The 223,551-nt window shown below is 74.9% G+C and carries 213 protein-coding genes, 2 tRNA genes, 1 other RNA gene, 2 pseudogenes and 2 riboswitches (2 of these 220 running past the window's edge); of the genes and pseudogenes, 114 read left to right on the top strand and 104 right to left on the bottom strand.

Annotated elements, in window-relative coordinates; all coding sequences use genetic code 11:
- The 9 genes from HKK73_RS16955 to HKK73_RS16915 form a co-directional block, all read right to left on the bottom strand.
- Positions 1-1,161, bottom strand: the 5' portion of a protein-coding gene (locus HKK73_RS16955) for an AMP-binding protein (protein WP_171468452.1). Its footprint begins 687 nt before the window's first position; the window shows 1,161 of its 1,848 coding nt (coding positions 1-1,161); it begins with the start codon at positions 1,159-1,161; the stop codon falls past the left edge of the window.
- Entirely contained in the window at positions 1,158-2,264 is a 1,107-nt protein-coding gene (locus HKK73_RS16950; protein WP_171468451.1) for a hypothetical protein, read from the bottom strand. Before HKK73_RS16950 ends, HKK73_RS16955 begins: the two co-directional genes overlap by 4 nt.
- Positions 2,222-2,824, bottom strand: coding sequence for an ABC transporter ATP-binding protein (locus HKK73_RS16945; protein ID WP_232322690.1), 603 nt, complete (start codon positions 2,822-2,824; stop codon positions 2,222-2,224). The genes HKK73_RS16950 and HKK73_RS16945 overlap by 43 nt, the downstream gene beginning before the upstream one ends.
- A complete protein-coding gene (locus HKK73_RS16940; RefSeq protein WP_157446584.1) occupies positions 2,821-3,852 on the bottom strand; it encodes a peptidoglycan-binding protein in 1,032 nt (343 codons plus the stop codon). The genes HKK73_RS16945 and HKK73_RS16940 overlap by 4 nt, the downstream gene beginning before the upstream one ends.
- Positions 3,845-4,471, bottom strand: coding sequence for a hypothetical protein (locus tag HKK73_RS16935; protein ID WP_043655937.1), 627 nt, complete (start codon positions 4,469-4,471; stop codon positions 3,845-3,847). Before HKK73_RS16935 ends, HKK73_RS16940 begins: the two co-directional genes overlap by 8 nt.
- A gap of 94 nt (positions 4,472-4,565) precedes the next feature.
- Positions 4,566-4,862: a lactococcin 972 family bacteriocin gene (locus HKK73_RS16930; RefSeq protein WP_085387211.1), complete on the bottom strand. Its 297-nt coding sequence runs from the start codon at positions 4,860-4,862 to the stop codon at positions 4,566-4,568.
- A gap of 173 nt (positions 4,863-5,035) precedes the next feature.
- Complete coding sequence (locus HKK73_RS16925) at positions 5,036-5,926, bottom strand: aminoglycoside phosphotransferase family protein (RefSeq protein WP_171468450.1); 891 nt, start codon at positions 5,924-5,926, stop codon at positions 5,036-5,038.
- A 36-nt stretch (positions 5,927-5,962) separates the two neighbouring features.
- Positions 5,963-6,250, bottom strand: a complete 288-nt coding sequence (locus HKK73_RS16920) for a hypothetical protein (protein WP_009863765.1) — start codon at positions 6,248-6,250, stop codon at positions 5,963-5,965.
- A 3-nt stretch (positions 6,251-6,253) separates the two neighbouring features.
- Positions 6,254-6,886, bottom strand: coding sequence for a bifunctional 2-polyprenyl-6-hydroxyphenol methylase/3-demethylubiquinol 3-O-methyltransferase UbiG (locus HKK73_RS16915; RefSeq protein ID WP_144722112.1), 633 nt, complete (start codon positions 6,884-6,886; stop codon positions 6,254-6,256).
- A 37-nt stretch (positions 6,887-6,923) separates the two neighbouring features.
- On the opposite strand from HKK73_RS16915, the gene HKK73_RS16910 reads away from it, so the two are divergent.
- Together HKK73_RS16910 and HKK73_RS16905 are read left to right on the top strand one after the other, a co-directional pair.
- Positions 6,924-8,447: an FGGY family carbohydrate kinase gene (locus HKK73_RS16910; RefSeq protein WP_171468449.1), complete on the top strand. Its 1,524-nt coding sequence runs from the start codon at positions 6,924-6,926 to the stop codon at positions 8,445-8,447.
- 33 nt (positions 8,448-8,480) lie between these two features.
- Positions 8,481-9,221, top strand: a complete 741-nt coding sequence (locus tag HKK73_RS16905; protein WP_081600313.1) for an MOSC domain-containing protein — start codon at positions 8,481-8,483, stop codon at positions 9,219-9,221.
- 3 nt (positions 9,222-9,224) lie between these two features.
- On the opposite strand, the gene HKK73_RS16900 is transcribed toward HKK73_RS16905, so the two are convergent.
- Entirely contained in the window at positions 9,225-9,782 is a 558-nt protein-coding gene (locus HKK73_RS16900; RefSeq protein ID WP_043659328.1) for a PH domain-containing protein, read from the bottom strand.
- A gap of 22 nt (positions 9,783-9,804) precedes the next feature.
- Positions 9,805-10,452 carry a histidine phosphatase family protein gene (locus tag HKK73_RS16895; protein WP_144722108.1) on the bottom strand — a complete coding sequence of 216 codons (648 nt, stop codon included), beginning with the start codon at positions 10,450-10,452 and terminating at the stop codon, positions 9,805-9,807.
- A 499-nt stretch (positions 10,453-10,951) separates the two neighbouring features.
- Between HKK73_RS16895 and HKK73_RS16890 the strand changes: the two genes are divergently transcribed.
- From HKK73_RS16890 to HKK73_RS16880, 3 genes are all read left to right on the top strand, one after another.
- A complete protein-coding gene (locus HKK73_RS16890; RefSeq protein WP_137280833.1) occupies positions 10,952-11,578 on the top strand; it encodes a DinB family protein in 627 nt (208 codons plus the stop codon).
- A 48-nt stretch (positions 11,579-11,626) separates the two neighbouring features.
- Positions 11,627-12,325 (top strand): DsbA family protein, encoded by a 699-nt coding sequence (locus HKK73_RS16885; protein WP_171468448.1) that lies wholly within the window; start codon positions 11,627-11,629, stop codon positions 12,323-12,325.
- Between the two features lie 160 nt (positions 12,326-12,485).
- Positions 12,486-12,665 carry a hypothetical protein gene (locus tag HKK73_RS16880; protein ID WP_021483013.1) on the top strand — a complete coding sequence of 60 codons (180 nt, stop codon included), beginning with the start codon at positions 12,486-12,488 and terminating at the stop codon, positions 12,663-12,665.
- Positions 12,666-12,743: 78 nt separating this feature from the next.
- Here HKK73_RS16880 and HKK73_RS16875 read toward each other — a convergent pair whose 3' ends face one another.
- Both HKK73_RS16875 and HKK73_RS16870 read right to left on the bottom strand, forming a co-directional pair.
- Positions 12,744-13,754: a DNA-3-methyladenine glycosylase gene (locus tag HKK73_RS16875; protein ID WP_253705686.1), complete on the bottom strand. Its 1,011-nt coding sequence runs from the start codon at positions 13,752-13,754 to the stop codon at positions 12,744-12,746.
- Positions 13,755-13,924: 170 nt separating this feature from the next.
- Positions 13,925-14,512, bottom strand: a complete 588-nt coding sequence (locus HKK73_RS16870) for a ribonuclease H (RefSeq protein ID WP_085387217.1) — start codon at positions 14,510-14,512, stop codon at positions 13,925-13,927.
- 287 nt (positions 14,513-14,799) lie between these two features.
- Between HKK73_RS16870 and HKK73_RS16865 the strand changes: the two genes are divergently transcribed.
- The gene (locus HKK73_RS16865; RefSeq protein ID WP_171468447.1) at positions 14,800-15,546 is read left to right on the top strand and encodes a DedA family protein; all 747 of its coding nucleotides are present in this window, start codon (positions 14,800-14,802) and stop codon (positions 15,544-15,546) included.
- A 155-nt stretch (positions 15,547-15,701) separates the two neighbouring features.
- Here HKK73_RS16865 and HKK73_RS16860 read toward each other — a convergent pair whose 3' ends face one another.
- Positions 15,702-16,082: an FKBP-type peptidyl-prolyl cis-trans isomerase gene (locus HKK73_RS16860; protein WP_043659735.1), complete on the bottom strand. Its 381-nt coding sequence runs from the start codon at positions 16,080-16,082 to the stop codon at positions 15,702-15,704.
- Between the two features lie 168 nt (positions 16,083-16,250).
- Between HKK73_RS16860 and HKK73_RS16855 the strand changes: the two genes are divergently transcribed.
- From HKK73_RS16855 to HKK73_RS19385, 3 genes are all read left to right on the top strand, one after another.
- The gene (locus tag HKK73_RS16855; protein WP_085387219.1) at positions 16,251-17,417 is read left to right on the top strand and encodes a VIT1/CCC1 family protein; all 1,167 of its coding nucleotides are present in this window, start codon (positions 16,251-16,253) and stop codon (positions 17,415-17,417) included.
- A 106-nt stretch (positions 17,418-17,523) separates the two neighbouring features.
- Positions 17,524-18,690, top strand: a complete 1,167-nt coding sequence (locus HKK73_RS16850; RefSeq protein WP_171468446.1) for a hypothetical protein — start codon at positions 17,524-17,526, stop codon at positions 18,688-18,690.
- Positions 18,691-18,777: 87 nt separating this feature from the next.
- A complete protein-coding gene (locus HKK73_RS19385) occupies positions 18,778-20,319 on the top strand; it encodes a hypothetical protein (RefSeq protein ID WP_171468445.1) in 1,542 nt (513 codons plus the stop codon).
- Between the two features lie 64 nt (positions 20,320-20,383).
- Here the strand turns inward: HKK73_RS19385 and HKK73_RS16840 are convergent, their stop codons facing one another.
- Together HKK73_RS16840 and HKK73_RS16835 are read right to left on the bottom strand one after the other, a co-directional pair.
- Positions 20,384-21,766, bottom strand: coding sequence for a GntP family permease (locus HKK73_RS16840; RefSeq protein ID WP_034655363.1), 1,383 nt, complete (start codon positions 21,764-21,766; stop codon positions 20,384-20,386).
- A gap of 97 nt (positions 21,767-21,863) precedes the next feature.
- Entirely contained in the window at positions 21,864-22,439 is a 576-nt protein-coding gene (locus tag HKK73_RS16835) for a gluconokinase (protein WP_081599830.1), read from the bottom strand.
- Between the two features lie 165 nt (positions 22,440-22,604).
- On the opposite strand from HKK73_RS16835, the gene HKK73_RS16830 reads away from it, so the two are divergent.
- Positions 22,605-23,309, top strand: coding sequence for a FadR/GntR family transcriptional regulator (locus HKK73_RS16830; protein WP_034655362.1), 705 nt, complete (start codon positions 22,605-22,607; stop codon positions 23,307-23,309).
- 48 nt (positions 23,310-23,357) lie between these two features.
- Here the strand turns inward: HKK73_RS16830 and HKK73_RS19445 are convergent, their stop codons facing one another.
- The 4 genes from HKK73_RS19445 to HKK73_RS19230 form a co-directional block, all read right to left on the bottom strand.
- The gene (locus HKK73_RS19445; protein ID WP_043652500.1) at positions 23,358-25,529 is read right to left on the bottom strand and encodes an ABC transporter permease; all 2,172 of its coding nucleotides are present in this window, start codon (positions 25,527-25,529) and stop codon (positions 23,358-23,360) included.
- 25 nt (positions 25,530-25,554) lie between these two features.
- Positions 25,555-26,412, bottom strand: coding sequence for a molybdate ABC transporter substrate-binding protein (gene modA / locus HKK73_RS16820; protein WP_043652498.1), 858 nt, complete (start codon positions 26,410-26,412; stop codon positions 25,555-25,557).
- Positions 26,409-26,813: a molybdopterin-binding protein gene (locus HKK73_RS16815; RefSeq protein WP_043652495.1), complete on the bottom strand. Its 405-nt coding sequence runs from the start codon at positions 26,811-26,813 to the stop codon at positions 26,409-26,411. Before HKK73_RS16815 ends, modA begins: the two co-directional genes overlap by 4 nt.
- 511 nt (positions 26,814-27,324) lie before the next feature.
- Positions 27,325-27,630, bottom strand: a complete 306-nt coding sequence (locus HKK73_RS19230) for a DUF6221 family protein (protein WP_043652489.1) — start codon at positions 27,628-27,630, stop codon at positions 27,325-27,327.
- A 313-nt stretch (positions 27,631-27,943) separates the two neighbouring features.
- Here HKK73_RS19230 and HKK73_RS16805 point away from each other — a divergent pair, with 313 nt between their 5' ends.
- The 4 genes from HKK73_RS16805 (at position 27,944) to HKK73_RS16790 (ending at position 30,184) form a co-directional block, all read left to right on the top strand.
- Positions 27,944-28,396, top strand: a complete 453-nt coding sequence (locus tag HKK73_RS16805; RefSeq protein WP_085387227.1) for a hypothetical protein — start codon at positions 27,944-27,946, stop codon at positions 28,394-28,396.
- A gap of 70 nt (positions 28,397-28,466) precedes the next feature.
- Positions 28,467-29,477, top strand: a complete 1,011-nt coding sequence (locus HKK73_RS16800; protein ID WP_253705685.1) for an acyl-CoA desaturase — start codon at positions 28,467-28,469, stop codon at positions 29,475-29,477.
- A 125-nt stretch (positions 29,478-29,602) separates the two neighbouring features.
- Positions 29,603-29,956, top strand: a complete 354-nt coding sequence (locus HKK73_RS16795; RefSeq protein ID WP_171468444.1) for a lipopolysaccharide assembly LapA domain-containing protein — start codon at positions 29,603-29,605, stop codon at positions 29,954-29,956.
- Positions 29,957-29,965: 9 nt separating this feature from the next.
- Complete coding sequence (locus HKK73_RS16790; protein WP_157446586.1) at positions 29,966-30,184, top strand: hypothetical protein; 219 nt, start codon at positions 29,966-29,968, stop codon at positions 30,182-30,184.
- A 246-nt stretch (positions 30,185-30,430) separates the two neighbouring features.
- On the opposite strand, the gene HKK73_RS16785 is transcribed toward HKK73_RS16790, so the two are convergent.
- Positions 30,431-30,763 carry a hypothetical protein gene (locus HKK73_RS16785; protein WP_171468443.1) on the bottom strand — a complete coding sequence of 111 codons (333 nt, stop codon included), beginning with the start codon at positions 30,761-30,763 and terminating at the stop codon, positions 30,431-30,433.
- Positions 30,764-31,108: 345 nt separating this feature from the next.
- Between HKK73_RS16785 and HKK73_RS16780 the strand changes: the two genes are divergently transcribed.
- On the top strand, positions 31,109-31,594 hold the full coding sequence (locus tag HKK73_RS16780; protein WP_253705684.1) for a GNAT family N-acetyltransferase: 486 nt from the start codon (positions 31,109-31,111) through the stop codon (positions 31,592-31,594).
- Positions 31,595-31,607: 13 nt separating this feature from the next.
- Here the strand turns inward: HKK73_RS16780 and HKK73_RS19225 are convergent, their stop codons facing one another.
- The 7 genes and pseudogenes from HKK73_RS19225 to HKK73_RS16750 all read right to left on the bottom strand — a co-directional run bounded on the left by HKK73_RS19225 (position 31,608) and on the right by HKK73_RS16750 (position 40,647).
- The gene (locus HKK73_RS19225) at positions 31,608-31,946 is read right to left on the bottom strand and encodes a DUF899 family protein (RefSeq protein WP_253705683.1); all 339 of its coding nucleotides are present in this window, start codon (positions 31,944-31,946) and stop codon (positions 31,608-31,610) included.
- Positions 31,947-32,019: 73 nt separating this feature from the next.
- A pseudogene (locus HKK73_RS19220) lies at positions 32,020-32,391 on the bottom strand (DUF899 family protein); the annotation flags it as partial.
- 170 nt (positions 32,392-32,561) lie between these two features.
- Positions 32,562-33,137 carry a DoxX family membrane protein gene (locus HKK73_RS16770; RefSeq protein ID WP_216608006.1) on the bottom strand — a complete coding sequence of 192 codons (576 nt, stop codon included), beginning with the start codon at positions 33,135-33,137 and terminating at the stop codon, positions 32,562-32,564.
- 152 nt (positions 33,138-33,289) lie between these two features.
- Positions 33,290-34,048: a respiratory nitrate reductase subunit gamma gene (gene narI / locus HKK73_RS16765; protein WP_216608005.1), complete on the bottom strand. Its 759-nt coding sequence runs from the start codon at positions 34,046-34,048 to the stop codon at positions 33,290-33,292.
- Positions 34,045-34,800, bottom strand: a complete 756-nt coding sequence (gene narJ / locus HKK73_RS16760; RefSeq protein WP_171468441.1) for a nitrate reductase molybdenum cofactor assembly chaperone — start codon at positions 34,798-34,800, stop codon at positions 34,045-34,047. The genes narI and narJ overlap by 4 nt, the downstream gene beginning before the upstream one ends.
- Entirely contained in the window at positions 34,797-36,662 is a 1,866-nt protein-coding gene (gene narH / locus HKK73_RS16755) for a nitrate reductase subunit beta (protein ID WP_249355932.1), read from the bottom strand. Before narH ends, narJ begins: the two co-directional genes overlap by 4 nt.
- Before the next feature lie 55 nt (positions 36,663-36,717).
- Complete coding sequence (locus HKK73_RS16750; RefSeq protein ID WP_253705682.1) at positions 36,718-40,647, bottom strand: nitrate reductase subunit alpha; 3,930 nt, start codon at positions 40,645-40,647, stop codon at positions 36,718-36,720.
- 230 nt (positions 40,648-40,877) lie between these two features.
- Between HKK73_RS16750 and HKK73_RS16745 the strand changes: the two genes are divergently transcribed.
- Positions 40,878-41,387 (top strand): molybdenum cofactor biosynthesis protein B, encoded by a 510-nt coding sequence (locus HKK73_RS16745; protein ID WP_144679803.1) that lies wholly within the window; start codon positions 40,878-40,880, stop codon positions 41,385-41,387.
- Positions 41,388-41,492: 105 nt separating this feature from the next.
- Here the strand turns inward: HKK73_RS16745 and HKK73_RS16740 are convergent, their stop codons facing one another.
- Genes HKK73_RS16740 through moaC form a run of 4 tightly spaced genes read right to left on the bottom strand, consistent with a single transcriptional unit; the run spans position 41,493 to position 43,221 of the window.
- Positions 41,493-41,729, bottom strand: a complete 237-nt coding sequence (locus HKK73_RS16740; protein WP_114553347.1) for a MoaD/ThiS family protein — start codon at positions 41,727-41,729, stop codon at positions 41,493-41,495.
- Positions 41,730-41,732: 3 nt separating this feature from the next.
- Complete coding sequence (locus HKK73_RS16735; protein ID WP_061267805.1) at positions 41,733-42,026, bottom strand: DUF6457 domain-containing protein; 294 nt, start codon at positions 42,024-42,026, stop codon at positions 41,733-41,735.
- A complete protein-coding gene (locus HKK73_RS16730) occupies positions 42,023-42,754 on the bottom strand; it encodes a molybdenum cofactor guanylyltransferase (protein WP_249355930.1) in 732 nt (243 codons plus the stop codon). The genes HKK73_RS16735 and HKK73_RS16730 overlap by 4 nt, the downstream gene beginning before the upstream one ends.
- Positions 42,751-43,221, bottom strand: a complete 471-nt coding sequence (gene moaC, locus HKK73_RS16725; protein WP_074803389.1) for a cyclic pyranopterin monophosphate synthase MoaC — start codon at positions 43,219-43,221, stop codon at positions 42,751-42,753. Before moaC ends, HKK73_RS16730 begins: the two co-directional genes overlap by 4 nt.
- Positions 43,222-43,318: 97 nt before the next feature.
- On the opposite strand from moaC, the gene HKK73_RS16720 reads away from it, so the two are divergent.
- Positions 43,319-43,990 carry an AIM24 family protein gene (locus HKK73_RS16720; RefSeq protein WP_061267804.1) on the top strand — a complete coding sequence of 224 codons (672 nt, stop codon included), beginning with the start codon at positions 43,319-43,321 and terminating at the stop codon, positions 43,988-43,990.
- An 18-nt stretch (positions 43,991-44,008) separates the two neighbouring features.
- Here HKK73_RS16720 and glp read toward each other — a convergent pair whose 3' ends face one another.
- Positions 44,009-45,337: a gephyrin-like molybdotransferase Glp gene (gene glp, locus HKK73_RS16715; protein WP_171468440.1), complete on the bottom strand. Its 1,329-nt coding sequence runs from the start codon at positions 45,335-45,337 to the stop codon at positions 44,009-44,011.
- Between the two features lie 105 nt (positions 45,338-45,442).
- Here glp and HKK73_RS16710 point away from each other — a divergent pair, with 105 nt between their 5' ends.
- The 3 genes from HKK73_RS16710 to HKK73_RS16700 all read left to right on the top strand — a co-directional run bounded on the left by HKK73_RS16710 (position 45,443) and on the right by HKK73_RS16700 (position 48,161).
- Complete coding sequence (locus HKK73_RS16710; protein ID WP_034653310.1) at positions 45,443-46,192, top strand: PAS and ANTAR domain-containing protein; 750 nt, start codon at positions 45,443-45,445, stop codon at positions 46,190-46,192.
- Positions 46,193-46,243: 51 nt separating this feature from the next.
- Entirely contained in the window at positions 46,244-47,104 is an 861-nt protein-coding gene (locus HKK73_RS16705) for an SDR family oxidoreductase (protein WP_034653313.1), read from the top strand.
- 265 nt (positions 47,105-47,369) lie between these two features.
- A complete protein-coding gene (locus HKK73_RS16700) occupies positions 47,370-48,161 on the top strand; it encodes a GAF and ANTAR domain-containing protein (RefSeq protein WP_253705681.1) in 792 nt (263 codons plus the stop codon).
- Between the two features lie 9 nt (positions 48,162-48,170).
- On the opposite strand, the gene HKK73_RS16695 is transcribed toward HKK73_RS16700, so the two are convergent.
- Positions 48,171-48,902: a PAS and ANTAR domain-containing protein gene (locus tag HKK73_RS16695; protein WP_137280819.1), complete on the bottom strand. Its 732-nt coding sequence runs from the start codon at positions 48,900-48,902 to the stop codon at positions 48,171-48,173.
- A gap of 93 nt (positions 48,903-48,995) precedes the next feature.
- On the opposite strand from HKK73_RS16695, the gene HKK73_RS16690 reads away from it, so the two are divergent.
- The gene (locus HKK73_RS16690) at positions 48,996-49,481 is read left to right on the top strand and encodes a DUF6328 family protein (RefSeq protein WP_021483376.1); all 486 of its coding nucleotides are present in this window, start codon (positions 48,996-48,998) and stop codon (positions 49,479-49,481) included.
- 691 nt (positions 49,482-50,172) lie between these two features.
- Here the strand turns inward: HKK73_RS16690 and HKK73_RS16685 are convergent.
- Positions 50,173-51,420, bottom strand: coding sequence for a nitrate/nitrite transporter (locus tag HKK73_RS16685; RefSeq protein ID WP_171468439.1), 1,248 nt, complete (start codon positions 51,418-51,420; stop codon positions 50,173-50,175).
- Positions 51,421-51,538: 118 nt separating this feature from the next.
- On the opposite strand from HKK73_RS16685, the gene HKK73_RS16680 reads away from it, so the two are divergent.
- From HKK73_RS16680 to HKK73_RS16665, 4 genes are read left to right on the top strand one after another with little or no spacing between them, the layout of a single operon-like run.
- Positions 51,539-52,243, top strand: a complete 705-nt coding sequence (locus tag HKK73_RS16680; protein ID WP_171468438.1) for a DUF1361 domain-containing protein — start codon at positions 51,539-51,541, stop codon at positions 52,241-52,243.
- A 52-nt stretch (positions 52,244-52,295) separates the two neighbouring features.
- Positions 52,296-52,994, top strand: coding sequence for a hypothetical protein (locus tag HKK73_RS16675; RefSeq protein WP_171468437.1), 699 nt, complete (start codon positions 52,296-52,298; stop codon positions 52,992-52,994).
- A complete protein-coding gene (locus tag HKK73_RS16670) occupies positions 52,991-53,650 on the top strand; it encodes a hypothetical protein (protein ID WP_114554217.1) in 660 nt (219 codons plus the stop codon). The genes HKK73_RS16675 and HKK73_RS16670 overlap by 4 nt, the downstream gene beginning before the upstream one ends.
- A complete protein-coding gene (locus HKK73_RS16665) occupies positions 53,647-54,204 on the top strand; it encodes a hypothetical protein (protein WP_171468436.1) in 558 nt (185 codons plus the stop codon). Before HKK73_RS16670 ends, HKK73_RS16665 begins: the two co-directional genes overlap by 4 nt.
- A gap of 23 nt (positions 54,205-54,227) precedes the next feature.
- Here HKK73_RS16665 and HKK73_RS16660 read toward each other — a convergent pair whose 3' ends face one another.
- The 4 genes from HKK73_RS16660 to HKK73_RS16645 form a co-directional block, all read right to left on the bottom strand.
- A complete protein-coding gene (locus HKK73_RS16660; protein ID WP_171468435.1) occupies positions 54,228-55,640 on the bottom strand; it encodes a hypothetical protein in 1,413 nt (470 codons plus the stop codon).
- A 57-nt stretch (positions 55,641-55,697) separates the two neighbouring features.
- A complete protein-coding gene (locus HKK73_RS16655; RefSeq protein ID WP_009861813.1) occupies positions 55,698-55,973 on the bottom strand; it encodes a DUF4235 domain-containing protein in 276 nt (91 codons plus the stop codon).
- Positions 55,974-56,079: 106 nt separating this feature from the next.
- Positions 56,080-58,617: an ABC transporter permease gene (locus HKK73_RS16650; RefSeq protein ID WP_371810562.1), complete on the bottom strand. Its 2,538-nt coding sequence runs from the start codon at positions 58,615-58,617 to the stop codon at positions 56,080-56,082.
- A complete protein-coding gene (locus HKK73_RS16645; RefSeq protein ID WP_253705971.1) occupies positions 58,614-59,384 on the bottom strand; it encodes an ABC transporter ATP-binding protein in 771 nt (256 codons plus the stop codon). Before HKK73_RS16645 ends, HKK73_RS16650 begins: the two co-directional genes overlap by 4 nt.
- 318 nt (positions 59,385-59,702) lie before the next feature.
- Positions 59,703-59,807, top strand: a riboswitch (TPP riboswitch).
- 82 nt (positions 59,808-59,889) lie between these two features.
- Here HKK73_RS16645 and HKK73_RS16640 point away from each other — a divergent pair.
- The 4 genes from HKK73_RS16640 (at position 59,890) to HKK73_RS16625 (ending at position 64,270) form a co-directional block, all read left to right on the top strand.
- Complete coding sequence (locus tag HKK73_RS16640) at positions 59,890-60,981, top strand: thiamine ABC transporter substrate binding subunit (RefSeq protein WP_171468433.1); 1,092 nt, start codon at positions 59,890-59,892, stop codon at positions 60,979-60,981.
- 88 nt (positions 60,982-61,069) lie between these two features.
- Positions 61,070-62,785, top strand: a complete 1,716-nt coding sequence (locus HKK73_RS16635; RefSeq protein ID WP_253705680.1) for an iron ABC transporter permease — start codon at positions 61,070-61,072, stop codon at positions 62,783-62,785.
- Positions 62,785-63,885 carry an ABC transporter ATP-binding protein gene (locus HKK73_RS16630; RefSeq protein WP_171468431.1) on the top strand — a complete coding sequence of 367 codons (1,101 nt, stop codon included), beginning with the start codon at positions 62,785-62,787 and terminating at the stop codon, positions 63,883-63,885. Before HKK73_RS16635 ends, HKK73_RS16630 begins: the two co-directional genes overlap by 1 nt.
- A gap of 64 nt (positions 63,886-63,949) precedes the next feature.
- Positions 63,950-64,270, top strand: coding sequence for a DUF4235 domain-containing protein (locus HKK73_RS16625; protein ID WP_061267789.1), 321 nt, complete (start codon positions 63,950-63,952; stop codon positions 64,268-64,270).
- A 3-nt stretch (positions 64,271-64,273) separates the two neighbouring features.
- Here the strand turns inward: HKK73_RS16625 and HKK73_RS16620 are convergent, their stop codons facing one another.
- Positions 64,274-64,906 (bottom strand): response regulator transcription factor, encoded by a 633-nt coding sequence (locus HKK73_RS16620; protein WP_216608108.1) that lies wholly within the window; start codon positions 64,904-64,906, stop codon positions 64,274-64,276.
- Between the two features lie 89 nt (positions 64,907-64,995).
- Positions 64,996-66,261 (bottom strand): sensor histidine kinase, encoded by a 1,266-nt coding sequence (locus tag HKK73_RS16615; RefSeq protein ID WP_171468430.1) that lies wholly within the window; start codon positions 66,259-66,261, stop codon positions 64,996-64,998.
- Positions 66,262-66,486: 225 nt separating this feature from the next.
- On the opposite strand from HKK73_RS16615, the gene HKK73_RS16610 reads away from it, so the two are divergent.
- Together HKK73_RS16610 and HKK73_RS16605 are read left to right on the top strand one after the other, a co-directional pair.
- Entirely contained in the window at positions 66,487-66,903 is a 417-nt protein-coding gene (locus tag HKK73_RS16610; protein WP_114553538.1) for a DUF6069 family protein, read from the top strand.
- 183 nt (positions 66,904-67,086) lie between these two features.
- Positions 67,087-67,707, top strand: coding sequence for a dihydrofolate reductase family protein (locus tag HKK73_RS16605; RefSeq protein WP_114553537.1), 621 nt, complete (start codon positions 67,087-67,089; stop codon positions 67,705-67,707).
- Here HKK73_RS16605 and HKK73_RS16600 read toward each other — a convergent pair.
- From HKK73_RS16600 to pgi, 7 genes are all read right to left on the bottom strand, one after another.
- A complete protein-coding gene (locus HKK73_RS16600; protein WP_171468429.1) occupies positions 67,665-69,275 on the bottom strand; it encodes a fused response regulator/phosphatase in 1,611 nt (536 codons plus the stop codon). The two genes, HKK73_RS16605 and HKK73_RS16600, sit on opposite strands and share 43 nt — an antisense overlap.
- Positions 69,272-71,008 carry an ATP-binding protein gene (locus tag HKK73_RS16595; RefSeq protein ID WP_043653465.1) on the bottom strand — a complete coding sequence of 579 codons (1,737 nt, stop codon included), beginning with the start codon at positions 71,006-71,008 and terminating at the stop codon, positions 69,272-69,274. The genes HKK73_RS16600 and HKK73_RS16595 overlap by 4 nt, the downstream gene beginning before the upstream one ends.
- Positions 71,005-72,045, bottom strand: coding sequence for an ATP-binding SpoIIE family protein phosphatase (locus HKK73_RS16590; protein ID WP_051027905.1), 1,041 nt, complete (start codon positions 72,043-72,045; stop codon positions 71,005-71,007). The genes HKK73_RS16595 and HKK73_RS16590 overlap by 4 nt, the downstream gene beginning before the upstream one ends.
- Positions 72,042-72,464 (bottom strand): anti-sigma regulatory factor, encoded by a 423-nt coding sequence (locus HKK73_RS16585; protein WP_034651654.1) that lies wholly within the window; start codon positions 72,462-72,464, stop codon positions 72,042-72,044. The genes HKK73_RS16590 and HKK73_RS16585 overlap by 4 nt, the downstream gene beginning before the upstream one ends.
- Positions 72,461-72,865 carry an STAS domain-containing protein gene (locus HKK73_RS16580; protein ID WP_021483159.1) on the bottom strand — a complete coding sequence of 135 codons (405 nt, stop codon included), beginning with the start codon at positions 72,863-72,865 and terminating at the stop codon, positions 72,461-72,463. Before HKK73_RS16580 ends, HKK73_RS16585 begins: the two co-directional genes overlap by 4 nt.
- The gene (locus HKK73_RS16575; protein WP_043653447.1) at positions 72,862-73,701 is read right to left on the bottom strand and encodes an STAS domain-containing protein; all 840 of its coding nucleotides are present in this window, start codon (positions 73,699-73,701) and stop codon (positions 72,862-72,864) included. Before HKK73_RS16575 ends, HKK73_RS16580 begins: the two co-directional genes overlap by 4 nt.
- A gap of 270 nt (positions 73,702-73,971) precedes the next feature.
- Positions 73,972-75,699: a glucose-6-phosphate isomerase gene (gene pgi / locus HKK73_RS16570; RefSeq protein WP_171468428.1), complete on the bottom strand. Its 1,728-nt coding sequence runs from the start codon at positions 75,697-75,699 to the stop codon at positions 73,972-73,974.
- A gap of 210 nt (positions 75,700-75,909) precedes the next feature.
- On the opposite strand from pgi, the gene HKK73_RS16565 reads away from it, so the two are divergent.
- Positions 75,910-76,488, top strand: coding sequence for a dienelactone hydrolase family protein (locus HKK73_RS16565; protein WP_021483513.1), 579 nt, complete (start codon positions 75,910-75,912; stop codon positions 76,486-76,488).
- 27 nt (positions 76,489-76,515) lie between these two features.
- Here the strand turns inward: HKK73_RS16565 and HKK73_RS16560 are convergent, their stop codons facing one another.
- From HKK73_RS16560 to HKK73_RS16550, 3 genes are all read right to left on the bottom strand, one after another.
- Complete coding sequence (locus HKK73_RS16560; RefSeq protein WP_171468427.1) at positions 76,516-77,679, bottom strand: GNAT family N-acetyltransferase; 1,164 nt, start codon at positions 77,677-77,679, stop codon at positions 76,516-76,518.
- On the bottom strand, positions 77,676-78,860 hold the full coding sequence (locus HKK73_RS16555) for a GNAT family N-acetyltransferase (RefSeq protein WP_171468426.1): 1,185 nt from the start codon (positions 78,858-78,860) through the stop codon (positions 77,676-77,678). The genes HKK73_RS16560 and HKK73_RS16555 overlap by 4 nt, the downstream gene beginning before the upstream one ends.
- A 126-nt stretch (positions 78,861-78,986) precedes the next feature.
- A complete protein-coding gene (locus HKK73_RS16550) occupies positions 78,987-79,253 on the bottom strand; it encodes a GlsB/YeaQ/YmgE family stress response membrane protein (protein ID WP_009865881.1) in 267 nt (88 codons plus the stop codon).
- 172 nt (positions 79,254-79,425) lie between these two features.
- On the opposite strand from HKK73_RS16550, the gene HKK73_RS16545 reads away from it, so the two are divergent.
- Entirely contained in the window at positions 79,426-79,803 is a 378-nt protein-coding gene (locus HKK73_RS16545) for an RNA-binding S4 domain-containing protein (protein ID WP_074804223.1), read from the top strand.
- 130 nt (positions 79,804-79,933) lie between these two features.
- On the opposite strand, the gene HKK73_RS16540 is transcribed toward HKK73_RS16545, so the two are convergent.
- The 3 genes from HKK73_RS16540 to HKK73_RS16530 form a co-directional block, all read right to left on the bottom strand.
- The gene (locus HKK73_RS16540; protein ID WP_171468425.1) at positions 79,934-80,671 is read right to left on the bottom strand and encodes a lytic polysaccharide monooxygenase; all 738 of its coding nucleotides are present in this window, start codon (positions 80,669-80,671) and stop codon (positions 79,934-79,936) included.
- Between the two features lie 241 nt (positions 80,672-80,912).
- On the bottom strand, positions 80,913-81,662 hold the full coding sequence (locus tag HKK73_RS16535; protein WP_171468424.1) for a lytic polysaccharide monooxygenase: 750 nt from the start codon (positions 81,660-81,662) through the stop codon (positions 80,913-80,915).
- A gap of 378 nt (positions 81,663-82,040) precedes the next feature.
- Positions 82,041-82,622, bottom strand: coding sequence for a 1-acyl-sn-glycerol-3-phosphate acyltransferase (locus tag HKK73_RS16530; RefSeq protein ID WP_081895778.1), 582 nt, complete (start codon positions 82,620-82,622; stop codon positions 82,041-82,043).
- Positions 82,623-82,764: 142 nt separating this feature from the next.
- Between HKK73_RS16530 and HKK73_RS16525 the strand changes: the two genes are divergently transcribed.
- Genes HKK73_RS16525 through HKK73_RS16515 form a run of 3 tightly spaced genes read left to right on the top strand, consistent with a single transcriptional unit; the run spans position 82,765 to position 86,353 of the window.
- The gene (locus tag HKK73_RS16525) at positions 82,765-83,979 is read left to right on the top strand and encodes an ROK family transcriptional regulator (protein WP_137280803.1); all 1,215 of its coding nucleotides are present in this window, start codon (positions 82,765-82,767) and stop codon (positions 83,977-83,979) included.
- Positions 83,976-84,914, top strand: a complete 939-nt coding sequence (locus tag HKK73_RS16520; protein WP_253705679.1) for a ChbG/HpnK family deacetylase — start codon at positions 83,976-83,978, stop codon at positions 84,912-84,914. The genes HKK73_RS16525 and HKK73_RS16520 overlap by 4 nt, the downstream gene beginning before the upstream one ends.
- Complete coding sequence (locus tag HKK73_RS16515) at positions 84,911-86,353, top strand: MFS transporter (RefSeq protein WP_171468423.1); 1,443 nt, start codon at positions 84,911-84,913, stop codon at positions 86,351-86,353. Before HKK73_RS16520 ends, HKK73_RS16515 begins: the two co-directional genes overlap by 4 nt.
- 220 nt (positions 86,354-86,573) lie before the next feature.
- Here the strand turns inward: HKK73_RS16515 and HKK73_RS16510 are convergent, their stop codons facing one another.
- The gene (locus HKK73_RS16510) at positions 86,574-87,113 is read right to left on the bottom strand and encodes a MarR family winged helix-turn-helix transcriptional regulator (protein WP_081895781.1); all 540 of its coding nucleotides are present in this window, start codon (positions 87,111-87,113) and stop codon (positions 86,574-86,576) included.
- Positions 87,114-87,203: 90 nt separating this feature from the next.
- Between HKK73_RS16510 and HKK73_RS16505 the strand changes: the two genes are divergently transcribed.
- The gene (locus tag HKK73_RS16505) at positions 87,204-88,151 is read left to right on the top strand and encodes an LLM class flavin-dependent oxidoreductase (RefSeq protein WP_171468422.1); all 948 of its coding nucleotides are present in this window, start codon (positions 87,204-87,206) and stop codon (positions 88,149-88,151) included.
- Positions 88,148-90,487: an LLM class flavin-dependent oxidoreductase gene (locus tag HKK73_RS16500; RefSeq protein WP_171468421.1), complete on the top strand. Its 2,340-nt coding sequence runs from the start codon at positions 88,148-88,150 to the stop codon at positions 90,485-90,487. Before HKK73_RS16505 ends, HKK73_RS16500 begins: the two co-directional genes overlap by 4 nt.
- Before the next feature lie 106 nt (positions 90,488-90,593).
- Here HKK73_RS16500 and HKK73_RS16495 read toward each other — a convergent pair whose 3' ends face one another.
- Positions 90,594-91,799: a benzoate/H(+) symporter BenE family transporter gene (locus HKK73_RS16495; protein WP_137280800.1), complete on the bottom strand. Its 1,206-nt coding sequence runs from the start codon at positions 91,797-91,799 to the stop codon at positions 90,594-90,596.
- 83 nt (positions 91,800-91,882) lie between these two features.
- Here HKK73_RS16495 and HKK73_RS16490 point away from each other — a divergent pair, with 83 nt between their 5' ends.
- On the top strand, positions 91,883-92,581 hold the full coding sequence (locus tag HKK73_RS16490) for a helix-turn-helix domain-containing protein (RefSeq protein ID WP_253705678.1): 699 nt from the start codon (positions 91,883-91,885) through the stop codon (positions 92,579-92,581).
- Here HKK73_RS16490 and HKK73_RS16485 read toward each other — a convergent pair.
- From HKK73_RS16485 to HKK73_RS16475, 3 genes are all read right to left on the bottom strand, one after another.
- Positions 92,541-93,824 (bottom strand): PrsW family intramembrane metalloprotease, encoded by a 1,284-nt coding sequence (locus tag HKK73_RS16485; protein WP_228485085.1) that lies wholly within the window; start codon positions 93,822-93,824, stop codon positions 92,541-92,543. The genes HKK73_RS16490 and HKK73_RS16485 overlap by 41 nt on opposite strands.
- Before the next feature lie 105 nt (positions 93,825-93,929).
- A complete protein-coding gene (locus tag HKK73_RS16480; RefSeq protein ID WP_034652356.1) occupies positions 93,930-94,349 on the bottom strand; it encodes a hypothetical protein in 420 nt (139 codons plus the stop codon).
- Between the two features lie 697 nt (positions 94,350-95,046).
- Positions 95,047-96,048: a LacI family DNA-binding transcriptional regulator gene (locus tag HKK73_RS16475; RefSeq protein ID WP_144679847.1), complete on the bottom strand. Its 1,002-nt coding sequence runs from the start codon at positions 96,046-96,048 to the stop codon at positions 95,047-95,049.
- 191 nt (positions 96,049-96,239) lie between these two features.
- Between HKK73_RS16475 and HKK73_RS16470 the strand changes: the two genes are divergently transcribed.
- From HKK73_RS16470 to aspA, 6 genes are all read left to right on the top strand, one after another.
- The gene (locus tag HKK73_RS16470; RefSeq protein ID WP_043660009.1) at positions 96,240-97,529 is read left to right on the top strand and encodes an ABC transporter substrate-binding protein; all 1,290 of its coding nucleotides are present in this window, start codon (positions 96,240-96,242) and stop codon (positions 97,527-97,529) included.
- Positions 97,530-97,537: 8 nt separating this feature from the next.
- Positions 97,538-98,566 (top strand): carbohydrate ABC transporter permease, encoded by a 1,029-nt coding sequence (locus HKK73_RS16465; RefSeq protein ID WP_108050371.1) that lies wholly within the window; start codon positions 97,538-97,540, stop codon positions 98,564-98,566.
- The gene (locus HKK73_RS16460) at positions 98,566-99,459 is read left to right on the top strand and encodes a carbohydrate ABC transporter permease (protein ID WP_043657187.1); all 894 of its coding nucleotides are present in this window, start codon (positions 98,566-98,568) and stop codon (positions 99,457-99,459) included. The genes HKK73_RS16465 and HKK73_RS16460 overlap by 1 nt, the downstream gene beginning before the upstream one ends.
- Positions 99,460-99,628: 169 nt before the next feature.
- Positions 99,629-102,079, top strand: coding sequence for a glycoside hydrolase family 3 N-terminal domain-containing protein (locus HKK73_RS16455; RefSeq protein ID WP_171468807.1), 2,451 nt, complete (start codon positions 99,629-99,631; stop codon positions 102,077-102,079).
- Positions 102,076-103,656, top strand: a complete 1,581-nt coding sequence (locus HKK73_RS16450) for a glycoside hydrolase family 43 protein (protein WP_171468420.1) — start codon at positions 102,076-102,078, stop codon at positions 103,654-103,656. Before HKK73_RS16455 ends, HKK73_RS16450 begins: the two co-directional genes overlap by 4 nt.
- A 48-nt stretch (positions 103,657-103,704) precedes the next feature.
- Positions 103,705-105,234: an aspartate ammonia-lyase gene (gene aspA, locus HKK73_RS16445; RefSeq protein ID WP_171468419.1), complete on the top strand. Its 1,530-nt coding sequence runs from the start codon at positions 103,705-103,707 to the stop codon at positions 105,232-105,234.
- 80 nt (positions 105,235-105,314) lie between these two features.
- Here the strand turns inward: aspA and HKK73_RS16440 are convergent, their stop codons facing one another.
- The gene (locus HKK73_RS16440) at positions 105,315-106,172 is read right to left on the bottom strand and encodes an META domain-containing protein (RefSeq protein WP_171468418.1); all 858 of its coding nucleotides are present in this window, start codon (positions 106,170-106,172) and stop codon (positions 105,315-105,317) included.
- A 64-nt stretch (positions 106,173-106,236) separates the two neighbouring features.
- The gene (locus tag HKK73_RS16435; protein ID WP_253705967.1) at positions 106,237-107,415 is read right to left on the bottom strand and encodes an APC family permease; all 1,179 of its coding nucleotides are present in this window, start codon (positions 107,413-107,415) and stop codon (positions 106,237-106,239) included.
- A 271-nt stretch (positions 107,416-107,686) separates the two neighbouring features.
- Between HKK73_RS16435 and HKK73_RS16430 the strand changes: the two genes are divergently transcribed.
- From HKK73_RS16430 to HKK73_RS16390, 9 genes are all read left to right on the top strand, one after another.
- On the top strand, positions 107,687-109,777 hold the full coding sequence (locus HKK73_RS16430; protein ID WP_171468416.1) for a hypothetical protein: 2,091 nt from the start codon (positions 107,687-107,689) through the stop codon (positions 109,775-109,777).
- 98 nt (positions 109,778-109,875) lie between these two features.
- Positions 109,876-110,130, top strand: coding sequence for a hypothetical protein (locus tag HKK73_RS16425; protein WP_043657787.1), 255 nt, complete (start codon positions 109,876-109,878; stop codon positions 110,128-110,130).
- Positions 110,131-110,217: 87 nt separating this feature from the next.
- Entirely contained in the window at positions 110,218-111,171 is a 954-nt protein-coding gene (locus HKK73_RS19380; protein ID WP_144722041.1) for a cold-shock protein, read from the top strand.
- Positions 111,172-111,324: 153 nt separating this feature from the next.
- Positions 111,325-112,719: an alanine--tRNA ligase-related protein gene (locus HKK73_RS16415; RefSeq protein ID WP_171468415.1), complete on the top strand. Its 1,395-nt coding sequence runs from the start codon at positions 111,325-111,327 to the stop codon at positions 112,717-112,719.
- 157 nt (positions 112,720-112,876) lie between these two features.
- Complete coding sequence (dnaK, locus tag HKK73_RS16410) at positions 112,877-114,760, top strand: molecular chaperone DnaK (RefSeq protein WP_021479837.1); 1,884 nt, start codon at positions 112,877-112,879, stop codon at positions 114,758-114,760.
- Positions 114,757-115,419: a nucleotide exchange factor GrpE gene (gene grpE / locus HKK73_RS16405; protein WP_051028412.1), complete on the top strand. Its 663-nt coding sequence runs from the start codon at positions 114,757-114,759 to the stop codon at positions 115,417-115,419. Before dnaK ends, grpE begins: the two co-directional genes overlap by 4 nt.
- A gap of 153 nt (positions 115,420-115,572) precedes the next feature.
- On the top strand, positions 115,573-116,562 hold the full coding sequence (locus HKK73_RS16400) for a DnaJ C-terminal domain-containing protein (protein WP_171468414.1): 990 nt from the start codon (positions 115,573-115,575) through the stop codon (positions 116,560-116,562).
- A 37-nt stretch (positions 116,563-116,599) separates the two neighbouring features.
- A complete protein-coding gene (locus tag HKK73_RS16395; RefSeq protein ID WP_083384591.1) occupies positions 116,600-117,109 on the top strand; it encodes a heat shock protein transcriptional repressor HspR in 510 nt (169 codons plus the stop codon).
- 158 nt (positions 117,110-117,267) lie between these two features.
- On the top strand, positions 117,268-117,576 hold the full coding sequence (locus HKK73_RS16390; RefSeq protein WP_021482763.1) for a DUF1540 domain-containing protein: 309 nt from the start codon (positions 117,268-117,270) through the stop codon (positions 117,574-117,576).
- Positions 117,577-117,683: 107 nt separating this feature from the next.
- Here the strand turns inward: HKK73_RS16390 and HKK73_RS16385 are convergent, their stop codons facing one another.
- Entirely contained in the window at positions 117,684-118,451 is a 768-nt protein-coding gene (locus HKK73_RS16385; protein WP_043657794.1) for a hypothetical protein, read from the bottom strand.
- A gap of 223 nt (positions 118,452-118,674) precedes the next feature.
- Between HKK73_RS16385 and HKK73_RS16380 the strand changes: the two genes are divergently transcribed.
- Positions 118,675-124,884: a sigma-70 family RNA polymerase sigma factor gene (locus HKK73_RS16380; RefSeq protein ID WP_171468413.1), complete on the top strand. Its 6,210-nt coding sequence runs from the start codon at positions 118,675-118,677 to the stop codon at positions 124,882-124,884.
- Between the two features lie 31 nt (positions 124,885-124,915).
- Here the strand turns inward: HKK73_RS16380 and HKK73_RS16375 are convergent, their stop codons facing one another.
- The 3 genes from HKK73_RS16375 to upp all read right to left on the bottom strand — a co-directional run bounded on the left by HKK73_RS16375 (position 124,916) and on the right by upp (position 127,410).
- Positions 124,916-125,638, bottom strand: a complete 723-nt coding sequence (locus tag HKK73_RS16375; RefSeq protein WP_034651883.1) for an NAD(P)-binding oxidoreductase — start codon at positions 125,636-125,638, stop codon at positions 124,916-124,918.
- A gap of 139 nt (positions 125,639-125,777) precedes the next feature.
- Positions 125,778-126,461, bottom strand: a complete 684-nt coding sequence (locus tag HKK73_RS16370) for a winged helix-turn-helix domain-containing protein (RefSeq protein WP_171468412.1) — start codon at positions 126,459-126,461, stop codon at positions 125,778-125,780.
- A gap of 313 nt (positions 126,462-126,774) precedes the next feature.
- Complete coding sequence (gene upp, locus HKK73_RS16365; protein WP_171468411.1) at positions 126,775-127,410, bottom strand: uracil phosphoribosyltransferase; 636 nt, start codon at positions 127,408-127,410, stop codon at positions 126,775-126,777.
- 325 nt (positions 127,411-127,735) lie between these two features.
- Here upp and HKK73_RS16360 point away from each other — a divergent pair, with 325 nt between their 5' ends.
- On the top strand, positions 127,736-128,167 hold the full coding sequence (locus HKK73_RS16360; RefSeq protein WP_171468806.1) for a nucleoside deaminase: 432 nt from the start codon (positions 127,736-127,738) through the stop codon (positions 128,165-128,167).
- A gap of 144 nt (positions 128,168-128,311) precedes the next feature.
- Here the strand turns inward: HKK73_RS16360 and HKK73_RS16355 are convergent, their stop codons facing one another.
- From HKK73_RS16355 to HKK73_RS16340, 4 genes are all read right to left on the bottom strand, one after another.
- Positions 128,312-129,115, bottom strand: a complete 804-nt coding sequence (locus HKK73_RS16355) for an NAD-dependent protein deacetylase (protein ID WP_253705963.1) — start codon at positions 129,113-129,115, stop codon at positions 128,312-128,314.
- Between the two features lie 566 nt (positions 129,116-129,681).
- A complete protein-coding gene (locus HKK73_RS16350; RefSeq protein WP_171468410.1) occupies positions 129,682-131,817 on the bottom strand; it encodes a carbohydrate-binding domain-containing protein in 2,136 nt (711 codons plus the stop codon).
- Positions 131,817-132,713, bottom strand: coding sequence for a polyphosphate polymerase domain-containing protein (locus tag HKK73_RS16345; RefSeq protein WP_171468409.1), 897 nt, complete (start codon positions 132,711-132,713; stop codon positions 131,817-131,819). The genes HKK73_RS16350 and HKK73_RS16345 overlap by 1 nt, the downstream gene beginning before the upstream one ends.
- The gene (locus tag HKK73_RS16340) at positions 132,710-133,393 is read right to left on the bottom strand and encodes a DUF4956 domain-containing protein (RefSeq protein ID WP_253705677.1); all 684 of its coding nucleotides are present in this window, start codon (positions 133,391-133,393) and stop codon (positions 132,710-132,712) included. Before HKK73_RS16340 ends, HKK73_RS16345 begins: the two co-directional genes overlap by 4 nt.
- A gap of 223 nt (positions 133,394-133,616) precedes the next feature.
- Between HKK73_RS16340 and HKK73_RS16335 the strand changes: the two genes are divergently transcribed.
- The 7 genes from HKK73_RS16335 to HKK73_RS16305 all read left to right on the top strand — a co-directional run bounded on the left by HKK73_RS16335 (position 133,617) and on the right by HKK73_RS16305 (position 141,771).
- Positions 133,617-134,456 (top strand): siderophore-interacting protein, encoded by an 840-nt coding sequence (locus HKK73_RS16335; RefSeq protein ID WP_171468407.1) that lies wholly within the window; start codon positions 133,617-133,619, stop codon positions 134,454-134,456.
- Positions 134,457-134,464: 8 nt separating this feature from the next.
- On the top strand, positions 134,465-135,487 hold the full coding sequence (locus HKK73_RS16330) for an iron-siderophore ABC transporter substrate-binding protein (RefSeq protein ID WP_171468406.1): 1,023 nt from the start codon (positions 134,465-134,467) through the stop codon (positions 135,485-135,487).
- A gap of 202 nt (positions 135,488-135,689) precedes the next feature.
- Positions 135,690-135,779 (top strand) — tRNA-Ser (locus HKK73_RS16325).
- 981 nt (positions 135,780-136,760) lie between these two features.
- Complete coding sequence (locus tag HKK73_RS16320) at positions 136,761-138,206, top strand: tetratricopeptide repeat protein (protein WP_171468405.1); 1,446 nt, start codon at positions 136,761-136,763, stop codon at positions 138,204-138,206.
- A 24-nt stretch (positions 138,207-138,230) separates the two neighbouring features.
- The gene (locus HKK73_RS16315; RefSeq protein ID WP_171468404.1) at positions 138,231-139,016 is read left to right on the top strand and encodes a nucleotidyltransferase domain-containing protein; all 786 of its coding nucleotides are present in this window, start codon (positions 138,231-138,233) and stop codon (positions 139,014-139,016) included.
- Positions 139,013-139,663 carry a metallophosphoesterase gene (locus tag HKK73_RS19440; RefSeq protein WP_171468403.1) on the top strand — a complete coding sequence of 217 codons (651 nt, stop codon included), beginning with the start codon at positions 139,013-139,015 and terminating at the stop codon, positions 139,661-139,663. The genes HKK73_RS16315 and HKK73_RS19440 overlap by 4 nt, the downstream gene beginning before the upstream one ends.
- A 1,442-nt stretch (positions 139,664-141,105) precedes the next feature.
- Positions 141,106-141,771: a Type 1 glutamine amidotransferase-like domain-containing protein gene (locus tag HKK73_RS16305; RefSeq protein WP_171468402.1), complete on the top strand. Its 666-nt coding sequence runs from the start codon at positions 141,106-141,108 to the stop codon at positions 141,769-141,771.
- 80 nt (positions 141,772-141,851) lie between these two features.
- Here HKK73_RS16305 and HKK73_RS16300 read toward each other — a convergent pair whose 3' ends face one another.
- Together HKK73_RS16300 and HKK73_RS16295 are read right to left on the bottom strand one after the other, a co-directional pair.
- Positions 141,852-143,522 (bottom strand): DHA2 family efflux MFS transporter permease subunit, encoded by a 1,671-nt coding sequence (locus HKK73_RS16300; RefSeq protein ID WP_171468401.1) that lies wholly within the window; start codon positions 143,520-143,522, stop codon positions 141,852-141,854.
- 82 nt (positions 143,523-143,604) lie between these two features.
- Positions 143,605-144,195, bottom strand: coding sequence for a TetR/AcrR family transcriptional regulator (locus HKK73_RS16295; protein ID WP_171468400.1), 591 nt, complete (start codon positions 144,193-144,195; stop codon positions 143,605-143,607).
- Between the two features lie 21 nt (positions 144,196-144,216).
- Here HKK73_RS16295 and HKK73_RS16290 point away from each other — a divergent pair, with 21 nt between their 5' ends.
- Positions 144,217-145,680, top strand: a complete 1,464-nt coding sequence (locus HKK73_RS16290) for a YbfB/YjiJ family MFS transporter (RefSeq protein ID WP_171468399.1) — start codon at positions 144,217-144,219, stop codon at positions 145,678-145,680.
- Here the strand turns inward: HKK73_RS16290 and HKK73_RS16285 are convergent.
- The gene (locus HKK73_RS16285; RefSeq protein WP_171468398.1) at positions 145,575-147,068 is read right to left on the bottom strand and encodes a DNA polymerase IV; all 1,494 of its coding nucleotides are present in this window, start codon (positions 147,066-147,068) and stop codon (positions 145,575-145,577) included. The genes HKK73_RS16290 and HKK73_RS16285 overlap by 106 nt on opposite strands.
- Positions 147,069-147,284: 216 nt before the next feature.
- Between HKK73_RS16285 and HKK73_RS16280 the strand changes: the two genes are divergently transcribed.
- Positions 147,285-148,952 carry a glycosyl hydrolase family 18 protein gene (locus HKK73_RS16280; RefSeq protein ID WP_171468397.1) on the top strand — a complete coding sequence of 556 codons (1,668 nt, stop codon included), beginning with the start codon at positions 147,285-147,287 and terminating at the stop codon, positions 148,950-148,952.
- Positions 148,953-149,094: 142 nt separating this feature from the next.
- Here the strand turns inward: HKK73_RS16280 and HKK73_RS16275 are convergent, their stop codons facing one another.
- From HKK73_RS16275 to HKK73_RS16265, 3 genes are read right to left on the bottom strand one after another with little or no spacing between them, the layout of a single operon-like run.
- A complete protein-coding gene (locus HKK73_RS16275; protein ID WP_085387274.1) occupies positions 149,095-149,790 on the bottom strand; it encodes a phosphatase PAP2 family protein in 696 nt (231 codons plus the stop codon).
- On the bottom strand, positions 149,790-150,488 hold the full coding sequence (locus HKK73_RS16270) for a phosphatase PAP2 family protein (RefSeq protein ID WP_216608004.1): 699 nt from the start codon (positions 150,486-150,488) through the stop codon (positions 149,790-149,792). Before HKK73_RS16270 ends, HKK73_RS16275 begins: the two co-directional genes overlap by 1 nt.
- A gap of 55 nt (positions 150,489-150,543) precedes the next feature.
- A complete protein-coding gene (locus HKK73_RS16265; RefSeq protein ID WP_034654103.1) occupies positions 150,544-150,939 on the bottom strand; it encodes a RidA family protein in 396 nt (131 codons plus the stop codon).
- Between the two features lie 161 nt (positions 150,940-151,100).
- Between HKK73_RS16265 and HKK73_RS16260 the strand changes: the two genes are divergently transcribed.
- Positions 151,101-151,598 (top strand): NUDIX domain-containing protein, encoded by a 498-nt coding sequence (locus tag HKK73_RS16260; RefSeq protein ID WP_171468396.1) that lies wholly within the window; start codon positions 151,101-151,103, stop codon positions 151,596-151,598.
- A 44-nt stretch (positions 151,599-151,642) separates the two neighbouring features.
- Here the strand turns inward: HKK73_RS16260 and HKK73_RS19325 are convergent, their stop codons facing one another.
- From HKK73_RS19325 to HKK73_RS16240, 5 genes are all read right to left on the bottom strand, one after another.
- Entirely contained in the window at positions 151,643-151,771 is a 129-nt protein-coding gene (locus HKK73_RS19325) for a hypothetical protein (protein WP_255179672.1), read from the bottom strand.
- Positions 151,772-151,964: 193 nt separating this feature from the next.
- Positions 151,965-153,197, bottom strand: coding sequence for an acetyl-CoA C-acyltransferase (locus HKK73_RS16255; protein ID WP_171468395.1), 1,233 nt, complete (start codon positions 153,195-153,197; stop codon positions 151,965-151,967).
- Positions 153,198-153,314: 117 nt separating this feature from the next.
- The gene (locus HKK73_RS16250; protein ID WP_171468394.1) at positions 153,315-154,556 is read right to left on the bottom strand and encodes an acyl-CoA dehydrogenase family protein; all 1,242 of its coding nucleotides are present in this window, start codon (positions 154,554-154,556) and stop codon (positions 153,315-153,317) included.
- A gap of 166 nt (positions 154,557-154,722) precedes the next feature.
- Entirely contained in the window at positions 154,723-155,433 is a 711-nt protein-coding gene (gene pnuC / locus HKK73_RS16245; RefSeq protein ID WP_051027656.1) for a nicotinamide riboside transporter PnuC, read from the bottom strand.
- Between the two features lie 149 nt (positions 155,434-155,582).
- Positions 155,583-155,708: riboswitch (FMN riboswitch) on the bottom strand.
- Between the two features lie 182 nt (positions 155,709-155,890).
- Positions 155,891-156,649, bottom strand: a complete 759-nt coding sequence (locus HKK73_RS16240; RefSeq protein ID WP_043652253.1) for a TetR/AcrR family transcriptional regulator — start codon at positions 156,647-156,649, stop codon at positions 155,891-155,893.
- A gap of 83 nt (positions 156,650-156,732) precedes the next feature.
- Here HKK73_RS16240 and HKK73_RS16235 point away from each other — a divergent pair, with 83 nt between their 5' ends.
- Positions 156,733-157,194: an MOSC domain-containing protein gene (locus HKK73_RS16235; protein ID WP_171468393.1), complete on the top strand. Its 462-nt coding sequence runs from the start codon at positions 156,733-156,735 to the stop codon at positions 157,192-157,194.
- A gap of 168 nt (positions 157,195-157,362) precedes the next feature.
- On the opposite strand, the gene HKK73_RS16230 is transcribed toward HKK73_RS16235, so the two are convergent.
- The 3 genes from HKK73_RS16230 to HKK73_RS16220 form a co-directional block, all read right to left on the bottom strand.
- Positions 157,363-157,623, bottom strand: a complete 261-nt coding sequence (locus HKK73_RS16230; RefSeq protein ID WP_043652259.1) for a hypothetical protein — start codon at positions 157,621-157,623, stop codon at positions 157,363-157,365.
- Between the two features lie 237 nt (positions 157,624-157,860).
- On the bottom strand, positions 157,861-158,148 hold the full coding sequence (locus HKK73_RS16225; RefSeq protein WP_137280772.1) for a hypothetical protein: 288 nt from the start codon (positions 158,146-158,148) through the stop codon (positions 157,861-157,863).
- A complete protein-coding gene (locus HKK73_RS16220; RefSeq protein WP_171468392.1) occupies positions 158,145-158,780 on the bottom strand; it encodes a TetR/AcrR family transcriptional regulator in 636 nt (211 codons plus the stop codon). Before HKK73_RS16220 ends, HKK73_RS16225 begins: the two co-directional genes overlap by 4 nt.
- 154 nt (positions 158,781-158,934) lie before the next feature.
- Here HKK73_RS16220 and HKK73_RS16215 point away from each other — a divergent pair, with 154 nt between their 5' ends.
- Positions 158,935-160,770, top strand: coding sequence for an ABC transporter ATP-binding protein (locus HKK73_RS16215; RefSeq protein WP_171468391.1), 1,836 nt, complete (start codon positions 158,935-158,937; stop codon positions 160,768-160,770).
- Between the two features lie 103 nt (positions 160,771-160,873).
- On the top strand, positions 160,874-161,473 hold the full coding sequence (locus tag HKK73_RS16210) for a dihydrofolate reductase family protein (RefSeq protein ID WP_085387282.1): 600 nt from the start codon (positions 160,874-160,876) through the stop codon (positions 161,471-161,473).
- A 36-nt stretch (positions 161,474-161,509) separates the two neighbouring features.
- Here HKK73_RS16210 and HKK73_RS16205 read toward each other — a convergent pair whose 3' ends face one another.
- Positions 161,510-161,710, bottom strand: a complete 201-nt coding sequence (locus tag HKK73_RS16205; protein ID WP_021482786.1) for a DUF2510 domain-containing protein — start codon at positions 161,708-161,710, stop codon at positions 161,510-161,512.
- Between the two features lie 136 nt (positions 161,711-161,846).
- Between HKK73_RS16205 and HKK73_RS16200 the strand changes: the two genes are divergently transcribed.
- Positions 161,847-162,140, top strand: coding sequence for a hypothetical protein (locus tag HKK73_RS16200; RefSeq protein ID WP_157446597.1), 294 nt, complete (start codon positions 161,847-161,849; stop codon positions 162,138-162,140).
- A gap of 30 nt (positions 162,141-162,170) precedes the next feature.
- Here the strand turns inward: HKK73_RS16200 and HKK73_RS16195 are convergent, their stop codons facing one another.
- Entirely contained in the window at positions 162,171-163,064 is an 894-nt protein-coding gene (locus HKK73_RS16195; RefSeq protein WP_137280768.1) for an LLM class flavin-dependent oxidoreductase, read from the bottom strand.
- Between the two features lie 10 nt (positions 163,065-163,074).
- Positions 163,075-163,521: a hypothetical protein gene (locus tag HKK73_RS16190; protein WP_171468390.1), complete on the bottom strand. Its 447-nt coding sequence runs from the start codon at positions 163,519-163,521 to the stop codon at positions 163,075-163,077.
- Between the two features lie 49 nt (positions 163,522-163,570).
- On the opposite strand from HKK73_RS16190, the gene HKK73_RS16185 reads away from it, so the two are divergent.
- The 3 genes from HKK73_RS16185 (at position 163,571) to HKK73_RS16175 (ending at position 166,384) form a co-directional block, all read left to right on the top strand.
- On the top strand, positions 163,571-163,870 hold the full coding sequence (locus tag HKK73_RS16185; RefSeq protein WP_137280767.1) for a Dabb family protein: 300 nt from the start codon (positions 163,571-163,573) through the stop codon (positions 163,868-163,870).
- Between the two features lie 156 nt (positions 163,871-164,026).
- Complete coding sequence (locus HKK73_RS16180) at positions 164,027-164,950, top strand: LLM class F420-dependent oxidoreductase (protein ID WP_031315298.1); 924 nt, start codon at positions 164,027-164,029, stop codon at positions 164,948-164,950.
- 99 nt (positions 164,951-165,049) lie between these two features.
- Positions 165,050-166,384 carry a uracil-xanthine permease family protein gene (locus HKK73_RS16175; RefSeq protein ID WP_043652277.1) on the top strand — a complete coding sequence of 445 codons (1,335 nt, stop codon included), beginning with the start codon at positions 165,050-165,052 and terminating at the stop codon, positions 166,382-166,384.
- Between the two features lie 78 nt (positions 166,385-166,462).
- On the opposite strand, the gene HKK73_RS16170 is transcribed toward HKK73_RS16175, so the two are convergent.
- Genes HKK73_RS16170 through HKK73_RS16160 form a run of 3 tightly spaced genes read right to left on the bottom strand, consistent with a single transcriptional unit; the run spans position 166,463 to position 168,094 of the window.
- Complete coding sequence (locus HKK73_RS16170) at positions 166,463-167,071, bottom strand: N-acetyltransferase (protein WP_085387287.1); 609 nt, start codon at positions 167,069-167,071, stop codon at positions 166,463-166,465.
- A gap of 50 nt (positions 167,072-167,121) precedes the next feature.
- Positions 167,122-167,772: a LytR C-terminal domain-containing protein gene (locus HKK73_RS16165; protein ID WP_043652283.1), complete on the bottom strand. Its 651-nt coding sequence runs from the start codon at positions 167,770-167,772 to the stop codon at positions 167,122-167,124.
- Between the two features lie 25 nt (positions 167,773-167,797).
- The gene (locus HKK73_RS16160) at positions 167,798-168,094 is read right to left on the bottom strand and encodes a type II toxin-antitoxin system VapB family antitoxin (RefSeq protein ID WP_021480409.1); all 297 of its coding nucleotides are present in this window, start codon (positions 168,092-168,094) and stop codon (positions 167,798-167,800) included.
- Positions 168,095-168,323: 229 nt separating this feature from the next.
- On the opposite strand from HKK73_RS16160, the gene HKK73_RS16155 reads away from it, so the two are divergent.
- The 8 genes from HKK73_RS16155 to HKK73_RS16120 all read left to right on the top strand — a co-directional run bounded on the left by HKK73_RS16155 (position 168,324) and on the right by HKK73_RS16120 (position 176,867).
- Positions 168,324-168,461: a hypothetical protein gene (locus HKK73_RS16155; protein ID WP_163188684.1), complete on the top strand. Its 138-nt coding sequence runs from the start codon at positions 168,324-168,326 to the stop codon at positions 168,459-168,461.
- Positions 168,458-168,547, top strand: coding sequence for a potassium-transporting ATPase subunit F (locus HKK73_RS16150; protein ID WP_021480408.1), 90 nt, complete (start codon positions 168,458-168,460; stop codon positions 168,545-168,547). The genes HKK73_RS16155 and HKK73_RS16150 overlap by 4 nt, the downstream gene beginning before the upstream one ends.
- Entirely contained in the window at positions 168,547-170,220 is a 1,674-nt protein-coding gene (kdpA, locus tag HKK73_RS16145; RefSeq protein ID WP_171468389.1) for a potassium-transporting ATPase subunit KdpA, read from the top strand. The genes HKK73_RS16150 and kdpA overlap by 1 nt, the downstream gene beginning before the upstream one ends.
- Before the next feature lie 3 nt (positions 170,221-170,223).
- On the top strand, positions 170,224-172,377 hold the full coding sequence (gene kdpB / locus HKK73_RS16140; protein WP_171468388.1) for a potassium-transporting ATPase subunit KdpB: 2,154 nt from the start codon (positions 170,224-170,226) through the stop codon (positions 172,375-172,377).
- Positions 172,378-172,403: 26 nt separating this feature from the next.
- Positions 172,404-173,018 (top strand): potassium-transporting ATPase subunit KdpC, encoded by a 615-nt coding sequence (gene kdpC, locus HKK73_RS16135; RefSeq protein WP_086149782.1) that lies wholly within the window; start codon positions 172,404-172,406, stop codon positions 173,016-173,018.
- A 2-nt stretch (positions 173,019-173,020) separates the two neighbouring features.
- Positions 173,021-175,534, top strand: coding sequence for an ATP-binding protein (locus HKK73_RS16130; RefSeq protein ID WP_171468387.1), 2,514 nt, complete (start codon positions 173,021-173,023; stop codon positions 175,532-175,534).
- Complete coding sequence (locus tag HKK73_RS16125) at positions 175,531-176,241, top strand: response regulator (protein ID WP_021483553.1); 711 nt, start codon at positions 175,531-175,533, stop codon at positions 176,239-176,241. Before HKK73_RS16130 ends, HKK73_RS16125 begins: the two co-directional genes overlap by 4 nt.
- Before the next feature lie 131 nt (positions 176,242-176,372).
- Positions 176,373-176,867 carry a hypothetical protein gene (locus HKK73_RS16120; RefSeq protein ID WP_114552754.1) on the top strand — a complete coding sequence of 165 codons (495 nt, stop codon included), beginning with the start codon at positions 176,373-176,375 and terminating at the stop codon, positions 176,865-176,867.
- Between the two features lie 28 nt (positions 176,868-176,895).
- Here the strand turns inward: HKK73_RS16120 and HKK73_RS16115 are convergent, their stop codons facing one another.
- The 5 genes from HKK73_RS16115 to HKK73_RS16095 all read right to left on the bottom strand — a co-directional run bounded on the left by HKK73_RS16115 (position 176,896) and on the right by HKK73_RS16095 (position 181,459).
- Entirely contained in the window at positions 176,896-177,723 is an 828-nt protein-coding gene (locus HKK73_RS16115) for a hypothetical protein (RefSeq protein WP_061268970.1), read from the bottom strand.
- 64 nt (positions 177,724-177,787) lie between these two features.
- Positions 177,788-179,452, bottom strand: a complete 1,665-nt coding sequence (locus HKK73_RS16110) for an ABC transporter permease (RefSeq protein ID WP_212715483.1) — start codon at positions 179,450-179,452, stop codon at positions 177,788-177,790.
- On the bottom strand, positions 179,449-180,384 hold the full coding sequence (locus tag HKK73_RS16105; protein WP_085387293.1) for an ABC transporter ATP-binding protein: 936 nt from the start codon (positions 180,382-180,384) through the stop codon (positions 179,449-179,451). Before HKK73_RS16105 ends, HKK73_RS16110 begins: the two co-directional genes overlap by 4 nt.
- Positions 180,381-181,082 (bottom strand): TetR/AcrR family transcriptional regulator, encoded by a 702-nt coding sequence (locus HKK73_RS16100; protein ID WP_171468386.1) that lies wholly within the window; start codon positions 181,080-181,082, stop codon positions 180,381-180,383. Before HKK73_RS16100 ends, HKK73_RS16105 begins: the two co-directional genes overlap by 4 nt.
- A 291-nt stretch (positions 181,083-181,373) precedes the next feature.
- Positions 181,374-181,459 (bottom strand) — tRNA-Ser (locus HKK73_RS16095).
- Positions 181,460-181,625: 166 nt separating this feature from the next.
- Between HKK73_RS16095 and ffs the strand changes: the two genes are divergently transcribed.
- The 7 genes from ffs to HKK73_RS16060 all read left to right on the top strand — a co-directional run bounded on the left by ffs (position 181,626) and on the right by HKK73_RS16060 (position 189,663).
- Positions 181,626-181,722: signal recognition particle sRNA small type (ffs, locus tag HKK73_RS16090), an RNA gene on the top strand.
- A 473-nt stretch (positions 181,723-182,195) separates the two neighbouring features.
- Positions 182,196-183,098: a MetQ/NlpA family ABC transporter substrate-binding protein gene (locus tag HKK73_RS16085; RefSeq protein WP_144721973.1), complete on the top strand. Its 903-nt coding sequence runs from the start codon at positions 182,196-182,198 to the stop codon at positions 183,096-183,098.
- A gap of 169 nt (positions 183,099-183,267) precedes the next feature.
- Positions 183,268-184,476 (top strand): methionine ABC transporter ATP-binding protein, encoded by a 1,209-nt coding sequence (locus HKK73_RS16080; RefSeq protein WP_170982127.1) that lies wholly within the window; start codon positions 183,268-183,270, stop codon positions 184,474-184,476.
- Positions 184,476-185,138, top strand: a complete 663-nt coding sequence (locus HKK73_RS16075; RefSeq protein WP_021483094.1) for a methionine ABC transporter permease — start codon at positions 184,476-184,478, stop codon at positions 185,136-185,138. Before HKK73_RS16080 ends, HKK73_RS16075 begins: the two co-directional genes overlap by 1 nt.
- Positions 185,139-185,216: 78 nt before the next feature.
- Complete coding sequence (locus tag HKK73_RS16070; RefSeq protein ID WP_137280751.1) at positions 185,217-188,357, top strand: DNA polymerase III subunit gamma and tau; 3,141 nt, start codon at positions 185,217-185,219, stop codon at positions 188,355-188,357.
- A 121-nt stretch (positions 188,358-188,478) separates the two neighbouring features.
- On the top strand, positions 188,479-189,078 hold the full coding sequence (recR, locus tag HKK73_RS16065; protein ID WP_021483478.1) for a recombination mediator RecR: 600 nt from the start codon (positions 188,479-188,481) through the stop codon (positions 189,076-189,078).
- A gap of 15 nt (positions 189,079-189,093) precedes the next feature.
- Positions 189,094-189,663, top strand: a complete 570-nt coding sequence (locus HKK73_RS16060) for a DUF5063 domain-containing protein (protein WP_085388646.1) — start codon at positions 189,094-189,096, stop codon at positions 189,661-189,663.
- A gap of 33 nt (positions 189,664-189,696) precedes the next feature.
- On the opposite strand, the gene HKK73_RS16055 is transcribed toward HKK73_RS16060, so the two are convergent.
- Together HKK73_RS16055 and HKK73_RS16050 are read right to left on the bottom strand one after the other, a co-directional pair.
- Complete coding sequence (locus HKK73_RS16055) at positions 189,697-190,251, bottom strand: SRPBCC family protein (RefSeq protein WP_085387295.1); 555 nt, start codon at positions 190,249-190,251, stop codon at positions 189,697-189,699.
- Positions 190,248-190,613, bottom strand: a complete 366-nt coding sequence (locus HKK73_RS16050; RefSeq protein WP_043659923.1) for a helix-turn-helix transcriptional regulator — start codon at positions 190,611-190,613, stop codon at positions 190,248-190,250. Before HKK73_RS16050 ends, HKK73_RS16055 begins: the two co-directional genes overlap by 4 nt.
- Positions 190,614-190,727: 114 nt before the next feature.
- Here HKK73_RS16050 and HKK73_RS16045 point away from each other — a divergent pair, with 114 nt between their 5' ends.
- From HKK73_RS16045 to HKK73_RS16010, 8 genes are all read left to right on the top strand, one after another.
- On the top strand, positions 190,728-191,543 hold the full coding sequence (locus HKK73_RS16045) for a TSUP family transporter (protein WP_171468384.1): 816 nt from the start codon (positions 190,728-190,730) through the stop codon (positions 191,541-191,543).
- A gap of 94 nt (positions 191,544-191,637) precedes the next feature.
- The gene (locus HKK73_RS16040) at positions 191,638-192,171 is read left to right on the top strand and encodes a histidine kinase (RefSeq protein WP_144721965.1); all 534 of its coding nucleotides are present in this window, start codon (positions 191,638-191,640) and stop codon (positions 192,169-192,171) included.
- A gap of 73 nt (positions 192,172-192,244) precedes the next feature.
- On the top strand, positions 192,245-193,087 hold the full coding sequence (locus tag HKK73_RS16035; protein WP_086149772.1) for a DUF4097 family beta strand repeat-containing protein: 843 nt from the start codon (positions 192,245-192,247) through the stop codon (positions 193,085-193,087).
- Between the two features lie 32 nt (positions 193,088-193,119).
- Positions 193,120-193,956 (top strand): ABC transporter ATP-binding protein, encoded by an 837-nt coding sequence (locus tag HKK73_RS16030; RefSeq protein ID WP_171468383.1) that lies wholly within the window; start codon positions 193,120-193,122, stop codon positions 193,954-193,956.
- A complete protein-coding gene (locus HKK73_RS16025; protein ID WP_171468382.1) occupies positions 193,953-194,717 on the top strand; it encodes an ABC transporter permease in 765 nt (254 codons plus the stop codon). Before HKK73_RS16030 ends, HKK73_RS16025 begins: the two co-directional genes overlap by 4 nt.
- 168 nt (positions 194,718-194,885) lie before the next feature.
- The gene (locus HKK73_RS16020) at positions 194,886-195,680 is read left to right on the top strand and encodes a formate/nitrite transporter family protein (RefSeq protein WP_171468381.1); all 795 of its coding nucleotides are present in this window, start codon (positions 194,886-194,888) and stop codon (positions 195,678-195,680) included.
- A gap of 138 nt (positions 195,681-195,818) precedes the next feature.
- Positions 195,819-197,156 carry an aspartate kinase gene (locus HKK73_RS16015; protein ID WP_043654409.1) on the top strand — a complete coding sequence of 446 codons (1,338 nt, stop codon included), beginning with the start codon at positions 195,819-195,821 and terminating at the stop codon, positions 197,154-197,156.
- Positions 197,157-197,179: 23 nt separating this feature from the next.
- A complete protein-coding gene (locus HKK73_RS16010) occupies positions 197,180-198,298 on the top strand; it encodes an aspartate-semialdehyde dehydrogenase (protein ID WP_171468380.1) in 1,119 nt (372 codons plus the stop codon).
- A 99-nt stretch (positions 198,299-198,397) separates the two neighbouring features.
- Here the strand turns inward: HKK73_RS16010 and HKK73_RS16005 are convergent, their stop codons facing one another.
- Complete coding sequence (locus HKK73_RS16005) at positions 198,398-198,805, bottom strand: VOC family protein (RefSeq protein WP_144721957.1); 408 nt, start codon at positions 198,803-198,805, stop codon at positions 198,398-198,400.
- A gap of 125 nt (positions 198,806-198,930) precedes the next feature.
- Complete coding sequence (locus HKK73_RS16000) at positions 198,931-199,623, bottom strand: hypothetical protein (protein ID WP_171468379.1); 693 nt, start codon at positions 199,621-199,623, stop codon at positions 198,931-198,933.
- Between the two features lie 191 nt (positions 199,624-199,814).
- Between HKK73_RS16000 and HKK73_RS15995 the strand changes: the two genes are divergently transcribed.
- The 6 genes from HKK73_RS15995 to HKK73_RS15970 all read left to right on the top strand — a co-directional run bounded on the left by HKK73_RS15995 (position 199,815) and on the right by HKK73_RS15970 (position 204,840).
- A complete protein-coding gene (locus HKK73_RS15995) occupies positions 199,815-200,234 on the top strand; it encodes a GntR family transcriptional regulator (protein ID WP_031316974.1) in 420 nt (139 codons plus the stop codon).
- A 5-nt stretch (positions 200,235-200,239) separates the two neighbouring features.
- Complete coding sequence (locus tag HKK73_RS15990) at positions 200,240-201,223, top strand: ATP-binding cassette domain-containing protein (RefSeq protein WP_171468378.1); 984 nt, start codon at positions 200,240-200,242, stop codon at positions 201,221-201,223.
- Positions 201,220-202,011, top strand: coding sequence for a hypothetical protein (locus HKK73_RS15985; RefSeq protein ID WP_085387304.1), 792 nt, complete (start codon positions 201,220-201,222; stop codon positions 202,009-202,011). The genes HKK73_RS15990 and HKK73_RS15985 overlap by 4 nt, the downstream gene beginning before the upstream one ends.
- 88 nt (positions 202,012-202,099) lie before the next feature.
- Complete coding sequence (locus HKK73_RS15980) at positions 202,100-203,182, top strand: ABC transporter ATP-binding protein (RefSeq protein WP_085388647.1); 1,083 nt, start codon at positions 202,100-202,102, stop codon at positions 203,180-203,182.
- Positions 203,179-203,988, top strand: coding sequence for an ABC transporter permease (locus HKK73_RS15975; RefSeq protein WP_043654394.1), 810 nt, complete (start codon positions 203,179-203,181; stop codon positions 203,986-203,988). Before HKK73_RS15980 ends, HKK73_RS15975 begins: the two co-directional genes overlap by 4 nt.
- Before the next feature lie 117 nt (positions 203,989-204,105).
- The gene (locus HKK73_RS15970) at positions 204,106-204,840 is read left to right on the top strand and encodes a glutamine amidotransferase (RefSeq protein WP_114552945.1); all 735 of its coding nucleotides are present in this window, start codon (positions 204,106-204,108) and stop codon (positions 204,838-204,840) included.
- An 88-nt stretch (positions 204,841-204,928) separates the two neighbouring features.
- On the opposite strand, the gene HKK73_RS15965 is transcribed toward HKK73_RS15970, so the two are convergent.
- The gene (locus tag HKK73_RS15965) at positions 204,929-205,858 is read right to left on the bottom strand and encodes a sulfite exporter TauE/SafE family protein (protein WP_043654400.1); all 930 of its coding nucleotides are present in this window, start codon (positions 205,856-205,858) and stop codon (positions 204,929-204,931) included.
- Between the two features lie 120 nt (positions 205,859-205,978).
- Positions 205,979-206,437 (bottom strand): Rrf2 family transcriptional regulator, encoded by a 459-nt coding sequence (locus HKK73_RS15960; RefSeq protein ID WP_034652034.1) that lies wholly within the window; start codon positions 206,435-206,437, stop codon positions 205,979-205,981.
- Positions 206,438-206,516: 79 nt separating this feature from the next.
- Here HKK73_RS15960 and HKK73_RS15955 point away from each other — a divergent pair, with 79 nt between their 5' ends.
- Together HKK73_RS15955 and HKK73_RS15950 are read left to right on the top strand one after the other, a co-directional pair.
- Positions 206,517-207,341, top strand: a complete 825-nt coding sequence (locus tag HKK73_RS15955) for an alpha/beta fold hydrolase (RefSeq protein WP_171468377.1) — start codon at positions 206,517-206,519, stop codon at positions 207,339-207,341.
- Entirely contained in the window at positions 207,341-208,906 is a 1,566-nt protein-coding gene (locus HKK73_RS15950) for a PP2C family protein-serine/threonine phosphatase (RefSeq protein ID WP_171468376.1), read from the top strand. The genes HKK73_RS15955 and HKK73_RS15950 overlap by 1 nt, the downstream gene beginning before the upstream one ends.
- Here HKK73_RS15950 and HKK73_RS15945 read toward each other — a convergent pair.
- Positions 208,880-209,377: an NUDIX domain-containing protein gene (locus tag HKK73_RS15945; protein WP_076404510.1), complete on the bottom strand. Its 498-nt coding sequence runs from the start codon at positions 209,375-209,377 to the stop codon at positions 208,880-208,882. The genes HKK73_RS15950 and HKK73_RS15945 overlap by 27 nt on opposite strands.
- Before the next feature lie 385 nt (positions 209,378-209,762).
- Here HKK73_RS15945 and HKK73_RS15940 point away from each other — a divergent pair, with 385 nt between their 5' ends.
- The 5 genes from HKK73_RS15940 (at position 209,763) to HKK73_RS15920 (ending at position 215,329) form a co-directional block, all read left to right on the top strand.
- On the top strand, positions 209,763-210,845 hold the full coding sequence (locus HKK73_RS15940; RefSeq protein WP_034652063.1) for a 3-deoxy-7-phosphoheptulonate synthase: 1,083 nt from the start codon (positions 209,763-209,765) through the stop codon (positions 210,843-210,845).
- Between the two features lie 163 nt (positions 210,846-211,008).
- Positions 211,009-211,581 (top strand): ECF RNA polymerase sigma factor SigK, encoded by a 573-nt coding sequence (sigK, locus tag HKK73_RS15935; RefSeq protein ID WP_085951324.1) that lies wholly within the window; start codon positions 211,009-211,011, stop codon positions 211,579-211,581.
- Positions 211,574-212,335 (top strand): anti-sigma factor domain-containing protein, encoded by a 762-nt coding sequence (locus tag HKK73_RS15930; protein WP_171468375.1) that lies wholly within the window; start codon positions 211,574-211,576, stop codon positions 212,333-212,335. The genes sigK and HKK73_RS15930 overlap by 8 nt, the downstream gene beginning before the upstream one ends.
- A 134-nt stretch (positions 212,336-212,469) precedes the next feature.
- On the top strand, positions 212,470-213,171 hold the full coding sequence (locus tag HKK73_RS15925; RefSeq protein WP_043654406.1) for a fasciclin domain-containing protein: 702 nt from the start codon (positions 212,470-212,472) through the stop codon (positions 213,169-213,171).
- 157 nt (positions 213,172-213,328) lie between these two features.
- Positions 213,329-215,329 carry a cytochrome c biogenesis protein DipZ gene (locus HKK73_RS15920; RefSeq protein ID WP_171468374.1) on the top strand — a complete coding sequence of 667 codons (2,001 nt, stop codon included), beginning with the start codon at positions 213,329-213,331 and terminating at the stop codon, positions 215,327-215,329.
- Between the two features lie 4 nt (positions 215,330-215,333).
- Here the strand turns inward: HKK73_RS15920 and HKK73_RS15915 are convergent, their stop codons facing one another.
- A complete protein-coding gene (locus HKK73_RS15915) occupies positions 215,334-216,824 on the bottom strand; it encodes a DUF4232 domain-containing protein (protein ID WP_171468373.1) in 1,491 nt (496 codons plus the stop codon).
- A gap of 214 nt (positions 216,825-217,038) precedes the next feature.
- Here HKK73_RS15915 and HKK73_RS15910 point away from each other — a divergent pair, with 214 nt between their 5' ends.
- Positions 217,039-217,779, top strand: a complete 741-nt coding sequence (locus HKK73_RS15910) for a DUF2625 family protein (protein WP_081600369.1) — start codon at positions 217,039-217,041, stop codon at positions 217,777-217,779.
- A gap of 19 nt (positions 217,780-217,798) precedes the next feature.
- Here HKK73_RS15910 and sigJ read toward each other — a convergent pair whose 3' ends face one another.
- Complete coding sequence (sigJ, locus tag HKK73_RS15905; RefSeq protein ID WP_171468372.1) at positions 217,799-218,734, bottom strand: RNA polymerase sigma factor SigJ; 936 nt, start codon at positions 218,732-218,734, stop codon at positions 217,799-217,801.
- Positions 218,731-219,501 (bottom strand): SDR family oxidoreductase, encoded by a 771-nt coding sequence (locus HKK73_RS15900; RefSeq protein WP_171468371.1) that lies wholly within the window; start codon positions 219,499-219,501, stop codon positions 218,731-218,733. Before HKK73_RS15900 ends, sigJ begins: the two co-directional genes overlap by 4 nt.
- A 92-nt stretch (positions 219,502-219,593) precedes the next feature.
- On the opposite strand from HKK73_RS15900, the gene HKK73_RS15895 reads away from it, so the two are divergent.
- The 4 genes and pseudogenes from HKK73_RS15895 to HKK73_RS15880 all read left to right on the top strand — a co-directional run.
- Entirely contained in the window at positions 219,594-220,322 is a 729-nt protein-coding gene (locus HKK73_RS15895) for a GntR family transcriptional regulator (RefSeq protein WP_171468370.1), read from the top strand.
- A gap of 29 nt (positions 220,323-220,351) precedes the next feature.
- Positions 220,352-221,866: pseudogene (locus HKK73_RS15890) on the top strand (MmgE/PrpD family protein); the annotation flags it as partial.
- Between the two features lie 98 nt (positions 221,867-221,964).
- Complete coding sequence (gene prpB / locus HKK73_RS15885; RefSeq protein WP_024841711.1) at positions 221,965-222,882, top strand: methylisocitrate lyase; 918 nt, start codon at positions 221,965-221,967, stop codon at positions 222,880-222,882.
- A 79-nt stretch (positions 222,883-222,961) separates the two neighbouring features.
- Positions 222,962-223,551, top strand: the 5' portion of a protein-coding gene (locus HKK73_RS15880; protein WP_171468368.1) for a bifunctional 2-methylcitrate synthase/citrate synthase. The gene runs 544 nt beyond the window's last position; 590 of the gene's 1,134 nt are visible here — the first part of the coding sequence; the start codon lies at positions 222,962-222,964; its stop codon lies off the right edge, out of view.

The following is a 223,551-nucleotide window of genomic DNA, read 5'->3' as shown; positions in this document are numbered from 1 at the left end:
CGACGTCTCGGTCATGCCGTAGCCCTCGATGAGCAGGCCGCCCGTCGCGTCCTCCCAGCGCTGCGCCGTCTCCGCGGTGATGGGCATCGCGCCGGCGAAGGCCAGGCGGATCGAGGTGAGGTCGGAGCCCGCGCCCGGGGCGTCGGCCGCGGCGGTGACGATGCGGTCGAACATGGGCGCGACGCCGGGCAGGAACGTCGCGGGCCGCCGCGCCTGGGCGGCGACGAACGCCTGCGGGTCGAACTTGGGGAACGCGACGAGGGTCGCGCCGACGCGCGCGGGCAGGGTAAGGCAGAACGTCAGGCCGAACGCGTGGAAGAACGGCAGCACGCCGTAGACCGTCTCGGCACCCTCCTCGAACGAGGCCCACGCCTGGCCCTGGACGACGTTGGCGACGAGGTTGCGGTGCGTGAGGACCGCGCCCTTCGGGGTGCCGGTCGTGCCGCCGGTGTACTGCAGCAGGGCGACGTCGTCGGCGGCGGGGTGGGGCAGCGCCGGGGGGAGGGCCCGCGCCCGCCGGACGAGGTCGTGCCAGTCGGGCACGCCGGCGGGGAGCGGCGTGCGCAGCGCGTCGCGCTGCGCCCGGGCCCGGGCGACGGGCAGACGCAGGGCGAGGCGGCTGCCGCGCGGCAGGTCGCGCGCGATGTCGAGCCCGACGACGCGGCGCAGCCCGGGCACGTGGGTGCGGGCCTCGAGCACGGCCGGGACCGTCTTGGTCCACACGACCGCGACGCTCGCGCCGGAGTCGGCGAGCTGGTGGGCGAGCTCGTCGGCCGTGTACGTCGGGTTGTGCTCGACCACGACGGCGCCCAGCCGCTCGACCGCGTAGAACGCGACGACGTGCGACGTCGCGTTGGGCAGCACGAGCGCGACGCGGTCGCCGTGCCGGACGCCGAGGTCGTGCAGGGCGCTCGCGGCGCGCTCCACCTGCGCGACGAGCTGCGCGTACGTGGTGGTCGCGCCGAAGAAGTCGACCGCGACGCGGTCCGGCCAGCGCTCGGCCGCGCGGTAGAGGGCGGCCGTGACCGGCTCGTCGGGGACCTCGACGTCCGTCGGGACGCCGGGTGCGTAACGGTCGGTCCACGGCCTCGTCGCCAGAGTGTTCACTACGCCACCGTAACCTACGGTTGCGTAGGTTGTGTGCGGCAGCGGTGTTGTCATCGGTCCTTCGCGTAGGCGAACAGGTCTTTCTCGTGCGTCGTCGCCAGGGCGACGGCGACGCCTGTCGCGCTACCTGCCAGCACGGACAGGACCACGCGCGCACCGAGGACCGTGCCGACCAGCAGGTCACCGTCCCGGCCGAACCACGTGAGCGAGAACGCCGTCCCGACCGCTACCGCCGGAGCGGCCCACAGAGCCGACTCCAGCAGCACGATCGTCCACAGGTCACGTCGTCGCATCCCGTCGTGAAGGGCCGTGGCGAGCTCCACTCGGCGAGCGCGCACGGCGACGAAGGCGACGACGACGGCGACCAGCCCGACGAGGAGCCCGCCGAACCGGGTGGCGCGCTCGTGGAACAGCCCAAAGCCGTCGAGCCCCGAACCCAGCGTGGAGTTGAGCTGCTGCACCTGGGGGACGTCGTCGACGCCACCACCCGGCCGGAGCACGGTGAAGAGCAGCGGGTTCAGGTCCGTGGTCATCGGCCACGCCTCGACCCAGCACTCGTCGAACGGTGCGCGGTACCCGGTGACGCTCACCGCCAGATAGCCGTACCCGTCCCGCCGGCCGTCGCGGGGGTAGGTGTAGGTGCCCGCGAGGCGAGACGACCCGGTCGTCGCGGAGAGCCGGTCGCCGAGCCCGAGGCCGAGCGTCGCGGCGGCGTCGTCGGTCAGGATCAGACCCGGCCCCCCGTCGGTCGTGGCACCGACGACGGCAGGGAACCCCGGGCTCGCGTCCGCGGCAGGCATGGGGGCGCCGGTAAGGGCGACGGCGGCGACGGACTCGTCCGGTCGGACGGTGAGCGCACCCGCCGTGTGCACTCCGGGCAGATCGCGCAACGACTCGCACCGCGCGGCGTCGACCCGGCCCGGTGCCGAGATCGTGAGAATCGACGCACCAGCGGCGCGGAACTCCGTGGCCTGCCTCTCGGCCGCGGCCACGGTCGAGATCTCAGCTCCCAGCGTGGTGAGGACCAGGACCATCAGCACCAGTGCCAGCGTGCCGCAGCGTGCCGTACCTGTGGAAGCGTTGCGCCACGCCTCGCGGAGGACCGAGCGCAGTCTCATGCGGCGGCGTGCAGCGTCAGGTCGACGTGATTCGAGCACGCGTCACGGGTCGCGGCGTCGTGCGTCGCGACGACGATGATCGTCCCGGGTGAGCGCAGCGCATCGAGCGACTCGTTGACGGTGCGGGCGGTCGGCAGGTCGAGCTGGGCGGTCGGCTCGTCCACGAGGAGGAGTCCTGGTTCCGATGCGATCGCTCGCGCCAGCATCAGGCGCTGCGCCTCCCCACCCGAGAGGCGTCGGAACTGCTGCTGCGCGACACCACCGAGCCCGAACCTGCCGAGGAGGTCAGCGGCTCGCCGATCCGCCTCCCGGGGGTGCAGCCCCCGCACGAGCAGCGGGAGCGCGACGTGGTCGTGTGCTGAGCGCCGCGGCGTCCCGTGCGGGTTCTGGAACACCCACCCGGTGCGCCCGACGCCCTCTCGCGCGACAACGCCCTCGCTGGGCGCCTCCCACCCGGCGAGCAGGCCGAGGAGGGTGCTCTTGCCCGACCCCGACGGGCCGGTCAGCGCGTAGGCGTGTCCCGGCCGCAGGTCGAGGTCGAGCCCGCGGAATAGCCACGGTCGCCCGGGGAAGCGGTGCCCGAGGCCGGAGACGGTCACGCGCACGGGGTGTCCTGTCGGGGCGACGTCTCGACGACGGTCGGCGGGATGCCGTCGAACAGCACGAACGTCTGGCCGAGCTCGGATCCCACGACCCGCACCGCGTGCGGGACGGCGCCTGTGGTCACGCAGCTGGTCCCGTCCGGTGCGGTGATCACCGCTGACGGTGGGACGACCGACACGTCCACCGGTTCTGACAACCGCAGTTGGCCGACCGGGGCCTCGTCGCCCGTACCTCCTTGCTGGAGCGAGGGCGCAGCGTCGAGCCGTGCGAGCAGCGATGGGTCGGTGACGGGGGCCTGCGGCTCGACCGCGACGTCGATCCCGTCCACGCGGAGCGTGCGCGCGCCGGCGACGAGGTCGGACGGCGCACCGTCGCGCAGCGTGACTTCGGCCAGCGTGCCGGGCGTGACGGCGAGCTCTGCTCCGGCTTCGAGTCGGCTCCCTATCGTGGCCGAGCACTCCGAGAGGGTGACCGACGGTCCGGGGATCCACAGGATGCGGGATCGCGGGACGGAGGTGAGTGCCGAGGGGGCACCGAGGTCGTCGAGGAGCGTGTTGACCGCCCGGAGCGTCTTCCTGCCGAGCGTCCCGGTGATCTCCACGGGGTGCCCCAGGCGCGTCAGCTCCTCCTGCAGCGCCCGCACGTCGTTGCCCTCGGCGCCGACCGGAAGGTCCCGCCAGAGGGGGAGCGTCGTCGCGAGCGCGACGATCGGCGCGTCGTCGAGCCAGAGCGGCGCGGTCCCGGACTCGATGGCCGAGCCGGGACGGCAGTCGAAGCGTGTGACGAGACCGCTACCGGGCGATACCAGCCCTGAATCCTCGCCGCGGGCGACGGCGAGCCGCACGGAGCGGACGTCGTCGAACGTGGCTGCCTGGACGGTGAAGGTGGTGAGGGGAGCGGGCGGTCGCAGGGCCGAAGGGACGGCCGGGGAGGCCCACGCGGCACCGAGGGCGATCCCGACGGCGACGAGAGTCAGCCCCCCGAGCACCCACAGTCCGGCCTTCGCAGGGCTGCGCTCAGCCACCGGCCAGGCCCAGGGGGTCGTCCGAGCACGTCATCAGGGCGTCCCGGAGCTCGGTCGTGAGAGCAGCGAGGTCGGAGAAGCGGCCCTCCGTGTCCGTGACATAGTCGTCTGCGGAGTAGGCGGCAGGGACGACCCCCTTGCCGACGAGGCACTCCGCCATGATGGTCGGGACGTCGAGGTTGGCCGGGTTCGACGCCATGATGTCGTGCAGCGCCCCGACCGTGTCTGCCCCCGACTCGCGCTCGCACACCTTCACCACCTCGTAGGGATCGCCTCCGTCCGGCAGGTGTGAGGCCTCATACGAGCCGTCGGGCTCGAAGCCCGAGAACGTCACGCCCTCGCCGTCGAGGCACGTACGGAACTTCTCCTCCATCTCGGCGTACTCGGCGTCGGTGATCTCCTCGTCGGCGATCGCCTGGCGGGCGAACTCGGACTCAGCGTCGGCGTAGAACGCGGCGAACTCGGCGGCGTAGGGCCCGTCGAACAGGGGAACCTCCGCCCCCGCACCCTCGGCCGCGCTCGACCCCGCGGACTGCGAGGTGCCGCACGCGACGAGGAGGGGCGAGAACGCGGCGAGTGCTGCCGCGGCGAAGAGCCGCGGCGCCTTGCATCGAGACATGATTCTCCGGTGGCTGGGCGTTCGTCGGGATCGAGCGGACCCGCGCTCCGCCGGTCGTCGCGTCAGCGTGACGACCGGCAGCGCGCGAGCTGTTCTACTTGACGTCGTAGTACGCCTTGTTCCCGAACAAGCGGACCGCGTCCCACTGTCTCGCCCACAGTCCCGCGGCAACCCAGCCGCTGCTCCGGAGGCCGTTGTCCCCGTACGTCGAGGCCTTGTGGACCCTGGAGCCGTGGTGGTAGAGCGACCAGACGTCCTTGGCGTCGGCGCCGTGGTCCCACGTGCCGCCCACGGACGGGTAGCTGATCGCCGCGCTGGCAGGGCCAGCGGCTCCGAGCGCGACACCAGCGACGAGCGTGGCGGTGATGACCGCCGTCATGATCTTTCGCACGAGATTCCCCCTTGAAGCGATAACCGTCCGAGGAAGTATCGTGCGGATGGCAGGAGTGGTGAGATATGTCCGTTATATGGACGAGCCGAGGTGGTCACCACGGGAGGTCGCCATCTTGCCGAGCGTGCGGCGCGGCTCGCTCCGACCGAAGCCCTGTCACCTCCGGTGACGCGTCAGCCCGCCAGGACGCGGTCGAGCGCCGCGCGCCCCACGGGACCCCAGTGGGCCTTGCCGCCGGGCAGCCCACGGTCGCCGTTCTGCCCCATGAGCAGGAGGAAGAGGGCCTTCAGCGCGGCCAGACCGCGGGCACGCCGGACCGCCGCGTCGTCGGCCGGCGCGTAGGCGTCGAAGAACCGCGCCGCGGTGCCAGCGGGCAGCAGCACCCAGGCGGCGGCGAGGTCCCAGGCCGGGTCGCCCGCGAACAGGTCGCCGAAGTCGACGACGCCCGCGAGCGTCCCGTCCGCGACGACGACGTTTGCGGGGTGAAGGTCCCCGTGCACCCACACGGGCGGACCCTCCCACGCGGGGGCAGCGACGGCGTCGGCCCAGACGGACCGGACGGCGGCGGAGTCCGCGGGGGAGACGGCGCGCAGGAAGCCCTCGAAGCCGTCCGTGACGTCGCGGGGGTGAGCGCCCCGGTCCGTGGACGACGGCGCGTCGGCGGGTGCTGCGACGTGCAGCGCCCGGAGGAAGCCCGCCAGCGCGTCGGCGGCGTGCTCGCCCCGGGTGATCGTCCCGTGGTCCAGCGGCTCGCCGGGGACCCAGGTCATGACCGTCCAGTGCCGCGGGAGACGCGCCGACGGCTCGCCGTGCCGCACCGGCGTCGGCACGGGGAGCGGCAGGCGCGGCGCGAGCACGGGCAGCCACCGCCGTTCCTTGCGCTGGAGCTCCGGCGTCGGGTCCATGCGCTGCACCCGCACGGCCAGGTCGTCGCCGAGCCGCCACATCTGGTTCCCCCAGCCGCCCGCGACCTCGCGGAGCGACAGCCCGGCGAGGTCGCGGTGCTGCTCCGCGAGGGCCTCGCGGACGAGGTCGGCGGTGATCGCGGTCTCGGGGGCGCTCATGCGCGCCCACGGTACCGACGCGCCGTCGGCCGCTGCTCAGGCGGGGTGCCAGCGCGCTCCCCAGCGGCGGGTCAGGCGTCCGCCCGACGTCGCCGCGTGGGCCCGCACGCCCGCCTCCACGGCGTCCGCGACGCCGTGCGCGGACGCGTCCGTGTCGGCGAGGAAGCGCACGGTGACGCGCGCCTCGCCGCGGACGACGCCGACGTCGTACGCCTCGACGGTCGTGAGGGCGCGCGCCGCGGCGGCGGCCGCGGGCAGCACGGCCTCGGGGTCGGCGCCCGGGTGCAGGAGTCCGACGGCGAGGGTCACGCGGTAGGACGGCACGGCTCAGGCCACGCCCGGCCGGGGCGCCGCGTCGCTGAGCACGGCGACGAGGAAGTCGGCGTCCGGGGTCCAGGGGCGCAGGTCCCACGTGGCGAGCGCGAGGTCGAGGTGCAGGCCGGCCTCCGTGGCGTCGGCGAGGAACTGCTCGGGCGGGTACCCGCGACCGGTGCCGAAGCCCACGACGGCGCGACCGCCGGGCGCGAGGTGGGCGCGGAAGCGGCGCAGCACCGCCACCTCGGTGCCCGGCGCGAGGAACGTCACGACGTTGCCCGCGCACACGATCAGGTCGAACGGCTCGGTGACGCCCTCTGCGGGCAGGTCGAGCTCCGCGAGGTCGCCCACGCGCCAGTCGGGGCCTGGGTGGTCGGTGCGCGCGGCGTCGATCAGGACGGGGTCCACGTCGACGCCCACGACGGCGTGCCCGCGCGCGAACAGCTCGGCGCCCACGCGCCCCGGCCCGCAGCCCGCGTCGAGGACCCGGGAGCCGCGCGGCAGCATGGCGTCGACCAGGCGGGCCTCGCCCGCGAGGTCGGCGCCCCGGGCGGCCATGGCCCGGAAGCGTTCGACGTACCAGGTGGAGTGCGAGGGGTCGGCGGCGGTCTTCTGCTCCCAGCGCGAGGGACGGGTGGCGCTCATGCCGCCGACGCTACCCGGGCGTGGGAGAGTCGGTCTCGTGACCTTGGTCCCCACCACCCTCGGCACCACCCTCGGCATCGACCTCGGGACGAGCGGGCTCAAGCTCGTCCTCCTCGGCCGGGACGGGTCGGTCGTCGCGGAGGCCGAGGCGGCGTACGACGTCGGGCACCCGCGCCCCGGCCGCTCCGAGTCGGCCCCGGCGACCTGGACGACGGCGCTCGGCGTCGCCCTCGACGACCTCGCCGCCCGCGCGGCCGGGCTCGGCGAGGTCGCGGTGCGCGCGGTCGGCGTCGCGGGCCAGATGCACGCCGCGGTGCTCGTGGACGCGGCGGGGGACGCCGTCGTGCCGGCCGTCCTGTGGACGGACGCGCGCGCTGCCGACCGGCTCGACCGCTGGCGCGCGCTGCCCGACGCCGTGCGAGCCCCGCTCGCCAACCCCCTCGTGCCCGGGATGACCGGGCCCGTGCTCGACTGGTTCGCCGCGCACGACCCCGCGACGCTCGACCGCGCGGCGCACGTGCTGCTGCCCAAGGACGTCGTTCGCGCGTGGCTCGTCGACGACCCCGTCCTCCCCGTCGCCACGACCGACCGGTCCGACGCCGCGGGCACGCTCCTGTGGGACGTGCCCCGCGACGCCTGGGCGGCCGACGTCGTCGCGCACCTCGACCTGCCGGCCCGGCTCCTGCCGGGCGTGGCGCCGTCGGACGCCGTGGCCGGGACGACCGCCCGGCTCGCGCGGTGGTTCCCGGCGAGCGGGAGCGCGGTGCCCGTCGTGGTGGGCGGCGGGGACACCCCGGCCGCGCGGCTCGCCGTCGGGGCGCCCGGGCTGCACGTCAACCTCGGCACGGGGGCGCAGGTCATGGCCGCGCTCGACCGGCCCGAGCCCGTGCTCGACCCCCTCGTGCACACCTTCGCGGACACCGGCGCCGGCCCCGCCGCGCGGTGGTACCGCCTCGCGGCGGTGCAGAACGCGGGTCTCGCGCTCGGCTGGGCGCTGCGGGTCCTCGGGCTGGGGTGGTCCGACGGCCTCGCGCTCGCGCGGACCGTGCCCGACGGCGCGGGCGGCGTGACGTTCCTGCCGTTCCTCACCGGGGAGCGCGGCGGGGTCGCCGGTCCCGGCGCACGCGGGGCGTGGACCGGGCTGCGCGAGGACACGGGGCGGCCCGAGCTCGTGCGCGCCGCCGTCGAGGGCATGGTGTTCGCGGTCGCGGCGGCGGTCGACCTGCTCGACCCGGCGCCCGCGGCCTCGGCCGTGGCGCCCGTCGCGGGACCGCCCGTGAGCCGTCCGGAGGGCGAGCCGGGTGCGGTGGTCGTGACGGGCGGCGGGTCGCGCGACCCGCTCGTGCGCCGGCTCCTCGCCGACGCGCTCGGCCGGCCCGTCCACCGCGTCGGGCTCCGCAGCGCGACCGCGGTCGGCGCGGCGCTGCTCGCCGCGCGCGGCACGGGCGACCCGGTCGAGCCGGTCGTCGCCACGGACGAGCCGGAGCTCCCGGGCCCGGGCCGGGCGGACGTCGTCGGGCACCTCGCGCGCTGGCGGGAGGCCGCCGCGGCCCTCGCGTGACGCACCCGGGGCCGACCCTGCGAGAATCGAGGGATGTCCACCGCAGCCGCCGTGACCACCGGGACCGCACCCGTCACGGACCTCGCCTCCAGCGCCCCCACGGGCGAGATCCTCGCGGTGTGCCGCGTGCACGCCCTCCTGCCGGACGCGGGGCCCGTCGGCGTCACGGCGATCGACAAGCGTCCCGTCACGGGACCGGTGAAGGTGCGCCGGCTCGGGCTCTACGCGGACCTGCAGGCCGACCGCGCGAACCACGGCGGCGAGGAGCAGGCGGTGTACGCGTACGGGCAGGACGACGCGGACTGGTGGGCCGGCGAGCTCGGTCGCGACGTCCCGCCGGGCCTGTTCGGCGAGAACCTGCGCGTGGAGGGCATCCCGGTCACGGAGGCCGTCGTCGGCGAGCGGTGGGCCGTGGGCACCGCGCTCCTCGAGGTCACCCAGCCGCGCACGCCCTGCTCGACGTTCGCGCGCCGCCTCGGCGAGGACCGGTGGGTCAAGCGCTTCACGGTCGCGAACCGCACCGGCGCGTACCTGCGCGTCGTGCAGCACGGCGAGCTGCGCGCGGGCGACGCGGTGACGGTCTGCTACCGGCCCGAGCACGGGGTGACGCTCGCCGACTGGTTCGGCGCCTGGAACGGTCGCGGCGCGGACCCCGAGCGCGCGGCCGGGCTCGCGCGCCGCCTCCTCGCCGCCCACCTCGAGGGCGACGTCACGCTCACGGACGAGCTGCGCGCCCGCGCCGAGATCGCGGCCGGACGCCGGATCGAGGACTGAGCGTCAGCGCTCCGCGCGGGGGATGCGCGGGCCGCGACGGCCGCGGGGCGGCTCGTTCGGCGGCCACTCGCCGTCGTCGGAGCCGTCGTCGGCGGTGAAGAGCAGGTCGTGCAGGCGCACCTGGACGTTCTCGACGTCCGGCACGTCGTGGAGGTTCAGCCCGGGCTTGTCGGTCGCGTCCGAGATGACGAGGGTGCCGCAGCCGAAGATCCGGTCGATCGGGCCCTTCTCGTAGTTGACGTCGTTGATCCGGTAGAGCGGGATGTCGCGGCCGGTGCGCGTGATGATCCCCGAGCGCATGGCGATGCGCTTGTTCGTCACCGTGTACTCCGTGGTGCGCCAGCGCAGCCACGGCACGAACACCCAGACCACCGCCGCGACCAGCGCGAGACCCGCCACGACCCACCGGACGACGTCGTTCGGCACGAGCAGGACCGTGACCACGACGGCGGCGACCAGCACGAGCAGCAGCACGAACGGCCAGAACAGCGCCTTGGCGTGCTCCTTGAGCTCCATGACGACGTGCTCGCCCTCGGTGAGGTGCTTCTCGCTCAGTCCCATGGGCAGCATCGTGCCACCCGCACTACCCCTGCGCGGCCAGGTTCCAGCCCTCGACCGTGCGCAGCCCGTGCCCGTAGCCAAGGAGGCAGATCGCCGCGGTGCCGAGCTCGAACCGCGCGCCCAGGGCCGGGTCGAGCCCGAGCCAAACCGTCGCGAGGACGCGGAGCAGGTGGCCGTGCGCGAACAGCACCACGTCGTCGCCGTCCTGGAGCGTCGGCTCGACGCGCCCGAGCACCCGGGCGGCCCGCGCCGCCACCTGGTCGAGCTCCTCGCCGTGGTGCCCGTCCGGCGCCGCGAGGACGTTCACGCCGTCGCGGAAGAGCAGCCACTCGCGCCCGAGCTGCTCGCCGACCGCGACCGAGGTGCGCCCCTCGACGGGCCCGTAGTCCCACTCGGCGAGGTCGTCGTCGGTCGTGGCGGCGGGGAAGCCCGCGAGGTCGGCGGTCCGGCGCGCCCGCTCCCGGGGGCTCGTGAGCACGACGGCGGGGCGCCGCCCACGGCGGTCGGCCCACCCCTGGAGCCACACGCCGGCCGCGACGGCCTGCTGCTCGCCGGCGACGGTGAGCGGGACGTCCGAGCGGCCCGTGTGGCGCCCGCTCGCGCTCCACTCCGTCTCGCCGTGGCGGACGAGGACGAGCTGCGGGTCGGGGGAGGGGGCGGTCGGGGTCACGGGGCGGCCTTCCTGCGCGGGGTTCCTCAGCAGGATCACCCCGGCGCGCGGACGGCGCGCGGCGACGGCCCTGCCGGGTGGTGCCGGGACCTCGGTCGACGGGCGCGGCCGGGGTCAGCCGGGGATGCCGTCGAGGCCGTTGACGGCGAGGAAGACGACGAGAGCGCCGAGCAGGACGACGGCGAACCCGGTCGCGACGAGCAGGACGGTACGGGGGCGGACGCGCACGAGGACTCCGGGCCTGGGGGACGGGCGGGCCTCCCCATTCTCGCGCAGCGCCGCGGCGGTGCGGTCCGTGGGTGCTGCGTGCCGGGGTGCGCCGGGGTGCGGCCGGCCGGGGTGGGCCAGGGTGCGGCCGTCGGGGTGCGGCCCGCGTTGACACGCCCCGCGAGGCCAGGCAGGGTGGCCGGACGCGTGGTCGGAAAGACCGCGCGGACGAGGACGTCGGCGACCGCGCCGCGGCGGGACGCCGACGTGCCGGTCCGGGGGAGGAACCGCGATGGTGCACGAGACGGCGGACGGGCAGACCGCGTACGGCAGCCCGGAGTTCGACTGGTCCATCCTCACGGTGCCGACGGCGCTCGCCGTCGTGCGGGGGCAGCTCGGCTTCTCGTGGCTTGAGCTGAGCGACCGGCTCGCGACGCTGACGCAGGCGGAGCTCGAGTGGGAGCCCGGTCCGGACGCGCTGCGGGTCGTGCGGCGGGGGTCGGAGCGCACGCCGCGCACGCTCGGCGCGGGCGAGTGGGTGATGGAGTGGCCGGAGGGCCCGGACTCGCCGCAGCCGCGCACGGTGGCGTGGCTCGTCGCGCACCTCACCGAGGCGTTCTTCGAGCGCTGGGAGTGGACGTTCGGGCCGCACGAGCGGCGCCGGGACGCGGTGACCTTCTCGGGGGAGGTCGGGCCCGCCGTCGACGGGCTGCGGCACGAGGTCGACCGGTGGCGCGCGGGCGTCGACGGCCTGCCCGACGACGGGGCGTTCACCGTCGGGCTCAGCCAGGCGACGGAGATCGACGCGCAGGCACCGTTCGCCCACCTCGTCGCGCACATGAACCGCGAGCTCGTGCACCACGGTGCCGAGATCATGGTGCTCCAGGACCTGTACCGCGCGGCGCACGGCACCGACTGACCGCCCGGGGCGGGAATCGCGCGGCCGCCCAGATGGTTGAAGCGTCACATGACCACGAACAGCCCGGCGCCGACGGACGCCGCCGCCCCTACGGTGAAGATCGACATCTGGTCCGACGTCGCGTGCCCCTGGTGCTACGTCGGCAAGCGACGCCTCGAGACGGCGCTCGGCCGCCTCGCGGAGTCCGGTGACGGGCCGCAGGTCGACATCGAGTACCACTCGTTCGAGCTCGCGCCCGACACGCCCGTCGACTTCGACGGCACCGAGGTGGACTTCCTCGCCGGGCACAAGGGCATGCCGCGCGCCCAGGTCGAGCAGATGCTCGGGCAGATGACGCAGCTCGCCGCGGCCGAGGGGCTGCGCTACGACTTCGACGCGCTCCAGCACACCAAGACGCTCACGGCCCACGAGCTGCTGCACCACGCGAAGGCGCACGGCAAGCAGGTCGAGATGAAGGAGCGGCTGCTCAAGGCGTACTTCGAGGAGGGTCGTCACGTCGGCCGGGTCGAGGAGCTCGCGGACCTCGCGGCGGAGGTCGGGCTCGACCGCGCCGAGGTCGTCGCGGCGCTCGAGGACGGGCGCTGGGCCGACGACGTGCAGGCCGACATCCACCAGGCGCGCGCCTACGGGATCAACGGCGTGCCGTTCTTCGTGGTCGACGGGCGGTACGGCGTCTCGGGTGCGCAGGACCCGGCGGTGTTCGTCCAGGTGCTGCAGCAGGCGGTCGCGGAGCGTGACGCGGCCTGAGCCGCGGCGTCCCGACGACATCGGGGTGCGGCGTGAAGCGACGCATCTCACACCCGGTGCGGTGGAACTGCGACTCGGTATCACCCAGACTGGACGCAGCCCGCACCGACGCCGGCCCACACGTGCACCGGCGCCCGTGAATCCCACGAGGAGGCCTCAGATGACGGACACGACCACGAACCTCTACCACTCGATCGCGAACCCGCGCCGCACGACGCTCATGACCGTGAGCGCCGCGGACGCCGCCGCCCCGCACCGTGAGCCCGCGCCGGGCCTCACGCTCGTGGGCGCCGACGACGCCGCGGTGTGCGTCGACGGGTCGTGCGCGCTCCCCGAGTAACCGAGAGTGCCTGAGAGAGCCGCCGGAACGCCTCGTTCCGGCGGCTCTTTCCTGCACCTGGCGAGGGGCGGGGGCCGGTCAGTTGCGGCGGTGGTCCTGGATCGACAGGCGCGGGCCGCGCCGCGGGGCCTGCGCCCGGCCGGAGACCTCGAGGAGCCGCACCACGCGGTAGCGGTGCGGCGCGTACGGCGCGAGCAGCTCGAGCATGCGCTCGTCGTCGACGCGCTCGCCCACGAGCGCCCACCCGACCGCCTTGGCCAGGTGGTAGTCGCCCACGGACACGGCGTCCGGGTCGCCCAGCGCCCGCTGCGCGACCTCGGCCGCCGTCCACACGCCCACGCCGGGCACGGCCTGCAGCCGCGCCTGCGCGGCCGGCGCGCCCTGGACGTCGCGCAGGCGGTCGCACTCCTCGAGGCGCCGGGCGACGCGCGCCGCCGCGACGACCGTCCGCGCGCGGCCAGGGTCGACGTTCGCGCGGTGCCAGTCCCACGTGGGGACGCGCGCCCAGGTGGCCGCGTCGGGCACGACGAGCATCCCGGCGTCGCCCGCGGGCCCCGGGGCGCGCTCGCCGTGCCGACGCAGGAGCCAGCTCCACGAGCGCCACGCCGCGACGGACTGCACGCGCTGCTCGAGGATCGCCGGCACGAGCGCCTCCAGCACGCGCCCCGTGCGCGGGATCCGCAGGCCGGGGCTGCGGCGGTGGGCGTCGCGCAGCACCGCGGGCGGGGCGAAGCCCGTGTCGTCGTCGTCCTCGCCGAGCAGGCGGGGCAGGTCGTCGAGCACCTCCGCGGCGCCCGGCCCCCACGCGTGCCCGACGACGTCGCACGGCCCGGTCTGCACCAGCCGGTAGGCGGCGGGCCCGCTCTCCGCGCGGGTCGTGCGCCACACGTCGCCGGACGGCGTACGGCGGAACGTCGGGTCATACGGACCGCGCGCGAGCCGGTCGAGCGTGAGGTGCAGGTCGAGCGGCCGCCCCGACCGGAAGCGACGCGCGAGCGGCGCGCCGGGCTGCGCCGTCGGCCCGGGCTGCGCGAGGTCGCCGACCGTGCGCTCGGCGGGCGCGCGGCCCGTGCTCGGCAGGACGGTCACCCGTCCATGGTCGCACCCGCCGCCGACGCCCCGACCCCGCCGCCCGACCCCGCCGCCCTCACCGCTCCTCACCGCCCGGCCGTCGAGCACGACGTTGCTGGCGGTATCGGCCCGTTCGCGACAGCAGGGTCGTGCTCGACCCGGAGCAGGGTCGTGCTCGGCGGGAGGGGTCAGTCGAAGAGGGTGTCCATGTCCCACGCCGGCTCGGGCGCGGCCTGCCGGGCCGCGGGTGCACCCCGGTCGGCGGCGGCCGGTGCGGGCACGCGGCCCGGCGACCGGGTCGGGTCGCCGAGCTCGGGCACGAGCGTGCCGTCGAGGTCCCCGCGGCCCGCGGCCCAGTCCTGGGCGGCGAGGCCCGCGAGCTGGTCCGCGCGCTCGTTGAACGGGTCGCCCACGTGGCCGCGCACCCAGCGGAACCGGACGGGCCCCGCGCGCTCGGCGATGACCCGGTCGATCGCCTGGACGAGCTCGAGGTTCTTCACGGGCTGGCCGCCCGCCGTCCGCCACCCCTTGCGCTTCCAGGCGACCACCCACTCGGACGCGCACTTGATCGCGTACTGCGAGTCGGACTCGATGAGCAGCGGCTCTGCGCCCGGGTGGGCGCGCACCGCCTGGAGCAGCGCGGTGAGCTCGGCGACCTGGTTGGTCCCGCTCACGGCGCCGCCGGAGTCGAACGTGCCGTCGTGGTTGATCCACGCCCACCCGATGGCTCCGCCCGGGTTGCTCAGGCACGAGCCGTCGGTGCTGACAGTGATCACAGCGCTCCTCGATCACGGACGATCCCGCCCGCCGGCTGCGGCGCGGGGAGGCGAATGCGTCGGCGCCATTGTCCCCCGCCCGGGAGGGTCGTGGTGCACGTGTCCGACGACGCCCCTCCGGGAGGCGCGCGGCCCACCCCCCCCCGCGGGCCGTTCCGGGGCGTCCCGGGACGACGTACGGGAACCCCGGCGGTCCCGGTCCTTCGTCGTCGCTCGGGGTCGCCTCAGGGGAGAACCGGGGGGATACCCCATGGTGCGGCGGGGCGGCGCCGTCGAGGCTGGGACGCATGGTCGCGTGGGTCGTGGAGCTGTGGGGACAGGTCGAGTCGTGGCTGCTCGCGCTCGTGGACTCGGCGTGGGCGCTCCCCGTGCTCTTCGCGACGACCGCCGGCGACGGGTTCTTCCCGCCGATCCCGGGCGAGACGGTGATCGTCATGCTCGCCGTCGCGGCCCAGTCGGGCGGCGGGGTCGCGTGGGGGATCGTGCTCGCGGTCGCCGCGCTCGGCGCCTGGTGCGGCGACCAGCTCGCCTACGCCCTGGGGCGCGCGCTCGGCACCCGTGCCCTGCCCGCCCTGCGGGGCGCGCGCGGGCGGCGCGCGGTCGAGTGGGCCACGCGGTCCCTCGACCGGCGTGGCGCGTCCGTCGTGCTCGGGGCGCGGTTCGTCCCCGTCGGGCGCACGGCCGTCAACGTGACCGCCGGCGCGGTCGGGTTCTCGCGGCGGCGGTTCATGGCGCTCTCCGCCGTCGCCTCTGCGACGTGGGCGACGTACTCCGTGGTCATCGGGACGCTCGCCGCCGCGTGGGTCGGCGACAGCCCGCTGCTCGCCGTCGTGGTGGGCGTCGTCGGGGGCATCCTGCTGGGCGTCCTCGTCGACACCGTCGTCCGGCTCCGCGCGGCGCGGCGCGAGCGGGCCCTCGCCCCGGTGACCGGACCGGTCCCGATCCCGGCAGCCGTCGCGGCGCTCGCGGTGCCGGGCGGCGCGCCCGAGGAGACGGACCCTGCCCTCGTCCCGTGCCCCGGCGCCGGGAGCTAGGGCCCGCCAGACCCGCCCCGGGACGGCCGACCCGCCCCGCCCCGCCCTGTGACGGTCGACCCGTCCCGTGACGCCCGAGACGCCCCGGACGGGCCGGGACGCACGAGGGCCCCGGCCGACGGCCGGGGCCCCCCGCTCGCTCTTGGACGCGTCGGTCAGGACACGCCGAGCAGGTCGATGACGAAGATCAGCGTCTTGCCGGACAGGCGGTGCCCGCCGCCCGCCGGGCCGTACGCGAGCTCCGGCGGCACGACGAGCTTGCGGCGCCCGCCGACCTTCATGCCCGGGATGCCCTGCTGCCAGCCCGCGATGAGGCTGCGCAGCGGGAAGTTGATCGACTCGCCGCGGTTCCACGACGCGTCGAACTCCTCGCCCGTCTCGTACTCGACGCCGAGGTAGTGCACGTTCACGGTCGCGCCGGGCGTGGCCTCGGGGCCGTCGCCCACGGTGATGTCCTCGACGACGAGCTCGGTGGGCGCGGGACCCTCCGGGGCGTCGACCTCGGGACGGGACAGTCCGTTCTCTCCAGTGGTCATGCTCCGATCCAACCACGGCGGCGGGCGCCCGGTCCGGCGTGCGGAGCCGGACGGCGCTCCGGCGCGGGGTCGAGGTTGGGGTCGTCCGCAACCCCGGTCGGGGGCGCCCCGCACGTCCCGTTCGGCGACGCGCAACACCGCGAGCCCGAAAATCGCCATCATGGAGGCATGCCCACCACACCTGAGCCGCCCTCCGGCGTGCCCGCCGACCCCGCGCGCCCGGGCGCACCCGAGGTGCCGCCGACGGCGGTGCCGCCGACCGCCGTCGGGCACCGGCCCTCCCCGCAGGAGGTGCGGCGGTGGCGCCGCTTCCTGGCCGACGAGCGCGCCGAGGCCGCGGTGTACCGGGACCTCGCGAGCCGCCGGACGGGCGAGGAGCGGGACATCCTGCTGGCGCTCGCGGAGGCGGAGCGCCGTCACGAGCAGCACTGGCTCGACCTGCTCGGCGAGGACACGGGACGGCCGCTGCGCGGCGACTGGCGCACCCGCACGCTCGGGTGGCTCGCGCGGCGCTTCGGCGGCGTGTTCGTGCTCGCGCTCGCCCAGCGGGCCGAGGCGCGCTCGACGTACGCGACCGACGCCGACGCGACGCCCCGGATGGCCGCCGACGAGCGGATCCACGAGGAGGTCGTGCGCGGCCTCGCGACGCGCGGGCGCAACCGCATGTCCGGGACGTTCCGCGCGGCGGTGTTCGGCGCGAACGACGGCCTCGTGTCGAACCTCGCGCTGATCCTCGGCATCGGCGCCTCGGGTGCGTCGAACAGCACGGTGCTGCTCTCGGGCCTCGCGGGCCTGCTCGCGGGGGCCCTCTCGATGGGCGCGGGGGAGTACGTGTCCGTGCGCTCGCAGCGCGAGCTCCTCGACGCGTCGACGCCGAGCCCGCAGGCGTCGGCGGCGCTGCCCGACCTCGACGTGGACGCGAACGAGCTCGCGCTCGTCTACCGGGCGCGCGGCATGGCGCCCGCCGAGGCCGAGGAGCACGCGGCCGACGTCCTCGCGACGTACACGCAGCAGACCGTGATCGCGCCGCCGCCCGGCATCGACGAGCACGAGACGCACGGGACCGCGATGGGGGCGGCGGTCTCGTCGTTCCTCTTCTTCGCGTCGGGTGCGCTCATCCCGGTCGTGCCGTACCTCCTCGGGATGACGGGCTTCCTCGCGGTCGGGGTCGCGGCGCTCCTCGTCGGGATCGCGCTGCTCGCGACGGGCGCGACCGTGGGCCTCCTCTCGGGGACGTCCCCGCTCACGCGGGCCCTGCGCCAGATCGCCATCGGGTTCGGCGCGGCCGCGGCCACGTACGCGCTCGGCCTGGTGTTCGGGGCAACCGTCGGGTGAAATCCGACGCGTCGAGTGGTGAGCGTCACACACCCGTGCCTACCGTGACCTCGGACGGGCTCCACGGCCCGCCCCTTCGCTGCACCGACGACCCACGGGGCACACGATGGACGCGACTCACGACGCGCAGGGCAGGCGCGCACCGGCCGCCCGTCGCTGGCTCGTGCGCGCGCTCGTCGCCGGAGGCGGTCTCGGTGCCGGTCTCGCGTTCGCCGTCGCGACCGCGGGTGGCGCGTCCGCCGCGGACGACCCGCTCGGGCTCGGCAAGGCCCTCTCGCCCGTGACGTCGACGGTGCAGACCGTCGTCGACCCCGTCGTCCAGGACGTGGTGAAGCCCGTCGTGCGCGACGTCGTCGCCCCCGTGGTCCAGCCCGTCGCCCCGGTCGTGGAGCAGGTCGTCGCCCCCGTCGCCCCGGTGGTCGAGGAGGTCGCGCGGCCCGTCGCTCCCGTGGTCGAGCAGGTGGTCGAGCCCGTCGCCCCCGTGGTCGAGCAGGTCGTGGAGCCGGTGGCGCCCGTCGTGCAGCCGGTGACCGACGCCGTCGCGCCCGTGACGACGCCGGTGCTCGACGCCGTCGTGCCGGCCGCGACGCCCGTCGTCGAGGCGGTCGCCCCCGTGGTGAACCCCGTGCTCGAGACGGTCTCGCCCGCGCTCGACCCGGTGACCCCGGTCCTGGAGGCGCTGACGCCGGTCCTCGACGTCCTGGCCCCCGTGACCGACCCGGTGCTCGGCCCGATCACGAGCCCGCTCGCTCCGCTGGACCCGCTGACGCCGCTGCTCCCCGGGACCCCTGGCACGGGCACCCCCGGCGCGGACGACCCGCCGGTCGGCGTCCCGTCGACGCCGGGCACGGTCGACCCGGGCGGCGCCGTGGCCGCGCCGTCGGTGACCGCCGTCCCCTCGCTCCCGCCCGCCGCACCGGCGGCCGCCGAGCCCAGCGCCACCACGACGGGCCGCGACGGCCCCGAGGATGTCGCCGCGAGGGACGCGCGCGCCCGGACGGCGGCGGTCGACGTCGCACCGAACGGCGCGCCGCCGGGCGCGGCGCTGCCCTCCGACGGGCCGGCCGGCCCCGGGGGCGTCCCCTCCGACGGCGGCCCCGGCACCACTCCCTCGCCCTCCGGCAGCGCGCAGCGCGCCGGGGCGGGCGGCGAGCTCGCGGCGGTCGGCAGCGGTGCCGACGCTCCCGCGCTCTCCTCCTGGACCGCCGTCGTGGACGACGCGCGGTCGATGCACCCCTCGACCTTCTTCGAGGTCCCCGTCTCTCCTGCCTGACGTGGCTCGCGTCGCGCCCCGAGCGCGGCAGACGCGACCCGGCGCCGTCGTGCGCCAGCCACTTCTGAGCAGGAAAGAGAAACGACCATGCACACCTTCGTCCGGCGCGCGCTGCGCACAGCGCTCGTCACAGGCGGCCTCGTGGTCGTCGGGGCCGGAGCGGCCCACGCAGCCGAGGGCGACCTCCTCGGCGATCTCGGACTGGACGTGTCGGTCGAGGCTCCGCTGAGCCAGGTGACCGAGGTCCTGCCCGACGTCGCGGTCGACGTGCCCGTGCACGTCCCCGTGACCGTGTCCGACGTCGCGGTGGGCGCCCTGGGCGACGCCGCCGTCACGTCCGCGCCGGAGCCCGCTCCGGCTCCCGCGCCCGCGCCCACGAGGGAGCCCGCCCCGGCGGCTCCCGCGGACGTGGACGTGGACGTACCCGTGACGATCCCGGTGGACGTGTCGGGTGTCGCTGCCGGTGTCCTCGGTGACGCCGCGGTGACCCAGGCACCGGCCGAGCCGGCGCCCGCGCCGGAGCCTGCTCCTGCCACGGGGGCGGACCCGGCGGACGTCGACCTCGACGTGCCGGTGACGGTTCCGGTGAACGTGTCGGGGGTCGCTGCCGGTGTCCTGGGGGACGCCACGGTGGCCCCGGCTCCGGCGGCGCAGCCGTCGGCTCCGGCGACCGGTGGTGGGGCCGAGGGCTCCACCGGCGAGGAGGCGGCCGGGGTGGACGTCGACGTGCCGGTGACCGTCCCGGTGGACGTGTCGGGTGTCGCCGTCGGTGTGGGCGGTGACGCCACGGTCGGCGGCGGGACGGCCGGCGAGGGTTCGGGCGACGGGACCGGCTCGACCGGCACCGACGGCTCGGGCCTGCTCGACGGCGTCCTCGGCAAGGACGGCCTCGTCGACGACCTGCTGGGCGACGGGCTCCTCGGGGGCGGTCTGCTCGGTGAGGGCGACGGCCTGCTGGACGGCGTGCTCGGCGAGGACGGTCTCGTGGACGACCTGCTCGGCGGCTCGTCGGGCGACGGTCTGCTCGACGGCGTGCTGGGCGAGGACGGGCTGCTGGGCGACGGCGGCGTGCTGGACGGCGTGCTCGGTGAGGACGGCGTCCTCGGGGCGCTGCCCGGCCTGGACGTCGACCTGCCGGTGACCGTGCCCGTGACGGTCTGCGGCGTGGGTGTGGGCCTCCTGGGCGACGCCTCGGCGGGGTGCCCGACGGCCGCCGTCGTGCCGACGGACCCGACGGACCCGACCGACCCCACGGACCCGACCGACCCGACGGACCCCACGGACCCGACCGACCCGACGGACCCCACCGACCCCACCGACCCCACGGGCCCGACCGGTCCGGCGGACCCGGGGACGACCGGCGGTTCGGTGACCCGGGTGCTCAACCCGGTGAGCACGGGGACGGGCACCTCGGCCGGTGCCGCGACCGGTGCGGTGACCGCCGCGTCCGGTGCCGTCACGGCGTCGGGCCCGACCGCCCTCGCCACGACGGGCGCGGGCGGTGACCTGGGTCTGCTCGTCATGGCCGGGCTGCTGACGCTGCTCGGTCTGTCGCTCCAGCGCTTCCGCCGGAAGTCCTGGGTCGCGGACCCGGACGCCTACACCCCGGTCTTCACCGACCGGAGCTGACGTCCAGAGACGCCAGGACCGCCCGGGCAGCTGCCCGGGCGGTCCTGGCCGCGCTCGTCGCGCGCTACGCGACGGCGAAGACGAGGGCCGCGATGGCGAAGCCCATGACGCCGATGGCCGTCTCCATCACCGTCCACGTGCGGAGGGTCGTCTTGACGTCCATGTCGAAGAACCGGCCCACGAGCCAGAACCCGGAGTCGTTCACATGACTGAGCACCACCGAGCCCGCTGCGACGGCCACGACGACCGCGGCGAGCTCGATCGCGTTGAACCCGCCGGCCTCCACCGCCGGGGCGATGAGCCCTGCCGCGGTGGTCAGCGCGACGGTCGCGGAACCCTGCGCCACGCGGAGGATCGCCGCGATGAGGAACCCGGCCACGATGACGGGCAGGCCGAGGTCGCCGAGCACGTCGGCGAGCGCGTCGCCGATCCCGGTCGCACGCAGGACGCCACCGAACATGCCGCCCGCGCCGGTGATGAGGATGACCGAGCACACCGGGCCGAGCGCCGAGTCGAGGGTCTTCTCCAGCGCCGTCCCGGAGACGCCGCGGCGGCGGCCCAGGACCCAGGCGGCGACGAGCACGGTGATGAGCAGCGCGACGGGCGTCGCGCCGATGGCGCGCAGCGTCTGCACGGCGGGGTTGTCCCCGTCGACGGCTCCGGCCGCGCGCAGCGCGTCGAGGCCCGTGTTGGCGAAGATGAGCACGAGCGGGAGCAGGAGGATCGCGACGACGGTGCCGAACTTCGGCGGGTTCTCGAGCTGGTCCTCGTCGGCCTCGCCGAGGATCGCGGGGATGGGTAGCTCGATGCGGCGTCCGGCGAAGCGGCCGAACAGGTAGCTCGTGACGTACCACGTCGGGATGGCGACGACGAGGCCGAGCAGGATGACGATGCCGATGTTCGCGCCGAGGAACTCTGTCGCGGCGACGGGGCCGGGGTGCGGCGGCACGTAGATGTGCATGACGGAGAACGCACCCGCGACGGGCAGGCCGTAGAGGAGGAGCGAGCCGCCCAGCCGACGCCCGACGGAGAAGACGATCGGCAGCATGACGACGAGACCGGCGTCGAAGAAGATGGGGAAGCCGAAGATGAGGGAGGCGAGACCGAGCGCGAACGGCGCCCGCTTCTCCCCGAACTTCTCGATGAGGAAGTCGGCCATGACCTTGGCGCCGCCGCTCGTCTCGACGAGCCTGCCGAGCATGGCGCCGAGCCCGACGAGGAGCGCGACGGTCGCGAGCGTCGAGCCGAACCCGGCGGTGAGCACCTCGACGATCGACCCCGTCGGGATGCCGGCGACCACCGCGGTGAGCAGGCTGACGAGGATGAGCGCCACGAAGGCGTGCAGCTTGAGCTTGATGATGAGGAACAGCAGGATCGCGATCGCGCCGGCGGCGATGGCGAGCAGCGGTCCGGCGGTCAGGGTCTGGGTCCAGTCCTCGGGGGGCATGGTGTCTCCGTCGACGGTCGGGTCGGGTGCGTGGTGCGTGGTGCAGGGGTGAGGGTCAGGGAGGGCGGCGCGGCTCAGCGCTCGCCCGAGGCGTCGCTCAGCGCGTGCCCGAGGCGTCGCTCAGGCGGGTCCGGGCGAGGATCTCCTCCACGACCTGCTCGGGCGTGGCGGAGACGTCGAGCGTGAAGCCGGGCTCGTCGTCGGCCAGGGGCTCGAGCGTGGCGAGCTGCGACGGCAGGAGCGACGTGGGCATGAAGTGCCCGCTGCGGTGCTGCATGCGCTCGGCGAGGAGCTCGGGGGTGCCGTCGAGGTGGACGAAGCACACCTCGCCGCGGGCCGTGCGCAGCAGGTCGCGGTAGGTGCGCTTGAGCGCGGAGCACGTGACGACGCCGGACCGGCCGGCCTCCGCCTCGCTGCTCAGCCAGTCGCGGATCGCCTCGAGCCAGGGCCACCGGTCGTCGTCGGTGAGCGGCGTCCCGGCGCTCATCTTGTCGATGTTGGCCTGCGGGTGGAAGCGGTCGGCCTCCGCGTACTCGGTGCCGAGGCGCTGCGCGAGCAGCGTCGCGACGGTGGTCTTGCCCGAGCCGGCCACGCCCATCACGACGAGGTGCTGGGGCAGGGGGTGGTTCCCGGCGTCGTCGGGCCGGTCGGTGGAGCTGACGTCCGTGTCCATGTGTCGACTTCCGTGTCGGGTGGGGGCGTCCGGTCGGGGCGGTGCCTGGGGCCCGGCCGTCCCGGTGGCGACCGTCGTGGTCGTCCTCGGCCTCCACTGTGGGGCATTGGTAGCACCTTTGGCAAGTGATTGATAGCACCATTGGCCGCCACTAGGCTGCGAGACATGGCGACGACGGTCCTGCACACCACCGTGCTCGACACTCTCGGACGTCGCATCACCAGCGGCGACGTCCCCGCGGGCACGCCGCTGACCCTGGAGTCGATCGGCTCCGAGTTCGGGGTGTCGCGCACCGTCGCGCGCGAGGTCATGCGGCTCCTCGAAGGGCTCGGGCTCGTGCGGTCGAGGCGCCGCGTCGGGATCGTCGTGCTCGGCATCGAGGACTGGAACGTGCTCGACCCGCGCGTCATCCGCTGGCGTCTCGAGGGCCCCGGCCGTGACCCGCAGCTCCGCACGCTCACCGAGCTGCGGCACGCCGTCGAGCCGCTGGCCGCCGCCGGGGCCGCGCTCCACGCCACGCCCGCCGAGCGCGCCGAGCTCGTCGCCGCGGCCGGTCGCATGCGCCTGCTCGGGGAGGCGGGCGACCTCGAGGAGTTCCTCGCCCTCGACGTCCGGTTCCACGAGATCCTGCTCCGCGCGAGCGGCAACGAGATGTTCGGCGCGCTCGCGGGGGTCGTCGCGGCCGTCCTCAGCGGCCGGACGCACCTGGGCCTCATGCCCGCCTCGCCCGTCCCCGAGGCCCTCGACCAGCACGAGGCGGTCGCGCGCGCGGTCGCGGACGGCGACCCGGAGGCCGCCGAGGCCGCGATGGCCGCGATCGTCGGCGAGGTCCGCACCGCGCTCGACGGGGTCCCGCCCGCCCCCGCCTGAGCGGCACGCTCCGGCCCCGCCTGAGCGGCGCGTCCCGGTCCCGCGGGCTCAGCGCGGGTGCACGCGGACCTCGGCCGCCTTGACGACGAACCAGACGCGCTCGCCCGGCACCAGGCCGAGCTCGGCGACCGCGCGCGGCGTGAGGTCCGCGGCCAGGCGCGGCGCGTCCTGCCCGACGGCGGTCGTCGCCCCCGCGGTCGGGTCGCCCGGGCCGTCGTCCACCGCGCGTCCCCACACGCGCAGGAGCGGCCCGTGCGGCTCGACGCTCGTCACGACGACCCGGTACGCGTTGCGCGGGCTGCCCTCGGGCGTCGTGCGGTGCACGGCGACCGCGCGCGGCTCGAACACCGCCACGGCGCCGTCCCCGACCGCGAGCGGCTCGTCCGCCGTCCCGTGCACGCGGACCTCCGCGCCGTCGACGGCGACGGTCACCTCGCGCGCGAGGCTCTCCGCGTCCGGGGCGACGTCCGTCGCGGCCCCCACCGGGCCTGCCGTCCCACCCGCCGGCTCGGCCGCCGCCCGCTCGCGCACCGTCCGTACCGGCTCCGGGACGGCGACGTGCGCGACGCTCCCCGCGAGCAGGTTGACGCCCGCGAGACGGGCGGCGAACCGGGACCGCGGTCGCGTGAGCACCGCGTCCACCGGCCCGTCCTCGACGACGCGGCCGCCCTCCAGCACGACGACGCGGTCCGCGAGGAGCAGCACGTCGAGCAGGTCGTGCGTCACGAGCAGGGTCGTGCGCGGGTGCTCGCGCTGCGCGTGGTGCAGCACGGTCCGGACGTGCTGCGCGACGCCGACGTCGAGCGACGCGAGCGGCTCGTCGAGCAGGAGCACGCGCGGGTCGGTCACGAGCGCCCGGGCGATCGCGACGCGCTGCGCCTGCCCGCCCGAGAGGTCGGTCGAGCGGCGCCGCGCGAGGTCCGCCGCGCCGACGCGGGCGAGCGCGTCCCGGGCCTCCTCGCGGGCACGAGCGCGGGGCACGCCCCGGGACCGGAGGCCGAACGCGACGTCGTCCTCGACCGACAGGTGCTCGAACAGCAGCGGGCGCTGGCTCAGCCACGCGAGGTGGCGACGGCGCGGCGGGAGGCGCGAGACGTCGTCGTGCCCGACGGCGACGCGCGCACCCGGGGCCTCGCCGGGCGTGAGCAGGCCCGCGACGACCTGCACGAGCGTGGACTTGCCCGCGCCGTTCTCGCCGAGCACCGCCACGACCTCGCCCGGCGCGACGGTGAGCTCCACGTTGAGCCCGCGCTCCGGCACGACGGCGCGCACGGTCAGCGCGGCCGGGGGCGTCGGGGCCGCAGGCCCGGCGGGTGCCGGGGCCCGGTCGGCCGGCGGGTCGGCCTGCGGGCCAGGGGAGACGACAGCGCGGGGGCGGGGGCCGCCGTCGGGCAGGGAGCCCCGGACGCCTCGCCGCGGGCGCGGGGCCCCGAGCGCGCGCGGCCCGTGGACGACCGCGGTGATGAGGACCGCGACCACGACGAGCACGAACGACAGCGCGACCGCGCTGTCCGGGTCCGCGCTGCGCTGGAGGTAGATCTCGAGCGGCAGGGTCTGCGTGACGCCCTGGAGCGCGCCCGCGAACGTCAGGGTCGCCCCGAACTCGCCGAGGGCGCGCGCGAACGCGAGCACGGCGCCGGACAGCAGGCCCGGCAGCACGCGGGGGAGCGTGACGCGGCGCAGGACGGTCGTCGGCCGGGCGCCGAGCGTCGCGGCGACGTCCTCCAGGCGGGTGTCCTGGGTGCGCAGGGCACCCTCCAGGCTGAGCACGAGGAACGGCAGCGCGACGAACGTCTGCGCCAGCACGACGGCCGTCGTCGTGAACGCGACCTCGATCCCCAGCACCTCGAGGTGCCGGCCGATCAGGCCCCGGCGCCCGAACGTGTGCAGCAGGGCGATGCCGCCGACGACGGGCGGCAGCACGAGCGGCAGGAGCACGAGGGCGCGCGCGACGCGCTGCCCGGGGAACGTGGTGCGCGCGAGGACGAGCGCCATGGGCGTGCCGAGCACCACGCAGCACGCCGTCGCGGCGAGCGCGGTGCGCAGCGACAGGCCGAGCGCGTCGAGAGCCGCCGGCGAGGTCACGAGCGCCCAGAAGCCACCGGCCCCGTCCGGACCCGGCGCGAGCTCCACGCGCCCGACCATCGCCACCACGGGCACGACGACGAACAGCGCGCCGAGCAGCGCGGGGACGAGGAGCCAGCGGGGCAGGCCGCGCATCAGGACCCGTCGGGCGACGCGGGCGTCACGGCACGGAGGCGTCCGGCGCGCCGAACCCCGCGGCGGCGAGCGCGGCCTGCCCGGCGTCGCCGGTCACGAGGTCCACCCACGCCTGCGCGAGCGCGACCTGCTCCGGGCCGGCGTCCTCGGCCGCCGCGACGAGCGCGATCGGGTAGACGTTGAGCGCGGCCTCGGTCTCGGGCGCGTCCACGACCTCGACGTCGTCGCCCGCGAGCGTCGCGTCGGTGACGTAGACGAGCCCCGCGTCGGCCTCGCCCGCCGTCACCTTGCCGAGCACGTCGGTGACGCTGGCCTCCTCGCTCACGCGGTGGAGGGTCACGCCCGCGGCCTCGGCGACGGTGTCGGTCGCGCTGCCGCACGGCACCTGCGGCGCGCACACGACGACCTTGACGTCGTCCCGCGCGAGGTCGGCGAACGTCTCGACGCCCGCGGGGTTGCCGGGCGGCGTGACGATCGTCAGCGTGTTCGTCGCGAACGCGACAGGGTCGGCGGCGTCGCCCGCGTCCACGACGCGCGCCATGGAGCGCTCGTCCGCGGACGCGAAGACGTCGGCCGGCGCGCCGGCGAGGATCTGGTCGCCCAGGTCGGACGACCCGGCGAACGACAGCGCGACGGTCACGCCGTCGTGCTCGTCCTCGAAGTCCGCCGCGAGGTCGGTGAACACGTCGCGCAGCGACGCTGCGGCGAGCACGGTGAGGGTGCGGTCCTCGGTCGTCGTGCGTGCGGGGTCGGGGGTAGCGCCGTCGTCGGTCCCCGCGCCCGTGGCGCACGCGGCGAGGCCGGCGACCAGGGCCGCCGCCCCGAGCGCCGCGAGAGGGCCCCGGGCGGGGCGGCGGGTCGTCGTGCGGGCGGCCGCGCTCACGCGGCTCCTCCGGGGGTCTCGACGATGACGGTCGTCGCCTTGACCACCGCGACGGCGAGGCTGCCGGGCTCGAGCTGCAGCTCGCGCACGGCCTCCGTGCTCATGAGGGACACGACGCGCTGTCCGCCGCAGAGCATCTCGACCTGGGACATGACGGTGTCGCTCACGACCTCCGTCACGATCCCCACGAACCGGTTGCGCGCCGAGCGGGCGACGCCCGACGGGTCCGGCGTCGGGTGCGACTGCGCGACGGCGAAGCGCGCGAGCTCCGCGCCGTCGACCACCTTGCGCCCGGCGTCGTCGGCGCTCGCGGCGAGGTCCCCGGCGTCGACCCAGCGGCGGACGGTGTCGTCGCTGACCCCGAGCAGGCTCGCGGCCTCGCGGATCCGAAAGTGCGGCATGAGTACAACCGTAGACCCGCATCTGCGGACTGTCACCGGCGGGGATGCTCTGTGCTTCGCTTCCCGGCTTGGGGAAGTGCAGTCGTCCCGCTTCCCCGTGGACGCCCCTGGCGTGAGGCTAGGCGACGTGCAGCTGGCACTCGGGGCACACGAGCACGGCCGAGGCAGCTTCGTCGCGAGTGATCGAGCAATGATGCGGGCACAGGATGCTGACTCGGTGCGGGACGCGGGAGCCGGGGATCGAGCCCCAGGCGATGATGTGCAGGACGCGGGCACGGGCTTGGGCGCCGCAGCCCGGACAGTCCACGGCGACCCACTTCTCGATGACGGACATGGCAGCTCGCGCTCTCGGCGTAGTCTCCGCGACACTGGCGGTTGCGGTACGCCGTCGTCGCCCGGGAGGTCCGCCGGCAGCGGGCTGCTTCACGACCGGCATTCCCCGCGACACGTGGACGCGTCTCTCACGATGCGCCCTCCGTGGCCCGCTCGCCACACCTGGTGAGGCGAGTCATCAGGTGCGCCAGGTGGGGTCGAAGTCCGGGTGCTCGGCGTAGGGCGTGGCGAGTGCTCGCAGGATGCGGTCACCGACGAAGGCGATGCCGCTCTGGGCGCGCTCGTCGGTGTCGCGCTCCAGGTCGGCGGTCATGTCGTACCCCGTGGCCTCGTAGGCGAGGGTGATGATGCGTCGTTTCATCGCGCACTCCGTCAGGATGCGTGAGCATGACCACGGCGCTGGAGGTCCTGGCCCGTCCTCGAGGGTCGCGCACGCTGCTTCGTCCTCGTCGATCCGAGCGAGGAGGAACTCCGTCAAGGCCATCTGCTCATCCTCCCACCGACGGCTGGACAGTCTCTCGTGGACACAGCGAGCAACCCGTCCAGGTGTAGTGTCGAAGTGTGGTTGATCGCCGGATCGGCCCACGCGACGCCGATCGAGAAGGCTCTCGGACGCCGGGCGAGATGGATGCCCCGGACGAGGACACCTCGGGCGCGCGGTGGGACGACGACGGGGGTTATGAACCCGACCTGGAGGACGCACCGATCTCCTTGAGTGGGGCGCCTGACGCCTCACCGACTGCCGCGACGGCAGCGGATGCGAGCCGGCCCGCCGGTTCCGAGCATCGGACGTCACCATGAGCACCACCACCCCTACTGCCACGTCCTTCGGCCGGGTGCAGGACACCGCACTGCAGCTGCGGGGCGTTCTGGACACAGCGCTGCCGCGCGAGCTCGGCACCGACGCGGAGCCTCCCCTCTACACGGTGACCGCCGTGTTCTCCCGCCGCGTGTCGGGCCCGGAGCAAGCGTTGCTCGAGCTGCCCGCCGTCACGACGTTGCTCGCCGATCACGGCTATGCGGGGGTCAGGCTGCGGGTGGAGGACCGGCGCCTGCTCATCGAGAACACGAACCTCGCCATGCTCTCCGGCGGGCTCGCCCACGAGATCGCGACGGTGATCCGGGACACCCAGGAGGCGATCGCGACGGAACGGACCAGGCGGGCGGACGAGCTCGAGGCCTGGCGCGCGGCCGAGGCCGTGCGTGCCGCGAGCGTGAAGGCCGAGGCCGACCGTGTCCGCTTCGAGTGAGACACCGCAGCCCCTGGCGTTGGCGGGCCGCGGGCTGCCTGCGGCGCGGGCGACGGCTCGGGACTACTCGGTGCTGGCGAAGATCGTGCGCGAGTCGGGGCTGCTGCGTCGGCGGTACGGCTACTACTGGACCCGGCTCGTCCTGACGGTCGCCGCGTTCGGTGCCGTCTGGGCCGGGATCGTCCTCGTGGGTGACTCCTGGTGGCAGCTCCTGCTGGCCGTGGTGCTCGCACTCGTTCTCGCCCAGCTCGCGTTCCTGGGCCACGACAGCTCCCACCGGCAGGTGTTCCGGTCGCGGGCCTGGAACGACTGGACCGCTCGCATCCTCGCGAACGCGCTCGTCGGGCTCAGCCACGCCTGGTGGACGATGAAGCACGACGCCCACCACGCAGCCCCGAACCAGGAGGGCCACGACCCTGACATCTCACCGGGCGTGATCGCGTTCACGCCCGCCGTCATCGCGAGCCGTCACGGCTGGCGAGGGTGGCTGGCACGTCGGCAGGGCTGGTACTTCTTCCCCCTGCTCGCCCTGGAGGGCCTCAACCTGCACGTCGCGAGCGTGCGCCGGGTGCTCGGCCGTCGGCCCGTGCCGCACCGTGGCGTGGAGGTCCCGGTCCTGCTCCTACGGCTCGCGCTCTACCTGGTGGTGCTCGGCTTCCTGCTTCCCCCGACCCTCGCGGCGGCGTTCCTCGCCGTGCAGCTCGCGGTCTTCGGCATCCTGCTCGGCGGCGCGTTCGCACCGAACCACAAGGGCATGCCGATCGTCCCGGCGACTGCGGACGTCGACTTCCTGCGCCGCCAGGTCCTCATGTCCCGCAACATCCGCGGCGGCCCGGTCGTCGACTTCTTCATGGGCGGCCTCAACCGCCAGGTGGAGCACCACCTGTTCCCGAGCATGCCGCGCCCGAACCTCAAGCGTGTCCAGCCCCTCGTGCGCGAGTACTGCTCCCAGCTCGGCGTGACCTACACCGAGGTCGGGTTCTTCACCTCCTACCGGATCGTCGTCCAGTACCTCAACGACGTCCCCGGACGCGCCCGCGATCCGTTCTCCTGCCCCCTGGCCGCCAGCCTCGGCCGCTAGGGACACCGGGCCGCGCGTACAGCCGCTCCCAGGTTCGTTCCCAGGTTGAGGGCGTAGGGTCGGGCTATCCGCGGCGAACGTGCCCCATATGAGGTGCGCGGGCCCGGAACCGCAAGGAGGCCACCATGGCCACCACCCCGCTCAGCTCCGCGACGAACGGACAGCCCACCGCCGCCGTGTCAGGCAGCCATCCCGACTCACGCGTGTCCCGCACGTCGGGCAACCCGACAAGAACTCCCCGAACCCGCACCGGAGCCACCTGGGTCGGCCTGTGCGTCGCCGCCCTCGTCCTGGTCGCACTCATCGTGTTCATGCTCCAGAACACCCAGCTCGTGATCGTCTCCTTCCTCGGCTGGCAAGGTTCCGTCCCGCTCGCCCTGGCCCTGCTCATCGCAGGCATCGGCGTCGGGATCGTCGCCCTCGTCGTCGGTACCCTGCGCATCCACCAGCTCCGCCGACGCCTCGCACGCCAGGTCTAGCACCGCGGCGTGCCGATGACCGACGACCGAGAGACCTCGATCCACCGACCCGTCGACCTCGTGGGCGAGATCGACGCCTCCCAGCGCGAGATGGAAGACGTCATCTCGGTCGTCGACCAGGGGGCGCCCGTCGAGCTCGTCCTCTACGTCGCCGCACGCGCGCGCCTCGACACGGCCGTCGCCGCATGGAACCAGCGTGTGGGAGCCACCCAGCCACCATCTCGGTGACCGCGAGCCTGACGCACCGCCTGGTGCTCGAGCTCCAGGTGGAGCACGTCGGTCGCGAAGGCGACAACCGGGGGAGCGCGCCCGACCGTCGGTCCTCGCAGCGCTGGGCGGTGCAGCGTGGGTGAGACCGCCGTCGTTCCTCGCGGTATCGAGCAGCGGGTCGTCGGGCGAAGGGCGATCACGGGACGTGCCGTCGTCAGGACTCACGGCTGGGCGACGCTGGTCGGGCGTGGCATGGTCGATCGGCTACGCGGAGGGTCGCGTGGTGCTCCACACGAAGAGGTCCGACGCTCCTGCGAGCTCGAGCACGTCTCGGGCGTAGTCGCTGCAGCCCAGGATGATCGGCCGCAGAGGGGCGCTGGCGGCGAGCAGGAGGAGGCTGACACCGGCGGAGTCCAGGAACGTGACGCGCGAGGCATCGATGTGCAGCGCCCTATGGGCCGGGCTCGGGCGAGGTTGCGCGGACTCGACGACGGCGTAGTCGATCTCGCCCCACAGCTCCCACGAGTCGGGGCTGGATCGCAGGCCTCCGTGCAACGGGACGGGGGGATAGGTGGCCGGGTCGCTCTCGTGAGCCATGCGGGTGCCTTTTCCGTTGAGGCCGGCCGACGCGGGAACACTGTCGGCTTCCAACCTCTCACACTCGCCGCTTCGGCGGTGGTCGGTCACCAGGTCCAGCAGCCGTCGTCAGTGCGCGCCTCGGTTGCCCGATCGTGTTCCGACTCGAGGCACGGTGGCGGTGCGGGTACGCCCGACCCCATCGACGACGGCGAGCCTTCGAACGCCCGCGCCGCCGCCTCTCCCGCTCCGACGCCGCCCACGGCGCCCCGACCCGGACGCGCAGAACGGGTTCGTGGTGGCTGGCGAGCCGTCTGCGATCAGGGGCCGCGTCGTCTCCTGCGCCGGGTGTGGCACGCTCGGCGCGTGAGCGAGACGACCACCCGGGACGACGTCCGCGTCGTCGTGGAGGACCCGACGACCCCCGACGTGCTGGCGCTGCTGCAGGAGCACCTGGACGACATGCACGCGACGTCGCCGCCCGAGAGCGTGCACGCGCTCGACGTCGAGCGCCTGCGCGCGCCGGACATCACGTTCGTCACCGCGCGGTCCGCGGACGGCGGGCTCCTCGGGTGCGGCGCCCTCAAGCAGCACGACGCGACGCTGGGCGAGCTCAAGTCCATGCGCACGACGGCGGCCGCACGGGGCCGGGGCGTCGCCGCCACGGTCCTCGCGCACCTGCTCGACGTCGCGCGCGACCGTGGCCTGGACCGCGTGAGCCTGGAGACGGGAACCGAGGACTACTTCGCGGCGGCGCGGCGGCTCTACGCGCGCCACGGGTTCGTGCCGTGCGCGCCGTTCGCCGACTACACCGACGACTCCCACAGCGTGTACCTGACGCTCGCCCTCTGAGGCGCCCCGCGCGTCAGTGGTGGTGCTCGTGCCGACCGAGGGCTTCGACCGGGGTCGCACCGGGACGGGTCCACTGCGGGGCGGGACGCGTGGTCGGGCTCCAGCCGGCGACGCCGTCCGCATCCGTGCGCCAGAACCAGCCGGCATCGTTCCCCTCGGGCCAGCCTTCGGGGGTCTCCTCCCACGCCTCGCGACGACCGTAGGGCGTCCGGTCGAGCAGGGCGAACGCCGGGTTGGTCGGCTCGGTCCCGCGGCCCGTCGAGCGGTACGTGAGGAACACCCGGTCGCCGTCGCGCAGGAAGACGCTGAGGTACCCCATCTCGCCGCCGACCGGCTCGTCCAGCCCGCGCACCGAGTACCAGGGCTGGGGTGTAGCCCATGAACTCCACGAACGGTTCCACCTCGTCCCACGGGCCCACGGTGAGGATCGCGAACGATACGCCGCGCGCGTTGAGGTAGACCGCGTCCCGCAGGTGCCAGGCGGTCCAGGTGCAGCCCTCGCACTGGCCCTGGTGCGGGACGCCGTCGTGCCACATGTGCTGGTAGACCACGAGCTCGTCGCGGCCCTCGAAGAGGTCGACGAACGGGATCGGTCCGTCCGGGCCGACGACCGCGACGGTGCCGTCCATCTCCACCATCGGCAGCCGACGGCGGGCGGCAGCGAGGGCGTCGCCCTCGCGGGTGTGCGCCTTCTCCCGGACCAGGAGCTCGTCCCGCGCGACCTGCCAGGTGGCCAGGTCGACGACGGGCGGGCGCCCGGGAAGCGCGGTCGTCGGGGTGCTGTGCGTGGCGGTCATGGCCGTCCTCCGTCGGGTGGGGGCGTCGTGCGACACCCGCGTCGAGAGGGAGGACCGGTGGAGCGGCCGGGACTCATCGCTCGTCGCCCGCGGGCGACGAGGACCCCGTGACCGGAGCGGTCACGGGTCCTCGGGGGTCGGGTCAGGGAAGGCGTGGGAGCGCCGAGGGGTCATGCGTCGAGCTTCAGGCGCGCCCCGAGCGCGACGGCGGCGACGACGGCCGCGCCGGCCACGAGGACGAGGTCCTTGAGCACGTACTGGCCCATGAGGGTCATGCCGTGGCCGAACAGCTCGCCCGCGAACAGCACGATCGGCGAGAGGATCCCGGCCATCGCGACGGCGAGCGCGAGCAGCCCCGCGCGGAGCAGCCGGCCGGTGAGGAGCGTCAGGCCGATGAACGTCTCCAGGACCGCGGTGAGCACCACGGCCGTGGTCCCGCCCACGAGGCCGAGCGTGAGCGTCGCGACGGTCCGGGCGGCGATCGTCTCCGCCGGGCTCGCGCCGGGGAAGAACTTGAGGACGCCGAAGCCGAGGAACACGAGGCCGAGGGCGACGCGCAGGGCGGGCACGGACCAGCGGGTGAGGACGCGCGCGGTCGCGGCGACGGCGGCGTCCGCCCGGTCCGCGAGGCGTGCGGGCACGAGGGCGGCGCGACGGCGGCGGGCGGGCGTGGCGTGTGCCGCCGACGGCGCGGACGGGCGGGTGGCGCGGGGACGACCGGCGGTCGTCGGGGCGGTGGTGGACATGCGGGAACCTCTTCCGGAGACGGTCGCGGTCGGGGTGACCGCCCCGGGAAGGAGGGCGTCGCGGGGCGTCCTGTGGACGACGTCGGGCCGAATTCACCCGCCGGCGGGCGTCGACCCGGGCCACCCGGACCGGCCGGACCAGGCCTTCGGGGTCAGCGCGAGCGCGGGCGCTCCGAGGGGTCCCAGCCCGGCCGCGGGGCGCGCGCGGCGACGGACGCGTCGCGCGAGCGGTACACGACGTACGGGCGGAACAGGTACGGCACCGGGGCGGAGAACGCGTGCACGAGCCGCGTGAACGGCCACAGGATGAACAGCAGGTTCGCCGCGACGACGTGGAGCTGGAACGCCGCGGGCACGCCCGCCATGAGCTCCGGCTGCGGCTGGAGGTACCAGAGCGAGCGGAACCACGGCGAGATCGTCTGGCGGTAGTCGTACCCGAGGCCGTCGGCGAGGAGCTGCGTCTGCACCGTGGCCCACGACCCCAGCAGGATCGACGCCGCGAGGAACACGTACATCGTCTTGTCCATGCGCGTCGTCGCGCGGAAGACGGGCCCGGACGTGCGGCGGCGATAGATGAGGATGAGCAGGCCCGCGACGAGCACGACGGCCGCGACCGACCCCATGTACGTCGCGACGAAGTGGTACGCGACCTCCTGGATCCCCACCGCCTCCGTCCACGACTCCGGGATCACGAGCCCCATCAGGTGCCCGAGGATCACGAACAGCAGGCCGAAGTGGAAGAGCGGCGAGCCCAGCCGCAGCAGCCGCTTCTCGTAGAGCTCGCTCGACCGCGTCGTCCAGCCGAACTTGTCGTACCGGTACCGCCAGATCGAGCCCACGACGAACACCGCGAACGTCACGTACGGGAACACGACCCACAGCAGGACCTCTCCGGTGCTCACCCCGTTCATCGCACCGCACCTCCCGTCCGGTCCGGCGCGCCCGTGCCGTACGGCTCGAGCGCGAAGGGCTCCATGCCCACGAGCTCGGCGGGCGGCCCCGCCGTCACGAGCTCGACGTACCGCTGCTGCGTGCGCTCGTCGAGCGGCGGCAGCGTGAGGCACACGGCCTCGACGAGCCCTGTCCACGGGCTGCGCGCGCTCTCGAGCGCCGTGCGCAGCACCTCGATGCCGTCGCGGTGGGACGCGAGCAGACCGGCCGCGATCGTCGCGTCGGCGCCCGTGGTCCGGGCCGAGAACTCGAGCACCGTCGGGAGGTAGTCGGGGAGCTCGGAGCCCGTGACCTCCCACCCGGCCGCGCGGTACGCCTCGACGAACGCGACGAGCGCCGTCCCGCGCCGGCGCGTGTCGCCCGCCGCGTAGTACGACAGGTACATCGAGCACTTCCGCTTGAGGTCGAACGTCGCGACGTACCGCGCCTGGAGCTCGCGCAGGCCCGGCGCGCCCGGCGCCGTGAGCACGTCGCAGAAAGCCTCCAGGCGCTCGCGGACGGGGGCGGGCAGGCCCGGGGCGGACGCGCGGACGGCGTCGACCGCGGCGAGCACGTCCTCGTCCGGGTAGGCCAGCAGCAGCGACGCGGCCATGTGGGCGGTGCGGCGCTGGGCGGCCGTCGTCGCGACCGGTGCCAGGTGGTCGGGCTGCGGCCCCCGGGGCCGTGCCCCGGGCCGCAGCGCCGGGGTCGGGAGCAGGGAGCGCGCCCTCATCGGGTGCCCCCGTCGGGCTCGACGCCGGGACCGCTCGCGGGCGCGGGGCCGCCCGCGGGACCGGCCGTGGGACCACCCGCCGGTCCACCGGGCGGTGGGGGGCCGGGGATCGTGTCGTGCCGCGCGTCCTGGCGCCCGCCCGGCAGCGAGCCCGGGCCGCCCGGCGTGACACCGCCGGGTGCACCCGACACGTCGCCCGGCTCGGGCCCCTCGCCCGGCGGGAAGAGGCCGGGCGGTCGCCCGTTCCCGTCCCAGTTGAGGAGGTTGACGCGGCCGGGGGTCGACGGCCCGTAGGGCGAGTCCGCCGTCTGCCGCGCCTGGAGCACGTGGAAGTTCTCGACCGCGACCGGCACCGGGCTGCCCGACGTCTCGCCGAACGGGCCGCCGCCCGTGAGGCCCATGCCGCCCATCCCGGGGCCGCCGTCGTAGTCGAGGGAGCACGACAGCTCGTCGAGCTCGCGCGCGATCTCGGTGTGCGCGGTCGGGATGACGTACCGGTCCTCGTACTTCGCGACGGCGAGCAGGCGGTACATCTCCTCGACCTGGGCACCGGTCATGCCGACCGCGGCCGCGGTCCGCTCGTCGGCCTCGCGGCCGAGGTTGATGTCGCGCATGTACGACCGCATGGCGGCCAGACGGCGCAGCACCCGTTCGACCGGGGCGGTGTCGCCCGCGGTGAACAGCCCCGCGAGGTACTCGAGCGGGATGCGCATCTTCGAGATCGCGGCGAACAGCGTGCGCCCGTCCTCGCCGTCGTTCCCGGAGGCGGCGACGACGTCGACGACGGGGGACAGCGGCGGGATGTACCAGACCATCGGCAGCGTGCGGTACTCGGGGTGCAGGGGCAGCGCGACCTCGTAGCGCGAGATCAGGTCCCAGATCGGCGAGCGCTGGGCGGCCGTGATCCAGTCGTCGGGGATGCCCTCGGCACGCGCGGCGGCCACGACCTCCGGGTCGTTCGGGTCGAGGAAGACGGCGCGCTGCGAGGCGAGGAGCTCGTGCTCGTCCTCGACGCTCGCGGCCTCGGTGACCTTGTCGGCGTCGTAGAGGACGAGGCCGAGGTAGCGCAGGCGCCCGACGCACGTCTCCGAGCACACGGTCGGCAGGCCGACCTCGATGCGCGGGTAGCAGAGCGTGCACTTCTCGGCCTTGCCGGTCTTGTGGTTGAAGTAGACCTTCTTGTACGGGCACCCGGTGACGCACATGCGCCAGCCCCGGCACTGGTCCTGGTCGACCAGCACGATGCCGTCCTCGGCCCGCTTGTACATGGCGCCCGACGGGCACGACGCGACGCACGCCGGGTTGAGGCAGTGCTCGCAGATGCGGGGCAGGTAGAACATGAACGTCTTGTCCAGCTCCGTGGCCACGTGCTCCGACATGTGCTGGAGCACGGGGTCGTCCTGCATCGTCGCGGTCGAGCCGCCGAGGTCGTCGTCCCAGTTCGCGGACCACGAGATGTTGATGTCACCGCCCGTGAGCAGCGACTTCGGCCGGGCGACGGGCGTGTGCTGCCCCTGCGGCGACGAGAGCAGCATGTCGTACTCGTAGGTCCACGGCTCGTAGTAGTCGTGGATCGAGGGGAGCTTCGGGTTGGAGAAGATCGTCGCGAGCTTCTTCAGGCGGCCCCCGGCGCGGAGCTTGAGCCGGCCCTTCTTCGTCCGCACCCAGCCGCCCTGCCAGCGCTCCTGGTCCTGGTAGGTGCGCGGGTACCCGAGCCCGGGACGCGTCTCGACGTTGTTGAACCACACGTACTCCACGCCGGTGCGGTTCGTCCACGCCTGCTTGCACGTCACCGAGCACGTGTGGCACCCGATGCACTTGTCGAGGTTCATGACCATCGACATCTGCGCCATCACCCGCACGACGTCACCCCCTCCCGGCCGGCCGGCCCGAGGCCGCCTGTTGCGTCCGTCCGCGTCACGAGTACCGCACCTCCTGGCTCCGGCGCCGGACGACCGTCATCTCGTCGCGCTGGTTCCCCGTGGGCCCGAGGTAGTTGAACGCGTACGAGAGCTGGGCGTACCCGCCCGCGAGGTGCGTCGGCTTGAGCAGGATGCGCGTGAGCGAGTTGTGGATGCCGCCGCGCAGGCCCGACGTCTCGGCGAGCGGGACGTCGATCGTGCGGTCGGTCGCGTGGAACATGTAGACCGTGCCCTCGGGCATCCGGTGGCTGACGATCGCGCGCGCCACCACGACGCCGTTGCGGTTGTACGCCTCGATCCACTCGTTGTCCGCGACGCCGATCTTGGCCGCGTCGGCCGGGCTCATCCAGATGCCGGGGCCGCCGCGCGACAGCGACAACATGAAGAGGTTGTCCTGGTACTCCGAGTGGATCGCCCACTTGTTGTGCGGGGTCAGGTACCGCACCGCGACCTCCGCGTGCCCGGCGGACCCTGGGTAGCCCGACGGCGAGGTGTCGCCCACGACGGGCGAGTCGCCGAACAGCCGGTGCATGTCGAGCGGCGGCCGGAAGACCGGCAGGTGCTCGCCCAGCTCGATCATCCAGTCGTGGTCGAGGTAGAAGTGCTGCCGACCCGTGAGGGTGTGCCACGGCTTGAGCCGCTCGACGTTGACGACGAACGCCGAGTACCGGCGCCCGCCGTGCTCCGAGCCCGACCACTCGGGCGAGGTGATGACCGGCGTCGGGCGGGACTGGACGTCCGGGAACGTCACGCGCTTGCCCTGCTCGCCCCGGGCGAGGTCCGCCAGGGGCGTTCCCGTGCGGCGCTCGACGTGCTCGAAGCCCTGCACGGCGAGGCGACCGTTCGTCGTGCCCGAGAGGGCGAGGATCATCTCGCACGCGTGCGTGTCGCGGTCGAGGCGCGGACGTCCGGCGGCGGGGCCGTCGGGCACGAGGCCGTTGCGCCGGCCGAGGTCCGCGACCTCCGGCCCGGGCGAGAACTGCACGCCCTTGGTCGCCATGCCCGCCTTCTCGGTGAGGGGGCCGAGCGCGGCCATGCGCGCGGCGAACGCCGGGTAGTCGCGCTCGACGACCACGAGCTTCGGCATCGTCACGCCCGGCACGAGCTCGCGCTCGGTCACGGGCTGCCCCGAGTCGGTGAGCGCGCCGTGCGGGACGGCCATCTCGTCCGGGGTGTCGTGCGCGAGCGGGGCGGCGACGAGGTCCTCCCGCACCCCGAGGTGCGTCACCGCGAGCTCGGAGACCTTCGCCGCGACGGTGTGGAAGATGTCGAAGTCCGTGCGCGTCTGCCACGGCGGGTCGATCGCCGGGTTGAACGAGTGCACGAACGGGTGCATGTCCGTCGAGGACAGGTCGTGCTTCTCGTACCAGGTCGCGGCGGGGAGCACGACGTCCGAGAACAGCGTCGTCGACGTCATCCGGAAGTCGAGCGTGACGAGCAGGTCGAGCTTGCCCCGCGGCGCCTCCTCGCGCCACGTCATCGACCGCGGGCGCCGCTCGGGACCGGACTCCGCGGCGTTGACCGCGGCGTCCGTCCCCAGGAGGTGCTGGAGGAAGTACTCGTTGCCCTTGCCCGACGACCCGAGGATGTTCGCGCGCCACACCGTGACGACGCGCGGGAAGTTCGCCGGGTCGTCGGGGTCCTCGCACGCGAACCGGAGGGTCCCGGCCTTGAGCTCGTCGACGACGTGCTGCGCCGGCTCCTTGCCCGCCGCGCGGGCCTCGTCCACCAGGTCGAGCGGGTTGCGGTCGAACGTCGGGTAGCTCGGCATCCAGCCGCGCTGCGCGGACTCGACCAGCGTGTCCGCCGTCGTGCGCCCGGAGAACTGGCCCCGGGCGAGCGGCGACGCGAGCGCGTCCGCGGGCAGGCCGTCGTAGCGCCACTGGTCGGTCGCGAGGTACCAGAACGCGGTGCCGATCATCTGGCGCGGGGGGCGCGACCAGTCGAGGCCGCCCGCGTACTGTGCCCACCCCGTGACGGGACGGCACTTCTCCTGCCCCACGTAGTGCGCCCACCCGCCGCCGTTCACGCCCTGGCAGCCCGTGAGGGTGGTCAGCGCGAGCATCGCGCGGTAGATCGTGTCCGAGTGGAACCAGTGGTTCGTGCCCGCGCCCATGATGATCATCGAGCGCCCGCCCGAGTCGAGCGCGTTCTGCGCGAACTCGCGCCCGATGCGTGCGGCTGCCGCGGCCGGGACGCCCGTGAACCGCTCCTGCCACGCCGGGGTCGCGGGCGTCGCGTCGTCGTCGTAGCCCGCGGGCCACTCGCCCGGCAGGCCGAGCTCCGGCCGGTTCACGCCGTACTGCGCGAGCAGCAGGTCGAGCACCGTCGTGACGAGCCGCCCGCCGACGCGACGCGCCGGCACGCCACGCACGACGACGCCCGCACCGCCCAGGTGCGCGCCCGCGTCGTCGCCCGGGGCCGGGTCGAGGTCGAACCGCGGCAGCCCGACGGCGACCGTCTCGTACGAGTGGTCGGCCGAGGGAGAGCCCGGGTCCGCCGGGGTAGAGCCCTGGTCGGCCGGGGTAGAGCCCTGGTCGGGCGACAGCGGGCGCTCGGGGACGGTGTCGCGGCTGGGAGGCGTCTGGGGGGAGCCCCAGAAGACGCCGTGCGGGTCGGCGACCGAGAGCAGCGGGTCGATGTCGCCGAGGTCGAGGTTCCACCGCCCGGCGTCGGCCTCGCCGTAGCGGTGGCCGAGGCTCCCGTGCGGGACGCGCGGGGTGCCGTCCGCGTCGAGCACGACGGTCTTGAAGCGCGCGTTCGCCGAGCCGGCGCCGTCGTCGCCGGGGCGCCCGACGCCGTCGGGCAGGTCCGCCGCGGTGAGGAACTTCCCGGGCACGTACGTCGTGCCCGAGCCGTCGTCGTGCTCCTCGAGCACGACGAGGTGGGGGAGGTCCGTGAAGCGGGCCGCGTACTCCGCGAACTGCGGGGTGCGGCGCTGCGCGTAGTGCTCCGTGAGGATCACGTGGCCCATGGCCTGGGCGAGCGCGCCGTCCGTGCCCGGGTGCGGGGCGAGCCACTCGTCGGCGAACTTCGTGTTGTCCGCGTAGTCGGGCGACACAACGATCACCTTCTGGCCGCGGTAGCGCGCCTCGGTCATGAAGTGGGCGTCGGGCGTGCGGGTCACGGGGACGTTCGAGCCCCACATGATGCAGTACGTCGAGTTCCACCAGTCCGCGGACTCCGGGACGTCGGTCTGGTCGCCGAAGACCTGCGGGGACGCGACGGGCAGGTCGGCGTACCAGTCGTAGAACGACAGCATGGTGCCGCCGAGCATCTGGACGAACCGCGCGCCCACCCCGTGGGAGACCATCGACATGGCGGGGATCGGGGAGAACCCCGCGATGCGGTCGGGCCCGTACGCCGCGATCGTGTGCACGTGCGCCGCGGCGACGATCTCCGCCGCCTCGTCCCACGTGGCGCGCACGAGGCCACCCTTGCCGCGCGCTGCCTTGTAGGCGCGGGCGGTGGTGGGGTCCGTCGTGACCTTGCGCCACGCGAGCACCGGGTCGCCCGTGGCGGCGCGGGCCGCGCGGTAGGCGTCGAGCAGCGCGCCGCGCACGTAGGGGTAGCGCACGCGCGTGGGGGAGTAGGTGTACCAGGAGAACGCGGCGCCGCGGGGGCAGCCGCGCGGCTCGTACTCGGGCGAGTCCGGCCCCACGGAGGGGTAGTCGGTCTGCTGGGTCTCCCACGTGATGATGCCGTCCTTGACGTACACCTTCCACGAGCACGACCCGGTGCAGTTCACGCCGTGGGTCGAGCGCACGACCTTGTCGTGGGACCAGCGGTCGCGGTAGAACACGTCGCCCTGGCGGCCGCCCGTGAGGAACACCTGCCGCAGGTCCTCGGACACCGTCCCGCGTTTGAGGTGCTTGCCGAGCCGCAGCAGCGCGTCCTCGACCGGGCCCTCCGACGTCGTCGTCATGCGGCGCTCCCGCCCCCCGGGGCGGCGGGGACCACCGGGCACCACCAGGGGCGGCGCGCCGGCGGCGACGACGGCACGGACAGGTACGACATACGAGCCTCCTGGGCGAGCAGGTGCGGCGGTCGGTCCACAGCCACTATGCCCAGGTCGCCCGGATCGCGCGCGGTGAGCGCGCGCCGTGGTCCCGTCCCCGCCGGGCCGGGCCGGGCCGGGCTCGCTACCGTGGCGCCATGACCGCACCCACCGGACGGCCCGCGGACGCGACCGTCGCCGTCGTCACCGTGTCCGACCGCTGCTCGCGCGGCGAGGCGGAGGACCGCTCGGGACCTCTCCTCGCGGGGCTGCTCGCGGCGTCGGGCTGGGCGGTCGTCACCGACCTCGTGCCCGACGGCGTCGCCCCCGTCCGCGACGCGGTCGCCCGGGCGGTGGCCGGGGGAGCGCGCGTCGTGCTCACGACCGGGGGGACGGGCGTCGGGCCGCGTGACCTCACGCCCGAGGGCACCCGCGAGGTGCTGGCGCAGGAGGTCCCGGGCATCGCGGAGGAGCTGCGCCGCCGGGGCGCGGAGCACGTCCCCGCGGCGGTGCTGTCGCGCGGCGTCGCGGGGGTCGCGCCCGGCCCGCACGGGCGCGCGCTCGTGGTCAACCTCCCTGGCTCCACCGGCGGGGTGCGCGACGGCTGGGCCGTCCTGGAGCCGCTCCTGCCGCACGTCCTCGCGCAGCTCGACGGCGGCGACCACTGACGACCGGGCCGTCGGGGCGCGCCGACCAGGCGGTCGCGGCGGGTCCCGGGACGGTGACGAGCCAGGACCGCCTGCTCGGCACGGGGCGGGGTCAGCCGGGCGGGGTCAGCCGCCGGCGAACGGGGGGAGGACGTCCACCGTCTCGTCCGCGGCGACCGGGGTGTCGTCGCTCGCCGCGCGGACGCCTCCCACGAGGAGCGAGCAGCGCGGGAGCACGTCGGCGAGCGCCGCGTGCCGGGCGACGACGGCGGCGTGCAGCTCGCCGACCGTCGTCGCGTCGACGGTCTCGGTCTCGGTGCCGGCGGCGTCGCGCGCGCCGGCGAAGTAGCGGACGGTCGCCATCTCTCAGTCCTGCGCCCCGGCCGGGGCCGCCGTGCCGGGCAGCTCGGGCTCGGGCGTCCACGCGAGCGCGAGCTCGGTCGCCCGGTCGAGCACGTCCTGCACGCTGCGGCCCGACCCGTCGTGCACGGCGAGCCCGGCGACGTAGCCCGCGACGAACGTCGTGAGAGGCGCGGCGGGGCGCTCGATGCCGTGCGCGGCGTCGCGCGCGAGGTCGAGGACCGCGCCGATGTCGACGACCTCCGGGTCGAGGTCGAGGTCCTGCGCGAGCGCGTCGACCCAGCGTTCGAGGTTCGTCATCGTGGCCTCCTGCCGTCGTCGGGGGTGCCGGCGGGCGGGGCGCCGGGCACCGCGGGCGCGCCTGCGGCCAGGCGGCGCTCCTGCTCGCGGGCATCCTCCCACGTGTCCACGTCGGCGGTGGCGCCCGTGTCGTCGGGGACGCCGATCGCGGGGAGACCGGCGAGGAGCCGCCGCACGGACGCGCCCTGCACGGTCGGCAGCGCGTCGAGCGCGGCGTCGAGCGCCGCGCGCTCGTACAGCCCGACGAGCCACTGCGCGCGTCCGTCGCGCACCGCGTGGACGGCGACTTCGCCGCTCCGGCGGCGGGCGGCGGCGAGCAGCGCGGGTACCGCCTCGGCGGCGCGGGGGACGTCGCACGCGAGCACGAGCACCCAGGGCGCGCGGCCGTCGTCGGGCAGGGCGGCGAGCCCGGCCGCGATCCCGGCGACGGGCCCTCCGAACGGCGGGTCCTCGCGCGTGCGGACGTAGCGCCCCGGGGCGGCGAGCTCGTCCGGCCCGACGACGACCGTCCGCGCCGCCCCCACGGTCGCCGCGAGCGCGTGCTCCAGCAGGGGCCGACCCCCGACGACGAGGCCGGGCTTGGGCGTCCCGAGCCGCTCCGCGCGCCCTCCGGCCAGCACGACGGCGTCGAACGCGAGGGACGGTTCGGCACTCCGTGCGGCGATCGGCAGCTCGAGGTGCCGACCCGGCCCGTCGGGTGCCGACCCGTCGTCGGGGCGGGCGGTCACGGCTCGCGGTGCCAGTCGCCGGACTTGCCCCCGGTCTTCGCGACCAGCCGCACGTCCGTGAGCTCGACGGACTTGTCGAGGCCCTTGACCATGTCGACGACCGCGAGGCCCGCGACCGCGACGGCGGTGAGCGCCTCCATCTCGACGCCCGTGCGGTCCGCCGTCCGGACGGTGGCGGTGACGTCGACGCCGTGGTCGCCCACGACGAGGTCGACGACCGCCCCGTGGACGCCGATGACGTGCGCGAGCGGCAGGAGCTCGGCCGTCCGCTTGGCGCCCGCGATCCCGGCGATGCGCGCGACGGCGAGCACGTCGCCCTTGGGGACGGTCCCGTCGCGCAGCGCGGCGACGATCTCCGGGGAGCACCGCACGGTCCCGGTCGCCGTCGCGGAGCGGACGGTGGGCTGCTTGGCGGTGACGTCGACCATGCGCGCGTGCCCGCGCTCGTCGAGGTGCGTGAAGCTCATGCCGCCACTCTCGCACGCGGCGCAGCGCGTGGTGCCGCACGCGCGGACGGTCGGGGGATCGGGTGCGCTCGCGGCCCGCAGCCGCGAGGATCGGCCCATGCGCAGCTCACTCCTCGACCACGCCGAGCGCTCCGTCGAGCCCGGCAGCTTCCAGCTCCAGAACGACCGCATGCTCAAGGTGGACCTCCGCGGCACGGGTGGGTTCTTCTTCGCGAAGCAGGGCTCGATGGTCGCCTACCAGGGCGACGTCGACTTCGCGTACGAGGGCAGCGGCGGTCTCGGCAAGATGTTCAAGAAGGCGTTCACGGGCGAGGGCATGTCGCTCATGAAGGTCTCGGGCAGCGGCGACGTCTTCCTCGCGCAGGACGCGGACCAGGTCTTCGTGCTCCACCTGGAGGACGAGGGCGTGACGGTCAACGGCGCGAACGTGCTCGCGTTCGAGAGCTCGCTCGCGTGGGACATCAACCGGGTCGAGGGCGCGTCGATGCTCAGCGGCGGCCTGTTCAACACGACGTTCACGGGGACCGGGTCGCTGGCCGTCACGGCGTTCGGCACGCCCGTCGTGCTCGACGTCGACGTCCCCACCTTCGTCGACATGCAGGCCGCGGTGCTGTGGTCGACGTCGCTGCAGTCCTCGATCCGCAAGACGGCGAAGCTCGGTGCCGCGATCGGGCGCGGGTCCGGCGAGGCGTACCAGCTCGCGCTCTCGGGGCGGGGGATCGTCGTCGTGCAGGCGTCGGAGGGGCACCCGCCGCCCGCGGCGAAGTGATCGAGGCCGGCCCCCGGTTCAGAGCAGCAGCACCTGCACGGGGTCGCCCGGCGCCACGGCCGTGACGTCGGCCCCGACGACGGCGAGCGCGTCGGCGTGCGCGAGCGCGCTCAGGCGGTGCGAGCCGGAGCCGCGCGCCGTCGCGTCCTCCTCGGGGCGACGGCCCGCGGGGACGACGTGCGCGCCGTCGGGCTCGGTGTGGCGCACGAGGACGAGCTGCTCGCGCCCGGCCGGCGAGGACCACCCCGCGGCGGCGACGCGCCGGACGAGCGCGCGACCCGGGCCGGGCACGCCGCGCAGCCGGTCGACGACGGGCCGCACGAACAGCTCGAACGAGACGTACGCGCTCACCGGGTTCCCCGGGAGCGCGAGCCACGGCACTCCCCGCCAGCGCGCGAGGCCCTGCGGGCGGCCGGGCTGCATGCCGACCGCGACGAGCCGGGCGTCGGTGACCGCGTCCTGCCACGGCGTGCCCGCGCGGGTCGCGGGGTCGAGCACCTCGCGCACGACGTCGAACGCGCCCGCGCTCACCCCGCCGGTGCTGACGAGCAGGTCGGGCGGGGCGCCGTCGAACGCGTCGAGCAGCCCGTCCAGCGTCGCGACGAGCGCCGCCGCGGAGTCGCCCACGGCCCCGCGCCGGACCACGCGCGCGCCCGCGGCCCGCGCCGACGCGGCGAGCAGGACCGAGTTGGAGTCCGGGATCCGCCCCGGCCCCGGCGTGGTGCCGGGGGCCACGAGCTCGCTGCCCGTGGAGAGCACCGCCACGCGCGGCGCGCGGTGCACGCGCACGGTCGCGTGCCCGGCGGACGCCGCGACCGAGACGTGCCGCGCCGTGAGCACGGCGCCTGCCGCGACGACGACGTCCCCCCGGCGCACGTCCTCCCCGCGGGTCCGCACGTGGGTGCGCGAGGCGTCGTGGACCGCGACCGTCGTCGGCCCGCTCCCGGCCGCGCCCGGCGTGAAGCGACCGGTCGACGTGCGCTCGACGGGCACGACGGCGTCCGCCCCGGGCGGCACGGGCGCGCCCGTCATGATCCGGACCGCCTCGCCCGGCCCCAGACCGCCGTCGAGCCCGGGCGGGCCCGCGTCCCCGGCCGCGACGTCGCCCACGACGCGCAGCACCACGGGCGCCGACGGCGTCGCCCCCGCCACGTCCTGCGCGCGCACCGCGTACCCGTCCATCGCGGACGCGTCGAACGCGGGGGCGTCCAGCGCGGACACGACGTCGGCGGCCAGGACGGCCCCCACGGCGTCCTCCAGCGGGGTGTCCGCGGGCGCCGTCGGGCGGACGAGCGCGAGCGCGTCCGCGGTGTGCTGGACGATCGTCCGACTCGGCTCGCGCGTCATGCCCGCACCGTAGCCGAGCCCGGGTGCCGACCTCGGGAGGGTGGGCTACGTTGGGCACCGGAGTCATGAAGCGGCCCGAAGCCCCCCGAACCTTGGGAGGACGACATGGCCTCGATCCCCGTGACCACCCTCAGCCCCGACCAGACGGCGCCCGTGCGCCCCGCAGCGCTCGCGGAGGTGCTTGCCGTGGGCACGCACCTCCTCGTGGGGCAGTACCGCGTCGAGCTCGGCACCGGGACGTGGTGGTGGTCGGACGAGGTGTACACCATGCACGGCTGGGCGCCGGGGGACGTCCAGCCCAGCCTCGACGCGCTGCGCTCGCGCAAGCACCCGGACGACCGCGCCCGCGTGGTGCGCGCCGCCACGGAGGCGATCCGTTCCGGTCGCCCGTTCTCGTGCGCCCACCGGATCGTCGACGGGCACGGCAAGGCCCGGTCCGTCGTCGTGACGGGACAGGGCCGACGGGACGCGCGCGGTCGCGTCGTCGAGATCGCGGGGTACGTCGTCGACGTCACCCCGACACACAAGGAGGCGCTGGAGCGCGAGTCGCAGCGCGCCGTCACGCGCGCGTTCGTCGCGCAGGCCGCCGTCGAGCAGGTCAAGGGCGTGCTCATGGCCGTGCACGGCGTCGACGACGTCGCGGCGGGCCAGCTCCTCGCGGAGGCGGCCGGCGAGGCCGGCGTCCCCGTCCAGGAGACCGCCTCGCAGGTCATGCGCGCGCTGAGCAAGGCCGGCGGGGTCGGCCCGACGGCCGAGGCCACGGTCGCGGGCGCGTTCGCCGCCGTCCGTCCGGTCGCGCGGCCCCGCGCCCACGAGGCGCAGCTCGCGCGCCGTCGGGAGCCGGCCCGCTCCTGAGCCGGACGGCCCCGCGCACGACGAGAACCCCACACGAGAAGGAGGAACGACATGACCGACGAGACCACCTTCCCGGCCCAGCAGCAGGAACCCCCGGGCCTCACCGGACGCATGGAACCGGTGCCCGACCACGGCGAGCAGTCCTATCGCGGCACCGGGCGGCTCGAGGGCCGTCGGGCGCTGATCACGGGCGGTGACTCGGGCATCGGTCGCGCCGTCGCCATCGCGTTCGCGCGCGAGGGCGCCGACGTCGCCATCGGCTACCTGCCCCAGGAGCAGGAGGACGCCGAGGAGACGGCGCGCTGGGTCCGCGAGGCGGGCCGCACGTGCGCCCTCCTGCCCGGCGACGTCACCGACGAGGCGACGGCGCGGGCCCTGCCCGGACGCGCCGCGGCCGAGCTCGGCGGGCTCGACGTGCTCGTCAACAACGCCGGCTTCCAGATGGCGCGGCGCGAGTCGATCGAGGACGTCACGACCGACGAGATCGACCGGGTGCTCAAGACGAACCTCTACGCGCTGCTGTGGATCACGCAGTCGGCGCTCGAGCACCTGGGCGAGGGCGCGGCGATCGTCAACAACTCGTCGATCCAGGCGTTCCAGCCGTCGACGTCCCTGCTCGACTACGCGTCGACGAAGGCGGCGATCAACAACCTCACGGTGAACCTCGCGGCCGAGCTCGGCCCGCGCGGCATCCGCGTGAACGCCGTCGCGCCGGGACCGATCTGGACGCCGCTCCAGCCGGCCACCCAGCCCGAGGAGAAGATCGAGCAGTTCGGGAAGGACACCCCGCTGGGGCGCGCGGGCCAGCCCGCGGAGGTCGCCCCGGCGTTCGTCTTCCTCGCCTCCCCGACGGACGCGAGCTACGTGTCCGGCACCGTCCTCGGTGTCACGGGAGGCAAGCCCGTGTTCTGACGGGCCCCTCCTCGCCGGGGGAGCCGCGGACCGTGAGACCGCGGCTCGCCCGGGAGGGTCGGAGGGTGGGCGTCCGCGTCCGCCCGGGGGCGGGACCGCCGCGAGAGCGACGGCGCCCGTGAGAGGGTCACAGCCGCCACGCCTTGTGCGGGCGAGACGGCCGCCGCCCCCGCCCCGCCCCGGTGACGCCCGGGCGGGGCCTCCGACACCGTGCGTGCTCCGGCCCGCCGCGACGTAGGCTTGCGGCGGAGACAAGGAGAGCACCATGAGCACCGATCGCGGAACGAGCGGCGAGCCGACCCCGGGAGGGTCCGGAGCACCGCTGACCGAGGTCCCCGTCGTCGACCTGATGGCGGAGGAGGCGACGGTGGCAGGCCTCGTGGCGGACGCCGCCCGCGCGCTCGCCGACGAGCCCAACCTCCAGCAGACCCTCGACCGGGTCGTCGAGCTCGCGGTGGCGATGGTCGACGGCTGCGACGAGGCCGGCATCTCGCTCGTGACCCGCCGCCGCATCGAGAGCGCGGCCGTGTCGGACCCGGTCGTGGCGCGCGGGGACGCGCTCCAGTACGAGCTCGACGAGGGCCCGTGCCTCGACGCCATCCGCGAGCACGCGCTCGTGGAGTCCGGGGACGTCGCTGCGGACCCGCGCTGGCCGCGGTGGGCGCCGCGCGCGGCGGGCGAGCTCGGCGTCGGCTCCATGCTGTGCGTCCAGCTCTACACGTCCGAGAACGCGCACGGTGCGCTCAACATGTACTCCGGCTCGCGCGACGCGTTCGGCCCGGACTCCCACCACCTCGCCTCGACGTTCGCGGCCGTCGCCGCCGCGGCCATCTCGGCCGCGCGGACCGAGGAGCAGCTGCAGTCCGCCGTGCAGACCCGCACGCTCATCGGGCAGGCGCAGGGCATCATCATGGAGCGGTACTCCCTGACGCCCGGCCGCGCGTTCGCCGTGATGAGCCGCGTGTCCCAGGACGCGAACATCAAGCTCGTCGACGTCGCCCGCGAGATCGTCGAGACCCGCCGCATCCCCGGCGTCGGCGCGCCCGCGGGGGACTGAGCCCGGCGCTCAGCCGCCGGTGGCCGGCTCGTCGGCGCACGGCGCCTCGAGCAGCGCGTCGACCCGGCGTCGGACCGACTCGTCGAGCAGCGGCCCGGCCGGCTCGGCGCCGCCGACCACGCCCTCCACGAGGCGACGGGCGAGCTCGCGGACGGGGACGTTCACGTCGTTCGAGCGTCGGCGCAGCACCTCGAACGCGTCGTCGGGTCCCGTGCGCAGCGCCGCCATGAGCACGCCCTTCGCCTGCTCGATCACCGAGCGCGACGCGTCCGCGGCCCGGATCGACGCGGTCGCCTCGCGCCGCGCGGCCTCGGCGTGCGCCGTCGTCAGGTCGACGAAGTAGCCCACCACGTGCGCCCAGGGCAGCTCCGCGCCCGGGTTCTTCCCCTGCGCCGCGACGGCGAGCGTGCGAGTAGCGCCCGTCGCGTCCACGATGCGGTGCATGGACCCGAACGGCTCCCCGGTCCGCGCGGCCTGCGCGAGCTCGCTCGCGACGCGCTCGCGGTCCTCGGGGTGCTTGTGCGACAGGACGAGGGCGGTCGTCGGCACGACCTCGCCCGGCGCGAAACCGTGCATCTCGTACACCTCGTCGGACCACCACCACGTGTCGGTGGCGATGTCCACGCGGAAGCGGCCGACCGGCTGGGGGTCACCCGGGCCGAGGGCGGCGAGGAGGTCGGCGAGAGCGGGCGGGACGACGTCGTCGGGCTCGGTGGCGTGGGCGGGCAGGGCAGCGTCCATCGATGGGGGTCCCCGGAGATCGAGCAGGACGGAGCCGATTCCTGACCCCAGCAGACTGAAGATTATCCCAGCGTCGGCGCGAGGGAGGAAACCGTGACCACCCAGGTCAGCGACGGGCGGGACGAGTCGGCCGAGGAACGGTCCGACCGGAACTGGGCAGAGCTGCTCCAGGAGCTGCGCGTCATGCAGATGGGCGTGCAGATCCTCACGGGGTTCCTCCTCACGCTGCCGTTCCAGCAGCGCTTCGGGGACCTCGACACCTTCCAGACCGACGTCTACCTCGCGCTCGTCGCGCTGGCCGTGCTGTCGACCGGCCTGTTCGTGACGCCCGTGAGCCTGCACCGCACGCTCTTCCGCCGGCACCGCAAGACGACGCTCGTGACCCTGAGCGACCGGATCGCACGGTTCGGCGTGCTCGTCCTCGCGTTCGTCGTCACGGGGACCGTGCTGCTCGTGGTCGACGTCGTCGTGAACCGCACCGCGGCCCTGTGGTCGAGCGGCTGCGCGCTCGTGCTGCTCGTCGGCCTCTGGTTCGTCCTCCCGCGTCTCGTCGCCCGCGGCACCGCGGCGTCGGACTGACCTCGCGATCGAACCGCAGTCGCGCGAGGTAGAGAGGTAGAGCCCTGGTTCGCCGAAGTAGAGCCGTGGTCGCGCGAGGTAGAGCCGTGGTCGCGCGAGGTAGAGCCGAGGTCACGCGAGGTAGAGCCGTTGCTCGCCGAGGTAGAGCTGTGGTCACGCGAAGTAGAGCCGTGGTCAATGGCGAAGACCGTGGTGGAACCAGGCACCACCCTCCCCGGCCGCCCCGCGCCGGCCCGGAGGGTCGAGCGACACCCCCTGTCCACCACAGCCCGCGGCCTCCGGCGAGCAGGTGATTGTGGCCCGTCAGCCGACCAGGACGAGCCCAGATCACCTGCTCGCCACCGAGTTCCGGCGCGACCGCGGTGACCCGGTGGGCTGTGCGGTGCGAGCGCACCTGACGCCGCGGGCAGTCGCTCGGGCTGGGGAGACCCAGAGGTGAGACGACGCCGGGCGGGGTGGGTGGTGGTGCCGCGTCGTGGCGGGCCTGGCGGGAGCCGTGAGGAACGAGCGGCGGATGGTAGACGCGGCACCACCACCCACCCCGCCCACCCAGGGCGACCACGCGCCGTCGGGCATGACCATGGCTCTACCTCGCGCGACCGCGGCTCTACCTCGCATGACCATGGCTCTACCTCGCGTGACCGCGGCTCTACCTCGCGAGCGCGGGGCTCCCCCCGGGCGGGTCAGCGGGTCAGGACGTCGAAGCGGCGGCGCGGGCCTGGACACCGCGGCGGACGGGGCCGAGGGTGAACAGCAGGGTCAGCAGGGCGGTCAGGGCGAGCAGCCCGAAGCCCAGGCCGTAGGTGCCCTCGAGCTGGTAGACGGCGCCCATGAGCAGCGGCGGGATGAACCCGCCGAGGCCGCCCGCCGCGCCGACGAGGCCCGTGACCGCCCCGACCTTCTCGACCGGCGCGACCTTCGAGACGAGGGCGAACGTCGCGCCCGACGACGCGCCGAGCGCGGCGGCGAGGCCGAGGAACGCGATCGTCCCGACCGGCACGAGCGACGGCTGGAACGCGACCACCGCAGCGAGCGCCGTGACGACGGCGAAGCACGCGACGGACACGGGCACGCCGCCGAACCGGTCGGACAGCGCGCCGCCGACGGGCCGCATGACGACGGCGAGCACGACGAACCCGGCGGTGCGGGCCGCGGCGTCGGACGCGGTCAGGCCGTAGGCGTTGACGAGGAACGTCGGCAGGTAGACGGAGAACGCGACGAACCCGCCGAACCCGACGGCGTACAGCCAGGAGAGCTGCAGGGTGGCGGGGAGGCGGAACGTCGCCCAGGTGCGGGACCAGAACCCGCCCGCGGGGGCGGTCGCCCGGCCGGGCGGGACGCGCAGCAGCAGCCACGACACGACGGCGAACACCGCGAGGACGGCGGCGACGAGGAGGAAGGGGGCGGCGTCGCCCCAGGCGTCGCGGATGCGGACGGTGGTGAACGCGGAGATCGCGGTGCCGCCCATCCCCATGCCGAAGATCCCGACGGCGGTGCCGCGCCGCGCGGGCGGGTACCAGGCGTTGACGAACGGCACGCCGACGGCGAACGCGGTGCCGCCGAGACCGAGGAAGAACCCCCCGACGATGAGCCAGACGAAGCTGTCCGCGACGAGCCCGACGAACAGCACGGGGAGGATCGTCAGCGCGCTGACCAGCGGGAACATGATGCGCGCGCCGTACCGGTCGGTGAGCGCGCCCACCGGGATGCGGCCGAGCGACCCGACGACGACCGGGACCGCGACGAGGACCGACACTTGCACGTCCGTGAGGTCGTACTGCTGCCCGTACGCCGCGCCGAGCGGGCTGATGAGCGCCCAGGCCCAGAAGTTCACCGCGAAGCCGATGGTCGCGAGGACGAGCATGAGCGTCGGGGAGGTGGACGGGGACGTCGTCGTCGCGGCGGGGCCGGCGGCCCTGCCCGCGTCCTGCTGCGCCATGGCGACTCCTGGGGGGAGGTGCCCGTCGTCGGGCACGGGGGAGGTCGTTGCGTCGAGCACCTCCACGCTAACGACGCTCCCCGCGCCGCGCGCGGGGAACCCCCCGTACCGTGGGGGCGTGCTCGACTGGCTCTTCGGGGGCGTGGCCCTGCTCAACGTGTACGCGCTCGCCCTCGTGGTGCTGCGCGCGCCGCTGTACCGCACGCGCGTGTACCGGCCCATGCTCCTCAACATCGGGCTCTCGATCGCGCCCGTCATCGTGCTGGGGATCGTGGTCGTCGTCGACGCGGTGCTCATCGCGGGCGGTGCCCCGTCGTGGGCGGTCGTGACGTGCGCCGTCGTCGGGTTCGGCGTCTGGCTGCTGCTCCTGCCGAACGCGGGCTACCTCGTCACGGAGCTGAACTACAGCCACCGCCAGGAGGGCGAGGAGGTCCCGCTCTGGTACGACATCGTGGCCGTGCTGACGCTCGCCCTGTCCGGGGTGATGAACACGCTCGTCAACGTGTTCCTCGCGCAGGCGCTGCTCGCGATCGTGCTCTACCCGGACGACGACGCCCCGTTCCGCCGTCCCGTGTCGTGGGTCGTGGTGCTCGTCGTGCTGGCGCTCGTCTCCGTCGGGATCTACCTCGGCCGGTACGTGCGGTTCAACAGCTGGGACCTCGCCCACCCGGTCCAGTTCGTGCGCAAGCTCGTGCGCCACTTCCGGGCGCGCGGCGCCGTGCTGGACGCGCTGCTCTTCGTGCTCCTGCACACGCTGTTCTTCGCGGTCATGTACGCGATCGTCATGGGGCCGGTCACGACGCTCCTCGTGCGCGGGGCGTGACGGCCCGTGAGGTTCCGGCGACGGCCCGTGACGGCCCCGTAGGATGCGCGCCGTGACGTCGACCGCGCCGAAGGCCGCCCGGGGCGTGCCGCTGCTCCGCGCCGTCGTGGGCACGTGGCCGCGCCGCGTGGCGCTCGCCGTCGTCCTGGGGGCCGTCGTCGGCACGACGGCGGCCGGCGGCCTCGCCCGCCACGACGCCGCCGACGCGGGGCCGGCCCGGGTCGCCGCGGGGGAGCCGGTCGCCACCGGGCCCTTCGACCTCACCCTGCGCTCGTGGTCCGTGACGGACACCGTCCAGGTCTCCGCGCTGGAGGACTCCGGGGCGGACGCGTGGCTCGTCGTGGTGGTGGGCGCGCTCGACACGGACCGCGAGTCGCGGCGGCTCGACCGCACCGCGGTGACGCTCCCCGACGAGCTGCCCGGTGGCCTGGCGCTCGCGGGCGACGCGGAGCCCGACCGTCCGGACCCGACGCTGCTCGTGCGTGACGCGTCCGCGTACCCCGTGCTGTCGCCGGGCCTCGCCGACGACGTCGCGCTCCTGTGGCCCGTGTCGGTGCCGGGGGAGGGCGGCGCGGTGAGCACGCCCGACGCGCCGCTGACCGTGACCGTCCCGACGTTCCGGTACCGCGACATGACGGTCGGCGGCGGCCGGCGGTGGGCCGAGACGGGCGCGGTCACGCTCGTGGACGTCCCGGCCGGGGCCGTCCCGCCCGAGATCGTGGACCCGCCCGAGACGGAGGACGGCTGGTGACCGAGGAAGCGACCGCCGTGGCGCCGGACGGGCCCGAGGCGCCGGACGGGCCGGGCGCATCGGACGGGCGCCCGCGGCGGACCGGCCGGGCCGTGACCGTCGTGCTGCTCGTCCTCGCCGTGGGGGCGGGGGCCGCGGTGTCGCGCGTCGACACGTGGTGGCCCACGCTCACGCCGACGACGTCGCGGGGCGCCGTGGGCGAGGTCGTGACCGCCGGCCCGGTGCGCGTGCGGGTCGACGACGTCCGCACCGGTACGACGCTCGACGACGGGTCCGGCCCGCTGACGACCGACGGCGTCTGGGTCGTCGTGGACCTCGCGGTGTCCGGGACGACGGGCGAGGCGAGCATCGACGTGGTCGAGCTGCGCGACGCCGTCGGGCGGGACCACGAGGCGTCGCACCGTGTGAGCAACCAGGTGCTGAGCACGTTCGCCGACCCGGACGTCCCCGAGGCGGGGACCGTCGCCGTCGAGCTGCCCGCGCGGGCGCTGGAGGGCGACCTCGTGCTGCGCGTGCTCACGGAGCACCAGGACGCGGACCTCGACCGTCCCCAGGCGATCGCCGAGGTCGACCTCGGCCGCGTCGCGCCGCCCGCCGCGGGGGACTCCGTGGAGACGGTGCGGCCTGCCCTCGTTCCGGGCGGGTGGGACGCGTGAGCGCCGGCTGGTGGCGGACCAACCGCTGGTGGCTGCCGGTGCTCGTCGTGGCGCTCGGAGCCCTGGGCTGGCTGACCTGGCGGTCGGACGAGGTGCAGGCCTGGTGGTCGGGCGAGCCGCGCGTCGCGCACACCGCGGACGCCGAGGGGTGGGCGCAGGTCGGGGACGTGCGGGCCCGGCTCGCGGGTCTCGAGGCGGTCGACGGGCTCGACGACGGGTACGGCGGCCGGATCGAGGCGCCCGACGGCTACACGCTCTGGGCGGCCGACGTGTCGCTCCGCTCCGACGCGCCGGCCGCCCCCGAGGGCGCGGAGGAGACCTTCTCGTCGTGCGAGGTGCTGCTCCGGGACACGGCCGGCCGGGAGTTCGCGGCGGGCGCGTCGGCGCTCGCGGGCATGCCGTACCCCGAGGCGCCGGGCTGCACGGGTGCCGTCTCCAGCCGCAGCACGCAGTACTTCCTCACCCCTGACGACGCCGAGCCGGCCGAGGTGCGTCTCGTCGAGCCGAGCCTCCTGCCGGCGTACTGGTCCCTTCCCGTCGCTGACGTCGGCTGACCGCTGCCCGGCGGGGTGCCGCGTCAGCGGGCCGAGGCCGCGCCGACAGCGGTCGGCGCGCTCTCCGCCCCGGTGTCGACCACAGGGCCCGGCTCGGCCCGCCGCGCCGCGCGCCGCGTGCGCAGCGCGGACGGCAGGCCCAGGCTCGCGAGCAGCGCGTCGGCCGCGGCGGCGAGCAGGACGGTCGTGAGCACCTGCACGACGACGGTCCCGACCGTCTCCAGCGGGCCGACGAGCGCGCGCCACGCGACGATCCCCGGCTGGCCGACGACCGCCTGCGCGGCGGTGAGCACGACCTGCTCGGCGAGCGTGAGGAGCGCGAACGCGACGCAGAAGAGCAGCACCGCACCCCAGCGGCTGCGCCACAGCATCCCGAGGGCGCCGACGAGGCCGCCGAACCGCCGGCCCGGGTCGAGCATGAGCGCCCACGCCCGCTGGGCGCCGCTCTCGCCGAGCGTCCGGTTGAACCGGTCGACGGCGCGGGCCGTGCGGCCGGTCGCGCCGCCGTCGCCCGGCACCGCGTGCGCGGGGTCGACGACGTCGATCGCCTCCACGCCGTACACGATCGTCCCGAGCGTGAGCCACGCGAGCGGCACCACGAGCCCGGTGACGACGCCCGCGACGAGGAGGGACGTCGTCGGGCCCACGGCGTCGACGAGCGGCTTGAGCGCGTCCACGCGCGCGACCACGCCGTCCCACCAGGTCGTCACCTCGACGACGACGACGCGCGTCGACCACCACTCGCGCACGCGCCCGACGAGGGCCGTGACGGTGAACGCGCCGACGACGATCCAGACGACCTCGCAGTAGCCCGCGGCGATGCGCACCGCGGCGGAGCGGGCGCTGTGCCGGGCGTCGCCGTCGCGCGCGGGGACGCCGCGGTCGAGGCGCCGCGCGAGCCGTTCCAGCAGGGTGCGGGCGAGCAGCGCGCCCGCGACGACGAGCACGACGGTGAGCCCGAAGCCCTCGGGGACCGGGCTGGCGGTCTCGATCCCCGCGCCCGCGGCGAACGCGTGGTCGAGCGCGGCGGAGTCGATGTACGCCTGCCAGTCGGACGACAGCCCGCCGTAGAACTCGTAGATGACGAGGTAGGGCACGAGGACCGAGGCGATCGAGCCGAGCAGCGCCCGGACCTCGAGCCGGTCGCGCTCGGTGCGCGGCTCCCGGCGCAGGACGTGCAGCATGACGACGATCCCGACGACCGTCGCGAGCGGCGAGAAGCACAGCACGAGCAGGCCGAGCACCCCGGACGACGGCGCGACGGCGAGCGCGGCCCGCAGCGCGAGCTCGTGCAGCACCTGCGCGAGGACGGCGACCGCGACGAGCGCGGGCCAGTGCCGGGCCAGGAGCCGGCCGGCGTCGGCGAGGACGCGCAGGCCGGCGCGCAGGATCGAGTCCTGAGGGGGCGTCGTCGGGCTCGCCGGCGGGGCGGTCACGCGCGCCAGGCTACCCGGCGGCCCGTCCTCCCTCGCGCGGACGGTGCGGGCCGGACGTCAGGCGCGCGACGCGAGGCGGGCGACGACGCGCTTCGCCTCCTTGCCCGCGAAGCGGCGGGCGAGGACGCCGACGCCGGCGGCGACGGCGGCGAAGGTCACGGCCTGGACGACGCCGACCTCCTCGTCGTCGAGGTCCTTCGGGGCGTCGTGCCCGGTGACCTTGGCCCAGACGAACGTGACGAGCTTCTGGGCGGCCCAGCCCGCGGCGAAGGTCAGGGCGACGGTCCCGACCTTGAGGGCCAGGGTCTGCTCGTTCTCGTTCGTGTCGGCCACGAGGGGTTCCTCCGTCGGTCGGGGCGCCGGGCGGCGCCGGGCGTGCTCGCACGACCACCGTAGTGCGAAGTCGCCGCCCACGCGTCGCCCGGCGCGCGCACCCGGCTCAGTCGTGGCTCACCGCGTCCAGGACGGGCAGGCGCGCGGCGCGCACCGCGGGCCACACCGCGGCGACGACGCCCACGACGCCGGCGAGCACGAGCATGGCGCCGAGCTGGGCCCACGGCACGGCGAGGGTCGTGAAGCCCTGGTCCGCGAGCACCGACGGGAGCGCGGCGGCGAGGCCGGTCCCCACGGCGAGCCCGACGGCCGTGCCGAACACCGCGACGAGCACGGACTCGATGACGATCGTCGTCGCGAGCTGGGCCCGCCCGAGCCCGACGGCCCGCAGCAGCCCGATCTCGCGCGTCCGCTCCGCGACGGACAGCGCGAGCGTGTTGACGATGCCTAGCACGGCGACGAGGACGGAGAGCCCCAGCAGGGCGTAGACGATCGCGAGGACCGACTCGACCTGGCCGGCGACGTCCGCGGCGAACTCGTCGGCGTCGAGCACGGACGCCACGACGTACTGCGCGACGGCGTCGGTCACCCCGGCGCGGACGGCCGCGAGGTCCGCGCCGGGCTCGGCGTCGAGGAACAGCATCTCCGTCGTCGTCGCGCCGACCGCGGCCGCCACGTCGGACGGCAGGAGCAGGTCGACGGAGAACGCGTGCGAGTCGACCACCGCGCCGATGCGCACCTCCCGGGCCGGGAGGTCGGGCCGTGCCGGGTCGGCGAGCGTCAGGACGTCGCCCAGGGCCCAGCCGTGCTCGTCGAGCGCGTCCGCCATGACGGCGGCCTCGCCCCGTGCGTACGCGGCGAGGTCGCCCTCGGTCGCGGTCGTGCGCACGGAGCGGCCGAAGCCCTCGGCGGGGAACCCGACGACCAGCTGGGGCTCGCCGTCGACGACGACCTGCCCGTACGTCGTGACGTCGACCGCAGCGACGCCGGGCACGGCGGGGACGTCGCCCGCGACCCCGTCGGGCAGGTACGGCATCGCCGAGCGGACGACGAGGTCGGCCGCGGTCTCCTGGTCGACGATGTCCTGCACGGAGACGCGGGTGGACAGCGCGAGGACGGACGTCGTCGAGACGAGCGCCATCCCGACGACGAGCGCGCCCGCGGTGGCCGCGGTCCGCCGCGGCTGGCGCGTGACGTTGCCGCGCGCGAGGCCGCCGAGCGGGCGGACCAGCGCGACGAACGGCGCGGCGAGGACGGTCAGCACCGGGCCGACCGCGAGCGGCGCGAGGAGGAGCACCCCCGCGACGACGCCGGCCGCGCCGAGACCGAGGAGGGGCGCGCCCCCGCTGCCGACCACGGCCGCCGCGACGACGAGCCCCACGCCCGCGAGCAGCGCGAGGGTCCCGGCGACGGCGCGCGCCCGCCCGGTCCCGGTGGGCCGGACGACGTCCGCGCGCATCGCCTCCACCGGGCGCACGAGCGCGGCGTGCCGCGCGGGCAGGGCGGCGGCGAGCACCGACACGACGACTCCGACCACGAGCGGGACGGCGACCCCCGTGGTCGTGACGGGCAGCGAGCCGGACAGCTCCATGCCGACCGCGCCCAGGCCGGTCCGGGCGAGCTCCGCGAGGCCGAACCCGGCCCCGACGCCGAGCAGTGCGCCCACGGCGCCGACGACCGCCGCCTGCCCGACCACGGAGCCGAACACCTGCCCCGGCGACGCGCCCACCGCGCGCAGGAGCGCGAGCTCGCGCGTGCGGCGTCGGACGTGCATCGAGAACGTGGTGGTGATGATGAACGTGCCGACGAACAGCGCGAGCGCGGCGAACACCAGCAGGAACGTCGACACGAACCCGAGCTGGTCGGCGATCGCGTCGCTCGTCTCGTCCCGCAGCTCGGCGCCCGTCAGCGCCTCGGCGCCCGCGGGGAGCGCGGTCGCGACGGCGTCGCGCAGCGCCTCGGGGGAGACGCCGTCGGCCGCGTAGAGCGCGACCGACGGGACGAGGCCGTCGGGCGCGTACGTCGCGGCGGCGGTCCCGGCGTCGAGCAGGACGATCGTCGCGCCCGCCATCGGCGCGGACAGCGAGACCTCGCCGACCACGCGCACGGGCCGCACGGCGTCGCCCAGCACGACGTCGGTCGTGTCGCCCACCGCGAGGCCCGACGACGCGAGCGTCGCCGACTCGAGCGCGACCTCGCCGCCGTCGCGGGGTGCGCGGCCGTCGACCACCTGCGGGCCGGGGTCGCGGGGGTCGTAGGCGACGCCGATGCTCGGCGCCTGGCTGCCGAGGACCGCGGTCCCGTCCGCGCCCACGAGCACCGCGGGACCGCTCACCTCCGGGAGCGCGAGCGCGACGTCGTCGCGCGCGCCGAGGTCGCGCGCCAGGTCCGCCGGGACGAGGCTGCGCGCACCGCCGACCTGGGCCGACGTCGACATCAGCGCGTCCCCGGCCGACGACGCGCCGCGGACGTACGCGTCCGCCTGGACCGACGAGGCGACGATGCCGTCGAACGTGGTCGCGAGCATCGCGCGCAGCGCGAACGTGCCGGTCACGAACGCGACGCCGATCGTCACGGCGAGGACCGAGAGGACGAGCTGCGCGCCGTGCGCGCGCACGCCGCGCAGCGCGATCCGGCCCATCATCGGGCGGCCGCCGTCGTCGCTGCCGGGGTGGCGTGCGCCGGGGGCGGCCCGGCGGGCGTGAGGGAGCCCAGCGTGTCGAGGACCGCCTGCGGCGTGGGGTCGTGGAGCTCGGTCACGAGGCGGCCGTCCGCGAGGAAGAGCACCCGGTGGGCGTACGACGCGGCGGTCGGGTCGTGCGTGACCATCGCGACGGACTGGCCGAGGTCGTCCACGGACGCGCGCAGGAAGCCCAGGACCTCCGCGGCGGCGCGCGAGTCGAGGTTCCCCGTTGGCTCGTCCGCGAGCACGATCGCGGGTCGCGACACCAGCGCCCGCGCGCACGCGACGCGCTGCTGCTGCCCGCCCGACAGCTCGGCGGGCCGGTGCCCCAGCCGGGGGCGCAGGCCCACGGCGTCGACCACGCGGTCGAACCACTCCCGGTCGACGGGCCGCCGGGCGATCGCGAGCGGCAGCACGATGTTCTCCTCCGCCGTGAGCGTCGGCACGAGGTTGAACGACTGGAAGACGAACCCCAGGCGCGTGCGCCGCAGGCGCGTCAGGCGCCGCTCGCTCATCGCGGAGACCGTCTCGCCGTCGACCACGACCGTGCCCGACGTCGGCGCGTCCAGACCCGCGAGGCAGTGCAGGAGCGTGGACTTCCCGGACCCGGACGGGCCCATGATCGCCGTCAGCCGACCCTTCTCGACGTCCACGTCCACGCCGTCGAGCGCACGCACCGCGGCCTCGCCGCGCCCGTACGTCTTCACCAGCCCGCGCGCGGTCGCGATCGCGGGTCGCGCAGCGCCCTGAGCGCCCTCGGCGCCCTCGGCGGGCGGGCCCTCGCGCGGGGTGCTCCGCTGTGCCGCACCTGTCGTCGTCACGTCCTCGTCCGTCCTCTCGTCGTGCCGCTGCGCGGGAGCGTCGTGGCTCGCCGGGCGGCGTCGTCCTGTGGTGGCCGCCGGGGCTCCCGGCGGCCGTACCGACCCTCCCGCGGCGCGCCTGCCCGCGGCATCGGGGGCGGGCCCCGAACCGTCCCTGGTCCGCGGGCGCCGGCGCTCAGGGTTCTCTCAGGGGACTCTCCGGGCGAGGGGCCGGTGTAGGCTCGCGGTGAACGACAGGGGAGCTCCTGGAGGAGCTGAGAGTGCGGACCACCGCAGACCCTCGAACCTGATCCGGTTAGCACCGGTGGAGGAAGTCGGGAATCTCGATCACCTGCTCGCGCGGTCCGTCGCGCCCACCCGGCGCGTGGCTCGTCGGGCCGGTGGACCCCTCCTGAACGTCCAGGGAGGACACATGCAGCACACGACCACCCTCGCCCGCCGCGGCCGGGCCCTCGCGACCGGCGTGGGCGCGACGCTCGCGCTCCTCGCCCTTGCGGCCTGCTCGGGTGGTGACGGCGCCGGGGGCGACGACGCGTCGTCGGGCAGCGGGGGCACGGTCACCCTGGTGACCCACGACTCCTTCGCGGTGAGCGACGACGTGCTCGCCGCGTTCGAGGAGGAGAGCGGGCTCACCGTCGAGCAGGTCGCGCCCGGCGACGGCGGCGCGCTGGTCAACCAGCTGATCCTCACGAAGGACTCGCCGCTCGGCGACGTCGTGTTCGGGATCGACAACACCTTCGCGTCGCGCGCGATCGACGAGGGCGTCCTCGAGCCGTACACGCCCGCGGACGTCTCGGAGTCCGCCGCGTCGTACGCGGTCGGCGACCGCGGTGAGCTCACCGCCGTCGACCTCGGGGACGTGTGCGTCAACGTGGACCACGCGTGGTTCGCGGACGCGGGGATCCCCGAGCCCGTGACGCTCGAGGACCTGGCGAAGCCGGAGTACCGGGACCTCCTCGTCGTGACCAACCCCGCGACGTCGTCGCCGGGCCTCGCGTTCCTCCTCGCGACCGTCGGGGCGTTCGGTGAGGACGGCTGGGAGGACTACTGGGCGGACCTGCGCGCCAACGGCGTGAAGGTCGTCGACGGCTGGTCCGACGCGTACTACGTCGACTTCTCCGGCTCGGAGGGCGCGGGGCCGCGCCCGCTCGTGCTGTCGTACTCGACGTCGCCCGCGTTCACGCTCACCGAGGACGGCTCCGCGTCGACCACGGGCGCGCTGCTCGACACGTGCTTCCGCCAGGTCGAGTACGCGGGCGTGCTCGCGAACGCGAAGAACCCCGAGGGCGCGCAGCAGCTCCTCGACTTCCTCGTGAGCGAGACGTTCCAGGCCGACGTCGCCGACCAGATGTACATGTACCCCGCCGACGACTCCGTCACGCTGCCCGACGGCTGGGCCGAGTTCGCGCCGCTCGCCGACGAGCCCTTCGAGGTCGCGCCCGCCGACGTCTCGGCGCACCGCGACGAGTGGATCAAGGCATGGACGGCGACGGTCGTCGACTGACCCCCGGTCCCCGAGCGACCACGGCTCTCCCTCGCGGGGTAGAGCCGTGGTCGCGCGGGGTAGAGCCGTGGTTGCGCGGGGGAGAGCCGTGGTGAGGGGTCGGGAGGTCCGGCGGGGCGGCGTCGGGCGCGGGGTGCTGTGGGGTCTGGCGGCGGCGGTGCCGCTCGCGTTCCTCGGGGTGTTCTTCGCGTGGCCGGTCGTCACGCTCGTGGCGCGCGGGTTCGTCGGGGACGACGGCGGCCTCGACCTCTCGGGGTTCGCGGAGGTCTTCTCGGAGCCCCGCACGTGGCGGATCGTCGGCCTCACGCTCTGGCAGGCCGTGCTCGGCACGGCGCTGTCGCTGCTGCTCGGCGTGCCCGGCGCGTACGTGCTGTACCGGTGCCGGTTCCCCGGGCGCCGGGTCGTGCGCGCGCTCGTCACGGTGCCGTTCGTGCTCCCGACCGTCGTCGTCGGCGTCGCGTTCCGGTCGTTGCTCGTGCAGGGCGGCCCGCTCGGGTTCCTGCGGCTCGACGAGACGTTCGCCGCGATCGTCGTCGCGCTCGTGTTCTTCAACTACTCCGTCGTGGTGCGCACGGTCGGCGGCCTCTGGGAGCACCTCGACCCGCGCGCCGAGCAGGCGGCGCGCGCCCTCGGCGCGACGCCGTGGCGCGCGTTCCGCACCGTGACGCTCCCGGCGCTCACGCCCGCGATCGCGAGCGCCGCGTCGATCGTCTTCCTCTTCTGCGCGACGGCGTTCGGCGTCGTGCTCGTGCTCGGCGGCATCCGCTACGGGACGATCGAGACGGAGATCTGGATCCAGACCACGCAGTTCCTCGACCTGCGCACCGCCGCGGTGCTGTCGGTCGTGCAGCTCGTGGTCGTCGCGGCGGCGCTCACGGTCGCGAACCGCACGCGGGCCCGGCGCGAGCGCGCCCTCAACCTGTCGTCGTCGGCGTCGTCCGCCCACCCGCTGCGCCTGTGGCGCGACGGGCGCCCGACGGGCGACCTCGCGCCCGCGGCGCTCACCGCGGCCGTGGTGGTCGTGCTCGTCGGGCTGCCGCTCGGCACGCTCGTCGTGCGCTCGTTCCGCGTCCCGGGCGGCGGCTGGGGCCTCGACAACTACGCGAACCTCGGCACCACGGGCGGGCGCAACGCGCTGTCCGTCACCGTGTGGGAGGCGGCGGGCAACTCGCTGCGCACCGCCGCGCTCGCGACCGTGCTCGCCGTCGTGATCGGGGGTCTCGTGGCGCTCGTCGTGTCCCGGCGCCCGCGCTCGCGCGGCGGGCGGCGCGCGATCTCGGTGCTCGACTCGGTGTTCATGCTCCCGCTCGGGGTCTCCGCGGTGACGGTCGGCTTCGGCTTCCTGATCACGCTCGACCGGCAGCTCGGCCTCGACGTCGACCTGCGCACGTCGGGCCTCCTCGTGCCGATCGCGCAGGCGGTCGTCGCGACCCCGCTCGTCGTGCGCACGGTCCTGCCGACGCTGCGCGCCATCGACCCGCGCCTGCGCGAGGCCGCCGCGACCCTCGGCGCCGCGCCCGGGCGCGTGTTCCGCACGGTCGACGGCCCGATCGCCGCGCGCTCGCTCGGCCTCGCCGTCGGGTTCGCGTTCGCCGTCTCGCTCGGGGAGTTCGGCGCGACGTCGTTCCTCGCCCGCCCGGACAGCGCGACCCTGCCGGTCGTGATCTTCCGGCTCATCGGGCGCCCGGGCGCCGAGAACTACGGCATGGCGCTCGCGGCGAGCGTCGTGCTCGCGCTGCTCACCGCGACCGTGATGCTGCTCGCCGAGCGGTTGCGCGGCGACCGACCCGGAGGAGAGTTCTGATGGTGCAGACCGACCCCGCCCCCGCGCGCGCGGGGGCGCCGGAGCCGTCGCGCCCGGGCCCCGGCACCGGGGACGCCGCCGGGCTCGCGGTGCGCGACGTCGTCGTGCGGTACGGCGGGCGCGGCGCCGGGGGAGCGCGCACGGACCCCGGCACGACGGCGGTCGCGGGCGTCACGCTCGACGTCGCGCCCGGCGAGGTGCTCGCCCTGCTCGGGCCGAGCGGCTGCGGCAAGTCGAGCCTGCTGCGCGCCGTCGCGGGGCTCGAGCCGGTCGCCGCGGGATCCGTGGCGTGGGACGGCCGCGACCTCACGGGCGTCCCCGTGCACCGCCGCGGGTTCGGGCTCATGTTCCAGGAGGGCCAGCTCTTCCCGCACCGTGACGTCGCGGGCAACGTCGCCTACGGGATCGCGGGGCTGCCGCGCGCCGAGCGCGACGCGCGCGTGGCCGAGCTGCTCGACGTCGTCGGGCTCGCCGGGTACGAGCGGCGCGCGGTCGCGACGCTCAGCGGGGGCGAGCGCCAGCGCGTCGCGCTCGCCCGGTCGCTCGCGCCGCACCCCCGCCTGCTCCTGCTCGACGAGCCCCTCTCCGCGCTCGACCGGGGGCTGCGCGAGCGCCTCGCGCTCGACCTGCGCGAGGCCCTGCGCGCCACCGGCACGACGGCCGTCTTCGTCACCCACGACCACGACGAGGCGTTCACCGTCGCCGACCGCGTCGCCGTCATGGACGCGGGCCGGCTCCTCCAGGTCGCGCCGCCCGAGGACCTCTGGCGCGCGCCCGGGTCGCGCCGCGTCGCGGAGTTCCTCGGCTACCAGGCGTTCGTGCCGCAGGGGCCCGGCAACCTGCTCGCGGTCGGTCCGCGCGGCCTGCGGCTCGCGGGCGAGGGCGTGCCGGCGTCGGACGACGCGTGGGGCGCGACCGTCGTCGGGAGCGTGTTCCGCCGCGGCGCGGTCGAGGTGACCGTCGACGTCGACCTGCCCGGGCGCTCCGGCGGTGCGCCCGCGCGGCTCGTGGCGCTCGCGGGTGCCCCGGCGGTCGTCGAGCCGGGCGACCGGGTGCGGGTCGTCGTCGACCCGGCCGGGTGCGCCGTCGTGCCGGCCTGACGTCCCGGGGTCGCCCCGGGCCGTGCGACGAGCGAGAGCGCCGCAGCCGACCTAGCGTCGGGGGATGGACGACGTGACGACCGGTGACCACCCCCCGGAGAAGAACGGCAGCAAGTCCGCGAAGATCCTGTACCGCCCCGTCGGCATCGTCAGCTCCGTCGTGGGCGGGCTCGTCGCCGGGCAGGTGTTCAAGCAGATCTACAAGCGGGTCTCGCCCGGCCACCGCAAGGACGCCCCGACACCCCTGCAGTCGGAGTACCCGCTCAAGGAGATCGTGCTCGCGGCACTCCTGCAGGGTGCGGTCTACGCGGTGGTGAAGGCGCTCATCGACCGCGGCGGGGCACGCGCGTTCGAGCGCTGGACGGGGGAGTGGCCCGGCGACTGACGGTCAGTCGAGGCCCGCGGCGTGGACGAGCAGCGCGACCTGCGTGCGGTTCTCCAGCCCGAGCTTGAGCAGCACGCTCGACACGTGGGCCTTGACCGTCGGGACGCTGAGGAACAGGCGCGCGGCGATGTCCGCGTTCGTCGCGCCGCGGCCGAGCTCGACCGCGACGTCGCGCTCGCGCCCGGTGAGCGCGTCGAGCGCGGCCCGGGCCCGCTCGCGCTGGCCGCCCGCGTCGGCGATCGACGTCATGAGACGCCGCGTGATCTCCGGTGACAGCACGGGCTCGCCCGTCGCGGCCGCGCGCACGGCGGCGACGATCCGCTCCGGCGGCATGTCCTTGAGCAGGTAGCCGGACGCGCCGGCGTGCAGGGCGCCGACGACCTCCTCGTCCGTGTCGAACGTCGTGAGCACGACGACGGCCGGCGCGTCCGGTCGCGCCCGCACGCGCCGCGTGGCCTCGATCCCGTCGACGCGCGGCATGCGCAGGTCCATGAGCACGACGTCGGTCGGGTGGGCGTCGAGCACGGCCGTCACCTCCACGCCGTCGGCGGCCTCGCCGACGACCTCGATGCCGTGCGCGCCGTCGAGCATGAGGCGCAGCCCGGCGCGGACCAGCGCGTCGTCGTCGACGATCACCAGGCGGGTGCGCGCGGTGCCCGGGGCGACCGCTCCGGCGTCGTGGTGGTCGCTCCCGCGCGGGGCGTCCCCGCGCCCACCCTGCTCCGTCACGCGTCCCACGGTAGCCGGACGTCGAGGACGAACCCTGCGTCCCGCGCCCCGGCGTCGAGGGTCCCGCCGAGCAGGTCGACGCGCTCCCGGAGCCCGACCAGCCCGGTGCCGGTGCCGCCGCCCCCGCGGTCACCGACGCCGCCTCCCGGGCCGATACCGCCGGCACCGCCCGCGCCGACGGGGACGCGGCGCGGGCCGCCGTCGGACACCGTGACCCGGACCTCGCCCGCCCGGGCGACGACCCGGAGCGTCACCGGGCCGCCCGAGGCGTGCCGCCGGGCGTTCGTCAGCCCCTCCTGCGCGACGCGGAAGGCCGCGACCGCGACCGTCGGCGGGACGTCGGCGGACCCCGTCCGCTCGTAGGTCACGTCGCCGCCCGCGTCGCGCGCCTCCACGACGAGCCGCTCGACGTCGTCGAGCGTCGGCTGCGGCGACAGCGCGTCGGCCCCGCCGAGCCCGGGCTCGGCGCGCAGCACCCGCACGACGTCGCGCAGGTCGTCGAGCGCCGAGCTCACCCCGGCGCGCACCAGGCCCGCGGCGCGGGCGAGCCGCTCCGGGTCGGCGTCCGGCCGGTACTCGAGCGCGCCCGCCGTGGCGGCGAGGAGCGAGAGCCGGTGCGCGAGGGTGTCGTGCATCTCGCGCGCGATCCGGGTGCGCTCCGCGACGCGCGCCTCGGCCACACGGCGCTCCTGCTCGCGCTCGGCGCGCCGCGCGCGGTCCCGCAGCGACCACAGCAGCTGGTCGCGCGCCCGCGCGTACTGGCCCCAGCCGAGCAGGGCGGCGTGCACGGCGAGGTCGCACAGGAGCCACCAGCCGAGCGGCAGCGCCTGCGGCCGCCACAGCGCCTGCACGGCGTGACCCACGAACCCGGCGACCGCGACCGGGAGCGCGGTGCGCAGCGGGTACCAGCGCGCGACCTGCAGGGTCGCGACGGTCGAGGCCGGGGTCGCGGCGCCCGAGTACGCCGCGAGCGAGGCGAGGACCAGCGCGCCGACCACCGGGGCGTCGCGCGGGGTCCGCGACCACAGCAGGGGCAGCGCCGCGAGGGCGAGGACCGCGACGGCGACGTCGAGCCACGGGGCTGCGCCGGCGTCGTCCTGCGCGACGACCCCGGCGGTCGCGAGCGCCGTGAGCACCGCGACGGCGAGCCAGGCCAGCGCGACCACCCACCCGGGGACGAGCGGGCGCGTGCCGTCGCGGCGCGCGGCGGCCGTCGCGAGGACGGGGCGTCCGGCGAGGGGAGGGCAGCCGGTGGTGGTCATGCTCCGGACGCTAGGCGGCCCGCGGGCGGCGGACCACCGACCAAGGTCGGGGGTCGCCGTCCGGCAGGAGGGTCGGGAGCCGACGCCGGTCGGTCCGGCCGCCGCCCTCCGACCCGTGCGGGACGGCGCCTCCGGCCGCGAGCGTGGAGGTGTCGGCACCCGCCGGCCGCGGCCCAGGCCGCGCGAGAGCCGCGGCACCGCGCCGCGCGACGAAGGAGGAACATCATGTCCACGACGCGGAGCACCTCGGACGGCACCTCGGACGCCACGCCGGACGGCGCCCCGCACGTACCGCGCTGGCTCGTCCCGCCCGCCGCGGCGGTGCTCGCCGCCCTGGTCCTGCTGGCCGGGACGGCGCTCGGGGTCGACCCCGTGGTGCGCACCTCGAGCGGGACGCAGACGGTCGGCGTCGTGGCGGCGGTCGTCGTGACGCTCGTCGTCGGGTACGTCGGGTGGGGCCTGCGCGCGCTGCTCGGCCGCCTGCGCTCGGGCGGCCGCCGGGCCTGGCTCGTGACGTGCGGCGTCGTGCTGCTCGTCTCCCTGCTCGGCCCGCTCGGGGCGGTGACGCCCGGCGCGGTGGCCCTGCTCGTCGTCGAGCACCTGACGGTGGGCGCGACCCTGACCCTGGCCCTCCGCCGCTGAACTCCACCCCCCACCCCCCCACACCCACCCCCGCCGAACACGGGTCGGCGACCGTTATCCGGCGGATCTGGTCGCTGACCCCGTGTTCGACGGGGGATTGGGGGTGTGTTCGGCCGGGGACGATGAGATTCCGCTGCGGCTACGGTCTGTTTCTCGTCGATCCTCCCGACCGGAAGGCCCACCATGACCGCGACGCTCGTGTCCACCCTGTTCCTCTCGCTCGACGGCGTCGCCGAGATCGATCCGGCGTGGCACTTCCCCTACTTCGACGACCACATGGCCGCGGCGGTGGACGAGGACTACCGGGACGTCGACGCGCTCCTCCTCGGGCGCGTCACGTACGACAGCTTCGCCGGCGCGTGGCCCGAGCGGGAGACCGCCGGGGGCGAGGACGCGGAGTTCGCCGCGCGGCTCGGGAACCTGCGGAAGATCGTGGCGACGCGCGGCGACCAGGACCTCGGCTGGCGGCACGTCGAGCGGGTCGACGGCGACCTCGTCGACGCGGTCCGCGCGCTCAAGGAGGAGCCGGGCCTCGGCAAGGTGCTCGTCGCCGGGTCGATCTCGGTGGTGCGCCAGCTCCTCGCCGCGGGGCTGCTCGACGAGCTGCGCCTGCTCGTCCACCCCGTCGCGGCCCGCACCGGCGAGCGGCTGTTCGACGAGGGGGGGCCCTTCTACCCGCTGACGCTCCTGCGCTCGGAGACGTTCCCGACGGGCGTCGTGCGGCTCGTCTACGCCCCGGGTGAGGTCCCCGGGGACGTCGGCTACGACGACGTCAAGGACAAGGTGCCGTCCGGAGACGCCTGACGCGCGACGGCGACCACCGCGACGTCGTCCTCGCGGCCCGGGTCGTCGAACGCCGCGACGACGCGCTCGCACAGGACGGTCGGGCTCGCGCCGGCGTGCTGCGCCGCGACCCGGGCCAGCCGGTCCAGCGCGTCCACGAGCGACGCCCCGCGGCGCTCGACGAGACCGTCGGTCACGAGCACGAGGAGGTCGCCGGGGGCGAGCACGTCGTGGTGGGCGGGGCGGGCCTGCGGGCTCGGCACGCCGAGCAGGCGCGAGCCCGCCTTGGCCCGGTCGACCGTGCCGTCGGTGCGCACGAAGAACGCGGGCAGGTGGCCGGCGTCCGTGAGCTCGAGGGCGCCCGTGCGGGGGTCGAGCACGCACACGCACACGGTCGCGAACTCGGGGTGGTCCTCGCGCAGCGCCGCGTTGAGCAGGTCCAGCGCCGACGCGGCGTCGTGCCCCTCGCGCAGGTAGGCGCGCAGCGTGACCCGCACCTCCGCCATCACGGTCGCCGCGCGCAGGGAGTGGCCCTGGACGTCGCCGATGACGACGGCCACGCGCCCGTCCGGGAGGTCGAACGCGTCGTAGAAGTCGCCGCCGACGTCGAGCCGCGCGTCCGACGCCTCGTAGCGCGCGACGACCTCGACGCCGCCGCTCACCCGCAGCCCGGACGGCAGGAGCGCGCGCTGGAGCGCGAGGGCGATCCGGTGCTCCTCCGTGAACGTGCGCAGGTTCGACAGGGCGACCGTCGCGGCCTCCGTGAAGCGCGCGGCGGCCTCCTGCTCCTCCTCGGACAGCGGCTCGTCGCCGACCTCGATGCCCAGGCCGCCGACGAGCGCCCCCGAGGCGTCCTCGAGCCAGAGCGTGAACCACGCCGACGGTCCGATCCTCGCCTCACGGAAGAGCGGCTGCCACGGTGCGGGCACCTCGTCGGGGCCGAACACGGCCGTCGACGCGCCGGAGGGCGGGAGGACCGCCGTCGGGCCGCGACCGCGCACGAGCGCGGCACCCTCTGCGACGCAGACCGAGCGCAGCACGACCCCGGCGTCCGCGACGACCATCGAGATCACGGCGCGACCGAGGACGGCGCACGCGCCCCGGGCGGCGTGGTCGGCGACGGCCTCGGGAGAGCGCGCCTCGTGCAGGGGGACGAGCGCGTCGGTGAGCGCCTCCAGGCGGCGGGCGGTGCGCCCGGCGCCGCGCTGCGCGTCGACGCGCCGGCACAGCGCGCTGATCGTCGCGAGGAACTCGTCCCGGTCGAGCGGTTCGGGCAGGTAGGCGTCCGCGCCGCCCTCCAGCCCGGCCGTCCGCGCGGCGGCGTCGACGTCGGTCGCGGAGACGTGCAGCACGGGGAGGTGCGCGGTCGCGGGGTCGCTCTTGAGGATCCGGCACACCTCGCGGCCCGAGAGATCCGGCAGGTTCACGTCGAGCACGACGGCGTCGACCGGGGTCGTGGCGTGCGCGAGCGCGTCACGGCCGGTCCCGGCCTCGACGACGCCGAACCCGGCCCGCCGCAGCCAGCTCGCCATGACGTACCGGTGCGCGGGCGTGTCGTCGACGACGAGCACGGTGCGGTCGGCGTTCATCGGCTCCGCACCTCGCGCCCGAGGGCCGCCACCAGGCGGTCGCGGTCGATCTCGGACTTGGCGAGGAACGGCACGTCGCCGATGCCGGGCGGCGGTGGCGCGCTCGACATGAGCACGGCGGCCGTGGCCGGGTGGACGTCGCGGATCCGCGACCGCAGCGCGAGGCCGTCCGTGCCGGGCAGGCACACGTCGAGGAGCGCGACGTCGGCCGGGCCGTCGTGCAGGAGGGCGAGCGCGTGCGTGGCGTCGTGCGCGACGCTGACGCGCGCCGCGGCGTCGCGGAGCATCGAGGCGACGACCGACGCGTAGGCCCGGTCGTCGTCGACGACGAGCACGTGCCCGAGCGGGGTGTCGCGGCCGGGGGCCTCCTCGGGCTCCGGGCGCGCGGCGGGGGCGTCCTCGGGCACCGCGGAGAGGGACGGGAGGCGCAGCGTGAACACGCTCCCGGCGCCCGGGCGCGACGTCGCGACGAGCGTGCCGCCCAGCGCCTCGGAGGTGCGGCGGGCGTACGGCAGGCCGAGGCCCGTGCCGCGGACGGTCGGCTGGAGGCGGTTGGGCACCTGGACGAACTCCTCGAACACGGCCTCGAGCTGGTCGGCCGGGATCCCGAGACCCGTGTCGCGCACGTCGAACCGCACGACGTCGCCGTCGGCCGCCGCCCGCAGCACGACCTCGCCCTCGTCCGTGAACTTCACCGCGTTCGTCAGCAGGTTGCGCAGCACGCGGGACAGCAGCCGGCGGTCGGTGACGAGCGTGAGGCCCGGCTCGGCCGCGACCCGCAGGGAGACGCCGGACCGCACGAGCGGCAGGGTCGTGCCGCGCAGCTCGTCGAGCAGCGCCCCGAGGTCGACGGGCGTGGGCTCGACGTCGTCGTGGCCCGCCTCGGCGCGCGCGAGGTCGAGCAGCTCGTCGACGAGCGTGAGCAGCGTCGTCGCGCTCTCGCGCAGGAACCCGACCTGCTGCGTCTGGTCGGCGTCGAGGTGGGAGTCCGACAGGAGCGAGGTGAGGCCGATGATCGAGTTCACGGGCGAGCGCAGCTCGTGGCTGACGTTCCGCAGGAAGCGGGTCTTCGCCTCGTTCGCGGCGGCGAGCTCGCGGCCGCGCTCGTCGAGCTCGGCGTACAGCGCGACGACGCCGGTGTTGGTCTCCTCGAGCTCAGCCGAGAGCTGGTCGTACATCGCGAGGACGCCGCGGTTCGTCTCCTCCAGCTCCTCGTTGAAGCGCCGGAGCTCGTCCTGCTGGCGCGTCAGCTCGTCGAGCGTCCGCACGAGCTCGGCGTTCTGCACGCGCACCTCGTCGCTCGCGTCGGCGACGTGCGCGGCTGCGGTGGAGCGGCGCACGCCCGCGAGCGTCGCCTCGTCCGTGCGCGCGGTCGCCGGCAGGGCCTTGGTGAGCAGCACGCGCGTACCGGTCGGGTCGACCTGCAGGCCGGGGACGAGCCGCCGGGCGGCGGGGACGCCGCCGTCGCTCGAGTCGCCCTCGACGAGGAACGGCGTCCCCGCCACGATCTCGGCGCGCAGCGTGGCCTGCGGCAGCCCGGGCAGGACGCCCACGACGACGTCGGCCGTGCCGGAACCGACCGCGGACCGCCCGATCTCGGACAGCGCCGTCGCGACGCGCACCTGGTCCTGCGTGTCGAGGCCGAGCAGGCGGCAGATCTCCCGCCCCGCCCGGCGCAGCGCGAGCACGTCGGAGTCCGAGCGCAGCTGGGTGATGAGGAGGGTGGTGCTCACGCGGCCTCCCGGGGGATCGGCAGCACCGCCACGCACGAGTCGTCGCGGCGCACGGCGTGGTCACGGAGCAGGACGCCCGCGACGACGAGGGGGGAGCGGACGGCGAGGCCCGGATAGTCGGCGAGCGACCACCGGGCCGTCAGCCCGTCGCTGTGCAGCACGACGACGTCGCCCGGCTCGACGGGGTACGTCGTCTCGCGCAGCGGCCGGCCGCGCGTCCCGGCGATGCCGGGGTGGCTCACGAGCCCGCGCGAGCGCGCCCCGTGGACGGTCCCGGCGATGTTGCCGAGGCCTGCGTGCCGCAGCACGCCGCCCGACGCCTGGACCACCGAGACGGCTGCGCCGCGCGTGCCGCCGAGGGCGCCGTGCACACGCTCCAGGAGCGCGACCGCGCTCCCGGGCGGCGCGTCGAGGAAGGCCCGCACGGCAGCGCCGGAGGCCACCGCGGCGAGCGGGCCGTGGCCGAGCCCGTCGGCGACGAGGAGGCTGGGCGCGCCGTCGTCGTGGCGCACCGCGAGGGCGTCGCCGCACACGTCCTGCCCGGTCATGGGGCGGGTCACGCCCGTGGGCGCCGCGAGGTCGGCGGTCGCGCCGTGCGCGACGAACGTCGCCGCGATGACCGTCCCCTGGCCGGGCGACGTCCACGCGTCCCACGCCGACGCGAGGCGGGGGAGGGTGCCGAGGCCGATGCCGAGCGTGCCGCGGCTCGAGACGCCGTCGCGCATCGCCGCGGTGATGTCCCGCATACCGGGCCCGGCGTCGACGGCGAGCACGTCGAGCGCGGCCTCGGCGCCGGTGCGCCGGACGCGGACGAGCACCGAGCCACCCCCGGCGTGGCGGCACTGGTTGGTCGCGAGCTCGGAGACGACGAGGCCGACCTCCGCCGCGCGCTCGTCGTCGAGCCCGAGGTTCCGCGCGGCGGTGCTCGCGCCGCGCCGCACGCTGCCGACCGCGGACGGGTGGTCCACGGTGTACCAGGTCCCGTCCTCGACGAGCGTGCGGCGGTCGTCCGGGCGGTCCGGCTCCGCCGAGGTCATCGGGACCAGGTCGCGATCTCGACGCGCGTGCCCACGCCAGGCGCGGTGTCGATCGCGAAGTGCTGGACGAGGCGTCGTGACCCCGAGAGCCCGAGCCCGAGCCCGCCGCCGCTGGTCCAGCCGTCGGTGAGCGCGAGGTCGAGGTCGGGGATGCCCGGCCCCTCGTCCGAGAAGACGGCGCGGACGCCCGTCCGCGCCCCCTCCGTGACGAGCTGCACCTCGGCCTCGCCACCGCCCCCGTACACGAGGGTGTTGCGCGCGAGCTCGCTCGCCGCCGTCACGAGCTTCGTCTGGTCGACGAGCGAGAGGCGTGCCTGCTGCGCGAGCGACCGCACGAGCTGGCGCACCTTGACGACGTCGGAGTCCGTGCGGACCGGCACGCGCTCCGCGGTCGTCGGCGGCGGGGTGGTCGTGCTCACCTCTCCTCGCGCTCGGCGGCGGCGAGGAGCACGTCCTCGGCGGACCGCTCCTCGGGGGCGAGGAGCGCGAGGCCGCGCTCGACGTCCAGCGCGGTGCGGACGTCGCCGAGCGACAGGCCGAGCTCGACCATGGTGATGGCGACGGCCGGGCGCATGCCCACGACCACCGTCGTCGCGTCGAGCACGTGCGAGATCCCGGCGACCGACGCGAGCATGCGGCCGATGAACGAGTCGACGATCTCCAGCCCGGAGATGTCGATGATCACGCCGCGCGCACCGGTGTCGGTGATCCGCTGGGCGAGGTCCTCCTGGAGCTGCAGCGCCGTGTCGTCCTGGAGGTCGATCTGGATCGAGACGAGGAGCGTCGAGCCGATCTTGAGGATGGGGACGCCGTCGGTCATGCGGGGAGCCCGGCCTGCCGGGTGTCGCGGCTCGCGCGCAGCGCGTCGACGAGGGCGTCGGCGAGGGTCGCGCGCGTGCGGATGTCGCCGAACTCGATGCCGAGCGCGACGATCGTCTGCGCGATCTGCGGGCGGATGCCGCTGATCGTGCACTCGGCCCCCATGAGGCGCGCCGCGACGACCGTCTTGAGCAGGTGCTGCGCGACCTGGGTGTCCACCGCGGGCACGCCCGTGATGTCGATGATCGCGTGCTCGCTGCCCGTGTCGACGAGCGTGTTGAGCAGCTTCTCCATGACGACCTGGGTGCGCGCGGAGTCGAGCGTCCCCACGAGCGGCACCGCGACGATGCCCTCCCAGAGCTTGACCACGGGCGTGGAGAGCTCGAGCAGCTGCTCGGCCTGCTCGGCGATGATCGCCTCGCGCGCGGCAGCGAACGTCTCGAACGTGAAGAGCCCGAGCTGGTCGACGAGGCGCAGCAGCGGGGTGACGTCCGTGTCGGCACCGGTCGCGGAGTCGAGCCGGTACAGGCCCTCCTTGAGAGCGAAGACGCCGATCGCGGTCTCGCGCGGCGTGAAGCCGAGGCGGGCGCGTGCGGACGACACGTCCGCGAGGATGCCGCGGAGCTGGTCGAACGCCGGCTCGGCGAGCGAGACGCCGCCGGCGCGCAGGCCCTCGAGGAGCGCGTCGAGGATCTCGCCCTGCTCGCGCTCGAGCTCGCCCCGCGAGGTGCGGCCGTGGAGCTCGTTCGCTGCAGCCTCCAGCCACGCGCTGCGCACGGCGTCCGCGTGCTCGATCAGGGTCCGAGCAAGAGTCTCGGGGGTGGCGGCGTCGGCCATCGGGGTTCCTTCCACGGTGAGAGCGACGCCGAACGGGCTCGCGGCGGTCGCGCGCCCGCCAGTGTACGCAGGGCGCGGGCGCTCGCAGCGCGGCTGTGGGCGGGCGGTCGCGCGCACGGCGCCGCGACCTCGTGACTCGTCCTCGCCGTGAGGCGGACGACACACCACGGGACGCGGTCCGTGGGGGTGCTCGGCCCGCGTCCGTGCGCACGACCGGCCCCCTGCGAGCCGCCCGAGCACGGTCGTCCCCGTGCCCGGGCGGGGCGCGGGCTAGTTGCGCAGGTCGAGGTAGCGGTCGATGAGGCCCGCGGTGCTCGGGTCCTGCGCCGCGAGGGCGTCCTCGTCGCCCGCGACGGCCGGCGCGATCTCGAGCGCGAGCTTCTTGCCGAGCTCGACGCCCCACTGGTCGAAGCTGTCGATGCCCCACACGACGCCCTGCACGAACGTGATGTGCTCGTAGAGCGCGATGAGCTGGCCCAGCACCGACGGCGTCAGCGCGGGGGCGAGGATCGACGTCGTCGGGCGGTTGCCCGGGAAGGTGCGGGCGCTCACGAGGTGCTCCGCGGTGCCCTCGGCGCGGACCTCGTCCGCCGTCTTGCCGAACGCGAGCGCCTTGGTCTGGGCGAAGAAGTTCGCGAGGAACAGGCCGTGCACGTCCGCGCCGGGCTGGACCGCGCCGCCGTCGCCCACCGCGTCGACGAGGGGGTGGGCGGGGTTCGCGACCGCGATGAAGTCGGCCGGGATGAGGCGGGTGCCCTGGTGGATGAGCTGGTAGAACGCGTGCTGGCCGTTCGTGCCCGGCTCGCCCCAGAAGATCTCGCCGGTCTCCGTCGTCACGGGGGAGCCGTCCCAGCGCACGCGCTTGCCGTTGGACTCCATGGTGAGCTGCTGGAGGTAGGCCGGGAAGCGGTGCAGGTACTGCGCGTACGGGAGGACGGCGTGCGTGTGCGCGTCGAGGAAGTTCACGTACCAGACGTTGAGCAGCCCCATGAGGACCGGGACGTTGCGCTCGAACGGCGTGCGGCGCACGTGCTCGTCGATCGCGTGGAAGCCCGCGAGCAGCTCGGCGAACCGGTCCGGGCCGATCGCGATCGCGAGCGACGTGCCGATCGCGGAGTCGACGGAGTAGCGCCCGCCGACCCAGTCCCAGAACCCGAACGCGTTCGCCGGGTCGATCCCGAACGCCGCGACCTTGTCGAGCGCCGTCGAGACGGCGACGAAGTGCTGCGCGACGGCGGCCTGCCGGGACTCGTCCGTGTCCTCGATCGCGCCGACCGCCGCGAGCTCCGTCCACAGCCAGTCGCGCGCGAGGCGCGCGTTGGTCAGGGTCTCGAGCGTGCCGAACGTCTTCGACGCGACGATGAACAGCGTGGTGCGCGGGTCGAGGCCCGCCGTCTTCTCCGCGACGTCCGTCGGGTCGATGTTCGAGACGAACCGGACCTCGATGTCCTGGTGCTTGTACGGCAGCAGCGCCTCGTAGGCCATGACCGGCCCGAGGTCGGAGCCGCCGATGCCGATGTTCACGACCGTGCGCACGCGCTCGCCGGTGACGCCCGTCCACTCGCCCGAGCGGACCTTGTCCGCGAACGCGTAGACCTTCGCGAGCTCGGCGTGCACGTCCGCGTCGACGTCCTGCCCGTCGACGACGAGGTGCTCGTCGTCGCCCAGCGGGGTCGGCCGGCGCAGGGCGGTGTGCAGGACGGCACGGTCCTCCGTGACGTTGATGTGCTCGCCCGTGAACATCGCCTCGAGGCGGTCGTCGAGGTGGACCTCCTCGGCGAGGCGCACGAGCAGCTCGAGCGTCTCGTCGGTGACGAGGTTCTTCGACAGGTCGACCGTGAGGTCGGCCGCCTGGTGCGTGAGGCGGCGCGCGCGGTCCGGGTCGGCCGCGAACCAGGTGCGCAGGTCCGGCTCCACGGTGTCGCGGTGCACGGTCAGCGCGGTCCAGGACGGCGTGGAGGTGGGGTCGATCGGGGGCGGCACGGGCTGCGAGGTCATGACCACCAAACTACTGACCGACGTCGGCCCTCGCCCACCCCGACCGTCCCGCGGTCCATGGTCCGGCGGCCTGACGAACGGCCGTCGCAGGTCCCTGGACCCCGGGCGCGCGGGGGCGGGCCGCGCGACGATGGGGGTCGTGCGCCGTCGGGCGCGCACCGGGCGGCGACGCCGTCGCACGGCCCACGAGCGACGATCGGAGGAGGGACCATGGCGGAGGTCGTGCTGTTCCACCACGTGCAGGGACTGACGGAGGGCGTGCGGACGCTCGCGGAGACGCTGCGCGGCGCGGGGAACGTCGTGCACACGCCGGACCTCTTCGAGGGGCGCACGTTCGCGACCCTCGACGAGGGCATGGCCCACGTGCAGGAGCTCGGCTTCGGAACCGTGCTGGAGCGCGCCCGGGGGGCCGTGGACGGCTACGACCTCGGTGTCGTGTACGCGGGGGTCTCCCTCGGCGTCCTCCCGGCCCAGATGCTCGCCCAGACGCAGCCGGGCGCCAAGGGCGCGGTGCTGCTCGAGGCGTGCGTGCCCGTCTCCGAGTTCGGCGACGCCTGGCCCGACGCCGTGCCCGTCCAGGTGCACGGCATGGACGCGGACCCGTCGTTCGCGGGCGAGGGCGACCTCGACGCCGCGCGCGAGCTCGTGGAGTCCACGCCCGACGCCGAACTGTTCGTCTACCCCGGCGACCGCCACCTCTTCACGGACCCGAGCCTGCCGTCGTACGAGCCGGAGGCCGCCGCGCTCGTCACCGAGCGGGTGATCCGCTTCCTCGACGGCATCCGCTGAGCGGTCCGGCCGCGACGGCCCCCGGGGTCAGGGCGCGCTGCCGGGCTCCGGTGCGTCGAGCACGAGCTGCCACTCCGCCTCGACGCCCGTGGGCGCGAAGCCCAGCGCGACGTTGATCGCAAGCATGTGCCGGTTCTCCTCGGCGTTCCACGTGTGCACGCGGCGCGACGACGGCCGGGCGCGCGCCAGCTCGTCGAGCACGGCGACCTTGACGAGCAGGCCCAGGCTGCGCCCGCGGTGCTCGCGCAGCACGAGCGTGTCCTCCTGGAACACGACCTCGGGCCGGTCGCGGGGGTACGCGACCATGGAGAACGCGGCGAGCGTGCCCGTCGCCGTGTCCTCCGCCGCGGCGACGACGTAGCCGCGGCCCCGGTCGTGGATCTCCCGGGAGAAGGCCCGGACGCGCTCCGCGTCCCACGGGTCCTCCGCGAGGTCGAGGCCCCCGCTCGGGGCGTCGGTGCTCATGCGCGTCTCGAGCACCGCGAGCTGCGCGAGCCACTCCTCGGGGACGTCGTCCGTCCACACGTGCACGCGGTACCCGGCCGCCCGCGCCGTCGCCGCGTCTCGCAGCGGGTCGAGCACGGCGGGCGGCACCGGGAGGTCGAGCACGGAGTGCCGCATCACCTGCTCGAGCGTGAAGCCGCGGTGCAGCGCGAAGGTCGTCGCGTCGTCGTGCGCCGGGACGCGCCCGCTGCCCGTGGGCGCCTCGATCGCACCCGGGCCGGGCGGCGGCTCCGGCGCGAACGACGAGTCGGACTGGACCACGCGTCGCCCCTCGGCCCGCACGACGTCGAGCGCCGCCTCCCACAGCGCCGTGCCGACGCCGCGGCGCCGGTGCGCCGGGTCCACGCCGACGTAGACGAGCGCCGTGTGCGTGTTGCCCTGCTGCGGGAGCGCCACCATCGACCGGCCGACGACGTCCTCGGGCCGGGGCGTCGTGCCGTGCGGGGCGTCGTCGAGCACCGCGACCCACCGCAGCACGCGGCGGTAGCCGGCGCTGGCGACGGTGGACGCGACCGTCGCGGCGTCGAGGGCGAGATCGGTGTGGCCGTGGATCGCGCGGTCGATCGCGTCGCCCACCCGGACCGTGCCGTGGACGGCCCACGCGTCGGGCGCGTCGAGGCGCCCGGGGACGGGCTCGATGCGCACGCGCCCGTCGCGGGTCGTGGGGGTGGTCGGTCCTGCGCTCACTCGGCGCCCCCCGGCGTCGTCCGGCGCTGCCACGCGGCCCACACGCCCGCGGGGCGGAAGCCGAGGGCGACGTTGATCGCGAGCATGTGGTCGTTCTCCTGCGCGTTCCACGTGTGGACGCGTCGGGCGCCCGGGCGCTGTGCCGCGAGCGCGTCGAGGTTGGCGACCTTGACGAGCATCCCGAGGCGGCGCCCGCGGTGCTCGCGCAGCACGAGCGTGTCCTCCTGGATCGCGAAGTCCTCGCGGCCGCGCGGGTGGACGAGCACGGTGAACGCCGCGAGCGTGCCCGACGGCACGTGCTCGGCGGCGCACACGAGGAACGCGTCGTCGTTTTCCGCCTGCTGCTGCACCCACGTCCGCACGCGCCGCGCGTCCCACGGGTCCTCGCCGTAGTCGACGCCGCCCGTGGGCGCGTCTGTGCTCATGCGCGTGAAGAGGACCGCCACCTGGTCGGCCCAGGCCTCCGGGACCTCGTCGGTCCAGGTGTGCAGGCGGTAGTCGCTGCCCGCCGCGGCCCGGGCGTCCTCGCGGTGCGCGTCGAGGACCGCGGGCACGACCGGGAGGTCGAGCACCGAGTGCCGCTCGACCTGCTCGAGCACGTACCCGTGCGCGCGCAGGAAGCGCGGTCCGGGCGCGTCCGCGGGGACCCGGCCCGCGCCCGTCGTGGCTTCGAGCGCGCCGGGCCCGGGCGGCGGCTCCTCGCCGTGGTTCGTGTCCGAGAAGAGCACGGTGCGCCCCGCGTCGAGGTTCAGCCGCTCGCCGAGCGCGAGCAGCGCGCCCCCGATGCCGCGGCCCCGCTCGGCGGGACGCACGACGGCGTAGGACTCGCCCAGGTGCTCGTTGCTCGTGACCGGGCGGGTCACGAAGAGGTGCGCGACGACGTCCGCCACCGCGGGCGGGACGCCCTGCTCGTGCCACGCGGACGCCGCGGCGGAGCGCACGACGACGAACCGGCGCTTCGTGGAGTACTCCTGGTGGGCCATGCCCGTGAAGATCTCGCGGGGCGGCAGCGCGAGGTCGTCGTAGCCGTGCACCTCGAGCTCGTGCTCGCGTCCGACGTCCGCGACGGCGAGGTAGGCCCACGCCTCGGGCGCGTCGAGCGACGCGGGGTGCGGGGCCTCGACGAGCGTGTACCCGCGCGGGAGGGAGACGTCCGGGACGGGAGGGGCGACGGCGCTCATGGGTCCAGCGTGTCCGGCGCACGGGCGGCGCGTCCACGGCAATACGCCCGGGACGCACGGACGGCCCGGTCCCCCTGAGGGGACCGGGCCGTCCGGGGAAGCGGGCCGCCGGTGCGGCCGACGCCGTCAGGCGCGCTTGCGGTTGGTGAACCAGGACCAGATGAACACCACGATGATGGAGCCGATGAGCGCGAAGCCCCACGTGCCGAGGTCGAAGAACTCCTCGTTGACGTCGGTGCCGAACACTGCCGAGGCGATGAAGCCGCCGAGCAGGGCGCCCACGATGCCCAGCAGGAGGGTGACGATCCAGCCGCCCTTCTGCTTGCCCGGCACGATCGCGCGGGCGATGGCACCCATGATGAGGCCGATGAGGATCCAGCCGATGATGCCCATGTCACGTCTCCGTTTCCGGTAGGGACAGATCCGGCCAAAAGGACTCTTGCCCCGAATGACCTGGCACCACCGTGGCACGGGTGCCCGGATCTCGCACGCCGACGACGGTCTTCCGGGGCGGGGCGACCTCGCCGGCACCGGGCTCCGCGCGGTCTCGTAGGCTCGGAGCGTGGTGACGACCGAGGCGACGAGCGCGCGCGTCGACAGCTGGCTGTGGGCCGTCCGCGTGTTCAAGAGCCGCTCGCAGGCGACGGCCGCCGTGAAGGCGGGGCACGTGCGCGTCAACGGCGAGCGCGCGAAGCCCGCGACGAGCGTGAAGGTGAAGGACCGCGTCGTCGTGCGGGGCGGTCCGGTCGAGCGGATCCTCGTCGTCGAGAAGGTGCTCGTGAAGCGGGTGTCCGCGACCCTCGCCGCGCAGGCCGTCGACGACCAGAGTCCGCCCCCGCCGCCGCGCGAGCTCACCGTGCGCGTCGCGGTCCGCGACCGCGGTGCCGGGCGCCCCACGAAGCGCGAGCGCCGCGACCTCGACCGGCTGCGGGGCCGGGGCTGACCTCGGGCTGCCGCCGACCGGGGAGACCGCGCCCCGTGCGCCCGACGCGCAGGACGGCCGACGGTCGCGTGCGAGCACGCGTCCGCCGGCCGTCGGCAGTGCTGTCGGGATCGCTCCCGGGATCAGCGGGTCAGCAGGCTCCGAGGTCCTTCCAGACGCCCCACTGGCCGCTCTGCGACGGGTTCTCGCCCGTCGTCCACCACTTGGCCTGGTAGTTGCGGCCGGAGAAGGAGACGTTCGCCCCGCCGACGTAGGCGGCGCTCGCCGACCAGGCCGGAGCCGTGCACGTGCCGGGGTTGCCCGGGTTCCCGGGGTTGCCGGGGTTCCCGGGGTTGCCCGGGTCGGTCCCGCCGCTGCCGATCTTCAGGTCGACGCAGTTGTAGAACGCGTTGACCGTGTTCGACACGTTCCAGCGCGCGAGGATCGTGTGGTTGCCCTCGGGCAGGCCCGTCAGGGTGTGGGAGATGTTGCTGGGCGGCTGCGCGCCGTTCTGGTTGAACGTCTTGAACAGCACGCCGTCGACGAAGTACTCCCACGTGCTCGTGTTGTGCGCCGCGGTGAGCTTCCACTGGAACGTGACCGACGTGCCGGTCTGCGTGCGCGGCCAGGGCTTGCTCGAGTCGTCGAGGATGCTGAAGCCGCTGCCGCCCGAACACTGCATCGAGCCCTTGGGCGCCTCGACGGACTGGGGCTCGTACTTGATCGAGCCGCAGTCGAAGGACGTCGTGCCCTTCGCGCAGTGGTCCTGCCGGCTCGGCGGCGACGTGATCCAGCCGTGGGCGCTCGCGCTCGGCGCGACGGCCACGGGCGCGATGATCGCGACCGTGCCGACGACGGCTGCCAGGAGTACCGCTCTCAGTCTTCGCATGAGATGTCTCGCTCTCCATCCGGTGGTGCATGGGTCCTGCGGCGCGCTTCCTCGCGGGCCGCTTCTCGGATCGGGCACCTCGACGCTACGAAACGCGCGGAGAGCCGGACAATTGGGCAAAGCCCGTACGTGCTTCCGCGTACGCGCGCCGGGCGCGCCCTCGTCGCCGGGTCGGCGACGCACGACGGCGGGTGGTCTCGCCCGTCGGACGAGACCACCCGCCGTCGCGGGGTTCAGCAGGTCAGCAGGCGCCGATCAGCTTCCACGGACCCCATGCCTCGGAGCCCGGGACGTTGTTCTGCGTCCACCACTTCGCCTCGTACACGTTGCCCGCGTAGGAGACCTTCGCGCCGCCCGTGTAGGTCGACGTCGCGGCCCACGCCGGGTCCGCGCAGGTGCCCGGCGTGCCGCCGCCGGGGGTGCCGCCGCCCGGGGTGCCCGGATCGGGCGTGCCCCCGCCGGGGTTGGTGCCGTCGGCCGTGACGGTCAGGTCCACGCAGTTGTAGAACGCGTTGACCGTGTTCGACACGTTCCAGCGCGCGAGGATCGTGTGGTTGCCGAGCGGCAGGCCGTTGAGGGTGTGCGAGATGTTCTTGGGGGGCTGGACGCCGCCGCCGTCGAACGTCGCGAAGAGCTGGCCGTCGACGAAGTACTCCCACACGCTCGTGGCGTGGTTCGCCGTGAGGTTCCACTGGAACGTCACGTCGCGGCCCGTGGTCGTGCGGGGCCAGGGCTTGCTCGCGTCGTCGAGGATCGCGTAGCCGCTGCCGCCGGAGCACTTCATCGAGCCCTTGGGGGCCTCGACGGACTGCGGCTCGTACTTGATGGAACCGCAGTCGAAGGACGTGGTGCCCTTCGCGCAGTTGTCCTGCCGGCTGGGGGGAGAGGTGATCCAGCCGTGCGCCGAGGCGCTGGGGGCGATCGCGATCGGGGCGATGATCGCGGTCGCGCCCACGACGGCGGCGAGGAGCGCCGCGCGGAGTCGCTTCATCGGGGGACTCGCTTCCTAGGTCGGGGAGGGCCGACGTCGTGCGGAGCCCGCACCGTCGACCGTGACGAGGGGGACCGTAAGCAGGTGGAGGACGAGGCTCCAACGCCTACGCAGGGCCGCTCCGGAGTACGGGATGTCCCGTACGCGACGTCCTGCGGAGGGCGTCTTCGTGCGGCTGGACCGGGGTCCGCGACCCCCTCGCGACGTGCCTCGGGCATCCGTCCGGCGGGTGAAAAGTGTGGGGACTACGTAGGGCGCCGGGACGCCGGACGAGACGGCGGCCCGAGCTGGACGAGCGTCCGAGAACGAGGGCGTCGGACGACCCACGGACCCGGGCGTGGGGGCGCGCGCGAGAGCGCGTGCCGGGGTCGCGGCCCGTCAGGCGGGCGCGTCCTCCTCGCGCAGCCGCGGCTCGGTGCGCAGCGCGGGCCGGAGGCCGGACTTGTCGGCGTAGAACGCACGCACGACGTCCATGTCGGCGCGGACGTCACCGGTGAGGTCGATCGACGGGCCGAGGCCCGTCGTCATCGTGGTGCGGTCCACGTAGCCGAGCGTGACCGGCAGGTGCGCCTCGCGCGCGATCCGGTAGAACCCCGACTTCCAGTACGACCCGGCGCCGCGCGTGCCCTCGGGCGTGACGACGAGCGAGAAGACCTCGCCCGCCTGGAGGCGGCCGACGACGTCCGCCACGACCCGGCTCGGGTCGCGCCGGTCGACGGGGATGCCGCCCAGCGCGCGCATGACCGGGCCCGCGGGACCGGCGAACAGCGTGTGCTTGCCCAGCCAGCGCACGTGGATGCCGGTGCTCCACGCGATCGCGAGCATGAGCACGAAGTCCCAGTTCGACGTGTGCGGGGCGCCGACGAGGAGCGTGGGCCGGCTCGTGTCGTACGGCTGCGAGCGCAGCCGCCACCGGCTGGTCGCCCAGAAGGCGCGGGCGAGGGCTCGGCGGATCACCACGTCACGGTACAGGGTGGGAGCGAGGGGCCGCCGTCGACAACCACAGGCAGCGCGGTTAGTCTCCGGCGGGTAGGGAACTTCCCGCCCTACCTGCTCGGCCCGGACATGTCTGCTCGACCACCCACTGCTCGACGGAGACCAGATGGACACCACTCCCGCCGGAACCCCCGCCCTCCTGCGCACCCTCAACGCGCGCGCCGTGCTCGACGTCCTCGGTACCGGCGCGCAGGTCGCCCGACCCGACGTCGTCGCGGCGACCGGCCTGTCGAAGACGACCGTCGCGCAGACCCTGCGCGCGCTCGAGGCGACGGGCGTCGTCACGGAGGCAGGGCTCGACCGGGACCGTCGCGGCCCGGCCGCGACGCTGTACCGGGTCGACCCGGACTACGCGTTCGGGCTGGGGATCGACGTCGCGCGCGACCGCGTGCGGGTCGCGCTCGTCGACGTCACGGGAGCGATCCGTGCCCGCGCCGAGCGGCGCGACGTCAGGCCGACCCCGACGGCGCGCGCCCGCGCCGCCGCCGAGCTGGCCCGCGCGTGCGTGACCGACGTCGAGGCCCGGCTGCCCGAGGGCGCGAGCGTCGAGGTGACGCGCGCCGTCGCGGCGGTGCCGTCGATCGTCAGCCCGGACCACGCGACGATCCGCCGGGTGCCGGGCTTCGAGAAGGGCGGCACGGACCTCCACGACGCGCTCGTCGACGCGCTCGGCTGCCCGGTGACGCTCGAGAACGACCTCAACCTCGCGGCGCTCGCGGAGCAGCGCGACGGCGTCGCGGCGGGGGTCCGGACCTTCGTCGTGCTGGGGCTCGGCGACGGCTTCGGGGCCGGACTCGTCCTCGACGGTCGCCTCCACCGTGGTGCGGCGGGCGGTGCGGGCGAGGTGTCCTTCCTCCCGCACCCGGGGCGGTCGCTCGGCTCGGAGACGCTCGGGGCGTCGTCGATCGCGGCCATCGCGAAGGAGAACGGCCTCCCGGACGACATCGCCGTCAAGGACCTCGTGGACCGCGCCGAGCACGGTGACGGCGCGTCGTGCGACGTGCTCGACGAGGTCGCGGAGCGCATCGGCGTCGTCGCGGCGGCGGTCGCGCTCGTCGTCGAGCCGGAGCTCTTCGTGCTCACCAACCACGCCGCACGCCCGCCGATCGCCGAGCGCGTGCAGCGGTTCCTCGGCGAGAAGCTGGCCGTGCTGCCCGTGCGGGTCGTCCCGTCCGAGCTCACGAGCGACGCCGTCGTCGTGGGTGCGGCCCGGTCCGCGAGCGACGCGCTGCGCGACGAGGTGTTCCGCGCCGCCGCGGCCCACTCCGCGCCGGTCGAGGGCGAGGTCGCCGGCGACGAGCGCGCGGAGGCCGCGTCGTGACCGACCCGGGCGGCCCGCCGTCGGACCTGGTGTCCCGGCTGGGCCTCGCGGACGACGCGCGCGCCGTGATCCTCAACGCCGACGACTACGGCATGTGCCGGGCCGCGAACCGCGCGATCTCGGAGCTGCTCCTCGCGGGGCACCTCGACTCCGCGACCGTCATGGTGCCGTGCGGCTGGGCGCCGGACGCGCTCGCGTTCGCCGCGGCCCACCCCGTCGACGTCGGCGTCCACCTCGTGCTCACGAGCGAGTGGACGCGCTACCGGTGGCGGCCTCTCACGGGGACGGGGACGTCGCTCGTCGACGCCGCGGGGTACTTCCCGCGCGACGTCCGCGCCGTCGAGCAGAAAGCACGTGCCGAGGACGTCGCGGCCGAGCTCGCGGCGCAGCTCGACGCCGCGCTCGCCGCCGGGGTCGACGTCTCGCACCTGGACAACCACATGGGCTCGGTCTACGGGCTCGAGACGGGACGCTCGTTCCTGCCGCAGTTGTTCGAGCTCGCGGCCCGGCACGGGCTGCCGTTCCGCCTGCCGCGCACGACCGACGGGATGCTCCTGCCGCCCGGCGACTTCCAGCCGCTCCTCGACGAGGCGACCGCGGCGGCCGACGCGCTCGGCGTCGTGCTCGTCGACCGCCTGTGGACGCACCCGTTCGAGCTCGCGGGCGAGGGCACGGACGACGCAGAGGCCTACGAGGACGTCCGCGACGGCTTCCTCGACCTGCTGCGCCGCGTGCCGGCCGGCGTCACCGAGATCTACCTGCACCCCATGCTCGACGACGACGAGCTCGGCGACGTCGCCGACTACTCCGCGCCGAAGCGCGGGTTCGAGCACCGCCTCCTCGCCGACCCGGCCGTCGCGGCCGTGGTCGCCGAGGAGGGCCTCGTCCGCGTCGGCTGGCGCGACCTGCGCGCGGTCCAGCGGGGCGAGCGATGAGCGCGCCGTCCGGGACGCCATCGGGCACGGTGCCGAGCGGAGGGCTGCTGGCCCGCGTGCGGGACCGCCGCCTGGTGGGCGCGGCCACGCGCGCGCAGACCGTCGCCTACGGCGCGTCCGCGTTCCCCGCGAACCTGCTGCTCCAGACGTTCTCCGCGTTCGTCGTCTACTTCTACGTCGACCACCTCGGCGTGCCCGCCGGCTGGGTCGCGGGCGCGATGGTCGCGCACGGCGTCCTCAACGCGGTGCTCAACCCGCTCGTCGGCGCGGCCTCCGACCGGCGGCGCACCCGCTGGGGCCGTCGCGTGCCGTGGATCGGGCTCGGCGTCGTGCCGCTCGTCGTCGCGTTCGCGCTCGTGTGGACGCCGCCCGCGCTGAGCCCCACCGGGCTCGTCGTGTGGTTCCTCGTCGTCGTCGCCGTGTACGACGTCGCGTACGTCGTCGTCGTGCTCAACGTCTCCGCGCTGTTCCCCGAGATCTTCCGCACGACGGCGGAGCGCGCCCGCGGGAACGCGCCGCGCCAGATCTTCGGCCTCGTCGGCATGATCCTCGGCACCGCCGGCGCCCCGCTGCTGTACGGGACGCTCGGGTGGACGTGGATGGCGCTGCTCCTCGCCGTCGTGAGCCTCGGGTTCTTCGCGTGGTCCCTCGTCGGCATGGTCGAGCGCCCCGTCGACGTCGCGGCGGTGCGCGAGCGCGAGGCCGCCGTCGGGCTCGGCGCCCAGCTGCGCTACACGTTCGCGAACCGGGCGTTCGTCACCTACGTGCTCGGGTCGCTGCTGCTGCAGAGCACCACCGCGATCGTGCTCGCCGCCGTGCCGTTCTACGTGCGCTACGTGCTCGGCGGGGCGGAGGCCGACGCGACGTTCCTCCTCGCGCCGATCTTCGTCGCCGCCATCCCGGCGATCGTCGGGTGGTCGTGGGTCGTGCGCCGCATCGGCCCGCGCTCCACGATGCTGTGGGTCGTCGCCGTGTACGGGCTCGCGACGTGCCTCTACCTCGTGCCGACCACCGTGCTCGGCGCCGCGCTCGCGGGCCTCGCCGTCGGCGTCGGCGTGGCCGGCCTCATGCAGGTGCTCGAGGTCGCGCTCGCGCAGGTCATCGACGACGACGAGCGCCGCACCGGCCTGCGCCGCGAGGGCATGTACTTCGGGGCGAACGGGTTCGTCGTGCGCGGGTCCGTGATCGTGCAGGCCGTCCTGGTCGCGGCCGTGCTCTCCGCGAGCGGGTACGTCGAGGGCACGGGCGACGTCGTGCAGTCGGACGGCGTCGCGACGGGCGTGCGCCTCCTGCTCGGCGGCGTCCCCGTCCTCATCGCCGCCCTGGCCTTCGTGTGCTTCTGGCTCTACCCGCTGCGCGGTCGGGACCCCGAGGGCACCGACGCCGCCCTCGCCGACGCCGACGCGTCACCGACCGCCGCGGACCCCCTCCCGCGGTAGCCCCCCGCCCCGCGAGGTAGAGCCGGAGTCGCGCGAGGTAGAGCCCCGGTCGCGCGAGGTAGAGCCGTGGTCGCGCGCGAGGCGCACCACGGCTCTACCTCGGCTGACCCTGGCTCTACCTCGGCTGACCCTGGCTCTACCTCGGCTGACCCTGGCTCTACCTCGGCTGACCCTGGCTCTACCTCGGCCGACCCTGGCTCTACCTCGGCGGACCCTGCCTCTACCTGGGCGGGGTGGTGGTGCCGCGGAGGGTGTGCTCGGCGACGGCGCACGGGTCGGTGCTGGCGTCGATGTCCCGGAGGTCGCACGCGACGCGGCGCATGAGGGTGCGGAAGGTGCCGCGCTCGTCGGGCGAGAGCATGTCGAGGAGCTCCTCCTCGGCGTCGTGCACGGCGGCGGCCCACCCGGCGAGACGACGGCGGCCCTCGGGCGTCGCGACGACGCGGCGCGCGCGCCGGTCGGCCGGGTTCTGCTGTCGCTCGACGAGGCCGGACGCGACGAGGTCGTCGACGAGGTACGTCATGACGGTGCGGTCGATGCCGTGGTGCTCGGCGAGCGCGAGCTGCGTGGGGTGGTCGCCCTGCGCGACGGTCACGAGGACCTGGTAGCCGCGCGTGCCGTGCGGGACGTCGTCGAGCGCCTGCTCGACGGTCGCGCGGTAGGCGCGCAGCAGGACGCCGAGGTGCCAGCCGAGGTCCTCGAGGCGGCCGGGGAGCTCGGCCGGGCCGGTGGGTGCGGCGGTCGTCGCGCTCGTGCTCATCCGCTCAGGGTACCGCGGGAATGCGGTTGCACCACCTATCTGTTCTCGATATGTTCTGCTCAACAACGTATCTTGAGATCGCGAGGAGCCATGCCCGACTACGGCCACGACCTGCGCTTCGGGTCCTTCGTCACGCCCACCGCCGCGGCGCCCCAGCAGGCGGTCGCGCTCGCGCAGCTGTCCGAGGAGGTCGGCCTGGACCTCGTGACCTTCCAGGACCACCCGTACCAGGCGGCGTTCCTCGACACCTGGACCCTGCTGTCGTGGGTCGCGGCGCGCACCGAGCGCATCCGCCTCGCGGGCAACGTGCTCAACCTGCCGCTGCGCCCGCCGGCCGTGCTGGCGCGCGCCGTCGCGAGCCTCGACCGGCTCTCGGGCGGGCGCGTCGAGCTCGGCCTCGGCGCGGGCGGGTTCTGGGACCCGATCGTCGCGATGGGCGGCGAGCGCCTCACGCCGGGGCAGTCCGTCGACGCGCTCTCCGAGGGCATCGACGTCATCCGCGGGCTGTGGGACACGACGACGCGCGAGCGCCTGGAGGTGGGCGGCACGTACCACCACGTCGACGGCGCCAAGCGGGGCCCCGCCCCCGCGCACGACGTCGAGATCTGGGTCGGGGCGCTCAAGCCCCGCATGCTGCGCCTCGTCGGCGCGCAGGCCGACGGCTGGCTCCCGTCGCTCGCGTACCTGCAGAGCTTCGAGGCGCTCGCGCAGGGCAACGCGACGATCGACGCCGCCGCCCAGGAGGCGGGCCGCGACCCGAGTGCGGTGCGCCGTCTGCTCAACGTCGGCGGCCGGTTCACCGCCGACGGCGGTGCCGGGTTCCTCCAGGGGTCGCCCCGGCAGTGGGCCGAGCAGGTCGCCGAGGTGACGCTCGAGCACGGCGTGTCCACGTGGATCGTCGGCGGCGACGACCCGACGACGCTCGCCGTCGTGGGCCAGGAGGTCGCGCCCGCCGCGCGCGAGCTCGTCGCGGCGGCGCGCGGCACGGCCGACGGCCCGGCACCGGTCGCACCGACCGACGGCGGGGCCCGCGCATGACCGACTACGGCCACCCGCTCCGGTTCGGCACGTTCGTCACGCCGTCGGCGCAGGACCCGGAGGCGACGGTCGGGCTCGCGCGCGTCGCGGAGGACGCCGGCTACGACCTCGTGACGTTCCAGGACCACCCGTACCAGCCGCGCTTCCTCGACACGTGGACGCTGCTGTCGTACGTCGCGTCCGCGACGGAGCGCATCCACGTCGCGCCCGACGTCGTCAACGTCCCGATGCGCCCGCCCGCCGTCCTGGCGCGCGCGGCGGCGAGCCTCGACCTGCTCTCCGACGGGCGCGTCGAGCTCGCCCTCGGGGCGGGGGCCTTCTGGGACGCGATGGAGGCGATGGGCACGCGTCGGCTCACGCCGGGGGAGTCCGTCGACGCGCTCGCCGAGGCGATCGAGGTGATCCGTGCGATCTGGGGCGAGGACGGCGACGGCGAGCTGTTCGTCCCCGGCCGGCACCACCGGCTCGACGGCGCGACGCCCGGCCCGGGCACCACACGCCGCATCCCGCTGTGGCTGGGCGCGCTCGGCCCCCGGATGCTGCGTCTCGTGGGGGAGAAGGCCGACGGCTGGCTCCCGTCGCTGGGCCGCGTGGGCCTCGACGGGCTGCGCGCGGGCAACGCGCGCATCGACGAGGCGGCGGCCGCCGTCGGGCGCGACCCGCGCGAGGTGACGCGGCTGCTCAACGTGTCGGGCACGTTCGAGTCGGACCCGGGAGCGTCCGGCCTCGGGGGCGCCCCCGACCTCTCCGGGCCGCCCGAGGCCTGGGTCGAGCGGCTCCTGCCGCTCGTCCTCGACGAGGGCGTCTCCACGCTGGTCCTCGCGACCGACGACGAGCGCACCACCCGCCGGTTCGCGGACGATGTCGCGCCCGCGCTGCGCGACGCCGTCGACGCCGCGCGCGCGGAGCGGGGTACCGACACGTCGCGCGTCGTGCCGCTCGCCGTGCGGTCCGCGCGTCGCGACGGCATCGCCTACGACGACGTCCCCGCCTCGCTCGCGGAGCGCGCCGTCGAGCCGGGCGACGCCGCGTACGCGGGCGTGCGCTCGAACTACCTGCGCGGCGGCTCGCCGGGCCTCGTGCTGCGCCCGCGCGACACCGCGGAGGTCGTCGAGGCGCTCGCCTTCGCGCGCGCCCAGCCGGTGACGCGCCGGGTGCCGCTGTCCGTCCGCTCTGGCGGGCACGGGATCAGCGGGCGCTCGACGAACGACGGCGGCATCGTCCTCGACCTCGCCGCGCTCGACCAGGTGGAGGTGCTCGACGACGCCGCGCGCCTCGTGCGCGTCGGCCCCGGCGCGCGGTGGGGCGGCGTCGCGGCGGCGCTCGCGCCGCGCGGCTGGGCGATCACGTCGGGCGACTCCGGCGGCGTCGGGGTGGGCGGTCTCGCGACCGCGGGCGGCATCGGCTTCCTCGGCCGGGCGCACGGCCTGACGATCGACCACGTGCGCGCGGTCGAGGTCGTCCTCGCGGACGGCTCGGTCGTGCGCGCGAGCGACGACGAGAACACCGACCTGTTCTGGGCCGTGCGCGGCGCCGGGGCGCAGGTCGGGATCGTCACGTCGTTCGAGCTCGTCGCGGACGAAGTGTCCGCGGTGGGGTTCGCGCAGATGGTGCACGACGCGTCGGACCTCGCCGGGTTCCTCGAGCGCTGGGGCGCCACGGTGGAGGCCTCGCCGCGGGACACGACGAGCTTCCTCATCGTGGGGCGGCCGCGACCCGGGCAGCCCCTCGTCGCGCAGTCCATGACGATGGTCGACTCCGACGACCCGGACACCGTCCTCGCGCGGCTCCAGCCGTTCGCGGCGATCTCCCCGCTGCTCGCCCGGGCGACGGCGCAGATCGTGCCGTACGACGCCGTCGTCTCGGCGCCCCCGCCCGGCCCGCACGGGGGGCAGGGCGAGCCCGTGTCGCGGTCCGGGCTGCTGGAGCACCTCACGCCGGAGGCGTCGGCGCGTCTCGCGGGCCTCGTCGCGAGCGGGGACACGTACTTCTTCCAGATCCGCTCGACGGGCGGTGCGGCGTCGGACGTCCCCGCCGACGCGACCGCGTACGCGCACCGGTCCGCGAACTTCTCGGTCGTCGCGATGGGGGCGAGCCGGTCCCGTCTCGACGCGCGGTGGGACGCGCTCGCCGACGTGTTCGACGGGATGTACCTCAGCTTCGACACCGACCTGCGCACCGAGCGCGTGACGGACGCCTTCCCGCCCGCGACCCTGGAGCGGCTGCGCGAGGTCAAGCGCCGCGTGGACCCGACGAACGTCTTCCGCGACAACCTGCCCGTCCTCGGGCCGCACCCGACGGACGAGCCCGAGCCCGCCGTCGTCCCGCCGAGGTAGAGCCCCGGTCCGCCGGGGTAGAGCCCCGGTCCGCCGAGGTAGAGCTCCGGTCCGCCGAGGTAGAGGCGTGGTCACGACCACGCCTCTACCTCGCGCTACCAGGGCTCTACCTCGCGCTACCGGGGCTCTGCCCCGGGGTGGGTGCCCGACGGCGCAGCGTGAGGACCGCGTGGACGGCGAGGCCCGCGAGCACGGCCCAGAACGCGGCGCCGATGCCCGCGACGACCGTCCCGCTCGCGGCGACGAGGAACGTCACGACGGCTGCCTCGCGGCCCCGCGGCTCGGCGACCGCCCCCGCGACGGCGGCCCCGAGCGTCCCGACGAGCGCGAGCCCGGCGGCCGCCTCGACGAGCCCGGCCGGCGCGGCCGCGACCAGCGCGGCGAGGCCGGCCGAGCCGACGGCGAGCACCAGGTAGGCCCAGCCCGCGGTGTGGGCGGCGACCCAGCGCCGTCGGGGGTCGGGGTGCGCCTCGGGGCCCGCGGCGAGCGCGGCGGAGATCGCCGCGAGGTTGATCGCGTGCCCGCCGGCGGTGGCGCCCGCGAGCGTCGCGAGGCCGGTGACGGTCATGGTCTCGCGCCACGGTACGCGGTAGCCGAACGAGGCCATGACCGCGACGCCGGGGACGTTCTGCGACGCCATCGTCACCACGTAGAGCGGCACGGCGAGCCCGACGACCGCCTGCCACGACAGCGTCGGGACGGTGAGGTCGAGGCGGGGGACGGCGTCGGCCCAGGCGAGGGTGCCGCTCCCCACGGCCTCGTACCCGACGATCGCGAGCGTGACCGCGAGCGCCGCCGGCGCGGCCCAGCGCGGCGCGAGCCGCAGCAGCACGAGCCACGTGAGCACGACGGGCGCCACGAGCAGCGGCGTCGTGACGAACGCCCGGACGGGCGCGAGGCACAGCGTGAGCAGCACGCCCGCGAGCATCGCCTGGGCGATCGGGGTGGGGATCGCGGCGACGAGGTCGCCGAGGCGCGGCCAGAGCGCGGTGAGCAGCACGAGCCCGCCGACGACGCAGAACGCGCCGACCGCGGCGGGCCAGCCCCCCGCGACCGCGCCCGTGCTGACGAGCAGCGCGGCCCCGGGCGTGGACCAGGCGAGCGTGAGCGGGGTGCGGTGGCGCGTCGTCAGCCAGAGGATGCCGACGGCCTGCGTCACGCACAGGGCGAGGAGCCCGGACGCGGCCTGATCGGGCGTCGCGCCGACGGCGCGCAGGCCGGCGAGCACGACGGCGAACGAGCTCGTGAAGCCGACGAGGGCCGTGACGAGCCCGGCGAGGACGGGGCGCAGGCGCTCCGGGTCGGGTTCCATGCTGCTCCAGCGGACGTGCCGAGCCGTTCTGTTTGCGGAACGCTACCAGAGTGGCCTGAGTCACGGCCGGTAGGCTGCCGCGCGTGAGCGACGGGGGAGCGCAGGCGGGCACGGGAGCGGGCGCAGGAGCGAGCGCGGGGGCGAGCGCAGGGTCGGGCGACGACCCGGGCGGTGGTGCTCCTGCGTCGTCGGGCCGCCGCGGGGACGAGACGCTCGCCGCCGTCGCCGCCCAGATCCGGGCGCTGCGGGCCGAGCGGGGGCTGTCGCTGTCGGCGCTCGCGGCGGCGGCGGGCGTCGGGAAGGGCTCGCTCTCCGAGATCGAGCACGGCGCGCGCAACCCCACGCTCGCGACGCTCTACGCGCTCGCCGGGGCGCTCGGCGTCCCGCTCGCGACGCTCCTCGCCGAGCGGCCGGGGTCGGAGGTGTCGTCGGAGGGCGTCCGGGCCCGCCTCCTCGACGCCCACCACCTGCCCGACGGCACCGCCGTCGAGGTCTACCACCTGCACCTCGAGCCCTCCGCGGACCGCACGTCGCCGCCGCACGGGCCGGGCGTCGTCGAGCACCTGCTCGTGACGTCCGGTCGTGTGCGCGCGGGGCGTCGTGGCGCGGAGGCCGTGGTGACCGTGGGCGACGAGCTGCGCTGGGTGTCGGACGCCGAGCACTCCTACCGGGCGCTCGACGGGGCACCCGTCGACGCGGTGCTCGTCATCCGCACGCCCCCGCGACGCGGCGAGCGGCCCGCTACCGCAGGCCCGGTCCCGGCGCCCACGCGCCGGACGTGAACCCCGACGGCGCACCCGGCGACCACGGGGCCGGCGGCGGCTGCGGGGCCCGGACGAGGAACGCCTGGCGCGCCGTGAGCATGAGCTGCAGCAGCGCGCGCCGCTGCCCCTCGACGCGCCACGCCTCGACGGCGCCGCGCTCGACCCGGTCGTGGAGCAGCGCGAGCTCCGTCGCCGCCTGCTGGTAGTCGCGCATCGCGTGCGCGGCCCCCGCGCCACCGGTGCGGCGCGCCCAGTCGCGCGCCTGGCGGCGCGCGGCGAGCGTCGACAGCATCGCGAGGTCGGCGGGCGTGACGAGGCCCGTCGGGACGTACGGCACGAGCTGGCGCTGGATCGTCGCGACCGTGCGGCGTCGGTCCCGGACGAGCAGGACGACCAGCGTGACCAGCACCCCGAGCCCGGCGAGGTACGCGACCCCGAGCGCGAGCGGGCCGAAGCCGGTCGAGGCGTTCCACAGCATGTGCAGGGCGATGGCCGCGGCGAGACCGCCGAGCGGCGCGAGCACGCGGCGCGGCCCGGGCGGGCTCGTGGCCGCGCTCGCGACGCCGAGGCCCGTGAGCGCCGTGCACAGCGGGTGCAGCAGGGGGGTGACGATCGCGCGCAGCACGAACGTCGGGCCGAGCGTGCCGTCCTGCGCGGCCATGATGAAGTACGTGACGTTCTCGACCGCCGCGAAGCCGAGCGCGACCATCGCGGCGTAGATCACGCCGTCGGTCCAGCCGTCTATCTCGTGGCGCCGGAACCAGAGCATCCCGAACAGCACCGCGCCCTTGAGGATCTCCTCCACGAACGGCGCCCCGAACGACGCGACGACGTACCAGCCGACCTCCTCGCCGAACAGGGGCGCGGTGAGCAGCTCCAGGCCGAGCGTGTTGAGGATCCCCGCGACGAGCGTCGCGATCCCCGCGCCCCACAGGAACGCGACGACGAGCGCGCTCGGCGGCTCGGGCTCGAGGCGGTCGAGCGCGAGCACGACCGGCACCCAGATGCCCAGCGGCACGAGCGCGAGCAGCAGCCCGACCGTGAACGTGCCCACCCCGGACAGCGCCGCGAGCACGAGGCCCACGAGCAGGCACAGGCTCGCGACGGCGATCGTCACGATGACGCCGACGCGCGCGCGGCCCGGCGGCCGGCCCTCGAGCACGGCACGCGGGTCGAGCGGGACGGCGGCACCCGCCGGGCCCAGCGGGTGCGGTGGCTGCTGGGGCGGGGGGACGGCCGGGCCGTGCGGCGGGAAGGTCACGGGCGGTAAGGCTACGCACCCGGTGGGCGACGCGGGAAGGCGTCCGCCCGGCGCGCCGCGCGGGGGCCGGGGGAGGTCGCGCCGCGCGGCGGCCGGGGGGTGGGGCTACGCCGCGACGTCGTACCCGGAGCGCAGGCCGCCCCGGCGGCGGACGGTCGCGTCGTCGGGCACGATCTCGTCCGGCGGGACGACGGCGCCGGCCTCCACGAGCACCCGGCGCCCGACGCGCGCGCCGCTGCCCACCCGGGCACGGTCGCCGACGCGCGCCTCGGGGGCGATGCGGACGTTGTCGCCGACGCGGACGTCACGGCCGAGGACGACGTCCCGGTCGATCCAGGTGCCGTCGCCGAGCCGGCAGCCGTGGCCCACCACGGCGCCCTTCTCGACGTAGGTGCCCCACCCGACGGGCACGGACTCGGGGACGCGGGCGTGGGGCGACACGAAGCCGCCGCCGGTGTGACGGTCGTAGTGCATGATCTCGCCGAAGTCGTTCTCGACCTGGACGCGGCGTGCGAGGCGGGCCACCTGACCTCCTCAAGGTCTGTCGACAGTGGTACTGGTGACATAACGGCGCCGAGGCCCCCAGGATTCCAACACCGCCACCCCACCGGGGTAGAGCCGTGACCCGCGAGGTCGACCCGTGGTCCCGCGGGGTAGAGCCGTGGTCCCGCGGGGTAGAGCCGTGGTCCCGCGAGGTAGAGCCGTGGTCCCGCGAGGTAGAGCCGTGGTCGCCGGGCCGACGGCGGGGGTCGCCCCGCCTTTCGTGTTCTCGCAGGCGAGAACCGCGCGGGCGACCTCCCGCGGCGGCGCCACGGTCGCCGGGCGCGGACCGACCGCCGTCGTGCCGAGCAGGTGGATCGGGCGCGTCCTGGCCGACGGACGAGCCGGAACCGCCTGCTCGCTCTGCCGGGATGGCCTGGTCGGCCCGCCCCCGGTCCCGACGGGCGACCTGGCCGCCCCGGGTGCCCGGCCGACGTCGGGCACGGTCAGCCTGGACGCTGCGGCGAGCCCGCGGCGCCGGGCGTGACCTCGGCTCTACGCCGAGGCACCGCGGCTCTACCTCGGCCGACCAGGGCTCTACCCCGTGGGACCACGGATCTACCTCGGCGGGACCTCGGCTCTACCTCGGCCGACCAGGGCTCTACCTCGCGCGACCTCGGCTCTACCTCGCGGGGCCACGGCTCTGGCCCGCGACGGCGGCGTCGTCCTGCGGGCCGATGGGTCAGACGGCGCGGGTGGTGCCGCGGACGACGAGGGTCGTGGGGAGGCGGACGTGGGGGTCGCGCGTCCGGCCCTCGACGAGGTCGACGATGAGGCGCAGGGCCTCGGTGCCCATGCGGTGGATGGGCTGGTCGACGGTCGTCAGGGGCGGGGTGGTGAGCGCGGACTCGGGCACGTTGTCGAAGCCGATGACGGAGACGTCGTCGGGCACGCGCAGGCCGAGCTCGGCGGCGACCTCCATGGTGCGGATCGCGGAGAGGTCGTTGGCGGCGAAGATCGCGGTGGGTCGCTCGGGGAGCGAGAGCAGCTCGTGCGCGGGGGAGTCCGCGAGGTCGGGGCGGTAGCCGCCGACGCGCACGAGGTCGGGGTCGAAGGCGATGCCCGCGTCGGCGAGCGCCTCGCGGTACCCCTGCTCGCGCAGGCGCGCGGACTCGAGGTCGGGGCGGCCGGCGAGGAAGCCGATGCGGCGGTGGCCGAGGTCGAGGAGGTGCTGCGTCGCGGTGCGGCCGCCGGCGAGGTTGTCGGAGTCGACGGTCGGGGGGTCGGACGGGCCGCGGTGCGGGTCGACGGCGACGACGGGGATCGAGCTGCCGCGCGCGACGACGGTGGGCGTGACGAGGATGGCGCCGTCGATGAGGGTGCCGCCGAGGCGGGACAGGGAGCGCTGCTCCCAGCCGACGCGGTCGTCGCGGCGCAGGCCCCCGGAGTAGGCGAGGAGCTCGTACCCGGTCCCGTCGACGGCCTCGGAGATGCCCTTGAGCAGCTCGGTCGAGAACGGCTCGAACTCGGCGACGAGGATCCCGATGACGTTGGTCTTGCTGCTCCGCAGGCTCCTCGCGACGATCGACGACTCGTACCCGAGGTCGTCGATGACCTGCTGGACGTGGCGGGAGGTCTCGGGCGCGACGCCGTAGCGACCGTTGATCACCTTGGAGACGGTCGCGACGGAGACGCCGGCGGTGCGCGCGACGTCGCCGATCGTGACTCTTCCCGTGGAGCGCATGGGGATGACAGTAGCCGCTGGCGAGGTCGTCCGGAGGCCCGCGCCACGTCGTGTGTAAAACGTTATCGATATCGATTGACACGACCCGGCCGCGCCTGCCAGAGTCGCTACCGGCGGCCCCACAGCGGTGGCGGCCCGGCGCGCTCGAGGCAGCGTGCGCCCCGGTGCGACTCGACGAAGAGGACGGAACGATGAAGTCTCGGAAGCTCCTGACGGCGACCGCCGTCGCCCTGGCGGGCACGCTCGTGCTCACGGCCTGCGGAGGCGGAGGCGACTCCGGCTCGGACGACGGCTCGGTCTCGATGACCTTCTGGCACAACTCCACGACCGGTGAGGGCAAGGCCTACTGGGAGGAGACGGTCGCGGCGTTCGAGGAGGCGAACCCCGGCGTCACGATCGAGATCCAGGCCATCCAGAACGAGGACATGGACGGCAAGCTCCAGACGGCCCTCAACTCGGGCGACGCGCCCGATATCTTCATGGCGCGCGGCGGCGGCAAGCTGGCCGACGTCGTGGAGGCGGGCCAGGCGATGGACCTCACCGACGCGATCGACGACACCACGCGCGAGGCCGTGGGCGACGCGGCGCTCAGCGCCTTCACGGTCGACGGCAAGGTCTACGGGATGCCGGTCTCGATCCTCCCGGGCGGCGTCTACTACAGCGAGGACCTGTTCGAGCAGGCCGGCGTGACGGCGAACCCGACGACGATCAGCGAGCTCGAGGGCGTCGTCGACCAGCTCAAGACCGCGGGCGTCGCGCCGATCGCGCTCGGCGCGAAGGACGCGTGGCCGGCCGCGCACTGGTACTACTTCTTCGCCCTGCGCGAGTGCTCGCAGGACACCATCAACACGGCGGCGAGCGAGCGCAGCTTCGACGACCCGTGCTGGCTCAAGGCCGGCGAGGACCTCCAGGCGTTCGCCGAGACGGAGCCCTTCAACCAGGGCTACCTCACGACCTCCGCGCAGCAGGGCGCGGGCTCGTCCGCGGGCCTCATCGCCAACCACCAGGCCGCGATGGAGCTCATGGGCGCGTGGAACCCCGGCGTCATCGCGTCGCTCACGCCGGACGAGAAGCCGCTCGCGGACCTGCAGTGGTTCCCGTTCCCGGCCGTCGAGGGCGGCGACGGCGAGCCCGGCGCCATGATGGGCGGCGTCGACGGGTTCTCCTGCTCGGCCCAGGCCCCCGCCGAGTGCGCGGAGTTCCTCAACTTCATCATGTCGAAGGAGTCGCAGGAGGCGTACGCCACCGCGTTCCACACCCTGCCCGCGAGCAAGGAGGCGCAGGGCGTCGTGACGGAGCCCGCGCTCGTCTCGATCCTCGAGGCCTACAACGAGGCGCCGTACGTCACCGTCTGGCTGGACACGCTGTTCGGGCAGAACGTCGGCAACGCGCTCAACACCTCCGTGGTCAACCTGCTCGCCGGCAAGGGCACGCCGCAGGACATCGTCGACACGACGAACGCCGCAGCGGCCAAGGAGTAACCGGAGCCATGACCGTGTCCCAGGGCGAGACCTCGCCGAGCACGACGACGCCCGAGGACCGGGCCGGGGGCGGCGCCGGCGCCGTGGCGGGGCCACCCCCGGCCGCCGCGGCGCGGGCCCGCCGCCCGCGCCGCGGCCGCTGGGGCCAGCGAGCCGAGATCGCGGTGCTCGCCGGGCCGGCGCTCGTCGTCTTCCTCACGTTCGTCATCGTGCCCGTGCTGATGGCGGCGTACTACGGCTTCTTCAAGTGGAAGGGCTTCGGCCCGCCGACGGACTTCGTGGGGTTCGAGAACTACCTCACGATCTTCCGGGACCCCGAGTTCCTCGCGGCGCTGCGGCACAACGGGTTCATCGTGCTCATGTCGCTCGTGCTCCAGGGCCCGGTCGCGGTGGTCGTCGCGCTCATGCTCAACCGGCGCATGCGCGGCCGCTCGGTGGTCCGCGTGCTGGTGTTCGTGCCGTACGTGGTGTCCGAGGTGATCGTCGGCACGGGGTTCAGCCTCATGCTCTCGACGACCGGCGCCGTGAACGACCTGCTGGAGAAGATCGGCCTCGGGTTCCTCTCGGTCGACTGGCTCGCCGACCCGGACGTCGCGATCTGGACCCTGCTGCTCATCATCACGTGGAAGTACATCGGCTTCGCCGTGATCCTCTTCCTCGCGGGCCTCCAGGGCATCCCCGACGAGCTGGGCGAGGCCGCCGCGATCGACGGCGCGTCCTACTGGAAGGCGCAGCGTTACGTCACGCTCCCGCTGCTGGGCCCGACGGTTCGCATCTGGGCGTTCCTGTCGATCATCGGCTCGCTCCAGCTGTTCGACCTCGTCTACATCATCTGGGGCCAGTACGTGGCCTCGACGGCGGGCACGTCGACCATGGCGACCTACATGGTCGCGAACGGCCGCAACGCGGGGAACTACGGGTACGGCAGCGCGGTCGCGGTCGTGCTGTTCCTCATCTCCCTCGCGGTGGCGCTCGTGTACCAGCGGTACGTCCTGCGCCGTGACACCGAGGGCGCGATCACGGAAGGGAAGAAGTGATGGCCACCGTCACCGCCGTACCCGCGCCCGAGCGTCCCGCCGGCGTCAAGACCCCGAAGGAGCCCCGCGGCTCCGGCATCGGCCGGGGCGGCCCGCTGACCTACGTGGTCGCGTGGCTGCTCGTGGGCGTGTGCCTCGCGCCGATCGCGTACATCGTCGTCGGCGGGTTCCGCACCAACGCGCAGATCACGGCCGACCCGTCGGGCCTGCCCGACCCGTGGCAGGTCGTCAACTACGTCGAGGTCCTGTCGAGCTCGCTGTTCTGGCAGCAGCTCGGGAACTCGCTCGTCGCGGCGCTCCTCACGACGCTCGGCGTCGTGGTGCTCGGCCTCATGGCGAGCTACGTCATCGCCCGCTACTCGTTCGTGGGGCGCGGGGCGCTCTACGCGCTGTTCGCGGCGGGCCTGATGTTCCCCATGACGGTCGCGATCACGCCGCTGTACATCATGATCCGCTCGCTCGGGCTGATGAACTCCGTGGGCGGCCTCGTGCTCCCGCAGATCGCGTTCGCCCTCCCGACGACCGTCATCATCCTCGTGCCGTTCCTGCGCGCCATCCCGCGCGAGATCGAGGAGGCCGCGTCGATCGACGGCGCGAGCCGCCTCGGCTTCTTCTTCCGGATGGTCGTGCCGCTGTCCCTGCCGGGCGTCATCACCGTGGGGATCCTCGCGTTCGTCGCGAGCTGGAACAGCTACATGCTCCCGCTCTTCATCCTCAACGACGAGACGTCGTACACGCTCCCGCTGGGCGTGCAGGCGTTCGCGTCGCAGTACTCCGTGGACACCGCCCGCGTGCTCGCCTTCACCTCCCTGTCGATGATCCCCGCGCTCGTCTTCTTCTCGCTGTTCGAGCGGCGCATCGTCGGGGGCCTCACCGGCGCCGTGAAGGGCTGACCACGCCCGTCCGCACCCCGCCCCGTCCCGCGCCGCGCGCGGGACGGGGCCACCACCGAAGGAGAACGGTCCCGTGACCGACGTCGTCCCTGCCGTCCCGACGGCACCCCTCGGCAGCCCGACCCCGGGCGCCGACCCCGCGCCGACCCCGCGCCCCGCACCCCCGCAGATGCCCACGGTCTCCGAGCGCGTGCGCACGCTTCACGCGCGCATGACCCTCGACGAGAAGCTCGCGCAGCTCGTCGGCTACTGGCTCGACCAGAACGGCACCGTCGCCCCGATGCAGTCGGAGATGACGGCCGGCCAGGCCGACGGCGGCCGGCTCGCGGAGATCACGCAGCACGGGATCGGGCACTACACGCGCGTGTACGGCACGCGCCCCGTCGACCCGACGGAGCGGGCGGCGTGGCTCTGGGCGGAGCAGCGGCGGCTGCGGACCGGGACGCGGCTGGGGATCCCGGCGATCGTGCACGAGGAGTGCCTCACGGGTCTCGCCGCGTGGCAGGCCGCGACGTACCCGACGCCGCTCGCGTGGGGCGCGTCGTTCGACCCGGACCTCGTCGAGGAGATGGCGCGCGAGGTGGGGGAGTCGATGCGCACGCTCGGCGTCCACCAGGGCCTCGCGCCCGTGCTCGACGTCGTGCGCGACCCCCGCTGGGGCCGCGTCGACGAGTGCGTCGGCGAGGACCCGTACCTCGTGGGCACGGTCGGCACGGCGTACGTGCGCGGCCTCCAGGACGCGGGCGTGCACGCGACGCTCAAGCACTTCGTCGGGTACTCGGGCTCCCGCGCGGGGCGCAACCACGCGCCCGTGAGCGCGGGGCCGCGCGAGCTCGCCGACGTCTACCTCCCGCCGTTCGAGATGGCGGTGCGCGACGGCGGCGCCCGGTCCGTCATGGCGTCGTACGTCGACGTCGACGGCGTGCCGCTGCACGCGAGCACCGAGCACCTCACCGAGGTGCTGCGCGAGCGGTGGGGGTTCGACGGCGTCGTCGTCGCCGACTACTTCGGCGTCGCGTTCCTCGAGGTGATGCACCGCGTCGCGGCCGACCGGGGGGAGGCGGCGGCGCAGGCGCTCCGGGCGGGCCTGGACGTCGAGCTGCCGACGGGCGACGCGTACCTCGCGCCGCTCGCCGAGCGCGTGCGGTCGGGGGCGCTCGACGAGGCGTGGGTCGACCGCGCCGTGCTGCGCCTGCTCACCCAGAAGGAGGAGCTCGGCCTGCTCGACCCCGGCGCCTACGCCGACGAGCCGCCGACCGCCGTCGACCTCGACACCCCGCGCCAGCGCGCGACCGCGCGCCGCCTCGCGCAGGAGTCGCTCGTGCTGCTCGCGAACGACGGCGTCCTCCCGCTCGTGCGGCCTGGGGCCGACGGCGCGACGACCGCCCCGCGGCGCGTCGCCGTCGTCGGGCCGGACGCCGACTCGGCCGAGGCGCTCATGGGCTGCTACTCGTTCGTCAACCACGTGCTCGCGCACCACCCGGGCACCCCGGCGGGCATCGAGCTGCCGACGGTGCTCGAGTCGCTGCGCGACGCGCTCGCCGGGGCGGGCACCGACGTCACGTACGTGCGCGGGTGCGCGGTCGAGGGCGACGACGTCACGGAGATCCCGGCCGCGGTCGACGCGGCGCGGGACGCGGACGTCGCGGTCGTCGTCGTCGGCGACGAGGCCGGGCTGTTCGGGCGCGGCACCGTCGGCGAGGGCAACGACGTCGAGTCGCTCGAGCTGCCGGGCGTGCAGCGACGGCTCGTCGAGGAGGTCGTCGCGACGGGCACGCCGGTCGTGCTCGTCCTGCTCACCGGCCGCCCCTACGCGATCGGCTGGGCCCTCGACGCGGGGTCGTCGCGCGGCGGCGTCCCGGCCGCCGTCGTGCAGGGCTTCTTCCCCGGCGAGGAGGGCGGGCGCGCCGTCGCGGACGTGCTCGTCGGCGCGGTGAACCCGTCGGGCCGCCTCCCCGTGTCGCTGCCCCGCGCGGGCGGCGCGCAGCCCTACTCCTACCTCCACCCGGTGCTCGGCGGACCGTCCGACGTCACGTCCACCGACCCGACGCCGGTGCGGCCGTTCGGCTTCGGGCTGTCGTACACGCAGTTCGCGTACGCGGACCTCGAGGTCGACGCGGCCGTGGCGGCGGGCGGGACGTTCCGCGCCGCGGTCACCGTGACCAACACCGGCGCGGTGGCGGGGGCGGACGTCGTGCAGCTGTACGCGCGCGACGTCGTGGGCTCCGTGCCGCGGCCCGTCGCGCAGCTCCTCGGGTACGCGCGCGTCGACCTCGCTCCGGGTGAGTCGCGCCGCGTGACGTTCCGCGTCCCGACGACGCGCCTCGCGTTCTCCGACCGCCGCCTCGTGCGCGTGGTCGAGCCGGGCGACGTCGAGGTGTGGGTCGGCGCGCACGCGGCGGCCGTCGACTCCGCCCCCGGAGCGGGCGACCTCGGGTCGACGACCGGCGGCGCGATCGTCAACGAGTCCGCGCCGGCCGCCCGGCACGTGGTGCCGGGCGCGGCGACCGCGCGCGCGACGATCGCCGTCACGGGCCCCCTGCACGAGGTCACGGCCGCGGACGAGCGGCTCGTCGCCGTCGAGGTGTCCGCGCGCGTCGAGGCGGGGGAGCGCGCATGACGCGCGTCCCGAACCCGGTGCTGCCCGGGTGCCACCCCGACCCGTCGGTGTGCCGCGTCGGCGACGACTTCTACCTCGTCACCTCGACGTTCGAGTACCTGCCCGGCATGCCGGTGCTGCGCAGCCGCGACCTCGCGACGTGGGAGCACGTGGGGGACGTCGTCGACCGGTCGGGACAGCTCGACTACGACGGCATCCGGTCGTCGGGCGGCCTGTTCGCCCCGACGCTGCGCCACCACGACGGCACGTTCTGGCTCGTGTGCACGCTCGTGGACCCGGACGACGACTCGCGCGGCGGCAACTTCGTCATGACGGCGACCGACCCGGCCGGGCCGTGGTCCGACCCGGTGTGGCTGCGCGACGAGGACGGCGAGCGGGTCGCGGGGATCGACCCCTCGATCTTCTTCGACGACGACGGCCGCGTCTGGCTGCACGGCACGCGCCTCGCGCCCGAGCCGGAGTGGTTCCACCAGACCGAGGTGTGGGTGCGCGAGCTCGATCCCGCGACGTGCACGCTCGTGGGCCCCGAGCACGTCGTGTGGACGGGGGCCGTGCGCGGTGCCGTGTGGGCCGAGGGCCCGCACCTGTACAAGGTCGACGGCACGTACTACCTGCTCGCGGCCGAGGGCGGGACGGACTTCCACCACGCGGTGTCCGTGGCGCGCGCGTCGTCGGTCACGGGGCCGTACGAGGGCAACAAGGCCAACCCCGTGCTCACGCACCGGCACCTCGGGCGCGGGGTGGACGTCGTCGGCGTGGGCCACGCCGACCTCGTGGAGGCGCCCGACGGCTCGTGGTGGGCCGTGCTGCTCGCGATGCGCGTCTACGGCGGCTACCACTACCCGCTCGGCCGCGAGACGTTCCTCGTCCCCGTCGTGTGGGAGGACGGCTGGCCCGTCCTCGCACCCGGCGAGGGCCGCGTGCCCGACGCCGTCGAGGTCCCGTTCGCGAGCCCGGCGCCCCGGACGGCGGTCCAGGGCGGGGCGAGCGGCGTCGTCCGCCCGGACGACCCGCGCTGGACGGCGGTGCGCGCCCTGCCGCGCGACGTCGCGACCCCGGCGGGCGAGGGCTGGGACCTTCCCGTGCGCCCGACGACGCTCGCCGAGCCGGGCGCGCCCGCCTTCCTCGGCGTGCGCCAGCAGCACCGCGACGTCGACGTGACGGTCACCGTGCAGGTCCCGGCCGCGGCGGGGGAGCGCGCGGGCGTCGTCGTGCGGCAGTCCGAGGACGACCACGTGCGGCTCCTCGTCGACGGCGGCCCGGGCGACGAGCGGCGCGTCGTCGCGGTGCACCGGCGCGGCGGCACGGACGCGGTGGTCGGGGAGACGACGGTGACCGCCGCCCCCGGGGAGCCGGTCGTCGTCGGGCTGCGCGTGCGCGGGCAGGACTACGGGCTCGTCGCCGGGCCCGCGGACGGGCCGGTCGTGGACGTCGCGACGGTCGACGGGCGCACGCTCGACAGCGCCGCCGCGGGCGGGTTCCTCGGGCTCTGGCTCGGCGTGCACGCGACGAGCGAGGGCCGCCCGAGCACGTCCGTCGTGCGCGTCGAGCGGTTCGTGTACGAGCCGGTGGCCTGACGCGTCGCCCGGGCGTGCGGGAGCGTGCGGCCGGGCTACGGTCGGGGCATGTCGAGCGAACGGACACGCACCGAGGTGGACCTGCTGGGACCGAAGGAGGTCCCGGCGGACGCCTACTACGGCGTCCACACGGTCCGCGCCATGGAGAACTTCCGCATCTCGGGGACGACGGTGAGCGACGTCCCCGAGATGGTGCGCGGCATGGTGATGGTCAAGAAGGCGTCGGCGCTCGCGAACCGTGAGCTGCGCACGATCCAGCGCGACGTCGCCGACGCGATCGTCGCCGCGTGCGACGCGATCCTGCGCGACGGGCGGTGCCTCGACCAGTTCCCCGTCGACGTGTTCCAGGGCGGCGCCGGGACGAGCGTCAACATGAACACCAACGAGGTCGTCGCCAACCTCGCGCTCGAGCTCGCCGGGTTCGAGAAGGGCCGCTACGACGTCATCAACCCGAACGACCACGTCAACCGCTCGCAGTCCACGAACGACGCCTACCCCACGGGGTTCCGCCTCGCGGTCCACGAGCTCGTCGCGCGGCTCCAGGACGAGGTGCGGCGGCTCGAGCGCGCGTTCGACGAGAAGGCGTCCGAGTTCGCCGACGTCCTGAAGATGGGGCGCACCCAGCTCCAGGACGCGGTCCCCATGAGCCTCGGCCAGGAGTTCGCCGGGTTCGCCGTCAACGTCGGCGAGGAGATCCGCCGGCTCGAGGTCGCGGGCGAGCTGCTGCTCGAGGTCAACCTCGGCGCGACCGCGATCGGCACCGGGCTCAACACCCCGCCCGGCTACCCGAAGGTCGCGACGCGCCGCCTCGCCGAGGTGAGCGGCCTGCACACCGTCCCGGCCGAGAACCTCGTCGAGGCGACCTACGACAACGGCGCCTACCTCGCCGTCCACTCCGCGCTCAAGCGGCTCGCGGCCAAGCTGTCGAAGATCTGCAACGACCTGCGGCTGCTGTCGTCGGGGCCGCGCGCGGGCCTCGGCGAGATCAACCTGCCCGAGCTCCAGGCCGGGTCGTCGATCATGCCCGCCAAGGTGAACCCCGTCATCCCCGAGGTCGTCAACCAGGTCTGCTTCAAGGTCATGGGCAACGACGTGACGATCACGCACGCCGCCGAGGCCGGGCAGCTCCAGCTCAACGTCATGGAGCCCGGGCTCGCGCAGTCGATGTTCGAGTCGCTGCACCTGCTGACCAACGCGTGCGTCGCGCTGCGCACCAAGTGCGTCACGGGCATCACGGCGAACGTCGAGGTCTGCCGCCGCCACGTGCTCGACTCGATCGGCATCGTCACGTACCTCAACGAGATCATCGGCCACCGCAACGGCGACCTCGTGGGCGCGGAGGCCGCCCGGACCGGGGCCTCCGTGCGCGACGTCGTGGTCGCGCGCGGCCTGCTCACGGCCGACGAGGTCGACGCCGTGCTCACGACCGAGAACTTCCTGCGCCCTCGTTACACCGGCCGCTACTACGAGCCCGACGAGCGCGGCCTGCCGCCCACGGGCGAGGAGGGCGAGTCGTCACGCGTCGTCGAGTCCGACGACGCCACGGGCGCGCCCCCGGAGCCCGAGCCCGAGTCCTGAGGCCGAGGGCGACCTGCCCGCCGTCGGGTCGGCCCGAGGGCCGATCCCGCCGCTCGGGTCGATCGCGCGGCGGAGCGGCGTCATCCCCGGACGAGGCGAGCGATCTCCGTGCCGTCCGGGCCGACGAGCACCAGCCGACCGCCGTCCAGGCCGGCACGGGCTGCCGAGGCGACGTAGCCGGGGACGCTCTCTCCCTCGCACCACATCAGGGTCTGGAGGCCCGTGGTCGCGAGCAGCCGACCGCCGTCGTCCAGAGCCCACGCACCCCCGCCGCCGTTGCACCCGTCGGAGCCGGACCATGTCCCGTCCTCGCGGAAGACGACGTGCGGGTCGGTGGAGGAGCGCGCGGCCGGCTCCCACCGCCCGACGACGTCCCGCACCTCCGCGGGCGCGAGGCCGCCCGGCAGCGGCGCGGGCGGGTCGAATGCCGCCCGCACGTCGTCGGTCACCTCGGGGGCCCGCGCGAAGTGCTCCGCGGCGTCGGGGATCGGGGCCGGGGCGCCGTCCACCTGCAGCCCGGCGACGACGTCGCCGTCCGCGTCGAGCAGGCGCCAGCCCTCGCCGTCGGGCTCGTAGGCGACCACCGTGCGCAGCCACGGGACCTCGGGGATCCCCGCCGCGCCGCACGCCGCCGCGGTGGCGTACGGGTCGGAGGCGACGAAGGTCCGGCCTGCCGCCTCCCAGCCGCCCTCGACGTACGCGCCGCAGTCGCCCCACAGCATGTACTGCCCGGCGTCGAGCCGCAGCCACGTGTCGGGGCCCTCGCCGTCGGCCCCCGAGACCCGCCACATCCCGACCAGCCCGACGGGGTCCGACCCGGACGCGCCCGGCGCCCCGGGGGTCGCGCCGTCGGGGGCGCCGCAGCCCGCGGCGAGACCGACCGCCAGGAGGGCGGCGATCGTCGCCGCGGACGCACGCACGGTCCGGTGTCCGCTCATACCTCGCTCGTGTCCCGGGGCCGGCGGGTCTTGCAGCCGTGCGCCGGGCGGAGCGGGACGGCGGCTACGACCGGACGCGCACGGCCCGGAGCGCGACGCCGACCGCGAGCACGACGACCCCCGCGACCACGCTCGGGACGGGCAGCGTGACGACCAGCGCGACGCACCCGAGCGCGCCGAGCACCGGGAGGACGCGCGGGTAGAGGCGGTGCGGCGCGGTCTGGCGCAGCGCCGAGAGGTTCGCGACGAGGTAGTAGACGAGCACCCCGAACGACGAGAAGCCGATCGCGCCGCGCAGGTCCGTCGTGAGCACGAGCAGCACGACCGCCGCCCCGACCGCGAGCTCTGCGCGGTGCGGCACCCGGTGCACGGGGTGCACCGCGGCGAACCAGCCCGGCAGGTCGCCGGTGCGGGCCATCGCGAGCCCCGTGCGGCTCACCCCGGCCAGGAGGGCGAGGAGCGCGCCGGCGCTCGCGGCGACCGCGCCGACGCTCACGACCGGTGCCGCCCACGCCCACGACCCGGCCGCGACGGCGTCGGCGAGCGGCGCGGCGGACGCGGCGAGCCGCGCGGGCCCGAGCACGGCGAGGAGCGTGACCGCCACGACGGCGTAGAGCACGACGACCGTCCCGAGCGACACGAGGACCGCGCGCGGGATGGTGCGGCGCGGGTCGCGTACCTCCTCGCCGAGCGTCGCGACGCGCGCGTACCCGGCGAACGCGAAGAACAGCAGCCCTGCGGCCTGGAGGACGCCGTACCAGCCGCCGTGCGCGCCGTCGGCGTCGAGGGCGACGGACCATCGCGGCGTCGTCCCCGCGAGGCTCGCGACGACCGCCGTCGCGATCGCGAGCAGCGCGACCGCGACGATCCCGCGCGCGAGGCGGGCCGTGCGCGTCACGCCGCGGTAGCCGACCGCGGTGAGCACGACGACCGCCGCGGCGGCGACGGGACGCTCCCACCCGGGCGGTGCGGCGTACGCGGCGAGGACGAGCGCCATGGCGGCGCAGCTCGCCGTCTTCCCGACGACGAAGCCCCACCCCGCGACGTAGCCCCACCAGGGGCCGAGGTGCTCGCGCCCGTACACGTACGTGCCGCCGGACGTCGGGTGCTGCGCGGCGAGCTGGGCCGACGACGTCGCGTTCGCGTACGCCACGACGGCGGCCAGCGCGAGGCCGACGAGCAGGCCCGTGCCCGCCGCGGCCGCCGCCGGGGCGAACGCCGAGAACACGCCCGCGCCGACCATGGACGCGAGCCCGACGACGACGGCGTCCGTCGTGCCGAGGCGGCGGACGAGCGACGGCTGGCCGGGTGCGGTGGTCACCCGCACAGCGTGCCAGGACCAGGTGTCCACGAGGTGTCCGACGGCGGCCCCGGCGCCCGCCCCGGGGCGTGGTCCGGAGCGTCACCGGGAGCCGGTACAGTTCCCGCCGGTGTCCCGTTCCGGTCGTCGTCGACCGGTCCCGACGAGCGGGGGGCGACGGGCTGTGCGCTTCGGCGAGGACGGCGGTGCAGGGGTGGTCTCAGGAGGGTCCGGCGACGGGCGGCGCGCGGGGCGGACGGCGTCGCGCGCGGTGCTCGTGGGGGTGCTCGCGGGCGCGGTCGTGGTGGGGGCGCCGGGGGTCGCGAGCGCGGACCCGGATGACGGGCTGTCGGAGACGTCGCACGTCCGCTACGAGGTGGACGGCACCGGCCCGGTCCGGGTCCGGGTGACGACGACGCTGCGCAACGAGCAGCCCGACAGCGGCCAGTACTTCTACTACTGGGACGCCTACGGCATCCCCGTGCCGGCGGGCGCGACGGACGTCACCGCGACGAGCGGCGGCGCCACCCTACCCGTCACGCTGGAGCCGACGGAGGACCCGGCCACGAGCGCCGCGCGGGTCTCGTTCTCGCCCCTCAACTACGGGCGCGAGCGGACCGTGGAGTGGGCCTACACGATCCCGGGCGAGCCGATCCGCTCGGAGGGGTACACGCGCGTCGGGCCGGGGTACGCGACGTTCGCCGTCAACGCGGCCGGCGACCCGGGGCAGGTGACCGTCGAGATCGTCACCCCGACGTCGATGGACTTCGACAGCACGTGGGACGGGTTCACCCCGGTCCTCGAGGGCACGACCCGGACGCACCGCGCGACGGAGAGCACCGACGACCTCGGCACGTGGTCGTTCGTCTCGCTCCGGGACCCGGCGCAGGTCGACACGACGACGGTCGACGCGGCGGGGACGGAGCTCGTGCTCGAGAGCTTCCCGGGCGACGCCGAGTGGAGCGCCTTCGTCGCGGAGCAGGTCGCCGCCGGGCTGCCCACGCTCGAGCGCGTCGTCGGGATGCCGTGGCCGGGGAACCTCGAGCGCATCCGCGAGGACGTGTCGCCCGAGGTGCTGGGGTACGCGTGGTTCGACCGCGGCTCCGGCGAGATCGTCATCCCCGAGGACCTCGACGCCGGGCTGCTCTTCCACGAGCTCTCGCACGCGTGGCTCGCCGGGGACCGGTTCGCGGACCGGTGGGTGTCCGAGGGCCTGGCCGAGGTCGTGGGGGAGCGCGTCGCGGCGCAGACGGGCGGCCCGACCGAGACGTTCCCGGCCCCCGCGCGCGACGCGGCCGAGGCGCTCCCGCTCGTCGCCTGGGCGGACGTCGACGTGCAGGACGGCGCCGACGCCACCGAGGAGTACGCGTACGCCGCCGCGTGGACGGCCGTCTCCGCGCTCGTGGGCGGGCTCGACGACGAGACGCTCGGGACGCTCGTCGCCGCCGCGTACGCGGGGGAGAGCGCCTACGACGCCCCCGGCGAGCCGGGCCGTCCGGGCCTGACCGACGGGCGGCGCTTCCTCGACCTCGTCGAGGTGCGCGGCGAGGTCGCCGACGCCCAGGCGGCCTACCGCACGTGGGTCGCCGACGCCGACGAGACCGCCCTGCTCGACGCGCGGGGCCCGGCCAGGGAGGCCTACGTCGCCCTCGACGCGGCCGACGGCGCGTGGCTGCCGCCCGCGGGGCTGCGCACCGCGATGACGGACTGGGCGTTCGCGGACGCCGACGCGGCCCGGGAGGCGATCGGGCCCGACGCCGCCGCGGCCGCCGGCCAGGTCCAGCAGGCCGCCGACGACGCGGGCCTGCCCGACCCGGCCGCCGTGCGCACGCAGTACGAGAGCGCCCGCACCGCCGAGGAGTACGCCGCGCTCGCGACCGTGCTGCCGCGCACGGTCGAGGTCGTCGGGACGGTCGGCGACGCCGTCGCCGCGAGCACCGGCGGCGGGCCGTTCGCCGACCTCGGCCGCCTCCTGCTGGACGTCGACGGCTCGACCGCCGACGCGCGCGCCGCGCTCGACGCCGGGCGCCTCGACGAGGCCGCCGCCGCGGCCGACGACGCGTCGTCGCGCGCCGCCGTCGCGCCGTGGGTCGGGATCGGCGCGGTGCTGCTCGTCGTGGCGGCGCTCGCCGGTGCGGTCGTGCTCGTGGTGCGCCGCCGTCGTGCGGCGGCCTCCGCCGCACCTGCCGCCGCCGCGCCCGTCGCGCCGGACGCGGACCCGGCGGTCGAGCGGGACTCGGCGGTCGACGAGACGGACGACCCCGCGGACGAGGGGAAGCCCGCCGTCCCCGCCGCGGCGCCGTAGCCCGCGGCCCGGGTGGTGAGCCCGGCGGGGCGACGTACGGTCGAGGGAGTGCGCCCGGTCGACCAGGCGGCCGGGCCGGAGACCAGGAGGGCCCGCTCATGACCGCGTCGCAGCCGCAGGACCGCCGGGGCACCGGCGACGAGCAGGACTGGCGGGACGAGCAGGAACCGGCCCGCGGCGAGCCGGACATCGGCACCGCGGGCGCGTTCCCCGCGCTCGCCAACGACTCGCTGCCGAAGGACCCCGAGGTCCCCACCGACGTCGACCCGGGCGACGAGCGGAGCTGGAGCGGCGACGACGTCGACGACCCGGGCGCGGAGCCGGGCGCCGGCGCGTCGGGCACCGGCCGCTGAGGCCGGCCGAGCGGTCCCGCGGCGCCGGGGCGCGGCGGCGTCGGGGACACTAGGAGCAGCACTGTCTGTCGATGCAAGGAGTCCTAGGTGCCCCAGGGAACAGTCCGATGGTTCGACGCCGACCGAGGGTTCGGCTTCATCGACCTCGGGAACGAGGCCGAGGACCTGTTCGTGCACGCGTCCGAGATCGTCGGTGACGACGGCCCGAAGCAGCTCCGCGAGGGGCAGGTCGTCGAGTTCGAGATGGGCACCGGCGACCGCGGCCCGCAGGCGCGACGCGTCCGCGTGACGGGCGACCGCGCTGCCGACGCGCCCCTGGGCGTGCTCGGCACCGTCGTCTGGTACGAGCCGGCCAAGGGCTACGGCTTCGTCACGCCCGACGGGCGCAGCGACGAGATCTTCCTGCACAGCTCGGCCATCGTCGGGGGCGGCGTCGTCACGGAGGGGCAGCGCGTGGCGTTCCTCGTCGTCGAGGGCGAGAAGGGCCCGCAGGCGGACCACCTGCTGCCGCTCGGCGCGCAGGCCGCGCAGCCCGCGGCGGACGGCGCCGACGGCACCGTGTCCTGGTACGACGACGTCAAGGGCTTCGGCTTCGTCGCTCCCGACGGCGGCGGCGACGACGTGTTCGTGCACGTCAGCGCCCTGGGCCGCGGGCTCACCGAGCTCGCCGAGGGTGCGCGCGTGACCTACGACGTCGTCGAGGGCGACAAGGGGCCGAACGCCCGGAACGTGCAGCTCGTGGGCGGCTCCGGGCGCCCGGGTCCGGACCGCGGCCGACCGGGCGCCGACCGTGGCCGCCCGGGCTCGGACCGGAGTCGTCCGGCGTCCGGCGGGCGCGTGCGCGGCGGCGAGGGCACGGTCGCGCGGTACGACGCCGACCGCGGCTTCGGCTTCATCACGCCCGACGCCGGCGGCGAGGACCTGTTCGTGCACGTGTCCGTCGTGCGCGGCGGGGAGGAGCTCGAGGAGGGCGACCGGGTCCGGTTCAAGATCCGGCAGAGCGACCGCGGGCCGCAGGCCGACGGCGTCGAGCTCATCTGAGCGAGGGGCGGCGCGGCTCCCGTCGCCCCGCCCCGCCCCGCACCTGCCCCGCACCCGCCCCGCCGCGTCCCAGCGCGGCGGGGCGCGGTCGTCCTCGCCCGGCGCCGCGGGATTGCCCTGGAAGTCGGTGGTGCCGGTCCCTAGGGTCGACGGATGGACGCCCAGGAGATCCGCTCGGCCTACCTCGACTTCTTCGCCGCCCGGGGGCACGCCGTGATCGAGCGAGCGCCCCTCGTCCTGCGCGAGGACCCGACGACCCTGTTCACGGGCGCGGGCATGCAGCCGCTGATGCCCTACCTGCTGGGCGTGCGCCCGCACGCCGCCGGGCGGCTCCTCGTCGACTCGCAGCCGTGCCTGCGGTCGCAGGACATCGACGAGGTCGGCGACCGACGGCACACCACCTTCTTCGAGATGCTGGGCAACTGGAGCCTGGGGTCGGCCGACGTCGAGCGGCAGGTCCGGTGGTTCGTCGACTTCCTCGCGCTCGTCGGCGTCGACCTCGCGCGCCTCTACGTCACGTGCTTCCGCGGCTCGGCGGAGCACGGGATCCCCCGGGACGACGCGGCGGTCCAGACCTGGGTCACGGTGTTCGCCGAGCACGGCATCGAGGCGTCGGTCGTGGACGTGGGGTCGCGTGCGGACGGGGACCGCGACGGCATGCGCGGCGGCCGGGTCTTCCTCTACGACGCCGAGGAGAACTGGTGGAGCCGGGGAGGCGGCCTGGAGGGCACGCCCGTGGGCGACCCCTGCGGGCCGGACTCGGAGGTCTTCTACGACCTCGGACCGGAGCTCCACGACCCGTCGACCGGGGAACCCCACCCGGCGAGCGAGGGAGGACGGTTCGTCGAGATCGGCAACCAGGTGTTCATGCGCTACCGCCGCACGAGCGAGGGCTTCGTCCTCCTCGACGAGCCGAGCATCGACTTCGGGGGCGGGCTGGAGCGCATCGCCGCCGCCGCGACGGCGACCCCCGACGTGTTCGACGTGAGCCTGCTGCGCCCCCTGGTCGACCGTCTCGAGGACCTGAGCGGTCGCACCTACGAGGACGACCCGCGCCCGTTCCGTGTGATCGCGGACCACGTGCGCGCCGCGACGTTCCTCGCCGCCGACGGCGTGCGGCCGAGCAACAAGGCGCACGGGTACGTGCTGCGGCGGCTCGTGCGCCGGGCCGTGGTGCACGCGCTCCGGCTCGGGCTGGAGGACCGGTTCGTCGACGACCTCGTCGCCGTCGTGGCCGAGTCGTACCGCGACGCCTACCCGAACCTGGTCGAGCGGCGCGAGGAGCTGAGCGGCGTGCTGCGGGACGAGGAGTCGCGCTTCCGACGCACGGTGCACCGGGGGCTCCGAGAGCTCGACAGGCTCCGGGGCACGACCGTCACGGGCGACCACCTCTTCGTGCTCGCCGACACCTGGGGCTTCCCCGTCGAGCTGGCGGTCGACGAGGTCCGCCGCCGCGACATGCCTCTCGCCGCGGACTGGCAGGAGGGCTACGCGGAGCAGCGTGCACGCCAGCAGGCGCGGTCCCGGGCGGCCGCGAGCGGGGAATAGTGCGGGTCGCGTGAAGGTTGAGCCTGATGGACTCAAGTTGAGCCGGGTGAGGTTGCGCGAGCACCGACCACGGATCTACCTTGAGTGAAGCAGACTCAACCCGGTGTGCCGAGGCGCAGCAGCGCCGTCGGGCACCCAGAACGACGGAGGCACACACATGGCACGAGCAGTCGGGATCGACCTCGGCACCACCAACTCGGTGGTCGCCGTCCTCGAGGGCGGAGAGCCCACGGTCATCGCGAACGCCGAGGGGTCGCGCACGACGCCGTCGGTGGTCGCCTTCTCCAAGACCGGCGAGGTCCTCGTCGGCGAGGTCGCCAAGCGCCAGGCGGTCACGAACGTCGACCGCACCATCAGCTCGGTGAAGCGCCACATGGGCACCGACTGGTCGGTGGAGATCGACGACAAGAAGTACACCGCGCAGGAGATCTCCGCGCGCATCCTGGGCAAGCTCAAGCGAGACGCCGAGGAGTACCTGGGCGAGCCCGTCACGGACGCGGTCGTCACCGTCCCGGCGTACTTCAACGACGCCGAGCGCCAGGCGACCAAGGACGCCGGGCAGATCGCGGGCCTCAACGTGACCCGCATCGTCAACGAGCCCACCGCGGCCGCGCTCGCCTACGGCCTGGAGAAGGGCAAGGAGGACGAGCTCATCCTCGTCTTCGACCTGGGCGGCGGCACGTTCGACGTCTCGCTCCTCGAGGTCGGCAAGGACGAGGACGACTTCTCCACGATCCAGGTCCGCGCGACCTCGGGCGACAACCGCCTCGGTGGCGACGACTGGGACAACCGCATCGTCGAGCACCTCATCAAGCAGGTGAAGAACAGCTCGGGCGTCGACCTGTCGAAGGACAAGATCGCGCTCCAGCGTCTGCGCGAGGCCGCCGAGCAGGCGAAGAAGGAGCTCTCGTCCGCGACGAGCACCACCATCTCGATGCAGTACCTCTCGATGAGCGAGAACGGCCCCATCCACCTGGACGAGAAGCTCACGCGCGCCCAGTTCCAGCAGATGACGCAGGACCTCCTCGACCGGACCAAGGCCCCGTTCCACAAGGTCATCTCCGACGCGGGCGTCTCCGTCTCCGACATCGACCACGTCGTGCTCGTGGGTGGCTCCACCCGCATGCCGGCCGTGACCGACGTCGTCAAGGAGCTCACGGGCGGCAAGGAGCCGAACAAGGGCGTCAACCCGGACGAGGTCGTCGCCGTCGGCGCGGCCCTGCAGGCCGGCGTCATCTCCGGTGACCGCAAGGACGTCCTGCTCATCGACGTGACCCCGCTGTCCCTCGGCATCGAGACCAAGGGCGGCGTGATGACCAAGCTCATCGAGCGCAACACGGCCATCCCGACCAAGCGCAGCGAGATCTTCTCGACGGCCGAGGACAACCAGCCGTCGGTGCTCATCCAGGTGTTCCAGGGCGAGCGCGAGTTCGCGCGCGACAACAAGCCGCTCGGCACGTTCGAGCTGACCGGCATCGCGCCGGCCCCGCGCGGCGTGCCGCAGATCGAGGTCACCTTCGACATCGACGCGAACGGCATCGTCCACGTCGGCGCGAAGGACCGCGGCACCGGCAAGGAGCAGAAGATGACCATCACGGGCGGCTCGGCGCTGCCCAAGGAGGACATCGACCGCATGGTCAAGGAGGCCGAGGAGCACGCGGCCGAGGACAAGAAGCGTCGCGAGGACGCGGAGACCCGCAACCAGGCCGAGGCGTTCGTCTACTCGACCGAGAAGCTCGTCTCCGAGAACAAGGAGAAGCTCCCCGCCGACGTCGTCACCGAGGTCGAGGCCGACATCGCGTCGGTCAAGTCCGCGCTCGAGGGCGAGGACGCCGACGCCGTGAAGACCGCGCACGAGAAGCTCGTCGCGTCCTCGCAGAAGATCGGCCAGGCGCTCTACGCCTCGGCCGAGCAGGAGCAGGCCGCCGGCAACCCCGGCGCCGCGCAGGACGACGCCACCGCCGCGGCGGGCGCGACGTCCGCCCCGGACGAGGACGTCGTCGACGCCGAGATCGTGGACGAGGAGGACGAGCGCAAGTGACGGCCGACGGACCGACCGACCCGCAGGGCCCCGAGGAGCAGGCCGGGCGCGAGCCCGGCCAGGGCTCCGACGACAAGCCCTTCCAGTTCACGGACAAGCGTAAGGTCGACCCGGAGAGCGGTCGGCCCCGCCCCGAGGGCGAGGCCGGCGGCTCCGCGGGCGACGACGCGGAGACGGACCCGCTCGCGGGCCTCGACTTCGAGCCGTCCGACGAGGCCGGGGTCGACGCCGCGGTCCTCGCGGCGAAGGCCGAGGCCGCGGAGCACCTCGACGCGCTCCAGCGCGAGCGGGCCAGCTTCACGAACTACCGCAACCGGTCGCTGCGCGACCAGGAGGCCGCGCGCACGAAGGGGATCGAGGACGTGCTCACCGCGCTCCTGCCGGTCCTCGACGACATCGACCGCGCGCGGCAGCACGGCGAGCTGACGGGGCCGTTCGCGGCCATCGCCGACAAGCTCGACGCGTCGCTCGAGAAGTTCGGGATCGAGCGCTACGGCGCGGTCGGGGACGAGTTCGACCCCACCGTCCACGAGGCGCTCATGCACCAGCCCGACCCCGAGGCCACCGCCACCACGGTGAACCTCGTCATCGAGCCGGGCTACCGGATCGGGGAGCGGGTCGTGCGCGCCGCGCGCGTCTCGGTCGTCGGCCCGCAGTAGCCACCCCTTCCTCGTGCCCGACGGCGCGGGCGCACCTCCCGCGCGGAGGTGCGCTCCGCCGTCGGGCACGCGAGGATCACCAGCAGCAGACCCACCGGCAGCAGCCACGGAACGAAGGACCAGGACCACGACCACCGACAGGAGGGAGGCGCCGTGACCGGACAGGACTGGATGGAGAAGGACTTCTACGCCGCGCTCGGCGTCCCCAAGGACGCCGACGACGCCGCGATCAAGAAGGCCTACCGCAAGCTCGCCCGCAAGTACCACCCCGACCAGAACCAGGGTGACGCGAGCGCCGAGGCCAAGTTCAAGGAGATCGGCGAGGCGTACGCCGTGCTGTCGGACCCCAAGGAGCGCGAGCAGTACGACGCGATCCGGGCGATGGCGGGCGGGGGCGCGCGCTTCTCCGCAGGCCCCGGCGGTGCCGGGGGAGCGGGCTTCGAGGACGTCTTCGGCGGCATGTTCGGCGGCGGGGGGCCGGGCGGCACCCGGGTCCGCTACTCGACCGGCGGCCAGGGTGCGGGCGGGTTCGAGGACATCCTCGGCTCGATGTTCGGCGGCGGCGCGGGCCAGCAGTTCGGCGGCCCCCGGCCCCGCGCGGGCGCCGACCTCGCGGCCGCCACGACGCTGCCGTTCCGGCAGGCGGTCGAGGGGTCGACCGTGACGTTCACCGTCGACGGCCGCACGGTCACGACGCGCATCCCGCCGGGCGTCCGCGACGGCCAGAAGATCCGGCTGCGCGGCAAGGGCCGCCCCGGCACGGCGGGCGGGCCCGACGGCGACCTCGTCGTCACCGTGCACGTCACCCCGCACCCGGTGTTCTCGCTCGACGGCGACAACCTGCGGATCACGGTCCCGGTGACGTTCCCCGAGGCCGCGCTCGGCGCCACCATCGCCGTCCCGACGCTCGACGGCTCGACCGTCAAGGTCAAGGTGCCGGCCGGCACGCCCTCCGGGCGCACGCTGCGCGTCCGCGGCCGCGGCGTGAAGACCGCCAAGTCGACCGGCGACCTGCTCGTCACGGTCCAGGTCGCCGTGCCGCAGAAGCTCTCGAAGGCCGGGCGCGAGGCCGTCGAGACGTTCGCCGCCGAGACCGCCGGCCAGGACGTGCGCGCCGACCTGGTCCGCCAGGCCGCGGAGTGACCGGCGCCCGGAGCGCCGGCTCGGGAAGGAGGCCCGGATGACCGCGTACCGCACGGACGACGCCCGGACGGGTCCGGACGTGACGCCCGACGTCGACCAGGACGCCCCCGTCCTCGTCATCTCGCAGGCCGCCGCGCTCGCGGGCATGCACCCGCAGACGCTGCGCCAGTACGACCGCCTCGGCCTCGTGGTGCCGCGCCGCACCGCGGGCCGGGGGCGGCGGTACTCGCTGCGCGACGTCGCGAAGCTGCTCGAGGTGCAGCGCCTCAGCCACGACGAGGGCATCAACCTCGCGGGCATCCAGCGGATCCTCGCCCTCGAGTCCCAGGTCGAGCGGCTCGAGCGGCGCATCGAGGCGCTCTCGGCGCGCGTCGAGCCGGGCGGCCGCGTGTTCGCCGCCGCGGCGAGCGGCGACGTCGTCGTCGTGCCGCGCGGGCGCAGCGTGCGGCGCGGGGTCGAGGAGGCCCTGCGCGAGACGCTCGTCGAGCACGGCGAGGCGCGCGCGCTCGTCATCTGGCGGCCCCGGGCCGACGGCACCGACAACTGACCTGCGACGAGGCATTTCCGCAAGAATGCCGTGCGCTAATTGCGGCGCATTCCTGCATTTCTTAGCAAGGCCTTCCTTGCTATACACCGAGGAATTCCGGGAATACCGTGGAACGCGGAGACCGACCCACGGCGGGTCCTCGGAGACAGGAGATCGCGATGAGCAGCCTCACGGAGATGCCCCAGGTCGTCGAGTGTTCCATCGACGGCTGCGGCTACAACCACGACCACGGGTGCCACGCGGGCGCCGTGACGATCGCCGGTCACACGGGCGACGCCGAGTGCGCCACGTTCATCCCGCTGGGCACGAAGGGCGGGCTGGAGAAGGTGCTCGCGCACGTCGGGGCCTGCCAGCGCACGGAGTGCGTCCACAACGCCTCGCTCGAGTGCTCCGCGCCGTCGATCCGCGTCGGGGCGGGCGCGTCCGGCGAGGACCGCGCCGACTGCCTCACCTTCACGCCGCGCTGACGCGCGGTCGCAGCCTTGCTCGCGGGCGGTCGGTCACCCGCCGGCCGCAGACGCCCCCGGACGCCCCGGACCACGTGCTCGCCCGCGTGGGACGGGGCGTCGTCGTGTCAGCGCTGGAGCGTGTCGAGGAGCTGGACGGCCGCGGTGTGGGTGCGGGGGAGGGGTTCGAGCCAGACGCGCGGTGGTCGGCGCAGGATCGCCGTCACGCCCAGCGCGAGACCGGTGCGCTCGATGTTGTGGCGGAGCACGGTGCGCACCATCGCGTCGTCCGCGTCCCGCTCGCCGAGCACGACGAAGAGCCCGTTGCCGATCGAGGCCATGGGGTGGCCCTCGCCGAAGGTGTGGGTGAGCGCGCGGCCCATCGCCGCCGAGCGCGCGAACCGCTGCCATCCCGTCAGGTCGTCGAGCGCGACGTCGACGACGAGCAGCCCGTGGGTCTGGGTCGCGTCCAGGCCCGCGCGCTCGGCCGCGCCGTACGTCTCGCGGAGCCGGTGCACCAGGTACTGCGTCGTCGCGAGGCCGGACTCCGGGTCCAGGACCTCGGGTGTCACGGGGCTGGCCTCGTACCCCTCGGACCAGCCGACCGCCACGCCGCGGACCAGGTCGACGACCGGCTCGCGGTCGTGCGCGCGGTACAGGCAGACGACGTCGTCGATGGCCTCGCCGATCCCGACCCCGGCCTCCGCGCGGACGCGGCCGAGCCGCTCGGCGGCGGGCGTCGTGTCCCGCTCCTCGCACAACGCCTCGACGAGCGCGTCGACGGCAGGGTGGTACCAGTCGCCCGGCCGTAGCCAGACGCTGTCGGCGCTCGCGCGCCGCCACCGCTCGCGCACGGCGTCGGTCGCGGGCACGGCGTACCCCGGGAGGTGGTCCATGTAGATGAGACGTCCGGGCGAGCCGTCCATGACGCGGGAACGGCGAGAAGTTTCCAGGACCTCACGTCCCGGGTGAAAGGGGACGAATGCCAGAAAGCGCCGTGGTTCCTGTTGCGGTGGCGGGAACGCTCTGCCCGTGAGATGGACGGGCGTCTACTATGGCCACCGTAGCCTCGGTTCGGGGCGGTCTCCGGGGCGGGTGACGATGACGCAGGCACAACGGGTGGACAGCGAGGCGTTCAGCGACGCCGAGCTCATCACCGCCGTACGTGCAGGGGACACGGGCGCCTACGGGGTGCTCTACGAGCGGCACGCCGGCGCCGCCCGCACGGTCGCGCGCCAGTACGTCCGCTCGAGCGCCGACGCCGACGACGTCGTGTCCGACGCGTTCGCCCGCACGCTCTCCGTGCTGCAGAACGGCGGCGGTCCGGACGTCACGTTCCGCGCCTACCTCTTCACGGTCGTGCGCCGTCTGTCGTACGACCTCGTCAGCGGGGCCCGGCGCACGCAGCCGACCGACGACGAGCGCACGTTCGAGTCCGCGTTCGGCCCGATGGCCTCGACGGAGGACCCCACCCTCGAGGGCTTCGAGCGCTCGACGGTCACGCGCGCCTACCAGGACCTGCCGGAGCGGTGGCGTGCCGTGCTCTGGTACACCGAGGTCGAGAACCTGTCCCCGGCCGAGATCGCCCCGCTGCTGGGCCTCACCGCGAACGGCGTCTCCGCGCTCGCGTACCGCGCCCGCGAGGGGCTGCGCCAGGCGTACCTCCAGCAGCACCTCACCTCCGTGCCCGCCGAGGAGTGCCGCACGGTCAACGCGCTCCTCGGGTCGTACGTGCGCGGCGGGCTCGCCAAGCGCGAGACGGCGCGCGTCGAGTCGCACCTCGAGGGCTGCGACGACTGCCGCGGGCTCGTGCTCGAGCTGGGCGACGTCTCCCACGGCATGCGCGCCGTCATCGCCCCGCTCGTGCTCGGCGTGGGCGCGCTCGGTCTCGTCGGGACGGCGCTGCCCACCACGGGTGGCGCGGCGGTCGCCGGCGGGCTCGCGGCCGCGCTCCAGGGCGCGTCCGGCAGCGGGACGGCGAGCGGCTCGGGCGCCGGTGGGTCGGGCGGCGCTGGCGGGTCGAGCGCCGGCGGGACGAGCGCCGGAGGATCGGGCGCCGGTGGGTCCGGCGCGGCGGGCGGTTCGGGTGCTGCCGGCGGGTCCGGCGCGGCGGGCGGGTCCGGTGCGGCGACCGGTGCCGGGGCCGGTGCGGGCGTCGGCGGTGGCGCCGGCGCGGGCGCCGCCGGGACCGGGGTGATCGGCGGGGCCGGTGCGGCGGCGGGAGCCGTCGGTGCCGCGGGCAGCGTCGCCGGGGGAGCGGCCGGTGCGGGCGCGGGTGCGGGGGTCGCCGCAGTGGGTGGAGCAGCGGCCGTCGGCGGTGCGGCAGCGGGCGGCGGTGCCCTGGCCGCGGCCGGGGCCGGAGGCCTGCTCGCGCTGGTCGCGTCCGCGCCGATCGCCGCGGCGGCGGTCACCGTGGGCGTGCTCGCGGTCGCCGGGCTGGGCGTCGCGGGCGCGCTCGGGGCCTTCACTCCCGAGCCCACGCCGTCACCGACCTCGCAGTCGTCCCCGGCGCCGTCCGGCTCGTCCCCCTCTCCGTCTCCGTCGCCCTCGCCGAGCTCGGGCACGACCGCCCCGACGCCCGACCCCACGACGGACCCGACGTCCCCCACCAACATCCCGCCGGCGCCGACGGACTCCGCCACCCCCGACGCGACGACGGCTCCACCTGCGGATGGGGGCGCGCCCGGCGGGACGACCCCGGTCGGCTCGACGCCCACCGACCCGGCTCCCGGCGGCTCGACCCCCGTCGACCCGGGGACCGGCGAGCCGACGCCCGTCGACCCGCCGCCCGAGCCGGCTCCGGCCGCGCTCGACGTTGCGCTCGGGACCGGCATCGAGATGGAGGCGCGCAAGCCCGCCGACGTGCGCCTGACGGTGTCGAACTCGGGCGGGAGGGCGGCGCAGGACGTCACGGTCGAGGTCGACCTGCCGGCCGGCGTCGAGGCCGTCACGTCGTCGGTCGTCGCGCGCGGCGCGTCGGTCGCCCCCGCGCTGCGCACGGCTGCGCTCCCGTGCGGGCCTGCCGCCGCGGGCGGGACGCTCGCGTGCGCGGTGGGCGTGCTCGCGCCCGGCGAGGCGCGTGACCTCGTCGTCACGGTCACGGCCCGGGGCGGCGGCGTCTACGAGTTCCCGGCGCGCGTGAAGGCGGAGGGCCTGCGCACGGTGGAGCGCAACCTCACGCCGCCGCCCCTGAAGTACGTCGGCGCGGAGGTCCGGCTCGACGACGAGCGCGTGACGCTCGCGGCGAACCCCGGGTCCGCGACGCTCACGCTCACGGCCGCCAACACCGGCGACCGTGATGCCCAGGGCGTCCGCTTCACCGTGCCCGAGCTGCCGAAGGGGCTGTCCCTCCGACCTGTCGACGACGGCTGGACCTGCACCACCCCCGCGCGGGGCGCCGCGCTCGAGTGCGCGAGCGACACCGTGCTGCCCGCGCCGGCCCGGGGTGCGTCCGCGGGACGGTCGGTCGAGCTGGCGGTCGAGCTGCGCGCGAACGGTGCGTTCGTGCCCGAAATCCAGCAGCGCGACGACGGCGCGCTCCGCGTGCTCCCCGCCGACGTCCCCGTCGAGGTGCGGGCCGGAGCCGACGACCAGGCGGTCACGGCGAGCCGCACCCTGAGCGCGGCGGTGCCGCTCGCGTGGCTCGGGGCCGACGGCGTCCAGGTCCGCGCGGAGAACGCGGACGGCACGGTGCGGTACACCGCCGACGTCGCGAACCGGACGGGCGCGCCCGTCACGGTCGGCCTCGCCGCGCCCGACACGCCCGCGTGGCACGCGGCCGACCTCCCCGCGCGCACGAGCGTCGGTGAGAACGCCTCGCTGGTCGTCGACGTCAACGCGCCCGCGGTGCCCGCGAGCATGCTCGTGCTCTCGCAGGAGCGGCTGCTCGTCGGGCCGGGCGGCGAGGCGGTCGTCTCGCGGCCGCCGAGCGACGTCGCGCTCGCGCTCGACGGCCAGACGATCGCGCCGGTCGTCCCGGAGGCGGCGGTCGCGCAGTGCGACTTCGCCCCTGCGACGGACACGTCGTCCGCCGCCGCGACGCTGACCTTCGACAACTCGGCCTCGACCCTCCCGGTCGAGTTCTCGGTCGACGGGCAACGCCCCGCGCAGACGGTCCCGGCGCGGGCCCGAGCCGAGGTCGAGCTTCCCCCGGCGGGAGCCGCGCCTGCGACGTACGCGGTGCGGGCCGACGGCGTCCCGCTCGGCTCCCGCACGGTCAGCGCGGTCGACTGCTTTGCGTGGGACGTCGAGGGCTCGGCGACGACGCGCTGGTCGCCGGAGACCGGGTCGTTCGTCGTCGAGGGCACGTTCCGCAACGACCACGCGGTGGCGGCGCTGAGCGTGGCCCTGTCCGCGGGGCGGCACGGCGCCGCGGAGGCCGTGGAGGTCGTGCCGGGCGGTGAGGCGTCGTTCGCCGTGGACACGGGTTCGCGGGACGTCGCGGCGGGGTCCGCGACGTTCCGGGTGGCGCGCGTCGATGCACCTGGTGCGGAGCCGCACCAGGTGCGGGCGTCGTTCGACGCGGCGCGGCACGCGCCGTCGGCGTTGCGGCAGCCCACGGTGGGCGCGTGCGTGTTCGACCCGGCGACGGACACGTCGTCCGCGCCGGTGACGCTGCACCTGGACAACGCGGCGTCGACGGTGCCGGTGACGTTCTCGGTCGCCGGCCGTGACGACCTGACCGCGACGCTCGCGGGTGGCGAGACGCGTGACGTGGTCGTGCCCGGTGGTGTCGGTGCGCAGGGCGCGACGTTCGCGGTCGTCGCGGACGGGGAGACCGTTGCGCGGCACGTGGTCGACGGCGTCGACTGCTTCGCGTGGGACGTCGAGGGTTCGGCGACGACGCGCTGGTCGCCGGAGACCGGTTCGTTCGTCGTCGAGGGCACGTTCCGCAACGACCACGCGGTGGCGGCGCTGAGCGTCTCGATGTCCGCGGGTCGGCACGGCGCCGCGGAGGCCGTGGAGGTCGCGCCGGGCGCGGAGGCGTCGTTCGCCGTCGACACGGGTTCGCGGGACGTTCCGGCGGGGTCCGCGACGTTCCGGGTGGCGCGCGTCGGTGCGCCCGGTGCGGAGCCGCACCAGGTGCGGGCGTCGTTCGACGCGGCGCGGCACGCGCCGTCGGCGTCGCGGCAGCCCACGGTGGGCGCGTGCGTGTTCGACCCGGCGACGGACACGTCGTCCGCGCCGGTGACGCTGCACCTGGACAACGCGGCGTCGACGGTGCCGGTGACGTTCTCGGTCGTCGGCCGGGACGACCTGACGGCGACGCTCGAGGGTGGCGAGACGCGTGACGTCGTCGTGCCCGGTGGTGTCGGTGCGCAGGGCGCGACGTTCGCGGTCGTCGCGGGCGGGGAGACCGTCGCGCGCCACGTGGTCGACGGCGTCGACTGCTTCGAGTGGCGCGTCGAGGGCTCGGCGACGGCGGAGTGGGCGCCCACCGAGGGCGGCGGCTCCGTGGTGGTGAGCGGGACCTTCCGCAACGACCACGCGGCGGCGACGCTGCGCGTGGCCCTGGACGGCGGAGAGTTCGGCACGACGCGCGCGGTCGACGTCGCACCCGGCGCGGAGGCCGTGCTGACCCTCGACACCGGCTCCCGGCAGGTCGCCGCGGGCGAGGTCGCGTTCCGCGTCTCCCGGCTCGACGGCTCGGGCCGGTCGCACGTCGTGACCGCCGCGTACGACGCCGTACGGCACGCGCCCGCGGTGGACGCGCCGACCGTCGGGGCGTGCGTGCTCGACCCGGCGACCGAGCGGTCGTCCGCCCCGGTCGCGCTGCGCTACGACAACACGCGCTCGACCGTCCCCGTGGTGTTCGCCGTCGCCGGTCGCGACGACCTGACGCGCACGGTCGACGGCGGCCGGGACGCCGTCGTCGACGTGCCCGGCGGTGTCGGGGAGGCGTCGCTGACCCTCGACGTGCTCGCCGACGGCGCGGCCCTCGCGAGCCACGAGGTCCCGGGCGTCGACTGCTTCGACTGGTCCGTCGCGGACGGCTCCGCAGCGGCGACCGCCACGTGGGTCGTGCCGAAGGGCGCGGGCGCCGGCTCGACCGTCGTGCGCGGGACGTTCCACAACCCGTACCGGGCGACGACGCTGCGGGTCTCGATGACGACGCCGTACGGCGTCGCCGCGCCCGTGGAGGTCGCTCCGGGCGCGACCGCGACGCTCGCCGTCGACACCCGCCTGCGCGACGTCCCGGCGGGGACGGCCACGTTCGCGGTCGAGCGGGCTCACGCCCTCGGCCTGGCGGGGAGCACGGTGACCGCGTCGTACGCCGCGACGACCTACGCGCCGTCGTGGGCGCGCACGGCGACGGTCGAGGCGCGCTGGCAGGACGGCTCGATCCGGCTCGTCGGCACCCTGACGAACGACACGGCGGAGACGCTCGACGCCCGGATGCTCGGCGGCGCGGCCGGTGACTCCGCCCCGGTGAGCGGCATCAAGCCGGGAGAGACGGCGACCTTCACGATCGACACGGGGAAGCTCGACGTCAAGGCGGGGAAGGTGACCTTCCGCCAGTACCGCTGGGTGCTCGGGAAGGGCTTCCAGGACTCCGCCCTCGCGGCGACCTACCGCGGCGCGGCGTACGTGCCCGACTGGGCGGCGACCCTCACGGCGACGGCGCAGTGCGCGCCCGGCGGGGGCGGGGTGGTGCTCACGACCGGTCTGCGGAACGACGCCGACGAGCCGACCCGCGTCGTCGTCCGCACCCCGTTCGGCACGCGCGACCTCGGCGAGGTCGCACCGGGTGCGAGCGCGAGCGTCGACCTGCCCGCGGGCGCCCTCGCGGTGCGGTCCGGTGCGGTCACGTTCGAGCTCTCGCGCACGGTCCTCGGCACCCCGTTCGCGGAGACGGTGACGGCCCGGTTCGACGCGCTCGACTGCGCGGTCGTGGCGCCCGGCGGGAGCCTCGTCCTCGGTGACCCGTACTACGACGCGAAGCGTGGTGACTCGTTCCGCACGGTGTCCGTGCTCCTCGACAACGCGGGCTCCAACGTCCCGCTGACGTTCCGGGTCACCGGGCAGGCGAAGGGTCAGTGGGACCTCGCGGCCGGCGAGCGCCGCACGGTGGCGCTGGGCGAGGCCTCCGGGTCCGGGGCGAAGTACGTCCTGCACGCGGGATCGTGGTCCGAGCAGCTCGTGGTCGACCCCTTCAGCGCGGCGCCCGCGTGCTACGCCGCGTGGGAGGTCGACGAGTGGTACGGCTTCGGCGACAAGGTGTCCTACGGCGGCTGGAACTACACGGCGCGGATCGCGAACGTCCTCATCCGGCCCGACCGTGACTCGCTCGGGCTGATCTGGCAGCGCGAGGCCCGCTGCGACGGCTGACGCGCCCGACGCCCGTCGCCGGGCCGGTCGGTCACGGCAGGACGTCGGCCAGCGCGTCCTCGACAGGGCGGTCGCCACCCACGAGGTCGAGCACGAGACCGGCCGAGCGGGGCTCGTGGAGCACCGCCGCGAGCACGAGCGCGACGTCGTCGCGCGTCACGTCGGACCGCTCGCCCACGGCGGCGCCGGGCTTGCGTCGCTTGCCGCGCGGCTTGTCGCCGTCGCCCACGGGGGCGAGGGCCACGAGCCCGACGCCCGGGTCGTCGGTGAGACGGCCGGGCCGGACGATCGTCCACTGCAGGTCCGTGCGGGCGCGCAGGTCGTCCTCCGCGGCGGCCTTCGCGCGCAGGTAGGCCCAGAACACGTCGTCGACGCCGTCGGGGCGCTCGTCGGCGCGGGCCGCCTCGACGCCCCGCGACGAGACGAGGACGTAGCGCCCCACCCCGGCGCGCTCGGCGGCGTCGGCGAGAAGGGCCGCGCCCGCGCGGTCGACCGCGTCCTTGCGCGGCGCCCCGCTGCCGGGTCCGGCGCCCGCGGCGAACACGACGGCGTCCGCGCCCTCGAGCTCGAAGGACACCGCGACGGCGTCGTCCTTCTCGAGGTCGACGAGCGCGACGTGCGCGCCGAGCTCCGTGAGATCCGTGATCTGCGCGGCGGACCGCACGAAGGCGACGACGTCGTCCCCGCGCTCCACCAGCGTCCGGGCCAGGCGACGGCCCACCTGGCCGTGACCTCCCGCGATGACTGTGCGCATGGGCCGAACGTATCGCCGCACGCGCGTCCGCGCCCGGCGAGCGGGCGGCGTGCGAGGGTCGTCACAGGAGGGGGTTGCGCTGCCGGGCGCGTGGTCCCCCACGTACCCCCACGTCGACCGCGGCCCGGCAGCGCGGTCCTCAGGCGGCGTCCCCCGAGCCGCCGAGGACGACAGGGGTCTGCGGGTCGAACCGGTAGCCGAGCCCGCGGACCGTGGTGATGACGTGCTCCAGCCCGAGCTTCTCGCGCAGGCGTCGCACGTGGACGTCGATGGTGCGGCTGCCGCTCGCGACCTCGTGGTCGGCCCACACGGTCTCCAGCAGCTCGGCGCGCGTCACGACCCGGTGCGCCGTGCGCGCGAGGTACGACAGCAGCTCGAGCTCGCGGAAGGTCAGGCGCGCGGAGCGGCCCTCCACGGTGACCGTGCGCCCCGCGGGGTCGATGACGACGCGCGGCACGGGCGAGAGGGTCGCGAGCCGCTCGCGGAACGCGGCGATGTCCTGGACGGGCGACGTCGTCGCGGTCGTGGGTTCGGCGAGGGCGAGCGCCGTGTACGTCTCGGCGCTCGGCAGCCAGTCGCGTGCGAGCTCGCCCAGCGCCTCGGCGAGCTCGACGAGCTGCGCCTGCGGCTGCTCGCCCGGCGCGGCGTCGACGCCGACGTAGAGCACGAAGCCGGGGTTGCGCCGCGGGGCGACGGGCTCGGGCGCCGCCGCGCGGGGTGCGGGGGCGGGCCGCGGGGCGGTGGGGCGCGGCGTCGTCGCCCGGGCGGCGGGGACGCGGGCCGACGGCGTGCGGCGTGCGGTGCGGGTAGCGGTGAGCGTCATGGGTGGCTCCGGGTGCGTCGGGCCGACGGCGACGCCGGGAGTCCGGCGGGTCGGCAGGGGTCGAGGGCTGAACCGAGGTGCGGGAGAGGGTTCAGGCCTGACAACAGACGCACACGACCGCGCCCAGCACGCCGGACGGCGCGCTGACGGGACGGGTCGAGGTGCTCACGGGAGCGAGCATGGCAGCGGAGCGCACGGCACGCCAAGAGGAGCCGTGGAAGTTCTCAGCATGCGGACCGCGGCGATCTCGCGTTCCGGGCGTGCGGAGCGGGCGGCCGGGGTGTCCCGGCGGGTGTTCGTGCAGGTGGGAGCGTCAGACGACGCCGTACAGGCGGTCGCCCGCGTCGCCCAGCCCGGGCACGATGTACGCCTTCTCGTCGAGGCGCTCGTCGACCGCGGCGACCACGAGCTGGACGTCGACGCGCTCGCCGACCGCGTTCTCGAGCACCTGGATGCCCTCCGGGGCGGCGAGCAGGCACACGGCCGTGACGTCGCGCGCCCCGCGCGCGAAGACGTAGTCGATCGCCGCGACGAGCGTGCCGCCCGTCGCGAGCATCGGGTCCAGCAGGAACACGTGCCGGCCCGTGAGGTCGTCGGGGAGGCGGTTCGCGTACGTGACCGCCTCGAGCGTCTCCTCGTCGCGCTGCATCCCGAGGAACCCGACCTCCGCCGTGGGCAGGAGGCGCGTCATGCCCTCGAGCATGCCGAGGCCCGCGCGCAGGATCGGCACGACGAGGGGGCGCGGCTCCGCGAGCCGGACGCCGACCGTCCTGGTCACGGGCGTCTCGATCTCGTGCGGCTCGACGCGCACGTCCCGCGTCGCCTCGTAGGCGAGGAGCGTGACCAGCTCGTCGACGAGGAGCCGGAACGTCGAGGACGTCGTCTCCTTGTTCCGCAGGACGGTCAGCTTGTGGGCCACGAGCGGGTGGTCGGCGACGTGCAGGCGCATGGTGACAACGGTATCGGACCGCGGGCCGTCCGCCGTACCGGCCGGTAACCGATCTGCGCACGGGGTGGGCGCCCGGTCGCTAGCCTGGTGCGGCCCGCTCCTACCGACCGGAGGTCCCGTGCCCGACGACGCCGCCCACCCCGGCGAGCCGGCCCACCCGGGCGGCCCCGCCCGCTCGGGCGACCCCGCGCACCGAGGCGACCTCGCGCACCCGGAGGAGGGGACGGCGTCGGGCACCGTGCCGCGCGGGCTCGCGATCCCCGCGACGGAGGGCGCGTTCCCGCCCGCCACGGTCGCGGGGCGCCGCCGGACGTGGGACGCCCTCATGAGCCTCGCGCTGCACGAGGCGACCCACGCGCTCGCGAGCGCCGACGTGCCCGTGGGGGCGGTCGTCGTCGGGCCCGACGGGCGGCTGCTCGGCGTGGGGCGCAACCGGCGCGAGGAGACGGGCGACCCGACCGCGCACGCCGAGGTGCTCGCGCTGCGCCAGGCCGCCGCGACGTGGGGGGAGTGGCGCCTCGAGGGCTGCACGCTCGTCGTCACGCTCGAGCCGTGCGTCATGTGCGCGGGCGCGCTCGTGCTGGCGCGCGTCGAGCGGCTCGTGCTCGGGGCGTGGGACCCGAAGGCCGGCGCGACCGGCTCGGTGTGGGACCTCGTGCGCGACCAGCGCGCGAACCACGCCGTCGAGGTCGTCGGCGGCGTGCGCGAGGACGAGTGCGCACGGCTGCTCCGCGACTTCTTCGGCGCGCAGCGCTGAGCGCACCCCCTGTCGTCGCGGTCGCGGAGGGGAGGAAGGACGGCGCCGGGTCTACCATCCGGGGCCTCGTCCCTCGGCGCCTCCCGCCAGGCCCGCCACGACCCGGCGCCGTCCTTCCTCCCCACCGCTCGTGGGTCGGTCGCCTCAGCGCGCGAGCGCCTCGGCGAGGGCGGTGAGGGTCTCCGTGGTGCCGGCCTCGATCTTGAGCGTCGCGAGCGGGTCGCCGCGCGTCCATCCGCGGTTGACGATGACGACCGGCTTGCGGTCCTTGGCCGCGTGCCGCACGAACCGCAGCCCGCTCAGCACCGTGAGCGACGACCCGGCGACGAGGAGCGCGTCGCCCTCGTCGACCATCGCGAACGCACGGTCGACCCGCTCGCGCGGCACGTTCTCCCCGAAGTACACGATCTCCGGCTTGAGGACCCCGCCGCAGAACTCGCACGGCGCGGGCCGGAAGTGCGACGTCTGCTCGATCACGGCGTCCGCGTCCGGCGCGATCTCCACGTCGCCCACGTCGCCGATGCTCTCCAGGAACCCCGGGTTGAGCGCGGTCAGGCGCTCGGCCAGGTGCTCGCGCGAGATGACGCGCCCGCACTGCAGGCAGATCACCCGGTCATAGCGGCCGTGCAGGTCGATGACGTTGCGGCTGCCCGCGTCCTCGTGCAGCAGGTCCACGTTCTGCGTGATGAGCCCGACGAGCACGCCCGCGTCCTCCAGCCGCGCCAGCGCCCGGTGGCCCGCGTTCGGGTGCGTGCGGTGCACGTGCTGCCACCCGACGTGGTTGCGCGCCCAGTAGTGGCGGCGGAACGCCTCGTCCTGCACGAACTGCTGGTACGTCATCGGGTTGCGCGGCGGCGAGTCCGGGCCGCGGTAGTCCGGGATCCCCGAGTCCGTCGACACGCCCGCGCCCGTGAGCGCCGTGACCCGCAGCCCCCGCAGCAGCTCCACCGCGTCCTCGACCGTCCCCGTCCGCGGCGCCGGCTCCGCGCCCGCCGGCGGCTGGCTCGGCCGCCACGCGAGCCGCGACGACAGGGTCGGGACGGCGGACGGCAGGTCGGCGGCCGACGTCGCCACGTGCGCGGGGGAGGCGGTCGTCGGTTCGGTCGGGTCGGTCGGGGACGGTGCGGTCGGGTCGGTGGGCACGTCTCCCACGGTACGACGAGAGCGAGGGCAGAACCCCGGCCCGCCGAGGTAGCCCTGGTCACCCCGAGGGAGACGCGAGGTCCCACGACGTAGAGCCGTGGTCGGGCGAGGTAGAAGCGTGGCCCACGCGAGGTAGAGCCATGGTTGGGCGAGGTAGAGGCGTGGTCCACGCGAGGTAGAGCCATGGTTGGGCGAGGTAGAGCCCAGGTCACGCGACGTAGAGCCGCGGTTCACGCGAAGGAGAGCCGCGGTCGGGTCGGTAGAGCTGTGACCACGCCTCTACCTCGCGTGACCGGGGCTCTACTTCGCGGGACCGGGGCTCTACCTCGGTGGAACGCGCGGGCCGTGATTCCGGGCGGGGGGACGCGCGGTCAGGACTCGGTGATCGTGCCGGAAGGCGTGCTGCCCTCCGTCGTCGCGCCGTCCTCCGTCGTCGCGCCGTCCTCCGTCGTCGCGCCGTCCTCCGTCGCGCCGTCCCCTGCCGTGCCGGGCCGACGCGCGGCGCCGCCCGGGCCTGCGGTGCCCGACCACTCGCCCGCGACGGCGGTCACCGAGCCGGACGGGGCGGTCACCGTGTAGGTCTCGCCGGTCGTCACGTCGGGGGAGGAGACGACGACGTTCGCCGTCTCCTTGGTGACGGTGAGCTCGGCGACGACGGTGCCGTCGGCCGCCGTGACGGTGACGGTGTCGCCGGCGCTCGCGGAGATGTCGGCGGCGAGCCAGCCCTGCTCGGAGTCGGTGGCCGGGACGACGACCATCCCCGCGCTGCCCGCCGCGACGAGCGAGCCGCCGGAGACGGTGAACGTGCCGTTCACGTCGAGCGCGCCGTTGCCGTCGTTCGTCGGGCCCTGGACGACCGTCTCGCCGCCCGTGACCGTGAGCGACCCGTTCGAGTCGATCCCGTCGCCGCCGGCGTCGATCGTGAGCGTGCCGCCGGAGATCGTCAGCGACGAGCCGTCGTCGGCGTCCATGCCGCCGCCCGCCATGCCGCCCGCCCCGCCGCCGGGGCCGCCCTGCGGCAGGTCGGCGCCGTCGGGGGGCTCGGCGCCGTCGGGCAGGTCGCCGCCCTGCGGGGGCTCGGGCATCTCGCCGTCGGCCGGCATCTCCGGCGGGGTGCCGCCCGTCGTCCCGCCCGTCGTCCCGCCCGGTGCACCGTCCGGCGGCTCCGGCATCGTGCCGTCGGACGAGCCGGACGCCGCCGAGCCGCCTGGTGCCGTGTCGCCCGCCGCCGAGCCGCCCGCCGCCGCGTCGCCCTCGCCGGTGCCCGTCGTCGACCCGACCGTCGCGTTGAGACCGTCGTCGCTCGCCGTCACGTCGACGTCACCGCCGGAGATCGTGAGGGTCGCGCCCTCGATGCCCTCGACGGACGTCGTGACGGTGAGGTCGCCACCGGAGACGGTGACGTCGCCGTCGGCGTGCACGCCGTCGTCGCCGGACGACAGCTCGACGGTCCCGCCCGAGACGGACACGGCGCCGTCCGAGTGCAGCGCGTCGTCGGCGGCGTCGACGGTGACCGTCGCGTCGTCGCCGACCACGACGCCCACGTCGCCCTTGAGGCCCTTCGCGGAGGCGTCCTCGCTCACGTCGGAGCCCGCGCCGCCGGCCGCGGTGACGGTCAGCGTGCCGCCGGAGACGACGACGTCCGTCACCGCCTGCACGCCGTCGTCGCCCGACGTGACGGTGACGTCCCCGCCGCGCACGTCGACGAACCCCAGGGTCTTGTCGCCGTCCTCGGTCGACTTCAGCCCGTCCTGCGCGGCGGTGACGTCGAGCGTCCCGCCCGTGACGACGAGGTAGTCCTTGCCGCGCAGGCCGTCGTCACCCGCGTCGACGGTGAGGTCGCCGCCCGCCACGACGAGGCCGTCCTTCGAGACGATGCCGTCGTTCGCGTGCGACGTCACGGTGAGCGCGCCGTCGCCGCCGATCACGAGGTCGGCCGTCGAGAACAGCGCGCCGTCGGGCTCGCCGTCGGCGTCCAGCTCGGAGGGCTCCTCGGCGTCGGTGAGGCTGTTCGTCGAACCGTCGGCGAGGACCACCGCGACCTTCTCCGCGTCCTGCACGTTCACGGCGGCGTTGGTCGGGGAGGTGATGTCGGCGTCGTCGAGCACGAGCTGGACGAGCCCGTCCTCGGCGGTGTCGACGACGACGTGGCCCTCCAGCGTGCCGCTCAGCACGTACGTGCCGGGGGCGGTCACGGTGACGGTCGCGCCGTCGACGGTCACGCCGTCGCCGTCCACGGTGGCGGTGCCGCCGTCGAGCGCGACAGTCGTCGCCGACGCCTCGTCGACCGCGAGGTCGGCGTCGTCCACCGTCACCTCGGTGTTGTCGGCGCGCGCCTCGTCCGGGGTGAGGCCGGCGACGGCGTCGGACGCGGTGGTCGAGGTTGTGGTGCTCGCGCTCGCGGACGTGTCGTCCGTGGCGGCGTCGCTGCCCAGGACCGAGCAGCCGGCGAGGACGGCGGCCGCCGCGGCCGCGGTGAGGTACGTGAGGGGTCGTCGGATGCGCATCACAGGCTCCTGTCGTCGTGCCCGGGGGTGCGGGCGGGTTGTCGGGCGAGGTGGTGGGCGGGAGTCCGGTCGGACGTCGTGCCGCCTGGGGAGGGGGTGAGGTGGCGGCGGATCACGCGCCGCCAGGGGCCGTCGGGCAGGTCGGGGCGCAGCAGCGCCAGCCCGGTGCCGTACTTCGAGATCCGCTCGGGGCGGTGGCCGTGCCGCCACAGCAGCCGGTCGAGGTCCGACGGCGTCGAGCCGCCCTTCGTCTCGACGACCGCTAGGTGGCTGACGGGCCAGGAGAGGGGCCGGGCGCCGTCGGGCCCGTCGAGCTCCCACGTGAGCCCGGTGTCCACGGTGGCGCGCGCGGCGCCGTCGGGCCGGGGGAGCAGGAGCGTCGTGCGGCGGTACCGCGACACGAGGCCGGGTGCCAGCGCGTGCTCCGGCACGCCGTCGATGCCCTCGGCGGCGAGCGTCCGGTGGACGAACTCCTGCCCGCCGTCGAGCGCCGTCGGGCAGTCGTGGGCGACGCGCTGCTTGAGCGTCGTGCCGCGCGCGGCACGCGTCTTGACCTCGAGGAAGCTCGTGCCGGAGTCGAGGTACGTGCGGGTGCGGACCTTGAACCGCCGACGGCGGCGCGTCGCCGTGAGGCGGAACGACGCGAGGTCGGGCGTGTCGAAGTACACCGACTCGTAGGCCGCGCTGCGTGCGCCGTCGATCTCCAGGACGCGCGCGGCGGTCGTGCGGGCGAGGGCGTCGAGCACGGCGACCGCGTCGTCCACGGGCAGGACGTACTTCCGGTCGACCCGGGTCAGCAGCGCGGCGGTCCCGACGAGCTCGTCGAGGTCCACCCCGGCGAGCGGCTGCAGGGCGGCGCGCACGCGGTCGTCGGCCGGGAGGGTCTGCGGGCTCATGCGCGCACCCCCGTCCGGGCGGGGAGACCGTCCGGGGCCGTGGCGGCCACGCGGAGCGGCGCGGCGTCGGCCGCGAGCGGGGGGACGTCGTCGGGCAGGACGGCGGGACGGGCCGGGCGCGCGCTTCGGCGCGGCGTCCGTGGGGCGGTCCAGCGGACGTCGACCCAGGTCGTGTCGTTGACGAGGTCGAGGCGCTGCACGCTCACCCCGCGGACCTCGGCGCCGAGCAGCTCCTCCAGGTAGCGCGTGAGCTCGGCCGGGTCGGCGAGGGCGCGGTCGACGACGACGGTCTGGCTCTGCGCGCGGCGCAGGACGCGCGGGTGGTCGACGACGGCCATCACCCCGACGACGAGCGCCATGCCGGCGAGGGACATCCAGCCGGTGGTCGCGCCGAGGCCGCCGAGGAGGCCCAGCGCGAGGGCCGCGAAGTAGTAGGCGACCTCGGTCTGCGAGAGCTCGGTCGAGCGGAGGCGGATGATCGACAGGACGCCGAAGAGCCCGAGCCCCAGACCGGCGCCGACGCTGCTCGTCGCGAGCGTCGCCGCGACCGCGAGCACCCCCACGTTGACGCCGAGGTACGCGACGACGAGGTCACGGCGGCGGTGCCGGGGGAAGTAGAGGCCGAACGCGAGGACGGTGACCGCGACGAGGTCGACGAGGTACAGGACGGGCTGGGACACGAGGCCTCCGGGTGCCGGGGCGCTGGGCGCCGTGGTCGAGGACGTCCTCATTCCGCCGGTCGAGCCTGTGCGGTCGCTGTGGAGGGCACAGGGTGCGTGTATGAGTTCCCTCGGGCCCCACGACCGCGCGACTCGCGCTGCTCCGCAGGGCGGTGACCGGCGTCACGACCTCGCGCCCAGGCGGTGATGTTAGCCTCACCTAAGTCACCGACGAGAGGTTGTCATGTCGACCACCACCGCGCCCGCCCCGCGGCGCGCCCGCCCCCAGACGGTCCTCGAGGTCCTCGAGGCCGCGTGGCTCTCCCCGCACCTCGTGCGCGTCGTCGCCGGGGGCGACGGGTTCGCCGCGTTCACGACGAACGAGCACACCGACAAGTACGTCAAGATCTACTTCGCCAAGCCCGAGCTCGGCCTCGAGCCGCCCTACGACGTCGCGGCGCTGCGCGACACGCTCGCGCCCGAGGACGTGCCCGTCACCCGCACGTACACCGTGCGCTGGGTCGACGAGGCGGCGCAGCGGCTCGCGATCGACTTCGTCGTGCACGGCGACGAGGGCCTCGCCGGGCCGTGGGCCGCGCGCGCGAAGCCCGGCGACCGCCTCGTCCTCTCCGGCCCCGGCGGCGGGTACCTGCCCGACCCGGCGGCCGACTGGCACCTGCTCGCCGGCGACGACTCCGCGCTCCCCGCGATCGCCGCCGCGCTCGAGGCCATGCCGCGCGACGCCGTCGGGCACGCCGTGCTCGAGGTCGGGACCGAGGCGGACCGCCTGCCGCTCGAGGCGCCCGACGGCGTCCAGGTCACCTGGGTGCTGCGCGGCGACGCGCCCGCCGGGACGACGACGCTCCTGCCCGACGCCGTCGCCGACCTCCCGTGGCGCGAGGGCCGCGTCCACGTCTTCGCGCACGGCGAGCGCGGGGCCATGAAGGCCCTGCGCCGCGTCTTCACGGAGCGCGGCGTGCCGCGCGCCGACCTGTCGCTCTCCGGCTACTGGGCCTACGGCCGCGCGGAAGACCGCTTCCAGGCGGAGAAGCGCGAGCCCGTCGGCCAGATCTTCGAGGACTGAGGAGTCCCATGCACCGCACCAGCACCACCCGTCCCCGCCGTGCGCTCGCGGCCGTGTCCGCGCTCGCCGTCCTCGCGCTCGCCGCGTGCTCGCCCGGCGACGGCTCCGGCGACCCCACGCCGTCCGGCAGCGCGACCGCCGACGGCGCCGCGGACACCTTCCCGGTGACCATCCCCACGGCGTTCGGCGACGTCGAGATCCCCGAGGAGCCGGAGCGCGTCGTCGCGCTCGGGTGGGGCGACGCCGAGACCGCCCTCGCGCTCGGCGTCCAGCCCGTCGGCGCGAGCGACTGGCTCGCGTTCGGCGGCGACGGCGTCGGCCCGTGGCTCGCCGACGCGTACGACGAGTCGCCCGAGATCATCGGCACCCTCGAGCCGTCGTACGAGCAGATCGCCGTGCTCGACCCCGACGTCATCCTCGACGTGAAGTCGTCCGGCGACCCCGAGCGGTACCAGCGGCTCTCCGAGATCGCCCCGACCGTCGCCATCCCCGAGGGCGGCGAGGCCTACCTCACGCCCATGGAGGACCAGGTCGGCATGATCGCCGCCGCCCTCGGGCGCAGCGAGGCCGGCGACGAGCTGCTCGCCGAGGTCGACGACGCGTTCGTCGCCGCGCGCGAGGACCACCCCGAGTTCGCGGGCAAGACCGCCGTCATCGGGTCCTACTGGGCCGAGGGCTTCGGCGCCTACGTCTCGACCTCCAGCCGCGGCGAGTTCATGCAGGGCCTCGGGTTCGACACCAAGCCCGAGATCGACGAGGCCGCCGGCGAGGAGTTCTCCGCCACCCTCGGCACCGAGAACGTCGACCTGCTCGACGCCGACCTCACCGTCATCCAGCCCATCGGCTTCAACGCCGCCGACGTCGAGGCGCTCCCGATCTTCCAGACCGTGCCGTCCGTCGCCGACGGCCGCTACGTCGTGTTCGACGACAAGGACCTCTCCAACGCCTTCTCGCTCGGCACGCCCACGGCCGTGATCTACGCGATCGACAACGTCACCCCGCTGTTCGCCGAGGCGCTCGCCGGGAAGTGACGCCCGTGCCTTTTGGCGGGGTTCGTGACGCCCGCGCGGTCCGGCGGCGGGTGATGCCCGACGGCGTGGGGCGGGCCGGGTGGTCCGGCTCCGCGCGGGCGTCGAGCGGGGCGTGAGTGACCCGGTGCAGGAGCGGCTGACCGGCCGATTCGGTGTCCGGGGGTGTGACCAGGTATCCTTCCTGGGCCGGGTATCCCGGCGAGGTAGCGTGTCCGAGCGGCCTAAGGAGCACGCCTCGAAAGCGTGTGTGGGTGAAAGTCCACCGTGGGTTCAAATCCCACCGCTACCGCCACCCGAAGGGCCCCACCCGCGAGACTCCGCGGCTGTGGGGTCCTTCGTCGTACCCGGCCCTCTGTCTTCACTCCCTGATGCCCCTGCTGTCACGCATGTTGTCGGCGCGACTCGACTCGGAGGAGACCGTGTCGGGCGTCCTCGCCCTGTTGAGTGGACTCGACGTTGAGTGGACTCGACCTCTAAGGCATCGAACCGGGCAGGCCAGACGGCACACTGTCGCCGGGAACGACCTCGAAGCCAGGCGCATCGCGCGAGATCTCATCTGCGGTGGAGTAATCACAGCGGAGCCGGTCGCCGGGGTCTGGCTTCGCTTGTCGGCGAACGGTATCGGGTGCCGCCAGAATTCGGCGCTGGATTACTCGGAGCTGCCCCAGGGCCGTAACTCTTCGAGCCAGGCAGCGAGGGCCAGGGTGTCAGCAGCGTAGACGGTCTCTCACTCGACAGGTGCCAAGCGTCCGAGTCGGGCTTGGCGCCTGCGCCAGCGATCGAGCCGCCCTGACGGGCAACAGCGACCACGTCACGACGGGACTCGGCAGATAGGGCTTGGCACGGTGACACCCTTGGAAGCGAGGACCAAGTCCTTACACATCAGGAGTCAACCGACCCTTGGGGGCAGTCCCAAATCCCTATCTGGAACAGCAAATACCCGATCGACAGGTTAAGCGCAGGAATCACTCGCTCCCGCTTAAGGCTGACGCTCTCAAGGCACACGCGCTCATAGCAGTATAGATAAAAAAGCCATCGGCTGCGGCACGCGACTTCGCGTCGGACAACCCAGTCTCCACGCGTCGCTTGCCTCCAAGCAACTGGCTATAGGAATAGCTCAAACGTCGCGAGAAGAGCTCGTCGAAGCCATCCGGGGCAGACCTACTGACCCGACTCGCGGACCTTCGAGAGCGCCGCGGCTTCACCCGCAGTCGCCAGGGATATATCAGCGTGTCGGGCCGGGCTTGGATGTGCCGTGGGGTATCTTCAGACCGTGAATCCCAAGACGATACTGCAAGTGTTCATCGCTTCACCTGGTGATGTTGCCGAGGAGCGCACTGCCGCGAGGCACTGCGTTGAGCAAATCAACAGTGAACTGGCGGCTCATGGGGGCCCTCAATTCGCGCTGGTCGGATGGGACATTGTTCGAGGAACTGCGCAACGTCCTCAGGAGGCAATCAACGAACTAGTCGATGGATCCGATTACCTAATTTGTCTATTCAAGGAATCATGGGGAAGTAATCCCGGCGGGCCGGTAGGCTTTACATCAGGCACAGAAGAGGAACTTTTCACGGCACTATTGGGCTTGGGTAGAGAGTCCCACCCGATGCGAGATATCTGGCTCGCGTTCATCGAAACAGCCACTCCAAGTTCTGAAGTGAAAGAGCTGAAGCAGCAGGTTCGAGACCAAAAAGCCCTGCTCTACGAGACTATCGAAAACAACAACGACTTCCGCAGCAAACTAGCGGATCGGCTCAGGGGATGGGCAGTACAAACTAAGAAAGAGCCTCGGAGCATACAACTTGTGCCGCGCTCTAACCGCGACATCTTAGGCGCAGACAGGTTCCGGCGCCGTGGCGAGAAACTCATCGACCTCGGTTCCACCGAGCTTGGGCACGAGGCGTTCCGTCAGGCGATCGCGATTGGAGGGCCACCGGAGAAGATTGCCTACGGGCGTGTGCTTGCCCGGCAAGGGCGAATCCACGACGCGCGCGCGCTGGCTAAAGAAGCAATCTCAGATCTGACTTCGAGTGGCGCAGATTTGAATACACCATCGGTAGCTGAAGCGCTTGCGTTTGAGGCATACCTCCTCCACCGAGAGAAAAACTATTTCGAAGGCAAGCTCCGTCGGGAGCAAGCATTAGGACTGCTACAACGAAACGACGACTATACGCGCCGCGTCCGATGCAGGATTTTGGATGACCTGGGACTATCCCACCAGAAGCTGGGGGAGTTCGCAGAGGCGGCTCAGCGCTTTGAGGAGGCGCTGACAATCCGGGCCGGTGCGGGGGACCAGCCTGGCGTTGCTCAATCCCATGTAAACTTGGCCAGGAATGCGATAGCCCTGGGGCAAATAGAAGACGCAGAAAGCCACGCGCGGAAGGCACTAGCAGGCATCGGACCACTTCCTCCTAGTTCGCTTCACGCTAACGTCTATCTTCTACACGCGCAGCTCCTGATTCGTCAGGGCCGGCCTAGCGACGCGATTGAGTGGGCCAAGCGCTCTGCAGTTTTGAATGGACAACTTGGAAACGAGTACGGATCCGCAATGGCCGAGAATGTTCTTTCACAAGCACTTCGCCGAGTTGGAGAACTAGAAGAGTCTAGAATGCACGCGAGGAGGAGTGTTGAAATCAATGCTGAGATGGGAGTCGCGGATCCCCCGGAGGTCCTCTCGGCTCTCGTAGTGCAATCTGGGCAACATGTGTCGGATGTATAGGCACTTCTGGAGTTAGGGCCGTTCATGATGAAATCTCAAATAGAGCAGAAACTCGAAGGCCTCGGCGTGCCGCGTGAGTTAACTGCGCAAGCCATATCACTTCTCCCCGAGAGCGTGGACGCGCTCCTGCTGTACGGAAGCCGCGCGCGTGGTGACGAAGTTGGTGATTCTGATCTCGACCTTCTCGCACTTGTGAAGGAGCCTCGGATCACCCTGCACGAAGGTAGCGTAGCGCTGAGCTTCTATACTGAAGCCCAACTGATGACGGGTATCTCTTCACTCTTTGGGGCACATCTTGCACGTGACGCTCAACTCCTCTGGGATCCCAGTGGCAGGCTTGCCGCATGTCTTGATGGCATGGGCCGCGTTGACACCGATCGAGTGGTGAGACGCGCTCGGCACTTTGCCCAGGTGCTGGGTGCGCAAGAGCGAGATCTTCCGAAGTACCTTCCCGGGCTTCTCCGCGAGGCAAAGTACTTGCTCCGAAGTTGCCTTTACGCGGAGGCGATCGCGGCCGATAGAGCTTGCTTCTCGGTACGCGAGATCGCCTCTCGGTATAACGATCCGCGATTAGCAGGGTTGCTTGCCTCGCGTCCGGCCGGATTTGATGCACGCTCGGACCTTGAGGAATGTTGCGCTCGGCTTGAGCGCATCATAGGTCCGCTTCCCAATAATCGTCACGGGTCGCTGGAGGCCCTTATCGTGAATGAGTGGGGAGAGGACGATGAACTTGTGTCCATGGCGCTGCTTGCTCTGGGAGGATCTAACGTGGATGCTGACTACACAGAGGTCGATAAGGTCCTTCTATGAGTGACAAGTACGCGTTTATCGGAGATGTTCACGGGAACCTGCAGGCAGTTGAGTCCTTAGTTGCATGGCTTGCAGAGTTTGACCTAGCGTCGACCGTGCTTTTGGGCGATTATTTGAACAAGGGGCCGAATGGTGCGGGCGTCATCGACTATCTAATCCAGAATGAGAGCGAGGCGGGGCTTGTCCCATTGATTGGGAATCACGAATCAATCTTTCTTGACTGCATGGCGTCCGGAGACATTCGACCTCTGTTGCGCATGTCGGGCGCGCCGACGGTGAGGTCGTACGTTGGCAAGGCGGTGGGACCCGATGTGTATGCCGAACTGAGGACTGCAGTACCACAAGCGCACATTCGATTTCTTTCGCGACTCTCGACGGAGTTCTCAACCGGCACTGTGCGAGCTGCTCACGTTTCTGCTACGCGCGACTCGCGTTATCAGATTTCGGGCCATGTTTCTGTGGGTTTGATACCTCGAATTGGTGATCGAGCGGCGCATATTGACACAGGATGTGGTGCGGCTGATGGTCGCCTGACCGCTTTCTTGTGGCCGTCTCGTCGGTATCTCCAGGTGGATCATGTCGGCGTGAGGTTGGATCCGGCAGAAGCAGTTCCCCGGGGTGGGTCAGCCGAAGTCGCTGGATCGTGAAGCTCCTCCCAACAGTTTAGAGGCGCGGGCAGGCGGAGCACAGTCGGTCGGCCGGAGGTGGCCTCCGCCCGCAAGGTTGCTCCGCGGATCCCGCTCGTCCGTCCGTAGCCTGGCGCGGCGAGGGCGGTTTCGAAGATCATTCTTAGCCGTTCCCTCAGTACAATCGTAGGTGGACTCCCAGCGGCAACCCGGCTTGAGGTGCAGGTGAGTTTGCTTGTCTGTCTAGGCACGGGAATTCCCACCTCGGCGTCGCCCCTTGGGCCTGTGCTGGAGTCGGTACTTCAGGCGGCTCTCGTTGGAGGTCACACAGTTTGCTCCGTCCGCGCGCTGGAAGGGCAGTGCCAGGGCGAACGAACCGTCGACCACGCGGGTGTGACGTTTGGAATTGCGTGCACCCTCTCACCGAGACCACCGGCATGCGACCTCGCGCCTGCGCTCTCGATCCAGCCTGGACCCGCCTTGGGGGCGCCTATGGCGTCGCCACTCGGCGGCCTGTCGCCACCCTGTTTCGCACCTCCTCCGACCCAATGCTCGCCGCCGCCGGTCCGACGCCTCGGGACTTCATTGTCGGGCGTCCTAAGGAGAGTTGCCGTCACTCGACCGCGAACCTCGGGTTAGTTGCCGGGCGTTCATAGCCCCACAGCCGCTTTGATCTGAGACTCTAAGATGCCAGCCCAAGTTGTGACGGAGACGATCGGGGCGAGGGTGTGATTTATCATTCGTCCGACTGCTATCACCCAAGGGCGCGCCAAACGGAGTTATCGACCCCTCGTGCGGACTGGCCAAGAGGGCGACCTCGCCAGGACGCGCGGCGGCTCGGCGGCTCGTCACCCCACTGTCGTCGGCGGTGTCGCTACTGCCCGGCGCTCCGTCGTTGCCTGCAGCTCGGCGGCGACGTGCCGGGCTCCGGCCGACATCGTTCCGTATCAGGCGACTTTTCCCAACGCGCAGCCCACGCCGCCACACATCCGCATGGCGTAGTAGGTCGCCACGACTGCCGCCACCACCGCGACCAGGCCAACCGTTATCCGCCGCGGGATGCCATCGGCAGGTCCGCGCTTGCTCCCACATCAGGACGGTGGTGCTAGGGGTGAGAGCCGCTAACTGAAAGGCCGTCGTCCCCGGCGGGAGAGGGACGAGCACAGCGGACACCAGGAACGGCGGACCCATCGGCGGAGGTGCCCACAGTCGGGACTTCCAGGTCCACGCGTGTATCCGGGCCAGTCGGGGTGTTGGTCTGATTTCGGTCGCACGGCACTCTCCTCGTCGGCTGTCCGACCGTCGGCCGCCGCCGGTGACCGCGCTGTAGCGAGCGACGAGGGCCTACCGTGCCGGTCGGCAGCCGGTCGCCGTACGACTCTCGGGCCGTGCGGCGGTGCAGCGATGAGTTCCCCTCCGCGCCGCGGTCTGCGGTGCAGACCGTCGGAGCAAAGGAGGACGCGATGAAGCTGTTGCTCACGTCGGGGGGAGTCACGAACCCGACCATCGAGGGGGCGCTCGTCGGGCTGCTGGGTCGGCCGATCGGTGAGTGCTCGGCGCTGTGCATCCCGACGGCGTTGTACGGCCACCCGTGGGTGGGGCCGGGGAAGAACGCCCGGGACTTCATCACGGGGGAGTCGGACCACATGGCGGGGCTGGGGTGGGGGTCGGTCGGCGTGCTGGAGCTGACGGCGCTGCCGAGCATCCCCGCGGACCGCTGGGTGCCGCTCGTCCGGGAGACGGACGTGCTGCTGGCCGTGGGCGGTGACGCGGGGTACCTGGCCTACTGGATGCGGCGGTCGGGGTTCGCGGACCTCGTGCCGTCGCTCACCGAGACGGTCTACGTCGGGATGAGCGGCGGCAGCATGGCGCTGACGCCGCGCATCGGCGAGGAGTTCGTGGGGTGGGAGCCGCCCGACGGCGAGGACGCGACGCCGCTGGGGCTCGTCGACTTCTCGATGTTCCCCCACCTGGGCCACCCGGACCTGCCCGACAACACGGAGGCCGCGGCGCGGCGGTGGGCCGCCGCACTGGGCGGGCCGGCGTACGCGGTCGACGACGAGACCGCCTTCGTGGTCGACGGCGCGGTCGAGGTCGTGTCCGAGGGCGTCTGGCACCGCCTGGCGTGACCCCGCGTCGGCTCGACCCGGCCCCGGGCTCGGCGCGACCCCGCGCCGCTCGACCCTCGCTCCGGCGTCGGGCCCGACCCTCACCCCGACCGGCGTGACGCCCGCACGACGGCCGTCGCGGACGCGAGGCCGAGCACCAGGAACGCTCCGGCGACGAGCAGTGACCCGCGCGTCGCGTCGGCGAACCCGGACGCGAGCGCGTCGACGACCTCGGGTTCCTGCGGCCCGAGCTCGCCGTGCGTGCCCTCCGCGCGCAGCTTCGCGATGACGTCGCCGGCGGAGCCGCTCGTCGCGTCGGCGAGGCGCGTGACCTCGGCGTCGGGCAGGCCCTCGCCGTCGAGGGCCGCGGGCACGGCACTCGCGAGCAGGACGGCGAGCGCGGTCCCGACGAGCGCGGTCCCGAGCGCGGAGCCGACCTGCCGCGCCGTCGACTGCGTGGCGGAGCCCTGGCCGGACTCCTCGGCGGGGACCTGCACGAGGGTCGTGCTGGTGAGCTGTGCGGAGGCGAGGCCGAGCCCGACGCCGTAGACCACGAGCAGAGCCGCGAGCAGCCACGGGGAGACGGTCGCGGTGACCGTGAGCGCGACGGCGGCGACCCCGACGATCTCGAGCGCGAGGCCGATGACCACGACGAGCGGGGCGCCGACGGCGGCGGCGAGGTGACGCGCCGACGCGCCGGAGAGGAACGCGCCGAGCGCCATCGCCGCGAGCACGAGCCCGGCGCCCATGGTGGACAGCGCGAGCACGTTCACGAGGAAGAGCGGCAGGACGAAGATGATGCCGAACTCACCGACGGCAACGGTGGTCGCGGTCACGTTGCCCCACCGGAACGTCGGGATGCGGAAGAGCGTGAGGTCGAGCAGCGCGGACCGCCGCACCCGCGCGCGATGCCGTTCCCACACGACGAAGAGCGCGAGCAGGAGCAGCCCGGCCGCGAGGAAGACGGGGGTCGGCGAGACGGGCGCGGACGCCGGCCAGGTCGCCCCGAGCAGCTCGACGTCGCCCTTCGGGCTCCACCAGCCGAACGTCTGGCCCTCGATGAGCCCGAACACGAGCGCGCCGAAGCCGAGCGCGGACAGCAGGAGCCCGACGAGGTCGAGCCCGGGGGCGAACGCGTGCGCGCGGGTCTCGGGCACCCAGAGGTAGGCGCCGACCACGACGAGCGCGCCGACGGGGACGTTGACGAGGAAGATCCACGGCCACGTGAACGACGTCGTGATCCACCCGCCCGCGAGCGGGCCGACCGCGGCGGCGCCCGAGATGACGGCGCCCCACACCCCGAACGCCGCGGCCCGGTCCTTGCCGCGGAACGTCGCGTTCACGGTCGACAGCGTCGAGGGCAGGATCGCGGCCGCGCCGAGGCCCTGGGCGAGCCGCCCGACGATGAGCGAGCCGCCGTCGTCGGCCGCGGCGGCGAGCAGCGACCCGGCGAGGAAGACGACGACGCCCACCACGAGGAGCCGTCGTCGCCCGAGCCGGTCCCCGAGACGGCCCGACGAGAGCAGCAGCGCGGCCAGCACGACGGCGTACGAGGCGCTGATCCACTGCGCCTCGCTCAGCCCGAGGTTCAGGTCGGCGACGATGTCCGGGACGGCGACGGCGACGATCGTCCCGTCGATGACGACCATCGACAGCGCGACCGCCAGGACGACGAGCGCGCGCCACCGGTTGGCGTGGGCACGCGGGTCGACGGCGGGTTCGTCGTCCTCGGGCGGCTCGGTCTGCGGCGCGTTCCCCTGCACGGACTCCACGGGGCCTCCCTCGTGTCGTGACGCGGCCCTGCGTCCAGGATCGCCGCGCACGCGGGGGAGCGCATCAGCAGCGCCGGGCAGGTCAGGCGCGGTGGCGCGCGACCGCGCCGGCTGCGAGGTCGCGCCACGGGAGGGGCGTCGGGCCGTCGTCGCCCGCGACGGCGCGGCGCGTGCGGGAGGCGAGCGCGGCGTCGTAGAGCGCGAGGAGCTCGGCCGCGAGGGCGTCGGGTTCCGCGGCGCCGGCCGCGGCGGCGAGGTCGCGCAGCCGGTCGACGAGCAGCCGGGTGTCGGCGGCGAGCCACCGGTACGCGGGGTGCTCGGGATCGGTGACCTCGACCGCGGCGGCGAGGAACGCGCAGCCGCGGGTGCTCGTCGCGGTCGGGAAGCCGTCGAGCGCGTCGAAGACGGCGAGCGCCCGCGCGTCCGCGTCGTCCCCGCAGCGGTCCAGCTCTGCGTCCCACGCGGCACGCCAGCGCTCGTGCCGCCGCTCCAGGTAGGCCGCGACGAGGTGGTCCTTGCCCGGGAAGTGCGCGTACAGGGTCGCGGGGGAGACCTCGGCGCGGCGGAGCACGGCGTCGACGCCGGTCGCCGCGATCCCGTGCTCGACGAACAGCGCCTCCGCGGCGTCGAGCAGGCGGTCGCGGGCCGGTCGGCGTGCGTCGGTCCGGGGCATGGGGCTAGCGTAACGATCACTATGCTGAAACGATCGTTACACCCCGCCGGGCCCGCCCCGGGCCGTCTGGTCGCCGCGGGCACCGGCCTCGTCGCGGTGACGTACGGCGTCGTCCGCTACGGGTACGGCCTCCAGCTCCCGACCCTCACGAGCGAGCTCGGCCTCTCGTCCGCCGCCGCGGGCGCGATCGCCGCCGGCAGCTTCGCCGCCTACTGCGCCGCCGCGCTCGGGGCGCAGCGCGCGATGGCCCGACGCTCCCCGCGCGCGGTCGTCTGGGCCGCAGCGGCACTCGCCGCGGCCGGGGCGGTCCTGGTCGGGCTGTCGTGGTCGTCCGCGAGCCTCGCGGCGGGCGTCCTCGTCGCGGGCAGCGCCGCCGGTGCGGCGTCGCCCGCGCTCGTCGCCGCGGTCGGCGCGACGGTCGACGGCCGCCGGGCCGGGCGCATGCAGGCCGTCGTGAACTCCGGGACGGGCGTCGGCGTGGCGCTCGTGGGGGCGGCGACGCTCGTCGCGCCGGACGTCTGGCGGCCCGTGTGGTTCGCCGCCGCGGTCGGGGCGGTGGTCACGGCGGCGGTCGTCGACCGGAGCGCGCGCTGGCCCGCGGCCCCCGAGGCGCCGCCCGCGTCCCGCGGCGTGGGCCAGCGGTCGCTCGGACGCGCCGGGGTCGCGGCCACGGTGGCCGGGATCGGCAGCGCCGCGGTCTGGACGTTCGGGCGCGACCTCGTCACCGTGACCGGTGGCCTCCCCGGCCGCACGACGGCGGCCCTCTGGTGCCTCCTCGGCGTGGCGGCGGTCCTCGGTGCCCTCAGCGGCGACGCCGTCCGCGTGCTCGGCCTGCGCGGCGCCTGGGTCGTGACGGCCGTCGCGACGGCCGCCGGCACCGGCGCGCTGGCGCTCGCCCCGGGCAGCGTGCCCGTCGTGGCGGTGGCGGGCGCTCTCTTCGGCGGCGCCTACACCGCCCTCAGCGGCGTGCTCATCGCGTGGGGCACCGTGCTGCGCCCGCACGCCGCCGGACGCGCGACCGCCGCGCTCTTCGTCGCGCTCACGGCCGGGCAGGCGGTCGGCGCGCTCGCGACGGGCGGGCTGAGCGACGTCGTCGGGCCGCAGGCCGCGTTCTGGGTGGGCGCGGCGCTCCTCCTCGTCGCGGCCGGGGTCGTCCCGCGCGTGCCCGACGGCGCGGGGCCCGGTCGGGAGCGCGCCGACCGCCCGTCGTCGGGCAGGGCCGGGACGGAGGGGACGAGCGCGGACAGGGCGAGCACGGACGGGACGAACAGAGGCGCGACGAGCGCGGGCGAGACGAGCGCGGGCGAGACGAGCGCGGGCGAGACGAGCGCGGACGGGACGAGCACGGACGACACACGCGCGGGCGCGGCGGCTCGCGGCTACACGTCGTCGTCGGCGGGCGAGGCGCGCACGGGCTCACCGTCGGGGCCGAGCGGCTCGACGAGCGCGAGCGCCTCCGCCTCCGGGTCGACCCAGCGCTGGTAGCCCGGGCCGGTCCGCGCCGTCTCGAAGCGGACGGCGACGCGGCCGTCGTCGCCGACGCGCACGACCCACCCGCGCCCGTCAGCCGGGGTGGCGACGTCGAGGCCGGGGGCGAGGAGGGCGGCCGTCGCCCGGACGGGTCCTGTCGCGGCGGCGCCGGGCGCCTCGGCACCCGCCGACTCTGCACCCACCGACTCTGCACCGACCGCCTCGGTGCCGACCGCCTCATCGGCCGCCGCCTCAGCGCCCACCACCTCCGCGGCGATCGCGACAGAGGGGTCCTCCGGCGCGTCCGCGCCGAGCGGCAGCATGAGCTGCGCGTGCTCGGACAGCGCGTGGAACGCGACCCCGAGCAGGCGGACCGGCTCGGCGACGTCCGCGAGGCGGAGCGCGCGGTGGGCCGCGTCGCGGAGGGCGCCCTCGTCGGTCGTCGGGCGGGACAGCGTGACCGAGCGGGTGAGGGTCGTGAACGACGCGAGGCGCACCTTGACCACGACGGTGCGTGCCGCGACGGCGTGCCGCTCGAGGCGGGCCAGCGCGGCGTCGACCACCGGGTCGAGCGCCGCGGCGATCGCGGTCCGGCCGTGGAGGTCGGTGTCGAACGTGTGCTCCGCGCCCGCGGACTTGCGCTCCCGCACCGTGGAGACCGGGCGGTCGTCCCAGCCGCGCGCGATCCGGTAGAGGTTGGTGCCGCCCGCCTCGCCCGCGACGAGGAGCAGCGTGTCGAGCGGCTGGCGACGCAGGTCGGCGACGGTGCGCACCCCGAGCTCGTCGAGCCGCGCGGCCGACACCGGGCCGACGCCCCACAGCGCCCGCACGGGCAGGTCGAGCAGGAACGGGTCCTCGTCGTCGGCCCCCACGACCCGGACGCCGCCCGGCTTCGCGGCCTCCGAGGCGAGCTTCGCGACGAGCTTGGACCGCCCGAGCCCGAGCGAGACGGGCAGGCCGCTCAGCGCGCGCGCCCGCTCGCGGATGCCGGTGGCGAGCGCCTCGAGGTCGGTCTCCGGCCCGACGGCCGCGGCGAGGTCGGCGAACGCCTCGTCAATGCTCACGGGCTCGACGAGGTCCGTCACCTCGCGCAGCGCCGCCATGATCCGTGCCGAGTAGGCCGAGTACGCGGCGAACCGCGGCACGACGACGACCGTCGACGGCGGGCACAGTCGCCGCGCCTGCTCCATCGGCATCGCCGAGCGGGCGCCGTACTGCCGGGCCTCGTACGACGCCGTCGCGACCACGCTGCGCGGCCCCACGCCGCCGACGAGCACCGGGCGCCCGCGCAGGGACGGCCGCTGGTGCTGCTCGACGGCGGCGAAGAACGCGTCGGCGTCGAGGTGCGCGATCGTCGGGCGGGCGCGCAGCACGGGCGCGTGCGGCGCGCGGTCGAAGCTCACCGCCCTACTCTGCGCCCTGCCACCGACAGCGGTAACAGTTTCGTTCGGACCCTGGCGTTACGGGGAGGCGCACGGGTATCTTGCAGGAGACCGAACAAATCCCGGGATCCCCAGCCCGGGCCGAAGAGCAACGAGGCCTTCATGACCGATCGATCGACACCCAGCGCGGCTGCCCCCGGCCGCTCGTTCGCCAGGACCTCGCCACGACGCTCGCGCGTGGTCACGGCCTCCGCCGTCGTCGGGGCGCTCGCCCTCACGGCCGCCACCTTCGCGTCGCCCGCCGCGGCGGCGCCCCAGCCCACGGCCAAGCCGGCGGCCTCCGTCGCCGGGCCATCGGACATCAACGGGTTCCGCAGCGTCGGCTACGTCATGGCCGACTCGCGCGTCACCCGCGACTTCCATGTGGCCGACCTCGTGCGCACTGGAGCGATCGAGGACCTCACCCACATCAACTACGCGTTCGGCAACGTCACGACCGACCTGGTGTGCGACATCGCCGACGTCCCCGGCGAGGGCGACCCCCTCAACGACTTCGTCGCGGAGGTGCCCGCTGCGGACTCCGTCGACGGCAAGGCCGACAAGCCGGGCCAGAAGCTCGCCGGCAACTTCAACCAGCTCAAGAAGCTCAAGGCCGTCAGCCCGGAGACGAAGATCCTCGTCTCCCTCGGCGGCTGGACCTGGTCGGACAACTTCTCCGAGGCGGCGTCCACGGCCGAGGGTCGTACGCGGCTCGTCGACTCGTGCCTCGACCTCTACATCGACGGCAACCTGCCGGTCGTCGACGGCAAGGGCGGCCCCGGCGTCGCGGCCGGCATCTTCGACGGCATCGACATCGACTGGGAGTGGCCGGTCACCGGCGGCGAGACGGCGAACGTCCGCCCGGAGGACAAGGAGAACTTCCTGCTCCTCATGGAGGAGTTCCGCGCCGAACTCGACGCGCGCGGCGCGACGACCGGCCAGGACTACCTGCTGACGGCGTTCGCGCCCGCGGGCGGCTGGAACGCCGGCCAGGGCGGCTGGCTCGACCCGCGCCTGTTCGCGGTCGTGGACTTCCTCAACGTCCAGGGCTACGACTTCCACGGCGGCTGGGTCCCGAACAAGACGGGCCACCAGGGCAACCTGCACCCCGACGGCGCGGAGAACTGGGGCCTCGGCCTCGACGGCGCGCTCGGCATGTACGTGAACGCGGGCGCGGACCCGTCGCAGATCAACGCGGGCCTCGCGGCCTACGGCCACGGCTGGTACGGCGTCAAGGAGGGCACGAAGGGCTGGCAGCCCGCCGCCGGGTACGTCGGCACGAAGACGTACGCCGAGCTGCGCTCGTTCGGCGGGAAGAAGTTCTTCGACCCGAAGATCGGCGCGAGCTGGCTGTACAACGGCGACCAGTGGTGGAGCTACGACGACCCGGCGTCCGTGACGGCGAAGGCCGAGTTCGTCGCGACGCAGGGTTACGGCGGAGCGATGTGGTGGGACCTCTCCGGCGACTACCGCAACGAGCTCGGCGACGCCCTCGGCTCGACGCTGCGCGCTGCGACCCCGGGTCCCGGCGTGGCCGAGGAGTGCGCGGTGCCCTGGTACGGCACGGGCGTCTACACCGGTGGTGAGGTCGTCTCGCACGAGGGCGCGGAGTACAAGGCCCAGTGGTGGACCCGCAACCAGGAGCCGGGCGCGAGCAACGCCTGGAAGAAGATCGGCCCCTGCGGCACCGCGCCCGAGGTCGAGGCGGCGGTCTGCGCCCCGGCCTGGTCGCGCGAGGCCGTCTACACCGGCGGTCAGACCGTGTCCCGTGCCGGCGTGAACTACACGGCCCAGTGGTGGACGAAGGGCGAGCTCCCCGGTTCCGTGACGTGGGGCTCGTGGGACCCGGTGGGTCTGTGCGCCTGATCTGACGGCTGGTCCGGGTGCCGCGCGCGCCCGGACCGCCCCCGCACGACGACGGCGGGCCCGGTCTTCGGACCGGGCCCGCCGTCGTCGTGGTCGGGGAGCGTTTCGTGGATCCGGCGCCGGGAGCGCTACCCCCAGGGTCTCAGCGCTTCGAGCGCAGGTCCCGGCGCAGGTAGTGCCACGCGAGGACGCAGCACACGATGCCGTTGAGGAGTCCCACGACGACGTCCGCGGGTCCGTGGGCGCCGCGGTAGAGCCGCGAGAGGCCGACGCCGAGAGGCACGAGGCAGCACAGCACCGTCACGACGACGCGCAGGACCGGGTTCGTGATGCGCTGCGCGAGCAGGGCGAGCGTCAAATAGAACGCCGCCGATGCGCCCGTGTGCCCGGAGGGGAAGCTGGACGTCGGGGGCGCCTCGTCGAGCCGCGAGACGTCGGGCCGCTCGCGCCCCACGACGATCGACGACGTGAGGAAGATCAGCGCCTGCAGCGCGACGGCGAGCGCGGGCACGAGGGCGAACCACCACTGCCGGGTGCGCCACCACACGAGCGCGACGGTGAGCAGCGTGCCGCCGATGATGAACTCGGTCGTGCCGATGAGGGAGAGCACGTCGGTGACGGTGTCCCAGAACGGCGTGCGCCGTTGCTCGAACCACCGGTTGACCGCGACCTCGCCCGGCAGGTCGCCGAGCGGCCCGGTGACGAGGAAGCCCGTCGCGACGATGACCACCCACAGCACCGCTCCCGGGAGGAACGCCCGGAGGCCGACGTCGCGCAGCACCTCCTTCGCCGTGGGGCGGGTCGTGTCCAGCTCGTAGCGGTGCACGAAGGGTTGCATCAGACCTCGTTCCTGGGAGTGTCACCGGAGGGACGGCCGGACCGCGCGGCGGCCCACCCGTGATAGGCGACGGCGGACGCCCCTGCGACGGCGCCGCCGAGGAGGATCCCGCCGACGACGTCGGAAGGGTAGTGCGCACCGAGCAGCACGCGGTCGGCCGCGGTGACGAGGGCGAGCGCCGTCGCACCGCCGACCACCGCGACGCGGCCTCGCCGCCCGAGCAGCGGCCAGACGAGCACGCTGAGCGTCACCCCGACGGCCGCCGCGTTCATCGCGTGCCCGGAGGGGAAGCTCGCGCCCGGCACGGTCGACACGGCGTCCTCGAGGACGGGCCGTGCGCGGCCGACGACCTCCTTCGCGCCGAGGCCGAGAGCCCACGCGCCCCAGATCGTCCCGGCCCCCCAGGCCGCGCGCGACCCGAGCCCGTGGCGTCGCCACGCCCAGACGCACACGCCCATCGCGGCAAGGTTCATCCACCGCGCGGCGAGCGCCTCCTGCCCCACGAGGAGCGCGCGCTCGAGCGCGGGGCGCTCGCCGGCGAACCGGGTCGCCGCGGCGACGGCGGCGCGGTCCGCGTCGACGACGACCCCCGACTCCGTGCGCACGAGCCACGCGAGCGCGAGCACGGGGAGGGAGGCCGCGACCCCGTACGCCGCGGCCCGCCAGAGGGTGCGGTACGGGGTCCGGTGGGCTGGCACCCCCGGACAGTAGCGGCACCCCCGCGTCGTCGCGCGCGGGAGCCGGTGCCTCGCGTCAGGCGGGGAGCGCCGCGACCGCCTCGATCTCGACGAGCGCGCCCGGCCGCGCGATCCCGACCCGCAGGACGGTCACGGCGGCGGGGTGCGGGCCCCAGACCTCGCCGACGGCGGCGAAGCCCTCCATGAGGTCGGCCTCGGGGTCGAGGTAGACGGCGAGCCGCGCGACGTCCTCTGGCCCGGCGCCTGCCTCGGCCAGCACGGCGAGGACGTTGCGCAGCGCCTGCGCCGTCTGGGCCGCGATGCCGCCCTCGACGATCGCGCCCGCGGCGTCCGTGCCGTTCTGCCCGCCGACGTAGAGCGTGCGGCTCGTCTCGACGATGGTGCCCTGCGAGAACGCGGGGTTGCGGTGCAGCCCGGGCGGGTTGAGGTGCGTGACGCTCTGCGTGGCCATGGTCGTCCCCTTCTGCGGTCCCGGTCCTGGTGCTGCGGACGCTACTCCGTGCCGCCGACAGACCCCCGACAGGCCCCCGGACACGACCCCGAGACGCCCTCGGCGGGTGGTCCGCGCGGCCCCGACGGGCCGGTCCGGCGTCGGCTGTGTAGGAAGGAGGGGTGAAGCAGTCAGCAGGGCTCGTGCTCTACCGGTTCCGTGCCGACGTCGTCGAGGTGCTGCTCGGGCACATGGGGGGCCCGCTGTGGGCGCGCAAGGACGCGGGCGGGTGGACGATCCCCAAGGGCGAGGTGGAGCCGGGGGAGGACGAGCACGCGGCGGCGCTGCGCGAGTTCGCCGAGGAGCTCGGCGTCCCGGCTCCCGCCGGCGCGGCGCCGGACCTCGACCTCGGCACGGTGCGCCAGCGCGCGGGCAAGCTCGTCGCGGCGTGGGCGCGGGAGGCGGACCTCGACGTCACGACGATCGCGAGCAACACGTTCGCGCTGGAGTGGCCGCCGCGCTCGGGGCGCATGCAGGAGTTCCCGGAGCTCGACCGGGCCGGCTGGTTCGCGCTCGCGCGCGCCCGCGGGCTCGTCGTCGCGGGCCAGGTCCCGCTGCTCGACCGGCTGGAGGAGCTGCTCGCGCGCGAGCCCGCGGAGAGCAGAACGACCGCGGGATGACGAGAGCCCGGGACCGCGGTCCCGGGCTCGTCGAGCGGGAGGCGTCAGCCGAGCAGGTAGGGCGCCGCGGCGAAGCCTGCGGCGAGCCCGACGAGCGCGACGGCGACGGCGGACAGGTGCGAGCGGCGCGCACGGCTCGCGGTACGGCGGGCTGCGTCGGTCACGGTGGTCATGACGGTCCTCTCGTGGGGGGCGGTTCCAGGGAGAGGGACCACGTCAGACGCGATCCATGACGCGAAACCCGGCGGTCGTGGCGCGATCTGCGTCACACCGCGGCGGCCGAAACGCGCCAACCCTGGTGCAGCATCGTGCACCAGGGTTGGTCGGCTCGCGCGGCGGAGCCCCGACGGGGGCCCGCCCGGAGGGTCAGACGCGCAGGACGAGCGCGTCCCCCTGACCGCCGCCGCCGCACAGCGCCGCCGCGCCGACGCCGCCCCCGCGGCGACGGAGCGCGAGCGCGAGGTGCAGCGCGAGCCGAGCGCCCGACGCGCCGACCGGGTGGCCGAGCGCGATGGCGCCGCCGTCGGCGTTGACGACGTCCGCGTCGATGCCGAGGTCCGCGACCGACTGCAGCGCGACGGCGGCGAACGCCTCGTTGATCTCCACGAGGTCGAGGTCCGCCGCGGCGATCCCCTCGCGCTTCACGGCGGCCTCGATGGCCCGCGCCGGCTGGGAGTGCAGCGAGTTGTCGGGTCCCGCGACCTGCCCCGCCGCACCGATCTCGGCGAGCCACGGCAGGCCGTTGCGCTTCGCGAAGGCGCGGCTCGCGACGACGACCGCCGCCGCGCCGTCGGACAGGGGCGAGCTCGACCCGGCGGTGATGGTCCCGTCCCGCACGAAGGCCGGGCGCAGGCGCTCCAGGGCCTCGAGCGTCGTGTCGGCGCGCACGCCCTCGTCGTGCTCGACGACGACCGGCTCGCCCCGCCGCTGCGGCACCTCGACGGGGGCGATCTCCTCGGCGAGCCGCCCGGCGTCGCGCGCCGCGGCGGCCCGCTGGTGCGAGCGCAGCGCGAACGCGTCCTGCTCCGGGCGGCCGATGCCGCGCGTCGCGCAGCCGCGGTCGGTGAGCTCGCCCATGACCTCGCCGCTGAACGGGTCGTTGAGGCCGTCGTGCGTGAGCGAGTCGGCCATCGTCACGTCTCCGAACGCGAACCCGGAGCGCGACCCGACGACGAGGTGCGGCGCGTTCGTCATGGACTCCTGGCCGCCCGCGACGACGACGCTCGCCTCGCCCGTGCGGACCAGCCGGGCCGCGTCGATGATCGCGGTGAGGCCCGAGAGGCACAGCTTGTTGATCGTCACGGTGGGCACGTCCCAGCCGAGGCCCGCGAGGATCGCGGCCTGGCGCGCGGGGCCCTGCTTGGCGCCCGCCTGCACGACCTGCCCGACGATCACCGTGTCGACCTGCTCCGGCGCGACGCCCGCGGCCGCGAGCGCGCCGCGGATCGCGTGCGCGCCGAGCTCGGCCGCCGAGAGCGAGGCGAGCGCGCCGCGGAAGCGCGCGAACGGGGTGCGCGCGCCGTGCAGGAGGACCGGGGTGACCTCGTCCTCGGGGGTGACGGCGGCGGCGTCGGGCAGGGGGCTGGCGTCGGTGCTCATGGGACTCCGATCCGGGAGAGCGAGGAGACGGGGCGAACAGGAAGGAGCCCCGGCGCCGCGAGGAGGGGCGAGCGGCGCCGGGGAGCGGGGGGGGGAGGGCATGCGCCCTCGGGACCGTCAGACGAACGCGGAGACGCCCGTGATGTCGCGCCCGACGATGAGCGCCTGGACCGACTCGGTGCCCTCGTACGTGTGCAGGGCCTCGATGTCGGCGAAGTGCCGCGCGACGCGGTTCTGGAGCAGGATCCCGTTGCCGCCGAGCAGGTCGCGCGCGCTCGCCGCGACCTCGCGCGCCCCGCGGGTGCACGTGTACTTCGCGAGCGACGCCTGCGGGCCGGTGAGCGTCCCCGCCTCGTCGAGCCGCGTCATCTGCGCGACGAGGAGCTGGAGCTGCGTGATCGTCGAGAGCATCCGCGTGAGGCGCTCCTGCACCATCTGGTTCGCGGCGAGCGGGCGCCCGAACTGGACGCGCTGCTTCGCGTACGCGACCGCGGCCTCGTAGCACGCGACCGCGTGCCCGACGGCGGCCCACGCCACCCCGAGGCGCGTCGCGAAGAGCACGCGCGACGTGTCCTTGAACGACCGCGCGCCGGGCAGGGCGTTCTCGGCGGGGACGAACACGTCGTCGAGCACGACGTGCGCCTGCCAGATCGCGCGGAGCGACACCTTGCCGGTGATGGTCGTGCCCGTGTAGCCCGGGTTGTCCTGCGGCACGACGAACCCGTGGACCTGGCCATCGCCGTCGTCGCCGACGAGGCGCGCCCACACGACCGTGATGTGGCCCGACGACCCGTTGCCGATCCACTTCTTCTCGCCGTTCAGCACGTAGCCCTCGACGCCGTCGCGCGTCTCCTTGCGCGCCGTCGTCTCGAGCGAGACGGAGTCCGAGCCGTGGGTGGGCTCGGTGAGCGCGAACGCACCGAGGATCTCCCCGCGCGCCATGGGCTCGGCGTACTTCGCCCGCTGCTCGTCGGAGCCGAGCATCTGGATGCTGCGCAGCGCGAGACCGCCCTGGACGCCGCAGATCGTCGCGACGGAGCCGTCGCCGCGCGACATCTCCATGGCGGCGAGGCCGGCGGCGAGCTGGCTCACGTGCGGACGACCGTCGACGTCGACGCCGTCACGCAGCAGGTCGAGCTCGCCCATGCGCTTGACGAGGTCGAACGGGACCTCGGCGCGCTCCCAGTAGTCGTCGATGACGGGCAGCACCTCGTCCTGGACGAACTGCCGGACGCGCTGCAGGTGGGCGCGGTCCTCCTCGGTCGCGTCGGCGAACGCGCCGGCGTAGTCGAGGTCGAGCGGGGTCGCGAGGTCGTAGGTGGGCTCGGTGACGCCGGGCATGATCGGGGTGGTGGGCATCGGTGCTCCCCTGGGAGGGCGGCTGCGGTCGGTCGACCGTCCTCGACGCGGTTGCCCGGGGTGCGGGCCCGGCGTCGGCGGCGGTCCCTCCCATAGTGCAGCGATACCCCGTCTCAGTCAATCGAGACGGGGTATCGGTGTTGGGTTGGGTCGGGTGACCGGCGGGTCAGGCGGGCGCGCCCGCCGCCGCGGCGTCCGCCTCGGCAGCGGCGGCCGCGCGGCGGTTGACGCGCCACCACACGAAGAACCCGACGAGCGTGAACGCGCCGTAGAACACGTACATGAACGCGGACGCGTAGAAGCCGGCCGAGATCAGCAGGGGCACGCCCACGACGTCCACGGCGACCCAGATGAGCCAGAACTCGACCCAGCCCTTCGCCATGCCGTACGTCGCGAGCAGCGAGCCCATGAAGATCCACGCGTCGGCCCAGACGGGCTCGTACGACTCGAGCGCGCGGAAGACCGGGGTCAGGAGGGCTGTGCCGCCGACGAGCGCGACGACGAGGAACACGCGCTGGCGCCACGACGCCCAGCGCGGCACGACGGCGACGCCGTGGCTGTCCGCGTCGGCGTCACCGAGCCGCGCCTGGGTCTTGCGCCACTGCACCCACCCGTAGACCGACACGACGACGAACATCACCTGGCGGCCCGCCTGGCCGAGCAGGTTGACGGGGTTGGGCGTCGCGAACACCGCGCCGAGGAACACCGTGAGCAGCAGCAGGTTGCCGACGATGCCCACGGGCCACGCCCACACCTTGCGCCGCATGCCGCCCAGCGCCGACGCCAGGCCGAACCCGTTGCCCACGATCTCGCGCCACAGCAGATGCTGGTCGCCGATCGTCAGCTGCGCGTCGAACAGCGCGTGGATCAGGTCCATCGGATGTCCTCGTCCTCCCGGGCACGGGCGCTCCGGGGTGAGGGCGGGCGGCCGGGCCGGGCCACGAGGGCCCGACGGCGTCGCTCACCACGGCGAGACCGCGCCCCGTCGCGCGGGCTCGCGAGAGCCCGGCCGAGGACGGCCGCGCCGCACGTGCTTCCTCCCATCCGGACTGTCACCGTCGGTCCTGGAGTTCCACCAGGTCAACCGCGCGTGGGCGCGGGTCGCGGACTGTCACCGCCGGCTCGGAATTGCACCGACCCCGGAGCACGTTCGTGCGTACTGCGTTCTGCAACCGCCGATGCTACTCGCGCATTCCCCGAGCACGGGACTCGCCCCGCACCGTCCCACGGACTGGAACACGATGCGACCCTGCGCCGCCGAGCAGGTGGTCCTGGTCCGTCCGCGGGCGCAGACGAACCAGGACGACCTGCTCGGCGGGGCGGGGCAGGAGGGGTCAGGCCAGGGCGTCGCGGACGGCGCGCGCGACGTCGTCCGCGACGCCCTGCGCGTCCGCGTCCGCGTCCACCACGGTCACGACGACGCGGCGCGCCGCGGGCACGCCGTCCCCGCTGCGCTCCCGGGCGGCGCCGTCCGGCGCGGCGTACCGGCCGACGGCGGCGCGGCGCAGGTCCGCGAACGCCTCCTCGAGCTGGGGGCGCAGGTCCTGCTCGGGGGAGCGCAGCCACCGGCGCAGGAGCGCGTTGTGCACGGCGACGACGGACGCCGCGAACGCGATGGACGCCGTCGAGCGGCGCTCGTCCGGCGGGAGCGCGTCGCGCAGGTACGCGGTGAACGCGCGCTCGTAGCGGTGGGTCGTGACGAGCTCGCGGTCGCGCAGCGCCGGCACCTGCTGGAGTAGCTGCCAGCGGGCCAGGGACGTCTCGCGCTGCCCGACGTGGTGGTCGAACACCAGCCGCGCCGCGCGGCACACCTCGAGGTACGGGTCGACCGTCGGGTCGGGCGTGAGGTGCCCCTCGGCGTCGGGCACGGGCCGCGTCGCGGCGAGCATGACGACGACCTCGTCGAGCAGGAGCTCGTGGTCCGCGAAGACCACGTCCTCCTTGGACCCGTAGCGGCGGAAGAAGGTGGCGCGGCTGACCTGGGCGGCGTCGGCGATCTCCTCGACGGTCGTCTGCTCGTACCCCTTGCGGGTGAAGAGCTCGATCGCTGCGTCGACGGCCTGGGCATGGGTGCGGCTGCGGACGTCGGTCATGCACCGGACGGTACACCGGTACCCGGCGCTCGCCCGGCCCGGGGCGGTGGCCCTGCGGCGGCGCCGGGTGCGAGGCTGGGGCCATGCCCGACCAGCCTCGCGTGCACGCGATCCACGTCGCGAAGGCCCGTCGACTCCCGACGCGGGTCGTCGCGGCGGTCGAGGCGGAGGAGGGCAAGGGCCTCGTCGGCGACCGGTACCACGGGTCGAAGCACCGGCACGTGACGATCCAGACGCTCACCGACCTGGCGGCCGCCTCCGCGGACCTCGGGCAGGAGATCGACCCCGGTCTGACCCGGCGCAACGTCACGCTCACCCACGGCGACCTGCCCACGAAGCCGGGGTCGTTCCTGCGGATCGGGGACGTCGAGCTCCAGGTGCTCCGGATCGCCGCGCCGTGCCGCCTGCTCGACGACTGGATCGCGGCCGGCGCGATGCGCGCGATGCACGCGCGGGGCGGCGTCGTGTGCCGGCTGCTGTCGTCCGGCACGGTCCGGGCGGGCGACGTCGTGGTGTGGGACGAGGCGGCCGCCGGCGGGGCCTGAGCCCCGGGGCGGCCTCCGGCCCTACGGTGGCCGGGCGCGTGCCGTCGGCAGCGGCGCCCGTGCTTCGACGGTAGACCCGTGGTGGCCCCGCGTCGATGGCTGGGGCGGGTGAGACCGCGGGCGTCGGCGAGATCCCTGGTGCGCGGGCCGCGGGCGCCGGACCGAGGGTCAGCCGCCGAGGAACGCCTTCATCGCGAGGGTCGAGAAGAGCACGGCTCCTGCGGCCACGGCCAGCGCGACGACCCAGCCGTTCGCCCGCTCGACCGGGGGGACGGCGGGCCGACGCGCGGGGGCCGCGCCCCGCCGTCGGGCCCGGGACGCGCGGCGCGCGGTGAAGCGCAGGCCGCGCGCTGCCGCGCGCGCGGACGGCTGGTCGGGTGCGCCGTCGTGGGCGGGGAACGCGGTGTCCCGGGCGGGGGTGGGGGTCACGGTGCGCCTCCGGAGGTTGGCCGGCGCCGCTGACCGGCGCCGTACGGCCAGTCTTCCCCGCGGCGCACCTCGGGCGCGTCGCCCGTCCGGTGGATCCTGCGGCCCACCGGGGTGCGACCTCCGGATGACGAGCGCGTGGTCCTCGTGGCCCGCGAGGTGCACGCTCTCGCGCCGCCGACCGCACGACCGACCCCACGGCCGATCGCACGACGGCCCGGACGAGCGACCGCCCGGCGGTCAGCGCGGGGCGTTCTCCTGGTACCGGGGCCGGCCGCCCCGGGCGGCGCGCTGCAGGTAGCGGACCTCGCGCAGCGCGACGGCCGCGGCGACCACCAGCGGGACCCACGCCCAGACCCGGCCGCGCAGCACGAGCACGAGGCACACGACCGCGACGACGATCCCACCGAGCACGGTCGCGACGCTCGCCCAGCGCACGCCGGTCCGGACGTCGTCGGCCCGCTGCCACCAGCGGCGCAGCCGCTCGCCGAGGCCGGGGCGGGGTGCCGGCCCCGGGCTGACGCTCATGCGCGCGCCTCGCGCGTGAGGGCGACGCCCTCGATACTGCGGACGGCCATGCGGAGCGCGTCGGCGCGCGAGATCTCGCCGTCGTCGGCCATGGACCACGCGTTGAACAGCATCCACCACAGGGTGCGGACGATCCATGCCACGCTGAGCTGGTCGTCGACGACGCCGGCCTCCTGCCCGCGGCGCAGCAGCTCCCGCACCGGCTCCTCGGCCTGCTCGGACTCGGCCCAGAACGCGGACTCGGCGTCGGCGAGCTCGGTGAACAGCACCATGTACCAGGGGCCGAGGTCGAAGTACTCGAAGGCGAGGCGGCGCAGCGCCGCGGCCGGGGGCCCGTCGTCGAGCCGCGCGGCGGCGATCGCCGCGCGCGTGCGCTCGACGGTCTCGGCGCCGATCGCCTCGACGAGGTCGGCGCGCTCGGGGAAGTAGCGGTGCAGGGTCGTGCGGCCCACCTGGGCGGCCTGCGCGACGTCGCCGAGCGACGCGGACTTGTCCGTGCTGAGCACCGAGACGGCCGCGTCGAGGATCGCGCGCCGGGTCCGGGTGCGGGTGCCGCTTGTGGGCGGCGCGTCGGGAGCCGCTCCGGAGGGCGTGGCCGCGGGGGTGCTCCGCGCGCTCGTTCGTGCCGTCACGCGGCCCACGATAGCCCGCGCCGTGACGGAACGCCGCTTGTCACGGATGGAACACCCATGTTCCACTAGGGGCGTCGAGCGCCCCGGCGCACGACCTCCCGCGCCGCGTCAACGACGGTTGACACGAGAGAGGATGTCAACCATGGTTGACGACATGTCCCCGACCTCCACCACGCCCGAGGCCCCACCCGCTCCTCGCGACGCCACCCCGCGGGGCCCGTTCCTCCCGCGCCTCGCGGTGCTGTGGCAGTTCGTCCGCCCGCACCGCCGGACCCTGCTGCTCGGCCTCGTGCTCGGTCTCGGGACGACGGCCGCGACCCTCGCGACGCCGATGGTGACCAAGTGGGTGCTCGACACGCTCGGCACGGGGGAGTCGCTGACCCCGGCCGTGCTCACGCTCGTCGGGCTGCTCGTCGTCGGGCTCGTGCTCGGGCTGTGGCAGTGGGTCCTGCTCGGCACGCTCGCCGAGCGCGTGGTGCTCGACGCGCGGTCGTCCATGGTGCGGCGCTTCTTCCGCGCGCGGATCGGCGCGCTCACCGGCCGCCCGACGGGCGAGCTCGTCACGCGCGTCACGTCCGACACGGTGCTGCTGCGCGAGGCGGCGTCGTCGAGCCTGGTCAACCTCGTGAACCTGGCGGTGTCCCTCGTGGGCACGGTCGTTCTCATGGGCGTGCTCGACCTCGTCCTGCTCGGCACGACGCTCGGGGCGATCGTCGTCATCGGCGTCCTCGTGGGCGCCCTCATGCCCCGCATCGCGAAGGCGCAGGAGAAGGCGCAGGAGTCGCTCGGCAGCCTCGGCGGCACGCTCGAGGGCGGGCTGCGGGCGATCCGCACGATCAAGGCGAGCCGCGCGGAGGGCCGCCAGATCGACCGCGTGCTCGACGACGCGCAGGACTCCGCGCGCCACAGCGTGCGGGCCGTGCGGACCGAGGCGGTCGCCTGGAGCATCGCCGGGGGCGGCATCCAGCTCGCGATCATCGTCATCCTCGCGCTCGGCGCCTGGCGCGTGGACCAGGGGCTCCTGGCCGTGTCGAGCCTCGTCGCGTTCCTGCTCTACGCGTTCCAGATCGTCGAGCCCGTCACGGGGCTGACCATGAACGTCACCCAGCTCCAGGCCGGCATCGCGGCCGCAGGGCGGATCCGCGAGGTCCAGGCCATCGAGCCGGAGGAGGACGACGACCCCGCCGCGCGTCGTCCGGCCGGGATGGGCGCGCCGTCGGGCACGCCGGCCCCGCACGACGCGCCGCGGCTGTCCCTGCGCGGCGTCACCGCGCGCTACCTGCCGGGCGGCGAGCTCGTGGTGCGCGACCTCGACCTCGACGTGCCGCCTCGCGGGCAGGTCGCGATCGTCGGCCCGTCCGGGGCGGGCAAGACCACGACCTTCTCGCTCCTGCTGCGCTTCCTGCAGCCCGAGTCGGGGCGGATCCTCCTCGACGGCGTGCCCTACGACGACCTCACGTTCGACGACGTGCGGCGCCGCTTCGCGTACGTCGAGCAGGAGACCCCCGTCGTGCCGGGCACCATCCGCGAGAACCTGCGCCTCTCCGACCCCGCCGCGACCGAGAAGGCGATGTGGGCGGCGCTCGCGCAGGTGCGTCTCGACGCCAAGGTGCGCTCGCTGCCCGACGGCCTCGACACGTCGCTCGTCGGGACGACCGTCTCGGGTGGCGAGCGCCAGCGCGTCGCCCTCGCGCGCGCCGTCCTGCACGCGCCCGACGTGCTGCTCCTCGACGAGGCCACCGCCCAGGTCGACGGGCTCACCGAGGCGGCCGTGCACGCCGTCATCGAGGACCTGGCCCGCGACCGCGCCGTCGTGACCATCGCGCACCGCCTGTCCACGGTCATCGACGCCGACGTCATCCTCGTCATGGAGGACGGCCGCGTCCGCGCGCGCGGCACGCACCCCCAGCTCCTCGCGACCGACGAGCTCTACCGCGAGCTCGTCGCCGCCCTCCGCATCGCCACCGAGGAGGCCCGCGCACCGCGCTGACCCGGGTGCGGCGATGAGTTCCGCGCCCGCCCGCGGTCGGACGTGTCGTCAGGACGGACGACGGCGGCCGCGGCGCACGCGGGCCGCGGAGGGTGAGGGCGGCATGGGGAACGTGACGTGCGACGTGGCGGTGTCGGTGGACGGGTACTCCTCGCGCCCCGACCAGACGCTGGAGCACCCGTTCGGCGCGGGCGTGGACCTGCACCGGTGGATGGTCGAGACCGCCGACGAGAACGCGGCGGAGATCGCCGCGATCGTCGACGCGGGGGCGTTCGTCATGGGCAGGAACATGTTCACGCCCGGGCGAGGGGAGTGGGACCCGGACTGGCAGGGCTGGTGGGGCCCGGAGCCGCCGTACCACGCGCCGGTGTTCGTGCTCACGCACCACCCGCGCGAGCCGCTCGTCCTGGAGGGCGGGACGACGTTCTTCTTCGTCACCGACGGCGTCGCGTCAGCCGTCGCGCAGGCGCGGGAGGCCGCGGGGGACCGGGACGTCGCGATCGCGGGCGGGGCCGCGACCATCAACCAGGTGATCGCGGCGGGGCTGCTCGACGAGCTCCGGCTGCACGTCGTGCCCCAGGTCCTCGGCCACGGCGACCGCGTGCTCGACGGCGTCCCGCCCCTCGCGCTCGAGACCGTCGCCGTGCGGGCGGCGTCCCAGGTGACCCACGTGACCTACCGCGTGCGGGGGCCGCTCGGCTGACGCGTCTCCCGGCGGGCGGCTGTCCCGGCAGGGGACTCAGCCGAGCACGGCGAGGAGGAGCGGCGCCGCGACGACCAGCACGACCACCGATCCGAGCACGACGACCCGCCGCCACGGGCCGACGTCGTCCCGCGCCCGGCGCTCGCGCGTCCGGTCGGTCCACGCCGCGCCGTCGTACCAGCGCTCGCTCCCCGAGCCCGGTGCGTCCGCGTACCACCCCGCCGGTGCCTTGCGCACGTCGCCTCCTCGCGTCCCGGTCCGGTGAGCCCTCGCACGACATGTGTCGCGGGCCCTCTGTCTCTGACACGCAGCGACGCCCCGAGAGGTTCCACCCGAGCGGGAGGACGGGGAGGAGGTGCGGCACACTGTGCGCGTGGAGGACACCCCGGAGGCGCGCAGCGGCCCCGAGCTCGACCCCGTCGGGGCGTGGGGCCTCGTGGTCAGCCTCGTGCTGGGCGGGGTCGCCGCCGTGCTGTCGCTCGTCGGCTACCTGGTCGACCTGCCGCCGTGGCTCGTGGGCGTCTGCCTGGGTGCCGCGGTCCTCGGGGGGATCGCCGCCGCCGTCTTCTCCGCGCGCCTGGCGCGCCTCGAGCAGAGGTCGGCCGGGCGTGTGCTGTGGGAGACGGTGACGGCCCCGGTCCGGTTCGTGCTCGACGTCCTGTTCTAGCCCGTCACCCGAGGCGTGACGGCCCGCGCTCTACAGCCGGGCGACCTGCGCGGCGCCGTCGGTCGCGATCTGCTCGAACACGCGCTCGTCGGCCGCGAACTGGGTGCCCGGGATGGGCCGGTGGACGACGATCTCCGTGATGCCGGCCTCCGCGTACCCGTGCGCCGTCTCGACGAACGCGTCGACCGACTCCAGCGCGGGGTCTGGAGTGAAGCCCGTGAGCAGGATGCGCGCCACCGACCCCGGGTCGCGACCGGCGTCGCGGCACGCCGCGTCGAGCCGCTCCACCTGGTCGCGGACGGCAGCGCGCGACTGCGCCGGGGTCGCGTCGTCCCCGAGGCGGCCGTCGCCCGTCGTCACCCACGCCTGCCCGTAGCGCGCGGCGAGCCGCAGCCCGCGCGGGCCGGTCGCGGCGACGGCGAACGGCACCCGGGGCGACTGGACCGGCCCGGGGATGGTCCGCGCCTCGTGCGCCCGGTAGTGACCCTCGACGTGCGTGACGGCGGGCTCGGTGAGCAGGCGGTCGAGCAGGATCGTGAAGTCGCGCAACCGGTCGGCGCGCTCCCGGGCCGACCACGGCTCGCCGCCGAGGACCGTCGCGTCGAAGCCCGTCGTCCCCGCGCCCAGGCCGACGGTCACGCGCCCGCCCGACAGGTCGTCGAGCGTCATGACGTCCTTCGCGAACGTCACCGGCTCGCGGAAGTTCGGCGACGACACGAGCGTGCCCAGCCGCACCCGCTCGGTGACGCCCGCCGCGGCGGCGAGCGTCGGGACCGCGCCGAACCACGGGCCGTCGCGGAACGACCGCCACGACAGGTGGTCGTACGTGTAGGCGGCGTGGAACCCGAGGTCGTCGGCGGACCGCCACACGTCCCGGCCCTCGCGCCACGGGTAGATCGGCAGGATCACGGTGCTCACGCGCATGGTCGCCAGCCTAGGGACAGCGGCCCACGCTGTCCGCCCGCCGGGTGTATCGCAGGAACGGCGTGGTCGTCCCCTCCGGGCACAGGTCGACGTCCGTGGCGAGCGCCCGGCCCGTCTTAGCGAGGAAGCGGCAGACCGCGTCGAGGGTGTGCTGGTCGTGGATCTCCCGGGCGTCGACGTCGAAGGCGATCTCGTCGTCGGGCCACAGGAACAGGTTCACGGAGACGCCGGGGGCGGGGCGGACGAAGACCGTCGGGAGCGCGTGGTCCGCGGCGCGGTGGAGGGCGCCGCCGTCCCACGGCCGGCCGTCCCGCTCGACGGACCAGCCGAGCGCGCGGTACCGCTCGACGAGCCGCGCGCCGTCGGACGCCCGGCTGCCACGCACGGACCCGTCCGGCAGGCGACCCTCGACGCTCTCGTCGAAGAACCTCGCGACGTCACGCCAGAGGATGCGCACGCGGCGAGACTAGCGGGCGCCGGTCACGTGCCCCGTCTACCGTGGCGAGGTGATCCAGCACACCGTCGCCTTCCGCCTCGTCCACCCCGCCGGCAGCGCGGAGGAGGCCGAGTTCCTCGGCACCGCCCGCACGACGCTCACCGGGGTCCCGGGCGTCCGGGACTTCACCGTCTCGCGCCAGGTGAGCCCGAAGAGCCCGCTGACGTTCCAGTTCTCCATGGTGTTCGACGACGACGCCGCGTACGCCGCGTACGACGCCCACCCGGACCACCGCCGCTTCGTCGCCGAGCGGTGGGTCCCCGAGGTCGCGGAGTTCCAGGAGCTCGACCTCGTCCCTCTGGCGGACTGACCGCACCGTCCCCGCCGTGACCAGCGAGGGAGGACGTCCGGGCGCGAGGTAGAGCTCCGCGCGTCCTCGTTCGCGACCGCACGTCCTACCTCGCGGAGCGGGCGTCGTGGGGGCGGGGGCGGGCGCGCGGTGTGGCAGGGTGACGGCATGACCCAGATCGACCTGCGCATCTTCACCGAGCCCCAGCAGGGCGCGTCGTACGACGACCTCCTCGCTGTCGCGAAGGCCACCGAGGACCTCGGTTTCGACGCCTTCTTCCGCTCCGACCACTACCTCGTCATGGGCGACGGCGACGGGCTGCCCGGCCCGACCGACGCCTGGACGACGCTCGCCGGCCTCGCCCGCGAGACGAGCCGCATCCGGCTCGGCACGCTCGTGTCGTCGGCCACGTTCCGCCACCCCGGCGTGCTCGCGATCCAGGTCGCGCAGGTCGACCAGATGTCGGGCGGCCGCGTCGAGCTCGGCCTCGGCGCGGGCTGGTACGCCCGCGAGCACGAGGCGTACGGCATCCCGTTCCCGGAGAAGCGGTTCGGGATCCTCGAGGAGCAGCTCGCGGTGATCACCGGGCTGTGGGAGACGCCGGTCGGCGAGACGTTCTCGTTCAGCGGCGAGCACTACACGCTCACGGACTCCCCGGCCCTGCCGAAGCCCGCCCAGGAGCGCGTCCCGGTGATCGTCGGCGGACACGGGCCCCGGCGCACCCCGGCGCTCGCGGCCCGGTACGCCAGCGAGTTCAACGCGGCGTTCCCCGACCCGGGCGTCCTGCCCGACCGGTTCGAGAACGTGCGCGCCGCGTGCCTCGACGCCGACCGCGACCCCGACTCGCTCGTGTACTCGGCGGCGTTCGTCGTCGCGGTGGGCAAGGACGAGGCGGAGTTCCGCCGTCGGGCCGACGCGATCGGGCGCGAGCCCGACGAGGTCCGCCGCAACGGCCTGGCCGGCACGGTCGGCGAGGTCGCGGACAAGATCGCGGCCGCCGCAGAGCAGGGCGCGACGCGCTTCTACCTCCAGGTGCTCGACCTGCACGACCTCGACCACCTGGAGCTCGTCGCGAGCGAGGTCGTGCCGCAGCTGCCGTGACGCCCGTGCCCACGGGTCGCCCCGGAAACACCGCCGTGACGTCGGGCCACTACCCTGCACCGGGGGTTTTTTCACACGGGCTTCACGGACGGGAGAGACATGAGCGCCATCGGGTGGCGGTTGCACGGTGACGGGAAGACGGTCCGACCGGGGGACGTCGTCGACCCGGACGAGCGTCTGACCTGGCCGCGGACCATCGGGATCGGGATGCAGCACGTCGTCGCCATGTTCGGCGCGACGTTCCTCGTGCCGCTCCTCACGGGCTTCTCGCCCGCGACGACGCTGTTCTTCTCGGCGATCGGCACGGTCGGGTTCCTGCTCATCACGCGGAACCGCCTCCCGAGCTACCTCGGGTCGAGCTTCGCGTTCATCGCGCCGATCGGCGCGGCGACCGCGTCCCAGGGTCAGTCGGTCGCGGTCGGCGGGATCCTCGTCACGGGCCTCGTGCTCGCGGCCGTCGGTCTCCTGGTCCACGTCGCGGGCGCGCGGTGGATCGACGTCGTCATGCCGCCGATCGTCACGGGCACGATCGTCGCGCTCATCGGGCTCAACCTCGCCCCGGCGGCGTGGGGCAACTTCCAGCAGGCGCCGGTCACGGCCGTCGTCACGCTCGCCGCGATCATCCTCGTGAGCGTCCTGTTCAAGGGGATCCTCGGGCGGCTGTCGATCCTCGTCGGCGTGGTCGTCGGCTACGTCGTGGCCGTGATCCAGGGCGAGGTGTCATTCGACGAGGTGCGGAAGGCTGCCTGGGTCGGGCTCCCGGAGTTCGTCACGCCGACGTTCGACGTCGCCGTGCTCGGCCTGTTCGTCCCGGTCGTGCTCGTGCTCATCGCGGAGAACGTCGGGCACGTGAAGTCGGTCGCCGCGATGACGGGCAAGAACCTCGACGACCTCACCGGCCGCGCGCTCTTCGCCGACGGCCTCGCGACGACGTTCGCGGGCGTCGGCGGCGGGTCGGGCACGACGACGTACGCCGAGAACATCGGCGTCATGGCCGCGACGCGCGTCTACTCGACCGCGGCGTACTGGGTCGCGGCGGCGACCGCGCTGGTGCTCTCCTTGTCGCCGAAGTTCGGCGCGCTCATCGCGACGATCCCGGTCGGCGTCCTGGGCGGTGCCGCGACGATGCTCTACGGCATGATCGGCATCCTCGGCGCGCGCATCTGGGTGCAGAACAAGGTGGACTTCTCCGACCCGGTCAACCTCACGACCGCGGCCGTGCCGCTCGTCGTCGGCATCGCCAACTTCACGTGGGCCGTGGGCGACCTGACGTTCGAGGGGATCGCGCTGGGCACCGCCGCGGCGCTCGTGATCTACCACGTGATGCGGAACCTCTCGCGGTGGCGCGGCACGACGCAGGAGCCTGCCAGCCCGGCGTCGGCCCCCGGGGGCGACGAGCCCGCCGTCCACGAGACGGTCGAGGACGCCCGCTGACGCGACGCGCGGGAGCGGCCTCCTCGGAGGCTTCACGAAGACGACGGCCCGGCAGGCGCGAGCCCGCCGGGCCGTCGGCTAGAGGCGCAGGCCCAGGACGAGGCCCTCGGCGACGTCGAGCCGGGTGAAGCCGAGGTGCTCGTAGAAGCCGATCGCGGACGCGTTGTCCTCCGCCACGCCGAGGTGCACCCCGGGCGACCCGGCGGCGCGCAGCGCGTCGAAGAGCACCTCCATGAGGCGGCGGCCGTTGCCGCCGCCCTGGGCCGACGGCAGCAGGTCGACGTGCAGGTGCGACGGGTAGTCGCCGAGCACGGACGGGTCTGTGCGGTGCGGGCGGTGGATCTGCTCGACGAGCGCCTCGTCGCGCGACCCCGCGGGGAAGCTCCCGAGGGGGTAGCGCTCCCGGAGCGGCGGCCACCACTCGCGCTCGCACCGGTCCTCGAACGCGGCGGTGTCGCGGGCGCCGAGCACGTAGCCGGCGGCGACGCCGTCGGCCTCGACGACGGACGCCAGGCCCGGCTCGAGCGCGAGGTACGCGCCGAGGTAGACCTCGCCGAGCAGGCGCTGGTCGGTGTAGAGCCCGCTCGCGTCGGCGCCGGACGCACCGGTCCGCAGGCAGATCTCGTACAGGCGGTCGACCTCGGCGGGGTCGGTGGTCCGGGCGGGCCGGAGGGGCAGGGTGCTCATGGGTACCGTTCGGCGGTCAGGGTGCCCGGCGGGCGCCGGGCCGGGACGTGCTAGCCCTCGGCGGGGGGCACGGGCAGCGGGCGGGGCGTGATCTCCTCGATCGGGACGCACCCTGCACGGCTCTCGAGCGGGACGTCGCCGGACAGGCCGACGAGCTCCGGGTCCACGATGTTCTCGAAGTCGGCGCCCACGTAGAGGTCGACGGTCGCGTCCTCGCGCGCGTCGAGCACGAGGCCCGGGTTCTCGTAGTGCGCGGCGAGGGTGTACGCCTGCGCGACGCCCGCGGCACCGAAGTGGATCTGCGTGCGCGACACGACGTCGGACTTCCCGTCGCCGTCGAGGTCCGGGGCGTTGCCCGTCGAGAGCACCGCGAACCCGCGCGACGTGAGGATGTCCTGGTTGAGCCGGCCCAGCGGGTCGTCCTTGCCGGACGCGTTGTAGACGTTGACCTGGATGTCGCCGGTGGCGACGGGCAGGGTGCCGTCCGCGAGGCAGGGGACCTTGACGTCCGCGAGGTCGTCGACGGCCTCGGGGGAGGACAGCTCCCGGTCGAACGGCGCCTCGATCGCGCCGGTGTACACGGCGAGGGCGCCGATCCCGACGACGGCGAGCGCCGCGATGAGCAGCCCGAACACGACTGCCTGGCGCTCGTGCATGCGCCGGCGGCGGACGGCGCGCGCGGTGTCGGGGCGGAGTGTCACGCCAGCAACCTACCGGACCGGCCGCTCATCGCAGCGTCAGCACGCGCGCGTGCAGGATCGCCCGCTGCTGCAGCGCGGCGCGGACGGCGCGGTGCAGGCCGTCCTCCAGGTAGAGGACGCCGTCGAACTCGACCACGTGCGCGAACAGGTCGCCGAAGAACGTGGAGTCCTCGGCGAGGAGCGCGTCGAGGTCGAGCGTGCGCTTGGTGGTGACGAGCTCGTCGAGGCGCACCTGACGCGGGGGCACCTCCGCCCAGTCGCGGGCGGTGACCCGGCCGTGGTCCGGGTAGGGGCGCCCGTCGCCGACGGCCTTGAAGATCATGCGGGACATCCTAGGTGCCCGACGGCGCGCACCGCCCCCGATGGCGGGGCGTCGGTCACGCACTCGTCACGAACTCCCCACGGGAACCGACGGGCTCGTCCGCGACCGCCCGCACCGAGGGCCGAGCGTCAGGAGATCGTTAGCGTCGCGCCCCCGCCCGTATGGGTCCCGTGAGGACGGGCTCCGCCGCCCCGGAGCGGGTGTTCGATCGTCGTCGGCGCCCCGTCCGATGGGTGCCCGGCCGCCCGACAGGGGGCCGTCGGTCTCGACCTGGGGACGTCTCGTGCTCGACATCGTCTACGTGCTCGGCGTGATCGCCGTGTTCGTGCTGGTCGCCGGAATCGGGAAGGCGGTGGAGAAGCTGTGATCGTGCTCGAGCTCCTCGCCGTGGCTCTCGGTGCGGCGGCGATCGTGTATCTCGTGGTGGCGCTCGTGAGACCGGAGCGCTTCTGATGACCTGGATCTTCGCGCTCCTCGCGCTCGGGACCGTCGCCCTGGTCCTCGCGGCGCTCTACCGCCCGCTGGGCGACCACATGGCGCGGGTCTACTCCACGCCGAAGGACTGGCGGGTGGAGCGGGGCCTGTACCGCGTCCTGGGCGTCGACCCCCGCTCCGAGCAGACGTGGCCCGCCTACCTGCGCAGCATCCTCGCGTTCTCGGCCGTGGGCCTCGTGCTGCTCTACCTGCTCCAGCGCACGCAGCAGTGGCTGCCGTACTCGCTCGGGCTGCCCGCGCCGTCGGAGCACCTCGCCTTCAACACGGCCGCGTCGTTCGTGGGCAACACGAACTGGCAGTCGTACTCGCCGGAGCAGACGCTCGGCTACACCGTGCAGCTCGCCGGGCTCGCGGTGCAGAACTTCGTGTCCGCGGCGGTCGGCATGGCGGTCGCCGTCGCGCTCGTGCGGGGCTTCGCGTACCGCCGGGTCGGCACGATCGGCAACGTCTGGGTGGACCTCGTGCGCGGGTGCCTGCGCATCCTGCTCCCGATCTCCCTCGTCGGCGCGGTCGTGCTGCTCGTCGGCGGGGTCGTGCAGAACTTCGACGGCTTCACGCAGGTCACGACCCTCGCGGGCGGCACCCAGAGCGTGCCGGGCGGGCCGGTGGCCTCGCAGGAGGTCATCAAGCTGCTCGGCACGAACGGCGGCGGGTTCTTCAACGTGAACTCGGCGCACCCGTTCGAGAACCCGTCGGCGTGGACGAACGTCGTCGAGGTCCTGCTCATGCTCGTCATCCCGTTCTCCTTGCCGCGCACGTTCGGCCGCATGGTCGGCGACGACCGCCAGGGCTACGCGATCCTCGCGACGATGGGCGTGCTCTTCGTGGCGTCGTTCGTCGCGCTCACCGCGCTGGAGTCCGCCGGGAACGGCACCGCGCCGCAGCTCGCCGGGGGTGCGATGGAGGGCAAGGAGGCGCGGTTCGGGATCATCGGCTCGACCCTCTTCGCCACCACGAGCACCACGACGTCGACCGGCGCGGTCAACTCGATGCACGACTCCTACACGGCGCTGGGCGGGATGCTCCCGCTGCTCAACATGATGCTCGGTGAGGTCGCCCCGGGCGGCGTCGGCTCCGGGCTCTACGGGATGCTCGTGCTCGCCGTCATCGCGGTCTTCATCGCGGGCCTGCTGGTCGGACGCACGCCGGAGTACCTGGGCAAGAAGATCGGGCCGCGCGAGATCAAGCTCGCGAGCCTCTACATCCTCGTGACGCCGACGCTCGTGCTCGTCGGCACGGCCCTGAGCTTCGCGATCCCGCCCGTGCGCGAGAGCGTCGAGACGGTGTCGATCTGGAACCCCGGCGTGCACGGCACGACCGAGGTGCTGTACGCCTTCACGTCCGCGGCCAACAACAACGGGTCGGCGTTCGCCGGGCTCACCGCGAACACCCCGTGGCTCAACACCGCGCTCGGCGTCGCGATCCTGCTCGGCCGGTTCGTGCCGATCGTCCTCGTCCTCGCGCTCGCGGGCTCGCTCGCGCAGCAGGACAAGGTGCCCGCCACCGTCGGCACGCTGCCGACCCACCGCCCCCAGTTCGTGGGGCTCCTGATCGGCGTGGTGGTCCTCCTCACCGCGCTCACGTACTTCCCCGTTCTCGCGCTGGGTCCCCTGGCTGAAGGGCTGCTGTAACCCATGTCCACGCTCACCCACCCCTCCCCGCGCGCCGTGCGCCAGCCGGCCGCGACCACCGGCGGCCTGTTCACCTGGTCGCAGGTGCGCCAGGCGCTGCCCGGCGCGTTCCGCAAGCTCGACCCGCGCCAGATGTGGCGCAACCCCGTGATGTTCCTCGTCTGGGTCGGGGCCGCCCTCACCACCGTGATCGCGGTCGTCGAGCCGTTCCTCGGCGGCCCGGAGGAGTCGGGCGGCACGCCCGTCCCCGGGTCCTTCACGGCGGTCATCGCCGTGTTCCTCTGGCTCACGGTCCTCTTCGCCAACCTCGCGGAGTCGGTCGCCGAGGGCCGCGGCAAGGCCCAGGCCGACTCGTTGCGCCGGACCCGCACCGCGACCGTCGCGCACCGGGTCGCCGCGTACGACGAGACGGGCGACCCCGGCGCCCTGCGCGCCCGCGCGGTCGAGGTGTCCTCGGCCGACCTGCGGCTGGGGGACGTCGTCGTCGTCGAGGCGGGGGAGCTGGTCCCCGGCGACGGCGAGATCGTGTGGGGCATCGCGTCGGTCGACGAGTCCGCGATCACGGGCGAGTCCGCACCGGTGATCCGCGAGTCGGGCGGCGACCGGTCCGCCGTCACCGGCGGCACGCGCGTCCTGTCGGACCGCATCGTCGTGCGCGTCACCTCGATGCCGGGCGAGACGTTCGTCGACCGGATGATCGCGCTCGTCGAGGGCGCGAGCCGGCAGCGCACGCCGAACGAGATCGCGCTGAGCATCCTCCTCGCGTCGCTGTCGATCGTGTTCGTCGTGGTCGCCCTCACGCTCAACCCCGTCGCGTCGTACGCGGCGAGCCCGGTGAGCGTCGCGGTGCTGGTCGCGCTCCTCGTCTGCCTCATCCCGACGACGATCGGCGCGCTGCTCTCGGCGATCGGCATCGCGGGGATGGACCGCCTCGTGCAGCGCAACGTGCTCGCGATGTCCGGCCGCGCGGTCGAGGCGGCGGGCGACGTCACGACCCTCCTGCTCGACAAGACGGGCACCATCACCTACGGCAACCGGCAGGCCGCGCGGTTCGTCGCGCTGCGCGACGTCGACGAGCGCGAGCTCGTCCGGGCCGCCGCGCTGTCGTCCCTCGCGGACCCGACGCCGGAGGGCACGTCGATCGTCGAGTTCGCGCGCCGCGGGGGCCTCGACGTCGGGCCGACCGCGCCGGGCGAGATCGTGCCGTTCACGGCGCAGACCCGGATGTCGGGGCTCGACGAGCCGGACGGGACCAAGATCCGCAAGGGCGCCGGGTCCGCCGTGACGGCGTGGGTCGAGCAGGGCGGCGAGCGGGCGGCGTCGAGCGTGCTCGCGGAGCTCGACGACGTCGTGGAGGAGGTCGCGCAGTCGGGCGGCACGCCGCTCGTCGTCGCGGTGCGGACGCCGGACGGCGCGAGCCGCGTGCTCGGCGTCGTCCACCTCAAGGACGTCGTCAAGGAGGGCATCGCGGACCGCTTCGCCGAGCTGCGGTCGATGGGCATCCGCACGGTGATGATCACGGGCGACAACCCGCTCACCGCCGCCGCGATCGCGCAGGAGGCGGGCGTCGACGACTTCCTGGCCGAGGCCACGCCCGAGGACAAGCTCGCGCTCATCCGCGCCGAGCAGGAGGGCGGCAACCTCGTCGCGATGACGGGCGACGGGACGAACGACGCGCCCGCCCTGGCGCAGGCCGACGTGGGCGTCGCGATGAACTCCGGCACGTCGGCCGCGAAGGAGGCCGGCAACATGGTCGACCTCGACTCCGACCCGACGAAGCTCATCGACGTCGTGCGCATCGGCAAGCAGCTCCTCATCACGCGCGGGGCGCTCACCACGTTCTCGATCGCCAACGACGTCGCGAAGTACTTCGCGATCATCCCCGCGATGTTCAAGGGCGTGTTCCCCGGCCTCGAGGTGCTCAACGTCATGGGCCTCAGCTCGCCGTCGTCGGCGGTGCTGTCGGCGATCGTCTTCAACGCGATCGTCATCGTGCTGCTCATCCCGCTCGCGCTGCGCGGGGTGCGGTACCGGCCGGCCGACGCCTCGACGATCCTCGGGCGGAACCTGCTCGTCTACGGCGTCGGCGGCCTCGTGGCCCCGTTCGTCGGCATCTGGCTCATCGACCTCGTCGTGCGCCTCCTCCCCGGCTACTGACCCGCACGACGACCAGGAGAACCTCCATGAACACCACGGCACGCAGCACCGGGCGGGTCGTCTGGGTCGCGACCCGGGCGATGCTCGTCCTCACCCTCCTCCTCGGCGTCGGGTACACGCTCGTCGTCACCGGCGTCGGGCAGCTCGTCCTGCCCGCCCGCGCCGACGGCTCGCTCGTGCACGACGGCGCGGGCCGGGTCGTCGGGTCGGCCCTGCTCGGGCAGGCGTTCACCGACGCCGACGGCGACCCGCTGCCCGAGTACTTCCAGCCCCGCCCGTCGGCCGCGGGCGACGGGTACGACGCCGCGGCGTCGTCGGGCTCGAACCTCGGCCCCGAGAACGCCGACCTCGTCGCCGCGATCACGGAGCGGCGCGCCCAGGTCGCGGAGCTGGAGGGCATCGACCCGGCCGACGTCCCCGTGGACGCGCTCACGGCCTCGGGCTCCGGCCTCGACCCCCACATCAGCCCGGCCTACGCCGCCGTCCAGGTCGACCGCGTCGCGGCGGCGCGCGGTCTGACCGCCGCGCAGGTCGAGGAGCTCGTCGCGCGGCACACTGGGGGGCGTGCGCTGGGGTACCTCGGCGAGCCGACGGTGAACGTGCTCGAGCTCAACGTCGCCCTGGACCGGATCGGAGGCTGAGCATGGCGCGCGGACGGCTGCGGGTCCTCCTCGGCGCGGCGCCCGGCGTCGGGAAGACCTACGCCATGCTCGAGGAGGGCCGCCGTCTGCGCGACGAGGGCCGGGACGTCGTGGTCGCGGTCGTGGAGACCCACGGCCGCGCCGCGACGGCGGCCATGGCGGAGGGCCTCGAGGTGGTGCCGCGCGTCCGCGTGACCCACCGCGGCGTCGAGCTCACGGACCTCGACCTGGACGCCGTCCTCGCGCGGCGCCCGGACGTCGCGCTCGTCGACGAGCTCGCGCACACGAACGCGCCGGGCCTCGCCCACGAGAAGCGCTGGCAGGACGTCGACCGGCTGCTCGACGCCGGGATCGACGTCATCTCGACCGTCAACATCCAGCACATCGAGTCGCTCAACGACGTGGTCGAGAAGATCACGGGCGCCGTGCAGCGCGAGACGATCCCCGACGCCGTCCTGCGCGGCGCCGACCAGATCGAGGTCGTCGACCTCGCGCCCCAGGCGCTGCGCGACCGCCTCGCCGGCGGGTACGTGTACCCGGCCGAGCGCGTCGACGCGGCGCTGTCGAACTACTTCCGCCTCGGCAACCTCACCGCGCTGCGCGAGCTCGCGCTGCTCTGGCTCGCCGACGAGGTGGACGCGGCGCTCCAGCTCTACCGGACCGAGCACGGGATCGACAGCACCTGGGAGGCGCGCGAGCGCGTCGTCGTGACGCTCACGGGCGGCCCCGAGGGGGAGACGCTCGTGCGGCGCGGCGCCCGGATCGCCGCGCGGTCTGCGGGCGGCCAGCTCCTCGCGGTGCACGTCACGACGCAGGACGGCCTGCGCGACGCCGCCCCCGGCGCGCTCGCGCACCAGCGCGCGCTCGTCGAGCAGCTCGGCGGGACGTACCACCAGGTCGTGGGCGACGACGTCCCCACCGCGCTCGTCGAGTTCGCCAAGGGCGTCAACGCCACGCAGCTCGTCATCGGGGTATCGCGCCGGGGCCGGCTCGCGTCGGCCCTCAGCGGCCCCGGCATCGGGGCGACGGTCACGCGCGAGGCGGGCAACATCGACGTCCACATCGTCAACCACGCCGCCGCCGGGGGAGGGGCACGCCTGCCCCGCTCGGGCGGCGCGCTCACCCTGCGGCGTCGCGTCGCGGGGTTCGTCCTCGCGCTCGTCGGCGGACCGCTGCTCACCTGGCTCCTCGTCACGGCGCGCGACGAGGACACGCTCGTGACCGACGTCCTGGCGTACCAGCTGCTCGTCGTCGTCGTCGCGCTCGTCGGGGGCGTCTGGCCCGCGGTCTACGCCGCGGTCCTGTCGGGCGTCACGCTCGACTACTTCTTCGTCGAGCCCCTGCACACGATCACCGTGGGCGAGCGGTTCCACCTCGTGGCCCTCGTCCTGTACGTCGTCATCGCCGTGCTCGTGAGCGTCGTCGTCGACCGCGCGGCGCGCACGACCCGGGCGGCCCGGCGCGCGGCCGCGGAGTCCGAGGTGCTCGCCACGGTCGCGGGCAGCGTCCTGCGCGGGCAGGACGCCGTGCAGGCCCTCGTGAGCCGGGCGCGCGAGGCGTTCGGCATGGTGGGGGCGCGGCTCGTCGTCTCCGGGACGGAGCTCGCGGCCGACGGCGACCCGGGGCCGGGTGCGCCCAGCACGACGGTGCGCGTGGACGACCGCGCTGACCTCGAGCTGTTCGGGCCGGACCTCGCCGCGTCCGAGCGGCGCCTGCTCAACGTCATCGCCGTCCAGCTCGAGGCGGCGCTCGAGCACAGCGACCTCGCCGAGGTCGCGAGCGAGATGGACCAGCTCGCCGAGTCCGACCGCGTGCGCAGCGCGCTGCTGTCGGCGCTGAGCCACGACCTGCGCCGCCCCCTGAGCGCCGCGACCGCCGCCGTGAGCGGCCTGCGCTCGACGCGCGGCGCGCTCAGCCCCGCCGACCGGGACGAGCTGCTCGCGACCGCCGACGAGAGCCTCGGCGCGCTCGGCACGCTCATCACCGACCTGCTCGACGTGAGCCGGCTGGAGGCGGGCGTCCTCGGGGTGTCGCGCACCGAGGTCGAGCCGGCCGACGTCGTGCTGCCGGCGCTCGACGAGCTCGGTCTCGGGCCCGCCCAGGTGGAGCTCGACCTCGAGCTCGACGTCCCCGCGGTCGTCGCCGACCCGGTGCTGCTCCAGCGCGTGCTGGTCAACCTGCTCGCCAACGCGACGCGGCACTCGCCGCCGGACGAGCGCGTGCGGATCTCGACGAGCGCGTTCGGGGGGTCGGTCGAGATCCGCGTCGTCGACCACGGCCCGGGCATCCCGCCCGAGCGGCGCGAGGACGTGTTCGTGCCGTTCCAGCGCCTCGGCGACACCGACAACACGACCGGCCTCGGGCTCGGCCTCGCGCTGTCGAAGGGGTTCGTCGAGGGCATGGGCGGCACGCTCACCCCCGAGGACACCCCCGGCGGAGGGCTCACCATGGTCGTGGCCCTGCCCGCCGCGGGCCCGACGCCCCACCCCGACGCACCGGAGACCAGCGCGCCATGAAGATCCTCATCGCCGACGACGACCCGCAGATCCTGCGCGCCCTGCGCATCACCCTCACCGCGCAGGGCTACGAGATCATCACGGCGACCTCGGGCTCGCAGGCGATCGCGCGCGCGATCGACCACCGGCCCGACGTCCTCATGCTCGACCTCGGCATGCCCGAGCTCGACGGCCTCGACGTGATCCACGCCGTCCGGGGCTGGTCGGACGCCCCGATCCTCGTGGTGTCCGGGCGCACGGGCGCCGCCGACAAGGTCGAGGCCCTCGACGCGGGCGCCGACGACTACGTCACGAAGCCGTTCTCCATCGAGGAGCTGCTCGCCCGCATCCGCGCGCTCACGCGCCGCGTCGCGCACGAGGACTCCGCGCCGGTCGTCGTGCTGGGCGACGTGACGGTCGACCTGTCGGCCCACAGCGTCGTGCGCGTGCGCGACGGCCAGACCGAGCAGGTGCGGCTCACCCCGACGGAGTGGCAGGTGCTGGAGCGGCTCGTCCGCAACCCGGGCAAGCTCGTCACGCGGCAGACGCTGCTCACGGAGATCTGGGGCTCCCAGCACGTGAGCGACACGGGCTACCTGCGCCTGTACGTCGCGCAGCTCCGCAAGAAGCTCGAGCCGGAGCCGGCGGCCCCGCGCTACCTGCTCACCGAGGCGGGCATGGGCTACCGCTTCGAGCCGGACCCCGGGGCGCCGACCGCGGCGTCCTGAGGGCCGTCCGCGGGCGGCTTCCCGACGGGCGGCGACCACGCCCGTCGGGAGGCCGTGAGGATCCGGGCGCGGGCCGTGTGCGTTCCGTCAGGCCCGGTCTCCGCCCCCGCCGCGCGCGGTAGACCGGAGCCATGACCCTCGTGCACACCGCGTTCGCCGCCCGGCTCGCCGCGCTGCGCGGCGCTCCCTCGTCGGCCTGGCCGGGCGGCACCGTCCTCGCCCCGCACGACGTGCTCGTCGACGGGACGAGCCTCGCCGCCTGCGCCCGGCTGCGCGCGACCCCGACCGTCCACGTGCCCGCGAGCGCCGACCCGGGCCGCGTCGGGCGGCTGTGGGAGGCGTCGCCGCGGTGCGTCGTGCTCGCCGGGGTGGAGGACGTCGTCCCGCGCCTCGGGGGCCACCACCGGCAGGTGTGGCTCGACGCCGACCTCGACGCGTGCGGCGCGGTGGTCGAGGAGGCCCGGCTCGTCGGCCGCGTCTCGGCGACGCCCCTGCGCCGTTTCACCGTGCACCCCGCACCCGGTCGCGCCGGGGGCGTCGCGCGGCTCCCCGAGGACCTGCGGCGTGGTGACGTCGTCGCGGTCCCGTGCCCCGGCGTCGTCCACGAGCGCGAGCTCCGGCGCTGAGCGGGAGCCGCGGGCCGTGAGGGGACCGCTACGGTGTCACGGGGCCCGCGGCGTCGTCGACGAGGCGCGCGAGCTCGCGCACGACCGCACCCGGCAGGGCCGGAGGGAAGAGCAGCGCGCGCTGCCGCTCGCCCGCCCGCCAGCCGTCGCACGCGAGCGCCGCGAGCACGAGGGACGACGGCGCGCCCTCCTCCCGCCACGCGCGCAGCACGTCCGCGTGGACGGTGTGCTGGCCCTCGGGCACGTCGTCGCGCGCCACCCCGCCGAGGGCGTAGAGGCGCAGGAGCGCCGCCGCCTTGCGCGAGTCGTCGAGCGCCGCGACCGACGCCGCGACCGCGGCGCGCGACGGGTCGAGCCGCAGCGGCGAGAGGTCGTCGAACCCGGACTGCACGACCTCGATCGCGACGTCGTCGACCAGCGTCTCCGCGTCCCCGAACATCGACCGCAGGGTCGACTCGCTGCGGTCGCACCGCCGCGCGACCGCGGCGAAGGTGACGTTCTCGACCCCCTCCTCGAGCGCGACCCGCAGCACCGCGTCCACGAGCGGGCGCTCGTCGTCGCGGAACGGGTCCTCGTCGAGCTCGACGTCGCGGAACACGACGGCGCGCGCGGGCGGCCGGACGTCGGCGTACCGGGAGAGGTCGTCGACGAGCTCGTCCCACTCCGTCTCGGTGAACCGGTACGCGTCCTGGTACAGGCCCAGCCACGTGCCCTCGAGCGCGAGGGCCGCGACCCACGTGCGCGGCTCGCGCGCTCCGGCACCCTCGGTCGGCTCCCGCGTGGGGATCGCGTCGACCCACTCGTGCAGGGTGGCCCTGGCCGAGCGCGTCGCGTCGCTCCGGTCGGGCGTGGACATGACCGTCACCTCCGTGGTCGGAAAAGGTGGATCGAGCCTAGCCGGAGCCCACGACGGCCACGCGTCAGGGGCGCGGGACGTCGCGGCGGCGGAAGCCCGCGAGGCCCAGCGCGACGAGCACGACGGCGAGGAGCGTGAGCCACACGAAGGGCCACGGCTCGGCGTCGGCCCCGGGGAGCTGGGGCACGTGCCAGAAGGGCGAGAGCCCGCTCGCCCACGACGGCAGGTCGAGCAGGGCGCCGAACATCGTCACGACGAACGAGTAGGCGAGGAGCGCCCACGCGAGCGCCGCGAGGCCCGGGCGCGACCCGAACGCCGCCACCGCGACCCCCGCGACGACCGCGACCGCGGGCAGGTACGCGAACGACGCGGCGAGGTGGTCACCGAGGCCGAACGCGTCCTCCCCGACGCTCAGGGCGCCGAGCCACAGCCCGACGGCGCTCACGGCCAGCAGCACGCACGTCCCGACCAGCGTCACGACGAGCTGGCCCGCGAGCCACCGCACGCGCCCGACACCCGTCGCGAGCACCGGCTCGAGCCGCCCCGCGGTCTCCTCGCCCCGCGCACGCTGGGCCGAGGCGACGGCGAACCCGCCCGCGCCGAGCCCGAGGAAGAGCGCCATGACGGCGACGAAGCCGGCCACGAGGTCGGACGCGTCGCCGATCATCTGGGCGACCTCGGGGTTGGCCGCGACCATGTCGCCCACCGAGTCGACGAACGTCCCGCACGCGAGCGCCGTGACGCCGATCCCGATCGCCCACGCGAGCACGGACGCGCGCTGCTGACGCCACGCGAGGGCGAGCGGGCTCGCGAGCCAGCGGGCGGCGTCGGGCCGGCCCGCGCGGGGCGGCACGAGCCCGGCGCCGAGGTCGCGCCGGGCGGCGAGCGCCGCGCCCAGGGCGAGGAGCAGCACCACGAGCGCGACGGACAGGCCGAGGGGCCACCAGCGCAGGTCGACGAACGCCCGGATCTGCTGCGCCCACCCGATGGGGGAGAGCCACGAGACCCAGCTCCCGTGCTCCTCCTGCACGTCGCCGACGGCGCGGAGCAGGAACGCGACGCCGAGCACGGCGAGCGCGAGCCCGCTCGCGCCGCGCGCGTGCTCGGTGACCTGGCTCGTCACGACGGCGACGGCGGCGAACACGAGGCCCGTGACCCCGACGGCGGCGCCGAGCGCGAGGGAGTCCACGGCGTCGAGCCCGGTCGCGACGAGCACGACGCCGGTCGCGAGGGCGATGGCCGCGTTCGCGACGACCGCCGCGACGAACGCCGCGGTCGCGGGCGCGTGCCGCCCCACGACGCCCGCCCGGACGAGCTCGGCCCGGCCGGTCTCCTCCTCGGCGCGCGTGTGCCGCACGACGAGGAAGATGCTCATGATCGCGACGGCGACCATGACGGTGAGCGCCATCTCGTTGGCGATCATCGCGCCGAGCGTGTAGTCCTCGATGCCGTACTGCGGCCCGGACAGCATGATCCCGGCCGGGCTCGAGACGAGCGCCGCGCGCGCCTGGCGGTCGGCCGCCGTCGGGTAGAGCGTGTCGAGGGCGACCGCCGCGTACCCGAAGAGGAGCGCGACGGACGCCGTCCACACGGGGATGCGGACGCGGTCGCGGCGCAGGACGAAGCGCAGCAGGGTGAGCCAGCCCGTCGCCGCGCGGCCGGGACCCGGGGGCTCGGGAGCGACGGCGGCGCCTCGTCCGCGGGGCGGGGTCGCGGTGGGGGCGCTCACAGCGCACCGGCCCCGTCGAGCTGGGCGAGCTCGTCGCCGTAGTGGCGCAGGAACAGCTCCTCGAGCGACGGCGGGGTGACCGTGACGGACCGCAGCCCGAGGTCGGTGAGCGCGCGCAGCACGGGCTCCACGTGGTCGTTGTCGACGTCGAAACGCGCCCGCGTCCCGTCGGCGCCGGGCTCGACGAGGAGGTCGTGCACGCCGTCGAGCGCGTCGAGGGCGGCGGGGTCGCGGTCGGTCACCGCGGTGACCGACGACCGCGTGAGGTGCCGCAGCTCGGCGAGCGTGCCGGACTGGACCGTGCGGCCGGCGCGGATGATCGTCACGGTGTCGCACAGCTTCTCGACCTCCGCGAGGATGTGGCTCGAGAGCAGCACCGACCGGCCCTCCGCCGTGACCTCGCGCACGCACTGCGTGAACACCGACTCCATGAGGGGGTCGAGGCCGGACGTCGGCTCGTCGAGCACGAGCAGCTCGACGTCGGACGCGAACGCCGCGACGAGCGCGACCTTCTGCCGGTTCCCCTTGGAGTACGTGCGCGCCTTCTTCGACGGGTCGAGCTCGAAGCGTTCGAGCAGGAGCGCCTTGCGGCGCGGGTCGACGCGCCCGCGCAGCCGGGTGAGCAGGTCGATCGCCTCGCCGCCGGTGAGGTTCGGCCACAGGCTCACGTCGCCCGGCACGTACGCGAGGCGGCGGTGCAGGTCGACGGCGTCGCGCCACGGGTCCCCGCCGAGCAGCCGGGTGGTCCCCGAGTCGGCACGCAGCAGCCCGAGCAGCACCCGGATCGTGGTCGACTTGCCGGCGCCGTTGGGCCCGAGGAACCCGGCGACCTCGCCCGTGCGGACGGTCAGGTCGAGGCCGTCGAGCGCCTGCACGTGGCCGAACGCCTTGCGCAGGTCGTGCACCTCGACGGCGGGGGTCGTGCTCGTCATCGCGTCTCCTCCTGGTGGGTGGTGTGCCGGACGTACGCGTCGAGCAGCGTCGGCTCGACGAAGAGCCCCTCGGTGAAGACCTCGAGCGCGGGCAGCATCACGCGCTCGACGTACTCGCGGAGGTCGGTCTCGGGTTCGCGCGGCTCGGTCCGGTCGCGCAGCGCGCCGTCGACGAGGAGCGAGCCGAGGGAGAGCGAGACGAGGTACCGCGCGCGGGCGGGCTCGTCGCGGCTCGGGCGGATCACCCCGGCGGCGACGCCGTCCTCCATGTACTCGAGCGTGACCTGCGTGAGGTGCTCGACGAACGACCGTGCGAGGTCGCCGCCCGCCTGGAGGCTGCGCAGCGTGTACTCGAACACGGGCGCGTAGTCCTCGATCCCGGCGAGCTGCGTGAACAGCGCCATGGGCCCGGCCGCCGGGTCCTGCGGCGAGATCGCGTCGGTCTTCGCGGCGCGGACGGCGTCGAACACGTACGCGTCGCACGCCCGGCGCAGCCCGTCCTTGGATCCGAAGTGGTGCACGACGAGCGCCGCGCTCACGCCCGCGTCCGCCGCGACGGTGCGCAGCGGCGCGCCGAACCCGTCGCGCGCGAACCGCGAGATCGCGGCGTCCCGGATGCGGGCACGGGTCGTGAGGTCGTCGGTGCCCGACGGCGCGGGCGTGGCCCGACCGGCCCGCGGAGGCTGCTCTGAACGCATGTTCAATAGACTAAACACGCGTTCAACGCCTGTCCAGGGGTCCAGGGTGCTCCCAGGGTGGGTGGATGTGGCGAAGATCCGGGACTCCGGGGCTCTCCACCCCTGCCGTTCCGGGCCGGACACCCGTAGGCTGGGGGGAGCCGTCGGCGGCACCGCCGGCGCCACGTCCCGGCGCGTCGGACCGTCGGGACGTCGAGAGGCCCGTCGCACCTGTGCGACGGGCCTTTTCGGTGTGCGCCCGCACCGCGACGACGAAGGGCCCGCCGCGAGTGCGGCGGGCCCTTCGGTCTGCGGAGGATGGGGGATTCGAACCCCCGAGGGCTGTTAACCCAACACGCTTTCCAAGCGTGCGCCATAGGCCACTAGGCGAATCCTCCTGGCGACGGTCAGCGACGCACGAATGCGCACCGACAGCAGCGCAACGAGGATACCGGACGGCGGCGCCCCGGCCGAATCGCCTCCGGGGAGCCCGTGCCGGGGCGCGCGGTGCGGCGCGCGGTGGAGCGGGTTTCGAGCGCGGCGCCGACCTGGGCTAGGGTGGGTGCAGACCCCTCGTGCGGCATCATCTCGCCGAACTCCCCCAGGGCCGGAAGGCAGCAAGGGTAGGTGAGCTCTGGTGGGTGTGCGAGGGGTCCTTTGTGTCCCCGGACCGCCCGCTCCGCCGTCGGGCCGAGTCGCCTCCACCCTGCGGCATTCGCCCCTTTTAACCCGGTCGAGACGCTTCCGTTCCCGGCATGCGATCACTTTCCGGTCCACATCGTGGACTTTCGCGGTCGGAGATTGGCGTGCGGGCCGTCGTCGTGCCCATGATGTCGGCATGACCCGTCAGCACGTCGTGACCACGATCCCGCGCGCAGCAGCCTGCGCCGGCTCGTCGTGCTGTCGCCGCGTGCGCACCGGGCGAATGTGCGGCTGCTGACGCCGTCGTGACCCGCAGGGAGACCTGCGCCGCACCCGCCGCGTCGTCCTCGACGACGACCGGCCCCCGCTCGCCGCGTGGCTGATGGCCCGCCGGAAGCACCCCGAACCCCACCGCCTCGCAGGGACCCCCTGCACCCCCGGCCGTGCCGGTCGCCACCCGTGACCGCGCCGCCGTCATCGGAAGGAACCCCCATGTCGTTCTCCACCACCCGCAAGCGCCTGACCTGGACCGCGATCGCCGCGACGGCCGCCCTGACCCTCACCGCGTGCGGTGGCGGCGACTCCTCGGGCGGCGCCTCCGGCGAGAGCGGCGACGAGGGCCCGATCCGCGTCGGCGTCGTCGGCGCGTCCGACGACAAGTGGGCCGTCTTCCAGGAGCAGGCCGAGGCCGAGGGCATCGACGTCGAGCTCGTCGACCTCCAGGACTACACGCAGGCGAACCCCGCGCTGTCCCAGGGCGAGCTCGACGTGAACCAGTTCCAGCACCTGCAGTTCCTCGCGGGCTACAACGTGGACGCGAACGACGACCTGCAGCCCATCGGCGCGACCGCCGTCTACCCGCTCGGCCTGTACTCGACGAAGCACACGTCGCTCGAGCAGATCCCCGACGGCGGCCAGGTCGCCGTGCCCAACGACCCGACGAACCTCGCCCGCGCGCTCCTCGTGCTGCAGGAGGCCGGCCTCGTCGAGCTCGAGGACGGCGGGAGCTCCATCTCCACCGAGGCCGACGTGCTGCCCAGCTCGAAGGTGACCGTCACGCCCGTCGACGCCGCGCAGACGCCGATCCAGCTCCAGTCGGTCGACGCGTCGATCATCAACAACGACTTCGTCGAGGACGCGGGCCTCTCGCCCGACGAGGCCCTCTTCCAGGACGACCCCGACTCCGACGCCGCCAAGCCCTACATCAACGTGTGGGTCGCGCGCGCCGAGGACAAGGACGACGAGACGCTGCTCAAGCTCGCCGAGCTCTCGCACTCGCCGGAGGTCGTCGAGGCCGAGAAGAAGGCGTCGGGCGGCACGGCCGTCATCAAGGAGAACTCCCCGGCGGAGCTCCAGGAGATCCTCGCGGGCATCGAGGACGACATCCGCGGCTGACCCGGCACGTCCCGGGCGACGGGAGGGCGGGCGCGCACGACGCGCCCGCCCTCGCGCGCCGTCGTGCCGGGGAGAGACGATGGCAGGCGGACGGCTCGCCCGACGGCGGGCGCCCGACCGCGCCAGGCGGACGGCCCTGCGGCCCGGCCTCCGACGAGAGGATTCCGACGTGACCGACGTCCCCCGCGACCCGGGTGGTGACGAGCAGCCCGCGATCGAGCTGCGCCACGTGAGCAAGACCTTCGGCGAGGGCGACGGTGCCGTGCACGCGGTCGACGACGTCTCGCTGTCCATCCGCCGCGGCGAGATCTTCGGCGTCATCGGCTACTCCGGCGCCGGGAAGTCGACGCTCGTGCGGCTCGTCAACGCGCTGGAGACGGTGACGAGCGGCGAGGTCGTCGTCGACGGGCAGGTCATCACGGGCCTGTCCGAGCGCCGCGTGCGCGAGGTGCGCTCGCGCATCGGGATGGTGTTCCAGCAGTTCAACCTGCTGTCGTCCCGCACCGTCGCGGGGAACGTGGCGTACCCGCTCAAGGTGGCGGGCTGGTCGCGCGAGAAGCGCGCGGCGCGCGTCGCCGAGCTCCTCGCGTTCGTCGGGCTCGCCGACAAGGCGAAGGCGTACCCGCGTCAGCTCTCGGGCGGGCAGAAGCAGCGCGTCGGGATCGCCCGCGCGCTCGCGGCGCAGCCCACGATCCTCCTCGCCGACGAGGCGACCTCCGCGCTCGACCCCGAGACGACGCGCGAGGTCCTCGCGCTCCTGCGGCGCGTCAACGCCGAGCTCGGCATCACCATCGTCGTCATCACGCACGAGATGGAGGTCGTGCGCTCGACGTGCCACCGCGTCGCCGTGATGGAGCACGGGCGGGTCGTCGAGACGGGCGACGTGTACGACGTCTTCTCCGCGCCCCGCGCCGACGCCGCGCAGCGGTTCGTCGGCACCGCCCTGCACGACCGGCCGTCGCGCGAGACGCTCGCCCGCCTGCGCGAGCGCCACCCGGGCCGCCTCGTGACGGTCGGCGTGCGCGAGGGCGCGAGCACCGGGACGGACCTGTTCCGCCTGCTGCGCGAGCACGACGTCGACGGGTCCGTCGTCTACGGCGGCATCTCCGAGGTGGGGGAGCGGCCGTTCGGGTCGCTCACCGTCGAGCTCGACGCGCCCGAGGACCGCATCGCGCCGTTCCTCCTCGCGCTCGCCGAGCGCGCCGACGTCGTCGACCTCGGGACGGCGGAGCACCCGCTCGACGACCCGCGCGTCGCGCGCCTCGCCGCGGCTCCGGCCGACGAGGACGCCCCCGACCTGACCGACGACGACCCGGGCGACCCGTACGGTCTCGCCCGCGACACCCTCTTCCGCCACGGCAACCTCGGAGGCCGCTGATGAACCGCGACTGGTCCCAGCTGTGGCCGATCCTCGTCGAGTCGTTCGGCCAGACGCTCCAGATGGTGTCCGTCGCCCTGCTCACGGGCGGCGTCGCGGGCCTCGCGCTCGGCATCGCGCTCTACGTGACGCGGCGCGGCAACCTGCTCGCCAACCGGTGGGTGTTCGGCGTGCTCAACGTGCTCGTCAACATCGTGCGGCCGATCCCGTTCATCATCTTCGTCACCCTGCTCGGGCCGGTGACGCTCCAGGTGGTCGGGACGACGCTCGGCACCGAGGCGTTCATCTTCCCGCTGTCCGTCATGACGGCGTTCGGCACGAGCCGCATCGTCGAGCAGAACCTCGTGGGCATCGACCCGGGCGTCATCGAGGCGGCGCGCGCCATGGGCGCGTCGTCGTGGCGCATCATCACGACGGTGCTCGTGCCCGAGGCGCTCGCGCCGCTCATCCTCGGCTACACGTTCCTCTTCATCGCGGTGCTCGACATGTCGGCGATCGCCGGGATCATCGGCGGCGGCGGGCTGGGGAACTTCGCGATCGTCTACGGCTACCAGCGCTACAACTGGGGGGTCGTGGTCGTGACGGTGCTCGTCATCATCGCGATCGTGCAGGTCGCGCAGCTGCTGGGCAACTGGCTCGCGCGCAAGGCGCTGCACCGCTGACGCGGCCGGGCCGGGACCGGCGGGACCGACGGCGGAGCGACCTCGTGCGTGTGGGTCGCGACGTCTAGAGTGACCGGGGTGAGCACCGCCCTGTACCGCCGCTACCGGCCCGAGACCTTCGCCGAGGTGATCGGTCAGGACCACGTGACCGCACCGCTCATGCAGGCGTTGCGCAGCGGTCGGGTGAACCACGCCTACCTGTTCTCCGGGCCCCGGGGGTGCGGCAAGACGACGAGCGCGCGCATCCTCGCGCGCACGCTCAACTGCGAGCGCAACACCCCCGAGAGCCCGCTCGACACGCCGTGCGGGCAGTGCCCGTCGTGCGTCGAGCTCGCGCGCGGCGGCCCGGGCAGCCTCGACGTGGTCGAGATCGACGCGGCGTCGCACAACGGCGTGGACGACGCGCGCGAGCTGCGCGAGCGCGCCGCGTTCGCCCCCGCGCGCGACCGGTACAAGATCTTCATCCTCGACGAGGCGCACATGGTGACGCCGCAGGGCTTCAACGCCCTGCTCAAGCTCGTCGAGGAGCCGCCGGAGCACGTGAAGTTCGTGTTCGCGACGACGGAGCCGGACAAAGTCATCGGCACCATCCGCTCGCGCACGCACCACTACCCCTTCCGCCTCGTCCCGCCGGACGTGCTCGGCCCCTACCTCGAGGAGCTGTGCGCGGCCGAGGGCGTGTCGATCGGCAGCGGCGTGGTCCCGCTCGTCACGCGCGCGGGCGGCGGCTCGGTCCGCGACTCGCTGTCCGTCATGGACCAGCTCATCGCGGGTGCCGAGGACGGCGCCGTCGAGTACGAGCGCGCGGTCGCGCTCCTCGGCTTCACGCACGCGACCCTGCTCGACGACGTCGTGGACGCGCTCGCCGCGCGCGACGGCGCGAGCATCTTCCGGGTGGTGGACCACGTCATCGCGACGGGGCACGAGCCGCGGCGCTTCGTCGAGGACGTGCTCGAGCGCCTGCGCGACCTCATCGTCATCGCGGTCTCGGGCGACGAGGCGCAGGCCGTCCTGCGCGACCAGCCCGCCGACCAGCTCGAGCGCATGCGCACGCAGGCGCAGCACCTCGGGGTGGCCGAGCTGTCCCGGGCCGCCGACCTCGTTAACGCCGCGCTCACCGAGATGACGGGCGCGACGTCGCCCCGCCTGCACCTCGAGCTCCTCATGGCCCGCCTGCTCCTGCCCGGGGCGGACGACGGCGCGGCCGGGTTCGCGGCGCGCCTCGACCGGCTCGAGCGCGGGGGCCTGGGCAACGTCGTGGTCCCCCCGGCCGCGGGGACGCCCGCCCCGGGCGACGGCGCCACGGCCACCGCGACGGCCCCGGCTGCTGCTCCGGCCGGCGCGCCCTCCTCGGGCCTCACCGGCGCCGCTGCCGTCCGCGCGGCGCTCCGGCCCGCGCGACCGGCTCAGCCCGCCGCGGCACCCGCGAGCGCGCCGGCCGTGCAGGAGCCGACGCCGGTCGGGCACGTCGCGGCTCCCGCCGCGCCGGAGCAGGAGCGCCCGTCCGGCGACGCCTCCGCGTCTCCTGCCGCCGCATCACCCTCTGCCGCATCACCTGCTGCCGCGTCGCGCGCGGCCGACGGCGCCGGGTCGGCCGTCGGGTCGTCCGCTCCCACGGACTCGTCCGCGCCGGGCGAGGAGACCGCGCCCGCCGAGGCGTCCGACCCCGAGCGGACCGGTCCCGTGTCCGGTGAGGCGAGCGCGCCGCCCCGTACCGCGTCCGACGCGTCGGGCACCGAGTCCGGCACGACGTCCGTCGCAGAGTCCGAGGCCCCGGACGACCGCGCCCGCGAGACCGCTGCCTCTGCTGCCTCGGCGGACGCTCCCTCCCACGCCCCCGAGGCACCGCACCACGAGGCCTCGCGCCACGAGACGTCCCGCGAGGAGGCGCCGCGCGAGGAGACCCCGCGGCCGTCGACGCCGCGCGAGGCGGCTCCCCGGCAGGAGGCGGCTGCGTCGTCTGCTCCGGCGGCGGGTGGCGCGAGCCCTGCCCTGACGACGGAGGAGCTGCGGCGACGCTGGCCGGAGGTCCTCGAGAACCTGCGCGCGAGCCCCGTGACGTGGTCGCTGGTGAGCGCCAACGCGCAGGTCGCGGAGCTCGGTGCCGACGTGCTCTACCTCGCCTTCCCGTCGCCCGGGCTGGCCCGCACGTTCTCGTCGTCCCGGCACACGAGCGCGGTCCAGGACGTCGTCTACCAGACGCTCGGGCTCCAGGTCCGCGTCGAGCCGCGCCTCGACGAGGGTGGCCAGGCGGGCGGCGGCTCGGCACCGTCGTCCGGCCCTGCACCGGTCTCGCCCGTGCCGTCCGCCGGCCCCGCGCCGTCGGGCCCTGCGTCGCCCGTCGCCACGTCGTCCGGCCCGGCGGCGAGCGCCCCGACGGCAGCGGCTCCCGCCGCGTCCGGCCCCGCGGGGTCCGCCTCGGCGAGCGCCGGGGCTGCCGCACTCCACGGCTCGGGCGGCGCGCAGCCAGGAGTGCCGGTCGCGACCGTCGCGGCGCCGAGCGCGCCCGGCGCCGCCCGCTCCGCGAGCGCCTCCCGCCCGGCGGACGAGGCCGCGGAGGCGCACGAGACCCCGCGCGCCGCCGTCGCGCTCCAGGAGCGACCGAGCACCGAGATCGCACCTGCCGCGCCGCCGGCCCGCTCGACCGTGGTGGACGCCGCCGACGAGGCGTGGCTCGCCGGGGCGTCTGTCCCGGCGTCCGCACCGGCGCCAGAGCCGCGCGTGGACAGCGCGGACGAGGCGTGGCTCGCGGGGCTGCCCGCGGAGCCGCCCGCCGACCTCGACGACGGCCCCGAGCCGGAGCCCGTGCTCGAACCGGCCCCGCCGACCACCCCGACCCCCACGCAGGCCCCCGCCCGCACCGCGCCGTCCGCCGCCACCGCGCCGAAGGCGCCCGGACGGCCGGGCGCGGCGTCGCCCGCGGCCTCGCCGCAGGGGGCGCCCGCCCGCGCGGCGGCCCCCGCCGCACCGGCGTCCGCAGGCACGTCGGCCGCACCGCTGCGCGGCGTCTCCGCCGCGCGCGCGGCGATCGCGGCGGCCCGCGTCCCGCGGCCCGCCGAGGAACCCGCCCGGCGGGGCGAACCGTCCACGGCCGACCCCATGGACGACCTCCCGTCCGCCGACGACCCCGACATCGTCTCGACAGGCCTCGTCGGGACCGCGCTCGTGGTGAGCCTGCTCGACGGCAAGATCATCGAGGAGATCCAGGACCAGGGCTGACGCCCCCCGAGACAGGGCCTGGTGGCCGGGGAGGTCTGCGACCCGGCGACGATCGGCGGCCCCGGCCGCGACGGCGGCGGGCCGGGTCCGCCGTGTGGGCCGCGCCCCGTAGGCTGGGGGTGTGTACGAAGGCGCTGTCCAGGACCTGATCGACGAGCTCGGCCGACTCCCCGGCGTCGGGCCCAAGAGCGCGCAGCGCATCGCGTTCCACCTGCTCGCCGCCGACGCGGTGGACGTGCGCCGGCTCGCCGACGCGCTCACCGAGGTCAAGGCGCGCGTCCGCTTCTGCGAGACGTGCGGCAACGTCGCGGAGTCGGAGCAGTGCCGCATCTGCGCGGACCCGCGCCGCTCGCCCGAGGTGATCTGCGTCGTCGAGGAGCCCAAGGATGTCGTCGCGATCGAGCGCACGCGCGAGTTCCGCGGCCGGTACCACGTGCTCGGCGGCGCCATCAACCCGATCGAGAACGTCGGGCCGGGCGACCTGCGGATCGCGGAGCTCATGAGCCGGCTCGCGGACGGTCAGGTGACCGAGGTGATCCTCGCGACCGACCCGAACGTCGAGGGCGAGGCCACCGCGACCTACCTCGCGCGCATGCTCGGCCCCATGGGCCTGCGCGTGACCCGCCTCGCGTCGGGCCTCCCGGTCGGTGGAGACTTGGAGTACGCGGACGAGGTGACGCTCGGCCGGGCGTTCGAGGGCCGCCGCCTCGTCGGCGGCTGACGGGAGGTGACGAGCATGGGGGAGATCCACAACGACCCCGACCTGCGGGACATCGCCGAGGGCATGGCGGAGCAGGCCCGCGCCTACCTCACCACGACGACGCAGGTCGCGTCCGGCGCGGCCCCCGGCGCGGTGCTGCCGCTCCTGCTCCTCGCGCTGTCCGACGCGCTCGCCGCGGGCGCCCGCCTGGGGGCCGTGGGCGACGTCGTACCGGTGGAGCGCTTCGAGCCCGACGCCGGCCGCGACACGGACGTGGACCCGCTGCGGACGGCGCTCGCGCGGCTCTTCGACGGGTTCGACGACTACGCCGAGATCACCGACCCGCTCGTCGGTGCCGAGGTCGGCGCGGCGTCGCTCTCGGGCGACCTGGCGTGCGTGGCCGAGTGCCTCGCGAAGGGCCTGCAGCACTACGACGGCGGCCGTGAGCTCGAGGGCCTGTGGTGGTGGCAGTTCTCCTACGTCTCACTGTGGGGGGAGCGCGCCGCGAGCGCGCTGCGCGTCCTGCAGCTCGCGCTCGCGCACCTGCGTCTCGACGTCGAGGACGACGTCGCGACCGAGGCGGAGTACGACGCCCTTCAGTCTTGAGCCGTCGGTCCCGGCGCCGCGGGCGTCCCGCGGTCAGACGGCGCCGGCCGCCCGGCCGTAGTGGTCCGCGAGCCCGGCGAGGTACGGCTCCCACGGCACGGTGGCGGCGTCGCGCCCCTCGCGCACGGCGACGAGCCGGTCGAGGTAGTACTCCCACCCGGGCCCCACGTTCCGCGCGTCGTCGCCGGGGCCGAGGAGCTGGCGGAAGGTCAGCGTCGTGACGCCGTCCTGCTCGGTGAGCTCGAAGGACAGGTGCCACGTCTGGTCGCCCGAGGACGTCACCCCGGCGAAGCGGTGCGGCGGCTCGCACCGGGTGATGCGGTACTCCTCGGGATCGGGGTCGTCGCTCTCGGCCGTCATGAAGAACTCGACGCGGCCGGTCGCGGGGTCGCCCTCCCAGTAGCCGATCCACCGCGCGAGCCGGCCGGGCTCCGTGAGGCTCGCCCACACGTCGTCGGCCGGCGCGCGGAACGTCCGCGTGACGACGAGCTCGTCGCCCGCGGGGCCGCGCTCCACCGTCCCGCCGGGTGTCGGCAGACCGGGTGCCGGCGGGACGGGCGCTGCCGATGGGGTCGTCGGGTCGCTCATGCGCTCTCCTCGTGCCGGGTCGTGCCGCGCTCGGCACGACGTTCTCGGGTCGTGCGGCGGACCTCGAGGTCGAGGCCGTCGAGCGCCCGCGCCGGGACGGGCGGGGCGGGTCTGGTGAGCGCCGCGACGAACGCGGCGAGGGGGTCGAGCGCGGCGGGCCGCAGCGAGTAGACGCGACGGCGTCCCGCGACGACGGCCTCCACGAGCCCCGCCTCGCGCAGCACGCGCAGGTGGCGGCTCACGGCCGGGCGGGAGACGTCGTCGCGCACGCGCGCGAGGTCGCCCGCGCTGAGCGACCCCGCCCGCAGCGCGCGGAGCAGGTCGCGGCGCACGTCGTCGGCGACGGCCTCGAATACGTCCATCCGTCAAGCGTAACCGCACGGTTACGCATAGGGAAGGGTCGTGGCGTCCTCCGTGCCGCGAACCGGACGTGGACCCGGCCCGGGCGCGCCCCGTGGGCGTGGTACCACTGGGGGGTGCTTCCCGCCCTCTCCCTCCCGGTCTCCGGCGGGCTCGAGATCGACGGCGTGACCGTCCTCCTGCTCGTCCTCGCCGCGCTCACGGCGGGGTGGATCGACGCCGTCGTGGGCGGGGGCGGGCTCGTCCAGCTCCCGGCGCTCCTCCTGGTCCCGGGCATCAGCCCCGTCCAGGCGCTCGCGACGAACAAGCTCGCGAGCATCATGGGGACGTCGGTGAGCGCCGCGACGTACTACCGGCGCGTCGGGCCGGACCTGCGCACCGCGGGGCCCATGGCGCTCGCGGCGCTCGTGGGCGCCGTCGGGGGAGCGGCGCTCGCGTCGCGCATCCCGGCTGACCTGTTCAAGCCGATCATCCTCGTGGTGCTCGTCGGCGTCGCGGCCTACACGATCGCGAAGCCGAAGCTCGGGCACACGACGAACCTGCGCTGGGAGGGCAACGGCCACCGCTGGGCAGCGGCCGGGATCGGCCTCGTCATCGGCACCTACGACGGCCTGCTCGGCCCGGGCACGGGGACGTTCTTCGTCATCGCGCTCGTGAGCATCCTCGGGTACGCGTTCCTGCCGGCGTCGGCGCTCGCGAAGATCGCGAACTTCGCCACGAACGCCGGCGCGCTGATCTTCTTCGTGCCGTACGGCGCGGTGCTGTGGGGGCTGGGCCTCGTCATGGGCGCGGCCAACCTGCTCGGGGCGTACGTGGGCGCCCGGATGGCGGTCGCCAAGGGCAGCGCGTTCGTGCGCGTGGTGTTCGTGGTCGTCGTCGGCGCGCTCATCGTCAAGCTCGGGTACGACGTCGTCCACGACCTCACGGCCTGAGATCCCGGCGTCTCGAGGCGGGTGCCACCGGTGGTGTCACCGTGTTGTCATCCCGGGGTTGCGGTGACACCACTCGTGGTGCCATGATGGCGTCATGGACCTCACCCCGTACGTCGACGACCTCCAGGACCGCCTCGCCGCTGCTGCGGACGCCGCCGGTGACGACGGCCGTCGGCTCGCCGAGCGCCTGACCGCTCCGCTGGACGCGGCCGTGCGCCTCGTCCTCCTCGACGCGCTCTCCGCTGCGGTGGGGGAGATCTCCGCGGAGCTCGCCCCCGGGTCGGTGGACGTGCGGCTGCGCGGCGGTGCCCCCGAGTTCGTGGTCGCCGTCCCCGCCGTCGCGCCCGCCGCCCCGACCGAGGCGCTCGTCCCGGCAAGCACGCCGGCCGCGCCGGCCGGCCCTGCGCCGGCCGACGTCGAGGCGGGGGCCACGACCCGCACGACCCTGCGCCTGCCCGACCACCTCAAGACGCAGGCCGAGACCGCCGCCGCGCGCGACGGCGTCTCCGTCAACACGTGGCTCGTGCGCGCGGTCGCCGCGGCGCTCGAGCAGTCCACCGGACGCCCTGCCGCGCAGGCCCGCCCGCAGCAGCGCGGCTCCGCCCGCGTCACCGGCTGGGTGCGCTGACCACCTCGGTCCCCGTCCCCGCCTCCTCCGACCGCACCTGACACCACCACGACACCACTCCTGGAGCTTCGTCATGCCCACTTTCCCCGCCCCTCAGCCCCTGCCCGTCGTCGTCGACGTGCCGTTCGCCCAGCTGCACGTGGTCGCCGGCGACCGCGACGACGTCGTCGTCACGGTCCTGCCGACCGATCCCGCGAAGTCCGGCAGCGTCCGCGCCGCCGAGGCGGTCCGCGTCGACGGCGACGGCAGCGCCCTGACGATCTCCTACCCCGGGTCGTGGAAGCAGTACGTGCTGCCGTTCGCGTCCGGCACCGCCGACATCACCGTCGAGCTGCCCGCGGGCTCCGACGTGCGCGGCAAGGCGGGCTCGCTCTACGCCGAGGGCAGCCTCGGTACCGTCGAGATGGCGCTCTCCGCCGGGGACGCCCGCGTCGAGGACGTCGACCGGCTCGACGTCAAGGCCTCGGCGGGCTCCGTGGCGGCGCGCCGCGTGCGGGGCTCGCTGGACGCCCGCGTCAGCGCCGGGTCGGTCCGCGTCGAGGAGGTCCGTGGCGAGGGCACCATCAAGGCGACCAACGGCACGACGACGGTCGGCGCCGTCACCGGCTCGCTCGCCGTGCACGGCGCGCACGGCGACATCGCGGTGGCGCGCGTGAGCGGCACGCTCACGGCCAAGTCCGCGCACGCCGGCATCCGGGTCGAGCGTCTGGACTCCGGGAGCGTCACCCTCGCGACGTCGTACGGCTCGATCGAGGTGGGCGTGCCCGAGGGCACCGCCGCGTTCCTCGACGCGAGCTCCGAGCACGGCAGCGTGCGCAACCACCTCACGCCCACGGAGGGCCCCGTCGAGGACGAGGCCACCGCGGAGATCCACGCCAGCACCGGGTTCGGCGACGTCGTCGTCCGCCGGCCCTGAACCCACCAGAACCCAGGATCGGAGATCCGCAGATGTCTGCTGACCAGACCCTCGCCCCGGCCGTCCGGGTACGAGGCATCGAGAAGTCGTACGGCGACCTGCGCGTGCTGCGCGGTGTCGACCTCGAGGTGGCGCGCGGGAGCATCGTCGCGCTGCTCGGGTCCAACGGTGCGGGCAAGACGACGCTCGTGCGGATCCTGTCCACCCTGCTCGCGCCGGACGCGGGGACCGCGACCGTCGACGGGCACGACGTCGTCGCCCAGCCCGGGCAGGTGCGCGAGTCCATCTCGCTGACGGGGCAGTTCGCCGCGGTCGACGAGGTGCTCACCGGGCGGGAGAACCTCGTCCTCGTCGGCCGCCTGCGGCACCTGGCCGACCCGGGCCGCGTCGCGGACGACCTCCTCGCCCGGTTCGCCCTGACCGACGCCGGGGCCCGCCGCGCCGGGACCTACTCGGGCGGGATGCGGCGCCGGCTGGACATCGCCATGAGCCTCGTCGGCGACCCGTCCGTCATCTTCCTCGACGAGCCGACGACGGGCCTCGACCCGCAGGCCCGCAACGAGGTCTGGGCCACGGTGCGCGAGCTGGCCCGGGGCGGCACCACGGTGCTGCTCACCACCCAGTACCTCGACGAGGCCGAGCAGCTCGCCGACCGGATCGCGATCCTGCACCGCGGGACGATCATCCAGAACGGCACCCTGGCCGAGCTCAAGGCCCTGCTGCCCCCGGCGACCGTCGAGTACGTCGAGAAGCAGCCCTCCCTCGAGGACGTGTTCCTCGCGCTCGTCGGCGACGCCGGCGACAGCGCCCCAACCGCGGACCGGACGAGCGTCGACGGCGCCCGCCCGGCAGGAGAGGAAGCCCGATGACCACCCACGCCCTGGCCGACACCCGAGCCCTCACGGGCCGCTCGCTGCGCCACGTGCTGCGCAGCCCCGACACGATCATCACGACCGCCGTGACCCCGATTGCGCTCATGCTCCTGTTCGTCTACGTGCTCGGGGGCGCGATCGACACCGGGAGCGGCGGGTCGTACGTCGACTACCTGCTGCCCGGCATCCTGCTCATCACCGTCGCGTCGGGCGTCGCGTACACGTCCTACCGGCTGTTCCTGGACCTGCAGGGCGGCATCGTCGAGCGCTTCCGGTCGATGCCCGTCACCCGCTCCAGCGTCCTGTGGGCGCACGTGCTCACCTCGCTCGTGGCCAACCTCGTCTCCGTGACGCTCGTCGTCGGGGTCGCGCTCCTCCTGGGGTTCCGCACGAGCGCGTCGGTGGGATCGTGGCTGGCCGTGCTCGGCATCCTCGTCCTGTTCGTCCTCGCGCTGACCTGGCTCGCGGTCGTCGCCGGGCTCTCGGCCAAGACGGTCGACGGCGCGTCAGCCTTCAGCTACCCGCTGATCTTCCTGCCGTTCGTCAGCTCGGCGTTCGTCCCGACGGACAGCATGCCGGGGCCGGTCGCGTGGTTCGCCGAGAACCAGCCCGTCACCGCGATCGTCGACACCCTACGGTCGCTCTTCGCCGGCCAGCCCGTCGGGAGCGACATCTGGGTAGCGCTCGCGTGGCTCGTGGGCATCCTCGTCCTTGCCTATGCGTGGGCGACGGCGATCTACCGGCGCCGCGTCGGCTGACGACCGACCGGGACCGACGCCCGAGGGGCCGCGAGCGGGAGACCGTGCGCGGCCTCTCGGACGTTCCCGCACCGTGCGGCCCGGAGCCGGTGGGCGGACCTTCGGTCCCGCTCCGTCGCGACCACCGGCCCTGTCCGGGAGCCCGCTCGGGCCGCGAGGATCGAGGGCGTGCAGACCCTCGCCCAGGCGGTGACCACCCAGTCGGAGGCGGCCCGGGAGAAGGTGCTCCTCGCCAGACGCCCCGGGCGCTACCTCGTCGCGGCGATGCTCGCGGGCGCGTACATCGGCGTCGGCGTCGTGCTCATGGTCGCGACGGCGGGCCCGTTCCTCGCCGGCGGGGCGCCGGGCGAGCGGCTCGTCGCCGGCGGCGTGTTCGCCGCGGCCCTCACCCTCGTCGTCTTCGCCGGGGCCGAGCTCGCCACGTCCGCGATGATGGTCCTCACCCAGGGCGTCGCCACGCGCGCCGTCCGGGTGCGCGACGCCGTCGCCACGCTGGGCCTGTGCCTCGTCGGCAACCTGGCCGGGTCGATGCTCTTCGCCTGGGCCGTCACGCAGGCGGGGGTGCTGCGCTCGAACGCGGCCGCGGGCGAGATGGTCGCCTCGATGCTGCGGGCCAAGGCGCACGAGACCGGGGGAGAGCTGTTCTTCCGCGGCGTGCTGTGCAACGTCCTCGTGTGCGCCGCGATCTGGGCCTGCGGGCGCCTGCGCTCGGAGGCGGGCAAGGCGGTCATCCTGTTCTGGGGGATCCTCGCGTTCATCGCGTCCGGGTTCGAGCACGTCGTCGCCAACATGACGACGTTCTCCCTCGGGCTCTTCGGCGACCTCGGCCCGACGACGTGGGCCGACTTCGGCCGCAACCTCACCTGGGTGGGCCTCGGCAACCTCGTCGGCGGGGCCGTCGTCGTCGGGCTGGCGTACGTCGTCGTGGCCGGTCCGCGGGCGCGCGTGCTGCCGGAGGTGTGACCCCGGCGTCGGTCGTCACGGTCCGCAGGGCGGGACGGGCTTGGCCGGGGCGTGGGACGCGTGCCTATCATCGACCGACCCACAAGCACCCGGCGGGCCGTTGAGAGAGACGGAGGCCGGCGACAGATGGAGCAGCACGTGGCACTTGTCGTGCAGAAGTACGGCGGTTCGTCCGTCTCGGACGCCGAGAGCATCAAGCGGGTGGCCAAGCGCATCGCCGAGGCGAAGCGGGCCGGGAACGACGTCGTCGTCGTGGTCTCGGCGATGGGCGACACGACCGACGAGCTCATCGACCTCGCCCAGCAGGTCAGCCCCCTCCCTCCGCAGCGCGAGATGGACATCCTCCTCACCGCGGGCGAGCGCATCTCGATGTCGCTGCTCGCGATGGCGATCACGAGCCTCGGCGTGAAGGCGAAGTCGTTCACCGGGCAGCAGGCCGGTCTCATCACCGACGCGGTGCACGGCAAGGCGCGCATCGTCGACGTCGTCCCGACGCGCGTGCGCGAGACCCTCGACCGCGGCCAGGTCGCGATCGTCGCGGGGTTCCAGGGCGTGACGCAGTCGACGAACGACGTGACGACGCTCGGGCGCGGCGGGTCGGACACGACCGCCGTCGCGCTCGCGGCAGGTCTCGACGCCGACGTGTGCGAGATCTACACCGACGTGGACGGCGTGTTCACGGCCGACCCGCGCATCGTGCCGTCCGCGCGCAAGATCGACCGCATCACGTACGAGGAGATGCTCGAGATGGCGGCGAGCGGCGCGAAGGTCCTCGCGCTGCGCTGCGTCGAGTACGGCCGCCGGTACGGCGTCCCCATCCACGTGCGCTCGTCCTTCAGCGGCAAGGACGGCACCTTCGTCAGCGCGGACGCGTACACCGCGCGCCCCGGCGCGAGCGCCGCCTCCCCGGCCGGCACCGCCGGCAGCACCGCAGACCTTCCCGAGGAGACCGTCATGGAAGACCCGATCATCTCCGGCGTCGCGCACGACCGCAGCGAGGCCAAGATCACCGTCGTCGGCGTGCCCGACGTCCCGGGCACGGCCGCGCGGATCTTCGAGGTCGTCGCGGGCTCGGGCGTGAACATCGACATGATCGTGCAGAACGTGTCGGCGGCCCGCACGGGCCTCACCGACATCTCGTTCTCCCTGCCCGAGGGCGACGGCCCGGCCGCGATGTCCGCCCTCTCGGCGCTGCAGGCCGAGATCGGGTTCGACTCGCTCCAGTTCGACGACCAGATCGGCAAGCTCTCGCTCGTCGGCGCGGGCATGAAGTCGCACCCCGGCGTCTCCGCGAAGCTGTTCGGCGCGCTGCGCGACGCGGGCATCAACATCGAGATGATCTCCACCTCGGAGATCCGCATCTCCGTCGTCACGCGCGAGGACTCGCTCGACGACGCGGTGCGCGCCGTGCACACCGCCTTCGAGCTCGACGCCGCCGACGGCGAGGCCGTCGTCTACGCCGGCACCGGCCGCTGACCCGACGCAGGAGAGGACCCACCATGAGCACCCAGAGCACCCCCGGTCTACACCTCGCCGTCGTCGGCGCGACCGGCCAGGTCGGCGCGGTCATGCGCCGCCTCCTCGAGGAGCGCGACCTGCCCGTCGCGAGCGTCCGCTACTTCGCGTCGGCGCGCTCCGCCGGGTCGACGCTCCCGTGGCGCGGGACCGACGTCGTCGTGGAGGACGTCGCCGCGACCTCGACCGAGGACCTGCGCGGGATCGACGTCGCGCTCTTCTCCGCGGGCGGCGCGACGTCGAAGGCGCAGGCCGAGCGGTTCGCCGCCGCGGGCGCCGTCGTCATCGACAACTCCTCCGCGTGGCGCATGGACCCCGACGTCCCGCTCGTCGTCTCGGAGGTGAACCCGGGCGCGCTGCGCGAGGCGCGCAAGGGCATCATCGCCAACCCCAACTGCACGACGATGGCCGCGATGCCCGTCCTCAAGCCGCTCGCGGACGAGGCCGGGCTGGAGCGCCTGGTCGTCGCGACGTACCAGGCCGTCTCCGGGGCCGGGCTCGCCGGCGCGGAGGAGCTGCGCGCCCAGGCCGTCGCGGGCGCGGCGGCCGAGGGCACGGGTGCCGGGCTCGTCGGGCTCGTGCACGACGGCGGCGCGGTCGCCTTCCCTGAGCCCACCGTCTTCCCGCGCAACGTCGCGTTCAACGTCGTCCCGCTCGCCGGGTCGATCGTCGACGACGGGCAGGAGGAGACGGACGAGGAGAAGAAGCTCCGCAACGAGTCCCGCAAGATCCTCGGGCTGCCCGAGCTCGCCGTCGCCGGGACCTGCGTGCGCGTCCCCGTGTTCACCGGGCACTCGCTCGCGATCCACGCCGAGTTCGGCGCCGCGATCACGCCCGACCGGGCGCGCGAGATCCTCGCCGCCGCCCCCGGCGTCGCGCTCGCGGACGTGCCGAACCCGCTCGAGGCGGCGGGCAAGGACCCGTCGTTCGTCGGTCGCGTCCGCACCGACCAGTCCGTCCCCGGCGGACGCGGCCTCGTGCTGTTCGTCTCGAACGACAACCTCCGCAAGGGCGCCGCGCTCAACGCGGTGCAGCTCGCCGAGCTCGTCGCGCAGGACCTCGACGGCGTCCGCGCCGCGTTCGCCCCCGCCCTCGCGAGGTAGAGCCCCGGTCCCGCGAGGTAGAGCCCTGGTCCGCCGAGGTAGAGCCCTGGTCGTGACCAGGGCTCTACCTCGCGAGCCGGGGGTGTCAGCGGGGTGCGCTCAGCCCTCGACGAGCCGGGCCATGTCGTCCCCGTCCGCGAGGCCCACGATGTTGCCGGCCGGGTCGGTGAACCAGGCGCCGTCGCCGCCCTCCATGAAGCCGCGCGCGATCCCCTTCTCGTCCTGGTCGAACCCGTCGTAGCGCTCGAACGTCACGCCCTTCGCGGTGAGCTCGTCGACGACCTGGTCCACGTCGTCGACGGTGAGGTGCATGACCGTGAAGGCGGCCGGCCGATGGTCCTCCTTCGGGTAGACGAACACGTCCGAGCCGCCGCCGAGGTGGAGCACCAGACCGTTCCCGCCGTCGAGTGCCGTGACGGGGAGCCCGAGGGTGTCCCCGTAGAACGCGCGCGCCGCGTCGAGGTCGTCCGCCGAGAAGCTGGAGAACCCGCGCCTGATGGTGACCATCGTTGCCTCACTCCTTCGGGACCGCCGGCGGCCGGAGGGCGGGGCCCGCCGCGGACGCCGGATCCTCCCAGCGTCCCACCGCCCGCCCGCCGTGGGTACCGCCCGGGCCGGGTGAAGGGAGCGGGTCAGGGCGAGCGTGCGGGCGCGGGGCGGGTCCCGAGCGTCGGTGCGAGCAACCACAGCGCCGTGGCGGCGAGCACGTGCCAGACGGCGTGCCCCGGGAGCGCGAGGCCGAGCGCGCCGTCCGCGTCGCACAGCGGCCAGCCCGGGCGGGTCAGGGTTCCCACCGTGCCGCCGACGGCGAGCAGCACGAGCGCGGCGACCGTGCGGCGTCGGACGGCGGGCCGTCGCCACGCGCGCGCGGCGCTCGCAGCCACGGCGACGCACGCCGCGACCACCTGGGCGGCGGTGGACGCCGGCACCGAGACCGCCGCGAGCACGACCCCGAGCAGGGTCGGCGCGAGCCACCACCACGTCCGCAGGCGACGCCCGGTGAGGTCCGCGAGGGCGTCGGCTGCGACGAGCGCGAGGGCCCCGAGCAGCGGCGGGTCGTGCGCGACGGGGTTCCACGACGGCGACGGGCCGTGCTGCACGACGGAGCCCACCCCGATGAGGACGACCAGCACCCCGAAGGCCACGCGGAGGCGCGACGCCGCACCCACGGCGTCGGCCACGTCCGGGGCCGGGCGCGTCCCGGGTCCAAGACGCCGCGCCGCCACCACGACGGCAGCGCCGGCCAGGACGAACGCGAGGCTCGTCCACGTGCTCAGCGGCTCGGCCCAGGGCGTCCCGCCCGCGAGCTCGCACGCTCCGCCCACCCCGCCTCCTCCGCCTCGCGGCCCGCCGGACGGGCCCGACCGGCACCGGCCCTGCCACTGACGTCCCCCATCGTTCCGCCCGGCGTCGGTCGCCGTGCGTCCGGACGAGGGGTTGCGCCCGGTGGTCCATCTGTGGTTCATTACTCAAGTAATGAACCACAGAACGCGCGAGGCGGGAGAGGATGGGCCCCATGTTCGACGGACCTGAACCCATCTACCTCCAGATCGCGCAGATGATCCGTGCGCAGGTGCTCGCGGGGGAGCTCGCGGAGGAGGAGCAGGTCATGTCCACGACGCAGTTCGCGACGACGTTCCGGATCAACCCGGCGACGGCAGCCAAGGCGTTCGCCGGCCTCGTCGACGAGGGCGTCCTCTACAAGCGGCGCGGGCTCGGCATGTTCGTCGCACCCGGCGCGCGCGAGCGGCTGCTCGCCGAGCACCGCGCGCGGTTCTTCGACGAGGTCCTCGACCCCGCGCTGGCGCAGGCGGACCTCCTGGACATCCCGGCCGCCGAGATCGTCGAGCACGTCCTCGGCCGCCCGCGGCCCGCCGGTCCCGGGACCGGCGACGCACCCCGTACCGGCCCCGACACCGACCCCACCCCGAGGTGAGACCCGTGACCGCCCGGCCCACCAGCCACCCCACCGACCACCCCGCCCCGACCGCGCCCTTCGGCGCCGAGGTGCGCGACGTCGTCGTGCGGTACTCCCGCGGCGACGACCCCGCGCTCGACGGCGCGACCCTGACGATCCGGCCCGGCGTCATCACCGGCCTCCTGGGCCGCAACGGCGCCGGCAAGACGACGCTCGCCGCCCTGCTCGCCGCGTTCCGGCGCCCGACGTCGGGCACGGTCCGCGTCGGCCTGGACGGCGAGCTCGAGGACCCGTTCGAGAACGTCTGGGCGACGATGCACACCCAGCTCGTGCGCGAGAGCGGCGACGTGGGGGAGTCCGACAAGGCGCGCGACACGCTCGAGTACTACGCCGACGTGCGCCCGCACTGGGACGCCGACCTCGCCGGGCGCCTCCTCGACACGTTCGAGGTGGACGTCCGCAAGAAGCCGAACGAGCTCTCGCGCGGCAAGCGCTCGGCGCTCGGCGCGGTCGTCGGGCTCGCCGCCCGCGCGCCCCTGACGATCTTCGACGAGGTCTACCTCGGCATGGACGCCCCGAGCCGCTACGCGTTCTACGACGCGCTCGTCGCGGACTACGCCGAGCACCCGCGCACGATCCTGCTCTCGAGCCACCTGATCGCCGAGGTCGAGCGGCTCTTCGAGGACGTCGTGATCATCGACCGCGGGCGGGTCCTGCTCGCCGAGAACGCCGACGACGTCCGCGCGCGCGGCGTCAGCCTCACCGGGCCGGCGGACGTGGTCGAGCGCCACACCGCGGGCCGGGAGGTGCTCGCCCGGCAGCGGCTGGGCAGCACGGCCCAGGTCACCCTCTTCGGCGCGTTCGCCCCCGACGAGCGGGCCGCGGCCGCCGCGGCCGGGCTCGAGGTCGGGGCGGTGCCCGTCCAGGACCTGTTCGTCCACCTCACGCGCAACGACCGCACCGAGGACGGCGCGCTCGCCCGCACCCGCACGCAGGAGGCACGATGACCGCCACGACCCCGCGCGCCGCGGAGCGCCGCGCGCTCGAGAAGGCCGCCCACCGGCGCGGCGTCCGCGCCGTCGCCTGGTACTTCATCGGCGGTACCTGGTACGTCGGCGTGTGGTTCTGGCTCATCGCGCTCGCCATCGGGGCCCTCGTCCTGTGGATCATGCTGCGCAACGACGACGTGAGCATCGAGGGCGTGGGCGGCGTCGCGGGCTCGGCAAAGTTCTTCCTCTTCGTCATGGGCATCCTCCTGCCGCTCATGTCGATCGCGCTGCACGTCGCCGCCGGCGGCACGCGGCGGTCGTACACGCACGGGCTGTGGATCGGCGCCGCCGTCTCCGGGCTCACGTTCGGGATCGCGACCGCGCTCGTGCGGTGGGCGGAGTGGGCGCTGTTCCGCCGGGCCGGCTGGCCGACGGAGCAGGACCTCACGCAGCTCTACGCGGACGGGTCCGAGGTCGGGCTCATGATCCTCGTCGAGGGCACGTTCTGCGTCGTCTACTACCTCGCGGGCATGGTCGTCGCCGCGGGCTTCTACGGCTTCGGGTTCCTGCGCGGCGTGCTCCTCGTCGTCGCGTCGCTCGCGACCGTCGTGGTGAGCGAGGTGTTCCTCCGCTCCGGGTTCTTCGGCCACGCGCTCTCGCGCGTCGTCGGTCTCGACGGCACCCCCGTCTGGCTCGCCGTGCTCGGCGGGCTCGCCGGGGTCGTGCTCGCCGCACTGCTCCTGCGCGTCGTCCTGCGGGGCGTCGCGATCCGTCCGGTCGAGTTCGCGGGCACCGCGAGCGCCTGACCGGCAGCACCCTCCCGACCGCATCCCCACCCGTCCGGGCGGCGCACGGCGCCGTCCGTGGGTGCCGCACACCCTCCTGGAGGTCACCATGAGCACCGCAGCACCGCCCCCGGGCGGCACGACGGCGACGTCGCCCGCCCCGCCCACCGGCCGCACGGCCGGGCCCGCCCCGGTCGTCGAGATCCGGAACCTGCGCAAGACGTACCCGGGACCGCAGGGTTCCGGCACGCGCACCGTCGCGGTCGAGGACGTGAGCCTCACCGTCCGGCAGGGCGAGATCTTCGGCATCCTCGGGCCCAACGGGGCCGGCAAGACGACGACCGTCGAGTGCCTCGCCGGGCTGCGCCAGGCCGACGGCGGCACGGTGCGCGTGCTCGGCGTCGACCCGCAGGCCGACCCCGCCGCGGTGCGCGACGTCGTCGGCGTCCAGCTCCAGGAGGCCGCGCTCAACGAGAAGATCACGGTCGAGGAGGCGATGCGGCTCTTCGCGTCGTTCTACGCGTCGCCCGGCGACGTGGAGGAGCTCCTCGACCTGCTCGACCTCGCCGCGCACCGGCGCGTCGCGTTCGCCAAGCTCTCGGGCGGGCAGAAGCAGCGCCTGTCGATCGCGCTCGCGCTCGTGGGGAACCCGCGCGTCGCGATCCTCGACGAGCTGACCACCGGGCTGGACCCGGCGGCCCGCCGCGCGACGTGGGAGCTCGTCGAGCGCGTGCGCGACCGCGGCGTGACGATCCTGCTCGTCACGCACTTCATGGACGAGGCGGAGCGCCTGTGCGACCGGCTCGTCATCATCGACCGCGGCCGGGTCGTCGCGCAGGGCACGCCCGCGGAGCTCGTCGACTCCGTCGACACGTCGCGCACCGTGCGCCTGCGCGTGCCGCCCGCGGACCACGACCTCGCGCTGCACACGATCGCGGGGCTCGCGGACGTCGAGCGCGTCGAGGCGTCGCCGAGCGGCGGGCGCGAGATCGAGGTCACGGGCTCCCGGCGGGTGCTGCCCGCCGTCGTGCTCGCGCTCGCCGAGCAGGAGGTCGTGCCCGACGACGTCCGGACCGTCTCCCGCACGCTCGAGGACGTCTTCGTGGCCGTGACCGGCCGCACCTACGACCCGGACGCGACCGACGTCTCGGACGCGACCGACGCCCGGCCGACCCGAGGGGAGTCCCGATGACCGCCACGACCCTGACCCCGTCCGCCGTGCCCGTCCGCCGCAGCAGCGGCTGGCGCGGGTTCGGCGTCCTGCTCGCCACGGAGGCGCGGCTCTGGCTGCGCGACCCGGGGACGGTGTTCTTCGCGCTCGTGTTCCCGACCGTCCTGCTCGTCGGGGTCGGGTTCGCCATCCCCGGGATGCGCGTGCCGATCGAGGACGCGCCCCCGCCGTGGGGCGGGCTCACGCCCGTCGCGCTCTACGCGCCCGTGGTGCTCGCCGCCGCGATCGCGACCCCGGCCCTGACGACCATGCCGGTCTACTTCGCCACGTTCCGCGAGAAGGGCCTGCTGCGGCGGCTGTCGACGACGCCCATGCGCCCGCAGGGGATCGTCGTCGCGCACCTCGTCATCAACCTCGTGGCCGTCGTGGTCGCGTCGGCCGTCGCGCTCGTCGTCGGGCAGCTCGTGTTCGGCCTGCCGGCGCCGCAGAACGCGGCGACGGTCGTGCTGGCGTTCGTCCTCGGCGTCGCGTCGATGTACGCGCTCGGCACCCTCGTCGCGGCGCGCGCACCCAAGGCGAGCACGGCGTCCGCGATCGGGACGCTGATCTACTTCCCGCTCCTGTTCCTCTCCGGGCTGTGGACGCCGGGGCCGATGATGCCGGAGGCCGTGGCGCAGGTCGGCAGGTTCACGCCGCTCGGCGCCGCGTCGCAGGCGATGACGGCGGGGTGGTTCGAGGAGGGCTTCCCCACGGTGCAGGTGGTCGTCATGGTCGTGTGGACGGCCGTGCTCCTGCCGCTCGGCATCCGGCTCTTCCGCTGGAGCTGAGGCGGGACCGACCGCGGAGCCGGGCCCTCGGCCCCGTCCGCGCCACCGCTCGGCCTCGTCCGGGTGGCGGCCCGGCCCCGCGGGCGTGGCCGCCGGAGCGCCCCTAGCCTGACCGGCATGAAGCCCTTCCTGCTGCTGGCGTCCCGGGCGGAGGACCCGGCCGCGGACGGCGAGCACGCGGCGGTGCTGCGTCACTCCGGCCTCGCGCCGCACGAGCTGCACCGCGTGCGGATGGAGGCGGGCCCGCTGCCGGCGATCGACCTCGACGCGTACTCGGGGGTGATCGTCGGCGGCAGCCCGTTCGACTCGTCGCGGCCCGAGGCGGAGAAGTCGGCGACGCAGCGCCGGGTCGAGCGCGAGCTCGCGCCGCTCCTGGACGAGATCGTCGAGCGCGACGTCCCCTTCCTCGGGGCGTGCTACGGCGTCGGGACCCTTGGCCTGCACGAGGGCGCGGTGCTGGACGACACGTACGCCGAGCCCATCTCGCCCGTGACGATCCGGCTCACCCCGGAGGGCCGGGCCGACCCGCTGCTCGCGGGCCTGCCCGACGCGTTCGAGGCGTACGTGGGCCACAAGGAGGCGGTGCGGGAGCTGCCGCCGCACGCGGTGCTGCTCGCGACGTCGGACGCGTGCCCGGTGCAGATGTTCCGCGTCAAGGAGAACCTCTACGCGACGCAGTTCCACCCGGAGCTCGACCTGGAGGGCATCCTCACGCGCATCGGCGTCTACCGGGACTACGGCTACTTCCCGCCCGAGGCCGCGGGCGACGTCGAGGCGGCCGTCCGGCGCGGCGACGTCCGGGAGCCCCACCGCATCCTCGCAACTTTCGTCCACCGCTACGCGACCGACTGAGATCGAGCCGTCCCCCGGAGGTCGAACAGGCGGTTGTGGTCCGTCCTGCCGCCAGGACGGACCACAACCGCCTGCTCGGCGGAGCGGGTCAGCGGGTGGCCGGGGCCGGGTGGGGGGTGTCGGCGGGTGTCGGGTCGGCCGCTGCCTCCGCCGCTACGGCGCGGCGGTGCGCCCGCACCGACCAGACGACGGCCGCGGCCCAGACGACCGCGACGAGCGCCAGCACGACGCCCTGGACCGCGCTGCTCGCGTCCACCCAGTCGGAGCGCAGCAGCGTGCGGACGTTGGTGAGCACGATGACGCCGCCCACGGCCGAGCCGAGGATCCGGGGCGGGAGCATCCGCACGAGCCACGCCGCGATCGGCGCGGCGACGAGCCCGCCGAGGAGGAGCGCCACGACCCACGTCAGGTCGATCCCCTGCGAGCCGAGCGACCAGAGGAACCCGAGCGACGCGGCGACCGCGACGAGGAACTCGCTCGTGTCGACGGACCCGATGACCTTGCGGGGCTCGATCCGGCCCGACGCGAGCAGGGCGGGCGTGCCCACCGGGCCCCAGCCGCCGCCGCCCGTGGCGTCGACGAAGCCGGCCACGAGGCCGAGCGGCGCGAGGAACCGCTTGCGCAGCGGCAGCCCGAGGCGACCCGTCGGCAGCCCGGCGAACGTGAAGCGTGAGAGCACGTAGACGCCGAGCGCGAGGAGCAGCAGCGACATGACGGGGGCGGCGACCTCGGTCGACAGGTTCGCGAGGAACGTCGCGCCCGCGAACGCCCCGAGCGCGCCCGGCACGCCGATGCGCAGCACGACCTTCCAGTCGACGTTCCCGAACCGCCAGTGCGCCGCGCCGGACGCGAGCGTCGTCCCGATCTCCGCGAGGTGGATCGTCGCCGACGCCGCCGCGGGGTTGGTCCCGATCGCGAGCAGGAGCGTCGTGGACGTCACGCCGTACGCCATGCCGAGGCTGCCGTCGACGAGCTGGGCACCGAGGCCCACGAGGGCCAGCAGGACGAGGGTCCGCACCGGGGCCTCCTTGCTCGGGCCGTCGGGAGGGTCCCGACGTGTCCTGACAAGGTTGACCGGACGGGTCCACTATGTGAAGCGCCGACCGCATCGTGGGCCAGTGTTAACGGGAGCGTCCCGTCAGGGGTTCTCCCACGCGTCGGCGCGGGCCGCGAGCGCGTGCACGTCGTCGGGCAGGTCGCGGCGCACGACGTCGTCGATCGTCACGCGGTCCAGCACGTCGCGGACGCTCGCGCGCAGGGCGATCCACACCTCGAGCAGGCCCGCCGCGGAGCCGTCGTACTCGAGGCTCGGGGGGCGCTCGTCGCGGACCGTGACGAGGGGGCCGTCGACCGCGCGGAAGACGTCGGCGAGCGTCACCTCGGACGCCGGGCGCGCGAGGCGGTGGCCGCCGGAGCGCCCGCGGACGCTCGCGACGATCCCGGCCCGGCGCAGGTCGCCGAGGATCCGTTCGAGGAAGCTCACCGGGAGGCCCTGACCCGTCGCGAGGTCCTCCGCCCGCACCGGGTCGCCGTGCGGCGACGCCGCGAGCTCGGCGCACGCCCGCACCGCATAGTCCGCCTTCGCCGAGACACGCATGAGGACATTGTGCCGTGCGCGGGTCTCACCCCGGGGCGCCGCTGCCCCTCGCGACCCCTTCCCCCCTACGCTGTGACGCGTGGACGTGCACGAGCGCAACAACGTGCGGGTCATGGGGGCGCAGGACGGCCCGACGATGGTCTTCGCGCACGGTTTCGGCTGCGACCAGTCGATGTGGCGCTTCGTCGCGCCCGCTTTCGCGACGGACCACCGGGTCGTGCTGTTCGACCACTCGGGGTGCGGGGCGTCGCACCCGACCGCGCACGACGCCGTCCGGCACGCCGACCTCGCGGGCTACGCCGCGGACGTCGTGGAGATCGTCGAGGCCGTGGGGCAGGGAGACGAGCACGGGGACGGGCGCGGGCCCGTGGTGCTCGTGGGCCACTCGGTGAGCGCCGTGATCGCGCTGCTCGCGGCGGCCGACCGCCCGGACCTGTTCGACCGGCTGGTGCTCGTGGGCCCGAGCCCGCGGTACGTCGACGACGACGGCTACCGCGGCGGGTTCACGGCCGAGGAGATCGACGAGCTCCTGGAGACGATGGACGCGAACTACCTCGGCTGGACGCAGGTCATGGCGCCCGTGATCGCCGGGAACCCGGACCGCCCGGCGCTCGGCGACGAGCTCGCTGCGGTGTTCCGGCGCAACGACCCCGCGATCGCGCGCCAGTTCGCGCGGGCGACGTTCCTCGGCGACAACCGGGCCGACCTGGCGCGCGTGCGCACGCGGAGCCTCGTGGTGCAGAGCCGGGAGGACGTCATCGCGCCGCCCGAGGTCGGGCGCTACGTGCACGAGCACCTGCCCGGCAGCGACCTCGTCGTCATCGACTCGGTGGGGCACTGCCCGAACCTCTCGCACCCCGCGCTGCTCGTGCGCGCGATGCGCGACTGGCTGGGCGCCGCCTGATGGCGATGTCCCGGGCCGAGCGCTGGGCGCTCGCCCCCGTCGCGCTGCTCCTCCTCGACGCCGAGGCGCGCGTCCTCGACGCCAACGACGAGTTCCTCCGGACGATCGAGGTCCCGGACGTCGAGGCGGTCGCGGGCCGCCGGCTGGCGGACCTGCTCACGGTCGGTGGGCGCATCTTCTGGGAGACGCACGTCGGCCCGCGCCTGCACATCGAGGGCCGCGTCGACGAGGTCGCGGTCGAGCTCCGCACGCCCGGGGGCCGCGAGCCCGTGCTGCTCACGGCGATCGAGCGCGAGGCGCGCGGCGAGCGGCTGATCGAGGTCGCGATGCTCGGCGCGCGCGAGCGGTCGCGGTTCGAGCACGAGCTCGTCGAGGCGCGCCGCGCGGCGGAGGAGGCGGAGCGCCGGGTGCGGCTGCTGCACGGCGTCGCGGCCGACCTCGCGAGCGTCGCCGGTCTCGACGGCGTCGCGTGGGTCCTGCTCCGCGCGGCCGTCACGATGCTGGGCGCGGGCGACGCCGCGCTGTGGACGGCGCAGGAGCGCGGCCCGTTGCGGCGGTGGGGCGGCGCCGTCGGCGTCCTGGCGCCGTCGATCGACGAGCTCACCGAGGCGACCGTGCGGGACGACGGGACGGTCGTCGTGCCGCTGCGCACCGCGGGCGCGCTGCTCGGCGTGCTCGCGCTCGAACCACGTCGCGCCGCGGGTTCCGACCCCGTCGACCTGGGCACCGCCGCCGCCGCGGGCCAGCTCGCGGCGCTCGCGCTCTCGCGCGCGCGGGTCCACGAGCAGAGCGTCTCGGTCGCGAGCGAGCTCCAGGGCGCGATGCTCTCGGACGGGATCGTCGCCGACCCGCAGGTCGAGGTCTCGGCGTGCTACCGCCCGGGCGTCCACGACCTCCAGGTCGGCGGCGACTGGTACGACACCTTCCGGGTCGCGCCCGACGTCGTCGCGCTCAGCGTGGGGGACGTCGTCGGCCGCGGGCTCAAGGCGGCGACGTCGATGGGGCAGCTGCGCACCGCCGTCCGGGCGGCGTCCGACACGGGGCTGCCGCCCGAGGAGGTGGTCGAGCGCGTCGACCGCTTCGTCGACCGGACGGGCACGGGCTTCATGGCGAGCCTCGTCTACGGGGAGCTCGACCTGCGGGCCGGGGTGCTGCGCTACACGTGCGCGGGCCACCTGCCGCCCCTGCTCGTGCGCGCGGGCGGCTCGGCCGCGTACCTGTGGGAGGCGCGGTCGACGCCGCTGGGCGTGCGGGGCACGACGCCGCGCGTCGCGAAGGCCGTGCGGCTCGCCCCGGGCGACCTCCTGCTGCTCTTCACGGACGGCGTGGTCGAGCGCCGCGACCGGCCGCTCGCGCTCGCGCTCGACGAGCTCGCGGACGTCGTCACGCGCGCGCTCGGCGCGGGGCTGCGCGACGAGCGGCTGCTGGAGGCCGTCGTCTCGCGCGCGCCGGAGGACGACGACGCGTGCCTGCTCGCGGTGCGCTGGCTCGGCCCCGCCGGGGACGGACGGGCGGTGCCCGACGCTCCAGCCGCCGCGTCAGCGGACGAAGAACGGGCCGGCTGAGGGGTCGGCGAGCCGCGCGAGGGCGTGGCCGAGGCGCTCGGTCGACGAGCGCGCGACGTCGTCGGGCAGGGCGTCCGGGGCGAACCACGCGACGGCGAGGGACTCGTCGTCCGCGACGTGCGCCGCCGCGGCGGCCGCCGGCGACGCCGGGCGGCACAGGAACGCCAGGTCGAGGTACTGCGACCGGTCGCCGTTGGGGTACTCCATCGGCTCCGTGACCGTCACCGCGACGAGCGCGTCCACCACGACCTCGACGCCCGTCTCCTCGAGCACCTCGCGCGCGAGCCCGACCGCCGGGTCCTCGCCCGGCTCGAGGATCCCGCTGATCACGGCCCACTGGCCGGAGTCGGCGCGCTGCCCGAGCAGCACCCGGCCGGCGTCGTCCACGACGACGCCCGACACCCCCGGCATCCACAGCAGGTCGGTCCCGACGTGGGACCGGAGGGCGGCGACGAACTCGGGGATCGGCATGCCCCGAGCGTAGGCGCTGCCCGACCGGCCCGTGAGACGGGCCGTCCGCCCCTCGGAGGCGCTGTGCTACCGTCGGCTCGTGACTTCTCAGTGGTATTGGCGCTTTACGCAGGCTCCCGGTGGGGCCGTGCGGGCGTCAGCCTGACCACAGATCACCACCCGGAGCCAGCACAGGGCCTTGGACGCGGACCGCGTCCGGGCCCTTCGTCGTGAGACGGGCCGCTCCGGGACCACGGGCGGCAGCAGGCCGGTGGAGCGCCGCTGGGCATCCCGACTCACGGCGTTCCCCAGACCCCGCCGCACAGACCAGGAGCCCCCCGTGACCAGCACGACCACCTCGCCCGAGACCGCGACGACCGACGGTGCGACGAGTACCGTCGACCCCGTGGACAGCCCCGAGCTCCAGGCCCGCACGAGCGACCTGCGGGTCCGCGCGCTCGACGCCCTCCCCGCGCCGCGCGCCATGCTCGCCGACCTGCCCCTCGGCGCGACGCGCAGCGACCTCGTGACGACGTCGCGCCGCGAGGTCCGTGACGTGCTCGCGGGCGACGACGACCGCCTCCTCGTCATCGTCGGCCCCTGCTCGGTGCACGACCCCGAGGCCGCGCTCGAGTACGCGGGGCGCCTGGCCGCCGTCGCGCACGAGCTCGCGGACGACCTCATGGTCGTCATGCGCGTCTACTTCGAGAAGCCGCGCACGACCGTGGGCTGGAAGGGCCTCATCAACGACCCGCACCTCGACGGCTCGCACGACGTGCACCACGGCCTGCGGCTCGCGCGCGAGGTGCTGCTCGGCGTCCTCGACGCCGGCGTCCCGGCCGCGTGCGAGTTCCTCGAGCCGACGAGCCCGCAGTACATCGCCGACGCGGTGTCGTGGGGCGCGATCGGCGCGCGCAACGCCGAGTCGCAGGTGCACCGCCAGCTCGCCTCGGGTCTGTCCATGCCCGTCGGGTTCAAGAACGCGACCGACGGCGACGTGCAGATCGCGGTCGACGGCTGCATCACCGCGGCGAGCGAGCACACGTTCTTCGGCATGGACTCGCTCGGCCGGGCCGCCGCCGTGGAGACCGCGGGCAACCCCGACTGCCACGTCATCCTGCGCGGCGGGCGCTCGGGCCCCAACTACGGGGCCGACGACGTCGCTGCGGCGCTCGCGGTCGCGCGCACCTCGGGCCGCGGCGGGGTCACGGAGCACGGGCTCGTCGTCGACGCGTCGCACGGCAACTCCGGCAAGAGCCACGTGCGCCAGGCGGAGGTCGTGCGCGAGGTCTCCGCGCGGCTGGCCGAGGGCGAGCAGGGCATCACGGGCCTCATGATGGAGAGCTTCCTCGTGGCGGGTGCGCAGAAGCCCGCGCCGAGCGGCCTCGTCTACGGGCAATCCGTCACGGACGCGTGCATCGACTGGGACACGACGGCCGACCTCCTCCAGGAGCTCGCGGCGGCGGTCCGCGCCCGGCGCGCGCTCTGAGCGGTGCCCGCGGGACGAGGACCCATCCGTCCGCGCGTCGGCGCCGAACCCAGGGTGTCCCGGACCGACCGGGACGGCGCTGGCGACGGGAGGTCGGGTGCCGAGAGCCGTGGTCGACGCGCCGCAGCGCGTGCGGGAGGCGCCCGTGCTGCACACTGACCGGGTGCCACCTCCCGTGACGACGAACCCGGCGGTCGACGCCGCCCTCGCGGCGTGCGCCGGCGGCGACCCCGCCGCGTTCGCGCCCGTCTACGACGCGCTCGCGCCGGTCGCGTACGGCACGTGCCTGGGGGTCCTGCGGGACCCGGACCACGCGGCGGAGGTCGTGCAGGAGGTGATGGTGGAGGTGTGGCAGACGGCGGCGCGCTACGACGCGACCCGCGGCTCGGCGCGAACCTGGGTCGCCACGCTCGCCCGGCGGCGCGCGGTGGACCGCGTGCGGGCCGAGCAGGCGCGCCGTGACCGCGACCAGCGCGACGTGGACGCCTCGACGGCCGCGGCACCGCGGGACGTGGTGGTGGAGGACGTCGAGCGACGTCTCGAGGGCGCGGCCGTGCGGCGGTGCCTGGACTCGCTCACGGCGACGCAGCGGGAGGCGGTCGTGCAGGCGTACTACGGCGGGCTCACCTACCGGGAGGTCGCCGAGCGGCTCGACGCCGCGCTGCCGACCGTGAAGTCCCGCATCCGGGACGGGCTCCTGCGGCTCCGCGACTGCCTGGGGGTGCGTCGTGGCTGACCCGACCACGCCCCGCGGCGACGGCGCGCACGACCGTCCGGACGTCCGCGACCTGCTCCCCGCCTACGCGCTCGACGCGGTGGACGACGTCGAGCGGCGCGCCGTCGAGCGCCTGCTCGCGGCCGACCCCGACGCGCGGCGCGAGCTCGACGAGTACCGCGACGTCGTGGCGGCGTTCGCGGTCGAGAGCGACCCGCCGCCCGCGCTGCGCGACGCCGTGCTGGCCCGGGTGGCCGCGGCCACGGTACCGCCCGCCGGGGAGAGCACGGGGGGCGTCGTCGTCGACCTCGCGGCCGCGCGGCGCGCCCGTCGACGGCGCTGGACCGGGCTCGCGGCGGCGGTGGCCGCGGTGGTCGCGGTGGCCGTCCCGACGACGGTCGCGGTCCGCGCGACGCAGGAGCAGTCCCGCCTGGAGGCGCGGGCGGACGCGATCGAGCGCATGCTCGCCGACCCCGACGCGACGATCCTGCACGGCGACGTGGCGGGCGGCGGGCAGGCGTCCGTCCTCGCGGCGGGCGACGACATGTACTTCCGCGCGTCCGACCTGCCCGACACGGGCGACGACCGGGACTACCAGCTCTGGGTGGTCGAGCCCGACGGCGCCGTCGTCTCGGCGGGCGTCCTCGACGTCCAGGACGGCAGCACGTCCCGGCTCGTCCAGGGCGAGCCGGGCGTCGGCATGGCGGTGACGGTCGAGCCGGCGGGCGGCTCGGAGCAGCCCACGACGGACCCGGTGGTCGCGCTCGTCGGCTGAGCGCCGCGGCCCGGAGGGGTCGGGACGCGCGCGGGAAAAACTCGTGCCGATCCCGACCCATCCACCCGGGCCAGCGCTCCGAACCCTCGGCATGACGCCCCGCACCGGCGGGGCGACGACCCGAGGAGAGACCGATGAACGTTCGCACCCGCACGTCGTACGCCGTCGCCGGCATCGCCACGCTCGCCGTGCTCGGCCTGTCCGCGTGCAGCTCGGACTCGGACACGGGGTCCGACTCGACGACGACCGACTCCCAGTCCGACACCATGACGGACGACTCGACGTCCGACGACATGACCGACGACTCGACCGAGGGCTCGGACGACATGGCGGCCGACCCCGCCGCGAACCTCGTGGGCCCCGGCTGTGCCGCCTACGCGGAGCAGGTGCCCGACGGCGCCGGGTCGATCACGGGCATGTCGACCGACCCCGTCGCCGTGGCGGCGTCGAACAACCCGCTGCTCACGACGCTCACCGCGGCCGTCTCGGGTGAGCTCAACCCGGACGTCGACCTCGTCGACACGCTCAACGGCGGCGAGTTCACCGTGTTCGCCCCCGTCGACGACGCGTTCGCGAAGATCGACGCCGCGACGCTCGACTCGCTGAAGACGGACTCCGACACGCTGACGAAGATCCTCACGTACCACGTGGTGCCCGGCCAGCTCACGCCCGACCAGGTCGTCGGCGAGCACGAGACCGTCGAGGGCGGCACGGTCGAGGTGACCGGCTCGGGCGACGAGCTCATGGTCAACGACGCGGCCGTCGTGTGCGGTGGCGTGATGACGCAGAACGCGACCGTGTACCTCGTCGACTCGGTGCTCATGCCGACCATGTGACCCTCCCGGCGCGTCCAGAAGCGGGCGCGCGGTGGGCCCGCGAGAGCGGGTCCCGACGGCCCCGACCGGACGGTCGGGGCCGTCGTCGTGCGCCCGGCGACGTGCGCTCGGCGCGTGGCGGACCCATCCGCGAGGGCCGCCGGTCCGAACCCCGGGCATGGAGACGCTCATCGTCATCGGCCTGCTCGGCGGACTCATCACGGGGATCTCGCCGTGCATCCTGCCCATGCTGCCCGTCATCTTCTTCGCGGGCGGCGTGCAGGGCGCGCGCACGGGGGAGGCGCCGTCGGGCACCGCGGAGACCGGGTCGGGCGGCGTCTCCCCGGGGTTGTTCGCGGGCGTCCCGGACGCCGTCCGCGTCGGCGGTCGCCCGGCCGGGGCGCTGCGTGGCCGGGGTGGCCCGGTCGCCGCGCAGGAGACCGGGGCGCGCGAGGTCGCGGCGCGGCCGACGCGCGGCGGGACGCTCGCCCTCGACCTGTCGACGGGGGACGCGGAGCCCACTACCCCGGCCGACGGCGGGCCCGGGCGCCGCGCGTCGCGGCGGGCCGCGCGCCGCTCGTGGCGCCCCTACCTCGTCATCGCGGGCCTGGTCCTCAGCTTCAGCGTCTTCACTCTCCTCGGCTCCCTCCTGCTGACCGCGCTCGGGCTCCCGCAGGACCTGCTGCGCTGGGCGGGCATCGTCCTCCTCGTCGCGATCGGCGTCGGGATGATCGTGCCGCGCGTCGAGGAGGTCCTGGAGCGGCCGTTCCGGCGCGTCGCGGCGCTCGGGGCACGGCGCGGCGCTGCCCGCCAGGACCGCGGGGCGTTCGTGCTCGGCCTCGGCCTCGGCGTGCTGTACGTGCCGTGCGCCGGTCCCGTCCTCGCGGCGATCACCGTCGCCGGGGCCACGGGGAACATCGGCCCGGGCACCGTCGCCCTCACGGTGTCGTTCGCGGTCGGGGCGGCGATCCCGCTCCTGGTCTTCGCGCTCGCGGGGCGCCGCGTCGCGGAGCGGGTCCGCGGGTTCCAGCGGCACACGCGCGGCATCCGCGTCACGGGCGGCGTCGTGATGATCGCGCTCGCGGGCGCGCTCGCGCTCAACCTCCCCGCCGCCCTCCAGCGCGCCCTGCCTGACTACACGGGCGCGCTCCAGCAGCGGGTCGACGAGAACGACGCCGTGCGCGAGGCGCTCGACCTCGGCGGGCTCGTCACCGACGAGAACCGCGAGCTGTCGAACTGCTCGAACGGCGCGCCCGTGCTGGAGGACTGCGGCACCGCCCCGGAGCTGCGCGGCATCGACACGTGGCTCAACACCCCGGGCGGCGAGGCGCTGACGCTCGAGGGGCTGCGCGGCAAGGTCGTGCTCGTGGACTTCTGGACCTACTCCTGCATCAACTGCCAGCGCGCGATCCCGCACGTCAACGCCTGGTACGACCGGTACCGCGACGTCGGCGCGGGGTTCGAGGTCGTCGGGGTGCACACGCCCGAGTTCGCGTTCGAGCGCGAGACGCGCAACGTCGTCGCGGGTGCGCAGGGCCTCGGCGTCACCTACCCCGTGGCCCAGGACAACGCGTACGCGACCTGGACGGCCTACCGGAACCGCTACTGGCCCGCGCAGTACCTCGTCGACGCCGACGGGACCGTGCGCCACATCCGCTTCGGGGAGGGCGGGTACGAGGACACCGAACGCCTGGTGCGCGAGCTCCTCGAGGACGCGAACCCGGGCGTGGAGCTGCCCGAGCCCACCGCCGTCGGCGACACCACCCCGCAGGACGAGACGACGCCCGAGACGTACTTCTCCATCAAGCGCGTCGTCAACTACGCGGGCGAGCCGCGCTACGCCGCGGGGCAGCAGGACTTCACGCTCGCCGACGACCAGCGGCAGGACACGTTCTCGCTCGGCGGCACGTGGGACGTCGACTTCCAGGGCGCGACCGCCGTGTCCGACGACGCGCGCGTGCGCCTCGCGTACCGCTCGACCGACGTGTTCACGGTGCTCGGCGGCGAGGGCACCGTCAGGGCCCGTGTCACGACGGACGGGCGGACCACGACCCGCGAGATCGACGTGTCCGGCAGCCCGACGCTCTACCGCGTCCTGGAGGGCGACGGCCCGACGGAGGGGATCGTCGAGCTCGACGTCCCGCCCGGCGTCCAGGTGTTCACCGCGACGTTCGGGTGACGCGTCAGCTCGCGAGCTCCCGCGCGGGCGTCCACGACCCGATCGTCGCGGACCCGCCGCCGAGCAGGTCGAGGCCGTCCCCGACGCCGGGGATCCCCGCGAGCCCGACGACCGACTCGGGGTCTCCCGGGTGCGGGGCCACGAGCAGCGTCGTGACGAGCGGCGGGTCGTCCGCCGTCGACCCGCCGCGCCACGAGAGCGCGGCCCAGGCGGTGGCGCCCGGCGCGAGGGTGATCAGGGCGAGGCCGTCGTCGTCCGGCTCGAGGAGCACGTCCGTCTCCGAGCCGTCGTCGGCGACGAAGCGGACCGCGGGCGCGCCCGCGAGGACGCACTCCGCGGTGCCGTCGTTGCGGGCCGTGACGGTGAGGAACCGGCGCCCCGCCGCGGCGTCGAACCCGAGGGCTCCGAGCGTGAGGTCGCCGGGCGCGCACGCGCCCGCGGGGCGCGTCCCGGTCGTCGGTGCGGCGGCTCCCGCGACGAACCCGGAGCGCGTCGCGGACGCACCGCCGTCGGTCGAGCCGTGGACCTGGTACGCGAGCACGGGGCCGGGGTAGGCCGCGCCGTCGAGCGTGCGCGCGACCACGGCGGCGTCGCCCGAGGTGATCACCGTGAGCAGGGGGTCCTGCGGGAACGTGTCGCGGGCGGCTTCGTGCACGACCTGCGTCACGCCGGGTTCCGCGGCGACGTCGGCCAGGAGCGTGAGCAGGGCGTCGTCGGGGACGGTGAGCCCGTCGCCGTCGTAGGTGCCGACGCCGGAGCCCTCGACGCCGAGGCTCGTCAGCCCCCGGCCCTCGGCACGGACGAGCGCGGCGACGCCGACGAGGTCGTCGGCCGTGCCGACGTCGACCGACGCGGACCCCGGCGACAGGAACACGCGGCGCACGGGGTCGTGGGCGACGAGGCGCACGGCGTCGGCCACGGCGTCGGCCCCGAGGAGCTCGGGGCGGGGCTCCCCGGTGGCCGGGTCGATGCCGCGGTCGGTGTCCGCGCCCGGGCCGTGCGCGACGGCGAACGTCGCGCCGCCCGCGCCCGTGCCCTCGACGCGGAGCGACCAGGCACCACCGCCGGGCACGGCGGCGACGATCGCGCTCGCGTCGTCGGCGGTGCGCTGCGCCTCCTCAGGCGTCGGCAGCGGGGTGACCAGCGTGACGCGCGCGGACTCGCCCGCGGTCCCCAGGGCCTCCACGGCCGCGACGCCGGGCAGCGCCCGCAGCCGTGCCGCGACGGCCTCGCGGTCGCTCTCGGGAGAGGCTGGCGCGGGCGTCGCACCGGGAGCGGGGGTCGTCGGGCCGACCGACGAGGTGGCCGGGGCGGGCTGCTCGGCCGCGGTGCGCAGCGCCGCCGGCCCGACGACGGCGGCGACCACCGCGAGGACGCCGCCCACGCCCGCGGCGGCCACCGCGACGAGGGGGCCGCGCCGTCGTGCCCGTGGCGGGGCCGTCCCGGTGCCGGGGTCGGTGGCGGGCTCGGGGGAGGGTGTGCCGTCGTCGTCCACGGCCGTGACCGTACCGGTCGCCGCCACCGCGCGGGGTGGCGCGCCGACGTCCTCCCCAGGGTCCGCCCGGCGTCTTCACCGTGCCAGGGCCTACCCGGGGCGACGCGCGGGGGAAGCGGTCTTTTCGGCGCATCGCCGGACGAGCCGGGCGCGTACCGACCGCGCGCTTTTACCAGGACTCCTGCTGACGGGCAACATCTGGCATGATCCGGCCATGACAGTGCGGACGGCTGCGGAGCTCGCTGCGGTCGACGACCCGGCGTGGCCGACGCTCTCGCGCATGCTGGGTCGCGGCGGCGTCGAGGTCGTGCCCGCGCCCGCCTGGTCGCTCGAGGTCCTCTACCGGCTCCAGGTCACCGTCCGCTCGACCCTCGGCGCGCTCGCCCTGCACACCGGCGGGGTCCTCGTCGACGGCGGCTGGCTCCGGATCATCGGCGGGGGCGGGGCCGGGCTGCCGGACCTCGCGACCGTCAACGGCCTCGGCGAGCCGGGCGAGGACAGCGTCGCGCCGTCCGTCCTCGTCGTCGCGTACGACGTGCTCGGCGGCACGTTCGCGATCAACGGCGGCGGGCTCCCCGGCCCGCTCGGCAACGTCCACTACTTCGCGCCCGGATCGCTCTCCTGGCTCGACCTCGGGTTCGGCCAGGCGGCGTTCCTCGAGTGGTCCGTGAGCGGGGGGACCGCTGAGTTCTACGCGCCCGTGCGCTGGCCCGGCTGGTACGACGAGATCGGCACCGTGCGGCTCGACGAGGGGCTGAGCGTCTACCCGCCCCTGTGGTCGGAGGAGGGGCGCGACGTCGCGCGGTCGTCGCGCACCCCGGTGCCGCTCGGCGAGCTCGTGGACTGGCACTTCGAGATGGCGGAGCGCATGGCCCCGGTCGACGACTACGTGCGCGACGCCGACGAGCACCTCGACGGCTACGGCGCCTGGCCCACCGACGGCTACCGCCCCTGAGCCCCGGTCACGCCCTGGGTCACGCCGGGTCCGCGTCGAGGAGGTCGGCGCGCACCGTCCTCAGCTTGTCGGGGTTGCGCACGAAGTCGAGCGCCGCGACCCGCCCCCCGACGACCGTGAACGCGATCACCGTGAGCACCCCGGTCCCGTCGCGCAGGAGCAGCCCGGGCGCGCCGTTGACGTCGACCGCGCGCACGGCCTCGGGCGGCCGGCGCAGGTAGCTGAGCAGCACGGGACCTGCCGTCCCCGCCCCGCGCACGGTGTGCCGCAGCGCCCGGACCTTGCCGCCGCCGTCGGCCCGCAGCACCACGTCGGGGTCGAGCACCGCGAGCAGGGCCGGCAGGTCGGCGTCCGAGCAGGCCGCGACGAACGCCTCGACGGCGCGCGCCTGCTCGGCGCGCGTCGCGGTCCCGCGCGGCCGCCCCGCCTCCACGTCCTTGCGGGCTCGCGCCGCGAGCTGGCGGACGGCGGCGGGCGAGCGCCCGACGACGTCGCCCACCTCGTCGAACGGCAGCCCGAACACGTCGTGGAGCACGAACGCGACGCGCTGCGCGGGGGAGAGGCGCTCGAGCACGACGAGGAGGGCCATGCTCACCTCCTCGTCGAGCGTCACGCGGTCGGCCGGGTCCGTCGCGTCGACGGCGCCCGCGGCGCCCGGCGACGCGGCGCCCGGGGTCGTCACGACAGGCTCCGGCAGCCACGTCCCGACGTAGCGCTCGCGGCGCGCCCGCGCGCTCCCGAGCACGTCGAGCGCGAGCCGCCCGACCGTCGTCGTCAGCCAGGCCGCGAGGTTGCGGATCGAGCCCGCGTCCTGGGTGCGCAGCCGCAGCCACGCGTCCTGGACGCAGTCCTCGGCGTCGGACCAGGAGCCGGTCGTCGTGTACGCGAGCCGCAGGAGGCGGGGGCGCTCGACCTCGAACGCGCGCGCGAGGTCGTCCGCGGCCGGGCCGGTCACCGGGCCGCCGCCCGCTCGGCGCGCTGCGCGGCGAGCCAGTCCCGGAAGGTCGTGGTGCCGCGCACGTCGGGGTGCGGGTCGGTGAGGCCGCCGGCGCGCAGCGCGCGACCGAGCGCGCCGGGGAGGGGCACCCGGACGGGGACGGCGCGCGAGCCGGTGACGTCGCGCCAGGCGCGCGCCGCGTCCCGCAGGTCGACCACCTCGGGACCCGCGACGGTCGTGGTGCCGCCGAGCGGGTCGCGCACGGCGGCGTCGGCGACGGCGGCGCCGACCTCGGCGGCAGCGACCGGCTGGACCGGCGCGCGCAGCAGCGGCACGACGCCCCGGCGCGCCGCGGCCCCGAGCGCCCCGGCGACGAGCTCGTGGAACTGGGTCGCGGCGACGACCGTCCACGGCACGCCCCCGTCCGCGACCTCGCGCTCCTGCGCGACCTTGGCGGCGTAGTAGGTCATCGGCACATCGTGGCACCCCACCACCGACACGAGCACGTGGTGCCGCACCTCCGCGGCGCGCTCGGCGGCGAGCAGGCGCCGCGTGCCGTCGACGACCGCCGCGCGCACGTGCCGCAGCGACGTCGCGGTGTTGCTCGCGTCGACCACGACGTCGACGCCGTCGAGCGCCGCCGCGAGCCCTGCGCCCGTCGTGAGGTCGACGGGATGCTCCCGCGCGTGCCTGCTCAGCGCCCGCACCTCGTGGCCGCGCGCGGCCAGCCCTGCCACGACGTGCCGACCGACGGTCCCCGTCCCACCCACCACAGCGATCCTCATACCCGGACGACGACGCGGCGCCCGCCGATGTGACATCCCAGCCGCGTCGAGAGTTGTATACAAGTGCGCAGGACGTGTGGCACGATGGTCGGGTGACGACGACGCCCGAGCTGCGCACCGCCGTCGGGCCGTCCTCGGCGCCCGGCGACGCGGGCCTCGCGCGCCGCCAGTCCGGGGCCCGCGCGGTCTACGACCTGCTGCGCGGCCGCATCATCGACGGCTCCCTCGCGCCCGACGCGCGGCTCACCGAGCCCGTGCTCTCCGCCGAGCTCGGCGTCTCGCGGACCCCGGTGCGCGAGGCGCTGCGGCTGCTCCAGGCCGAGGCGCTCGTCGTCGAGCTGCCCACCGGGGGAGTGCGCGTCGCGCCGCTCGACCTCGCCGACGCGCGGCGCGTCTACGACGTGCGCGCCCGCCTCGAGGGCCTCCTCGCCCGGGACGCGTGCGAGCGCGCCACGCCCGACGACGTCGCGCGGCTCGCGCGCCTCGTGACGCTCATGGACGCGGTGCGCGACCACGAGGACGAGGTGCTGCGCATCGGCGCCCAGTTCCACGGCGAGATCGAGGCGCTCGCCGACAACCGCTGGGGGTCGGCGCTCCTGCGCCAGATCCGCGGCCACGTCGACCGGTACCGCGCGCTCGCCGCGCGCCGCCGTGTCGGCACCACCGACCACGTCGACGAGCACCGCGCCGTCGCCGACGCCATCGCGAGCCGCGACGCCGCCGCCGCCGAGGCGGCGATGCGCGCCCACATCGAGCGCAGCGCCGCCCTCGCCGAGCAGTCGCTGCGCGGCGCGGGGTCGGCGACCGACGACCTCCCCTGACCACCGCCCACCGCACGACGGAGACACCGATGCCGTACACCCACCACCTGCGCGTCTACCCCAGCGCGGAGCCGCTCGACCGCACCGACCAGCTCGCGTGGAAGCTCGCCGAGCTCGCGACCGACCCGGTGGAGGTCACGCCCGAGGTCGTCGACATGGTCGTCAACCGGGTCATCGACAACGCGGCCGTCGCCGCGGCCAGCCTCACGCGCGGCCCCGCGATCGCGGCGCGCGGCCAGGCGCTCGCGCACCCCTACACCCCGGGGTCGACGGTGTTCGGCTGCGACCTCACCACCCGCACGAGCCCCGAGTGGGCGGCCTGGGCGAACGGCGTCGCGGTGCGCGAGCTCGACTTCCACGACACGTTCCTCGCCGCCGAGTACTCCCACCCGGGCGACAACATCCCGCCGATCCTCGCCGTCGCGCAGCACGCCGGGTCCGACGGCGCCGCCGTCGTCCGGGCGATCGCGACCGGCTACGAGATCCAGGTCGACCTCGTGCGCGCGATCAGCCTGCACCGGCACAAGATCGACCACGTCGCGCACCTCGGGCCGTCGGCCGCCGCGGGCATCGGGACGCTGCTCGGCCTCGACACCGAGACGGTGTTCCAGGCGATCGGCCAGGCCCTGCACACGACGACGGCCACCCGCCAGTCGCGCAAGGGCCAGATCTCGACGTGGAAGGCGCACGCCCCGGCGTTCGCGGGCAAGGTCGCGGTCGAGGCCGTCGACCGCGCGATGCGCGGCCAGACGTCGCCCGAGCCGATCTACGAGGGCGAGGACGGCGTCGTCGCGTGGCTGCTCGACGGCCCGGACGCGGCGTACGACGTCGTGCTCCCGGCCCCCGGCGAGCCGAAGACGGGGATCCTCGACACGTACACCAAGGAGCACTCCGCGGAGTACCAGTCGCAGGCGCTCATCGACCTCGCCCGCGCGCTGCACGACGAGCACCCGTGGCTCGCCGACCCCGAGAACGTCGCGTCGATCGTCATCCACACGAGCCACCACACCCACTACGTCATCGGCTCCGGCGCGAACGACCCGCAGAAGTACGACCCGACGGCGTCGCGCGAGACGCTCGACCACTCGATCCCCTACATCTTCGCGGTCGCGCTGCAGGACGGCGGCTGGCACCACGTCGACTCGTACGCCCCTGAGCGCGCGGGCCGCCCCGACACCGTCGCGCTGTGGGCCAAGGTCACGACGGCCGAGGACCCCGAGTGGACGCGCCGCTACCACTCGACCGACCCGGCCGAGAAGGCGTTCGGTGGGCGCGTGGAGATCGAGCTGGCCGACGGCGGCCGCCTCGTCCGCGAGATCGCGGTCGCCGACGCGCACCCGCTCGGCGCGCGGCCGTTCGGGCGCGAGCAGTACGTGCAGAAGTTCCGCACGCTCGCGGCCGGCGTCCTCGAGGACGCCGAGATCGAGCGCTTCCTCGACCTCGCGCAGCGGCTCCCGGAGCTCACGGCCGCGGAGGTGCGCGAGCTGACGATCGTCGGGCGGCCCGGTCTGCTCGACTCGGTGCCGACGCCGACCGGCCTGTTCGAGCTCGGTCGCGACGACGCCCCCGCGCACCCCGAGGTCGAGGGCGACGGGTTCACCATGCACGAGGCCGACGAGACCACCGAGGGAGAGGCGCGCTGATGCTGTACAGCCAGGTGACGCCGTCGGACAAGCGGCGCGCGTTCCGCGCGGCGCTCGACGCCGCGGCGACCACGGGGGAGCCGCTGCGGCTCCCGGGCGCGTTCAACCCGCTGTCCGCGCGCCTGATCCAGGACAAGGGCTTCGAGGGCGTGTACGTGTCGGGGGCCGTGCTGTCGGCCGACCTCGGCCTGCCCGACATCGGCCTCACGACCCTCACCGAGGTCGCGGGGCGATCGCAGCAGATCGCGCGCGTCACCGACCTGCCCGCGCTCGTCGACGCCGACACCGGCTTCGGCGAGCCGATGAACGTCGCGCGCACCGTCCAGGCGCTCGAGGACGCGGGCGTCGCGGGCGCGCACGTCGAGGACCAGGTCAACCCCAAGCGGTGCGGCCACCTCGACGGCAAGGAGGTCGTCGGGCTCGACGAGGCGGCGAAGCGCGTGCGGGCGGCCGCCGACGCGCGCCGCGACCCCGGCTTCCTGATCATGGCGCGCACCGACGTCCGCGGCACGATCCCCGGCGACGCCGGGCTGCGCGCCGCGATCGACCGCGCCAAGGCGCTCGTCGACGCGGGCGCCGACGCGATCTTCCCCGAGGCGATGAAGGACCTGTCGGAGTTCGAGGCCGTCGCGTCGGCCGTGGACGTGCCCGTGCTCGCCAACATGACCGAGTTCGGCAAGTCCGAGCTCTTCACGCGCCGTCAGCTCGGCGACGCCGGCGTGCGGCTGATCATCTACCCCGTCACGCTCCTGCGGGTCGCGATGGGCGCCACCGAGCGTGCGCTCGACGAGATCGCCGAGACCGGCACCCAGGCGGGGCAGGTCGAGGGGATGCAGACGCGCGCGCGCCTCTACGAGCTGCTCGACTACGCCGCCTACAACACCTTCGACGAGGGCATCTTCACCTACCGGCCCTGACGACCGGCCGGTGCCGCGCGCCCGTCGGCCGCGGCACCGGCATCTCCCCGCGACCCGTGCTGCACGAAGGAGTGACCGCATGACCACCACCGCACCGACCACCGACGCGCCCGAGATCCGCAAGGGCCTCGCGGGCGTCGTCGTCGACGTCACCGCGATCTCGAAGGTCAACCCCGAGACGAACTCGCTCCTGTACCGCGGCTACCCGGTGCAGGACCTCGCCGCCCGCCGCAGCTTTGAGGAGGTCGCGTACCTCCTGTGGCACGGCGAGCTGCCCACGCCGGAGCAGCTCGCCGAGCAGACCGCCGTCGAGCGGGCGCACCGCGCGCTGCCCGGCCACGTGCGCAACGCGATCCTCGAGCTCCCGACGACGTGCCACCCCATGGACGTCGTCCGCACCGCGATCTCCCAGCTCGGCGCGCACGACCCCGACGCCGAGGACTCCTCGCCCGAGGCCGAGCAGGCCAAGGCGGTCCGCCTGTGGGCCGTGCTGCCCGCCGCGGTCGCGCTCGACCAGCGTCGTCGCCGCGGCCTCCAGCTCGTCGAGCCGCGCGACGACCTCTCCTACGCCGAGAACTTCCTGTGGATGACGTTCGGCGAGGAGCCCGAGCCCGCCGTCGTGCGCGCGTTCGAGGTGTCGATGGTGCTGTACGCCGAGCACTCGTTCAA

This window comes from Cellulosimicrobium sp. 72-3 (assembly GCF_013127315.1).
GTDB classification, from domain to species: Bacteria; Actinomycetota; Actinomycetes; order Actinomycetales; family Cellulomonadaceae; genus Cellulosimicrobium; species Cellulosimicrobium funkei.
This window is presented reverse-complemented; position numbering and strand designations above follow the sequence as displayed.

What these genes read in the sequence shown, in the direction of transcription:
- HKK73_RS16935 (WP_043655937.1), bottom strand. Translation starts at nt 4,471, where the DNA reads ATGTCTCGATGCAAGGCGCCGCGGCTCTTCGCCGCGGCAGCACTCGCC.
- HKK73_RS16925 (WP_171468450.1), bottom strand. Translation starts at nt 5,926, where the DNA reads ATGAGCGCCCCCGAGACCGCGATCACCGCCGACCTCGTCCGCGAGGCC.
- HKK73_RS16915 (WP_144722112.1), bottom strand. Translation starts at nt 6,886, where the DNA reads ATGAGCGCCACCCGTCCCTCGCGCTGGGAGCAGAAGACCGCCGCCGAC.
- HKK73_RS16905 (WP_081600313.1), top strand. Translation starts at nt 8,481, where the DNA reads ATGTCCACCGCAGCCGCCGTGACCACCGGGACCGCACCCGTCACGGAC.
- HKK73_RS16900 (WP_043659328.1), bottom strand. Translation starts at nt 9,782, where the DNA reads ATGGGACTGAGCGAGAAGCACCTCACCGAGGGCGAGCACGTCGTCATG.
- HKK73_RS16890 (WP_137280833.1), top strand. Translation starts at nt 10,952, where the DNA reads ATGGTGCACGAGACGGCGGACGGGCAGACCGCGTACGGCAGCCCGGAG.
- HKK73_RS16885 (WP_171468448.1), top strand. Translation starts at nt 11,627, where the DNA reads ATGACCACGAACAGCCCGGCGCCGACGGACGCCGCCGCCCCTACGGTG.
- HKK73_RS16880 (WP_021483013.1), top strand. Translation starts at nt 12,486, where the DNA reads ATGACGGACACGACCACGAACCTCTACCACTCGATCGCGAACCCGCGC.
- HKK73_RS16865 (WP_171468447.1), top strand. Translation starts at nt 14,800, where the DNA reads ATGGTCGCGTGGGTCGTGGAGCTGTGGGGACAGGTCGAGTCGTGGCTG.
- HKK73_RS16860 (WP_043659735.1), bottom strand. Translation starts at nt 16,082, where the DNA reads ATGACCACTGGAGAGAACGGACTGTCCCGTCCCGAGGTCGACGCCCCG.
- HKK73_RS16855 (WP_085387219.1), top strand. Translation starts at nt 16,251, where the DNA reads ATGCCCACCACACCTGAGCCGCCCTCCGGCGTGCCCGCCGACCCCGCG.
- HKK73_RS16850 (WP_171468446.1), top strand. Translation starts at nt 17,524, where the DNA reads ATGGACGCGACTCACGACGCGCAGGGCAGGCGCGCACCGGCCGCCCGT.
- HKK73_RS19385 (WP_171468445.1), top strand. Translation starts at nt 18,778, where the DNA reads ATGCACACCTTCGTCCGGCGCGCGCTGCGCACAGCGCTCGTCACAGGC.
- HKK73_RS16840 (WP_034655363.1), bottom strand. Translation starts at nt 21,766, where the DNA reads ATGCCCCCCGAGGACTGGACCCAGACCCTGACCGCCGGACCGCTGCTC.
- HKK73_RS16835 (WP_081599830.1), bottom strand. Translation starts at nt 22,439, where the DNA reads ATGGACACGGACGTCAGCTCCACCGACCGGCCCGACGACGCCGGGAAC.
- HKK73_RS16830 (WP_034655362.1), top strand. Translation starts at nt 22,605, where the DNA reads ATGGCGACGACGGTCCTGCACACCACCGTGCTCGACACTCTCGGACGT.
- HKK73_RS19445 (WP_043652500.1), bottom strand. Translation starts at nt 25,529, where the DNA reads ATGCGCGGCCTGCCCCGCTGGCTCCTCGTCCCCGCGCTGCTCGGCGCG.
- HKK73_RS16815 (WP_043652495.1), bottom strand. Translation starts at nt 26,813, where the DNA reads ATGCCGCACTTTCGGATCCGCGAGGCCGCGAGCCTGCTCGGGGTCAGC.
- HKK73_RS19230 (WP_043652489.1), bottom strand. Translation starts at nt 27,630, where the DNA reads ATGGCCTTGACGGAGTTCCTCCTCGCTCGGATCGACGAGGACGAAGCA.
- HKK73_RS16805 (WP_085387227.1), top strand. Translation starts at nt 27,944, where the DNA reads ATGAGCACCACCACCCCTACTGCCACGTCCTTCGGCCGGGTGCAGGAC.
- HKK73_RS16795 (WP_171468444.1), top strand. Translation starts at nt 29,603, where the DNA reads ATGGCCACCACCCCGCTCAGCTCCGCGACGAACGGACAGCCCACCGCC.
- HKK73_RS16785 (WP_171468443.1), bottom strand. Translation starts at nt 30,763, where the DNA reads ATGGCTCACGAGAGCGACCCGGCCACCTATCCCCCCGTCCCGTTGCAC.
- HKK73_RS16770 (WP_216608006.1), bottom strand. Translation starts at nt 33,137, where the DNA reads ATGTCCACCACCGCCCCGACGACCGCCGGTCGTCCCCGCGCCACCCGC.
- narI (WP_216608005.1), bottom strand. Translation starts at nt 34,048, where the DNA reads ATGAACGGGGTGAGCACCGGAGAGGTCCTGCTGTGGGTCGTGTTCCCG.
- narJ (WP_171468441.1), bottom strand. Translation starts at nt 34,800, where the DNA reads ATGAGGGCGCGCTCCCTGCTCCCGACCCCGGCGCTGCGGCCCGGGGCA.
- HKK73_RS16750 (WP_253705682.1), bottom strand. Translation starts at nt 40,647, where the DNA reads ATGACGACGACGTCGGAGGGCCCGGTCGAGGACGCGCTGCTGCGGCTC.
- HKK73_RS16745 (WP_144679803.1), top strand. Translation starts at nt 40,878, where the DNA reads ATGACCGCACCCACCGGACGGCCCGCGGACGCGACCGTCGCCGTCGTC.
- HKK73_RS16740 (WP_114553347.1), bottom strand. Translation starts at nt 41,729, where the DNA reads ATGGCGACCGTCCGCTACTTCGCCGGCGCGCGCGACGCCGCCGGCACC.
- HKK73_RS16735 (WP_061267805.1), bottom strand. Translation starts at nt 42,026, where the DNA reads ATGACGAACCTCGAACGCTGGGTCGACGCGCTCGCGCAGGACCTCGAC.
- moaC (WP_074803389.1), bottom strand. Translation starts at nt 43,221, where the DNA reads ATGAGCTTCACGCACCTCGACGAGCGCGGGCACGCGCGCATGGTCGAC.
- HKK73_RS16720 (WP_061267804.1), top strand. Translation starts at nt 43,319, where the DNA reads ATGCGCAGCTCACTCCTCGACCACGCCGAGCGCTCCGTCGAGCCCGGC.
- glp (WP_171468440.1), bottom strand. Translation starts at nt 45,337, where the DNA reads ATGACGCGCGAGCCGAGTCGGACGATCGTCCAGCACACCGCGGACGCG.
- HKK73_RS16710 (WP_034653310.1), top strand. Translation starts at nt 45,443, where the DNA reads ATGGCCTCGATCCCCGTGACCACCCTCAGCCCCGACCAGACGGCGCCC.
- HKK73_RS16705 (WP_034653313.1), top strand. Translation starts at nt 46,244, where the DNA reads ATGACCGACGAGACCACCTTCCCGGCCCAGCAGCAGGAACCCCCGGGC.
- HKK73_RS16700 (WP_253705681.1), top strand. Translation starts at nt 47,370, where the DNA reads ATGAGCACCGATCGCGGAACGAGCGGCGAGCCGACCCCGGGAGGGTCC.
- HKK73_RS16695 (WP_137280819.1), bottom strand. Translation starts at nt 48,902, where the DNA reads ATGGACGCTGCCCTGCCCGCCCACGCCACCGAGCCCGACGACGTCGTC.
- HKK73_RS16685 (WP_171468439.1), bottom strand. Translation starts at nt 51,420, where the DNA reads ATGGCGCAGCAGGACGCGGGCAGGGCCGCCGGCCCCGCCGCGACGACG.
- HKK73_RS16650 (WP_371810562.1), bottom strand. Translation starts at nt 58,617, where the DNA reads ATGATGGGCCGGATCGCGCTGCGCGGCGTGCGCGCGCACGGCGCGCAG.
- HKK73_RS16640 (WP_171468433.1), top strand. Translation starts at nt 59,890, where the DNA reads ATGCAGCACACGACCACCCTCGCCCGCCGCGGCCGGGCCCTCGCGACC.
- HKK73_RS16630 (WP_171468431.1), top strand. Translation starts at nt 62,785, where the DNA reads ATGGTGCAGACCGACCCCGCCCCCGCGCGCGCGGGGGCGCCGGAGCCG.
- HKK73_RS16625 (WP_061267789.1), top strand. Translation starts at nt 63,950, where the DNA reads ATGGACGACGTGACGACCGGTGACCACCCCCCGGAGAAGAACGGCAGC.
- HKK73_RS16615 (WP_171468430.1), bottom strand. Translation starts at nt 66,261, where the DNA reads ATGACCACCACCGGCTGCCCTCCCCTCGCCGGACGCCCCGTCCTCGCG.
- HKK73_RS16610 (WP_114553538.1), top strand. Translation starts at nt 66,487, where the DNA reads ATGTCCACGACGCGGAGCACCTCGGACGGCACCTCGGACGCCACGCCG.
- HKK73_RS16605 (WP_114553537.1), top strand. Translation starts at nt 67,087, where the DNA reads ATGACCGCGACGCTCGTGTCCACCCTGTTCCTCTCGCTCGACGGCGTC.
- HKK73_RS16600 (WP_171468429.1), bottom strand. Translation starts at nt 69,275, where the DNA reads ATGAACGCCGACCGCACCGTGCTCGTCGTCGACGACACGCCCGCGCAC.
- HKK73_RS16590 (WP_051027905.1), bottom strand. Translation starts at nt 72,045, where the DNA reads ATGACCTCGGCGGAGCCGGACCGCCCGGACGACCGCCGCACGCTCGTC.
- HKK73_RS16580 (WP_021483159.1), bottom strand. Translation starts at nt 72,865, where the DNA reads ATGACCGACGGCGTCCCCATCCTCAAGATCGGCTCGACGCTCCTCGTC.
- HKK73_RS16575 (WP_043653447.1), bottom strand. Translation starts at nt 73,701, where the DNA reads ATGGCCGACGCCGCCACCCCCGAGACTCTTGCTCGGACCCTGATCGAG.
- pgi (WP_171468428.1), bottom strand. Translation starts at nt 75,699, where the DNA reads ATGACCTCGCAGCCCGTGCCGCCCCCGATCGACCCCACCTCCACGCCG.
- HKK73_RS16565 (WP_021483513.1), top strand. Translation starts at nt 75,910, where the DNA reads ATGGCGGAGGTCGTGCTGTTCCACCACGTGCAGGGACTGACGGAGGGC.
- HKK73_RS16555 (WP_171468426.1), bottom strand. Translation starts at nt 78,860, where the DNA reads ATGAGCGCCGTCGCCCCTCCCGTCCCGGACGTCTCCCTCCCGCGCGGG.
- HKK73_RS16550 (WP_009865881.1), bottom strand. Translation starts at nt 79,253, where the DNA reads ATGGGCATCATCGGCTGGATCCTCATCGGCCTCATCATGGGTGCCATC.
- HKK73_RS16540 (WP_171468425.1), bottom strand. Translation starts at nt 80,671, where the DNA reads ATGCGAAGACTGAGAGCGGTACTCCTGGCAGCCGTCGTCGGCACGGTC.
- HKK73_RS16535 (WP_171468424.1), bottom strand. Translation starts at nt 81,662, where the DNA reads ATGAAGCGACTCCGCGCGGCGCTCCTCGCCGCCGTCGTGGGCGCGACC.
- HKK73_RS16525 (WP_137280803.1), top strand. Translation starts at nt 82,765, where the DNA reads ATGGACACCACTCCCGCCGGAACCCCCGCCCTCCTGCGCACCCTCAAC.
- HKK73_RS16515 (WP_171468423.1), top strand. Translation starts at nt 84,911, where the DNA reads ATGAGCGCGCCGTCCGGGACGCCATCGGGCACGGTGCCGAGCGGAGGG.
- HKK73_RS16510 (WP_081895781.1), bottom strand. Translation starts at nt 87,113, where the DNA reads ATGAGCACGAGCGCGACGACCGCCGCACCCACCGGCCCGGCCGAGCTC.
- HKK73_RS16505 (WP_171468422.1), top strand. Translation starts at nt 87,204, where the DNA reads ATGCCCGACTACGGCCACGACCTGCGCTTCGGGTCCTTCGTCACGCCC.
- HKK73_RS16500 (WP_171468421.1), top strand. Translation starts at nt 88,148, where the DNA reads ATGACCGACTACGGCCACCCGCTCCGGTTCGGCACGTTCGTCACGCCG.
- HKK73_RS16495 (WP_137280800.1), bottom strand. Translation starts at nt 91,799, where the DNA reads ATGGAACCCGACCCGGAGCGCCTGCGCCCCGTCCTCGCCGGGCTCGTC.
- HKK73_RS16475 (WP_144679847.1), bottom strand. Translation starts at nt 96,048, where the DNA reads ATGCGCTCCACGGGAAGAGTCACGATCGGCGACGTCGCGCGCACCGCC.
- HKK73_RS16470 (WP_043660009.1), top strand. Translation starts at nt 96,240, where the DNA reads ATGAAGTCTCGGAAGCTCCTGACGGCGACCGCCGTCGCCCTGGCGGGC.
- HKK73_RS16465 (WP_108050371.1), top strand. Translation starts at nt 97,538, where the DNA reads ATGACCGTGTCCCAGGGCGAGACCTCGCCGAGCACGACGACGCCCGAG.
- HKK73_RS16460 (WP_043657187.1), top strand. Translation starts at nt 98,566, where the DNA reads ATGGCCACCGTCACCGCCGTACCCGCGCCCGAGCGTCCCGCCGGCGTC.
- HKK73_RS16455 (WP_171468807.1), top strand. Translation starts at nt 99,629, where the DNA reads ATGCCCACGGTCTCCGAGCGCGTGCGCACGCTTCACGCGCGCATGACC.
- HKK73_RS16450 (WP_171468420.1), top strand. Translation starts at nt 102,076, where the DNA reads ATGACGCGCGTCCCGAACCCGGTGCTGCCCGGGTGCCACCCCGACCCG.
- aspA (WP_171468419.1), top strand. Translation starts at nt 103,705, where the DNA reads ATGTCGAGCGAACGGACACGCACCGAGGTGGACCTGCTGGGACCGAAG.
- HKK73_RS16440 (WP_171468418.1), bottom strand. Translation starts at nt 106,172, where the DNA reads ATGAGCGGACACCGGACCGTGCGTGCGTCCGCGGCGACGATCGCCGCC.
- HKK73_RS16435 (WP_253705967.1), bottom strand. Translation starts at nt 107,415, where the DNA reads ATGGTCGGCGCGGGCGTGTTCTCGGCGTTCGCCCCGGCGGCGGCCGCG.
- HKK73_RS16425 (WP_043657787.1), top strand. Translation starts at nt 109,876, where the DNA reads ATGACCGCGTCGCAGCCGCAGGACCGCCGGGGCACCGGCGACGAGCAG.
- HKK73_RS16415 (WP_171468415.1), top strand. Translation starts at nt 111,325, where the DNA reads ATGGACGCCCAGGAGATCCGCTCGGCCTACCTCGACTTCTTCGCCGCC.
- dnaK (WP_021479837.1), top strand. Translation starts at nt 112,877, where the DNA reads ATGGCACGAGCAGTCGGGATCGACCTCGGCACCACCAACTCGGTGGTC.
- HKK73_RS16395 (WP_083384591.1), top strand. Translation starts at nt 116,600, where the DNA reads ATGACCGCGTACCGCACGGACGACGCCCGGACGGGTCCGGACGTGACG.
- HKK73_RS16390 (WP_021482763.1), top strand. Translation starts at nt 117,268, where the DNA reads ATGAGCAGCCTCACGGAGATGCCCCAGGTCGTCGAGTGTTCCATCGAC.
- HKK73_RS16385 (WP_043657794.1), bottom strand. Translation starts at nt 118,451, where the DNA reads ATGGACCACCTCCCGGGGTACGCCGTGCCCGCGACCGACGCCGTGCGC.
- HKK73_RS16375 (WP_034651883.1), bottom strand. Translation starts at nt 125,638, where the DNA reads ATGCGCACAGTCATCGCGGGAGGTCACGGCCAGGTGGGCCGTCGCCTG.
- HKK73_RS16370 (WP_171468412.1), bottom strand. Translation starts at nt 126,461, where the DNA reads ATGACGCTCACCGCTACCCGCACCGCACGCCGCACGCCGTCGGCCCGC.
- upp (WP_171468411.1), bottom strand. Translation starts at nt 127,410, where the DNA reads ATGCGCCTGCACGTCGCCGACCACCCGCTCGTGGCCCACAAGCTGACC.
- HKK73_RS16360 (WP_171468806.1), top strand. Translation starts at nt 127,736, where the DNA reads ATGAGCCTCGCGCTGCACGAGGCGACCCACGCGCTCGCGAGCGCCGAC.
- HKK73_RS16350 (WP_171468410.1), bottom strand. Translation starts at nt 131,817, where the DNA reads ATGCGCATCCGACGACCCCTCACGTACCTCACCGCGGCCGCGGCGGCC.
- HKK73_RS16345 (WP_171468409.1), bottom strand. Translation starts at nt 132,713, where the DNA reads ATGAGCCCGCAGACCCTCCCGGCCGACGACCGCGTGCGCGCCGCCCTG.
- HKK73_RS16335 (WP_171468407.1), top strand. Translation starts at nt 133,617, where the DNA reads ATGTCGACCACCACCGCGCCCGCCCCGCGGCGCGCCCGCCCCCAGACG.
- HKK73_RS16330 (WP_171468406.1), top strand. Translation starts at nt 134,465, where the DNA reads ATGCACCGCACCAGCACCACCCGTCCCCGCCGTGCGCTCGCGGCCGTG.
- HKK73_RS16315 (WP_171468404.1), top strand. Translation starts at nt 138,231, where the DNA reads ATGATGAAATCTCAAATAGAGCAGAAACTCGAAGGCCTCGGCGTGCCG.
- HKK73_RS19440 (WP_171468403.1), top strand. Translation starts at nt 139,013, where the DNA reads ATGAGTGACAAGTACGCGTTTATCGGAGATGTTCACGGGAACCTGCAG.
- HKK73_RS16305 (WP_171468402.1), top strand. Translation starts at nt 141,106, where the DNA reads ATGAAGCTGTTGCTCACGTCGGGGGGAGTCACGAACCCGACCATCGAG.
- HKK73_RS16295 (WP_171468400.1), bottom strand. Translation starts at nt 144,195, where the DNA reads ATGCCCCGGACCGACGCACGCCGACCGGCCCGCGACCGCCTGCTCGAC.
- HKK73_RS16290 (WP_171468399.1), top strand. Translation starts at nt 144,217, where the DNA reads ATGCTGAAACGATCGTTACACCCCGCCGGGCCCGCCCCGGGCCGTCTG.
- HKK73_RS16275 (WP_085387274.1), bottom strand. Translation starts at nt 149,790, where the DNA reads ATGCAACCCTTCGTGCACCGCTACGAGCTGGACACGACCCGCCCCACG.
- HKK73_RS16265 (WP_034654103.1), bottom strand. Translation starts at nt 150,939, where the DNA reads ATGGCCACGCAGAGCGTCACGCACCTCAACCCGCCCGGGCTGCACCGC.
- HKK73_RS19325 (WP_255179672.1), bottom strand. Translation starts at nt 151,771, where the DNA reads ATGACCACCGTGACCGACGCAGCCCGCCGTACCGCGAGCCGTGCGCGC.
- HKK73_RS16255 (WP_171468395.1), bottom strand. Translation starts at nt 153,197, where the DNA reads ATGAGCACCGACGCCAGCCCCCTGCCCGACGCCGCCGCCGTCACCCCC.
- HKK73_RS16250 (WP_171468394.1), bottom strand. Translation starts at nt 154,556, where the DNA reads ATGCCCACCACCCCGATCATGCCCGGCGTCACCGAGCCCACCTACGAC.
- pnuC (WP_051027656.1), bottom strand. Translation starts at nt 155,433, where the DNA reads ATGGACCTGATCCACGCGCTGTTCGACGCGCAGCTGACGATCGGCGAC.
- HKK73_RS16240 (WP_043652253.1), bottom strand. Translation starts at nt 156,649, where the DNA reads ATGACCGACGTCCGCAGCCGCACCCATGCCCAGGCCGTCGACGCAGCG.
- HKK73_RS16235 (WP_171468393.1), top strand. Translation starts at nt 156,733, where the DNA reads ATGCCCGACCAGCCTCGCGTGCACGCGATCCACGTCGCGAAGGCCCGT.
- HKK73_RS16225 (WP_137280772.1), bottom strand. Translation starts at nt 158,148, where the DNA reads ATGAGCGTCAGCCCGGGGCCGGCACCCCGCCCCGGCCTCGGCGAGCGG.
- HKK73_RS16215 (WP_171468391.1), top strand. Translation starts at nt 158,935, where the DNA reads ATGTCCCCGACCTCCACCACGCCCGAGGCCCCACCCGCTCCTCGCGAC.
- HKK73_RS16210 (WP_085387282.1), top strand. Translation starts at nt 160,874, where the DNA reads ATGGGGAACGTGACGTGCGACGTGGCGGTGTCGGTGGACGGGTACTCC.
- HKK73_RS16195 (WP_137280768.1), bottom strand. Translation starts at nt 163,064, where the DNA reads ATGCGCGTGAGCACCGTGATCCTGCCGATCTACCCGTGGCGCGAGGGC.
- HKK73_RS16175 (WP_043652277.1), top strand. Translation starts at nt 165,050, where the DNA reads ATGAGCGCCATCGGGTGGCGGTTGCACGGTGACGGGAAGACGGTCCGA.
- HKK73_RS16170 (WP_085387287.1), bottom strand. Translation starts at nt 167,071, where the DNA reads ATGAGCACCCTGCCCCTCCGGCCCGCCCGGACCACCGACCCCGCCGAG.
- HKK73_RS16160 (WP_021480409.1), bottom strand. Translation starts at nt 168,094, where the DNA reads ATGATCTTCAAGGCCGTCGGCGACGGGCGCCCCTACCCGGACCACGGC.
- HKK73_RS16155 (WP_163188684.1), top strand. Translation starts at nt 168,324, where the DNA reads ATGGGTGCCCGGCCGCCCGACAGGGGGCCGTCGGTCTCGACCTGGGGA.
- kdpA (WP_171468389.1), top strand. Translation starts at nt 168,547, where the DNA reads ATGACCTGGATCTTCGCGCTCCTCGCGCTCGGGACCGTCGCCCTGGTC.
- kdpB (WP_171468388.1), top strand. Translation starts at nt 170,224, where the DNA reads ATGTCCACGCTCACCCACCCCTCCCCGCGCGCCGTGCGCCAGCCGGCC.
- kdpC (WP_086149782.1), top strand. Translation starts at nt 172,404, where the DNA reads ATGAACACCACGGCACGCAGCACCGGGCGGGTCGTCTGGGTCGCGACC.
- HKK73_RS16130 (WP_171468387.1), top strand. Translation starts at nt 173,021, where the DNA reads ATGGCGCGCGGACGGCTGCGGGTCCTCCTCGGCGCGGCGCCCGGCGTC.
- HKK73_RS16125 (WP_021483553.1), top strand. Translation starts at nt 175,531, where the DNA reads ATGAAGATCCTCATCGCCGACGACGACCCGCAGATCCTGCGCGCCCTG.
- HKK73_RS16120 (WP_114552754.1), top strand. Translation starts at nt 176,373, where the DNA reads ATGACCCTCGTGCACACCGCGTTCGCCGCCCGGCTCGCCGCGCTGCGC.
- HKK73_RS16115 (WP_061268970.1), bottom strand. Translation starts at nt 177,723, where the DNA reads ATGTCCACGCCCGACCGGAGCGACGCGACGCGCTCGGCCAGGGCCACC.
- HKK73_RS16105 (WP_085387293.1), bottom strand. Translation starts at nt 180,384, where the DNA reads ATGACGAGCACGACCCCCGCCGTCGAGGTGCACGACCTGCGCAAGGCG.
- HKK73_RS16100 (WP_171468386.1), bottom strand. Translation starts at nt 181,082, where the DNA reads ATGCGTTCAGAGCAGCCTCCGCGGGCCGGTCGGGCCACGCCCGCGCCG.
- HKK73_RS16085 (WP_144721973.1), top strand. Translation starts at nt 182,196, where the DNA reads ATGTCGTTCTCCACCACCCGCAAGCGCCTGACCTGGACCGCGATCGCC.
- HKK73_RS16075 (WP_021483094.1), top strand. Translation starts at nt 184,476, where the DNA reads ATGAACCGCGACTGGTCCCAGCTGTGGCCGATCCTCGTCGAGTCGTTC.
- HKK73_RS16060 (WP_085388646.1), top strand. Translation starts at nt 189,094, where the DNA reads ATGGGGGAGATCCACAACGACCCCGACCTGCGGGACATCGCCGAGGGC.
- HKK73_RS16055 (WP_085387295.1), bottom strand. Translation starts at nt 190,251, where the DNA reads ATGAGCGACCCGACGACCCCATCGGCAGCGCCCGTCCCGCCGGCACCC.
- HKK73_RS16050 (WP_043659923.1), bottom strand. Translation starts at nt 190,613, where the DNA reads ATGGACGTATTCGAGGCCGTCGCCGACGACGTGCGCCGCGACCTGCTC.
- HKK73_RS16040 (WP_144721965.1), top strand. Translation starts at nt 191,638, where the DNA reads ATGGACCTCACCCCGTACGTCGACGACCTCCAGGACCGCCTCGCCGCT.
- HKK73_RS16035 (WP_086149772.1), top strand. Translation starts at nt 192,245, where the DNA reads ATGCCCACTTTCCCCGCCCCTCAGCCCCTGCCCGTCGTCGTCGACGTG.
- HKK73_RS16030 (WP_171468383.1), top strand. Translation starts at nt 193,120, where the DNA reads ATGTCTGCTGACCAGACCCTCGCCCCGGCCGTCCGGGTACGAGGCATC.
- HKK73_RS16025 (WP_171468382.1), top strand. Translation starts at nt 193,953, where the DNA reads ATGACCACCCACGCCCTGGCCGACACCCGAGCCCTCACGGGCCGCTCG.
- HKK73_RS16010 (WP_171468380.1), top strand. Translation starts at nt 197,180, where the DNA reads ATGAGCACCCAGAGCACCCCCGGTCTACACCTCGCCGTCGTCGGCGCG.
- HKK73_RS16005 (WP_144721957.1), bottom strand. Translation starts at nt 198,805, where the DNA reads ATGGTCACCATCAGGCGCGGGTTCTCCAGCTTCTCGGCGGACGACCTC.
- HKK73_RS15995 (WP_031316974.1), top strand. Translation starts at nt 199,815, where the DNA reads ATGTTCGACGGACCTGAACCCATCTACCTCCAGATCGCGCAGATGATC.
- HKK73_RS15985 (WP_085387304.1), top strand. Translation starts at nt 201,220, where the DNA reads ATGACCGCCACGACCCCGCGCGCCGCGGAGCGCCGCGCGCTCGAGAAG.
- HKK73_RS15980 (WP_085388647.1), top strand. Translation starts at nt 202,100, where the DNA reads ATGAGCACCGCAGCACCGCCCCCGGGCGGCACGACGGCGACGTCGCCC.
- HKK73_RS15975 (WP_043654394.1), top strand. Translation starts at nt 203,179, where the DNA reads ATGACCGCCACGACCCTGACCCCGTCCGCCGTGCCCGTCCGCCGCAGC.
- HKK73_RS15970 (WP_114552945.1), top strand. Translation starts at nt 204,106, where the DNA reads ATGAAGCCCTTCCTGCTGCTGGCGTCCCGGGCGGAGGACCCGGCCGCG.
- HKK73_RS15960 (WP_034652034.1), bottom strand. Translation starts at nt 206,437, where the DNA reads ATGCGTGTCTCGGCGAAGGCGGACTATGCGGTGCGGGCGTGCGCCGAG.
- HKK73_RS15950 (WP_171468376.1), top strand. Translation starts at nt 207,341, where the DNA reads ATGGCGATGTCCCGGGCCGAGCGCTGGGCGCTCGCCCCCGTCGCGCTG.
- HKK73_RS15945 (WP_076404510.1), bottom strand. Translation starts at nt 209,377, where the DNA reads ATGCCGATCCCCGAGTTCGTCGCCGCCCTCCGGTCCCACGTCGGGACC.
- HKK73_RS15925 (WP_043654406.1), top strand. Translation starts at nt 212,470, where the DNA reads ATGAACGTTCGCACCCGCACGTCGTACGCCGTCGCCGGCATCGCCACG.
- HKK73_RS15920 (WP_171468374.1), top strand. Translation starts at nt 213,329, where the DNA reads ATGGAGACGCTCATCGTCATCGGCCTGCTCGGCGGACTCATCACGGGG.
- HKK73_RS15910 (WP_081600369.1), top strand. Translation starts at nt 217,039, where the DNA reads ATGACAGTGCGGACGGCTGCGGAGCTCGCTGCGGTCGACGACCCGGCG.
- HKK73_RS15900 (WP_171468371.1), bottom strand. Translation starts at nt 219,501, where the DNA reads ATGAGGATCGCTGTGGTGGGTGGGACGGGGACCGTCGGTCGGCACGTC.
- prpB (WP_024841711.1), top strand. Translation starts at nt 221,965, where the DNA reads ATGCTGTACAGCCAGGTGACGCCGTCGGACAAGCGGCGCGCGTTCCGC.